We start from the raw sequence: 222,642 nt of genomic DNA, 5'->3' as shown, positions 1-222,642 counted from the left end.
CCCGGCCATATTGCGCAACGGTTCCGGCGAGGTTGACGTCGGTCGTGACATGGACGCGGGTGCCTCCCGCATCCGGCGTGAGCTTGAACGACACATCGGCCGCCGCATTGCCGCGGCCCTTCAGCTCCGCGCCGGACGCCTTGACGCGCGCCAGATGCGTCGTTTCGTCGATCTCGACGAACTGGGCCTTTCCCTGGAATGACACTGCGACGGGTCCGAGCTTGACGTTGACCTTGCCCCGATAGGTCCGATCGTCCTCGACGCCGAGCAGTTCGGCCCCCGGCATGCAGGGCGCGATCGCCGGGATGTCGAGCAGGACGCGCCAGGTTTCGCCTGGCGGCAGGGCGACGGTGAAGCTGTTCTCGATCTTCATGACCGCTCCTTCAGCCGTAGCATTGTTCGAAGATGGCGCGGGCCTGGGCGACGCTGGTGCGGCGCACGCCCGGCTGATGGATGAGGTCGCTGTCGCGCACGGCGCGGTCCGGCATCGCGCCGCCATAGAGGCCAGGAATCGCTGCCTCCGCCATCTCGGCGAGCCGCTCGCGCGGCAGTTGCTCCGGCGAGAAGGCCGTGGGGAAGCCGATGTCGTGGAAGAGACCGAAGAGCGCCGAGTGGATCGCCGCGACGGTTTCGGCGAGACCCACCCCCGACCGGGCACCGAGCGCGATGGCGAGCTTCTCCGCCTTGGCCGGCGCGACCGGGGCGTTGAAGGCGACGATCCGCGGGATGAGGACGCCGACGCCGATGGCATGCGGCAGGTCGAGCCGCGCCTCGAGCGGCAGCGACAAGGTATGGGCGAGGCCGAGGCGGCTGTTGCCGCAGGCGATGTTGGCGATTGCCGAAGCGAGCAGATTGTCGGCCCGCGCCGCCATGTCGTCCGACAGGATCGAGCGGCGCATGCTGCCGGCCTGCAGCCGGACGGCTTCCAGGGCCAGCGCATCGGTCAGCGGTGTCGCCAGCGAGGAGAACAGCGCCTCGACGGCATGGGTCAGCGCATCCACCGCCGAGGCCGCCGCGGCGCGCGGTGGCAATGTCTCCAGGGTGACGGGATCGAGGATCGCGGCCTGCGGGAAGCTCAGCGGTCCGCCGCCGACGAGCTTGCGGTGGCTCGCCTCGTCCTTGACGAGAGTGAACTGCGAGACCTCGGAACCCGAACCGGCCGTGGTCGGTACCATGATCATCGGCAGGGCCGGCGCGCTGAAATTCGCAACGCCCGTCATGTCGGCGAAGCTGCGGCCATTGGGGGCGACGATGGCGATGCCCTTGCCGGTGCACATCACCGAGCCACCGCCGATCGAGACGATGCCGTCGCGGTCCTCCCGGCGCACCCGCTCGGCCTGTGCGTCGACATGGGAGAGGCGGGCATCGATGCCGCACTCCTCGAAGGTCGCGACGTCGCAGCCGGCCTCCTTCAGCGCGGCGAGCGCCTGCCCGTAGAACGGCGTCGCCGCGATCGCGGGATCGGACACGACGAGCGGGCGATTGATGCGATTGGCACGAACGAGTTCCGGCAGGCGGGACAGGGCGCCGGGGCCGTGGACCAGCCGCGTCGGCATGTAGAAATTCGCGATCATGATGTCGTCTTCCGTGGATGGTTGGGGCGGGCGCGACCGCGGGCCGGCCGCGCCCCGGCCGTCAGTTCGCGTGCTCGGCGGCGTACTTGGCCGCGAGGTCGCTGGAGAAGTTGGTCCTCACCCCTTCAAGGCCGTAGGGCTTGGCCTTGTTGACCTTGAACAGGCTGGAGGTCAGCGGCGGCCGGCGCTTCTCGACCGGGCCGAAGACATGGTCGCCGGTGATGCCGTCGAAGCTCATCGAGGCGATCGAGTCATAGGCCTTGGCCAGGCCGGAATGGCTGAGGTCGCCGCTCTTGATCGCAGCTTCGAGCACCTGCGTTGCTGCCTGCGCAGCCTTGTATCCGATGGTGAAGAAGAAATCGGGCTTGGCGTCGGGCGCGTATTTCTTCTGCAGCTCGACCAGTCGCGCCATGCCGGGCACCGAGGCATCGCCCCATTCCGGCCCCTCGCTGGCGACCACGAGGTTCTTCTCCATGTAGCTGTAGGCCGGGCTGTCGGTCAGCACGCCCGACCAGGTCGGGAACTGGCCGAGCCAGAGCGGCGCGAAGTTGATCCGCACCGCATTGCCGACCATGCGCACCCATTGCGGCGGGATGGTCGTGACGTAGACGACCTCGCAATTGGCCGCCTTGAGCTGGGCCATCTGGCCGCTGAAGTCCTGATCGGCGATCGAGAAGCGCACGACCGCGCCGATCTTCGCACCGAGGTTCTTCGCGGCGAACTCGATGCCTTCCAGGCCCGCCGCACCGTAGGGGTCGTCGCGGATCAGGCCACAGAGCGTCTTGCCCTTCTGCCCGCCCTCGTTCCAGAGGTGGCTGACGGCGTTGATCGCCATGATCTGGTAGGGCGCGCCGACCGGCAGGAGCTGCTTCTCCTTGAAGAAGACGTAGTCGTACCCGCCTGCCCCCACGACCATCTTGTCGTCGTTGACCTGGGGCAGGACGGCGAGCGTCGTATGCGTGCCGAAGAGCTGCGCGATCATCACGACGTCGTTCTTGATCTTGTTGTAGGCCTGGACCGTCGCCGGCTGCAGGTTCTGGTGGTCCTCGATGACGAGTTCGACCTTGTACTTGCCGCCCAGGCCACCCTTCTCGCGGTTGATCGCCTCGAACCAGGTCCGGACGCCGGCGACGACCGGCTGACCGAGCACGGCGGCCGGGCCGGTGAGCGGCTGGATCACGCCGAGACGGATGGTCTTGCCATCGAAGCCGGGCACCGGCTTCGGCTCGCTTTGCGCGGCTGCCGGCAGCCCCGCCATCATGGTCGCGACGGCGGCCGCGAAAGCTGTCTTCCAGATCATGTTGTCCTCCCTCAGTTCTTTTTTGCTTGGTCGAAGCGGCCGGCGATGCGGCCGAGAAGTCCGGCGATCCCGCGCGGCTCGAACATCAGGAAGCCGATGATGAAAGAGCCGAAGAGGATCTGATTGAGCGCGAAGAGGCTGATCACCCCGCCATCGCCGGGCGTGATCGAGACGAAGGGCAGGATCGGGCTGGCGAGCTTCACGACCTGCGGCAGCAAGGTGATGAACAGCGCGCCCAGGACCGAGCCAAGCACCGAGCCGGTGCCGCCGACGACGATCATGGCGAGGTACTGGACGCCGAGCAGCAGGTCCCATTCGACCGGCGCGGCATAGCGGACATAGCCGCCATAAAGCGCTCCGCCCGCCGCAGCGAACATGCTGGAGATCACGAAGGCGACGATCTTGGTGCGTGAGACACTGATGCCGATCACCGACGCCGTCATCTCGCGGTCGCGGATCGCCATGAAGGCGCGCCCCGCGCGGGAGTTGAGCAGGTTGAGCGCCAGCACGGCGGCGAGGAGCGCGCACAGCCAGATCAGGATGAACCAGCCCTGGTTGCGGGCGAGCGCGGCGCCGCCCAGCGACAGGGCCGAAAAATCGAGCGGGCCGAGCGTCGCGGCCAGCGTGATGCTGCGGCCGTTGGCGCCGCCCGTCAGCACCGGCAGGTTCTGCCAGAGATGCAGGCCGACGAGCACGAGGCCGAGCGTGACGATGACGAGATAATGCCCGCGCAGCCGCAGCGCCGCCGGCCCGACAAGCGCACCCATCAGGCCGCCGGCCAGCACCGCCGCCGCGAGCCAGAGCGGCAGCGGCAGGCCGAGATCCTGCCCGACATAGGCGGCGACATAGCAGCCGACACCCATGAAGAAGGGCTGGCCGAGCGAGACCTGGCCGGTGCTGCCGGTGAGCAGGTTGAGCCCGATGGCGCCGACCGCCGCGATCCCCGCATAATTGAGGATCGAGAGCCAGAAATCCGGCACGACGAAGGGCAGGACGGCGATCGCGGCGAGGCTGGCGAAAAGCGTCGCGGGCCGAATGCTGGCCGGCGGGCGAGCCGCCGGCATGGCGAGAGTGTCCATCGGACGGAGATCGGTGCGGGCGTGCATCATCCCCTCCGCACCGCCTGCGTGCCGAACATGCCGTAGGGGCGCACGAGCAGGAACGCCGTCATCAGCACGTAGGGCATCACGAGATGGAAGTTCTGACCGAGCCAGGGCGCGTGCTGGGCGACGTAGCTCGCCGTCAGCACCTCGGCGACGCCGATGGCGAGGCCGCCGACCACGGCGCCGACCGGCGAGTCGATGCCGCCCAGGATGATCGCGGGGAACGCCCGCAAGGCGACGAGCGAGAGCTCAGGGCTGAGCCCCCTCACCCCACCGGAGAGCATGATGCCGGCGAGTGCGGCAATGACGCCGGCAATCGCCCAGGCCAGCGCGAAGACCAGGGCCGGAGAGACACCCTGTGCCATCGCCGCTTCCTGATCGAAGGCGGAAGCGCGCATGGCGAGGCCGTAACGCGAATAGCGGAAGAAGACGTAGACGGCCGCCATCACCACGGCGCTGATGCCGAGCGTCCAGAGATCGACGGTCAGGATCTGGATATTGCCGACGCCCGCCATGTTCATGGCCCACGGGTCACCCAGCGGCAGCAGGTCATAGCCCCAGACCGAGGCCGGGAACTGCTCGATCACGATCAGCAGCCCCCAGGTCACCATGATCACCGCGAAGACCGGCTTGCCGATCAGGCGACGCATGACGAAGCGCTCGGCCACCACCGCGACGAATGCGGTGCCCAGCACGGCAAGCAGCATGGCGAGAGGAAACGGCAGACCCCAGCGCGCGCCCAGCGCATAGCAGAAATAGGCGCCGCAGAGGACGAGCCCGCCCTGGGCGAAGTTCAGGACGCCGGTCGACTTGTAGACGACGACGAAACCGAGCGCGAGCAGCGCATAGAGCGCGCCCAGCGACAGGCCGCCGATGACGAGTTGCACGAGCTCGCTCATGCGGCCCTCCCCAGATAGGCTTCGATGACGCGTGGATCGTTCTGGACCTCGGCAGGCTTGCCGGTGGCCAGGTGCTGGCCGAAGTCGATCGCCATGACGCGATCCGAGATCGCCATGACCATCCGCATGTCGTGCTCGACCAGCGCCATGCCGGTGCCGTAGCGATCGCGTACCCGCAGGATCGCCTCGATGATCCCAGCGGTCTCTTCGTGGTTCATGCCGGCGACCGGCTCGTCGAGGAGGAGCAGCTTCGGTTCCATCGCCAGGCCGCGGGCGATCTCGACTAGCTTGCGCACGCCATAGGGCAGAACGCCGATGGCAGTGCCCGCCAGCTTGCGCAGGTCGAACAGGCCGAGGATTTCTTCGGCGCGGGCGCGATGCTCCGCTTCCTCCCGCCGGGTCGAGCCCAGCCGCAACGCGTTGCCGAGCGTCGAGGTCGCCATCAGGTGATGGCGGCCGAGCAGCACGTTCTCCATCACGCTCAGCTGCTCGAACAGGCCGAGATTCTGGAAGGTCCGCGCGATCTTCAGCGCCGCGAGGTCCTTGGGCGGCCGGCCGACGAGTTCCTTCCCCTCCAGCCGGATCGAGCCGCTGTCGGGACGGTAGAGGCAGCTCAGGCAGTTGAAGATCGTGGTCTTGCCGGCGCCGTTGGGGCCGATGATCGAGAAGATCTCTCCGGGCTGGATATCGAAGGAAATCCCGTTCAGCGCTCTCACGCCGCCGAAGCTGAGATGGATGTCGCGCACGCAGAGCAGCGGGTTCATCGCGCGTCTCCCGCAGCCACAGCGAGCTCGCTATCACTGGCGCCGACGATGCCGAGATAGAGTTCCCGGACAGCTGGATTGGCCTTCAGCGCCGACCCCGTCCCTTCGAGCGCGATGCGGCCGTTCTCGAGGATGTAGCCGTGGTCGGCGAGCGACAGCGCCATGTCGGCGTTCTGCTCGACCAGCATGACTGCGACACCGTTGTCGGCGATGCGACGGATGACCTCGCGGATCTGCTGCACGATGATCGGGGCCAGGCCGAGCGACGGCTCGTCGAGAAGCAGCAGCTTCGGCCCCGCCATCAGGGCACGGCCGATCGCCAGCATCTGCTGCTGGCCGCCGGAGAGGTAGCCCGCCGCCTGCCTGTAGCGCTCGCGCAGGATCGGGAACTGCTCGAGAACCTCCTCGAGCGTACGGCGGACACCGGCCACGTCATGGCGGGTGAAGGCGCCCAGCCGTAGGTTCTCCTCGACGGAGAGCTCGGCGAAGATGCGCCGTCCTTCCATGACCTGCGCGATCCCGCGCCGCACCAGCGCCGCGCCGCCCAGCGCCGCGATGCTGTCGCCGTCGAAGCGGACATCACCGCCGCCGATCCGGCCGCGATGCCAGCCGAGCAGGCCGGAAACGGCCCGCAGGGTCGTGGTCTTTCCGGCGCCATTCGCGCCGAGCAGCGCGACGATGCCGCTGCGCGGAACCTGCAGGCTGATCCCCCTCAGGGCGGCGATCGAGCCGGCATAGGTGACCGAGAGATCGGTGATGGCGAGCAGCGGCGCGGCCGCTGCGGCGGGAGGTGCGGTCATGCTCTCCCCCTCAGCCGATGGTGAAGGGATCGCGGGTCGCGCCCGAAAGCTCGATCCAGACGGTCTTGGTTTCGAGATACTCGTCGACCGCGTGCAGCCCGTTCTCGCGCCCCGCCCCGGACTGCTTGTAGCCGCCGAAGGGCGCGTTGTAGGCGACGACCCGGTAGGCGTTGATCCAGACCGTGCCGGCCCGCAGCCGGGCCGCCATGCGATGCGCCCGCTGGACATTTAGTGTCCAGACGCCGGCCGCCAGACCGAAGCGGCTGTCATTGGCGAGCGCGACCGCCTCCTCCTCGGTGTCGAAGGGCAACACGCAGAGCACCGGCCCGAACACCTCCTCCTGCGCGATCGTCATCTGCGGGCTGACATCGACCAGGATGGTGGGCTGCACGAACAGGCCGCCCGCCTCGCCAGAGCCACCGCAGGCGAGCCTGGCTCCCTCGGCGACCGCCTGCTCGATCATGCCCAGGATCTTCCGGTGCTGTTGCGGCGTCGCGACCGGGCCCATTTCCGTTTCCGGCAGGGTCGGGTCGCCCATCCTGATCGCCTTGGCGCGCTCGATCACGCGCCCGAGCACCTCGTCCATGATCGAACGCTGAATGACGAGACGCGAACCGGCCATGCAGCTCTGACCCGACGCGGCGAAGATGCCGGCGACGATGCCGTTGGCGGCGGCGGCAGGATCGCAATCGGCGAAGACGATGTTCGGCGACTTGCCGCCGAGTTCGAGCAGGACGCCGGTCAGGTTGTCGGCCGCCGCCTTGGCGATCGCCTTGCCGACATCTGTCGAGCCAGTGAAGGCGATCTTGTCGACACGGGGATCGCCGACCAGAGCGCGGCCAGCCTCGGGGCCGCCAGTGACCACGTTGAACACGCCGGCCGGGAAACCCGCCTCGTCGAACAGCTTGCCGAGCTCCAGCGCCGAGACCGGCGTGTATTCGGACGGCTTGACGACGAAGGTGCAGCCGGCGGCGAGGGCCGGCGCAAGCTTCCAGGCGAGGAGCAGGCCCGGCGAATTCCAGGGCGTGATCGCGGCGACGACGCCGACGGCTTCCTTGCGGGTGAAGGCCGTGAAGTTGGGCCTGTCGGACTGGAGCGTCGCGCCCTCGATCCGCTCGGCGGCACCGGCGTAGTAATGAAACCACTCCGGCAGGTAACGCCACTGCGCGGTCATCTCCCGCACGAGCTTGCCGTTGTCGCGGCTCTCGATGACCGCAAGACGCTCGGCATCGCGGGCGATCAGATCGGCGAGCCGGCGCAGCATGACAGCCCGCTCACGCGCCGTCGCCCGTCCCCACGCCCCGTTGTCGAAGGCCTCGCGCGCCGCACCGACGGCCGCCGCGACGTCGGTCTCGCCAGCGTCGGGGACGCTTGCCCACGCAGTCCCGAGATAGGGATCGACGCTGTCCATGCGAGCGCCAGACGCAGCGGACAGCCACTCTCCCCCGATCAGCATCTCATAGGCAACAGGCGCGGCGGGCGGCGTGCGGTTCAGCATTGAGCGTTTCCTTGATTTCTACTGAGTAGAATTTATTTCTATTCAATGAAACAGCAACTTTTGATGCTGTCAAGCTGCCGGCGAGGCATTTCTCGGCGCCTGCCTTGCTGCGGCTGCCGCAGACCACCATCGAGCTGCGTCGGTGGGGCTCGATGACGTGAGCAGGGATGGCTTGGCGACAGGGCGAGGCCGCCGCGGCGGACCGCGGCACGATCAGGGGCGGCGCGGCATCGGGGCTTCTCGCGGCCCTCTTCAGAGGGGCTGGCCCCCGCGATCTTCGCGTCGATCAGAGCCCGGCAGGCCGCGATCGGGGCATGCTTCCGTGATCGCGAAACCGGGCCAGGGCTCGCGAAACATTCAAGTCAGGTACGGGGGCCGGCGAGGCGCTTCGGCGCCCCGCCGCAACACGGCTCAGGCCGGCTTGATCTTCGCGTTGCGGACGACCTCGCCCCATTTCGCGGTTTCGCGGGCAACGAAGGCGGCATAGTCGGCCGGCGTCCCGCCGACAGGCTCGGCGGTCTGGATCGCGAACCGTCGCTGCACCTCCGGCAGGGCGATGAGCTTGTTGAAGAGCGAATTGATCTGCACCGCGATTTCGGGCGGGGTCTCCGCCGCGACATGGATTCCGTGCCAGGTCAGGGCCTCGAAGCCCGGCACGTCGGCGCTGATCGGCTTCACCTCCGGTAGGGCCTTCACCGGCTCGGCGCTGCCGACCCCGATCGCCCTCACCGAATTCGCTTCGATGAAGCTGCGCGAGGTCGAAATGGTCGAGATCGCGAGCTGCACCTCGTTCGTCATCGTCGCCTGCAGCACCGGGCTGCCGCCGCGATAGGGAACATGGACGATCTCCACCTCAGCGGAGCGCTTGAACAGCTCCATCATCAGGTGCGACGCCCCGCCGGGGCCGGCCGAGGCGTAGTTCAACGTGCCTGGCTTCGCCTTGGCGAGGGCGACGAGGCCCTTCACTGTGCCGTCCGCCACGCTTGGGTGGCCGATCATCACCATCGGCAGATTCGCCAGATGGATCACATGCCTGAAACTGCTCTCGACATTGTAGGGCAGGCTGGAGAACAGCGACTGGGCAACCGCATTCGCCCCGATGTCGCCGAGCAGCAGGGCGTGCCCGTCGGGCGTGCTGCGTGCGATCTCGGCCGCAGCCAGCGTGCCGCCGGCGCCGGGCTTGTTCTCGACGACCAGCGGCTGCCCGCTGGCGCTCTGGAACTGCTCGGCCAGGATGCGCGCCAGCGCATCCGCCGCCCCGCCGGCCGCGAAGGGCGTCAGGATGCGGACCGGTCGATTGGGCCACGTCCCCTGCGCTCGCACAATGCCGGGGAACGCCGCCAGGCCGCAGCCCAGCATCCCCTTAGCGAATGTTCGCCGTGTCGGTTTCGTCATGGCCTGTCCTCCCCTATTCTTGGTCTTTCGCGAAACGCGCGCCGCGTGGCGCGATGCCCAGCAACCGCCTTGCCACGGCAGGCGACGCCACCGGCCGCCCGCGCCTCGCCGCGTATTCCACCCATTGCCCGACGAGAGCCGCGTTTCCGGGCGCCGGCGATCCGTCATTCATCAGCCTGATATCCTCGAGCCCGGTTCGGACATGCCCGCCATGGGCGACCGCCCGCTCGAGAAGACCGGCATGCGCCGCGATATCGGGGCCAGTCTGCGCCGAGACCGACCATTCGCTCCCGTCCGGCAGCTGGCGAAGCAGCCACTCCAGCAGCGCCGGGTCCGGCTTCAACGTGCCGGGCAGCCCCATCACGAATTGGAAGAAGAGCGGCTGGTCGATCCCCGCCGCGGCGAGCCGTGGCACGCATTGGAGCTGGGCGCTGTCGAAGATCTCTATTTCCGGGCGCAAGCCTGCATGCGCAATCGCCGCCGCCAGGGCGGTCTGGAAGCTCGGGCGATTGTCGTAGAGCCGCCCGGCGAGATTGAAGCTTCCGCCGGCGAAGCTGACGATTTCGGCACCTGCCCCGACCACAGCCAGACGCTGCGCATGCGAAGCCCGCCCGCCATCGTCGCCGGCCGAGAAATCGAGCACGACATCGCAGCCGCGCACCCGGATGGCTCCGGCGATCGCGGCATAGGCCGCCGGCTCCATCGTGGTCTCGCCGGTCGCCAGTCTCGCGTGGATATGGACGACGGCCGCTCCGGCGGCATGACAGGCGAGCGCGTCCTCGACGATGGCAGCCTGATCGAGCGGATGGCCCGAGCCGGCGGCATGGGGCGGCAGGCCGCCGGTCAGCGCCGCACAGACGATAAGCGGCTTGCCTTCGGAGTGGGGTCGACCAGTCACGAGCATTCTCGATTCATTCATGATAACGTTAACTGTGAACGTTATCATTTGTGATTGTCAAGACGCCCACGAGCAAGCAATGTGCACCGGGCATCACGAACGAGGACAGCAAGGCCGCATGCGCGACCCCGCAGAAGAAGGCTCCGGCAACGCCACGATACGCGACGTCGCGAAACGTGCCGGCGTTTCCATCATGACGGTGTCTCGCGCGTTCAGCGCGCCCAAGACAGTGGCCGCGGCGACCTTGCTCCGGATCGAAAGCGCCGCCGACGAGATCGGCTATGTGCCGCACCGGCTGGCGGGCGCGCTGCGCTCGGGCGTGTCGCGCATGGTCGCGGCGATCGTGCCCTCTCTGGAGAACAGCCTGTTCGCGGCCTTTCTCCAAGGCCTGTCCGACGGGCTGGCGGAGAACGGCCTGCTCCTGACAGCCGGCGATGCCGGGCGCCGCCCCGACGCCGAGGACCGCCTGATCGCCGAATATCTCACCCTGAAACCCCGCGCGCTGGTGCTGCACGAGACCGCGCACAGGCCGGAAACGGTCGCGCGCCTGCGCCGGCTCGACGTACCGGTGATCGAGGTCGGCGATCTCGTCGACGATCCCGTCCAGCACAATCTCAGCTTTTCCAACAAGGATGCGGCTGCGGCTCTGACGCGCCATCTGCTGGCGCGCGGCCGCCGCCGGATCGGCTTCCTCAACCTGCCAGTCGCGCTTTCGACCCGCGCCGGCCGCCGTCTCGACGGCTATCGCGCCGCCTTGCGCGAGGCCGGTATCGAGATCGCTCCCGAGCTGATGGTCGAAAGTGCCGGCGGGTACGAGGCTGCGATCGCCGCCGCCGGGCGCCTCCTGGGCTCCGGCACGGAGCTAGATGCGATCATCGGCGCGGGCGACGTCTTCGCCATCGGCGCGCTGCTCGCCTGCCAGAAGGCAGGGCGCCGTGTGCCAGAGGACATCGCCATCGCCTCCTTCGACGATCACGAAATCTGCCGGCAGCTCTCGCCGGCCCTGACGGCCCTCTCGATTCCGCGCCGCGAGATCGGCCTGCGCACCGCCGGGCTGATCGTCGGCCTCGGCGATGGCAAGGCTGCCGGGACCGCCATCCGCGAAGATGTCGGCTTCACGCTCGCGACGCGCGCCAGCTCCTGAGGCTCATTGGCGCCGCCACCTGCACCGTAGGCCAGCGCCTGTCCGACGCTGCGGCATATCCCGCAGGCGAGGGCCTGGCGCGTCCTGTGCCAACCCCGGCCCGGCCGATCGCCGCCAACCCCGCCCGGCGTCCCTCTAAAGAGAAGCGTTTCGCGCCGGTACCCTCTTTGTTCGAGAGGTACTGCGTAGTCGGCTCGCGAGGTGCCGGCACTGATCGAAAGTGATGCTGGGCCGGTTGCATCCGATTCATTGGCTACATGGAAGACCAGACGGTAAGATACCTCCAGACCGGACGCTCGCCGAGGATGGCCCGGCTTGCCAAGGCGACCGTCGCTTCGGTCATGCGCGCGGCTCCCGGTTGGCAAGAGCGATGCGCGACCACTGCGCCGCAACCTCTTCCGTGGTTGCGGCGCCGATGCCTTGCAGATCACGCGGATAGTTCACGCCGAGCGCTTCGACGCTGCGGGTCGCATGGAACTGCCCGTTGGCGGCACGCAATATCCACCCGCCCTCCGTGCAAGCGCTCGAAACCAGGAAGGCAACGCCCGGCGCGACCTCCGAGGGCCTGAGTTCCTCCGGTTGGTCCAGGACGCCCCACATGCGAGTCTTTGCGACAGGCGAGATGGCATTGACGACAATGCCATGGGCCCCGCCCTCAGCCGCCAGCACATTGACGATCCCCACCGCCGCGAGCTTGGCGGCGGCATAGGCGGCGAGGCTCTTTTGAACATATTGCGGGTAGAGCGCGCGGCAGGAGGTCGTGAGGACGATGCGCCCGTACCCGGCCGCCTTCATCGTCGGCCAGGCGGCCTGTGCCAGCCAGAGCGGCGCCTTGGCGGCAATCGCCATCATCCGCTCGAAGGCTTCTTCCTCGATTTCTTCGACCGGCTGATAGGCGACCCAGCCGGCATTGTGTATCACGCCGTCGAGCCGCTCGTGGTCGGCAACGCACCGCTGGACGAGCCGGTGACACGCCTCCCTGCTGTCGATCGCGCCGTGGAGTGCGACCGCATCGTACCCTGCTGACCGCAGGCTTGCCGCTGCGTCTTCGACCACGCGCCGGTCTTCGCCTCGCCCATCGGAATCGGCTCCAATATCCTGCAGTACGATCGTCGCGCCGCTTTCGGCGAGGGCACGGGCATAGGCGAAGCCGAGGCCACGTCCGGCACCGGTGACGAGGATTACTCTGTTCTTGAAATCCACTTGAGGCACTCCTTCATGCCTCGAACCTGGCAGCGTGTGTTTGATGGTTCAAATACCGAGTACAGGACTCCACGATACACCAGAGATATCGCGGATTATCGGAAGCGGACTTTCACCATGCTTGGAAGCCAACTTGGTTCGATGCCGCGCTTCATCGATCTCCTTGCGGAGAATGACCCACCTTTCTTCAGTACGGCCTCTCGCTTGCGGGCTCGCCGGAATGCCAGGTCGTGCTGCCTCTGCCAGCGCGGACCTGAGGCAGAGTATCGAGAAATCCCATCACCATCGGATTTCCCGTGACGCGCGCTATGCTTTTGTGGAGCGCATCTTCGTAGCGTCCGAGTATCGTGAAAGCGGCAGGCTCAGTCGAACAGGCGGGATCATAAGCTCGGTGATGATCGCCGACTGCCTGCATGCGGGCATTCGGCGCTTGAACGCAGTCGGTGAAACCTTCTGGCGATCTAATGCCGCGGATATCCTCGCCGATCTCGGCTACGAATACGACAGTAGCATCGATCACACCCATGCGCAGGAGATGGCAGGGACGAAGGCCGTGGCCCGCGAGCCCAATCTCTTCCCCACCGGTCTGGTCAACATCCCCTGGCTCTGGAGCGAGCTCGACGGAATCATGGCGCCGGCGGAAGTCGACGCGCTGTTCATCGGCCCGGCCGACCTTGCGCAGTCGCTCGGCCATCGCGGCGAGCCGCAGCACCCAGCCGTGCGCGCGGCGGCGGACAAGGTCGTGACGCGGGCATCAGCGGCGAAGCGGCCGGTCGGCGTCCCCTTGTCCTATCGCAACCTGCCAGGCTTCGCCGGGCGTGCTCCGGGCTTTCTCTACTATGATCTCAACGCCGTCATTCAGGCCGGCGCAGCGGCGACATTGATGGCCTGAAGCCCGCGATGTCCTGCCTGCGCACCGCCCTCATTCCGGCGAACGGAATGTCGTGGTGATCGGCAGGCTGCGCTTCAGCGTTTTGGTCACCGGAGTCTTCTCCCAGACCGCCGCGAGACGCTCCTGGGTGTCCGCGGCCTGCGGCAGGCTGAAAAACACCTCGCGCCGGATCGACTCCTCGCCATTGGCATCCCTGAGGAAACGGGCCTCGACCTCGATCCGGCCGAGACCCCAGCCCTTGCGATCAGCGTACATACGCAGCGTCAGCGAGGTGCAGGCCGCCAGCGCCGAGAGCAGGATCTCATAGGGTGCTGGCCCGGTATCGGTACCACCAGCACTGACCGGTTCGTCGGCTTTGAGGACGTGCGTGCGGGCGAAGACGTCCTTCAGTAATTGCACGGGGCGGGTCAGGAACGCAGCGACGCGCCCTTCCCCGATCGCGGCGTACAACCGGACGCCGTCGAAGTCCCGGCGAACCATCTCGGCTCGCCAAGCCATCTCCTGCAGGCAGAGGCACAGTGTTGGATCGGTCTCGACCCGGACGCTGAAGGCAGCCGCTGGTCGTGAAGGCCTGCTCTGCAGCTCCAGGCGGTCGCGACAGGGCGGTGCCGCAGCGCCCTTCCAGGGCGCAAAATGGCGACCAAGCCGGAGGGAGGAAGGCGCGGAAGCACTCGCGACCGGGCGTTTTCGCTTCAGCCGCGCCTCCGCTTTTGTCCCATTTTCAGGACAGTGCGTGTCGATTGACGGGCTTATACGTTCCGTGTCCCAGGCTTATTCCAGGTCGAAGCCAGGCGGCCGCCCCTGACGCCGGGTCTCCGCTTTCCCTATGCTTCGCCAAGGAAATCACGATGAAGAAGATTGCTCTGCCGCTTATTGTCTCGCTCCTGACGTTTTCTGCGGCCCAGGCTGCAGATTACAAGCTGGACCCGACCCATACGAAAGCTGTCTTCTACATCGACCACTTCAATGTCTCGACGAACAGCGGCTGGTTCAGTGAGATCAATGGCAGCATCGCGTTCGATCCCGCCTCCAGGACGGCGGCGATGACGGTCACTATTCCCGTCGAAACGATGGATACGGGCATCGCGGCCTTCGATAAGCACATCAAGGGCGCTGACATCCTCGATGCCGCCAAGTTCCCGACCATGGTATTCAACTCCACCAAATGGACCTTTTCGGGCGACAAGCTGGTGTCCGTCGACGGTGACCTCACCATGAAGGGGCAAACCCGGCCGATCCAGCTGAAGGCCACCAAGTTTGGCTGCTACCAAAGCCCGATCTTCAAGGCGGAAGTCTGCGGCGGCGACTTCGAGGCGAGCATCGACCGGACCCAATGGGGTGTCGATTTCCTGGTCAAGGAAGGCGTGACCAAGATGGTCACACTAAAAATCCAGGCCGAAGCCATCAAGCAGTAGGCCGACACTTGGAGCTGATCGGTTTTCATCGGCTCCCGATCTGCAGCGGCCGGATGGACAGCACGCTTGTCTCGGACACCAATATGTGGCGACGATCTTGGCTAGGTATCGAAGCTATGAAGGTTGTTCATCCGGGCGGGGTGCTGAGAGGCTGGGGTTGCGAAGCTCTAACTCTTGCAGAGCGTGGGCACGCAGGTGATATCCGCCACCCACAGTTCGTTCGGCTTCTCGACAATGACCCGAAGGGCCGCGCGAAGCAGCGAACTTCCCCCGGACCAGACCGTTCGCCGGCCGATGCGCGGGCGCGCGCTTCGTTGTCGTGATCCCTCGCAGCCTGCTGGCGCCGACGAGCCCGCCCGCCCATCAAGCGGGCCGCACGCTTCTTGCCGATGGCCACCCCCTCGGCCTTGAGCTCGGCATGGATCCGCGGTCCGCCATAGGTTGTGCGCGAGGCCGCATGGATCGTGCGGATATTCCGGGTGAGATCGAGGTCGGCTGTCGCCCGTGCCGAGGCAGGTCTGCCGCGCCAGGCATAATAGCCTGATGCGGAGACCTTGAAGACACGGGCTATGGTCTTGATCGTGAACACGGCGGGTGCGCGCTCACAACTAAGAAAATCCGTTCGGGTTCGCCTTGCTCTCCCGCGCGAACCAGGCTGCCGCCTTTGACAGGATATCGCGCTCCTGCCGCAGGCGCTGGTTCGCCCGGATCGAACCAGCTCGACCATCTGCCGCCGGAACGCCGGCGGGTACGAAGATCGAAGACGCGACATCGGGCACTCCAGAAAATAACTTCAAGGGCGTCCACAAAATCGGGTCAGCTCCAAGTTTAGGGAGCCGAGCTCGCCAGCGCCCTCTTCGAGCGATTGGCGGGGAACCCAGACCGCATCCACCGGTTGTCATACCGGGGGGAGAGCGCTTGCATCACGTCCATGGGCCAAGCTCGAGCACCGTTCCGGTCCTGGCCGGAGCGTTTGCATTGCTCGTCGCCGGAGGGGTGACACTGCCACTGGTCGAACCCGGTCCGCTGTCCGTGCAGATGATGCTGCATCTCGGGTTGATGAACATCGTCGCCCCCGTCATCGCAGTCCTGCTCCGCCATCGCTTCGACGCCAGCACCGCGATCCTTCCCGCAGGCCTTGCGCAGATGGTTGCCCTTTGGGCGTGGCACGCCCCGATGATGCAGCAGCTCGCGGCGAGTTCGGGGCTCGCGCAACTCGCTCTCATCGCAGCGCTCGGCGCCACAGCCATCTGGTTCTGGTCGGCCGTGATCGCGGCTGCCGATTGGCGAGCCCTCGCCGCCTTGCTGCTGACTGGCAAGCTTGCCTGCCTGCTGGGGGCACTCATGGTTTTCGCGCCGCGCGATCTCTACGAACTGCCGGGGCTTGCCCTCTCGCTCTGCGCGACCGGCCCTTCGACGATCGCCGACCAGCACCTCGCCGGCCTGCTGATGATCACCGCCTGTCCGCTGAGTTATCTCGTCACGGGCGTGGCGCTCGCTGCCAGGCTGCTTGGTCGCCTCGACGACAATCCCAGATCCGACGATGCGACTGCTCGCGCACGCTAGACGGACAGCGGCGTGGCTTCTTGCGGCGCCGTGCCGCGTTTTGGTCGCGGCCGTTTCTGCCCTGGTGTTGGTACTGGCCGGCGCCGTGCTGTTCGCCTGGAGCGGCGTCTACAATGTCGCGGCGAGCACCGGCCATTTCCGCGTCGTCGACCACTTCCTGCGCTTCGGCATGGAGAACTCGGTTCGGGCGCGCGCTCCTTCGACAAGCCTTCCGCCCGGTATCGACGAGAGCCTTGTGCGCCTGGGCGCCGGTCATTTCCATGCCGGCTGCGCCTACTGCCATGGCTCACCGGGGACGCCGATCAGTCCGGTCGCCGCGAGCATGCTGCCGCCGCCACCGGTCCTGACCGAGAGGGTCGGCCGTTGGAGCGACGGAGAGCTTTTCTGGATCGTCAAGCACGGGCTGAAATATGCCGGCATGCCGGGCTTTCCCTCGCTGCACCGCGACGACGAGATCTGGGCCGTCATCGCCTTCCTGCGCCGCTTGCCGAGCCTGGACCGCGCTGGCTATCGCGCCCTCGCGCTCGGCGAGGTGGAACCCGAGCCGCAGCGCGGCATGGAGATCGCCACGGGGCAGAGCGAAGCCGATGCGATCGGCGCCTGTGCCCGTTGCCACGGCGCGCGGCAGGGACCGCCGAGCCGGCTTGTGCCGATCCTGCACGGCCAACCCGCCGCCATGCTCGAAAATGCTCTGCGCGCCTATGCCAACGGCGAGCGCGACAGCGGCGTGATGCAGACGGCAGTCGTCGGACTGCCGGACAGCACGGTCAGGCACCTTGCAGCCTACTACGCCTCATTGCCCCGCCCGCCAGCCAGCATCGAGACAATCGATCAAGCCGCGGCGGCACGCGGTGAGGCGATTGCGCGCGACGGCGTCCCCTCGCACGGCGTACCGTCCTGCCTCGGCTGCCATGGGCAAAGTGCTGCTCCCGACTACCCCCGCCTCGCTGGCCAACCGGCGCGTTACCTTGAAGGGCAGCTTGCGGTCTGGCGAAAGGGTCTCAACGATCGCAGTGCAACGGGCCGGATCATGGCGCCGATCGCGCGCCGGCTCAGCGAGGCGCAGTCGCGTGATCTGGCAGCCTATTTCGCAAGCCTCGCTGCGCCCCGCGAGGCCCCCCGATGACAGTGCGCGGACGCAGACTGGCCGCGATCTTCATCCTGGCCGCCCTCCCCGGCTGGGCGCCGCAGTCAGCCCTCGCTCCTGCCGGCGATGAGGCCGAGCGCATCGCTTTGCTGAGTTGGACCCTGTTCGTGGGGGCAACGGCGATCCTGCTGATCGTGATCGCCGCCCTGGCGCTAGCGATCCATGGTGCGGAGCCGGTGCGGCGTGTCATCGGCAGCGAAGGCGCGATCAGATGGGGCGGCATCGTCTTTCCATCGGTCGTGCTGACGCTGTTGCTCGGCTACGGCCTCTGGCTGATGCGCGAGGCCATAGCGGCACAGACGACGCCGGCGCTTCGCATAGCGGTGACTGGCGAACAATGGTGGTGGCGCGTCGACTATCATCGCGACGGCGCCGCGCCCGTTCGCGAGGCGAACGAGATCAGGATTCCGGTCGGCCGCGAAATCGATTTCGCGCTGCGCTCCAACGATGTGATCCATTCCTTCTGGGTGCCGAGCCTCGGCGGCAAGCTCGACATGATCCCCGGCCGGACCAACACGCTTCGCCTGAAAGCCGAGCGGCCCGGCATCTATCGCGGCCAATGCGCCGAATACTGCGGCGGACCGCATGCGCTGATGGCCCTGGAGATCGTCGCCCTGCCAGAGGCGGAATTCCAGGCATGGCTGGCTGCTGCTGATGCTCGAAACGAACCGGCCGAACCCAAGGTCGCTGCGGGAGAAAAGCTCTTCCTCTCGGCCGGCTGCGGAGCCTGCCATGCGGTTCGCGGCACCCAGGCCGCGGGCACGGTCGGGCCCGATCTCAGCCGGGTCGGCGGCCGGCGCTTCCTCGCCGCCGCGACCCTGCGCAACACCGCCGAGAACCTTGCAGGCTTCATCATCGATCCGCAGTTCGCGAAGCCGGGTGCGCTGATGCCGCCGTTCGCGATCTTCACGAGCGAGGAGATGGACGCCTTGACCGCCTACCTCGGAAGCCTGCGATGAGTGCCGGCGCGCAAATGGGCCCGGTAACCGCGGCCGAGCTGCCCTCGTCCTTGCCGCGGCCGGAGGGCGAGCTCGAAAGATTGGAAGCGGTCTGGAAGGGTCCCCGCGGCTGGCGCATCGTCAGCGAAGTCAACAACACCATCATCGGCTACTTCTACATCGCCGCCGCGTTCCTGTTCTTTCTGCTCGCCGGCGTGCTCGGTCTGCTCATCCGCCTCCAGCTCGCGGCGCCAGGGAACGACTTCCTCTCCCAGGAGACCTACAACCAGATCTTCACCATGCACGGCACGGTGATGATGTTCCTGTTCGCCGTACCTGCCGTCGAGGCAGTCGGCATCCTGCTGCTGCCGCAAATGCTCGGCGCCCGCGATCTGCCGTTTCCGCGGCTCGGCGCCTTCGCCTTCTGGGCCTATTTCGTCGGCGGGTCCGTGTTCTTCTGTACGCTGTTCTTCGGGGTCGCTCCCTCGGGCGGCTGGTTCATGTACCCGCCGCTGACCGGGGCCCGCTTCTCACCCGGCGTCGGCGCGGACTGGTGGCTGTTGGGAATCGGCTTCATCGAAATCTCGGCCATAGCGGGCGCGATCGAGATCATCGTCGGCGTGCTGCGTACCCGTGCCCCCGGCATGACGCTGGCACGCATGCCGATCTTTGCCTGGACCATGCTGATTTTCGCCGGGATGATCGTGTTCGCCTTCCCGGCGGTGATCCTGGCGACAATTCTGCTCGAACTCGAGCGGGCCTTCGACTGGCCCTTTTTCATCGCCGAGCGCGGCGGCGATCCCCTGCTCTGGCAACACCTGTTCTGGTTCTTCGGCCATCCGGAGGTCTACATCATCTTCCTGCCGGCGGCCGGCATGGTCTCGATGATCGTCCCGACCATGGCCGGCACGCCACTGGTCGGTTACCGGCTGATCGTGGTGGCGCTGATCGCCGTCGGCTTCTTCTCCTTCGGCCTTTGGGTCCACCACATGTTCACCACGGGCATCCCCGCCCGCTCGCTCGGCTTCTTCTCGGCGGCGAGCATGGCAGTCGCGATCCCGAGCGGCATCCAGGTCTTCGCCTGGATCGCGACAATCGCCGCCGGACGTCTCAGGCTGACCGTGGCGTCGCTCTTCGTGATCGGCTTCCTTCTGATCTTCACCCTGGGAGGACTGACCGGGGTCATGGTCGCGATGGTCCCGTTCGATCGCCAGGCGCACGACACCTATTTCGTCGTCGCCCATCTCCACTATGTGCTGTTCGGCGGCATGGTCTTCCCGCTCTTTGCCGCGATCTACTACTGGACGCCGGCCTTCAGTACCCGGCCGCTGTCCGAACGGCTCGGCCGCTGGGCTTTCGGCCTGATCTTCACGGGATTCAATATCGCCTTCCTGCCGATGCATCTGACCGGGCTGATCGGCATGCCGCGGCGCGTCTACACCTATCCGGCCGGGATGGGCTGGGACGGGCTGAACCTGGTCTCGACGATAGGCGCCTTCATCCTCGCCGCCGGCGTCCTCGTCTTCCTGATCGACGTCATCAGCAACATGCGCCTGACGGGCAAGCGCGGGGTTGGCGACATCTGGCGTGCGGGCACGCTCGAATGGCTGCCGAACCACGCCTACGCCACGCGCAGCATACCGCGCGTCCGCGGTCGAGAGCCGCTCTGGCAGCAGCCCGACCTCGCAGGGCATGTGGAGGCCGGAGCATACTACCTGCCGGGCACGGCGACGGGCGCGCGCGAGACGATCGTGACGTCGCCGATCGAGGCTGAGCCGCAATACGTCATGCGCCTCAGCCGCCCCGGCTACGCGCATCTCTGCGCCGCATTGTTCACCGCCGCCTTCTTCCTGCTGCTGACCGTCAAGGCCGTGATGCTCGCAGCGACCTGCGGCGTTCTTGCGGTGGCGTCGATCCTGGTCTGGATGTGGAACAGTGATCCGCCGTCGGCGGGGGACGTCGATATCGGCGGCGGCATCGTGCTGCCGACCTACGCATCCGGATCGATATCGCATAGTTGGTGGGCAACGATCATCCTGCTGCTGGTCGCCGCGGCGCTCTATCTCTCCTACCTGTTCGGCTACCTCTACCTCTGGACGGTCGGTCCCGAGGGATGGCCCCGGCAAACCGACCTGCCATCGGCAGTCAGCGCATGGGTGTCCCTGGCAACCCTGGGCGCCAGCGGAGCGCTTCTTGCCGGCGCCCGATTCGTCCTTGGTCGTGATGCACTTCGCCCCAGTCTCGTAGCCAGTCTTCTCATCGCCGGGGGAGCGGCGCTTGCCGGCGCGCTCTTCATCGATGTCGCCGGCCATTGGCGTAGCGGCCTTCGCCCGCAATCCAGCGGCTATACCGCGATGGTCTATGCGAATGCCGCCCTGCAGGCGCAGATGGCAGCAGCCGTCCTCGTCACGGCCCTGTTCGCCGTCGCGCGCCTTCTCGCCCACCGGCTCGACCGCAACCGGCGGGCGGTCTTCGATGTCTTGATGCTCCTCTGGCTCTACACGCTCGGCCAGGCAGCTTTCGGGCTCCTGCTGACGCATGGCTTCCCGCGGCTGGTTGCGCAGACATGAGCAACACCGCCCCCTTGCGCCGGGCCGGCTTTGCCTTGACCGGGCCGGTCATCTGGGCTGCCCATTTTCTCGCGGTCTATGCCTCGGAATCGCTGGCCTGCCGCTGGAATGAGCCGGCGGCCCATGATGCGATCGTTGCCGGTGCGACCTTCTTCGCGATTGCCGCGATCCTGTTGCACGCCCGCAGAACCGTCCGAAATACCGACACGAACGGAAGCTGCGAGGCTCAACGGTTCATCCGGTTGACGGCGCTTGCACTCGACGGCCTGAGCCTTATCGGCGTCTGCTGGGCTGGCCTCGCAGCGCTACTGCTCGACGCCTGCCGCTGACCGCCGGCCCGGCGGCGCGCTGAAGGTCACTTTGGTCAACTGAGCGCGCTTGCTCGGCCAGCAGTTTCACCGTCCTTGCATTCCATCCAGCAGCCGCAAATAGCGGGCGCACACAGGTCGTCGTACTTTCCGAGCTGCGTGGCAGGAAGCTCAGCTCGCGACAGTGAGAAGCACCAATCCGGTCGGAGACATGTGTTTAGCGGCAGACGACGTTCTGCCCTCTCATCGTGCAGGTACTGACAGGACGATGTTCATCGGGCGGCGGATCATAGGTTCCTGCGCCGACCGGCACATAGCTGTGCCCATCGCTTTGCATAGGATCCACGCCCGGAGCCCCTGACCAACTGCTAACGCCCGCACATCCCGCCAACAGCAGGCAGCACATCACGGTGGACAGCTTCTTCATTCCTCGCCCCCAATTCCGCGTGATCTTGCCGGGATGCGCACGGGATGTCACCGCCCGTTGAACGAGCCGCATTTCGGACACGCCGCGCGAGCCTTTGCCGCGTCGTCCGTTGCCCGCCTCGGAACCGTCAGAGCGATAGCGGGTTAGGAGGGCAGCTAAGGAACAGGAGCCGAGCAAATGGCGGACGGACCCGAAAGTGTCGACGGAACCGACATGGAGCAGATCAAGATCGTTTTGAACACGCTCTATCTATGCATCGCCTTCGCAATGACACATATCGCGAAACATGAAGGGGCCCAGGCGGCCGTCGATTTCAAGGCCGAGTTACTATCGGCCCTCAAAAGCGGCGACCTCAACATGGCGCTGATGGAAGAAACGAAGACTTTTGACTTCGTCATCGAGAAGATCGAGGCGCTCGGCGAGCCAGAAGCGTAGCGTCTTCCGGATCCAAGCACTGCCACAGTTGTCGTACCGGCGTCGTTCGATCTTGCCACGACCGCCGAATAATCGCATTCCTCCAGCCTGCTATCTCTCTCCTCCCTTGTAGAACAGCGCTTGGAAGCCGGCACTTCGATCCGATCGCGTCCCATTGCAGTGAAGCGGCAGCATCCTTAGCGGCGGCTCCCGAAACTGCCGCCCATGCGCCTTGCCGATGTCCTGAATCGGCATGTCCCCGTGCAGTTCCACAAAGCGACGGACCGCCCTCTACGCCTCGGCGGCCGTGTTCTCGGCCGGCTTTTTCGCGCCCTTTGCTCCACCACCGTCTGCTATGCTCTGAAGGCTTTCGAGATCGTCCATGCCTTCGTATCGGCCGGCGCATCAGGCTGCACGAGTGGCGGCGTGGGGATGTCCTCGTCCTCCAGTCGCCCCCTCGCCTCTCCCATTGCTCGGCGCTCAACCCCAATGAGATCGAACTCGAATGTCCTGCGCTCGTTGGCGGACAGAGCCGATGGGTCGATCTGGAACTTGGCAAGAAGCAAATCCGCCATCTTCCGTATACGCTCGGGAACGCGGAACCGGGCAAGCGCCTGCCGGGCCTCGTTCTCGCGCTGCTCGGCCCATCTCGAATAGACCCCGAAATCAATCTCTGACATGCCGTTTGGGCTCGGCTACTCGCCCGCGACGGGCATCCTGAGCCGCGCAGCGATACCAAAGCCCCCTTGCTGCCGCTGAGCCTCGTCAATGGCCAGGATCATCCGGCGGTATCCCTCCGCCATGGCCTGCGCTTTCCCCGGCGAGAACTCCTGACCAGGGCACCCGCTCAGGACCTCGCGGGCTGAGTCGAACATCGCCTCGTGCAGGGCAATCTCAAGCCCAGCCTTGCGCTTCGCCTCTCGCTCCTCCGTCGCGCGCAGGGACTTCCATATCGCGGTCTTGAAGTGCCCGACTCACTTCGGGCTTTCAGGCGGCTTCAAGGCCTCAGGCAGCCTGCCCGGAATGAACTTGGTCGCGAGGCAATCGGGCAGATCGGCCTTGAACCAATAGGTCCCGTTCCGTCTGATCAAGTGCGACATGCGCGGCATCAAAGGCCTTCCCGTAGCACGAAAGCGTAGCAGACGGGTCATCCGAACTCCTTGTTGAACAAGGGTTCTTGGCAAAATCAAACGTTTGGGAAAAGCGTGGCGCTCCCTAGGGGAGCCAAAGAGCCAAGTGATGACAAGTAGTTAGCGAAAAGTGGGACAGAATTTCTTCCCATGAAATCGCTACGTTTTCTTTCGTCACTGTCCCACTGAATTTTGGACAACTCCCCTACCCCGTCTGCATGGGCCGGCGGGTCATTCCATATATCGGAGACTGCTCAATGCAGATCACGGACTTCATGCCGCTGCCCGACCCGGGCGGCAGCACGGCGCGCACTGTCGCGCGCTTCTCAATATCGTTCGACGACATGAAGCTCTCGGGCTTTCGCCTTCGGCTGCGCCCCAACGGCACGTTCATCGCCGCGCCGCCTGCGGCTTACGGGCAGCGTGTTGCGAACTTCTCGCCGGACCTCTTCACCAAAATCAACAACGCCGCTGAAGCGGCCTATCGGAGGCTTCACGCCCTTGACCGAAATTGCGCCTGATCTCCCCCATCTCATTTTCGGCGGCGACGAGACGCCGGAACAGCGTGAAGCAATTTTTGCTGACTACGTCGCAACCAGCCTGGCCATTATTCGTGATCAGCGCGCCGAGTTGGAAAGCGATGCGGAGGCCCCCGAGGTGTTGGCGCCTGACGAGCGCGACCTTGTCAGCGCCAAGCGCAAGAACCGCCCCGACATCGCCGCCAAGATCTTCGGCCTGCGCAATACCATGGAACTGCGGGCGACTGCGTCCCAACCGGCGAACGACAACGTGTTGAAATCGACAGCCATCGACGGCGAGAGCCTGATGGCCATGGAATTCGAGCCGGTTCGGTATGTGGTGCCTGGTTACATCGCCGAGGGCCTGACCATCCTTGGGGGGCGCCCCAAGCTCGGCAAATCCTGGCTGGCGCTGGATTTCGGAATCGCAGTGGCCACGGGCGGAATTTCCCTTGGCGTACCTTGCCAGCAAGGCGATGCCATTTATCTCGCGCTGGAGGACAACCAGCGACGCTTACGCGATCGCCTTCGCACAGTCCTGCCGAAGAGCAACCGCCCCCACCTAAGCCGCCTGACACTGGAGACAGAGGCGCCGAAAGTGAATGCCGGCCTTATCGATCGCTTAGACACCTGGCGTGCGGCTGCTGCGGATCCGCGTCTCGCCATCATCGATACCTTCGCGATGGTCCGGCCAGTGAGGGGCAAAAACCAAGACTCGTATGCTGCGGATTACGAAGCGCTGTCTCCCCTGCAGCGCTGGGCAAGTCAGCACAACGTTGCGCTGATAGTGGTGACGCACGTGCGCAAGATGGAAGCCACTGACCCACTGGAAATGATCTCCGGAACAAACGGCCTGACGGGCGCTGCAGACAGCATCCTTGTGCTCAATCGCGATACAGACGGGCCGAAACTCTATGGCCGCGGGCGTGACATCGAGGAGATTGAAAAGTCCCTGCGTTTCGATGCCGGCCGCTGGTCGGTTATCGGAGACGTCGCGGATGCAAAGCGCTCGGACGAGCGCCGGGCCGTGATGGATGCCATAGCGGCGGGTCATCAGTCGCCAGGCGAAATCGCGAAGGCGATCGGCAAGCCAGTCGCGAACGTCCAGTACCTGCTCGGAAAGATGGTCGCGGCGGGCGAGGCAGAGAAGTCCAAATACGGACTCTATACACCCCCCTCAGAGTCCTCAGACCCCTCAGAGTAGCTTCTTAAATAAACCTCCCCTCAGACTCCTAACTCTTAGGACTCTGAGGGGTCTTAGGGGATGTATCTAGAGCGTGCTATCCTCGCTTTTCGAGAACGGTCGCGTAGTCGACCACATTCGCTAACTCAGGAAATCGCGACGCACGCGCGCGATCACGCACAGCGCGCGCGAGGGCTACCGCAAAAACACCAGTGGCACGAGGACGCCCACGCCCAGCACAGCAACGATCGCGACCCTAAGCAGGACGCCAATTATGCGGTCGTTTCGGATAATTTTACTCCGGCCGGTGACGCGCTAGATCGGCTTCGAAACGTCAAATAAGTGTTCGGAGTGGAGGCGCCGCAGGTGCATTATCGTTTTCCGCGTCCAGAATGATCTTCGCATTCTGAAGCATCAGATCACGAGCGTCTCTCTTTGCTCGTTTTCGCCTTTCATCCGCACGCGCCCTAATACTGAGATATCGTAATCTATCCACACGCTTGAACATCATACCCTCGTTGCCAATACTGGCTTTTGGAGAATGCAGGCGCAGTCAGACTAGGCCGCTAAAGCTTCTTCGCTAGATACTAGGCGTCCCGCGACGGCCAGATGCCTATCGCTTCGGCTGACCACGACAACAAGGACGGTAGTGCCGTCATCGCAGTCCAGTCTCATTCGATGGCCAAACAGGCCGTCATCAAACTCTTCTGTCTGAAAGAACAAATAACCGGCGCGTTGATCGTCGTATTCGCTGGAGAACTGGTAAGACACATCGGCGCCGCGCCCATCAGGCAGGTTTAAGTAGCCATTTCCGGTGATCATTAAGTGTCTCCGCTTGGCAGCATCAACTGATGCCGCACGCGGTCATATCCATAAGCAAGGAGACAACTGCCTTTATAGGAGGCGCCCTTTCATGGCGAATAGCAAGGATATTCGTAGGGCATGCCGGACGGGGGCGTCGATCATCGCTAGCTCAACGGCCAAACCGCCGAACCTGCCCTGTTCGCACGCGCAACTAAATTCGGATCTTTGATTTTTTGATTTCGAGCGCGGGAGGGGCTCTGTGGCAATGCAGTTACAGTAGAACTAAGTTTGCCGGATCGCGTGAAAATTCCCTACGCAAGCCACATCTACCTACCATATGCAGTGCCGCGTTCGATGCGCATACACCAATCCTTGACGCTCTTCGCTCCGCGGGACTAAATTTTGTAAGACGGCCGTAGGGCATCGAAACGCGCCCTGCTGACATCAAGGCTTAGCAAGCCGCTGTGCGGCTTCTGATTAGTTTGGCTACCTGCCTGCCAATTACTTACAAATCGCCACCAGCGGACCGCTCTGAGCCGGGAAAGCGCGTTCAAATCATGCCTCGGGAGGGCATCAGTGAATACACCTTCGAACGACAACCATCGGACTCCGGAACAGCATCGCGCCGCGGTTGAGGCCTGGCGCAGGACCGCCCCAGCCACAGACGGCCAGATATTCGGCCGCGCGGCCAGGCCTAAGCGCCCCCGGCACGGCGAACTAGCCGACGAGTTTCGTCCGATCTTGACATGGATTGCGCTGTGGGAGGCTGTCGAGGCTGATCCGATTGCCACGAACTGGATGGCGTCGCCGAATCTCGCCTTCGAAGCGGGTGCTGATGAGGAGGAAGACGCTTACATTGCCCCCTCGAACGAGGGCGACGAGGCCCACTGGCTCCCCAAGACGAAAACGGCCGCCGATCGCCTGCTGACCAAGATGCTGGCAGGCGTCGAGACTGAGGACCGCACAGAGACGTTCTTGCGGGATGGAAAGCGCGAGACGCGGACGCGCCGCGTGATCGTCGGAGGCGATATCGAGCGCTCTAAAGACAGCAGGCGCATCGTCAGGGCCGGCGACTTCCTCTTCAACGACGGTCCTGCCTTCAATTACGTCTCAGCCCCGATCCGCAAGCTTGACGAAGGCAACGACTCCGAATGCGCGGAGTTGAATTTTGATGCCGACAACGCCCCGCACGAGCTGGACGACGCCAACGCAGCCAACGACAACCTGCCGGACAGTGCAGTTGAGTATGGCGACGGCGATGCCTCGGATCCATTCTGGGATCCGCGAGTCTGCGCCGGCTCTGTGCGCGGTTTTAGGCACACGTTCTGGAAGCACAATAAGGCGGTCAACTCGATCGTCGTGCCGCTGAAAACGAAGCTTCGGTTCACCGAACGCAAGAGCGCGCCGCCGCCAGTCCGGGAAATCCTGACGGTGGCGCAGCGGCGTGAGGCTCGTGAGATCATGGCGTTCGCCTTAGGCCGCCTGAAGCCCGCGACCGTCATGGTGCTCGACGAGTACCGCGCCGAAACGTTCGAGGCGATCGGCGAGATGCTTGGGAAAGCTGAAAAGACAGCGGAGCGTCATGGCCAGGAAGCATTGCTGGCAGCGTGCGCTGAATTGGCGGCCGTGCTTGTGGAGTACGACGAGATATCGAGCCGCGATATTCCGCGCGAGATTCGGGAGGCCGCCTAGTCCCTTTTTTACATCGTCTTTCCATTAGGAGTAGGAGGGGGGAAATTCCCTCCGTTGTCCTCCCGGCAACAATACCGCGCCCTGGCCCATTGGCCGGGGCGTTTCTTTTGATCCCTATATTCAACATAGGTCGCAAGTTCATGCGCGAATTCACGGTCGCAGACGCGGCCAAGGCAGTTGGTCTGCCACAATCACAGATTCGAGGCTGGCTGCAGCGCGCCGCTCTCGAAACTGTCCGGCTGCCGGGCGGCAACTATCGCATCAGGTTTGACAAGCGCGGGCTCCGAATCCTCGCCCTTATGAAGGCTCAAACGGAACGCGGTATCTCGCCGAATCTAGCTGCCCAGCATGCAGCCTCGATCGTCGACCGCGACACGAAAGGGTGGCCGATCGCGGCGGTGTTCTCTGGCGAAGAGCAGCGCTGTCCGGCAGTGGTGCCGGAAGATGCCTTTCCTGCAGATGGGCCGCTGGTCATCGTTCCGCTGCAAGCGCTCTATCGCCGCATCGATGAAGCCTGCGGCGTTGTTTGATCTCTGGCAGGAAGAGCCACGCCCAGTCGTACCCAACCTTTCTGGCCGCTGCTACGTCAGGATTTGGAACCACATCGACCGCGAGATGGTGGACCGAGTTGCCGACTCCCTCGCCAAGGCGCCGAACGCCGAACATCTGACGGTCGACGTCGACTCGTACGGCGGCGATTTCGCTGCCGCGTTCGACCTGTTCGTGCTTTTGGACAGGCATCCTGCGACCCGCAAGGTCGCATGGGGCGCCAACATCAAGAGCGCGGCGCTGCTGCCCTTTCTGGCCGGAGACGAGCGGATCGCGCGTGCCGGAGCCTCACTGCTCATCCACCCAGTTACTGGCGGTCATCCCGACGACCGCCCTTGGTTCGACGAACAATTCGCAAAGATCATCGCCGCCAGAACCGGCGTGCCGATCGACACCATTTCACAAGAGCAGCAGACCGAAGAGCCATCTACGCTCAATTGGTGCATTCAGAACAATATTTTCACGAGGACATTGAATTGAACGTTACACAACGACTGGCCGAACTCGACGAAGAAATTAAAACCGCCGAAGATAAGTACTTCGCCCATTTTCATGGCGAACACGACAAGTTCGGTGATGAGCGGTTCAAAGGCGGCGAGGCTCAGAAGGCCGCCGCGGGCATCCGCAGCAAGGCACTACAAGACAGCCTCGACCTTCTCCGCACTCGGCGGGCCAATGTGGCAGCGGGGTTTCCCGAGGACACGGGCATCAAAGCTCCGATCGATATCGAGAAGATCATCGAGCGGAAGTTGCTCGTCATGCGCAATGAGATTGTTACGCACATGAATAAGAACACCGATACTCAGAATGAGTTGTTTGAAAAATTTGGGAGTGCGTTCCAAAAATTCAAAGCTGACGTCACGAAGCAAATGACTGAGACACGATCTCTAAAGTATTGCGACATCTGGCAGAAGACCGCCGATTATGTGAAGAACAACGTCATCACGCGCGGCGGTTCGATGTGGGTGGCGCTTGTCGATGCTCCGGAGGGTAGTCCCGGCGCGAGCGCGGACTGGCAGCTCGCCGTGAAGGCGGGAGCCAGCGGCGCGGGAGACCGCGCATGATCCGTCTCTCACTGACCGCCGAGGTAAAGCGTCTGGTCGACAATGGCGCTGACCCCGAGCGCGCTGCCGCTGCGGTCATCGTAATGGCTACTGCGGCTTCCGCATTGGCTGCTGAGGCTGAGCGTCGCCGAGAGGCGGGTGAGGCTCCGGAGGAGGTCCAGGCGCTCCTCGATGAGCAGCAGGAAGCGCTCCGCGAATGGTGCGCGCGGTCAGTGGCCGCCGTCGATGCGCTGGCTGTCGATCTGCAGGAGGTTCGGCGTTGTCTGGGCTGATCGAGGGCCGGCTCGCTCGCTGGAATGACGACCTTGGCTTCGGTTTCGTGCAGGCGGATGCCTTGTCTCGAACCGCAGATTACTCCGCCTTCATCAGCGCCGACGACCTGCGTGACGCGGGCATCTATCCATCGCTGGGGATGCGCCTGCGGTGGCGTGAAGCGCGTGCTAGCCACGGTCGCAAGCCTCGCGCTGTCGATTTGCAGGAGGTCGAATGACTCCCCGCCGCCTCGCTGCGCTCCGCCGCGACCTCGACGATGTCTTCACCGTAGCCCACGCCCTCTGCGACCTTCACGGCGCATCGCCCAGCGAGCGTGCTGAGTATATCGAGCGGCATCGTGAGTTGGTCAATCAGCGCATGGCCTATGCGCCATCGGCCTTCGTCAACGTCAGGACGCTGGCTCGCGATCGGCGAGACTACCTTGCCCGGGAGCAGGCGCTCGCAGGCCGGTAGCCCCCCCCGGGGGGGATCGACCGCGATTTGACCCGCGCCAACGCCGGACCGGTGTGTGCCCTCCGTACGCATGCGCCTTGCCCCCGTTCATTCGAAATTTTGGAGGCAGCAATGCCAAGCAACTCGGCCTCGGCATCTCCGAAGCCGCCCTCACATCTGCGCAAACCGACCGCAGCTTGGTTTCGATCGGTGGTCGACGAGTACGACTTGGACCCGCATCATGTGCGGCTTCTCACGCTCGCGGCAGAAGCCTGGGACCGCGGCCAGCAGGCCCGCGAGATTATCGACGCCGAAGGCCTCACGTTCAAAGATCGCTTCGACTCGCCCAAACCCCGGCCGGAGGTTGCCATTGAGCGCGACAGCCGAATCGGCTTCGCCCGGCTCATCCGCGAACTCGCACTCGATGGCGTTGACGCGCCGGAGGCGCCTCGCTCGCCGCGCACTGCCGACTACGGAACACGTCGCTGATGCCAGTCCGACGCAAGAAGTCCAAAGCCCGCGCCAGCGATGTTGCGGCCTGGGCTATGTACCTGCAATGCGGGCGAGATTACTTCGACGAGCTTGAAGCTGTCGGGCTAACCGAGGCCAACGCCGCGCCACTAGCCGCGGGCGTCTGGCGTGAGATAGGCGAGGCTGTGCTTGCCTATCTCGACGACTTCCATCGTGGCTTCACACCGCCAGAACGGCCCATCTGGGCAGAACGCAAGTTTGGGCCGCCTGGCGGCAGGCGGCGGCGCTCCAGACATTGAGATGGAGCGCCTGCCATCGGCTGGTTAGAGCACCTTCACCACCCCGCGCCCGCGAACCTCTTCGTCGCCAAGAAATGCTTCCTCACATGACCAAGCATGATCGCGCCCGCAATCCGGGCATGTCAGTACTCGCCGAATGGTGAGAGCGTCGAAGCTGGCTCTTGTGGTGCGGAGGCCGGTCTCGACTGCACGTCCAGTCTGAGGACATTTTACGAGAATTGGATGCATCGGGCTCTCCTGTACTAAACGCTCGAGCCCTTATGCTATCGATAAACTCATTCGTTAACAACCGTTTATTGGTTGCGAGGCTTCCGGCCACGCTTTGCGGCAACGGGCTCGGTCGCCGGCGGCGTCGCTGCCTTACGGCCAAGGCCAATCGATTTCGCGAGCTGCGAACGCGCCTCCGCATAGGCAGGAGCGACCATGGGATAGTCGTTAGGCAGGCTCCACTTCGCCCGGTATTCCTCCGGCGACAGGTCGTATTTCGTACGCAGATGCCGCTTTAGCGATTTGAACTTCAGGCCGTCCTCCAGGCAGATCAAAAAGTCAGGCGTGATCGACTTCCGGATCGGAACGGCAGGATCAGGCCTTTCTTCTGGAACGGGTGCTGGCGGCTGACCAATCCCCGCCAGTGCCGAATGGGTGCTCGCAATCAAAGCCGGCAAGTCGGAAGTCGGGACGCTGTTATGCGAAACGAAGGCTGACACGATGTTGGCCACCAGCCCGGCCAGATCTTCTTTATTTTCGATCATTTCTATTCTCGCTTTGGCGGAGTGATTGCCCCCGCAAATCGCGACGATTCTTTTCCACGACACAAGGTTTTTTTATGGCCGTAGACGCCGAAAAACTATCACTGATCTTAGACGTTCAAGCCACTCGCTTCGAGAACGCGCTAAAGCGTTCTAACGCTCAAGCTTACAGGCTATTTAAGCAGCTCGAGGCGCGCGCCGAGGCCATGGAGAAGTCCGTGGGCGGCTCGCTAAGCGCTCTTGGGAAGCGTGTAGCGGGCGTGTTCGCCGGTGTAGCTGTAGGCTCCGCGCTCAACGACATCCGCAAGTTTGCGGACAGCTACACCACCATCATCAATCAATTGAAGGTTGCCGGGGTCAAGGACAGCGACCTGGGCGGCACGTTCGACAAGCTATACGCCAGCGCGCAGCGAAATGCCGTCCCGCTCCAAAGCCTGGCCGAACTCTACGGCCGCGTCAGCCAAGCACAGACGACACTGAAGGTGTCCTCTGACGAGATCATGCAGGTAACGGACGTGGTAGCGCAATCGCTCCGTGTGTCCGGAAAAGGTGCGTCCGAAGCGTCTGGCGCTCTCCTGCAGCTCTCGCAAGCCTTCGCAGGCGGCAAAGTGCAGGCCGAGGAGTGGGGAAGCCTTCTAGACGGCGCATATCCGCTGCTGCAGGCCGCTGCCGCCGGCATGAAGGAAGCGGGCGGCGACGTCGCCAAACTGACCCAGATGGTCAAGGCCGGCGAGGTCAGCAGTCAGGCGCTATTTCGAGCCATCCAGGCCGGCGCTCCGCTGCTGGAGGATAAGCTGGCCGGCGCAACGCTCACGTCGGCTCAGGCGATGGAAAAGCTCAAGAACGAGCTGACCAAGGCCGCGGGCGAGTTTGATGCTGCAACTGGGCTTTCAAAGGGCCTGGCTGTCGCGATCGATGGCCTGGCCGGATCCGTGGGTGGCGTCGGTAGCGTCGCCGCGGGGGCCGTCAACGGCGTGCAGGCGCTGATCGAGAAAGTTGGTGAGCTTGCCCGAGCCAATGCTGGCGCTCAGCGGGCTCAGGCCCTGACCTACCAAGAGGAGCTTGGACGTCGGAAGGATGCCGCCCGCGAGATGGGCACAGCGAATTCCGGCGGCAGGGCCACTGTCGCCGCAGAAGAGGCGCAGGCCAACGCTCGCGCTGCGGAGGAAAACCGTAAGGCCTTAGCGTCCTTCAGGCAGTCCGAAGTGGACTTCGCGAACCGGCTGCAGACGACGACACTCCCTCCAACTCGCCCCGGCGGGGCAGGCCGAGTGATCAATCCGATTTCGGCTGCAGACTACAAGGTGCCTGGCGAGAAGGACGGTAAGGGTGGCGGCGGCTCTAGCAAAGAGACGTTGGACTCTTACGAAAAGGCGCTCGTCGCCAGTGAGAAGCGCACGAAGGCACTGCAGCTTGAAGCCCAGATGGAGGGCAAGGGCACCTTCGCGAAGGCCAAGGCCCGCGAAGCATTGGAGCTTGAGACGGCTGCGAAGCGGGCCGGCATTCCCGTCACAGAGGAAATGCGAGCTGCAATCGACCGAGCCGCGACGGGATACGCCAACGCGAAGGTGAAAGTCGAAGACGTTCGCAAGGCCCTCGAGGATGCGCAGGAAGCCCAGAAGTTTTTTGGCGACGCCATGACGGACTCGCTCGGCGACCTGATTGTCGACGGCGAGAAGGCCGAGGACGTCATGCGCAACTTGGTCAAGCAGCTCGCGCGCGCAGCGCAGCAGGCGGCGCTGATCGGCGGCGGGCCGGTTGGATCAATCTATGGAAACGAAAGGAACGCCGCGTGAGCGCGTGCAACATCATCAAGACTGACGAAGCAATCTACATGTTCACCGACGGCGCGTCCTACTATGGGGATGGCACACTCGGCGCGATCGGGCAGAAAGTGTCTGTCCTCGCCCATCTGAACTGCGCCCTTTCGTGCCGCGGGCCGTTTGGTTTTGCCGAGGAATTGGCGCAGGCGATCAATACCACCTACGGATCGTTTGACGAGTTGGTCGACAGCTTCGCCCTCGCGGTCTCGAACTTTTACGCCATCGGTCGCGAACACTACGCGCTTTGCCAGACAGGTCCGGAGGTCGAGGTTTTCCTGGCTGGCTTCAGCGAGAGCCGAAATCAGCCCGAATCCTACGTCGTCACGTCGCATTCCCAGATCGGCCCGGCCTGGGAGTTGCAGCCGCTGGGACCACTGGCTGTCGCGCCGTACGACGCCGACCTCGAGGCGCGGTGCGCGGGGCTTGAGCCGGGCGAGGACGTCATCAGCGCCGGCGTCGCCCTGATGGAAGAGCAACGCAAGGTCCGCGGTCCCCATGCGGGCGTAGGCGCTCCTGTGGCCGGTGTAGGCGGGTTCTGCCAGGTGACGATCATCAGGCCGCAGTCGATTCAAACGGCGGTCGTTCGAAGGTGGGACGACCAGATAGGCGAGCCGTTGGGGCTGGCTGCGTAACCAACCGCGCCCCGCGACCGTCGTGTATCGGCGCGGGGCGGCTGTTGCTTCAGCGCAGCAGCGACTGCGCATCCTCTAGCGTGACGTCGTATTCATGCCGGCCGCAGCCGAGCACGACAACGTTGCGATCATCCACGACCTGATAGCCGGCACCGTATTCGGCACGGGTCCAGTGGCGAGCGGGCGTCTTTTTAAGGCGGAAGCCGTTAGCAGCAAGGGCGCGGCGGATGTTGGATTCAGTCATGACAACGGTTCCTCTGTGAGGGTTGAGACCGTTGCGTTGCGTTGACCTCGGCCGGGTGTCAGTGCCGGGGCAGGCGCATCCGCTAGGGATGCAGCATTAGATAAATAGGATCGAACGCCGGCTGCAGTCAAGAGCGCAGCCGCTGCACCTCTTGATCTATGACCCGCACACCGACAGCAAATGCACCCCAATACGTTTCCGCCTGCTGTCGATATACTCGCGCATTGAGGGGGAAATCAGTTTCATCGCCGGATGTCGCGATTTCGGCCCGGTGCGCTAACCCTGCGGCCATACTGCAGAGACGAAATAGATCAACATACTTCGGATATTTGGGCTGTTGGTCGAATATTGAATGCGCGATTTCGTAATCACGAAACGATCGAAGCTTCAGGATTGCGGACCCTTCATTTTCTTCCGCCGCACTTTCTTCCGTCGCTCGTCGCCACCTCTTCAAAAAGGAATCTAGGCTCGCAATGATGAGAGCCTTGCGCTCTTGGTGGCCCGTGCGGCCGACGAGTTCATTTCGAACGTCGGCTCGGTCAAAATAGTGAGCGAGCACCGGCAGCGACGCCTTGTCCTGCTTCTCGATGGGGCGGTTCCCGACATCGAGAACACGGGCCAACTCGATAGCGAGCATAATCCTGTGCGCGTTTTGGGTTTGAGCGTGACCATCGGCCGCTTGCGTTTCCACACCAGCCAAATCGGTACGCACCTGCCCGTTGCTTGCCTGGAGGTAGGCGCGGCTAACGAGCGCTCGGCGGATATCAAGTCCTAGCATCGGCACGATGCGATCAACGCGCCTGACTGCCTCTTCTGTTGAAACCTGCCCGTTCATGCCGCAGCGTCATACGCCGGGAGCGCCACGGTCAAGGGGCGAGAGACGCCGGGGCGTTGTAAGTTTCGTGTAAGCTCGCTCGACTAGATTAACCTTAGGGAACCGCGGTAGCACCAGCGCATCGCGTCGAATCTCGACAGGAGAGGACACATCCAATGAGCACAGCCGAAATCCATCGCTTTAGCGCCGACTTGAAGGCCGACGCCGGCTTGCGCGCCGAGGCCGAGACCTATGGGACGTCGGGCATCAACTCGCCTGATGACATCGTCGCCTTTGCCGCAGCCAACGGCTATGACTTCAACGCAACGGAGTTGGTCGAGGTATCTGCCGAGGCTAGCGGGAAGGAAATCTCCGACGCCGAACTCGAGGGCGTCTCGGGCGGAGGCGACTCCGGTCAGACCGGGTCTCAATCCATGGTCTTGCACTTCGCAATGGGCTTTTTCGCGTGGGCTTTCACGCCCAGGGAGGATCCTTCCCGCCCTCGATCATAGTCGTCGGGTCCGGCGCGGCGCTGCATGTAGCTGGCGCCGCGGTCCACGGGCTCACTGAACCCCGTAGATCTTGGCTTGCGCCATTCGCGCCCCTTCGAGCAGCACCTCGATGCTAGCCAGCGCCTCAGCAGTCAAGTGGAGTTCGATCAAAGCACCTCCGAGCCCCGTCAGTGTGACGACGGCACCGCACTCCGGTCCGCCTGTGAGCGCGATATTCGTCGCGTCGGTAATAGCGAGGCGATGGCTCCGAAGGTTTTTCATAGGGCAGGATAGCACGGTGCGCGGCACCGCGGCGCGCTTCATCTGCCCGCCCGCAGGAAATCGCCCTCCACAGCTCTCCAGCGTGCTAGTGTGCATCTCAGCTCTGAATGCTGACAGCACAAAGGAGCGACTATGGACCACCATTTCAAGGTCGGAGACCAGGTCCGACTGACTTTCGGGTTCCACGACCAAGACGCCGTAGGAACCTATGCCGTCACCCGCCTATTGCCGACCAGCGACGACGGCGATCCGCAATACCGAGTTAGAGGCATGGACGATCGGGAACGGGTTATAGGGGAGGCGCAGATCAATTGGCCCGGCAGGCCGAACTCTCCCGCCCGTCCCCGAAGCCCTCACAACCCGATTACCGAGATGTTCAACCGCCTGCTAAAGCCGAAGTAGCTTCCATCAATCCTCGCTATTTGTCAGGGCTGGGCTTGCCGCGGCCCTTGCCGCGAGCCTGCCCGATCATCTCGGACTCGTCCGTAAGCGCTCCACGGCGCTCCGCTTTCTGCTCCGCGGTCGCGTCCGAGCCGATTAGAGCTTCGTCTACGGCCTCCGCAGCCTGAAATCGGGCATCGTCCGCGCTGGCCTGCATTTCGCCTTGGGTGGCCACGTGTCGTGGGGATGTGCGCAGAGCGACTCCGTTGCCCACCGGGTTTATCCCGGGCTCAACGAACTGGACCCCGGCCGATTCTAGAGTGCGCTTGAGCGTCGTCGCAGTTGTCAGACGTGGGTCGGTTACGCCGCGTTCGATGTTCTTAATCGACTGCGCCGCCACGCCACTATGATCTGCAAGCTCCGCCTGGGACCAGTTGAGAAGGGCGCGAGCCGCCCTGATTTGTTCGGGTGTCAGCATGCGCAAACAGTGCAGCATAATAGCTAATGCGTCAATCTATATGTACCGTTAGATTATATATCGGATAGGCGACTTGGTTTGACCGGCGCGCAGCATGCTCGCCAGATCATATTGAGAAGCCAAGCGGAACGACGCGGTAGGAAGCTACCGACACCACTTCGCATCTCGCCGGTTCTCATCGACGCGCGTCGCGATTGCGATTTCCTCGGACAGCCGGCGCGCGATCCATTTGGCAAGAGCCTCAGCGTCCTCCGGGCTCCAGACGCGGGAGGCGGTTCGGCGGAATTCGCTCGGGTCGCAATGCAAGCTGATCGACCGCCCTGCCGCGTCACGAATGATGACGCAGACCACCTCACCCTGGTCGTTTCGGAACCGACTTATGGTCAATGGCGGGACAATCGGGTATGCGAACAAAATGAGAACATGCCAGTCGGAGAGTCAAGGCTTGGACTAGTCGTTTCGATCCGGATCGGGATCCCTGAGCTTCGGCTTGAAGCGCGGGCCTTGGGGCTTATCCCCGATGAGTTGTCGTACTCGCTCGACCCACTCCTCGCTCGACGCTCCACGTTTTGCGGCCTCAAGGAGATCGGTAAGCAGGAGAGAGTGGAGCATTGTCGGAACGGCTTCGCGTTCGACATCGTCGTCACGGGTTTCAAGAACCCAGTACGACGGCTCAAACACTTCAGTTACAAAATATCGACAGGTAACGACCGCATGCTCAATATCGTCGTCGTTCGTTAACTCCGCAATTCGATCGCCTACGCTCGGTAAAACTCCAAAGTCGCTTATCTTTCTAATATCGTACCCGATCGCTTTATTGTATATCGTCCGGTGTATTATTCTGACGGGCAAGTCGTTGTCGCTCATTCCTTCGACCTCAACGCTACACCCGGCCCTGTGGCTACCTCGCCGCTGTCGAGGAACTGGACGCCTGCCTGCTCAAAGGCGGCTCGGATAGCCAAGACCGTGCGCTCTTTGAGATCGTCGCCTTTCTCAAAGCGCGTGATCGTGTTGGTAGACACCATGGCGGCCTCCGCCAGTTCGCGCACGCCAAGCTGAAGTGCGGCTCGCGCCATCCTACATTGAGCAGGCAACAATTTCGCTACTCCGTGGCGATTTCGCCTTGACGCGGCGATTAAGGATCGTATTGTGCACACAGTAGCGATTTCGCCGCTGAGACGCAACACGGAGCCAGCCATGAGAGCCCACACGGTTAACAGCCTTCTACCGGCAGACGAGTTCACCCTCGAGATCACCGAGACCGACTATCAGCCGAATGCGACGGGTACGGGAATGGCGCTCGACTGCCTCGCCCAGGTCGTTGGAGGGCAGCACGAAGGCGCTTTGGTTGGGCTTTCGTACACCCTCGAGCACCGGAATCCGCAGGCCGTGGAAATTGGCCAGCGCGATTTTGCCGGCCTGCGCCGTGCGACGGGTGTGCTGGCGCCTGACGACTCCGAAGAGCTGCATTTCAAGCCGTTCCGCGTGAAGATCGGCGTCAAGGCGCGCAAAGACACAGGCGACCTTGAGAACGTCATCAAGCAGTACCTGCTCGGCGATGGCCCTGAGATCGAGCCCCGACAGGACGTCGGAACCACAGACTGGTCGAGGGCTGCCTGATGGCCGGCGCCGCCGCTTGACACGTCGCGATGCTCCCCCACATATAGGCCCGCTCCTCGGAGCACTCGCAGCCTTCGGGCTAGCGCAGCCCTTCAGTGGGCCTTTTCAACGCAACGATGACGCCCCTCCTTGGGGCGAACGGTAAGCTGTTGCCAGCAACATGGTGTTGCGGGAGCAGTCGCTCTTGAAAAGGTGCAGAATGTCTGTTGTTGAACTGAAGAGCACTGACCACGAAGCTATCTTCCGATTTTTGCTGGGCTGCGCTCGAAACGGTAACGCCCCCGGCTTTTCTCTTGACGGAAAGCCCGAGCGCGATCTCCTCAAGGTCGCCCTCACGTTGCCTGCGGATAAGGATATCCCGGCCAGTCTTCAGGCGGCGGTCGATAAGATTTTCGCAAAGCGGCAGAGCGGGTATCGACGTACTGGCGTGAACCTAGCCCATAGAACAAACCAGATGGCTTCTGCCGCGCGACGCCGCGCACCTCTTTTGTCAGGTCTCCCCACTCCGAGCACGGAATAAAAAGAGCAGTCGGCCGCTCGACATCGCCGCCAAGCCCGTCACCGCAAGGTGACGGGTTAGCCATCGCGCCAGCACAGCGTGGACGGAACGAACAAAGCGAGGATTGTGCTAGGCCGCCCCGTCCGCCCCCTGTAACCCCGAAGCGAGATCAGTTGATGATTTGAACGATGCGCCGGGTGCCGGGCTCCACCAGAACGGTGCGACCGTTGACGACCGTATAGGTGTAGCCCTGCGGGCCGAACTCGGCAGGTAGGTCGCGATAGACTACGCCCTGCTGCGGCAGCACGGCACCGACTGCCATCGGCTCAGCATAGGTGTAGGACGGGACGCGCTGCTCGACCACATAGGCCCGGAATCGCGGCGAGTCATCGATCATCACACCACCGGCAGGATCCCGCTTCAGGGGTGTCTCCACGGTGCCAGCGCCGAGCGCGGGATCGCGAGTTGCGCCACCGGCGGGGTCACGGACGACGACGCCGGAAGTCTGAGCGAATGCCGTCGCGGGCAATAGGGCGAGTGCAAACGCGAAAGCGAGTTTCTTCATGGCCTATCTCCTAAGTTGCGTGCTTGATGCAGCAACCCAGTTACGGCGCCGAGGTTCCGGCGAGACAGGGATAGGCGACGCACGAAATCCGAGCGGCAGATACTGCGGCTGCTTGACAATCAATTGTGTGAATCGGGTCATAGGCAGCCAGCGCTTGACTTCGCCATGTAACCACTCGGCTAATAGAGGGCGTTCGCCCGCCGCGGAGCTACGAATGCAGCCAGCCAATGACAATCGACGCAGTCACGGCTTCATGCCGCGGGGGCTCTCGCGCGTGGAAGCGGCGTTCTACTTCGGCATCTCAGCGTCCCTCTTCGACGAACTTGTGCGCGATGGCCGCGCGCCCTCTCCTCGCGTGATCAACAAGCGCACGATTTGGGACGCGCGCGACTTGGACGCCGCGTTTGAATGCCTGCCCTACCGGAGCGCTCCGCCTGACACTAACCCATGGGATGATGTCGCCTAATGCCCCGCCCAAACCCTCCTCGGCTCAGCAAGGATGTGGACCGGCACGGCAATGTGCGGTGGTATGTCCGCGTGCCTGGGAAACCGAAGGTTCGGTTGGCACATGATTACGGCTCCGACGCGTTCTGGGAAGCGTACCGCGACACCCTCGCCGGCAAGTCGCCAAGCAGCGCTTCCGCGACTGAAAAGGCCGTGAAGGGCAGCTTTCGCGAGCTTTGCGGGAAGTACTACGCCAGCCCGGAATTCAAGGTCTTAGATGCCAGTACCCGGGCTTGGCGCAAGCGTGCGCTGGATCTCGTCTGCGAGACTAAGGGCAGCCTCCCCGTCGATCGCATGGAATCCAAGCACGTCAGGCGTCTGCGCGACGAACTCGAGAAGGGGGCGGCCAATCAGCGCCTGAAAGCACTCAAGGCACTTTTCAGCTGGGCCGTCGAAGCTGAGGAGGCCGCCGCCAATCCGGCCCGCGACGTAAAGCTTGTGAAGTACAAGACGAATGGCCATCACTCGTGGACGGTGGAGGAGGTGAGACGCTTTGAGAAGCGGTGGCCACTAGGCACAAAGCCGCGACTCGCAATGATGTTGATCTACTTCTCTGCAGGCCGCCGAGAGGACGCCGTACGGCTCGGACCTTCGCACATTCAGAACTGCCGGCTTCGCTTCACACAGGCGAAGAACGAGCACCGCTCGCCGGTAGATATCGATATCCCAGTAGATCCTCACTTGCTCGAGGCTATCGCCGCCGGCCCGTGCGGTGAGGAAACGTTCCTAGAGACGCAGTATGGCGAGCCGTTCACACCGAATGGCTTCGGCAATTGGTTCCGCGAGCGATGCAAGGATGCCGGCGTTCCTGGCCGCGCCCACGGCCTGCGCAAGGCAATCGCGGCAAGGCTGGCAGAGAGCCAGGCGACCGCCCACGAGCTGATGTCCGTTACCGGCCACAGGACCCTTGAGGAGGTGGAACGCTACACCCGAGCAGCACGCAAACCGCAGATGGCGGATTCAGCGATGATGAAGCTTCAGGCTGGATCGATCATTGTCCCACCGGATTCCGAGGTGGGACAAGCGGAAGAAAAAAGCCTTACAAAACAGGCTCATTTGGCCGCAATGGCGCTCCCTAGGGGACTCGAACCCCTGTTTTCGCCGTGAGAGGGCGACGTCCTAGACCGCTAGACGAAGGGAGCAGCGCGGCAGGCCGTCCGTATAGTCGGGCCTTGCCCGCTCTGCAAGCCTTTCCTGCACCGCGATGACAAAAGCTTCACATAGGCCCGAGCGACGGCTCCGGCCCCGTCGCGCCCGCCCTTGCGCAGGCCGGCCCACCCGCGAGTGCGATGTGGTCAAAAAGGCCCGCTTCGCCAGTGTTCCTGGGCCGTTTTCCTCCAATAGGGCCGTCCTTGCACGGGCCGGGGCGCCCGGCATTTCCCGAGCGGCCCCGGCAGCGTCCCGAGCTCGTGCTGGGATCGCTGCCCTAGGGCACCAGACCCCGGTGGCAGCCGCAGAACGCCGCCGCCGCTTCTGCCCTGGGTCGGCCGGCAGCGGTCCCCAGGGCGATTCGCCCGGAGCCACAAGGCTTTTCGCGAGAGGCCGGGAAGCTCGGCCTCCACGCGCAACGTGGCAGCGACGCCGCCCTCAGGCGGCCGGCGCACCCGCCGGGCCAGCGAGCGCCGGATAGTCGGTATAGCCCCTGGCGTCGCCGCCATAGAAGGTCGCAGTATCCGGCGTGTTCAGCGGCGCGTCACGGCGCAGACGCTCCGGCAGGTCGGGATTGGCGATGAAGAGCCGGCCGAAGGCGACGAGATCGGCCTCGCCCTTCTCGACCGCTTCGATGGCGAGCGCGCGGGTGAAGCCGTTATTGGCGATATAGGCGCCGCGGAAAGCCTTGCGCAGCGCCTGATAGTCGAAGGGCAGATAGTCGCGCGCCTCGCGCGTCGCCCCCTCGACGACATGGATGAAGCCGATGCCGCGCTTGTCGAGCTCGCCGACGAGATAGTCGAACAGCTCCTGCGGATGCTTGTCGCGGGCATCGTTCGCCGGGCTGACCGGCGAGATCCTGATGCCGACGCGCTCCTTCGGGAAGACCCGGGCAACGGCATCGACCACCTCCAGCGTCAGCCGGGCGCGATTTTCGATCGAGCCGCCATAGGCGTCGTCGCGCTTGTTGGAGCCGTCGCGCAGGAACTGGTCGAGCAGATAGCCATGGGCGCCGTGCAGCTCGATGCCGTCGAAGCCGGCCGCCTTGGCGTTCTCGGCCGCCCTGACGAAATCGGCGACGATGCCGGGAATCTCGTCGAGCCGCAGCGCCCGCGGCTCGGAAACCTCGGTGAAGCCGCTCTCGATATAGGTCTTGGTGTTGGCCCGCAGGGCCGAGGGCGCGACCGGCGCCTGGTTGCCGGGCTGCAGCACGCTGTGGCTGACGCGGCCGACATGCCAGAGCTGGGCGAAGATCACGCCGCCCTGCGCATGGACGGCGTCGGTCACCGCCTTCCAGCCGGCGACATGCGCATCGCGATAGATGCCGGGCGTCCAGATATAGCCCTGGCCCTGCTGCGAGATCTGCGTCGCCTCGGTGATGATCAGCCCGGCCCCGGCGCGCTGGCGGTAATACTCGACATTCAGCGCATTCGGCGCATCATCGTGCTTATTGGCGCGGTTGCGCGTCAGCGGCGCCATCACGACGCGGTTCTTCAGCGTGAGATCGCCGAGCTGGAAGGGCGTGAACAGCTTCGCGACGGAAGCGCTGGCGGAAGCACCGGAATGGCTCATCTTGACGGTCCTTGGGAGGCGGCCGGTCGGCCGGAGAGAGCGGAGACGGCGCGCCGGCCTTGCGATCCGGGCCGCGCCTTCGGTTCTGAGATAGGGTCCGCCCGGCGAATTGACATGCCCGGGGAGGCTCGCACGGCAAAAAGCCAAAATCCATTCGCCGCGGAGGCATCGCGGGGATGAGCCTTCCGCAGACGCCGCTGAAGACGATGGCGATCGCCTCCGGCCAGGCGCTGCGCGGCAGCCGTCGCTGGCTCGGCGCCGGGCTGAAAGGGCTGGTCGAGCTCGTCTATCCGCCGTCCTGCATCGCCTGCCGGGCTGCAACGAGCGAGGCGCAAGGGCTCTGCGCCGGCTGCTGGGCCGGGATCGGCTTCATCGAGCGGCCGTTTTGCGAGCGCCTCGGCACGCCTTTCGAGGTCGATCTCGGCGCCGGGCTGGTTTCGCCCGCCGCGATCGCCGATCCGCCGGTTTTCGCCCGGGCCCGCGCCGCCTGCCGCTTCGACGGCACGGCCCGCGAATTGGTGCATCGGCTGAAATATGGCGACCGGCTCGAGCTCGCCTTGATGCTCGGCCGGATGATGACGCAGGCCGGCCATGAGCTGACTGCAGAATGCGACCTCGTCGTGCCGGTGCCGCTGCATCGCTTCCGCCTCTGGACGCGCCGCTTCAACCAGGCTTCCGCGTTGGCGCAGGTGGTGGCGCGGCAGTCCGGCCTGCCCTGCGAGCACCGGGCACTGGCCCGCGTCAAACGGACGAAGCAGCAGGTCGGGCTGACGCGGGCGCAGCGCGGCGAGAACCTGCAGGGCGCTTTCAAGGTGCCGCCAGCGATGCGGCCGCGGTTCGAGGGCCGGCGCATCCTGCTCGTCGACGACGTGCTGACCACCGGCGCGACCGCCAATGCCGCCGCCCGCGCCCTGCTGCGCGGCGGGGCGGCTGCCGTCGACGTGCTGACCTTCGCCCGGGTCGTGACGGAAAGCTGAGCCGGCCCTATATACGAAAGCCAGAGACAGCGACCGGACCCGAGCGATGCCGCAAGTCACGATCTACACCACGAGCTGGTGCCCCTATTGCCACGCCGCCAAGGCGCTGCTGACCAAGAAGGGCGTCGCCTTCGAGGAGATCGGCGTCGACGGCAAGCCTGAGCTGCGCCAGGCGTTGACCGCGAAGGCCGGCGGACGTACCTCGGTGCCGCAGATATTCATCGGCGACAGCCATGTCGGCGGTTCCGACGATCTTCACGCCCTCGATGCACAGGGCAAGCTCGACACTTTGCTGGCTGCCTGAACGGAGAGAGCCATGACCGGCACGCGCTTCATCGCCGCCTGTGTCCAGATGCGTTCGAGCCGCGATCCGCTGCGCAACCGCGACGATGCGGTGCGGATGATCGGCGAGGCCGTCGCCCAGGGCGCGCAATTCGTCCAGACGCCCGAGGTCACCAATCTCTGCGAGCGCGACACCAAGCGCCTGCGCGAGACCTGCCAGACCGAGGCGGAGCATGAGGTGCTCGCCGGACTGCGCGAGACCGCGCGCGACCGGAAGATCTGGCTGCAGATCGGCTCGGTCTCGGTCAAGGCTGGCGAGAAGATCGCCAACCGCGCCTATATGATCGACCCCGAGGGCAACATCGCCGCCCGCTACGACAAGATCCATCTCTTCGACGTCGATCTGCCCAATGGCGAGACCTGGCGCGAGTCGAACACCTTCAGCGGCGGCGCCGAGGCGGCCCTGGTCGAGACGCCCTGGGGGCTGGTCGGCATGTCGATCTGCTACGATGTCCGCTTCCCCTATCTCTACCGGGCGGAAGCGGAAGCCGGCGCCTTCATGCTGACCGCGCCGGCCTGCTTCACCCGCCAGACCGGCGAGGCGCATTGGCAGGTGCTGCAGCGCGCGCGGGCGATCGAGAACGGCGCCTTCATGGTCTCGGCCGCGCAGGGCGGCGTGCATGAAGATGGCCGCGAGAGCTATGGCCACTCGATCATCGTCGATCCCTGGGGCCGCGTCCTCGCCGAGGCCGGCAACGAGCCGGGCGTGATCCTCGCCGAGATCGACCTTGCCGAGGTCGCCAATGCGCGCGCTCGCATCCCCAGCCTGCGGCACACGCGCTCCTTCGCCGTCGAGACCTGGCAGGCCGAGCGCCCGCAGCGCGACGCGGCCGAATGACCCGGCGGGCTTGGCGCCTGAGGCGCAAAGCCCCATTTCAAGTGATCGAACTCCCAAAACGTTTCGGCACGCCGCGCAGTGCGGCGCCCGAACCAGAGAAGACATGATCCGCTACGCCCTCATCTGCGACAATGGCCACGGCTTCGAGAGCTGGTTCGCCAGCTCCTCCGGTTTCGACGAGCAGGCCAGACGCGGCCTCGTCGCCTGCCCGTTCTGCGACAGCATCAAGATCGAGCGCGGGGTCATGGCCCCTGCGGTCGCGCGCACGGATCGCGGCCCGCGCCCCGCCGAGCAGGCTGAACCGGCTGAGGCGCCTGTCGCCGCTGCCCCGGCGGCGCCGGCACCCGTCGCGCTGATGGGAGAGAAGGAAGTCGCCTTCCGCGCCATGCTGACCGCCCTGCACGAGCATGTCGCCAAGAATGCCGAGCATGTCGGGCCGCGCTTCGCCGAGGAGGCGCTGAAGATCCATCACGGCGAGAGCGAGGGCCGCGCCATCTATGGCGAGGCGACGGCCGAGGATGCGAAGATGCTGAACGACGAAGGGGTCGACTTCCTGCCGCTGCCCAAGCTGCCGGGCGCAAGGAACTAGAGACAGCCCTCCCCGCGTCATGGTCGGGCTTGTCCCGACCATCCACGTCTTCCGCTGGGAATGGGGCGTTCAAGACGTGGATGCCCGCCACAAGGGCGAGCATGACGGACCTCGCCAACTAGGATCAGCCCGGCACGCATTATGACTTGCATCTAAGCCATCGCGGGCATATACCCGCACTCATGTCCTCGCCCTGCATCTGCACGACCTTGCGCTCGGCCTCGCGGCGGATGATCGCCTTCTATGACGAGGCGATCGCGCCGGTCGGGGTCAACATCGCGCAGTTCAGCCTGATGCGGTCGATCGCTCGTATCGAGCCGGCGACGCTGACCGAGCTGGGGCACCGCGTCGACCTCGACCGTTCGACCGTCGGCCGCAATGTCCGCGTGCTCGAGAAGCTGGGCCTGGTCGCGCTCGGGCGCGGCGAGGACCAGCGCGAGGCGACGGTTCAGCTCTCCGATGCCGGGCGCCAGGTTCTGGCCGATGGCGCCCCGCTCTGGGATGGCGCCCAGAAGGCGCTCGACGATCGACTGGGGGCCGATTTCATGAAGCAGCTGCGCTCCGCCCTCGATTCACTCTGATTTTCTCAAGTCAATGCGGGTATCTACCCGCTAAAGGAAGCCCCCATGCAACCGGACCTCGCCGCCCCGCCCGCTCCCCCAGGCCTCGCCGGCGCCCTCGCCCGCCGCGGCGTGCATTATGGCTGGGTCGTTGCCGCCGTGACCTTCCTGACCATGCTGGTGACTGCGGGCGCGGTCGGCGCGCCCGGCGTGCTGATCGGGCCGCTGCAGAAGGAGTTCGGCTGGGCGACCTCCGAAATCTCCTCGGCACTGGCGGTCCGGCTCGCGCTGTTCGGCCTGATGGGCCCGTTCGCCGCCGCCTTCATGAACCGCTTCGGCCTTCGCCCGGTCGTCGCCGTCGCGCTCACCTTGATCGCCGCGAGCATCCTTGGCTCCTTCGCCATGACCAAGCTCTGGCAGCTGATGCTGCTCTGGGGCGTCGTGCTCGGCTTCGGCACCGGCATGACCGCCATGGTGCTTGGCGCGACCGTCGCGACGCGCTGGTTCTCGCATCGGCGCGGCCTCGTCGTCGGCCTGCTGACGGCGAGCACCGCGACCGGCCAGCTCGTCTTCCTGCCTCTGCTCGCCTGGCTGACTGAGCAGGTCGGCTGGCGCTCGGCCATGCTGCTGGTGCTCGGGCTGATCGTCGTCGCGGCGCTCGCCGTGCTCGCCCTGATGCGCGACCGGCCCGTCGATGTCGGGCTCGCTCCCTATGGCGAGACGGCGCTGGTGCCCGCGCCGGCCACGCCGACAAGCCTTGCAGCGATGCTCGTCTCGCCGCTCGTCGCGCTGCGCGAGGCTGCACGGACGCGCACCTTCTGGGTGCTGTTCGGCACCTTCTTCGTCTGCGGCGCCAGCACCAACGGGCTGGTGCAGACGCATTTCATCGCGCTCTGCGGCGATTACGGCATGGCCGCGGTGACGGCGGCGGGCGTGCTCGCCGTGATCGGCATCTTCGATTTCCTCGGCACGGTCGGCTCGGGCTGGCTTTCGGACCGGTATGACAGCCGCTGGCTGCTGTTCTGGTATTACGGGCTGCGCGGGCTCTCGCTGCTCTATCTGCCCTTCACCGGCTTCTCGTTCTACGGCCTCGCCCTGTTCGCGGTCTTCTATGGGCTCGACTGGGTCGCGACCGTGCCGCCGACTGTGAAGCTCGCGGCCGACCGCTTCGGCGAGAAGGCGAACCTTGTCTTCGGCTGGATCTTCGCCGGCCACCAGCTCGGCGCCGCCTTCGCCGCCTATGGCGCCGGCTTCAGCCGCACCGTCTATGACAGCTACCTGCCGGCCTTCTTCATCGCCGGCGCGCTCTGCCTCTTCGCCGCCGCCTTCTGCATCACCATGCGCGGCGGCAAGGCCGGCGCGCTGGTGGCGAAGCCGGCCTGAGCCAGGGCGAGGCCGATCAGGCCGCCCGGCCCGGCCTCGCTTCGAGCTGGCGCCGGGTCGCTCGCGCCAGCCGGCGCACGCCCTCGGTCAGCACCTCCGGCGCAGAGCGGGTGAAATTCACTCGCATCGCGCTCTTCAGGGCGCCGTCGGGATCGAAGACGCTCGACGGCACGAAGGCGACCTTTTCCTGGAGGGCATGGGCGTAGAGCGCGTCGGTGTCGATCTCGGGCGTCTTCGCCCGCATCCAGACAAACATGCCCCCGGGCGGCACGTCCCATTCGAACCAGTCGGAGAGATGCTCGCTGGCGGCGGCGCAGAGCGCGTCGCGCCGCTCGCGATAGGTCGCGACGATCTTCGGCACGTGCTGCGCCTCGAAATCGCTCTCGATCATCTCCAGCGCCAGCGCCTGCGTCAGCAGGCTGGAGGCGATGTCGGTCGACTGCTTGACCAGCGCGAGCGCCGCGATCAGCGACGCCTCGGCGACGATCCAGCCGACGCGCAGGCCCGGCGCCAGGCTCTTCGACAGCGTGCCGAGATAGATCACCGGCCCATCATAGGCGCCGCTCGGCTGGCGCTGCGCATGATGGGCGAGGATGCCGGGGCCGGCCGGCCCGTCGAACTGCAGCGGCAGATAGGGATCGTCCTCGAGCAGCCAGGTCCCGGCGGCCAGCACCTTGTCGAGCAGCCCGGCCCGCTCCTCCTGCGAGACGAGCACGCCGGTCGGGTTGGAATAGTTCGGCACGGCATAGACGAACTTGGCCTGCCGCAGCGCCGCGTCCTGGCCGGGCGCCTGCAGGCTCCAGTCGAGCTTCTCATAGCGCGGCGCGCGTGGCCGCCAGGCGTCGAGCGCGCCGAGATAGGTCGGGAACTGCGAGACGATCAGCTCGCCGGGATCGACCAGGAGCTTGCCGACGAGATCGAGCCCCTGCATGGCGCCGGTGGTGAGCAGCACGTTTTCGGGGCCGAAGCGGCGCCCGCTCGCCGCCGAGACGCGCTCCGCCACGGCCGCGCGCAGCGCCGGCAAGCCCTCGATCGGCCCGTATTCGAGGATCGCCGAACCCCAGCGCGTCAGGGCCCGCTCCTGCGCGGCCGCCATCGCCTCGACCGGGTAGAGCTCGGCCGCCGGCAGCCCGCCGGCGAGGCTGACGAAATCGGCCTGGCCGCCGATCGCCATGAACTGCTGGGTGATGCTGTTGCCGGTCGAAAGCCAGCTGGCGAGCGCCGGACGGCCGACGCGCGGTTGGGATTGGGACATGCTTCTCACTGCGACTGCGGATAGCGGGCTGCGGATGATCGAGGCGACCCTACAGAGCCGCCCGCTCCCGGGAAACCACCCCGCGCGCATGGCGCCGCCCCGGCCCGGCAGTGGCCAGCGGCGGCCGGCCGGGGCATAAGCGCGGAAAAGGGGAGCAGAAGACCATGCGCATCGTCGACGTCCGCGAGATCACGCAACCGATCGCCTCGCCGATCCGCAATGCCTATATCGACTTCTCGAAGATGACGACGAGCCTCGTCGCCATCGTCACCGACGTCGTCCGCGACGGAAGCCGCGTCGTCGGCTACGGCTTCAACTCGAACGGCCGCTACGGCCAGGGCGGGCTTATCCGCGAGCGCTTCGCGCCGCGCCTGCTGGAAGCCGAGGCGACGAGCCTCATCAATGACGCCGGCGACAATCTCGATCCCGATCGTTGCTGGGCGGCGATGATGAAGAACGAGAAGCCGGGCGGGCATGGCGAGCGCTCGGTCGCCGTCGGCACGCTCGACATGGCGATCTGGGACGCCACCGCCAAGATCGCCGGCAAGCCGCTGTTCCGCCTGCTCGCCGAGCGCCATGGCCGGCAGGCCGACCCGAAGGTCTTCGTCTACGCCGCCGGCGGCTATTACTACCCCGGCAAGGACGACGCCCAGCTGCGCGCCGAGATGCGCTCCTATCTCGACCGCGGCTATCGCGTCGTGAAGATGAAGATCGGCGGCGCCTCGCTCGCCGAGGATCGGCGGCGCATCGACGCGGTGCTGGCCGAGATCGGCAAGGATGCTCAGCTCGCCGTCGACGCCAATGGCCGCTTCGATCTGGAAACCGCCGTCGCCTATGCCAAGGCGATGCGCGACTATCCGCTGTTCTGGTACGAGGAGGCGGGCGACCCGCTCGACTACGCCCTCCAGGCTGCCCTCGCCGAGTTCTATCCCGGCCCGATGGCGACGGGCGAGAACCTCTTCAGCCATCAGGACGCCCGCAACCTCCTGCGCTATGGCGGCATGCGGCCGGATCGCGACTGGCTGCAATTCGACTGCGCCCTCTCCTACGGGCTCTGCGAATACCAGCGCACGCTCGCCGCGCTGAAGGTCGCCGGCTGGGGTTGGGACCGCTGCATCCCGCATGGCGGCCATCAGATGTCGCTCAACATCGCCGCCGGCCTCGGCCTCGGCGGCAATGAGAGCTATCCCGACCTCTTCCAGCCCTATGGCGGCTTCCCTGACACGGTTCGGGTCGAAAACAGCTTCATCACCATGCCGGACCTGCCGGGCATCGGCTTCGAGGGCAAATCCGACCTGATCAAGGTGATGCGCGAACTGGCGGAGTAGTCTCTGCACGCCAACGACAAAGGCCATTCGACCCGCGCTTCCCGATTGGACCCTCATCCCAAGGTCTGAGGCGACCTTTCGCTCCCACTGGCGTTATCTTCGCTGCAGTGCAACAATCAGTTTGCACGAGCTCAAAGACGGCACGGCAGGGAGCGACCATGAACGCGATCGATCCGCTTCGGAACCAGACCCAGCGCGACAAGCCCTGGATCTTCCGGACCTATGCCGGCCACTCCGACGCCGCCGAATCCAACAAGCTCTACCGGACCAATCTCGCCAAGGGCCAGACCGGGCTTTCCGTCGCCTTCGACCTGCCGACCCAGACCGGCTACGACCCCGACCATGTCCTCTCGCGCGGCGAGGTCGGCAAGGTCGGCGTGCCCGTGACGCATCTCGGCGACATGCGGACCCTGTTCGCTGAGATCCCGCTGGCGCAGATGAACACCTCGATGACGATCAATGCGACGGCGGCCTGGCTGCTCTCGCTCTATATCGCCGTCGCCGACGAGCAGGGCGCCCCGCGCGCGGCTTTGCAGGGCACGACCCAGAACGACCTTGTCAAGGAATACCTCTCCCGCGGGACCTATGTCTTCCCGCCGCGCCCCTCCATGGCGCTGACCACCGACATCGTCGTGTTCACGGCCCGCGAGCTGCCGAAATGGAACCCGACCAATGTCTGCTCTTACCATCTGCAGGAGGCCGGCGCCTCGCCGGTGCAGGAGCTCTCCTTCGCGCTTGCGACCGCGATCGCCCTGCTCGACTCGATCAAGGCCCGGCCGGAGGTCTCGGCAGAGGAGTTCGGCAGCGTCGTCGGGCGCATCTCGTTCTTCGTCAATGCCGGCATGCGCTTCGTCACCGAGCTCTGCAAGATGCGCAGCTTCGTCGAGCTCTGGGACGAGATCACGCTCGGCCGCTATGGCGTCACCGAGGAGCAGCATCGCCGCTTCCGCTATGGCGTGCAGGTCAATTCGCTCGGGCTGACCGAGCCGCAGGCCGAGAACAATGTCTACCGCATCCTGATCGAGATGCTGGCGGTGACGCTCTCGAAGAAGGCCCGCGCCCGCGCCGTCCAGCTGCCGGCCTGGAACGAGGCGCTCGGCCTGCCCCGCCCCTTCGACCAGCAATGGTCGCTGCGCATGCAGCAGGTCCTGGCCTACGAGACCGACCTGCTCGAATTCGGCGATATCTTCGACGGCTCGACCGTGATCGACAGCAAGGTCGCCGAGCTCAAGGCCGCTGCGCTCGAGGAACTCGCCAAGATCGACGCCATGGGCGGGGCGCTGGCTGCGATCGAGACCGGCTACATGAAGCAGGCGCTGGTCGAGAACGGCGCGCGCCGGATCGAGGCGATCGAGCGTGGCGAGCAGATCGTCGTCGGCGTTAACAAGTTCACCACCAGCGAGCCCTCGCCGCTCTCGGCCGGCGAGGGCAATGTCGTCACCGTGCCGGATTCGGTCGAGATCGAGGCCGTCGGCCGGCTGAAGGCCTGGCGCTCGGCCCGCGACGCCAGGGCAGCGGAGGCCGCGCTCTCCGAACTGGCGAGCGCCGCCAAGGAAGCCCGCAACGTCATGCCGGCCTCGATCGCCTGCGCCAAGGCCGGCGTCACCACAGGCGAATGGGCCCAGACCCTGCGCGAGATCTTCGGTGAGTACCGCGCCCCGACCGGCGTCGACACCACCAAGCTCGGCGACGATGCCGGCCTCGCCACCGTCAAGGCCGCCGTCGCCCGCGCCACCGAGAAGCTCGGCCGCACGCCGCGCTTCCTGGTCGGCAAGCCCGGGCTCGACGGCCATTCGAACGGCGCCGAGCAGATCGCGGTGCGCGCCCGCGATGCCGGCATGCAGGTCTCCTATGGCGGCATCCGCCAGACGCCCGAGGAAATCGTGACGCAGGCCAGGGAGACCAAGGCCGATATCATCGGGCTCTCGATCCTCTCCGGCTCGCATCTGCCGCTGGTGCGCGACGTCACCGCCCGCCTGCGTGTCGCCGGCATGGACGTGCCCGTCGTGGTCGGCGGCATCATCCCGCCCGACGACGAGAACGCTCTGCGCAATATGGGCGTCGCCCGGGTCTATACGCCGAAGGATTTCGCTCTCGACGGCATCATCGCCGACGTCGCGGGGCTGGCGGCGAAGAAGGGCTGAGGCCCGCCGCGTCCCCCGGGAGGCCGGCTACCTGGCCCCTTTCAGGAGCCCCTGCTCGGCCGCCGGATCGAGCGGGCCTTCCGCGCCGCGATCGAGCAGGAAGGCCTCGGCCAGCGCGCCGCCGCTCGCCGGCTTGTAGCCTGCGGTCTCCGGCGGGGTCGCCGCGACGAATTCGGTGTGCCAGCCCTGCCCGTTCCGGCAGTCGATCCCGTTCCAGCCCGGCGCACCCTCGCCGGCGCCGGTGACCGTGTACTCCCGGCAAAGGCGGCCATCGGCGAGCTTGTGCGAGGCGATGAGGCGCAGGTTGCCGGCCGGCAGAGCGACCGCGCTGCCGCTCGCCACCGTGTCGAGCGCCGCGCTGAGCGCAGCCCGGTCGAGACCAGCGACCGCGATGCCGGGCGCTCCCTGTCCCCCGCGTCCGGCGAGATAGCCGGCGACGCCGCCCGCCGCCAAGAGGAAGCTCGCCGCCAGCGGCAGGCGCCAGCCGGCCCGGCGAACGCTGGCGCGCGGCACGGCAGCCGGCTTATCCGCGGCGCCGCCGGCGATCACCGTCAGCTGCGGCTGGACGGGCGCGGGGCGGGCATCGGCGGCGGCGATAGCGGCCAGGAGCCGCTCCGGCACAGCCTCCGGCTTCGGCTCTCCCTCGGCTTCGAGCAGGAAGCGCGTCTCGGCGAGGATGGCGAAGCGCTCGGCCAGTTCTGGATCGGCGGTGACCAGCGCATGCAGCCGCTCGGCCTCGCCGGCGGAAAGTTCGCCATCGGCCAGGGCGATCAGCATCTCGTCGGAGACTTCGGGCTTCGTCATTTCGCTTCCATTCCCAGTCTTGCCGCCAGACCCTGCCGCGCCCGCGACAGGCGGCTCATTACCGTGCCTATCGGGATCGCCAGTTGCTCCGAGGCGTCGCGATAGCTGCAGCCCTCGACGCAGATCAGCATCAGCAGCCGGCGATGCTCCTCGGGCATCTGCGCCAGCGCCTGCTGGACGGAATCGACGGTCAGCGCGACCTCGTTCACCTGCCGCCCATCCTCGCCGGGCAGATCGAGATGGGCATCGATTTCCTCGGTACGCCCCTCGCGCTGGCGCTTGCGCAGCGCATCGATCCAGAGATTGCGGGCGATGCTGAACAGCCAGGCATCGAGCCTGGTACCCTCCTGAAACTGCGCCTGCGCCTTCAGCGCCCGCTCGCAGCTCGCCTGCGCGAGATCGTCCGCCTCGCTGGCCGAGCGCGTCAGCGTCATCGCGTAGCGACGCAGGCGCGGCAGCAACGAGACCAGTTCCGTCGCGAAGGGAGAGAGCCCGCCTGCCGTTCCCGGCAGCGGGGGGCCGCTGGCTATCTGGCCTGGTCGCATATCCGACATCGGCTTTTCTCGGTTTCGCTGGCGTCTACAGCGGGCAGGACAGGCTGCCCCAGCCGAAGACCGGGTCCCGTCCGGGAGCGCCGAGGTCCCTGGCCTCGGCCGAAAGTGCCGCGAGCAGCGCCTGCGGCTGCGCCTTCTCGTCCTGCATCCGGCGATGCGCGAAGGCGAGCGTCACCAAGGGCGCGGCATAGGAGGTGCCCGAGCGCGGTGGGCCGGGTCGCATCGCCTTGTCAGGGAACTGGACGCGAACGCCCGGCGCCGCGAAGGCGAGATGCTCGCCGCGATTGGCCCGCGCATAAACCTTGCTGTCGCGGTCGATCGCGGTCACTGCCACCGCCCAGGGATAGGCGGCGGGATAAAGCGGCTCGGCGCCCGGCCCGCCATTGCCCGCTGCCGCGACCAGAACCGTGCCGCGACCATGCATTAGGCTGCCGATTCGCTCGACCAGCGCATTGGCCGGCCCGGCGAGGCTGAGGTTGACAACCGGCACCTGCCGCCCGGCCAGCAAATCGAGCGCGGCGGAAAGGTCGAAGCTGTCGGCATTGGCGCTGCCGCCACGTCGGTGGAAGGCATCGACCGCTACGATGCGCGCGCCCTCGCCGCCCGTCCCCCGGGTCAGGAGGATCGCGACATCGGTCCCGTGCGCATCGCCTGCCGGCTTGTAGCCCGGCTCGCGCACGCTCTCGGTCTCGATCGCCCTGCCGGCGAGGGCCGGATGGGCGAGGTCGACGCCCGTATCGACCATGCCGATGGTGCCGCGCGCCACGCAGGACCCGGCGATGCGCGCCTCCGGCGCCAGCAGGGAGAAGCAGCGATTATCCGGGCATGGCGCCGCGACGCCGCGATAGAGATGGTTGAGATCGACCAGCGCCGCCGGAAACAGCGTACGCACCCGCTCCACCGCCCGCGCCGTGGAGAGGCGTCGCGGCACGCGCATGCGCACCGTCAGATTGCCGACGAGGCCGAGACTGCGCTGCGCGACCGGGCGAAACCCTTCCTCGCGGAGCCGGGCGATATCCGCCTCGGTCAACCCCGCCGCCACGATCTCGCGCGGCACGGCCTGAACCGCCGGGCGCTGCGGGCGCGCCGAGCGCTGGCTCTGTCGCGGCGTGCTTTGCCCGATCCCGAACAGACCGAACAGATTGAAGGAACGGATATGGCGCCCGCTGCTGCTGCGCTCGCCGCTGCCGCCACCGCCCCCTCCGGAACTGCCGCCGCCTGCTCCACCGCTGCCGCCGCCAGCCCCGCCGCCGCCACCGTCGTCGCCCCCGCCATCATCGTCGGCGAGGGCAGCAGCGAAACGGCCGGAAGCATCGGGCAGGCCGGCGAAAGGCAGCAGCGCCAGCCCGAGACCGAGCGTCAGGGCGCGAGCCAGCCCGGCGAGACGGGCGGCGGAAGGGCGGCGAAGCTTCATGCCGCCGTCCTCTCGCCGCGCAGGCGGATACCGACGCCGATCATGCGCACCGCATCCTCCGCGGCCCGGCGCAGCAGCTTCTCCGATTCGGCGATCGCTTCCTCCAGCGTGCAGGGCCGCTTCAGGATGCTGGCGAAGGCATCGATGCCATGCTCGAAATTGATCCGCACCTTGCCCCGGCCGATGGTGCCGGCGAGCGCCACCACCGGAATGCCCAGCACCTTGGCGCGCCTCGCCACCTCGGCCGGAATCTTGCCGAAGGGCGTCTGCTCGTCGAGGCAGCCCTCGGCGGTGATCACGAGGTCGGCCTGGCCCAGCAGGTCGTCGAAAGCCAGATATTGCATCACGATATTGTAACGTGGGTGCAGCCTTGCGCCCAGCAGCCCCTGCAGGCCGGCGCCGAGTCCGCCCGACGCACCGCCGCCGGGCGCGCTGGCAAGATCCTGGCCGGTCGCGTCGCGCAGGCAGGCCGCATAGGTTTCGAGCGCAGCTTCAAGAATGACGACCTGCTCGGGCGTCGCGCCCTTCTGTGGCGCGAAGACCCGCGCCACGCCTTTCGGGCCGAGCAGGATGTTGTGCCAGTTCACCGCCGCGTCGAGCCTGACGCGATCGAGACGCGGGTCCCGTCCCGAAAGGTCGATGCGGGCGAGATCGGCGAGCGCGCCGCCGCCGCGGGCGATCTGCTGCCCCTTGGAATCGAGCAGGCAGATGCCGAGGGCCTCGGCCATGCCGGCCCCGCCGTCGTTGATGCCGCTGTCGCCGCAGCCGATCAGGATGCGCTCCGCGCCGGCATCGAGCGCGGCGAGGATCAGTTCGCCGACGCCGTAGCTCGTCGTCAGCATCGGGTTGCGCTGGTCGCGCGGGACCAAAGCGAGGCCGGCGGCGGCAGCCATCTCGATCACTGCGGTTTTCGGTCCGGGACGACCGAGGAAGCCGAAGCAGGCGGCGACCGGCTGGCCGACCGGCCCGGTCACGGTCCGCTCATGGAGCTGCCCGCCTGTGGCGGCGACCAGCGCCCGGGTGAAGCCCTCGCCACCATCGACCAGCGGCGCCAGCAGGGTCGTTGCGTCCGGCATGGCGGCATGAACGCCCGAGGCGATGGCGGCGGCGACGTCGCTGGCGTCCAGGCTCTCCTTGAACCCCGAGGGGGCGATCAGGATGTTGAGCGTCATGGGATGATCCTCACAGTGCCACGAGGCCTTGCGCCTCTGCTCCGTAAACGATGCCGCTCCGGGCTTATTCCGATGCCGGCTCATTATTTTTTTGGTGGCGCGGCTCAGCGCAGCGCCAAGCCGAAAGACGGCCAGATCCAGAGCGAAAACCCCATCAGCAGCGCGAACATCACCGGAAGCAGCGCCAGCGAAAGAAGCATCAGGTCGCGCGCCGCATAGGTCGGCTTTTCGAGATCGGCATAGAGCGCGACCGGCTTGGCGCTGACCGCCAGCGTCTGGCAGAAGCCGGTGCCCATCACGATCAGCACGATCAGTGCGCTGGCATTGTAACCGTGCGCAACCAGCGGCAGGGCGAGCAGCGGGATCAGGATGGTCGCCCGCGCACTGCGGGAGGTGATCAGCAGATGCGAGAGCAGCGCGACCGCGGCGACCAGCGCCGCGACCACCGGCACCGAGCCCAGCGCGCCGGGTGGCAACGCCGCAAGCAGAAGCTCCATCAGCGATTTCGCTGCACCGGTCGCGATCAACGCGCTGCCCATCAGCGTGGTCGCGGCGAGAAAAAGGATCAGCTGCCATTCGACCGTCTTGGCCGCCTGCTTCATCGAGACCGGAGCGAGCGGCTTCAAGGTCACGGCGACGGCGCCGAGCAGGGTCACGACCGCGGCATCGATGCCATGCAGGCCCTGGGTGCTCCAGCCGAGCACGACGAGCCCGACCACGGCGCCGACATAAAGCTGCTGGCGCGTCAGCGGGCCGGTATCGGGCGCGGGCAGAGACAGCGCCCGCCTCCGCTCGGCCGGCGCGAGAAACAGCCACTGAATGATCACCATGGCCGCAAGGCTGGCGATCACCGCCAGCGGCAGCGCCATCGCCATCCAGCCGAGATAGCCATAGCCGGCTGCGCCGCTGCGCACGATCATCTCGACCGCTATCAGATGCGCGCCGGCGCCGATCAGCGAGCCGCCGGCCGAGAGCAGGATGACCGTCGGGAACAGCAGCGCGAGCGCCCGGTTGATTCTGGCATCGTCGATGGCGGCGGCGAGGGCGAGATAGACCGGCAGCAGCAGCGCCGCCCGGCCGGAGGTAGAGGGCACCACGCAGGCGGTCGCGACGATCACGCCGGTAACCGAGAGAAAAAGCCCCCTGACAGTGCGGACGCGGGCCAGGGCCGAGAGCGCCAGCCGCTCGGCGAGCCCGCAGGCGCGCAGCGCCGAGGCGATGATGAAGGCGCCGATCAGGAGCCAGATCAGCTCGCTGCCGAGCGCGCCATGCAGCTGCTGCGCAGGGACGGTGCGGGTGGCGACGAGCGCCCCCGCCGCGGCGAGCGCGATCAGCGTGTCGTCGAGCGCCGTCAGGCACCAGGCGATCGTCGCGAGGCAGAAGACGATCAGCGCGATCCGCGCCTCGGCCGGGAATGGCAGCCAGAGCCAGATCGCCGCGCCGAGCACGGCGGCGAGCCCGAGCGGCAGGAAGCCGGCGCGGACCGGCAGCCACATCGCGAGGGTGGGAAGGGCGAACGACCGTGGCGCGCCGATGCGGGCCCCGGTCAGGGTCTGGGTCGGGACAATGCTCATGCCGCGCAAACGACGGGCTTGCGCGGTTTATTCCCGGTTGCTGCGAAAAATCGGCACGGCCTTCAGACCGCGCCGGTGCTCTTCAGCGTCTGATAGGCCTTGAGGATTTCCTGGAGCGTGCCCTCGCGCGAACGGTCGCCGCCATTGGCGTCGGGGTGGAAGCGCTTCACCAGTTCCTTGTAGCGCGCCTTGATCGCCGCCCGGTCGGCAGTGTCGTCGAGGCCGAGTGTCTCCAGCGCCTTGTGCGCGACGATGCCGACGCGCGGCTCCTGCTTGGCGGTCTGCTGGCCGGCGCGCGCGCCGAAGATGTTGAACCCGTCCTCGACCTCAGGCCCGGCCGCGCCGCTGGCGACCCGGCCGCGCTGCGCCATCCGCGCCGCCCTGGAATTGACGCCGAGCTTCCAAGTCGGCCGGTGGCCGATCTCTTCCTGCTTGGCATAGGCGGCGAGCGCCTCGTCGTTCATCCCGGCGAAATAATTATAGGTCGCGTTGTAGGCCTTCACATGGTCGAGGCAGAACTGGAAGAATTTGCCTTCCTTGCCGCGCCCCATCGGCGCCCGGAATTCGCCGGCCTTGGTGCAGCCGGCATGGTCGCAGCGGCGCGCAGGTTCCTCGACGACCTCCTCCGCTTCAGAGGGGCCGATCCTGATGCGATCGAAAAGGCGCGAGTTGAAGTTCATGCTGGACGGGTTATGGGACCGGAACGCGAAAGCGACAAGTGTGCCGCGGCAGTGAGTCGTGCCGCGCGACAAGGGCATGATCATGACCGCAATGGCTGAACGGATTACGACCAAGCTCGAACAGGCGCTGGCGCCCGCCCGCCTCGCCGTCATCGACGAATCGCACCAGCATCACGGCCATTCCGGCTGGCGCGAGGGCGGCGAAACCCATTTCAGGGTGGATATCGTGTCGCAGGCCTTCGCCGGCAAGAGCCGGCTCGAGCGCCACCGCCTGGTCAACGCCGCCCTCGCCGAGGAACTCGCCGGCGGCGTGCATGCGCTCGCCATCGTCGCCCGCGCGCCCGAAGAGGGCTGAGCGGCGGCTCAGCGCGCCTTCCGCTCCGGCGTCATGAGATAGATCGCGGTCGAAGCGAGCAGCAACGCCGCGAAGACCCAGTGCAGATTGGCGAAGGCGGTGGCCGCGCCGTGGCCGGCGCCGCGCTGGACCGCGATCAGCCAGCCCGAGCCGAACTGCACCGCAGCCGCACCCGCGATGAAGAGGAAATTGACGAAGGTCATGCCGCGCCCGACCAGGTGCTCGGGGAAGAAGATCCGCGCATGCGCCATCAGGATCGCATAGGTGAAGCCGGTGCCGCCGACGATGGCGAAGAGCGTGACGGCGCCCGGCATCGAGCGCTCGCCGAACAAGGCGAGCAAGGCGAAGCCGACCCCTGTCGCGGCGGTACCCCAGGCGACCAGCGGCTTGCTCCGGCCGCTGCGCTTCTGCAGCGCCCCGTAAACGAAGGCGCCGGCGGTCATGGTGATCGCCATGGCGAGCGCCGCATGGCCGGCGGCGACCGCATCGAGACCATGGACCTGGGTCATGAAGGGGGCGATCCAAAGGCCGCGCCCCGTCGCCAGAATGGCGTAGCCGCAGAGCGTGATCGGCGCCAGCAGCCAGAGCGGACGGATGCTGGCGATGCTCTTCAACCCCTGCAGCAGCCCCTCCTGGCGCCCCGATGAGTCCGTGGCGACCGGCGGATCGCGCACCAGCAGGGTCGCCAGCACGGTCGCCAGCAGGAACATCGTCGCGAAGCCCAGCATGGTCGCGCGCCAGCCATAGCTCTGCGCCGCCAGCGCAAGCGGGGCCGCACCGGCGAGATTGCCGAGCGAGCCGAGGCCGATGAAGACCGAGGACAGCACGCCGAAGCGCGCCGTGTCCTGCGTCCGGGCGAAGAGATAGAGCGCCGACATGAAGATCGGCGAGCAGCCGATACCCACCAGCCCCATGGCGAAGACCGCGACCCAGGCGCTCTGCGCCGTGGCGAACAGGAAGGCGCCGACGGTGCCGATCGCCATCGTCGTGGCGACCGTCCGGCGCGGGCCGAGCCGGTCGAGCGCCCAGCCGACCGGGAACTGCGCGGCAGCGAAGGTGATGAACCAGGCGGCGCCGAGCGTGCCGAACTCGGCCGGGCCGATCTTGAGATCCGCCATCACCGGTCCGGCGATGACGCTCAGGAACGAACGGTAGAAGATCGAGAGGATATAGGCCGGCAGCAGCGCGAAGAAGATGGTCACCGGGAACTCCCATGCCGGGCCGAGGCGGCCTCGGCCGGCCGCGGAGCTCCCGGATCGATCACTTGATGCGCTCGAGCACGGAGACGTAGTTCGCCACCGCCGCCCCGCCCATGTTGAAGATGCCGCCGAGACGGGCATCCTTGACCTGCATGCCTTCCGGCGCCTCGCCGGTGAGCTGCATCGCCGAGAGCACATGCATCGAGACGCCGGTCGCGCCGATCGGATGGCCCTTGGCCTTCAGGCCGCCGGAGACGTTGACCGGCAGCTTGCCGTCCTTCTGGGTCCAGCCTTCCTTGATCGCCCGGGCGCCGTCGCCCTCCTTGGTCAGGCCCATCGCCTCGTATTCGATGAGCTCGGCGATGGTGAAGCAGTCATGGGTCTCGACGAAGGAAAGATCGTCGAGCGCGATCCCGGCATTGGCGAGCGCCTTCTGCCAGGCGAGCGCGCCACCCTCGAACTTCAGGATGTCGCGGCGGGCCAGCGGCAGGAAGTCCTGGACATGGGCCATGCCGCGGAAGCCGACGGCGCGGCGCATGGTCTTGGCGGTCTCCTCGTCGGCCAGCACCAGCGCGGCGGCGCCGTCCGAGACCAGCGAGCAGTCGGTGCGCTTCAGCGGGCCGGCGACGAAGGGATTCTTCTCGCTCTCCTCGCGGCAGAAGGCGAAGCCGAGATCCTTGCGCATCTGGGCGTAGGGGTTGTCGACGCCGTTCTTGTGGTTCTTCGCCGCGATCATCGCGAGCGCGTCGGACTGGTCGCCATGGCGCTGGAAATAGGCTCCGGCGATCTTGCCGAAGACGCCGGCGAAACCGCCCTGGGTGTCGCCTTCCTGGGCGAGATAGGACGCCTTGAGCAGGTTCTTGCCGATTTCCGGCCCGGACGTCGTCGTCATCTGCTCGACGCCGACGACGAGCACGACCTTGGCGGCACCGGCCTTGATGGCGCGCACGCCCTGATGCACCGCGGCCGAACCGGTCGCGCAGGCGTTCTCGACGCGCGTCGCCGGCTTGAAGCGCAGCGCCGGGTCGGCCTGGAGCACGAGGGAGGCGGTGAAGTCTTGGGCCGAGAAGCCGGCGTTGAAATGGCCGAGGACAATCTCGTCGACCTGGTCTGCGGTGATGCCGGCATCGACCAGCGCATCCGTCGCGACCCTGACGATCAGGCTCTCGATGGTCTCGGCATCCTGCTTGCCGAACGGAGTATGGGCCCAACCGACGATTGCAGCGCTCATGGCGTCATCTCCCGAATGATGTGCAGATACACATTATCTGCCTTTGCCCTCGTCCCGCGACAAGCGGCACCGGTGCATTTCTGTCGTGCGTGGAAAGGCCAACGCCCCGCCCCTGTCAAGCGCGCCACGCAGCCTCCCTATCCGACCGAGAGCGCCAGCAGCACGCCGACACCGACGACGATCATCGTCATGCCCAGCATCTCGCGCCGCGAAGTGCCCTCGGAGAAGATCCGGCGCGAGGCGATCTGGGCGAGCGGCACCTCGACGAGGCCAAGCGTGCGGACATTGGCCGCGCTGGTCAGCGAAAAGCCGATGAACCAGAACTGCGAGGCGGCGGCGCCGAGGAAGCCGGCGGCGAGCGAGGGCTTCCAGTTCTCGATCGAGCGCCGCAGCGCCGTGCGGTCTGCGGCGGCCATGTAGGCGGCGAGGATCAGCGAGGAGAACACCAGCCCCCAGGTCAGGGTGGTGGTGGCGCGCAGCACGAAATTTCCGTCCGGCAAGGCGAGAATGCCGCCGCGGAAGCCGATCGCCGACAGCGCGAAGGAGGCACCCGCCGCGATCCCGAGCACGGCCGGGCGCAGGCCCGCGGCGCTGAGCTTCTCACCCGGCTTCCACGACATCACCACGACCCCGGCGGTGGCGAGGACGATGGCCGCGAACTTTGGCAGGCTCAGCGCATCGCCGAGCAGCAGCGCCCCAAACAGCGCGACCTGTACCGGCTCGGTCTTGGTATAGGCGGTCGTCACCGAGAAGGAGCGCTCGCGCATCGCTGCCAGCATCAGCCCGGTCGCCAGGATCTGCGTCACCGAGCCCCAGAGCGTGAAGCCGAGATAGCGCAGGTCCGGCGGCGGCGGCAGCCTGCCGCTCGCCAGGCAGACCAGGACGAGGAAGAGCACGGCGAAAGGCAGGCCGAACAGAAAGCGGACCTGCGTCGCGCCGACGACCCCGATCGCGTCGGTCAGCGAGCGCTGCGTCAGGTTGCGCGCGGTCTGCAGCAGGGAGGCGGCAAGCGTCGCCGGTATCCACAAAAGGGCGAAGCTCACGCGAAATTCCCGAACTAAATGCGATCCGCCCGCTTTTGGACCGCTTGACGGTGCTAGGCAAATCGCTCGGCGAAGGGTAGGTATGCAGGATCAGCGAGGCTCAAAAAATCGCCCGCCGTCTCGAAATTGCCTCAAGCGTCGTGAAGCCCCTCAACTCCGCGTCAAGACAGGTTCAAGACCTCAGCCGATGAACGCATTTCGCCTCGCCGCCGGCGCAACCCTCGCCAGCTTCCTCGTCGCAGCCGTCCCGGCCCAGGCCGGCACGAGCCTGGTGATCGACGCCTCCAGCGGCGCCGTGCTCTCGAGCGAGAATGCGAGCCAGGCCTGGCACCCGGCCTCGACCACTAAGATGATGACGCTCTATGTCGCGCTCAAGGCCGTGCGCGACGGAAAGATCGGACTCGAGACCGCGATCCCGGCCTCGAAGCGGGCCGCCAGCCAGCCGCGCGTCAAGGTCTATATCCGCGCCGGCCAGGAGGTGACGCTCGACAACGCCATTCGCATCATGATGGTGAAGTCGGCCAACGACATCGCCTATGTCATCGCCGAGGGCGTCGGCGGCGACGTCGAGAACTTCGTCGGGATGATGAATGCCGAAGCCCGGCGCCTCGGCATGCGCGACACCGTTTTCGTCAATCCCAATGGCTGGCACCATCCCGACCAGCAGAGCAGCGCCCGCGATCTCGCTGTGCTCGCCATGGCCCTGATGAGCGAGTTCGGCGACTATTCGGAATACTGGAACACCGGTGCCGTGCAGCTCGGCAAGCAGGTACTGAAGAATACCAACGGGCTCGTCGGCCGCTACTACGGCATCAACGGCTTCAAGACCGGCTTCGTCTGCGCCTCCGGCTTCAATGTGGTCGCGACCGCGACGCGCGGTGGGCGCACCTTGATCGCCGTGGTGATGGGCGCCCATTCCGGCGCCGAGCGCACCATCAAGGCGGCCCAGCTCCTCGATGACGGCTTCGGCAAATGGGGCGGCTTCGGCAGCACCGTCGCGAGCCTGCCCTCCGGCACCGGCGGACGCGCCTACAGTGTCTGCGACACGGTCCGTCGCGGCGGCGGTGCGCTCGGCGACGACGTCGAGTCCAGCGGCCCGATCACCGTCTCCTCCGGCCATGGCGTCGGCGGCAACAGCGACGGAACCTCCGACCGCTTCGCCGTTGGCGCGCCGCAGTCCGGCGTCGGCGGCGCGGTCCTGACCCGCTCGCCCTCCGGGCGCATCACCTTGGGCCAGCGTGCGCCGCTCGCCACCGTACAGGTCGCCTTCGGCCGCACGCCCGGCTCCGCCTCGGCGCCGCTCGCAGCCAATGCCGTCGCGAAGCCCGACACCCAGATCGCGCGCGAGATCCAGCCGGGCGCCCCGGTCGCCGCCGGTCTGGTCGGTGCTGGCGCGGGGCGCACGGCCTCCGCCAACGGCGCGATTCCGGCACGCTCCTCCGCCTTCGCCGCCACGGCGCCGGGCGACGAGGTCCAGCCGCCTTCCGACGCCTTCCGCTCCGGCCCGCTGCGCCTGCAGGGCGCCGTCCAGGCCGGCGCCGCGACCCCGGCGAGCCTGAGGCCGGGCGCCGCCGCCGGCATCAAGCCGGCCGGACGCAACAGTGCTGCCAAGGCCTCTCCCGCGAAGCCTGTGCTGACCAAGCCGGCTCCGGCCAAGGCCAAGCCGACGACCGCGCTGGTCAAGCCGCCGGCCCGTCCTTCCAAGCCGGCGGCCTCCGCCGCCAAGCCTGACGCCTGAAACCCGCCGGAGACGCCGTGCGCACTGACGGCGACGTCTCCCATGGCCAGCGCGGTATCGCGCTGGCGCTCGCTTCCGCCGCCGCCTTCGGCACCAACATCGTCAGCGCCCAGCTTGCCGGAATGGCCGGGCTGAGCGGGCCGCTGCTCGTTTTCTACCGCGTCTTCGTGATGCTGGCCCTGGTCGGCGGCGCCATTCTGCTCTGGCGGAGCGGGCTTTCAGTGCCGCGCCGGCGCTGGCCGGCCCTCATCCTGTTCGGAATCTCGACCGCGCTGGTCGGCAGCGCCTATCTCTCCTCGGTCGCCTTCCTGCCGGTCACCGTCGCCGCCGTGGTGTTCTACACCTTCCCCGTGCTGGTCGTGCTGGCCGAGCCCCTGCTCACCCGGACCCGGCCGAGCCTGGAACGCATCGTCGTCGTGCTCATCGCCTTCCTCGGCGTCGCCATGGTGGTCGGGCCCGACTGGCACGGGCTCGATCCGCGCGGCCTCGCCCTCGCGCTGCTAGCCAGCGTCGCGGCCGCGGTGCAGTTCTTCGCCGCGGGCGCGCTCGGAGAGACAGGGACTCTGCCCAAGCTGCTCTGGTCGCATCTGATGGTGCTGCCGGTGACCTTGCTGATCCTGCTGCTCACAGGTGGCATGCAGCCGCCCTCGGCGCTTGCCCTGGCGCCGCTCGCCGTCCTCGTCACGATCGGCGGCTATCTCGTCGGCTTCCTCTGGCAGGTGCTGGCGCTCGCCCGCGTCTCGCCCGGCCCGGCCGCGCTCGCCTTCTGTGCCGAGCCGGTCTTCGCCGTGATCATCGCCGCCGCCGTCCTCGGCGAGCGCGTCGGCACGCTGCAATATGCCGGCGGAGCCCTTGTCGTTGCCGCGATCATGGCCAATGTAATACTAGAACAAAAGCGGGTGCGGGCCTCGAAGCTGGCGCTCGCGCCCCCAGCCTGAACCGCCCGCCGGATCGATCGCCCGTCATGTCTGCAATGCCGCCCCCGCCGATCCCGCTGACCCTGCTCACCGGCTTCCTAGGCGCCGGCAAGACCACCTTGCTCAACCGGCTGCTGAAGGACGAGGCGCTGGCCGACACCATCGTGCTGGTCAACGAGTTCGGCGAAATCGGCCTCGACCATCTGCTGATCGAGGGCGTCGAGGACAACATGGTCCTGCTCGCCTCGGGCTGCCTGTGCTGCACCATCCGCGACGACCTGATCGTGACGCTGGAGGACCTGCTGCGTCGGCGCGACAATGACCGGATCGCGCCCTTCAAGCGCGTCGTGATCGAGACCACCGGTCTCGCCGATCCCGCGCCGATCCTCAACGTCCTGATCAACCACCGTTATCTCGCGATGCGCTTCAGGCTCGACGGGGTCGTCACCGTGGTCGACGCGGTCAACGGCTCCGCCACGCTCGATGCCCATCCCGAGGCGCTGCGTCAGGTGATCGCCGCCGACCGGATCGTCTTGACCAAGACCGAGATCGCGGAGGATGCGGAAGCGGTCTCTGCCCTGCGCCGCCGTCTCGGCGACCTCAATCCCGGGGCCGCGATCCTGCCCGCCGACGCGCCGGCGCAGGCGCTGGTCGGTGCCGGCCTCTACGATCTCGCCGACCGGCCGAGCGAGCTGCGCCAATGGCTCGCGGCCGAGACGCTCGCGGGCGGTCACGATCAGCACCATCATCACCACGGTCATGATGATCACGGGCATCATCACCACGACCATCACCACCACCATGACGTCAATCGCCACGACGCGAGCATCCGCGCCTTCGTCCTGACTGCGGAGGAGCCGATCAGGCTCGCCACCTTCGAACTGTTCTGGACCCTGCTGCGCTCGACCCATGGCGCCAAACTCCTGCGCCTCAAGGGGCTGGTCAGCCTCGCCGAGCAGCCGCAGGGGCCGCTTATCGTCCACGCCGTCCAGCAGGTGCTGCATCCGCCGGTGCAGCTTGCTGCCTGGCCGGATGCCGACCGTCGCTCACGCCTCGTGCTGATCGTCCGCGATCTCGACGAAGCGGTCGTCGCCCGGCTCTGGACGGCCTTCCTCGGCCGCACCGCGCCGGCCGAGACCGAGGGCCACGCCCATCACCACCACGGCTGAGCCAGGCGGCGTCTGGCCCGCTTCTTGATCCCAGTCTCCCAGCCTGCCGCTCTCGCTATCGTGGCGTGCCATTCCGGCACGTTACAGTGTCGATCCGGTCGGACTCCGGAGGCAGGACCATGCCGAACCTCTTCGCCCTGAACATGCCGGCCGATGGCCGCCGGCCCGCCGCGCGCCCGAATATCGGGCATGGCGCCAAGGCGAGCGGCCCGGTCCATATCGAACGACGCCAGCTCTCCGCCTGCGGCGCGATCGAGGCGGAATGGGCCGCCCTCGCCGCCCGTGCCGTCGAGCCCAACCCGTTCTACGAGCCCGGCTTCGCACTGCCGGCGGCGCAGCATCTCGTCAGCTTCCGCAACGTCCAGGTCCTGCTGGTCTGGCAGGGCAAGTCGGGCAGTTCAGGGCGCCTGCTCGGCTTCATTCCGCTCCAGCCGAGCCGGCGGCTGTTCGGCAGCGATACCCTGACCGGCTGGAACGATGCCCGGCTCGGCAACGCCGCGCCGCTGATCGACCGCGACGAGCTCGGCCCGGTGATCGAGGCCGTGCTCGGCATGCGCGGAAGCTGGGGCAGCCTCGCCTCCAGCGGCCTGCTGCTGCCCGGCATCGATCGCGACGGCGATCTCGCCCAAGGCGTGCTGCAGCAGGCGGCTGCGCTGGGCTGGCGCGCGACACTGAGCGCGGCTGCGCCGCCGCTCTTGCCCCCGGCCGAGGGCGGCCCCGATCTCGCGGCGCTCCGCCACGGATTGTCGCGCCATGGCGAGCTTGCTCTGGTCGAAGCCTCTTCGCGGCAGGACCTGCGCGACATCGTCGAGATGCTGCTGGCACTGGAGGCATCCGGCCCCCTCGCAAGGGCCGGCACCGCGACCCTGCAGGACATTCGCGAGACCGCCTTCCTGCGCGCCATGACCCGCAGCCTCGCACGCGCTCGGCAATGCCGCGCCGGCCTCCTGACGCTGGATGGCCAGCCTATCGCCGGCGCGATCGTGATCGGCAAGGGACGGCGGCGCTGGCTCTATGCCAGCGCCCAGGAGGAGCGCTTCGCGAGCTTCGCGCCGCTGGCGCAACTCGTCGCCCAGCTCCGCCGCCGCAACCATGCCGCCCAGCTGGTCGGCGATTTCCCGCGCCCGCATGCCGTCACCGACAGGCTCGCGCTCGGCGAATTGCGTCTGCTGCCGCGCCCAAAGCGCGGGCCGAGGCCGGTCGGCCTCAGCCAGCCTCGTCGCGCAATAGCCGCCGGATGATCTTGCCGGTCGTCGTCATCGGCAATTCGGTCCGGAAGGCGATCTCGCGCGGATATTCATGCGCCGCCAGGCGCTGGCGCACGAAGCCCTGGATCTCGGCGACCAGCGCCTCCGACGGCTCATGGCCCGCCGCCAGCACGACGAAGGCCTTGACGATCTCGGTGCGCAGCGCGTCCGGCTTGCCGACCACGGCGGCCAGCGAGACCGCCGGATGGCGCAGCAGGCAATCCTCGATCTCGCCGGGCCCGATCCGGTAGCCCGATGAGGTGATCACGTCGTCATCGCGGCCGACGAAGCGGAAATAGCCTTCCGCATCGCAAAGGCCCTGGTCGCCGGTGGTCATCCAGTCGCCGATGAACTTCGCCGCCGTCGCCTCGGGCTTGTTCCAGTAGCGCAGGAACATCACCGGGTCCGGCCGCCTGACCGCGATCCGCCCCTCCTCTTCCGGCTCGCACAGGCTGCCATCGGCGCGGATCACCGCGACGTCATGGCCCGGCACCGCCTTGCCGATGCAACCGGGCTTGACCACGCCGAGAGCCGCGCTGGACGCGAGCACGAGGTTGCACTCGGTCTGGCCGTAGAATTCGTTGATGGTCAGGCCGAGCTTCTCGCGGCCCCAGGCCAGCGTCTCGGCGCCGAGCGACTCTCCTCCCGAGGCGACGGTGCGCAGCTTGAGGTCGTAGCGTCCGCGCGGATTGTCGACCGAGCGCAGCATCCGCAGCGCAGTCGGCGGGATGAAGCTGTTGCGCACGCGAAGCTCGGCCATCAGCCGGAAGGCCTCGTCCGGGTCGAACTTCGCCGCCGGCCGCGCCACGATCGGCACGCCGTGATGCAGCGCCGGCATCAGGCAATTGAGCAGGCCGCCGGCCCAGGCCCAGTCGGCCGGCGTCCAGATCAGGTCGCCCGGCTGCGGCAGGAACTCGTGTGACATCTCCACCCCTGGAAGATGCGCCGGCATCACCCTATGGCCATGCAGCGCGCCCTTGGCGTTGCCGGTGGTGCCGGAGGTGTAGATCATCAGCGCCGGGTCGTCGCGGGAGGTGTCGACCGGGGTGAAATCCGGGCTTTCGGCCTCGAGCGCCTCCGCCAGCCCTTCGGCCCGGCCATCGGCGCCGTCGCTGGAGAGGATCAGCTCGAGCTCCGGCAGCGGCTCCTCGATCTGCGCGAGCTTGGCAAGGCCCGCCGCATTGGTCACCAGCGCCTTGGCGCTGCAATCGTTCAGCCGGTAGGACAGCGCATCGGCGCCGAACAGCGCCGCCAGCGGCACCGCGATGGCGCCGAGCTTGTAGGCGGCGAGATGGACGATCGGCACATGCCGCCCCTGCGGCAGCAGGATCGCGATGCGGTCGCCGATGCCGACGCCGCGCCGGCGCAGCGCATTGGCGAGCCGGTTCGACTGGGCCCGCAACTCGCCATAGCTCACCGGCGTCACCGACCAGTCCGGATTGAGCTCGATGATCGCGGTCCTGTCGGGCTCCACCGCGGCCCAGCGATCGCAGCAATCGACGCCGATATTGTAGCGCTCCGGGATCTGCCAGCGGAAGGCGGCGCGCAGGCGCTCATAGTCGCGGATATCGGGAAGCATCGACAGGCCCTCTGCTAGAGCCCGCTCCGGTCAGCCTGCACGACAAGCCGATCGGTCAAACGGTCTCTCACTTACGTTTAGAGCCCGCGCAGGCCGAGGCGGAAGCACCCTGGCGAAGGCAGCGGACCCGAGATGGTGAGCTGGCGCGAGCGGCCGAAGCGGATGCACGCTGGAGCGCCCGAACGATAGGCAGTGCCTGTCCCGCTGTCACCACGTCAAAGCGAGAACCCTGCTGCGGCTGCTTGCACTGCAGCTTGCCGGCATTCCAATCTCCACGCCGGCAGGGAGGACGAGCGATGGCATCGGTGACGGTCGAACTGCGCAATGTCGAGGGTACCGAGGCAGCGATGGGCTGGGCCGGCGCCCACACGCTGATCGTCGACCGGCCGGAAGGCCGGGCCGGGGGCATGGGGCTCGGCTTCAACGGAGCGCAATTGCTGGCCCTGGCGCTTGGTGGCTGCTTCTGCAACGACCTGCGCTATGTCGCGGCGGAAACCGGCGCCGAGCTCAGCCGGATCAGCATCTCGGTTACCGTCGAGCTCGAAGGCTCGCCTTTGGTGACGACAGCAGCGACCATGACCGTCTCCTGCGAGATGCGCGACGGCTCCGATCCGAAGGAGCTGATCGCCCGGGCGGAGACGTCGTGCATGGTCTCAAACTCGCTGCGCCGTGGCATCGCCGTGACCATCCGTCCGGCAGTTTGACCAGCAGCTCAGCCGCGCGCCATCTGCGAGCGCTTGGCCCAGCCGGTCATCCGGTCCTCGACGAAATCGACGACAGCGACCAGGAAGATGCCGAGCACGGCCAGCACGATCAGCGCCGCGAACACCAGCGGCACGTTGAAATCGGCCGAGGCGCGGGTGATCAAATTGCCGATGCCGAGATTGGAGGCGTTCTGCTCGCCGATCACCGAGCCGACATAGGCGAGCGTGATCGAGACCTTCAGCGCCCCGAAGAAATAGGGCAGCGAGCGAGGAATGCCGACCTTGGTCATGATGTCGAGCCGGCTTGCGCCGAGCGCCTTGAGCACGTCCTCGGTCTCGGGCTCGATCGTGGCGAGGCCGGTCGCGACATTGACCACAATCGGGAAGAACGAGATCACGAAGGCGGTCAATACCGGCGGCAGCCAGCCGACGCCGAACCAGAGCACGAGGATCGGCACAACCGCGACCTTGGGGATGGCGTTGAAGCCGACCAGCAGCGGGTTGAGCCCGGCCTGAAGCAGGCGCGACGAACCGACCAGAAGTCCGACGGCGAGCCCGAACAGGATCGAGAGCCCGAAGCCGGCCGTGGTCATCCAGAGTGTGTGGAAGGCGTTTGTGTAAAGCGGCTTCTGGTACTGCACCAGCGCCGCCCAGATCGCCGAGGGCGGCGGCAGCACGAAGGCCGAGATCGAGAGAGCCCGGCAGGCCGCCTCCCACAGCGCGAAGAAGCCGAGCGTGAACAGATAGGGCGCGAGCCTGAGCCAGATCGAGCGCTTCATGCCGCCGCCCTCGCTTCGCGGATATGGCCGCGCAATTCGTGGACGATCTCGGCGAATTCCGGTGTGTAGGTGATTTCGAGGTCGCGCGGACGGGCGAAGCCGATCTCGCGCTCGGCGATGATCCTGCCCGGCCGCGCCGACATGCAGAACACCCGGTCGGCCAGGAACACCGCCTCGCGCAGATCATGCGTGACCAGGATCACCGTGACGGCGCGCTCGGCCTGCAGGTCGCGGATCACGCACCAGAGTTCCTCGCGCGTGAAGGCGTCGAGAGCACCGAAGGGCTCGTCCAGCATCAGGAGCTTGGGCTCGTGGATCAGCGAGCGGCAGAGCGAGGCGCGCTGCTGCATGCCGCCCGAGAGCTCCCAGGGATACTTCGAGCCCATGCCCTTGAGGCCGACCTTCTCGAGCAGCCCTTCGGCTCGCGCGACATATTCGTCCTTGTTGGCGCGCAGGCGCTGGCGATGCGGCTGCACCACTTCGAGCGGCAGCAGGAGGTTGTCCAGCGTGGTGCGCCAGGGCAGCAGCACCGGGTTCTGGAAGGCCATGCCGGTGATCTTGATCGGCTCGGCGACGCGCTGGCCGGCGACCGCGACCATGCCGGCCTTCGGCTTCTGCAGGCCGGTCGCGAGCTTCATCAGGGTCGACTTGCCGCATCCGGACGGGCCGACGATGGCGGCGAACTCGCCCTCGCGCACCTTCAGCGACAGGCCGTCGACCGCGGGCGGCCCGTCACCGCCGCCATAGACATGCGTGACCTCGTTCAGTTCGACGAAGGCGGTCAAGGGCGCTCCATGGGCAGCAGACGGGAAGCCGGCCTTCCCTTCGCCGGGAAGGCCGGATGCGGGGCGGGATGCTCAGAGCTTCCGATCGGCCTCGGCCGGCAGGAAGCTGTCGACGAAAGCCTCGCCCGCCTTGGCCTTGTCCTTGAAGGTGAAGGTCAGGCCGATCTGGTCGAGCGCCGTCGCCCAGCGCGCCTTGTCGATGCCGCCGACGCCATTGGCCTTGACCCAGGGCGTCACCACGTTCTGCTCCAGCGTCATCTTCAGGCGCTCGAGCTCGACCTCCTGCTTGGCGACATCGTTGCGCTTGATCACCAGCTGCGCGCCCAGCTCGGGGTTGGCGACGGTGTCGCGGATGCCCTTGGTGATCGCACGCAGCAGGCCGCGCAGCGCCTCCGGCTTCTCGGCCATGAACTTCGGCGAGGCCATCACGACATTGCCGTAGAGCTCGACGCCGTAATCCGACATCAGCATGGTGACGATGTCGTCGACCGGCACGCCGCGCGACTTCAGGTTGATGTAGGACGAGTTGGCGAAGCCGAAGACGGCGTCGACCTCGCCCGAGGCGAGCATCGGCTCGCGCACCGGGAAGCCGACATTCTCCATCCGCATCTTGCTGTCGTCGAGCTTGTTGACGGTCTTGAAGATCGGCCATTGCGCGAAGGCGGCGTCGGCCGCCGGGGCGCCGAACTTCTTGCCTTCGAGGCTTTTCACATCGCTGGTGATGCCGCGGCTCTTGCGGCCGACGATGGCGAAGGGCGGACGGTCATAGACCATCATCACCGCCTTGAGATCGACGGTGGGGTTCTCGTCGCGGAAGCGGATCAGCGAATTCACGTCGCCGAAGCCGACATCATAGGTGCCCGAGGCGACGCGCGGGATCGCCTCGCGCGAGCCATTGCCGGTGTCGATGGTGACGTCGAGCCCCTCGGCTTTGAAGTAGCCCTTCTCCTGCGCCATCAGGAACAGCGCCGCCGGCCCCTCGAAGCGCCAGTCGAGCGTGAAGCGCACCGCAGTCTGCGCCGCGGCCGGGCCGGTTCCGAGCCCCGCCACGACCAGGCCGAGCACGCCCGCCAGCCCGGCCAGGCGCCGGCGTGAAAGGGAGCTGTAGACTTTAGTCGTAGACATCTGGGACTCCGGAATGAGGCGCGAAAGGAGCGATGGCGGGAGATTGGTTCCGGCGACGACGAGCAAGGCCCGTGCCGCAGAGCAGGCAGCTTCAAACTGGCGCAATGTCCATCTGCGTCAAGCCGATCCGATGAAAATTCATGCAGCGCGGCAAACAAGTCGCGCAAATTTCCGGCAGCCTGCCTCAGGTGGTTCCTTTCCCGCCGAAAGCCGGCCGGTCAGAGCGGCAGCGCCCCGTCGGTCTTGACCTCTTCCATCACCGCATAGGTCCGCGTCTCCCGCACCGCCGGCAGCGCCAGCAGCACCTCGCCGAGGAAGCGCCGATAGGCGTTCATGTCGGCGACCCTGGTCTTGACGAGATAGTCGAAGCCGCCGGCGACCATATGGCACTCCAGCACTTCGGGCGCCCGCTTCACCGCATTAGCGAAGCGCTCAAAGGCGTCGGGCGTCGTCTTGTCGAGATAGACCTCGACGAAGACCAGAAGATGCAGCCCGAGCTTCACCGGATCGAGCGTCGCCCGGTAGCCCGTGATGTAGCCCTCGCGCGTCAGCCGCTTCAGGCGTTCGCCGGTCGCGGTCGGCGACAGGCCCACCGCCTCGGCCAGCTCGACGCCGGCGGCGCGGCCGTCATTCTGCAGCATCGCCAGCAGGCGGCGGTCGGTTCGATCAAGCACAGGATATTTCTCTGTCATATGGCAATATAACGAACATTCTTACATCTGAGAGCCAAACATATCCATTGATATCCTGCGTGCTTGCCACGATCCTTCAGATCATCCCGTTTTAGCCTCTCCGGAGCCCCCGCCATGGCCGCCCCTGCCCCGCGACCGATCGACAGCGCCGCCCCAACTTTCCGCGCGCCCTATGCCGAGGATGACGGCGCGATTGCCGGGCGCCTGCTCGCCGGCTCCAGGCGGGAGCCCGCAGCCAAGGCCAGGATCGACGCCCGCGCCACCTCGCTGATCGAGGCGATCCGCACCCGCAAGGTCGGCCTCGGCGGCATCGAGGAATTGCTGCGCGAATACTCGCTCTCGACCAAGGAGGGCCTCGCGCTGATGGTGCTGGCGGAAGCCCTGCTGCGCGTGCCGGACGCCGCCACCGCCGACCGGCTGATCGAGGACAAGCTCGGCCAGGGCGACTTCGCCCACCATGAATCGAAGTCCGATGCCTTCCTGATCTCGGCCTCGTCCTGGGCGCTCGGCCTCACCGCCCGCATCATCCAGCCCGGCGAGACCCCGACCAGCATCATCGGCAATCTCTCCAAGCGCCTCGGCCTGCCGGCCGTGCGCACCGCGACGCGCCAGGCGATGCGGGTGATGGGCAATCATTTCGTGCTCGGCCAGACCATCGAGGAAGCGCTGAAGCGCGCCCGCTCCGGCACCGGCAAGCTCTATCGCTACTCCTTCGACATGCTCGGCGAGGGCGCCCGCACGCAAGGAGATGCCGACCGCTACTACGCCTCCTATGCCGCCGCGATCGACGCCATCGGCCGCTCCGCCGGCAATGACAAGCTGCCGAACCGGCCGGGCATCTCGGTCAAGCTCTCGGCCCTGCATCCGCGCTATGACGCGACCAATCGCGAGCGCGTGCTCGTCGAGCTCACCCCGAAGGTGATCGAGCTCGCCCGCCAGGCCAAGAAATACGATCTCAACTTCACCGTCGACGCCGAGGAGGCCGACCGGCTCGAACTCTCGCTCGACGTCATCGACGCCGTGCTGGCCGACGCCTCGCTCGCCGGCTGGGACGGCTTCGGCCTCGCCATCCAGGCCTATCAGAAGCGCGCCAGCGCGGTGATCGCCCATATCGCGGCGCTGGCCGAGTTTTACGATAGGCGCATGATGGTGCGCCTGGTCAAGGGCGCCTATTGGGACACCGAGCTGAAGCGCGCCCAGGAGCGCGGCCTGCCCGACTATCCGGTCTTCACCCGCAAGGCGATGACCGACCTGAACTACGAGGCCTGCGCCAAGCAGCTGCTGGCCCTGCGGCCGCGCATCATTCCGCAGTTCGCCACCCACAACGCGCTCACCGTCGCGACCGTCGCCGAGCTCGCCGGCAACACCGAGAACTTCGAGTTCCAGCGCCTGCACGGCATGGGCGAAGCGCTCTATGAGCGCCTGCTGCAGGAGAATTCCGGCTTCGCCTGCCGGACCTATGCGCCGGTCGGCGGCCATCAGGACCTGCTCGCCTATCTCGTGCGCCGCCTGCTCGAGAACGGCGCCAACTCCTCCTTCGTCTCGGTCTCGGGCGATCCCGACGTGCCGGTCTCGGAGCTGCTCGTGCCGCCGGCCGACATCATCGGAACGCCGGGTGCCGCCCGCCATCGCCGCATCCCGCTGCCGGCCGATCTCTTCGGCCCGTCGCGCAAGAACTCGGCCGGCGTCGAGCTCGGCGATGCCTCCAGCCTGGAGGCACTGCTCGCCGAGATCGGCCGCGCGACCGCAAAGCCATTCCCGGAGGCGGGCGCCGTAATCGACGGCAAGCCCGTCGCCGGCAACCGCCGTGAGCTGCGCTCGCCGATCGACGCAAGGCCGATCGGCCATGTCGTCGAGGCGAACGAAGCTTCGGCCGCCCAGGCGGTGCTCGCCGCGAAGGCCGGCTTCCCAGCCTGGAACGCGACCCCGGCCCGGATCCGCGCCGCGGCGCTGCGCCAGGCGGCCGAGCTGATGGAGGCCCGCCGCGGCCCGATCCTCGCTTTGCTCCAGGCCGAGGCCGGCAAGACGCTGGACGACGCCATCGCGGAGCTGCGCGAAGCCGTCGACTTCCTGCGCTACTACGCCGCCGAGGCCGAGACGAAGTTCGCGGTGCCGACCGCCCTGCCCGGCCCGACCGGCGAGGAGAACCGCCTCGTCCTGCGCGGCCGCGGCCCCTTCATCTGCATCGCGCCCTGGAACTTCCCGCTCGCCATCTTCGTCGGCCAGGTCGCGGCCGCGCTGGTCACCGGCAACAGCGTCGTCGCGAAGCCCGCACCGCAGACCCCGCTGATCGCCAGCCTCGCCATCGCCATCCTGCACGAGGCCGGCGTGCCGAAATCGGCGCTACACCTCACCCCGGGCGACGGCAAGCTCGGCGCCGCCCTCGTCTCCCATCCCGACGTCGCCGGCGTCGCCTTCACCGGCTCGACCGCGACGGCCCGCGCCATCAACCGGGCGCTCGCCGCCAAGGACGGGCCGATCGTCCCGCTGATCGCCGAGACCGGTGGGCTCAACGCCATGATCGTCGACGCGACCGCGCTCGCCGAGCAGGTCGCCGACGATGTGGTGATGTCGGCCTTCCGCTCGGCCGGCCAGCGCTGCTCGGCGCTGCGCCTGCTGGTGGTGCAGGAGGACGTCGCCGACAAGATGGTCGAGATGATCGAGGGCGCCGCCAGCGTGCTCAGGCTGGGCGACCCCCGCGAGATCGAGACCCATGTCGGCCCGGTGATCGACGCCCCCGCCAAGCAGCGACTCGACGCCCATATCGCGGCGATGCAGGCCGAGGGCCGCGTCGCCTATGCCGGCGCGGTGCCCTCGCTCGGCGGCACCTTCGTCGCCCCGCACATCATCCGGCTCGACAAGGTCTCCGATCTCACCGCCGAGCATTTCGGCCCGGTGCTGCATGTCGTGCGCTGGAAGGCCGGCGAGCTCGACAAGGTGATCGAGGCGATCGAGGCCACCGGCTACGGCCTGACGCTCGGCGTGCATTCGCGCATCGAGACCACGGTCGAGCACGTCACGCAGAAGCTCTCGACCGGCAATATCTACGTCAACCGCAACATCATCGGCGCGGTCGTCGGCGTGCAGCCCTTCGGCGGCCACGGCCTCTCGGGCACCGGCCCCAAGGCCGGCGGGCCGAACTATCTCGCCCGCTTCGCCACCGAGCAGACGGTGACGATCAACACCGCGGCAGCCGGCGGCAACGCCTCGCTGATCGCGATGGGGGAGTGAGCCTCCTTCCCTTCTCCCCTTGCGGGAGAAGGTGGCTCGGCGAAGCCGAGACGGATGAGGGGTCGCACGCCCCTTGTCCGCCATCGCCAGCGGCGGCGCGCCGACCTCGTCACGTTGCGCGACCCCTCACCCCATCCCTCTCCCGCAAGGGGAGAGGGGGCCATCGCCACGCCTACCCGCGCTCTACTCCGCTCCCCTTGCCGCCGCCTGCTTCAGCCGCGCCAGCGCCTCCTCGGCGCCGGCCTTGACCTGGATGTCCTTCGAGGCGGCTTCCAGCTCGAGCCGGGCGACCAGCGCCGCGACATCGGGGACCTGTCCTTCCGCCGCGAGCTTCAGCACGGCGTTGGCGAGCACGTTCGGCCAATAGGCCGCCCCGCCCTTGGCCAGCCCCTTGGCCTTGCGGCCCTCGAATTCCTTGGTGAGCTGCTCGGGGGTCTTTCTGGCCATGGCGGCGCCTTCCGTGAATCGCGTTCGAGCGGAAGCTTATAGCAGCACGGCCGCGAACCGCGCGGCGAAGGCGCAGCCAAGCCCTGTCCGCCGACGACTTCTCCCCGCCTCGCCCTGCCGAAACGGCACCCTTCCCGCGATGCCCTGCCTGCAAGGCCGGGCGGCGCAAGCAGCATTTGCGCCCGGCGGCGGCAGGGTGCACCAGCCCCGCCGAAGGGCCGCGCAGCCGGCCGCACGTTCAGGACATCCCCCATGCCTCTCGCCTTGCGCGCGCTCGCCGCGACCCTTGCCTGTCTCCTCGTCGCCGCCCCGGCCTCGGCCGAGATCACCGACCCCGACCTGAGCTGCGCCGACTATCTCAAGACCGGCCAGCACAAGGCCGACCGCAGGGCGAGAGCCGGCGCCAACCACGAATCCGCGACCATCGAGGCCAAGGTCCGGGCCTTCTGCGCCGCCAATCCGAAGATGAAGGCGATCGACGCCGAGATGACGATGACCGGCCTCTGAGCCGGCAGGGGCGGCGCCAGCCGCCCTCAGCCCCGGTCCGGGCCCATGCCCGGGATAGCCTCGATCTGCGCCTTGTGCCGGGCGATGCGCCGCTCGGCCTCGTACCAGGCCTCCTTGCCCTCGACGCCGGCGACGCGCAGGCGGATCGCCTCGCGGAAGGTCGCGCGCATCTCGTCGGAGAGGCAGTCCATGAGCTTGCCGGCGCATTCCCCACCATCCGGCCCGGAGCAGGCCCTGGCGCGCCGGCAATCCTTGCGACCGCAAAAGCGCCAGCACTGCATCAATGTCGCGACCCTGCGAAGCATGATCGGCCGCTCGCGCTGATAGCGCTCGAACTCCTCCTTCGTCGCGCCACGATGGTCGGGATTGCGGGTCATGGGGTGTCCTCCTGTTGGCTTCCGGCAAGGAGTGGGAACCTCGACGCTCTGCCTTCTCCCCTTGCGGGAGAAGGTGGCGCGCAGCGCCGGATGAGGGGTCGCGCCGCGCCTTCCGACTTCGACGGCAGGCAGGAGGCTAGTCCCGTCAGGTCGCGAGACCCCTCACCCCAGCCCTCTCCCGCAAGGGGAGAGGGGGTAGGTCGCGCCTCCCGCGCCCAAACGCCGTCCCCGCCCGCAGGCGCATCCTGCGGGCGTTGTCGCAAATGAGGGGCAGCGGAGCGCCGCGAGGCGCGGTTTGGTATCCGCTTCCATTGAGCCAGGAAGCGGCGCGGATGGATCCCCATCCGCACGCCCCGTGGCGCTCCGCCAGGCGGCGATTTGAAAACTCCGGGCCGCGCTTCATTCGGACCTTGCCCCGATCCCGCTCGTCGCCTTCGCCAGTTCCCCTCATCGGGTCGTCGCATCGGCGCTCGGGCGGTTCACGATCGGCGGGCAGGTCCGGCTAGCGAGCTCCTCGCGCAGGGATCGTAGTGTCCCCAGGTCGGTTCCCGAAGCCTCCCGGGAGCGAGGCGCAACCCTCGCCCGCAGGCGCCGCACCCACCCCGCCAAACGACATGCCTCCGGTCGGCCGCCCCTCGGGGATGGGATGCGGGGGATTATACGGGCGGTTCAGAGGGCGGGGATAAGTTTGCGGAACCGCGCCGCAAAACCCCTCTCCTGGAAGGAGAGGGCAGGGGTGAGGTGTATGCCGTTCGACCAGCGCCGCTTTCCCTCGCCGCGCGGTCAGGTTCAGGCTGGCGTTTCCGGTCCGAACACCTCACCCTGCCCTCTCCTTCCAGGAGAGGGTTCCCCGCGCCTGCATTGTGAAGGGGCTTCATGGCCGACGAACGCCGGCAATTCGCCAGAAGGCTGCGCCGGCAGGCGACCGGGCCGGAGGACGTCCTCTGGGACCTGCTGCGCGGCCGCCGCCTCGGCGGGCTGAAGTTCCGCCGGCAGGAACCGCTCCTCGGCTACACCGTCGATTTCCTCTGCCCGGAACGCAAGCTCGTCATCGAGCTCGACGGCCGCCAGCATGGCTGGGATCAGGACTACGACGCCACCCGCACGGAGGAGATCGAGCGCCACGGCTTCATGCTGATCCGCTTCCGCAACGATGAGGTGCTGGACGACCGCGACGCCGTCATCGCGCGGATCAGAGCAGCATGCACACCATAGAACCCTCTCCTGTAAGGAGAGGGGTTTTACGTCACGCTTCGCCGTGGCAGTGCGTCTGGGACAAATGGCGCGACGAAATCGAGGACGCGACGGGGCACCGGAACGTCGACCCAAAACCCTCTCCTGTAAGGAGAGGGCAGGGTGAGGTGTACGCCGCTCGACCAGCGCCGCTCCGCCCTCACCGCGCGCTCGGGTTCAGGCCAGCGTTTCCGCTCCGAACACCTCACCCCTGCCCCTCTCCTTCCAGGAGAGGGGTTCAGGTTGCGGTTCCCGAAGCCTCCCGGGACCGGGTTGCAAGCCCGGCCGCAGGCGCCGCACCCACCCCGCCAATCAGCGTGCCTCCGGTCGGCCGCCCCTCGGGGATGGGATGCGGGGGATCATACGGGAGGTTCAGAGGGCGGGGATAAGTTGCCGGCTAATGCCCGGCATATAGCGCAACAGCTGCGACGACATACGAGAATGCAATCAAGAGATAGGCCATCTGAAGAAGCGTCACCACGACCTCCGTTAAGTTCGCGGCTATCCATGTATCGCCATCCTTTCCCGGATTCTCAGGCAATCGGTGTCCGATTCCTGGCTAATCGTGCCGAGCAGCCCGTCCAGCGATCGCTCGAGCCTCCCGTCATAGTTGGGCCTGCCCCGACCATCCACGCCTTGCAACGCCAATGGCAGGTGAACCGGCGCAAGGCGCTCGGATGGTCAATCGAAGCGTTGCATAGACATGGATGGTCGCCACAAGGGCGACCATGACAGTGGGCGCTTCTGGCTGTTGCAGTTATCGTTGCTGCACTTCATCTTACCACAATCAGGGGACAAGGGCGGCTGAATGAAGAGCGATCATTTGGATCAAGAGACCTCGCTCTCAGCAGACATCACGCCCACAGGGGTCAACGCGAAAGCAAAAAGCCGCGCCATAGCGGCGTTTGACCGCCTTGTAGGCAATATTATTGAGGTGGTGAATGCCCCTTTAGAAGCCAAGAACGCTGAACGTCGAGCGATTAGCCACTCGCATGCGGAAATTATTCAAGCGCTAGGAAAGGCCACCGCGGACCGCATCGTCAGTGACTCAGCCTTCGCCGAGGAGGCTCTTAGAGCGCAGCTCAAATCAACGACCACCAAGCTTGAAAATAAAAAATTGGTCTTATCCATAGCTTTTGATGACCTTCAAAGAAATCCGCCCTCGAAAGAGCAATCGGTATCTGGAAAGGAGTCACTGGACGAGGAATTTCTTTGCCGATTTGAGAGATACGCTGAAGATGCAAGCGACGAGCAACTTCGGATAAAATGGGGAAAAATTCTCTCTTCGGAAATAAAATCTCCGGGATCAATCTCCCGAAAAGCTATGCGGATTTTGGATGAAATGGACAATGAGACTGCCATATTATTTGAATCTATTTGTAAAAACAGAATTGATGACACGATACCAAAATGCCTTTCTGGAGAAATTCGTTTTGATGCTTTAGCAAAACTTGTATCTGCTGAAGTAATAATTGATCCAGGATTAACGGGACAGATTTCACTATTTACTGAAACAATTGACGATCAAGGAACAGAGCTTTGGATTAAGCATCACGATCGCGCATCAGTGGCATACGAAAAAATTGTCACATTTATAGCTCAAAGCAATCGCAATATTGCACCATTAATTGGACACGAAAGAGGCCCTGCTGTTCCAGTCTATATTCTAACCGAATCGGGCGAAAAAATTGCATCAATATTTGATGATAACTTCGAATATGCCTGGAGCAATTTTCTAGACGCTCTTTCTAAGTACATTACTCCCAATGAAGTTCGAGAATACAAAAAAAATAGCGACAATACCTTAAAGATTACGAGGCGTTTAAAACAAGCAGAACAGGCACCTTGACTCCCCCCGCCCCTCCATCCTACCCCCGTCGACGGGACACGCCTCCCCACCGAGGCGCGCCCATCTGTAAGGATGGAGACATCGATGGCGAATACGATTCCGGCAGCGCGCCCGCGCGTGCCCAATTTCTCGTCCGGCCCCTGCGCCAAGCGCCCCGGCTGGACCCTCAAAGCCCTCAGTGACGCGCCGCTCGGCCGCTCGCACCGCGCCAAGATCGGCAAGGACAAGCTCAAGCTCGCGATCGACCTGACCCGCGAGGTTCTGCAGGTCCCGGCCGATTACCGCATCGGCATCGTGCCCGCTTCCGACACCGGCGCCATGGAAATGGCGATGTGGTCGATGCTCGGCGCGCGCGGCGTCGACATGCTGGCCTGGGAGAGCTTCGGCTCCGGCTGGATCACCGATGTCGTCAAGCAGCTCAAGCTGCAGGATGTCCGCCTGTTCGAGGCGCCCTATGGCGAGCTGCCGAATCTGAAGAAGGTCGACACCAAGAACCGCGACGTCGTCTTCACCTGGAACGGCACCACCTCCGGCGTGCGCGTCGCCGACGCCAGCTGGATCGCCGATGACCGCGAAGGCCTGACGATCTGCGACGCGACCTCGGCCGCCTTCGCCCAGCGCCTCGATTGGCCCAAGCTCGATGTCGTCACCTTCTCCTGGCAGAAGGTGCTCGGCGGCGAAGGCGCGCACGGCATGATCATCCTTTCACCGCGCGCCGTCGAACGGCTCGTGACCTACAAGCCGGCCTGGCCGCTGCCAAAAGTCTTCCGCATGACCTCGGGCGGCAAGCTCTCCGAGGGCATCTTCGTCGGCGAGACCATCAACACCCCGTCCATGCTCTGCGTCGAGGACTATATCGACGCGCTGGAATGGGCGAAGAAGGTCGGCGGGCTCGACGGCCTGGTGAAGAAGGTCGAGGGCAATGCCCGCGTCCTCGCCAAGTTCGTGCGCGAGAACGACTGGATCGACTTCCTCGCGGTGAAGCCGAAGACGCGTTCGAACACCTCGGTGTGTCTCAAGTTCACCGACCCGGCCGTGACCGCGCTGCCGGCCGACCAGCAGGCGGCCTTCGCCAAGCAGGTGGTCTCGATCATCGAGAAGGCCGGCGCCGGCTACGATCTCGGCCATTACCGCGACGCCCCTCCGGGCCTCCGCATCTGGTGCGGCGCCACCGTCCAGAGCCGCGATCTCAAGGCGCTGCTGCCCTGGATCAGCTACGCCTTCAACGAGGCCAAGGCTTCGCTGGGCAAGAAGGCGGCCTGAGGCGCTTCGCCCTGTCATTCCGGGGCGCGGGCTCTCGCCCGCGAACCCGGAACCCAGGACCGGGCGAGCCCTCGCCACCGCTTCATCCAGAACCGCAGCGTCGTACCCCGTCATGGGTTCCGGGTTCGGCTTCGCCGCCCCGGAATGACAGGCGGGGTCCCCTCCCCCTCTCAGCGCCGAAACGCTCCTCGTGCAGCGCGGCGCCGCCGGAGCCATCCCCATGACCGCCCCCAAAGTCCTGATTTCGGACGCCCTCTCCCCCGCCGCCGTGCAGATCTTCCGGGATCGCGGCATCGACGTGACCTTCGATCCGGCCCTCGGCAAGGACAAGGACAAGCTCGCCGCCGTGATCGGCGACTATGACGGCCTCGCCATCCGCTCGGCGACCAAAGCCACCGCAAAGCTGCTCGCCGAGGCGAAGAACCTCAAGGTGATCGGCCGCGCCGGCATCGGCGTCGACAATGTCGAGATCCCCGCCGCGACGGCGCGCGGCATCATCGTGATGAACACGCCCTTCGGCAATTCGATCACCACCGCCGAGCACGCCATCGCCATGATGTTCGCGCTCGCCCGCCAGATCCCCGCCGCCGACCTCTCCACCCAGGCCGGGAAGTGGGAGAAGAATCGCTTCATGGGCGTCGAGATCACCGCCAAGACGCTCGGCCTGATCGGCTGCGGCAATATCGGCTCGATCGTCGCCGAGCGCGCCATCGGCCTGCGCATGCGCGTCATCGCCTTCGACCCCTATCTCTCGCCGGAACGGGCGGTGCAGCTGGGTGTCGAGAAGGTCGAGCTCGACGAGCTCCTGAAGCGCGCCGACTTCATCACCCTCCACGTCCCGATGACCGAGAAGACCAAGAACATCCTCTCGGCGGAAAACCTCGCCAAGACCAAGAAGGGCGTGCGCATCATCAACTGCGCCCGCGGCGGCCTCGTCGACGAGGCGGCGCTGGCCGAGCTGATCAAGTCCGGCCATGTCGCCGGCGCCGCCTTCGACGTGTTCTCGGCCGAGCCGGCCGAGACGAACCCGCTCTTCGGTCTGGACAATGTCGTCTGCACGCCGCATCTCGGCGCGAGCACCAACGAGGCGCAGGAGAATGTCGCCCTGCAGGTCGCCGAGCAGATGAGCGACTATCTGCTCAAGGGCGCGATCACCAATGCGGTGAACTTCCCCTCGATCTCGGCCGAGGAAGCGCCGCGGATCAAGCCCTTCGTCGACCTCGCCGAGAAGCTCGGCTCCTTCCTCGGCCAGCTCACCGAGGCGCAGGTCAAGGGCATCCGCATCGAGTACGAAGGCGCGGTCGCCAAGCTGAACCTGAAGGCGATCTCGGCCGCCGCGATCACCGGCGTGCTGCGCCCCTTCCTGCCGGAGATCAACATGGTCAACGCGACCATGATCGCCAAGGAGAAGGGTATCGTCGTCGAGGAGCTGACCCGCGAGGTCGCCGGCAATCTCGAAAGCGTCATCCGCATCGTCGTCGAGGCGCAGGACATGCCGCGCCATGCCTCCGGCACCGTCTTCCATGACGGCAAGCCGCGCATCATCGAGATCCGCGACATCCAGGTCGACGCCGAGTTCGCGCCGCACATGCTCTATGTCCGCAATGCCGACAAGCCGGGCTTCATCGGCCAGTTCGGCTCCGTGCTCGGCGAGGCCGGCGTCAATGTCGCGACCTTCAATCTCGGCCGCGACAAGCCGGGCGGCGACGCGATCTGCTATGTCGCCGTCGACGAGGCGATCTCGGACGCGCTGCTCGCCCGGATCCACGAGATCCCGATGGTCAAGCGGGCGCGGCGGCTGAAGTTCTGAGGCAGGGCGAAGCCCGCCGCCGGCGAGGCTGCGGGCCTCACCCGACCTCAGCTTTCATACAGGAAGCCGCCATGCACCCAGCCCGAGAAATCGGGCTGGCCGGCGGCATTCAGCACCGAGACGAAGCGCCATTGCCCGGACGCTTCGTGGACGATCACCTCCGTGCCGTCCGGCAGCGGCTGCGGGCGCAAGGCGGGATGCTCCATGCCGGCGCCCGCGCGGATGTTGAGCCCGGTCGGCGAGCGGACGATCCAGGTCGGCGGACCAGTATCATCGCGCCCCAGCACCTTCGCCCTGAACGAGTTCATGTTCCAGGCCGGTCCGGGATCCGATTTGCGCCCAGGCGAGATGTCGTCATGGCCGATGATCTCGTCTATGGCGTATTCGACGCAGATCGCCCGCGCCGCCTCCAGCGTCGCTTTGACCTGCGCCTCTGTGAAGGTTTCCCAGCCGCCATTGGGCGTGCCGAATTTGTGCCTGGCCTCGATCACCTTGCCGGCATCGACTGCTGCGTCGGTCCACGACACCCAGCCTGATCCTGTGCGTCGCAACGCACCCCAGTTTTCGATCTCGATGCCGATCGCGTGCTGGTTGAGCCCCTCGTAATAGCGGCCGGTCTTGTCGGTCCAGCGACTTCTGCCGGCATGCCAACCGACGACGTTGAACGGAACGCATTGGGTAATGGCGCCGCTGCGGCTAATCACCAGATGCGCCGAGACCCTGGCGGACGGCTTGGCGAAGTAGCTGGGAATATCGGCGCCGGGGCCGCTCGCCGTGAAATGGATCAGCAGGAATTTCGGCGCGAGCGCGCCGCCGATGTTGGGCGATCTGACGAATGGGACATTGCTGGCGCCGCTTGCCAGCTTGTGGTTCCTGACCTTGTACACGACACGCTCCCCCTTGCGCCGCGCAGCCCGCGGCCGGCTATTTCAGCTTGTCGAACAGCTTGAGCGTCTGGGGCCCGAGGCGTCGCGGGCCCGGGCGAGATCCGCCGCCCACCTCTTGCGCCACCCCATGGGGTTATGCCGGCAGCGTTTGCGCGAATTGCCTCGCGCTAGGACTGCGAGCGTCCTGTCGAGCTCAGATGGCCGGCCTGCCCCGGCGGCAAAGCACGGACCTCGCTGGAACGGCAGGCTCGACCTTTCGAGCCGACGCTCAGAGGGCAAGGGTGCACTTCCGGCACATCTGGCCTCGACCACGCCAGCGCGCCGACGCAGCGATGCGACACGCCTGATTGCGCCCGTGATGAAAGCGAGCGTGCCCACTCCGCCTCTCCTGCCGGATGCGGTGTCGACGGCCGCCCGGTCGAAGAGAGGCCCGATGCAATCATTGATTATGAAACAGGGGAAACATCTATCATAGGTTGCATTTAACCACAACCGCCACTTTGGCGGCTGGCATGTCCTCGACGCTCCCATTCGCGCCGCAATCGCCCCGTCCTGTGGCGGCCGACATGGAGACACTGATGCTGCGTACCGCCACCTTCGCCCTCGCCTGCCTTGCCGCCTCGCCCGCCTTCGCCGACTGGGACAGGGCCAAGCTCGATGCCGGGATCAAATCCATCGAGCAGGCGGCGAAAGGGCGCCTCGGCGTCGCGCTTCTCGATCTGAAGGACCGCAAGAGCTGGTCGCATCGCGGCGCCGAGCCCTTCCCGCTGCAGAGCGTGTTCAAGCTGCCGCTGGCGGTCGCGGTGCTGCAGGCGGTCGAGGCCGGCAAGTTCAAGCTCGACCAGAAGATCACCGTCACCCGCAACGATCTCTCGCTCTATCACAGCCCGCTCGCCAAGGCCTTCAAGGGCGAACGCAACGAATACGCGCTGCGCGACCTCCTGATCCGCTCGACGGGCGACAGCGACAACACCGCCGCCGACCTGCTGCTGCGCCTGATCGGCGGCCCGCAGGTGTTGACGGCGATGCTGAAGGATGGCGGCGTCCCAGGCATCTCGGTCGACCGCTATGAGCGCGTCTTCCAGCCGGAGATCCTCGGCCTGCCCGGCTATGCCTGGGACAAGCCAATCGACACCGCCGCCTTCTACAAGGCGATCCAGGCGATCCCGGCCGCAGAGCGCCGCAAGACGCTGGAGGCGACGCTGAAGGACAAGCGCGACGCGGCCAGCCCCGATGCCTCGGCCGCTTTCCTCGAAGCACTTGCCAAGGGCAACTGGCTGCGCGAGCCCGCGCACACTACCCTGCTCGAGAAGATCATCCTGGAGACCAAGAGCGGGCCGCAGCGCATCCGCGCCGGCCTGCCCGACGGCGCGCGCTTCGCCCACAAGACCGGACTCGGACCGAGCGCCGACGGCCTCAACCACGCCACCAACGATATCGGCATCGTCACCCTGCCGGACGGCCGCCGCTTCGCCATCGCGGTCTACCTCGCCGGTTCGCAGGCGAGTGTCGAGGCCCGCGAGGCCGCCCATGCAGCGGTCGCGCGGCTTACGGTGGAAAGCCTGCGCTAGAACCCGTTCCGATCAGACTGATCCAATCTGATCGGATCCGGCTCTAAGGCTCAGCGCTTGCGCTCGGCGATCCAGATGCCGCCGAGCACCAGCGCCAGCGCCAGCGCGTGATAGAGCGCGAGCTGCTCGCCGAGGATCGCGACGGCAAGCAGCGGTGCGAACACCGGGACCAGGTTGACGAAGACGCCGGCGCGGCCGGGGCCGATCAATTCGATCGCCCGCATGAAGAAGAGCTGCGACGCCATCGAAGGGCCGAGCACCACATAGATCAGGATCAACCAGCCGGTCAGCGTCGGCCAATAGGCCTGGCCGGCGGCGATCTCGGCCGCGAGCAGCGGCAGCGAGACCAGGCAGGCGACCATCGCCATAGCCGTGAAGAAGATCAGCCCGGGCATCGGCGGGCGCGTGCGGATGCCGACGGTGTAGCCGGCATAGAGCAGGCAGGCGATGATCATCCAGAGATCGCCCGGCACGAAGCTGAGCTGCAGCAGGGTGTGCCAGTCGCCGCGGCTCGCCGTGACCAGCACGCCGATGATGGTGACGGTGACGCCGAGCGCCTGCAGCCCGCCGATCGGCGTGCGGAAGGCGAGGAAGGCGCCGAGCAGCACGAAGACCGGGATCGAGCCCTGCAGAATGCCGATGTTGATCGCGGTCGTCGAATAGGCCGCGATGTACATCAGCGTGTTGAAGGCGGTGAAGCCGAAGGCGCCGAGCAGCGTGACCTTGAGCCAGTTCGCCTTCAACACCGGCCAGTGCTCGCGCAGCCCTTGCCGGAACAGGTACGGCATGACGGCACAGACCAGGACCCAGCGCAGCGAGGTCAGGGTCATCGGTGCGATCTGGCCGACGGCGAGCCTGCTTGCCACCGCGTTGCCCGCCCAGAGTAAGGTGGTCAGCGTCAGCAGCAGATAGGCATTGGCCCAGATGCGCTGCGGAAGGGAGGCGGCCGGCTGCAAGATGCGCGATCCTCATATCTGCGGAGCGCCTGCATAGCCTTGCACAGGGCGCTTCTCCTATGAGAGGAGGCGCAACGCAGCCCGTCGCCGGACGCAAACGTCCCGAGGAAGCCATGAACGTGTTCAACCCCAAACCGCTCCGCGTCCTCGTCGTCGATGGCTACAAGCGCGAACAGCGCGAGGAGTATGCGCGCGACAGCGGCGCAACGCCCGGCGAAGCCTACGCAGCCGAGCTCCGGCGGATCGAGCCGTCGCTGGTCACGGATATCTGCCTGCCCGCCGACGAAGGCGCCAATCTGCCTGACGGTACCGGTCTCTCCTCCTATGACGGCATCGCGCTCACCGGTTCGTCGCTACACATCCACAGCCCGGAACCGGCGGTGACCCGGCAGATCGAGCTGATGCGGGCGATCTATCAGAGCGGCACACCCTGTTTCGGCTCCTGCTGGGGCATCCAGATCGCGGCGGTCGCTGCCGGCGGCACAGTCGCGCTCAACCCGAACGGGCTCGAGATCGGCTTCGCGCGCCGCATCGCCAAGACGGCAGCCGGCGCTTCGCATCCATTGCTCGCCGGCCGCCCCGCTGCCTTCGATGCGCCGGCGATCCATTTCGACAGCATCGTCGCCCCGCCTGCCGACGCCACCATCCTCGCCTCGAACGCGATGAGCCCGATCCAGGCTGCCGAATTCCGCCGGGATGGCGGCACCTTCTGGGGCGTGCAGTACCATCCCGAATTCTCGCTGCGCCTGATCGCCACGATCCTGCGGCGGCATAGCAAGGTGCTGATCGAACGCGGCTTTCGCCGCGACGAGGCCGACACGGAAAGCTGGCTCGCCGATCTCGACGCGCTCGACGCCGAGCCGACCCGCCGCGATCTTGCCTGGGCGCATGGGCTGGACGAAGAAGTTCTCGATCCGATCAAGCGGGTGACCGAGCTCAGCAACTTCCTGGAGATGCGGGTAAAGCCAGGGGCGAGCCTGCGCGGGCGCGCTTGATACCCTCATGCTCGCCCTTGTGGCGAGCATCCACGTCTTGAACACGACGTTCGACTAGCGAAGCAAAGACGTGGATGGTCGGGACAAGTCCGACCATGACGAGCAAATGCACACCTACGCCGCTACAGCGGCTTCGTTTGCCGCCTCGAACACCTTGCTACCGAGCGCCCGCGCCGTATCGAGATGCTCCGACATCTCCGGCACCGGCAGCAACAGCTCGGAGGTCACGACCGGCGCGCCGCAATAGCCGAAGATGCCGTGGTCGATCTGCGTCTTCATCGCGCTGAGATAGCCATGCCGCTCATAGGTCCGCATGGTGGCGCCCCCGATCCCGACGAGATGGATCGGCAGATGCCCCAGCTTCTTGACTGTCTGCAGGTCAGCCCCTTCGTCATAGGCCCAGCCATTGGCGAAGACGCGCTCGATCCAGCCCTTCATCAGCGCCGGCATCGACCACCAGTAGACCGGATAGACCAGCACCAGCGCATCGGCCCGGTCGATCCGCGCCTGCTCGAAGGCGATGTCGGCGGGCTGGGCGATCTCGCGGCGATGAACGGCGAGATCACTCATCGAGAAACGCGGGTCGAACCCTTCCTTGGCGAGATCGGCGATCTCGACGCTATGGCCGGCACTGGAAACGCCTTCGGCGAGCGCCTGCGTCACGGCCTGGCTGAGCGAAGCGGGATCGGGATTGGCGACGACGACGAGGGCATGCATGCGCTCTCTCCTGCGGTGATTGCGATCGGGCGGATGTCGTTATATACTTTTAGTAAATTACTTTTGGTATATAAGACATGTCAAGCCAGAATGCCGAACAGCCGCGCCGTCAGCGCCTGACGCGCGAGGACCGCCAACGCCAGCTTATCGAAACCGCCTGGCGGATCGTCGGTGACGAGGGCACTGACGCCCTGACGCTCGGGCGCCTGGCCGAGCGGGCGGGCGTCACCAAGCCGGTGGTCTACAGCCACTTTCCGACCCGCAGCGCCCTGTTGATCGCGCTCTATCGCGACTTCGACATGCGGGAATACGCGATCATGGAGGCCGCGCTCGAAAGCAGCGAGGCGAGCCTCGCCGGCAAGGCCGGGGCGATCGCCTCCTCCTATGTCGACTGCGTCCTGACCCAGGGGCGCGAGATCCCCGGCGTCATGGCGGCGCTCGCCGGCTCGCCCGAGCTCGCCGCGGTCAAGCGCGACTGCGACCTGATCTTCCTGGAGAAATGCCGGGCCCTGCTCGCGCCCTTCGCCGCCGGCGGGACGATCCCGACCGCGGGCTTACGCGCCATGCTCGGCGCCGCCGAAGGGCTGTCGCACGCCGCCGCGACGCAGGAAATCGGCGCCGACGAGGCGAAGCGCGAGCTGTTCGAGACGATCAGCGCCATGGTCGCGCGCAGCGCAAAGGGCTGATCCGGCACGCTACGGGGTTCCGCGCGCGTCCCTCAGCCTGTAAACGCGCGGCAACTCCAGATCTTGAAAACCTCCCGGACCCCATGATTCGCCTCGAAAGCATCGGCAAGCAGAACGGCCGCCAGATCATCTTCATCGAGGCCTCGGCCGCCTTGCAGAAGGGCGAGAAGATCGGCCTTGTCGGCCCCAACGGCGCGGGCAAGACCACGCTGTTCCGGATGATCACCGGCGAGGAACTGCCGGATGAGGGGCAGGTCGCGGTCGATCGCGGCACCACGATCGGCTATTTCAGCCAGGATGTTGGCGACATGGCCGGCCGCAGCGCCGTCTCCGAGGTGATGGACGGCGCTGGCCCGGTCAGCTCCGTAGCGGCCGAGCTGAAGGAGCTCGAGACGGCGCTCGGCGATCCCGACCGCGCCGACGAGATGGAGGCGCTGATCGCCCGCTATGGCGAGGTGCAGGGCCGCTTCGAGGAGCTCGACGGCTACGCGCTCGACGGCCGCGCCCGAGAGGTGCTGGCCGGGCTCGGCTTCACTCAGGAGATGATGGACGGCGATGTCGGCGCGCTTTCCGGCGGCTGGAAGATGCGCGTCGCCCTCGCCCGCATCCTCCTGATGCGGCCCGACGCCATGCTGCTCGACGAGCCGAGCAACCATCTCGACCTCGAAAGCCTGATCTGGCTGGAGAGCTTCCTCAAGGGCTATGACGGCGCCCTGCTGATGACCTCGCACGACCGCGAGTTCATGAACCGCATCGTCGGCAAGATCATCGAGATCGATGGCGGTACGCTGACCAGCTATTCCGGCGATTACGAATTCTACCAGCAGCAGCGGGCGCTCGCCGAAAAGCAGCAGCAGGCGCAGTTCGAGCGCCAGCAGGCGATGCTCGCCAAGGAGATCGCCTTCATCGAGCGCTTCAAGGCCCGCGCCTCGCATGCCGCGCAGGTCCAGAGCCGCGTCAAGAAGCTCGACAAGATCGACCGGGTCGAGCCGCCGCGCCGTCGCCAGACCGTGCAGTTCGAGTTCCAGCCGGCGCCGCGCTCCGGCGAGGACGTGGCGACGCTGAAGAACATCCATGTCCGCTATGGCAGTCGCAGCATCTATGAGGGGCTCGACTTCCAGGTGCGGCGCAAGGAGCGCTGGTGTGTGATGGGCGTCAACGGCGCCGGCAAGTCGACCCTGCTGAAGCTGATCGCCGGCTCGTCCAAACCCGATGACGGCTCCGTCGCCATCGGCGCCAGCGTCAAGATGGGCTATTTCGCCCAGCACGCCATGGAGCTGCTCGACGGCGACGCCACGGTCTTCGAATCGCTGGAGGGCTCCTTCCCGCAGGCAGGCCAGGGCTCGCTGCGGGCGCTCGCCGGCTGCTTCGGCTTCTCGGGCGACGATGTCGAGAAGCGCTGCCGCTTCCTCTCGGGCGGCGAGAAGGCACGGCTCGTCATGGCCAAGATGCTCTACGATCCGCCGAATTTCCTGGTGCTCGACGAGCCGACCAACCATCTCGACATCGCCACCAAGGAGATGCTGATCACGGCGCTGGCCCAGTACGAGGGCACCATGCTCTTCGTCAGCCACGACCGCCATTTCCTGGCGGCGCTCTCGAACCGCGTGCTCGAGCTGACGCCGGACGGCGTCCACCTTTATGGCGGCGGCTACACCGAATATGTCGCCAGCACCGGCCAGGAGGCGCCGGGCCTGCGCAGCTGAGTGCGGCCGAAAGGCTTCCTGACGTAGCGAAAACCGTCCTGGCGGCGGCAAGGGCCTGCCATCGTCGCCGGCCGGTGGTCGTGCCCTACCGGCGCCTTTCCACCTTCCGGCTCAATTCCGCCCTCGCCGCGCCGAAATCCCTCGGGCAAATCGCGGCCGCGTGATTTGTCGGGGGACAGCATGATGATGAAGACCGGACTGGCCGCAGCCTTGATTTTCGCACCGGGCCTCGCCGGCGCCTCCGAGGTCGAGCTCGCCTCTAAGATCGACCGCGTCACCGTCTACCCGGACGGAGCCCTGGTCACCCGCCTCGGCAAGGCGTCGCTTCTGCAGGGCGTCTCGCAGATCGTGCTGCGCGGCCTGCCGGCGGGCATCGACCCCGCCTCGATCCGGGTCGAGGCGCAGGGCGATGGCCCCTTCGCGATCGGCTCCGTCGATGTCCGCCAGGTTCCCGGCGAGGCGCGCCCCGCCATCGACGCCGCCCTCGAAGGCAAGATCAGGACCCTACAGGGCGAGAAGGCCGCTCTGGAGGGACAGGTCAGCGCCGTCGAGGCCAAGCGCGCGACGATCGAGAATTTCGGCAAGACCGGCCCCGACAAGCTCGGCCCCGACGGCAAGGCGCTGCCGGTCGGCGACTGGCCGGCGATCTTCGATGCGATCGGCACCGCTCTGGTCAAGGTCCAGGGCGAGTTGCTGACCCTGCGCAACCGCATCGCCGATGCCGAGGCCGAGATCGCGGCACTGGAAAAGGCCCGCCCGCACGGCGCGCGCGCCGGCCAGCCCAGGCGCGAGGTCGCCATCGCCGTCGAGGCGAAGGCGCCGGTCGCGGCCGAGATCGCCGTCAGCTACCGTGTCTCGGGCGCGAGCTGGCTGCCGGTCTACGAGGCGAGGCTCACCACCGGCAACTTGAATGGTGGCGCCGAGATCGCCTTCACCCGCCGTGCCGAACTGCGCCAGCGCACCGGCGAGGACTGGAGCGAGGTCGCTGTGGAGCTATCGACGACTCGCTCAGCGCAGGGCACGCGGGCACCGGAGCTCAACCCGCTGCGCATCGCCTTCTACGAGCCGCCGGTGGTCTACGAGGAGCGCGCGCGGGCCCTGCGGCAGGAATCCGAACGCGCCGCCCGGCCGCCCGCTCTGGCGATCGCCCCCGCCCCCGCCGCGCCCGAACCCGCCGCCGACGCCCTCCAGAAGCAGCAGGCCGAGGTCCAGACCGCCAGCGTCAGCGCCGGTGCCTATCAGGCGAGCTTCATCGTCCCGGGCCGGGTCTCCATCCCGCCGGACGGCTCCAGCAAGGCAGTCGTGCTGACGCAAGGCAAGGTCAGGCCGGAGCTCTCGGCCCGCGCCACGCCGGAGCTGGAGGAGAAGGCCTATCTCGAAGCCAGCTTCAGCCATGAGGACGAGGCGCCGCTGCTGGCCGGCGAGGTCTATCTCCACCGCGACGGCGCCTATATCGGCAAGGGACGCCTCCGGCAGGTCGCGCCGGGCGACAAGGTCGAGCTCGGCTTCGGCGCCGATGACCGCCTCAAGGTGACGCGCGTGCCGGTGCGCCGGCGCGAGAACGATTCCGGCTGGCTCGGCGCAACCCGCACCGACCAGCGCGAGTTCAAGACGGTGGTGAAGAGCCTGCACGCCCAGCCGGTCAAGCTGACCGTGACCGAGCGGGTGCCATTCTCGGAGAACAGCGCCATCACGGTGGAACTGCTATCGCAGAGCACGCCGCCGACCGAAAAGCAGGTCGGCGACAAGCGCGGCGTCTCGGCCTGGAGCTTCGAGCTCGCTCCCGGCGCGCAGAAGGAGATCCGCCTCGCCTACCGGATCAAGTATCCCGGCGACCGCGAGGTCGTCTTCGACCAGACGCGGCGGTAGCTCGCTCCCTTCTCCCCTTGCGGGAGAAGGTGCCCCGAAGGGGCGGATGAGGGGTCGCGCAGGTCTACCCGTCATGCTCGCCCTTGTGGCGAGCATCCACGTCTTGAACACCGCATTGCTTGAGGGAAGACGTGGATGGTCGGGACAAGCCCGACCATGACGGTGTCACTCCGCCGCGACGGCCTGCCAGCCCTGGCCGAGTTCCTGCTCGACGAGGCCGACCCAGTAGCGCACGCCGGTCGGGATGATCGCGTCGTTGAAGTCGTAGAGCGGGGTGTGCAGGCCCTTGAAGGAGCCATCCGCCTCGACGCCGTTGCCGATGCGCATGAAGGCGCCGGGGCAGACCAGCATCATCTCGGCGAAGTCCTCGCCGCCCGTGCCACGCAGCATCTGACCGTTGACATGCGCGGGATCGACGGCGGACGAGGCCGCTGCGACCGCGACCTTCACCTGCTCGGCCGCGTTGACCAGCGGGCTGGTGCCGCGATGGTAATGGGCGTCCGCCTCGCAGCCCCAGGCCTGCGCTGTCGCAGCCGCGAGCTCGGCGATGCGCCGCTCCACCAGAGCCCGCACATCCTGCGAATAGGTCCGCGCCGTGCCGCCGATGACCAGTTCGGAGGGAATGACGTTCGAGGCGTTCTCGTCGCCGCCATGGATGAAGCCGACGCTGATCACGGCCGTGTCGAGCGGCGCGACATTGCGGCCGATGATGCCCTGCAGGCCGAGCACGAAATGCGCCTGCGCATAGGTGATGTCGGTCGAGCGATGCGGCTGCGAGCCGCCATGACCGCCGACGCCGCGGAAGGTCACCCGCCACGAATCGGCCGCCGCCAGGAAGGGGCCGACCGCCGTGCCGAAATGCGAGGCCGGCACGCCCGGCGTGTTGTGCAGGCCGTAGATGGCGTCGCAGGGGAAGCGCTCGAACAGCCCGTCCGCGAGCATGGCATTGGCGCCGCCGCGGCCCTCCTCGGCCGGCTGGAAGATCAGGTTGACCGTGCCGCCGAAATCCCGGTTTTCGGCAAGATAGCGCCCGGCGGCGAGCAGCATGGTGGTATGCCCGTCATGGCCGCAGGCATGCATCCGGCCGGGAAACTTCGAGGCATGCGGCAGCCCGGTCAGCTCCTCGAGGGCGAGGCAGTCCATGTCGGCCCGCAGGCCGATGGCGCGCTGGCCCGGCCCCTTGCCGCGGATGACGCCGACGACACCGGTCTGGCCGATATTCTCGGTGACCTCGACGCCCCATTCGCGCAGCTTGTCGGCGACGAGCTTGGCCGTGCGATGCTCTTCCAGGCCGAGCTCGGGATGGGCGTGGATGTCGCGGCGGATCGCCGTGAACTCGGCATGGTTTTGGCCGAGCCAGTCGTCGAGCTTCGTCATGGTCGCGTTCCCCTTGCCGGCGGCGTTCTTCTGCAGGCATGGCTCATGCCATCGCCAGCCACCGTCCCTTGAATTCATAGGGCCGATCGCCGCCATCTCCCTCTGCGGCAACGGCAAAACCGCCATGCTTCTCGGGACTGGCCAGCGGCCGAAGCCGGCGAGCTCTGCCGGCTCTGACAGGGAACGAGCGTACTCAGCCCGCCATCTCGATCTCGGCGCTGCGGCCGAGATCGGCCATCCACTGGCGGTAGCGCGGCTGGGCCTCGAGCTGGTGGGCATAATGCCGGCGCAGCGCATCGGTGAGCCGGCCGCCGCGCTTCAGCGCCTGGTCGGCGAAGCCGATCATCACCGAGTTCGGCCAGGCCTGCGGCCGGATCGCCCGCAGCCGCGCGAACAGTGCGTCCTCGCCCTCATCGGCATGGACCTGCGCGATCAGCGACAGCATCGCCGCGGTCGAGCGCGAGATGCCCATATGGCAATGCACGAGCAGGTGCCCCTCCTGCCGCTTCAGCGCGGACTCGCGCAGCTTGGCGCCGAAGTCGAGGATTTCGTCGACATGCGCCTCGGTGGGATGCACGCGGCCTTCCTGCGGCGTGATGATGTCGTGGAAGCGCAATGTCGTGCGCTCATGCGCGTCATAGGCCACGAAGGACTGCAGCTCCGGCAGATCCGGATCGAGCAGCGAGAGCACATGGCTGACGCGGCGCTGGCTCTGCGCCGGCAGTTCCTCGATCCCGCAGATGGTCAGCGTCGAAATGGCGATCGGTTGCATCGTTGGCGGGCCCCAAGGTGACGGATGGCGCCGGGTTAATCCTCCCCGCCCGCCCCCGCAACAGCGATAACCGCAGGGCTGCCCTTCGTCCGTCGACGCGAGCACAGGTCAAGCGCGGAACCGCGGAGCGGGACGAGGCTGCGACGGGGGCGACCAAACGTCGCCCTCATATGGCCAGCCACCGCGCAGCCGCAGGCGGAAGCGGCAAGCGGCCGGGCCAGTTCTTTCCCCGGCTTTCCCGGTCTCAGCCTTGACCTTGCCATGCTCTTGGAGGAAGAGGGGTTGCAAGGACCTCCCCGAAACCCCGGCCTTGCGCCGGGGTTTTCGTTTGTGCGGGCGCTTTGCGCCGGTGTGCTTTCGCTTTGGCCCGAATCGGCCGGACGATGGGATTTCGCGCCGGCCCAACCTGGAGCATGGTCCGGTTGCGGAAGTGATCCCACTTCCGCGGAACGGGCTTCGGCAGCGAGAGAAAGGTCACCACCATGGCGAACGTGGTCGTGGTCGGCGCCCAGTGGGGCGACGAGGGCAAGGGCAAGATCGTCGACTGGCTGTCGAGCCAGGCCGATGTGGTCGTCAGGTTCCAGGGCGGCCATAATGCCGGCCATACGCTCGTCATCGACGGCGTCGTCTACAAGCTCTCCTTGCTGCCGTCCGGCATCGTGCGCCCGGGCAAGCTTTCGGTGATCGGCAACGGCGTCGTCGTCGACCCCTGGCACCTCGTCGAGGAGATCGCCCGGCTGCGCGCCCAGGGCGTCGAAATCTCGCCTGCGAATCTGCGGGTCGCCGACAATGCGACCCTGATCCTGCCGCTGCATCGCGAGCTCGACCATTTCCGCGAGACCTCGAACACCACGCTGAAGATCGGCACGACCAAGCGCGGCATCGGCCCGGCCTATGAGGACAAGGCCGGCCGCCGGGCGATCCGCGTCATCGACCTCAAGGACCGCACCGTTCTCGAAGCCAAGATCGAGCGGCTGCTGGCGCATCACAACGCGCTGCGCCGCGGGCTCGGCATCGCCGAGGTCGACGGCGCCGAGCTGCTCGCGCAGCTGACCGAGATCTCCGCGCAGATCCTGCCCTATGCCGACACGGTATGGGCCCTGCTGGACGCCGAGCGCCGCGCCGGCAAGCGCATCCTGTTCGAGGGCGCGCAGGGCGCCCTGCTCGACGTCGACCACGGCACCTACCCCTTCGTGACCTCCTCCAACATCGTCGCCGGCCAGGCTGCGACCGGCTCCGGCCTCGGCCCGTCCGCCGTCGGCTATGTGCTGGGCATCGCCAAGGCCTACACCACCCGCGTCGGCGAAGGCCCCTTCCCCACCGAACTCTTCGACGAGATCGGCGAGCTGATCGGCCAGAAGGGCAAGGAATTCGGCGTCGTCACCGGCCGCAAGCGGCGCTGCGGCTGGTTCGACGCCTGCCTCGTCCGCCAGACCGTCAAGACCTCCGGCATCGACGGCATCGCGCTGACCAAGCTCGACATCCTCGACGGCTTCAAGGAGATCAAGGTCTGCACCGGCTACCGCCTCGACGGTCAGGTGCTCGAGCATCTGCCGGCCGGCCAGAGCGACCAGGCCCGCGTCGAGCCGATCTACGAGACCATTCCCGGCTGGGAAGGCTCCACCGCCGGGGCCCGCTCCTGGGCCGAGCTGCCGGCCCAGGCGATCAAGTATGTCCGGCGCATCGAGGAGCTGATCGGCGCCTCGGTCTCCGTGCTTTCGACCAGCCCGGAGCGCGACGATACGATCCTGGTCCAGAACCCGTTCGAGGGTTGACGGACCGGGACAACACGGACATTTGAGGCCAATGGCCGATTTTCACCCCATTCTGGCGCGGGCGATCGCCGGGCTGACCGACAAGTCGCCCGAGGCGCGCCGGGCGGTCTATGACCGTGCCCGCGCCGCCCTGCTCGCCCAGCTGCGCAGCCTCGACCCGCCGCTCTCCGAAGCCGACATCACCCGCGAGCGGCTGTCACTCGACGAAGCGGTCTCGCGCATCGAGGCGGAGATCGCGCTCGCCGAAGCGATCGAGCCGAGCTTCCCGCCGCAGCCGTCGGGCGAGCGGCGCAGCGCCGAGCCGACGCCGCCCGCAAGGCCGGAGCCGCAGGCGGAGCGCCCCGCTCCAGTCCCAGCCGCAGCCGACGAAGCCCGCTTCGAAGAGCCGCCGCTGCGCGAGGAAACCGCGCCGATCCGCCCCCGCGTCGCCCCGCCGCGCGCGCGCAGCGTCAATCCGGGCCACATCCGCACCGCGGTCGTCGGTGTCGGCGTCGCGCTTGCCGTCGCGGTGATCGCGGGCGCCGCCTACTACGTCAACAAGATCAATCCGCAGCCGGAGCAGACCGCCAGGCCGCGAACCGAGACGCCGGCCCAGCCGGCCCAGCCCGAGCATTCCGGCAAGATCAGCGAACGTGCCGGCACGCCCGAGACGCCGGCATCCCAGCCCGGCAATGCGCGCAGCGCCCCGGGCACGCCAGGCCAGACCAGCGACATCGCCGTCGCACAGCGCGCCGTGCTCTATATCGAAGTGCCCGAGGCGCCGCAGCAGCCGCGCACGGTGCCCGGCCGCGTCTTCTGGCGGCTCGACAGCGACACGGTCGGCCAGGGCCAGCCCGTCGAGACCATCGTGCGCGCGACCGTCGAGGTTCCCGATGCGGGGCTCGCACTGGACTTCACCATCCGGCGCAACACCGACCAGGCCTTCCCGGCCTCGCACATCATCGGCATGCGCTTCACCACCACCGGCGAGGCGGCGAGCGACGCGATCCGCGAGGTCGGCGTGCCGCAGTTCAAGACCGATGAGAGCGAGCGCGGCGCGCCGCTCTCGGCGATCGCCTCGGCGCTCGGCGAGAACCTGTTCGTGGCGGCGCTGTCGAACGTCCAGATCGAATCCGACCGCAATCTCGATCTGCTGCAGTCCAGGTCCTGGATCGACCTGCCGGTGCGCTTCGCCTCCGGCCGGCGCGGCATCATCACCTTCGAGAAGGGCGTCTCCGGCAACCAGACCATCGCCGACGCGCTCGCCCGCTGGCGCGGCTGAGGCCCCGCTCGGGCGTCTACCCGGTCGCCAGGCCGAGCTTCTCCGCGGCCGAAAGCAGCCTCTGGTCACGCGTCCAGAGGCCGGCCCCGGCCAGTCGCGCCGAGGCCAGGAGGTGGACGTCGACATAGCCGATCCCGAGCCCGTTCAGGCGCTCCCGCTCGACCAGAGCCATGATCTCGCCATGTGTCGCGACGGCAGCCTGGGGCAGCTCCTCCAAGATCTCGATGACCGCGCCGCGCCTTGCCAGCGAACCGAGCGCGATCTCGCCCACGACGAAGGGGTGCATGAGGACCTGATTGTCCGAGAGCAGCGCGATGAGCCGCGCCTCGCTCCGCCGCAGATGGTCGATCCAGACCGAAGTGTCAGCGAGGATCACGCCGCAGGCAGGCGGCGGCGTGGCGCGGCGCTGGCATCCGGGTCCGAGCCTCCCAGCTTTATCGCTCGTCTCGCCGCCTCGCGCTGGATGAGCGCGGTGAGCGCCTCGCGCAGCAGCATCGAGCGTTCAGTGATCCCCGTATAGGCCTGAGCCCTTTCGACGAGCTCATCGTCCAGAGTGACGGTCGTTCGCATCGCCTTCTCCACCGGCATCATTCATAGCATCAGATGATGCCATAATCCATGCCTGCAGCTGCCCCCGTCGGGTCGCGGCCTCAGCCGCCGGCGACCTTCTGGTAGTCCTTCACATCGGAGAAGCTGATGTCGGGCGCACGCTCGGCGTCGTATTTCAGCGTGAACTGCGACGAGGCCATGAACACCGGGTCGCCGTCGAGATCGTCAGCCATCGAGGACGGCTTCAGCGCGACGAATTTCTGCAGCGCCGCCTTGTCCTCGCTCGAGACCCAGCGCGCGATCGAGAACTGGCAGGGCTCGAAATCGACCGGCAGCGAGTACTCGACGTCCATGCGTTCCTTCAGCACGTCGAGCTGCAGCGCGCCGACGACGCCGACGATGGCGGGCGCCCCGTCATGCGGCAGGAAGAGCTGGACGACGCCCTCCTCCGCCATCTGCTGCAGCGCCTCGCGCAGCTTCTTGGCCTTCATCGCGTCCTTCAGCTTGACGCGGCGCAGGATTTCCGGCGCGAAGGAGGGCACGCCCTTGAAGATGATCTCCTCGCCCTCGGTCAGCGTGTCGCCGATGCGCAGCGTGCCGTGGTTGGGCAGGCCGACGATGTCGCCGGCATAGGCCTCCTCGGCGATCGAACGGTCGCGGGCGAAGAAGAACTGCGGCGCGTTGAGCGGCATCGGCTTGCCGGTGCGCACCAGCTTCGCCTTCATGCCGCGCGAGAGCTTGCCCGAGCAGACACGCATGAAGGCGATGCGGTCGCGATGGTTCGGGTCCATGTTCGCCTGGATCTTGAAGACGAAGCCGGTCATCTTCGGCTCGTCCGCCTCGACCGCGCGCTTGTCGGCGATCTGGGCACGCGGGCTCGGCGCATGGCGACCGAGCGCGTCGATCAGGTCGCGCACGCCATAGTCGCGCAGCGCCGCGCCGAAATAGAGCGGCGTCAGATGGCCCTCGCGGAAGGCCGCGAGATCGAACGGCTTTAGGCCCTCGCGCGCCAGGAAGACCTCCTCGCGCCAGCTGTCGACCGCGCCGTTCGGCAGGAGCTCGTCGAACAGCTTGTCGTCCTCGCCGGCGACGGGCGTGCCAGCATCGGTCTCGTCGCCCTTCTGGTTGCGGCGGAAGGTGTTCGAGGCGAAATCCAGCGTGCCGACGAATTCGCGCCCGCGCCCGACCGGCCAGGTCATTGGCGCGACGTCGAGCGCCAGCGTCGTCTCAATCTCGTTGATCAGGTCGAACGGGTCGCGCGTCTCGCGATCGACCTTGTTGATGAAGGTCACGATCGGAATGTCGCGCAGGCGGCAGACCTCGAACAGCTTCTTGGTGCGCGCCTCGATGCCCTTGGCGGCGTCGATCACCATGACGGCACTGTCGACCGCCGTAAGGGTCCGATAGGTATCCTCCGAGAAGTCCTCGTGGCCCGGCGTGTCGAGCAGGTTGAAGACATGCCCGCCATACTCGAAGGTCATCACCGAGGTCACGACCGAGATGCCGCGCTGGCGCTCGATCTTCATCCAGTCGGACGAGGTCTGGCGGCGTCCGGCCTTGGCCCTGACTTCGCCGGCGAGCTGGATCGCGCCGCCGAAATAGAGCAGCTTCTCGGTCAGCGTGGTCTTGCCCGCGTCCGGGTGCGAGATGATGGCGAAGGTGCGCCGGCGCGCATGGGGCGCCGCGGCAGCCGCCGCGCCGTCGATGGTCTGAAGATCGGTCATGGCGTGGTTGAGACAGGATGGCGGCGCCTGAGTCAATCGCCATGCACCTGCCCGATCAGGCGATTTCCGGTCGCTCGAACGTAATATTAACCAAACCCGGCTTGACTGCTCGACGGTTTCACGCCGCGCGCCAGGGGGAAAGTCGCGGCAGGCGCGCCCAAGAACCGATGGCCATGCTGCGCACGATATCGAGCCAGATCCTCGCGGCCGTGCTGCTGCTCGCCCTGGCGGCGGCACTCGCGATCGCCGTCGGCGTCCAGACGCTCGAACGCTATGCGATGATGACGCGGGAGATGCAGGCGGCCTCGCAGCGCGCCGCCATCGCAGAGCGCATCAACGGCCTGGTCAACGGCGCCGTGATGGAATCGCGCGGCATCTACATGAGCGCGGACGCTGCCGACGCCGAACGCTTCATTCCTTTGCTGCTGCAGGGGCTGCGCGAGATCGACGTGCTGATGCAGGACTGGCAGCCGCTGATCGGCTCCGGCGATCGCGACAGCTTCACGGCCGTGGCCAAGAGCGTCGAGGAGTTCATCGCCTTCCGCCGCGAGATCGTGCGCCTTGCGCGCACAGGCTCGATCGCGGCGGCCCGGGCGATGGGCGACGACGAGGCCAATCGCAACAATCGCAAGGCGCTCAACGAAACGCTCAAGCGCTTCGCCGGCAGCAACGATGCCCACAGCGCCTCCCTCGATACCGAACTCGTGCACATGCAGCAGAGCAGCTCGCGCCTGCTGATCGGCACCGGCGCCTTCGCCATCGCCGCGGGCCTGGCGCTTGCCCTGCTCATCGTCCAGCGCCGTATCGCCGGACCGCTGCTGCGGCTTGCGGCGACGATGCGGGCGCTGGCGGCGGCCGAGCCGGTGGAAGAGATTCCGCTGGTCGAGCGCGGCGACGAGATCGGCGACATGGCGCGCTCGGTCGCAGTCTTCCGCGACAATGCGCGCGCCCGCGCCCTGCTGGAAACCGCCGCTGCCGGCGACGAGGAGGCAAGGATCGCGCGCCAGCGGCGCATAGACGAGATCGTCGCGGCCTTCGACGCCAGGCTCGCCGGCGCGCTCCAGACCGTGGGCGGCGGCGTCCAGTCGCTGGAGAGCGCGGCACGCATGCTGAACGGCCTCGCCGTCGCCGCGACCTCCGAGATCGGCCGGGCCCAGTTCGCCTCGCAGGAGGCCTCGGGCAATGTCCAGCAGGTCGCGACCGCTGCCGAGAACCTGTCGGATTCGATCAGCGAGATCTCGGCCCGCGTCGCCCGCGCCAATGCGATGGTCGGCGGTGCCAGCGAGGAGGCGCTCGGCGCCAGCCGCCATGTCGGCAATCTCGCCCGCGCCTCCGAACAGATCGTCACCGTCATCGACCTGATCCGCGACATCGCCGAGCAGACCAATCTGCTCGCCCTCAACGCCACGATCGAGGCCGCCCGCGCCGGCGAGGCCGGGCGCGGCTTCGCCGTGGTCGCCGCCGAGGTGAAGACGCTGGCCAGCCGCACCGCCGAGGCGACCAACGGCATCGCCAGCCAGATCGAGGCCTTCCATGGCGAGGCCGAGGGCGCCGTCAGTGCGATCGGCACCATCACCCGCACGATGAGCGACGTCTCGCACCAGACCGGCGCCATCGCCGACGCGACCGAGGAGCAGCGCGCGACGACCTCCGAGATCGCCCGCAACGCCCAGGCGACCGCCCATGGCGCGGCGACCGTGGCGCAGCGGCTCGCCGGCGTCACCGCCGCCTCCGACGAGGCGATGCGCTCGGCCGCCGAGGTGCTGCGCACCGCCGAGAACCTCGCCCGCGAGGCGGCGACGCTGCGCGGCGAGCTCGACACCTTCTTCACGCAGATCAAGGCAGCCTGAGCGGACTGCGCCGGGCTACCCGCCGTGCAGTTCGCGAATGTTGCGGGCCAGCTCCAGGGCTGCGTCGCTTGCGCCGGCACGCGGTAGGTAAAGATTGATCAGGAAGTCGGTCAGCGGCGGAAGGCCGATCGACTCCTTTAGAACCGCCAGCGATTCCGGCACCGTCGAAGGCAGCATCGGCGAGACGGCGATATCGGCTTCGACCGGGGCGCAGATCGCTTCGAAACTCGCAACCTCGCAGACGCAGCGCCAGTCCCGTCCCGCGGCCGCCAGCGCCTTCAACGCGACCGGGCGATGCGGGCAGGTATCGTCGCCTGTCGAAAGCGGCAGCGGCTCGCGCAGATGGGCCGTTCCATTGCGCGCGCCGACCCAGCTTAGAGGCTCGACCCGCAACGTCTCGCCGCCTGTCGTGTCGGCGCTCTGGACGACGATTGCGAGATCGATCTCCCTGCGATCGAGCTGTTCGAGCAGGCGGCCGCTGCTATCGCAAACGATGACGACACGCACCTGTGGCCAGGCCCGATCGAAACGCCGCAGGATCGGCGTTCCGAACGGCCGCACGAGATCAGACGGCATGCCGAGCCTAACCTCGCCGGCGAAGGCAGGCCTGCCGATCGCCGCCCAGACCTCGTCGTTCTGGCGCAGCAGCTGACGCGCCTGCCCGATCAGTCGCTCTCCCTGAGGAGTCAGGTGGATGCCGGCGCGGCCCCGCTCGACGAGGCGACAGCCGAAGCTGTCCTCGAGCCGTTTCAGCTGAAGGCTGACCGCAGCCTGCGTCAGGTTGAGAAGGCGCGCGGCCGCCGTGATGCCGCCGGCTGCCACGACGGCATCGAAGGCACGCAGCAGGGCGATGTCGAGGTTTCGCGGCATCTGCCCCTCGATAACGGTCGCTTATGCCGGGAATAATGCAGTTTTGATTTCGTTATGTCAGCAGGCAGCTACCATCGTTTCGGAAACGTGTTCCAGGCAGCGCAATGGGAGACGGTCATGGCAGTCGAAGGGTGTTTCACGCTCGCGGCGATCCAGGCGCGCCAGATCCTGTTCGACCGCGACGCCGCGACGGAAAAGGCCTGCCGGCTGATCGCCGAGGCCGCGGTGGCCGGGGCCACGATCGCAGCGTTCGGCGAGGCCTGGCTTCACGGCTACCCGTTCTTCGCCGACGGGGAGTTCCGCCCGCTGAGCTGGCAGGCGATGGCTGAGTATCAGGCCAACGCCATCGAGATTCCCGGGCCGGCGACAGACCGGCTTTGCGCCGCCGCCAGGGAGGGCGGCATCGACGTGGTGATCGGTGTGGTGGAACGTGACACGGCGACGCTCGGGACCGTCTATTGCACGCTGCTCTTCATCGGACAGGAGGGGCGCATCCTCGGGCGGCACCGCAAACTCAAGGGCACGCATGTCGAGCGCGCCGTCTGGGGCGATGGCGATGCCGAGGGCCTGAGGGTGCACCAGCGCTCCTATGGCCGGATCAGCGGTCTGAACTGCTGGGAGCACAATCTCTTCCTGCCGGGGCAGGCCCTGGCAGCCCAAGGCACTCAGATACATGTCGCGGCCTGGCCAGGCCGGGAGCCCGCCCAGGCGCCGCGTTATCCCGACATCATCTGGCCGCGCCAGCACCTGCTCTCGCGTGCCTTTGCCTCGAAAGCGGCGTGCTATGTCATCTGCGCGGCCGGCATCCGGACGACCGCGGACGTACCCGAGCGCTACCGTGAGCTCGCTACCTATGAGCACACGGGCCAGAGCTGCATCATCGATCCCCGCGGCGAGATCATCGCCGGCCCGGCCGAAGGCGAGACCATCCTGCTCGCCGAAGGCTCGATGGAGGCCGTTCTCGCCGCCAAATCCGCAGTCGATGCCGGCGGCCACTATTCCCGCCCCGACTTGCTTCGACTCATCGTCGGGCAGGTTTCGCTCGAGGGGTCGGCACAGGACCGAGGCCAGACCGACTCCGCGCTTCGCTCACCATCAGGCGAGGACGGATGTGACGCCCTCGGGATCCGACCCTAGTTCTTCAGCCGGTAGCCGGTCTTGAAGATCCAGGCGATGACCGCGATGCAGGCGCAGAGGAAGACCAGCGTCATGGTCAGGCTGACGGCGATGCCGACATCGGCGAAGCCGAAGAAGCTCCAGCGGAAGCCGCTGATCAGGTAGACGACCGGGTTGAACAGCGTCACCGCCCGCCAGAAGGGCGGCAGCATGTCGATCGAGTAGAACGAGCCGCCGAGAAAGGCGAGCGGCGTCACGATCAGGAGCGGCACCACCTGCAGCTTCTCGAAACCATCGGCCCAGACGCCGATGATGAAACCGAATAGGCTGAAGGTCGTCGCGGTCAGCACCAGGAAGAGCAGCATCCAGAGCGGGTGCTCGATCTTGAGGGGCACGAACAGGAAGGCGGTGACGAGGATGATCAGGCCGAGCATCACCGATTTCGTCGCCGCCGCCGCGACATAGGCGAAGACCGCCTCCCACCAGGCGACAGGCGCCGAAAGCAGCTCGAAGATCGTGCCGGTGAACTTCGGGAAATAGATCGCGAAGGAGGCGTTGGCGATGCTCTGCGTCAGCAGCGAGAGCATGATCAGCCCCGGCACGATGAAGGCGCCGTAGGGCACCCCGTCGATCGCCTGCATGCGCGAGCCGATCGCCGCGCCGAAGACGACGAAATAGAGCGAGGTCGAGATCACCGGCGAGAGGATGCTCTGCAGGGGCGTGCGCCAGGTCCGCGCCATCTCGAACAGGTAGATCGCCTTGATCGCGTGCAGGTTCATGGTCGCGGCGCTCATGCGTTCGCCCTCAGAAGGCCGACGAAGATGTCCTCGAGCGAGGACTGGCTGGTCTGCAGGTCGTTGAAGCGGATGCCGGCCGCACCGAGATCGCTGAGCAGTGCCGTGATCCCGGTGCGCTCGGCCTTGGTATCGTAGCTGTAGACCAGCTCCGTGCCATCGGCGCGCAAGGTCAGCCCATGGCCCGCGAGCGCCTCGGGCACCGCGGCAAGCGGCGCCTGCAGATGCAGGGTGAGCTGCTTCTGGCCGAGCTTGCGCATCAGCTCCGCCTTGTCCTCGACCAGGATGATCTCGCCCTTGCTGATCACGCCGACCCGGTCGGCCATCTCCTCGGCCTCCTCGATGTAGTGCGTGGTCAGGATGATGGTGACGCCGCTGTCGCGCAGACGCCGCACCAGCTTCCACATGTCCTGGCGCAGTTCGACGTCGACGCCCGCCGTCGGCTCGTCGAGGAACAGGATCTGCGGCTCGTGCGCCAGCGCCTTGGCGATCAGCACGCGCCGCTTCATGCCGCCGGACAGCGTCATGATCTTGTTGTCGCGCTTGTCCCAGAGCGAGAGGTCGCGCAGCACCTGCTCGACGATTTCAGGGTTCTTCGGCTTGCCGAACAGGCCGCGGCTGAACGAGACCGTCGCCCAGACCGTCTCGAAGGCGTCGGTGGTCAGTTCCTGCGGCACGAGGCCGATGCGGCTGCGCGCGGCGCGGTAATCGGCGATGATGTCGTGACCGTCGGCGAGCACCGTGCCGGTGCTCGGATTGACGATGCCGCAGACGATGCTGATCAGCGTCGTCTTGCCGGCGCCGTTCGGCCCGAGCAGGGCGAAGATCTCGCCGCGCCTGATATCGAGCGTGACGCTCTTCAGTGCCTGGAAGCCCGAGGCATAGGTCTTCGAGAGACCGGAAATCTGGATGATCGGCTGCATGGCGGAACGCTGTTGGAGAGACAGGGCAATCGGGTGGAGGCGATGTCACGCAGCTCCGCCCAGCCTGCGCGACTCTTCCTGCAAAAGAATATGGCCGGGACGCGCCCGGCCATAGCAATTTATTCTGTCAGTTCCTGTCAGCGGACCAAGGTCAGCGGACGAAGAGCCAGATCAGGATGATGATCGGGATCGGAATCCCAAGCAGCCACAATGCGATCGAGCGCATGATTTGCCCCCTTGATTGCCATCGGTGATGATGGCGGGACAACGTCGCAGGCCCCCTGAAGGTTCCCGGCCCGTCAGGAACGGCGGGCCGCGCGGAAGCTGCGGTGCGCGCGCTCACGGCCCGACGCTTATTTGAAGGCGAGGCTGTCGATCAGCTTCTTCATCGCCGCGTCGTGCTCCTTGTGGCCGTCGAGCGAGGCCCAATAGGTCATCATGATGATCTTGCCGCTCGGCACGTTCGGGTTGATCGCGATGTAGCGGATGATCGAGTCGCCATCCTTGCTCTTGGCCTTGAGCTCGGTGAAGGACCAGGCCTTGCCGTTGACCTCCTGCTTCATCGTCTCGGAGGCGCCGGTGATGGTGACGCCCTCCTTGTCGAAATAGCCGTTGTGCTCCTTCTGGACCGTGTCGATCTCGCCCGGCGCGACCAGCTCGAACCAGAGATAGATCTCGTCGTCCGGCGTCTTGATCTCGACCCCGCGGGCGATCTTGCTGCTCGTCCAGGCATCGGGAATGGTCACGACCGCCACCGGATCGGCATCGGTGATCGAGAGCGCCCCGGCCATGGCCGGCCCCCCGCCGAAGCCGGCGAGCAGGAATGCGAGCGCCCAAACGGTCTTGCGCAACATGGATATCTCCCCCCGGATCGACCGAGCACGCGCCTTCGCTGTCGGCGATCCACGGGCGCGACGTTGCGGCAACGGAGGCGAATGACAAGGGAGGGAGGCGGCGTTTCAGGCCAGTTTGGCGGCGGTTGGGTGCCAGAGAGGTTGATAGCCGTTCACAAGCGCCGCCAGCGACGCAGGCGGCGTCAGGACGGCGACCGGCCCGGCCGGCCGCGGCCGCGCCGCGAGATAACCTGCCGGCGACCAGAGCAGCGCCGTGTCGCCGCGCAAGGCGAGGAACTCGCCCTCGGCCGTGGCGAGCATCGCCCCGTCCGGAAGCCCCTCGGCCGGCAATTCGTGCAGGCGCTTCTTCCGGCCGTCGCGCCTTTCGCTGTCGAGCCGCTCGTCGATCTCGGGGAAAAGCGGCAGCTCCTTCAGGCCGAGCCCGGCGACCAGGGCGTCGCGATAGGCGAGCGCAGCCTTGCGCCGGCACTCCATGCAGGGCCGGTGCCCGGCCGCCAAAGCGGTGACCTCGTCGCAGAAGAACAGCTCGGTGTAGTAGCGGCCCCAGACCTCGCGCTGCCGGCCCTTGAAGGCAAGCACGCAGCAGATCCACTGCTTCGTCGCATAGAAGCGCTGCGGCAGCGCCTGCGTCGCCGGATCATGGAACTTGCCGCCGCGATTGCCGAACAGCGTGCCGCGCGCCGGATCGGCGAACAGCGAACCATCGGGGCGGATGCGGTTTGGCAGGGGCACGGGCGCTCCTGATGGATGAGCGGCGAAGGTGATGCCTGCGAACCTATTCCGGTCGCCGCCGGATCGCGTCAGCAGCAGCACGTGCGCATGCCCGAAGGCCGGATTCGCGAGGTCATGGCGGACATCCCCAGCTGGCTGCGGGACGATACCGCGCAGCCATGGCCGGAGCCAGCCCGGCCGGGCATGCGACGCCATGGCGATCTTTTCGTCCTCGGGGCTTTGCGGCAAGCTCGACCACGGACGCGGAGTTCGGCCGCAGAGCCGCCGCTGCGGGGGCACATCGCATGGATCGCACCGACGCAAGGCCGGCCCCGACGCTGAGCGCACATCCCTCGCGCGATGCGATCCTCGCCGAGATCCATGCCCGCCCCTTCGCGCCGCTGGAGACGCCTCGGCGCCTGCTGCACTTCGCCTTCATGACCGATCAGGCGCAGGCGAATGCCGATCGCGAGGCACTCGCCCGCTTCTGCGAGGGGCGCGGCGTCGCAGCCCCTGCCGACGGCGCCAAGCATCACCGCGCCCGGCTCGGCGAGATCGGCCTGCGCTGGGAGCAGCATAGCGAGTTCACCACCTATAGCTGGGAGCTGCCGGGCAATGGCGGTGCTCCCTTCACACCCGCCAGCAGCGCGCTGCAGCACTTCATGCTGGAGCTGCCGCAGCCGGGGCCGCATCTCGTCGCCGTCGACCTGCATCTCCTGCCGCAACGAGCGGCTCCGCCGCTCGAAGAGATCTTCGACCCGGCGAGCCTCGCCGCCTCGCTCGTCGATGGCGAGGCCGCGCTCGCCGCGACCGATTTCCGGCCCTGCCCGGACGGGTTCGTGCGCATCCTCGTGCTCGACCGGGCGCTGACGCCCTCGCGTGCCGGTGCATTGGCGCAGCGCCTGCTCGAAATCGAGACCTACCGGGTGCTGGCCCTGCTCGGCCTGCCCGAGGCGCAGCGCCTCGCCCCTTCCGTGCGGGCGACGGAGGAGGCGCTGGTGCGCATCGCCGGCACGATGACGCAGACCGACGGGCTCGCGGCCGACAATGCCCTGCTCGACGAGATGACGGCGCTCGCCGCGCCGATGGAGTCGGAGGCCGCTTCCTCGAACTACCGCTTCGGCGCCAGCCGCGCCTATGACAACATCGTCCACCAGCGCCTGGCGGCGATCGACGAGGTCGCCTATGGCGGCTGGCCGACCATCGCCGCCTTCCTCTCCCGGCGCATGGCGCCGGCGATGCGTACCTGCCAGATGCTGCAGGACCGCCAGGCCGACCTGTCGCGCAAGCTCGCCCGCGCCGCCAACCTGCTGCGCACCCGCGTCGACGTCGCGCTCGAGCAGCAGAACCGCGACCTGCTGGCAGCGATGAACGAGCGCGCCCGCATGCAGCTGCGCCTGCAGCAGACGGTCGAGGGGCTCTCAGTCGCCGCCATCGGCTATTACGTCGTCAGCCTGTTTGGCTACCTCGCCAAGGGCGCCAAGGATGCCGGCTATCTGCCGGTCGATGTCGGCATCGCCACCGCGCTCTTCGTCCCCTTCGCGCTCTTCGGAGTCTGGAGCATGGTCCGCCGCATCAGGCGGGGTCATAGCGACGGCTAGAGCATTTTCTTCGCGCGAACCGGGCCTCCTTCGCCCGAATATGCTCTAGCGCTGTACGATGACCTTCGTCCCGGGCCTGACGCGATCATAGAGGTCCATCACGTCGCGATTGGTCATCCGGATGCAGCCCGAAGAGACCGCAGCTCCGATTGTGTCGGGTTCGTTCGAGCCGTGGATCCGGTAGAGGCTCGATCCCAGATAGATCGCCCGCGCACCGAGCGGGTTCTCCATCCCGCCCGCCATGTAGCGCGGCAGGTCGGGCCGGCGCTTCAGCATCGCTGCGGGCGGGCGCCAGTCCGGCCATTCGCGCTTGCGCGAGACGGTCTTCGTGCCCGACCAGCTGAAACCCTGCCGGCCGACACCGACGCCATAGCGGATCGCCTGCCCCCGGCCGAGCACGTAGTAGAGCCGCCGCTGGCTGGTCGAGACCACGACCGTGCCGGGCGCCTGCTTTCCGTTCCAGGGGACGACCTGGCGCGGCACCGGCTGCTCGCTGAAGATGTTGAGGAAGTCCGCGAGCCCGCGGCTGATCGGGTTGGAATAGGCCGACGCAGGCGTAGCGAAAGCGAGAGCGGCGGCAGTCAAGACAATGGCGCGCAGCATGATCATCCCTGCAACGCCCCCCGCCGGGATTTAACCGGACTTGGGAAAGCCGGGTCAACCCTGGCTCCCCCCAAGCGCCGACGGCAGCGTGCGACGACGGGATAGCGCAGTCGGAAACCATGAGCCTTTAGCGGCAGCTGTGCTAAGCCCGCATCGCGAGGGAGAGACGCATGAGCACGGCGAGCGATGCCCGCTTCTGGGACCGATCTTCAAGACGCTATGCGAGGTCTCGCATTTCGGATCAGGCCGGATACGAGCGCACGCTGGAGCGGGTTCGCGCCCTGTTGAAGCCCGGCGACACGGTGTTGGAGCTGGGTTGCGGAACCGGAACGACGGCGCTGCGACTGGCCGACGGGGTCGGATCCTACCTCGCGACGGACATATCCTCCGGGATGATCGCAATCGCCGAAGAGAAGCGCACCGCCGGCCCGGTTCCCGGTCTCGCCTTCCGCGCAGCGACGGCGGAGGCCGTTGCATCCGAGGGCGCTCGCTTCGATGCCGTCCTTGCCTTCAATTACCTCCATCTGGTCCGTGACCTCGGCGGCACGCTGCGCAGCGTCCATGCACTGCTCGCGCCGGGCGGGCTGTTCGTCTCCAAGACTCCCTGCCTCGGCGACATGAACCCGCTGATCCGACTTGTCCTGCCCCTCATGCAGATGATCGGACAGGCACCCTATGCCGGCATCTTCAGTGCGGAGGACCTCAGCGCTCGCATCGCGGCCGCAGGCTTCGAAGTGCTGAGCGTGGAACGCCATGCGAGCAAGGGGAAGGACAGCCGTCCTTTCATCGTGGCGCGCAGGAAATAGCCTCCTCAGCCGATGCCGAAGGGAGCAATCCCTGCCCACTCGCGTTTCGGTTCCGACGCTTTGGCGGGTCCGGGTCGATCCTGACAACTACTGACACTTGGCAACCCTATCAGCGCGTCCATGGCTTGAGGAAACGCCGAAAGGGACATCGCCATGCTGACCTTCTATCATTCGCCGCAGTCACGCTCCTTCTCCATCCTCTGGCTGCTCGAGGAACTCGGCCAGCCCTATGAGATGAAACTGGTCGACATCCGCGCGAAGGATGGCGCGCCGGAAAGCTACCGCAGCATCCAGCCGCACAAGAAGGTGCCGGCGATCGTCCATGACGGCACGGTCGTCACCGAGCGCGCCGCGATCTGCCTCTATCTCACCGAGCGGTTTCCCGAGGCCGGGCTCGCCCCCGCGATCGGCGATGCCGACCGCGCCGCCTTCCTGACCGCGCTGGTCTACACCGACGCGGTGCTCGACCCGATCATCGCCGCCAAGGTGCACAACTTCGCCTATGAGGCCCGCGGCTTCTCCTTCGGCTCGCACGCCGACACCGTCGCCAATCTCGAGAAGCGGCTGACCGCCCACCCCTATGCCGCCGGCGAGCGCTTCACCGCCGCCGACACCCAGCTCGGCAGCGGCATCCATTTCGGCATGAACATCATCGGCGCCCTGCCGCGCCTGCCCGTCTTCGAGGCCTATATGGAGCGGATGCTGGCACGGCCCGCCTTGCAGCAGACCATCGCCAAGGACGACGCGCTGCCGGTCTGACCGGCAGCGCCTGCTCAGCCTGAAAAGGCGGCGCGCAGCCTTTCGAGGACCGCGGCCTGCGTCGCCACCGGGGTCTGGGGCACCGACACAGCGATGCCGTCGAAATGCCGGCGGCCGAGGAAGCGGGTGCGGTCGAACACCGCCTCGCCGCGGAACTGCACTCCGCTGAACCAGGCGGCCTGGCAGAAGCGGGTATCTGCGAAGGTCGCGCTCTGCTCGAAGATCGCGTTCTCGAAGCCGGCATTGTCGGCGAAGTCGACTTCGGCGAAATCCGCCGGACCGCGATAGCGGCAATCGCCCAGCCCCGCCTCCCAGCCGAACCGCGCGCCGCGGAAGCGCACCGGCCCCTCGAAGAACGAGCTGCGGAACCAGACGCTGCCGGAGAACTCGGCCTCGACGAAGCCGAGCGTCCCGGCGCAGGAGAGTTCGCGAAACTCCGCGCTGCGCCTGAAATGCACCCCGCCGAAATCGGCCCCCGCCGCGAACCGCGCGCGCTCGAAGAAGGCATCGCGTCCGAAAGTCGCGTCGCGGAAATCGACGGGCCCGGAGAACCTCGCATCGGTGAACCAGGCATCGCTGCCAAAGGCGGAGCCGGCGAAGCGTGCCGCGCCCGGGAAGTGGAAGCCGGCGACGTCGAATTCACCGTCGAAGGTCTCGTCGACCAGTTCGACACCGGCGAGCAGCTGCCAGAGCCGGGCCAGGGCCGGATCGTCGCCCGCCTTGCGCCGCAGGCTCGTCATCGTCGCCGCCCAGGCGTTCCAGGCCGCGCCCCCGGATCCAAGACGGCGCAAGGTCGCCTCGCGCCGCGCCGCGTGGATCGCGCGAAGCTCGTCCGAGCCGTGCTGCGGCGGTCCCTCGGCCGAGGTAAGCGCGGCTTCATGCGGCCACGCCCAGGGGCTGGCCTGCAGGAGCTCGGAGCGAGTACGGGACGCGAGCCGGAGCAGGTCGGCCATGGCGGGTTGAAAATCCAGGTTAAGGAATGATTAACCTTAGAGCAGCGGGGCTCCGGGATCAATCGGCTGCACATTCCCGCCACAATTTCGCGTGCCCGTCCCGCATTGCCTCGGTTGGAAGCCGAGGCAATGCGGCATGGCTGAAGGGAAGCTGCGGTCTTTCCGCGGTCGGCGCAGTACACTTTTAAGGTTACGGGCCGATAAGGTCCCGTAGCGTAAGGCATTCGAAGTATTTTCCGCGCCATTCAAGGCCGCATCAGCCACGCGGAAAATCCAGCGCCGATGAATGCCTACCTGCCTTTGATCCTGTTCACGGTGCTGACCAATGCTGCCGCGCAACTGATGCTGAAGCGCGGCATGACCGGCGTCGGGCATCTCGATGTCGGCGGCGATGGACTGATTGCGACCGTCTTTCGCGTCGTCTTCAACCCCTTCGTCTTCGCGGGCCTGTGCACCTTCGTGGTCAGCATGGCCTCGCATCTGATCGTGCTGTCGAAGGTGCAGATCAGCTACGCCTACCCGTTCCTGAGCCTCGCCTACGTCGTGGTCGCGGTCTACGCCTATTTCGTCTTCCAGGAGGATCTGAGCCCGGCCCGCATCGCCGGCATCGGCTTCATCGTCCTGGGCACGGTCTTCATCGCACAGAGCTGAGGAAAGCCATGGACCTGATCGCCCGTTTCATTCTGCGCCTCGGCACCTTCCTCGTCCCGCCGGCGGAGCCCACGCTGAAGCCGATCCCGGTTCCCGCACGCCCCCGCCCCCGCCTGCCCGACGCGCCGCGTTGATGCAGCTCCCGCCCTTCGAAACAGCGGCCCACCAGTCATGAAACACATCATCATCGGCGGCGACGGCTTCGTCGGCTCGCATCTGGCGGCCGACCTCGCCGCCATGGGCGAGGAGGTCCTCGTCTGCGACATCCACAAGAGCGGCCACGCCCATTACGACCGGGTGCCGTTCCAGAAGATCGACGTCACCGACGCAGCCAGCGTCGAGAGCATCGCGCTGATGCCGGACGACCTCGTCTACAACCTCTCGGCCAAGATGCTGTCGCCGATCGTGACCCGTAAGGAGCGCCACGACTTCTTCTGGCCGGTGAACTATCACGGCACCGAGAACATCCTGAAATGGATGGAGAAGAACGGCGCGCGCAAGCTCGTCCACTTCACCACCGACATGATCTACGGCCATGCCGTGACCGTGCCGCAGGACGAGACCCATCCGGCAAACCCGCTCGGCGAATATGGCGAGAGCAAGCTCGCCACCGAGAAGCTGGCCCAGGGCTATCGCGACAGGGGCTTCCAGATCCCGATCTTCCGGCCGCGCCTGATCATCGGGCCGGGGCGGCTCGGCATCCTGGTCAAGCTCTTCCGCCTGATCGACCTCAACCTGCCGGTGCCGATGATCGGCGCAGGGACCAACCCCTACCAGTTCATCTCGGTGTTCGACTGCGCCAGCGCCTGCATCGCCGCATGGAAGGCGGATTTCCCGAACAGCGCCTATAATCTCGGCTCGGACGACCCGCCGCCTGTGAAGAAGCTGCTCGGCGACCTGATCAAGCATGCCGGTTCGAAGTCGATCCTGCTGCCGACGCCGGCGCCGCTGGTCAAGCTCGCGCTCGACACGCTGGATGCGGTCAACCTGCCGATCATGGACCCCGAGCAGTACAAGATCGCCAACGAGGTCTGCATTCTCGACACCAGCAAGGCCAAGCGCGAGCTCGGCTGGACGCCGAAGCACCGCGACGAGGATATGCTGCTCGCCGCCTACACCGAATATCGCAAAGCCAGGACCGCAGGGAACAAGGCGCAGAGGAGCCTCGCAGCATGAGCATGCCCGCTTACCGGAACGAGGACGCCATGGCTCCCGCCCACCCGAAGCTGATCAGCGTCGAAGGCGCCAAGCAGCTCGACGCCCAGCAGGTGAAGGACCTCTTCACCGCCCATATCAACCCCGGCCAGGTGCATTTCCTGAAGCTGCTCGGCTTCGACAAGATCCTCGTCGATCGCGCCGAAGGCATGCACTACATCACCAAGGACGGCCGCAAGATCCTCGATTTCTTCGGCGGCTTCTGCTCGGTCGCCTTCGGCCACAACCATCCGCGCATCATCGCGGCGCGGCAGAAGTTCCAGGACGAGAACCGCCATGAGATCTGCATGGCGTTCATGTCGCAATACGCTTCGGCCCTCGCCCACAACCTCGCCCAGATCGCGCCCGGCGACCTCGACATGGTCTTCCTCGGCTCGACCGGCTCGGAGGCGATGGAGGCGGCGCTGAAGGTTGCCGAGCAGGCGCAGGGACCCGCCAAGTCCAAGATCCTGCACGCCGCCAACTCCTTCCACGGCAAGACCAAGGGCGTGCTCTCTGTCACCGACTCCAACCTCTACCAGTCGCAGTTCAAGCTGGTCGAGAACCGGGTCAAGGTGCCCTTCGGCGACATCGAGGCGGTGCGCCAGGCGCTGGAGAGCGACCCCGCCATCGGCATCGTAGTGATGGAGACGATCCAGGGCGGCGGCGGCATCGTCGAGGCGCCCGAGGGCTTCTGGCGCGAGCTGCGCGCGCTCTGCGACAAGCATGGCGTGCTCTGGGTCGCCGACGAGGTGCAGTGCGGGCTCGGCCGGACCGGCCAGTTCTTCGCCTTCGAGCGCGACGGCGTCGTGCCCGACGTGACCGCCCTCGCCAAGGCGCTCGGCGGCTCCAAGGCGGCGATGGGTGCGATGATCGCCCGCCGCGAGCTCTACATGAAGGCCTATGGCAAGCCGAAGACCGCCTTGATCCATGCGCAGGCGACTTTCGGCGGCATGGGCGAGGCCTGCATCAGCGCGATCGAAGGGCTGAACGTGCTCTATGAGGAAGACCTCATGGGCAATGCCAAGCGCCAGGGCGACTATCTGATCGCGCGCTTGAACGAGCTGCGCGCCAAGCATCCGAGCCTCCTCAAGGAGATCCGCGGCCGCGGGCTGATGATCGGCGTCGAGTTCCAGGACATCAGCGAGACCATGCCCTTCGGGCTGAAGCACATGGTGGCGCTGCTCGACGACAAGCTGAAGGGCTCGCTCTGCGGCTTCATCGGAGCGCTGCTGCTGAAGGACTACGACGTGCTCGTCGCCTTCACCGAGTACAACCGCAACGTCATCCGGCTCGAGCCTCCGCTGATCGTCACCCGCGAGCAGTGCGACGAGTTCATCTCCGCGCTCGACGACCTGCTCTCGCGCGGCATCACCCGGATCGTCACCGACTATCTGCGCAAGGTCGCGGTCAGCAAGGGCTGAGCCGCCACCGCATCGACCTGCTTGCGAAGGGGCCGGCTCACGCCGGCCCCTTTCGTTTTTGCCCGTGCACCCGCGCCGGTGCTCGCTCGGCGAGGCTTGACAGAAACAAGGAAGGGACCAAATTTAGGTACATGACCGCTCTGCGCCGCACTGTTTTCCGGATCCACCCGATCGCGGACCTTTAGCCCCGGACTCGGCCCAACGCGCCCCGAGTTCAGGGGGGCCGTCGACGCTGTCCGCAGCACGATCCAGCAGGCGCAACCTCCCAGTCTTTCGTCTTCCGAAGCAGCGCCGTCGCGCCTGCACGCGTCACCACAGGATACCCGCGTCATCATGACCCAGAAGCCTCCCCGCAAGCCCAAGATCGTCGTCACGGAAAGCGATCTCGAACGCCTGACCGGGCTCGCCACTGCCGCGCTGGAGCGCATTCCCGAAGTTGCGGAGGAGCTGCTCAACGAGATGGACCGCGCCAAGGTCGTGAGCCCCAAGCAGATGCCGGCCGATGTCGTGCGCATGGGCTCGATCGTCGAGTTCGACTCCGACAGCGCCCAGCACCGCCGCGTCCAGCTCGTCTTCCCCGGCGAGGCCGATATCGAGCAGGGCAAGATCTCGATCCTGACGCCGATCGGCACCGCCCTGATCGGGCTCGCCGCCGGCCAGTCGATCGCCTGGACCGCCCGCGACGGCAAGAAGCACACGCTGACGGTCAAGACCGTCGAGCAGCCCTCGCCTTCGCTGGAAAAGGCCTCGGCCTGAGCGCCAGAGCGCTAGAGCGCTTCCAGGTTTCGTTGAATCGCGGAGGCGCTCAGCTCCTTGCCTTATCGCATTTTCTTCAGGCGAACCGGTGCCCGCTTCGCTCGAAAATGCTTCAGCCCGCCGTGACCCGCCGCCAGAAGTCGGAGGAGAAGGCCGGATCGATATGGCGGGAAAAGTCCCGCCATTGCGGGAAGGACGCCGCGAAAGTGGCCGGCGACATGCGCGCATCCTTGTAGGGGTTGACGCGCCCGCCGGCCGAGATCGCGATGCGGTCGAGCTCGTCGAGCAGCTTCAGCGTGCGCTCGCCGCGATGCGGGAAGTCGAGCGTCAACGTCGCACCGGGGATCGGGAACGACATCATCCCCGGCGACGGCACATCGCCGAACAATTTCAGTACCGTCAGGAAGGAACTCTCGCCGGCCGCCAGCGTCCGGCGCAGCATCTCCTCGACGGCCGGGCGCGCATCGGCCATCGGCACGGCGCATTGGAACTGACGCAGGCCCTTCGGCCCATAGGCCCGGTTCCAGTTGTTCACCCGGTCGAGCGGGTAGAAGAACGGCCGATAGGGAATGCGCCGAGGCTCGGCCGTCTTCGGCTGGGCTCCCCGGTAGAGCGCGTTGAAGGCGCTCAGCGTCAGCCGGTTGATCAGCGAGACCGGCGGCGTCAGCGGGAAAGGCAGCGTTCTTGCGGCCTTGGCCGGCGGCGCCGACGAGGCCGGGGCGTGATTGGCCCGGAAGAACACGCCGCGTCCAAAGTTCCGGCCGCCGGCGAGTGAGTCGATCCAGGCGACGGTGTAGTCATGCGTCGCATCCGACTCCGCCGCGATCTCGAAGAAGCGCTCCAGCCCGTCGAAGCGGACCGCCTCCTGCAGCATCTCGCCGGATTCGATTTTCATCAGTTGCAGCGTCACCTGCGTGACGAGGCCGGTCAGCCCCATCCCGCCGATGGTGGCGGCAAACAGCGCGGCGTTCTCGGCAGGCGAGCAGCTCAGGCGCGTCCCGTCCGAGCGGGCGAGTTCGAAGGCAAGGACATGGCGGCCGAAGGTGCCGGCACGATGATGGTTCTTGCCATGGACATCGTTGGCGAGCGCCCCGCCGATGGTCACGAAGCAGGTGCCCGGCGTCACCGGCGGAAACCAGCCGAGCGGAACGGCGCGCGTCAGCACCTCGTCGAGCAGGACACCGGCCCCGCAGACCATCACGCCGCTCGTGGCATCGAAGGAGAGGATTCGCCCGAGCCGGCGCGCCGCGATCAGGCCGCCGCCATCGTTCAGGCAGGAATCGCCATAGGAGCGGCCATTGCCATAGGCGAGCACCGGGACATCCTGCGCAGCCGGAGCGGCGAGCCAGTCGGCCGGCTCGAGCAGGATGCTGCCCTGCGATCTCAGCCCACCCCAGGAACGCACGTCGGCAGCCCGCTCATTCACGGAAGGACCGAGGCGGAGACCATGATGACGACGACGACGGCGCCCATCAGCTGGCTGCGCCAGTCGCGGATCATGAACACCAGCGGATCGTCCGGCATCTGGCCACGACGCGCCAGGAACCAGATCCGCGCCATCTGGTACAGAACGATCGGACAGACCAGCCAGATCAGTTGCGGATAGCGGTAGAGCTCCTTGACCGCGGCGCTGTCGACATAGAGCGCCATGATCAGCGCGCAGGTGCAGCCCGAGGCCATGCCGAGCTGCGAGAGCGCCTCGATATCCTCGGCATGATAGCCGCGCCCGGCCTTCTTCAGCCCGGACTGGTCCTGGGTGATGCGCAGTTCGGCATAGCGCTTCACCAAAGCGAGGCTGAGGAACAGGAACATCGAGAAGGCGAGCAGCCAGGACGAGAGCGGAATATCCGCCGCGGCATTGCCGGCGAGGATGCGCAGCGTGTGCAGCGCGGCGAGGCCGAGCACGTCGACGAGCAGCTTGCGCTTGAGGAAGAAGAGATAGGCCAGCGCCAGGACGAGATAGGCGCCGAGCGCCGCGAGATAGAGGTCCGGGCGCGGCAGGAACCAGGCGAGCCCGAAGGCGACGATCATCAGGCCCGGCACCATGGCATAGGCCTGCGCCTTGGTGATCTCGCCGGCGGCCAGCGGCCGCTTGCACTTGGTCGGGTGGCGCCGGTCGGCCTCGACATCGACGATGTCGTTCAGAAGATAGATCGACGAGGCCAGCAGCGAGAACGATAGGAAGGCGATCGCGCCATAGGCGATGGCGTGGGGGTCGAAGACGTCGTGATTGAGCAAAATCGGGACGAAGACGAGTCCGTTCTTGAGCCAGTGATGCGGTCGCATCGCCCGGATGATCGCCGGAATAGCCATGGCTCTGTCTTTTCCCGTCGTTTTCGCGGCATTCCGCGCCTCCGACGGTCCAACAGCGTCAGTACCCACCGAAATCACGCCTCCATTGGCGTGCATTGATGGCGGGAGAATCCTAATTCCGCGTAGTGACCAACCGTCAGCGGCCAGACTTTGGCCATCATGCTTAACGGTTTGCGCGAAATGCCGGGTGGGCGGCTCAGCGCCCGGGTTCGACCCGCATGATGCCGGCCTTCGGCTCCGCCCAGCGCAATTCGCCCAGCCGCAGCATCGCATTCACATGCGCGAAGACCTCGCTGAAGGCGAAGCTGAGCTGATGCGGATCGAGCGGGCGGGTGAACATCACCGGCACCAGCTCAGCGACCGAATGCGGCCCCTTGGCGACCGCCTCGGCGATCAGCCGGCAGCGCTCGCCGTGGTGCTCGGCGAGTTCGGCGCAGCGCGCCTGCAGGCCGCGGAACGGCAACTGGTGACCGGGCAGGACCAGGGTTTCCGGCGGGATCGCGGCGGCGATGCTGCGCAGCGAACGCAGATAGAGCCCGAGCGGATCGCCCTCCGGATCGACCGCCCAGACGCTGATGTTCGGGGTGATCTTGGCCAGCACCTGGTCGGCGGCGAGAAAGATGCCGGCCTCGGCGCAATGGAACATCAATTGCTCCGGCGCGTGGCCGTCGCCCGAGAGCACGGAAAAGTCGCGCCCGCCAATCCTCAGCACGTCGCCGGCGACGACCCGCGTGAAGGTCGGCGGCAGCGGCGTCACCATGCGCAGATAACCATGGCCGAGCGTCGAGACGACTTCGGTGACCTCAGCCGACAGGCCGTGGCGCTGATAGAAATCGCGGTAGACCGGCGCCTCGGAGGCCCCCGGGCTGAGCGAAATGTTGAGGCAGCCGAGATAGCTGGTCTGACTGGTCAGCAGCGGCGTGCCGAAATGCTCGTGCAGCCAGCCGGCAAGGCCAATATGGTCGGGATGGTAATGCGTCACGAAGAGCCGCGTCAGGCGCCTCCCGGCGAGCGGGCCGGAGGTCAAAGCGAGCCAGGCGGCCTTGGTCGCCGCATCGCCGATGCCGGTGTCGATCACCGCCCAGCCGTCGCCGTCCTCGATCAGGTAGATGTTGACGTGGTCGAGCCGGAAAGGCAGCGCGATACGCGCCCAGAGCACGCCGGGCGCGACCTCGGTCACCTGCCCCGGCGCCGGCGGTTCGGGAAAGGGAAAGCTCAGGCCGTGGCTGTCGATCGCGTTCAAAATGGTCACCCCTGAACAATCTCCACTCTGGCTCATAGCAGCGGTCGCAGGCCGCGGGAATGCCGGCAAACACGATGGCGGCCATCGCTCCCGGTTATGAGGACGACCGCAAGGTCCGGGCGGCACTGACGCACAGCGCTTGTTAAGGCTCCGGCGGCATCATCGAGCGGAGTGACAGGGCGGGTTTTGTCGTCCCGGACAAGCCGCGCAGCGGCGCCGATCCGGGATCCATGCCTGAACCGTTCCGGCATGGATCCCGGGTCTCCCTTCGGTCACCCGGGATGACAGCGAAATGTGAACAGAGGCCATGAGCGATTTCGACACCCTGCAACGCGACTGGCTCGCCCATCTCGGGCATGAGCGCCGGCTTTCGCCGAAGACGCTCGAGGCCTATGGCCGCGATCTCAACCAGTTCCGCGCCTTCCTGACCGAGCATCTCGGCGCGCCGCCCAATCTCAAGGCCGTCGCGGCGCTGAAGCCCGCCGACCTGCGCGCCTTTCTCGGCCAGCGACGGCGCGACGGTGCCGGCAACCGCACCCTGATGCGCCAACTCGCCGCCCTGCGTTCGCTCGCCCGCTTCGGCGAGCGCGACGGGAGGCTCACCGCTGCCGCCTTCGCCGCGACCCGCGGCCCGCGCCTCGGCAAGGGCCTGCCGCGCCCGCTCGATGCCAGGGCTGCCGCCGCCGTGACCAAGGCGGATTGCCGCGCCGGCGAGGACCGGCCCGACTGGGTGCTGGCGCGCGACGCCGCCGTGCTCTCGCTGCTCTATGGCAGCGGCCTGCGCATCTCCGAGGCGCTCGGCCTGAAGCGCGCCCAGGCTCCGACGAGCACCGGCGACGCGCTGACCGTGCTCGGCAAGGGCGGCAAGACCAGGATGGTACCGGTGCTGCCGGTCGTGGTCGAGGCGATCGCCGCCTATCTCGCGCAATGCCCCTGGCGGCTCGAGCCGGACGGGCCGCTCTTCGTCGGCGTCAAGGGCGGTCCGCTCTCGCCGCGCATCATCCAGCTCGCGGTCGAGGGCCTGCGCGGCTCGCTCGGGCTGCCCGGCAGTGCGACCCCGCATGCGCTACGCCACTCCTTCGCCACGCACCTGCTCGGCCGCGGCGGCGATCTGCGCGCCATCCAGGAACTGCTCGGCCACGCCTCGCTGTCGACGACGCAGGTCTACACCCGCATCGACTCCAGCCGGCTGCTCGCCGCCTATGACGCCGCGCATCCTCGCGCCCGTTGATAACGCCTGACCTTACGGAATCCCCGCTTGCTTCCGGCCCGCAACCGGATGATCTGCGCTGCGCGATCCCGAGGGAATCAGGTCCATGTCTGCAACAGCACAAGACGTCACCGAAGAAGGCGCGACCGGGAGCAAGGTCAACAAGCGCATCGCCCTGCTGATCGCCATCCTCGCGCTGATGCTGGCCTTCGCCGAGATCGGCGGCAAGAATGCCGAGCAGGATGCGCTCGCCAGGAACATCGAGGCTTCGAACCTCTGGTCCTTCTTCCAGGCCAAGACCATTCGCGGCACCACCTTGCGCACCGCAGCCGAGGCGATGGAGGTCGAGCTCGCCGGAGCCGATGATCCGGCCACCCGCGAGCGACTGCAGAAACGCATCGACGGCTGGAAGGCGACGATCGCCCGCTACGATACCGAACCGGAGACCCAGGAAGGCCGCAAGGAGCTGATCGCCCGGGCCAAGGCGGCGGAAGCGCGGCGCGACATCTCCAGCGCCCGCGACGACAAATACGACATCGTCTCCGGGCTGCTCCAGATCGCCATCGTGATCGCCTCGGCGGCGATCATCACCGGTGTCGGCATGCTGGCCTGGACCGGCGGCGGCCTCGGCCTGCTCGGCCTCGCGCTGATGGTGCTCGCCGAGCTCGCGCCGACCGCGCTGTTCTGAAGGCCGCACGCCTCCCCCCAGCCCTCATCCTGAGGGGCAGCCAAAGGCTGCGTCTCGAAGGATGCTTCAGGAGGCTCCAGAGGCAGCTGGAGCATCCTTCGAGACGCGCTCCGACGGAGCGCTCCTCAGGATGAGGACTGTGGGAACTCATCCGGCGCGCGACCGCGCCGCTCAGTAGTGGATCGCCCCCTTCGCGCCGCCGCCGGCGGCAATGGCATCGCCATTGATCGCGACGCTGCGCGGCGAGGCCAGGAAGGCGACGAGGTCGGCGATCTCCGCCGCGTCGACCAGGCGGCCGATCGAGACATTGGCGACAGCACGGCGTTCCATCTCGGCCGCATCGGCGCCTGCATCCGCCGCCCGCGCCGCGAACATGCCCGCCGTCTTCTCGGTGCGCGTCACGCCGGGATGCACCACGGTGACGTTGATCCCCTTCGGCCCGAGCTCGTCGGCGAGGTTCTTGGTCAGCGCCGCCACCGCGACATTGCGGATCGAGCCGATGGCTGAGCCCGCCATCCGCGCATTGAGGCCGCTGATGTTGATGATCCTGCCCCAGCCATTGGCGGCCATGATCGGCGCCGCCTCGCGAGCCGTGCGCAGATAGCCCATCACCTTGACGTTGACGTCGTCCCAGAACAGCGCGTCGGTGATCTCGGCGAGCTTGGGCGGCGCCGCCTGGCTCGCCGGCCGCGCCGCGGCATTGACCAGGATGTCGAGTCCGCCGAGCGCGGCGACGGTGCCCGCGACGAGCGCCTTCACCGAGGCATCGAGCTGCGTGTCGACGGTGAGCCCGACGACGTTTCGGCCGCTCTCCCGCGCCAGCTCGGCCGCGGCGGCGTCTAGCTCAGCCTGGTTGCGCGCGGCGATGACGACGTCGACACCCTCCAGCGCCAGTTGCCGTGCGATCGCACGGCCGATCCCCTTGCTGCCCCCGGTGACGAGAGCACGCTTGCCGCTCAGCTTCAGATCCATGGTGACGTTCCCCAAAGGCGGACCGCAGCGCCGCACCGGCAGCGCCGCTGCACCTGCATTTTCCAGCGCATCGTGCTGGACCGTCGCGATGCGGTCCAGCGCCTGCGACGCGCCTCCGCCCTGCACACCGAACGCAGGTGCTTGACTAATTCATATCTCGATGGTTATGAATTAATCCATAGCCGATGAGTTATCGATCATGACGCCAGTTGCTCACGACATGCTGTTCAGGACGCTCGCCGACCCCACCCGGCGGGCGATCTTCGAACGCCTGTGCCGTGACGGCGAGCAGACCGTCGGCGCCCTGACGGTACAGGCCGGGATCTCGCAGCCGGCCGTCTCAAAGCATCTTGGCGTGCTGAAGCAGGCCGGGCTGGTACGCGACCGACATCAGGGCCGCCAGACCCATTACAGCCCCCAGCTCGGGGCCCTCAGCCCCCTGATCGACTGGGCCAGCCAGATGGCCGGTTTCTGGGAGGCGCGCTTCGACGACCTCGAAAATTTGCTCGACAGGATGGACCAGTGAGCACCAACGCCCCGCAGACGCGCTCGGTCATTGTCGAGCGCGAGATCGCCCATCCGCCGGAAAAGCTCTGGCGCGCCCTGACGCAGCCGCACCTGATCGCGGAATGGCTGATGAAGAACGATTTCGCGCCGGTCGTCGGCCATCGCTTCAATCTGCGCGGCGAATGGGGCGGCGTGCTCGACTGCGAGGTCCTCGACATCGAGCCCAATCGGACGCTGTCCTACACATGGGACTTCGCCCATGACGACCCCGCCTTCGACATGAAGAGCGTGGTGACCTTTACCCTCACACCAACCCCCAAGGGCACGCTGCTGCGCATGGAGCAGGCCGGTTTCCGGCCCGAGCAGAAGCAGGCCTTCGGCGGCGCCCGGGCCGGCTGGCAGGAATTCTTCGGCAAGCTGGAAGAGCTGCTGGCGCGGGCCGAGTGAGCACGCCCGCTCTCATGATCGTAAGGATGCAATCATGACCTTGAATGGCATCATCCGGCAGGGCCATCGCTGGCTGTCGATCATCTTTACCGCGACCGTCATCGCGAATTTCCTCGCCATGGCGCTGGGCGAGCCGCCGGCCTGGATCGTCTATTCCCCGTTGCTGCCGCTTTTCCTGCTGATGTTCTCCGGCCTCTACATGTTCGTGCTGCCCTATGCCGCCCGCCGGAGCAGCGGGCGACGGATCGGCAGCTAGGAGCCGGACCATGCCCGAAATGCCCAAGGCAACGCCGAAAGCGGCAAAGAAGGCAGCGCCGAAGCCGAAGGCCGGCGCGAGCGGGCAGCCAGTCCTGCTCTCGGGCGGCAATCCGCAGATCGCCAAGGGCTATGGCGAGGCGCCGATCCAAGCCTACATCGCCGCCATGCCGGGTTGGAAGAGCCCTCTCGGCACTCGCCTCGACGCGCTGATCAGCGCCGCCGTCCCCGGCGTCAGGAAGGCGGTGAAATGGAACTCGCCGCTCTACGGGCTCGAGGACGATTATTGGTTCCTCGGCCTGCACTGCTTCACGCACTATTTGAAGGTCTCCTTCTTCCGCGGCGCCTCGCTCGACCCGCTGCCGCCCGGCCCGTCCAAGCAGAAGGCGGTGCGCTATCTCGACATCCACGAGGACGATGCCTTCGACGAGGCGCAGTTCACCGCCTGGGTGCAGCAGGCCGCCGCCCTGCCGGGCGAGAAGATGTAAACGGCCGGCGGAGCCGCATCCGAACCAGCGCGAGGACAATCCCATGACGACGGACAACAGCGAGGCAGCCGAAACCTCCGCCTCCGCGCTGATCGATGCCAGGATCGCGGAGCTGACCGACTGGCGCGGCACGGCACTCGAAAAAGTCCGCGCCATCATCCGGCAGGCCGACCCCGACGTGGTCGAGACCTGGAAATGGCGCGGCGTCCCGGTCTGGGAGCATGCCGGCATCCTCTGCACCGGCGAGAGCTATAAGAGCGCAGTGAAACTGACCTTCGCCAAGGGCGCCTCGCTGCCCGATCCCACAGGCCTGTTCAATTCCAGCCTCGACGGCAACACCCGCCGCGCCATCGACATCCATGAGGGCGATGCGATCGACGAAGCGGCACTTGCCGCGCTGATCCGCGCAGCCGCGGCGTTGAATACGGCGGGGAAGAAAGCGAAGAAGGCCTGAGGCACGCGTCCCCGCAGCCCTCATCCTGAGGAGCAGCCAAAAGGCTGCGTCTCGAAGGATGCTCCAGCCCGCGCCGGCACCGCCTGAAGCATCCTTCGAGACGCGCTCCTGCGGAGCGCTCCTCAGGATGAGGGCTGGGTTCCGGCTTCGCTCAATGGAATGGAGCCCGCGGCCATTCCGGTCCCTGCCCGCGCAGCTGCTCCCAGGCCCGCGCCATCTGCAGCACGCCGAGATCGTCGAAGCGTTTCCCGGTGATCTGCAGGCCGATCGGCAGCCCGCTCGCAGTCATGCCGGCATGCACCGAGACCGAAGGCTGGTCCGACATATTGGCGGCGACGGTGAAGACGATGTGCTCGAAGGGCCGCTCGGGATCGTGGATCGGCGAAGCCAGTTCAGCGGAAAAGCTCGGCACCGGCGAGACCGGCGAGAGCACATAGTCGAACGGCGCACTCGCCTTCAACGCGGCATGGCGGATCGCCAGCATCTGGCTCATGCCGCGATGCACCTGCGCGCCGGTGAGCGAACGGCCACGCTCGGCCCAGGCGTAGATATAGGGCAGCACCTTGTCCTGCCTCTCCTTCGGCAGTGATCCGATCTCGGCCCAGGCGCGCTGGCGCCAGAAATCGTCGAGCCCGTCGAGCATGTCCTGCGTCAGGAACGGCGGCGCGATCTCGACGATCGCTCCCGCCCGGCGAAACGCCTCAGCCGCCCGAACGATCGCTGCCCTCACCTCCGGATCGACCGGCAAGCCGATGCCGGCCTCCAGCTGGAGCCCGACCTTTAGCCCGCGCGGCTCCCGCTCGAGGTCGAGCCAGGCGATCTCCTGCGGCGGCAAGCTCATCGGGTCGCGCTCATCCGGTTTGGAGAGTTCGCGCATCATCAGCGCGGCGTCGGCGACGGTGCGCGTCATCGGCCCGGCGACACGGCCGTAATAGGTCGGGTCGATCGGCACCCGGCCGAAGCTCGGCTTCAGCCCGACGAGCCCGCACCAGCCGGCCGGCAGGCGGATCGAGCCGCCTATGTCAGTGCCGACATGCAGGGGCCCGTAGCCAGCCGCCCCCGCTGCGCCCGCTCCGGCCGAGGAACCGCCAGGGTTCTTCGAGAGGTCGAACGGGTTGCGGGCGAGTTCGTGGAAGCTCGACAGGCCGGAGGAGAGCATGCCGTAGTCCGGCATGGTGGTCTTGCCGAGAATGACGCAGCCCGCCTCGCGCAGGCGCCGTGCCGGCGGCGCGTCGGCTGCGGCGGGGGCAAGCTCCATCGCCGCCGTGCCGAGCGGCACCGCCGTGCCCTTCGTCGCGATGTTCTCCTTGATCGTGCAGGGCACGCCGTCGAGTGCCATTGCCTCTCCCCGGCGCCAGCGCGTCTCGCTCGCCTTCGCGGCAGAGCGCGCGCCCTCGGGATCATAGGCGTAGAGCGCCTTCAGCGACGGCTCCCACAGCGCGATCCGCGCGATCACCGCCTCGGTGACCTCGACCGGCGAGAGCTCGCGCGAGCGGAAGGCCTTGAGCATGTCGACGGCGCTGAGATCGGCGAACTCGATCATGGAAAAGCCTCCGCAAGCATGTCCGAACTTAATCCCGCGAGCGCCGCGTGCGCGGATCGACCGCGTCGCGCAGGCCGTCGCCGAGCAAATTGAAGGCCAGCACCGAAAGCGCGATCGCCATGCCCGGAAAGATAGCGAGCCAGGGCTGCGCCGCCATGAAGGTCTGCGCCTCGTTGAGCATGCGCCCCCAGGACGGGTTCGGCGGCTGCGTGCCGAGCCCGAGATAGGACAGGCCGGCTTCGGCGAGGATGGCAAGCGCGAACTGGATCGTCGCCTGCACCACCAGCACCCCGGCGATGTTCGGCAGGATGTGCAGCCGGGTGATGGTGATCTCCCGCAGACCGGCGGCGCGCGCCGCCAGCACATAGTCCAGCGCCCAGCATTGCAGCGCCGCCCCGCGTGCCAGCCGCGCGAAATAGGGCAGGCTGTAGATCGCGATGGCGATCACCGCATTCATCATCCCCGGCCCCCAGACGGCGCTGATCATGATCGCCGAGAGCACGGCCGGGAAGGCATGGCTGAAATCGGCCATGCGCATGATCAGATTGTCGAGCAGCCCGTCGCGCCGCATCGCCGCGAGCAGGCCGAGCGCGCTGCCGACGGTCAGGCCGAGCCCGACCGCGCCGAGGCCGACCGCCAGCGAATTGCGGGCGCCGACCATGATCATCGAGAAGATGTCGCGGCCGAACTGGTCGGTGCCGAACCAGTGCTCGGCCGAGGGCGGCCGCAGACGCTTGAGGATCGCCATCTGCTTGGGATCATAGGGCGTCCAGACATAGGAGATCAGCGCCGCGGCGACGATCAGCCCGGCGAGGGCGAGGCCCGCAAGGAAGGATGGGCTGGCCCACCAGCGCCGCGGACGCCCCGGCACAACGAGCGGCGGCGGCCTCATGTCGCACGGCCCCTGCCGCAGTTGCGCCCCCTCGGCGGGGCGAACTGGGCTATGGTCGGGCAAGCCAATGGGCTGAGCATTCGTCCGTTCGAGAGGAGGTTCAGGCTATGCCGCGCGTCATCGCGCTCATTCACCAGTCGGCCGGCGTTTTCGGCATCAGCTTCCCGGACTTCCCGGGCTGCATCTGCTCCGCCGACAGCCTCGACGAAGCCGTGCGCCGCGGCACCCGCGCCCTCGGTCGGCACGTAGCGGCCATGGTCGAGGACGGGCTTTCCGTTCCCGAGCCGCGCCCTCTGTCGGCACTGCGCGTCGATCCGGATTTCGCCGAGGATATCGTCGAGGCGGTCCGCATCGTGCCGGTCGAGCTGCCCGATCTCGAGCCGCGGCCCTTCGTTCCGGCTGGCGCCGCCCGCATCGGTCTCGGCTGGCATTGAAAGCTGCGCCATCGCGTCAATCCGCCTGCCGCAGGCGCGGGTCGATGACGCCATAAAGCAGCTCGACCAGGAAATTGACCAGCACGACCAGCGTGCAGAACAGCATGACGAGGTCCTTGACGACGATCAGGTCGTGCTGGGCGATCGACTGGAAGACCAGCCGGCCTAGTCCCGGCAGGGCGAAGACGTTCTCGATGATGATCGCGCCGGCGATCAGCACCGAGAACTGCAAGCCCAGAATGGTGACGACCGGGATCAGCGCATTGCGCAGCACATGGCGCAGCATGGTCCGGCGCCGGCTCACCCCCTTCGCCCGGGCGGTCCGAACATAATCCTCCTGCATTGTCTCCAGCATCGCCGCCCGGGTGACGCGCGCCAGGATCGCCGCCTGCGGCAGGGCGAGCGCGATCGCCGGCAGCAGCAGCGCCTTGAAGGCGGGCACGAGCCCGGCACTCCAGCCGGGGAAGCCGCCGGCCGGCAGCCAGCCGGCACCGACCGCGAAGACCAGCACCAGCAGGAGACCGAACCAGAAATTCGGAATCGCGAGGCCCGCCTGCGCGAAGACCATCACCGCCGCATCGCCCGGCCGATTGTGATGCGCCGCCGCGACGGCGCCAAGAGGAATGCCGATCGCCATTGCGAGCAGGATCGCCATCGCGGCGAGCGGCAGCGTCACCACCATGCGTTCGCCGATCAGCTGCGTCACCGGCACGCGATAGGTGTAGCTGAGACCGAGATCGCCGGTCAGGAGCCCACCGATCCAGCTGAGGAAACGCACCGGAGCCGGCCGGTCGAGGCCCATTTCCGTGCGCAGCGCCGCCAGCGCTTCGGGCGCGGCGTTGAGGCCGAGCGTCACCGCCGCCGGATCGCCCGGCAGGATTTCGAGCACGAGGAAGATCACCAGCGCGGCGCCGATCAAGGTGGCGGCCAGGGCCAGGAGCCGGCGGAGCAGGTAGGCGGTCACAGACTGCTCCCTCCGTCCCGTGAACCGACACCTACTACGTCATCCCCGCCCCCCGGCGTCATTGCGAGGAGCGAAGCGACGAAGCAATCCAGGGGCGGCAGCGCTCCATGTCTCTCTGGATTACTTCGCTGCGCTCGCAATGACGTCGAAGCTGTCACCATCCGCTACCGCCAACGCACCTCCGCCAGCGGCGTCAGCGGCAGCGGCCAGTCCGTCCACATGCCTTCGAGGTCAGCCTTGGTCACCGTCAGCTTCGGCAGGATGAAGAGGAAGCCGTTGACCGCATCGCGCGCCAGCATGCGTTGCGCCTCGCCATAGAGCTTATTGCGCTCGGCCTCGTCGAGCGTCGTGTCGATCCTGGCCATCAGCGCCTTGAACTCGGGATTCCTGTACTGGAAGTAATAGTCGTCGCGCGCATAATTGCCGATGTCGAGCGGCTCGGTATGGGCGATCACCGTGAGGTCGAAATCCTTGCCGCGGAAGACCCGCTCCAGCCATTGCGGGAATTCCAGCGGCTCGATCGCGGCGTTGATGCCGATCTGCGCCAGCAAGGCCGCGATGATCTCGCCGCCACGCCTTGCATAGGCCGGCGGCGGCAGGCGCAGCGTGCAGGAGAAGCCGTTCGGGAAGCCGGCCGCGGCGAGCAGGCTCTTCGCCTTGGCGATATCGACCGGATAGGTTCCGGTCAGGTCGACATAGGCCGGGTGCAGCGGCGAGAAATGGCTGCCGATATAATCGAGATCGAAGCCGTAGACGCCGAGCGCGATGGTCTTGCGGTCGAGCACATGCGCGATCGCCTGGCGGACACGGACATCGCTGAACGGCGCCTTGGCGTTGTTGATGGCGAGGATGGTCTCGCCCTCGGTCTTGCCGAGCGTCACCTTGAGCTTCGGATCGGCCTTGAGCTGCGGGATCGCCTCCGGCGCCGAGAGATTGGTGAAGGCGTCGATGTCGCCGGCCCGCAGCGCCGCGACCTGCGCCTGCGGATCGCCGATGAAGCGGAACATGGCCTTGGCCAGCGCCGGCTTCGGACCCCAGTAGTCGGCATTGCGCTCGAATTCGAGCCGGTCGCCGCGGTTCCAGCGCGCGAACTTGAACGGTCCGGTGCCGACCGGCTTCGTCTTGTTGTCCGCCGCCGTCGCCGGCGAGACGATGATCGCGTCGCCCCAGGCGAGTCCGTAGACGAAATTCGCCGTCGGCTGCTTCAGCCTGATCACGACCGTCACCGGATCCTGCGCCTCGATCGCGGCGATCGGCGTGAAGATCCAGCGCTGGGCATTGGTCGAATCGGGCGCGACGGCGCGCTCGAAGGAGAACTTGACGTCATGCGCGGAGAAGGGCGTGCCGTCATGGAAGCGGGCATTGCCGCGCAGCTTGAAGGTATAGGTCAGGCCGTCAGGCGAAACCGTCCAGCTTTCAGCCAGCGCCGGCACGATCTTGCCGGTGCGGTCCATCGCGACCAGCCCTTCGAAGATGTTCTGAAGCACGACCTCGCGGATCGCCTGTGCCGCGCCGGAAGTGGGATCGAGCGTCGGCGGCTCCAGCGTCATGCCGATCACGACGCTGTCCTTCGCCTGCGCGTAGGCCCGCAGCGGAAACTGGGTGGCGAGCGCGGCGATACCCGCCCCCGCCAGAAGATCGCGCCGCGTCGTCATCGTCCGCCTCCCTGATTTGGCGGCGCAAGATGGCGCGGGAACGAAGCGGGAGGCAAGAGCGGGGTTACCTATCAGCCCTCATCCTGAGGAGCGGCCGCAAGGCCGCGTCTCGAAGGATGGTACATAAGGCGCCGGGGTCATCTGGAGCATCCTTCGAGACGCCGCTTTCGCGGCTCCTCAGGATGAGGCTCCCGGAGGCTTCTAGACGAAGTAATCCGGATTGCTGGCCTGCAGATGGACGAGATCGGGCAGGAGCGTTCCGAGATGCTGGCGCATCGCCGCGATCGCGGCCGGTGCATCATGGCGCCGGACCTCGTCGACGATGGCGAGATGCTCGCGGATCACCATTTCCATGCGCCCGGGCACCGGCAGGGTCATGCGACGGCAGCGGTCGATCTGGCTCTTGGCAGCCTGGGCGAGTTTCCAGACGCCGGGATAGCCGGCGCCCTGCGCCAGCGCCTCGTGGAAAGCCTCGTCGGCGCGGTGAAAGCTCTCCTGGTCGCCGCCATCGAAAGCTTCGTGCTGGCGCGCAATCGTCGCGTCGAGCCGGGCGATATCCTCGGCGCTCGCCCGCTCGGCCAGCAATTCGACGGTCGCGCATTCGAGCGCCTGCCGTATGAACACCGCTTCGGGAATCGCACCGACCGGGATGCGCGCGACGAAGGTACCGGCCTGCGGGAATATCTCGACGAGGCCTTCTTCCTTCAGCCGGATCAGCGCCTCACGCACCGGCGTGCGGCTCATCCCGAAGCGGGCGGTCAACTCCTTCTCCGAGAGCGGCGCACCCGGCCGCAGCTCCATGTCGAGGATCTCGCGCCGGAGTTCGTCCTGGACCATCGCGGCGGCGGTCGCACGCCCCGCGGGAACGGCGGCCATGCGCTGCGGCCGCCGCTCGCGGCGGCCCGCACCGGCCTCGCGGCTGCTCACGGCTTCCGACATCGCCTCGCCCCGGCCATGATTGTCGCCTCCCGAATAGGACATGACGCGAGTCGACGCCTGTCATTGACATCGACTAACACGACTCCGTTTGACGTACTAGTATATTAGTATATTGACCGCGACACAGCGCCGTGCCTATGGTCACGGCCATAAGAGGAAACGCCAGCGATGCTGCTGCACGACGATCGTCTTCTGCCTGCCGAACCGGTGACGCGCGGCATTGCGCGCCGCCTCTATGCCGGCATTCGCGACCTGCCGATCATCTCGCCGCATGGCCATACCGACCCGCGCTGGTTCGCCGAGGACAAGCCGTTTCCCGATCCGGCGACGCTGTTCGTCAAGCCCGACCACTACATCTTCCGCATGCTCTATTCGCAGGGCATCAAGCTCGAAGAGCTCGGCATTGCCCGCAAGGATGGCGGCGAGGTCGAGAGCGATCCGCGCAAGATCTGGAAGCTCTTCGCCAGCAACTGGCACCTGTTCAGGGGCACGCCGACCAGGCTCTGGTTCGAGCACGCCGCCAACACGATCTTCGGCATCCGCGAGCGGCTCAGCGCCGACAATGCCGACAAGATCTATGACCGCATCGCCGAGCAGCTGGAGCAGGACGAGTTCCGCCCGCGCGCCCTGTTCGAACGCTTCAAGATCGAGGCGATCTCGACCACCGAAGGCGCGCTCGACCCGCTGAAATGGCACGACATGATCCGGGACTCCGGCTGGGGCGGCAAGGTCGTCACCGCCTATCGGCCCGACAGCGTCGTCGATCCCGAATTCGAGGGCTTCAAGGGCAATCTCGAGCAGTTCGGCGAGCTGACCGGCGAGGATACCACGAGCTGGAACGGCTATCTCGAGGCCCATCGCAAGCGCCGCGCCTATTTCATCGCGCGCGGGGCGACCTCCTCCGACCATGGCCATGCCACGGCCCGCACCGCCAACCTCACTCAGGCCGAATGCGAGAAGCTCTTCGCCAAGATCCTGAAGGGCAAGTTCTCGGCCGAGGATGCCGACCTCTTCCGCGGCCAGATGCTGACCGAAATGGCCAAGATGAGCCTCGATGACGGGCTCGTCCTGCAGATCCATCCCGGCTCCTACCGCAACCACAACCCGCATCTGTTCGAGCATTTCGGCCGCGACATGGGTTGCGACATCCCGCGTGGGCTGGACTATGTCTCGGCGCTGAAGCCGCTGCTCGACGCGGTCGGCAACGAGCCCGGCTTCACCGTCATCGCCTTCACCCTCGACGAGACCGTCTATTCGCGCGAGCTCGCCCCGCTCGCCGGCCATTACCCGGCGCTGAAGCTCGGGCCGGGCTGGTGGTTCCTCGATGCGCCCGAGGCGATGCTGCGCTTCCGCGAGCTCACCACCGAGACGGCCGGCTTCTACAACACCGTCGGCTTCAACGACGACACCCGCGCCTATCTCTCGATCCCGGCGCGCCACGACGTCGCCCGCCGCATGGACTGCCACTACCTCGCCAAGCTCGTCGCCGAGCACCGGCTCGACGAGGACGAGGCGGCGGAAGTCGCCCACGATCTCGCCTATCGCCTGGCCAAGGAGGCCTACAAGCTGTGAAGACGCACTCTCTGCCGTCATTGCGAGCGAAGCGAAGCAATCCAGGGGAACGTAGAACTCTGCCGTCCCTGGATTGCTTCGTCGCTGCGCTTCTCGCAATGACGGGGAAGGCGCCGCTATGATCGACGAACGCCAGGCCGCCCATCCGCGCGACGTGCGCGGCTACGATACCGAAACGCTGCGCCAGGATTTCCTGATCGAGCGCATCTTCGTGCAAGGCGAGGTCGCGCTGACCTACAGCCATTACGACCGCATGATCGTCGGCGGCGCGATGCCGCTCGGCCAGCCCCTGACGCTCGACCCGTTCCCGCCGACCGGCACGCCCTTCTTCCTCGCGCGGCGCGAGCTCGGCGTGATCAATCTCGGCGGCGCCGGCTCGGTCACCGTCGACGGCGAGCGATTCGACCTGCCGAGCCTCGACGCGCTCTATGTCGGCCTCGGCGCTAGGGAAGTCTCCTTCGCCAGCGCCGATCCGGCTGATCCGGCCAAGTTCTACCTGACCAGTGCCCCGGCGCATCGCGAGGCGAAGCACCAGCTCATCCGCAAGGACGAGGCCAACACCTTGCATCTCGGCTCGGCGGAGACCTCGAACAAGCGCACCATCCGGCAATACATCATGCCGAACTCGACCGGTACCAACCAACTGGTGATGGGCATGACGGCGCTGGAGCCGGGCTCGGTCTGGAACTCCATGCCCTGCCACACCCATACGCGGCGCATGGAGGCCTATCTCTACTTCAACCTCGATCCCGCCCATCGCGTCTTCCACTTCATGGGCGAGCCGCAACAGACCCGCCACATCCTCGTTGCCAACGAGCAGGCGGTGATCTCGCCGAACTGGTCGATCCATTGCGGCTGCGGCACTTCGAACTACGCCTTCGTCTGGGCGATGGCCGGCGACAATGTCGAGTTCACCGACATGGACGCCGCCCCGGTGGAGACCCTGCGCTGATGGTGACGCGCTCGCCCTTCTCGCTGGAAGGCCGCCGGGCGCTGGTCACCGGCGCCAATACCGGCATCGGCCAGGGCATCGCCCTGGCGCTGGCAGAGGTCGGCGCGACCGTGGTCGCCGCCGGACGCTCGAGCATGGCCGAAACGCAGAAGCTGATCGTCGAGGCCGGCGGAACCTGCCTGCCGCTCCAGGCCGATCTCCAGCAGAACGGCATCGCCGCCCGCGTCATCGACGAGGCTCAGGCCCTCGCCGGCCCGCTCGACATCCTCGTCAACAATGCCGGCATCATCCGCCGGGCGGACGCGCTCGACTTCAGCGAGAGCGACTGGGACGAGGTGATGAACCTCAACCTCAAGGCCAATTTCTTCCTGGCCCAGGCCTTCGCCAAGGCAGCGCTCGCAGCCGGCCGCACCGGGCGGATCGTCAACATCGCCTCGCTGCTCTCCTTCCAGGGCGGCATCCGCGTCGCCTCCTACACGGCGAGCAAGAGCGGGCTGGCCGGCCTGACCCGGCTCCTCGCTTGCGAATGGGCGGCCAAGGGCATCAACGTCAACGCGATCGCCCCCGGCTATGTCGAGAGCAACAACACCGAGGCGCTGCGCGCCGATCCCGAGCGCAACGCCGCGATCCTCGCCCGCATCCCGGCCGGACGCTGGGGAAAGCCGTCCGATATCGGCGGCGCGGCCGTGTTCCTGGCGAGCGATGCCGCAGCCTACATCCACGGCGCGATCCTTCCTGTCGACGGAGGCTGGCTGGCGCGATGACCGACCGTCTCAACTCCTTCTTCCAGCATGATGCGGACATCGCCTGGCAGGCGACCGATCCCGGCATCAAGCGCAAGATCATGGGCTATGGGCCCGACCTAATGGTGGTGCGCGTCGCCTTCGAGAAAGGCGCGGTCGGCAAGCCGCATCAGCACCCGCACCGCCAGGCCTGCTTCGTCGAGAGCGGCGTCTTCGACGTCACCATCGATGGAAAGACCAGCCGGCTTTCCGCCGGCGACAGCTTCTTCGTGCCGGCAAACCTCGTCCATGGCGTCGTCGCCGTCGAGGCCGGGCAGCTCGTCGATTCCTTCACGCCGATGCGGGAGGAATTTCTCTAGACATCGCCGCGCCGGCCTCTGCCGGCAGGGCGCCCATCACGGGCAAAAACGACCGGAAAATCCGGCGGACTTCAACGGGAGGGACTTCAACATGATCACGAGACGGCATTTCGCCGCGCTTGCGGGCGCGGCCTTCATCACCAGCTTCAGCCTGTCGGCGCAGGCGCAGAACGTCACCCTGCGCTCCACCGACATCCATCCGACAGATTATCCGACGGTCGAAGCCGTCCGCCACATGGGCAAGCTGCTCGACGAGCGCACCCAGGGCCGCATCAAGATCAACGTCTTCCACTCGGCCCAGCTCGGCCAGGAGAAGGACACGATCGACCAGACGCGCTTCGGCGTCATCGACATGAACCGCATCAACATGGCGCCGTTCAACAATCTGATCCCGGCGACCAACGTGCCGTCGCTGCCCTTCATCTTCCGCTCGGTCGACCATATGCGGAAGGTCATGGACGGTCCGATCGGCGACAACCTGCTGAAGGACTTCGAGAAGCACGACCTGATCGGCCTTGCCTTCTACGATTCCGGCTCGCGCTCCTTCTACAACTCCAAGAAGGCGATCAACACGCCCGCCGACATGAAGGGCATGAAGATCCGCGTCCAACAGTCGGACATGTTCGTCGCTCTGGTCTCGGCGCTCGGCGCCAATGCGACGCCGATGCCCTTCGGCGAGGTTTATTCGGCGCTCCAGACCGGCGTCATCGACGGCGCCGAGAACAACTGGCCGTCCTATGAATCGACCCGGCACTTCGAGGTCTCGAAGTTCTACTCGCAGACCGAGCACTCGCTCTCGCCGGAAGTGCTGGTGATGTCGAAGCGCTCCTTCGACAAGTTCAACGCCGCCGACCAGGCGCTGATCAAGACGGCCGCCAAGGAATCCGTCGCCAAGATGCGCGAGCTCTGGGATGCCCGCGAGAAGGCTTCGGAAGCCAAGGTCAAGGCCGGCGGCGCCCAGATCAACGCGGTCGAGAAGCAGCCCTTCATCGACGCGATGAAGCCGGTCTACGACAAGTTCGTCACCGACCCGAAGCTCAAGGAAATGGTCACCGCGATCCAGGCGGTGAAGTGAGCCCCTGCGCCAACCCTCGGGTTGGCGCAGCTCTTACACGTCATTGCGAGGAGCATAGCGACGAAGCAATCCAGGGGCGGCAGAGCTCTTTCGTCCCCCTGGATTGCTTCGCTTTGCTCGCAATGACGAAAGGCCGGCCGTCGCCCTCGTCACCTTCGGACATCCCATGCACGCCTTCACCGCGCTTCTGACGCGCCTCGGCGCCAAGCTCAGCCTGTACTCGCTCGTCACGGCCGGCACCGGCCTCGTCCTGATGACGGCCATGGTGGCCTGGGGGGTGTTCGGTCGCTATGTCCTCAACGACACGCCGATCTGGGTCGAGGCCGGCGCGCTCTTCCTGATGTCCTGGTTCATCCTGCTCGGAGCCGCCGTCGGTGTCCGCGAGAGCGACCATCTCGGCTTCGAGGTCGGGCTGATCATGTCGCCGCCGCCTGTGCGCAAAGCCCTGATCCTGATCGGCGAGGGCCTCGTCTGCGCCTTCGGCCTCGCCATGCTAGTCTACGGCACGCAACTCGCCATGGGCACCTGGAGCGACCGCATGCCGATCATCGGCATCTCGCGCGGCTGGGATTATGTCCCGATCGCCGCCGGCGGCGCGCTGATCGCCCTGTTCGCGCTCGAGAAGATGCTGCTCTTCGTCACCGGGCTGACGCAGGCCCCGCTCGGCTTCGGCCATTTCGGCTCCGAGCAGGAGGTCTGAGCCATGGAACTCTGGGTTCTCTTCGGTACCTTTTCGCTGCTGCTGCTGATCGGCGTCCCCGTCGCCTTCTGCCTCGGCATCGCCTCGGTCGCGACCGTCGCCTATATGGGCCTGCCGCCGGTCGTCGTCTTCCAGCAGATGAACTCCGGCATGAACGCCTTCGCGATGATGGCGATCCCGTTCTTCATCTATGCCGGCGACCTGATGATCCGCGGCGGCATCGCCGAGCGCCTGATCCAGATGGCGGCGAGCCTCGTCGGCCATCTGCGCGGCGGCCTCGGCCAGGTCAATGTCGTGACCTGCACGCTTTTCGGCGGCATCTCCGGCTCGGCCGTCGCCGACGCCTCGGCCGTCGGCGGCCTGATGATCCCGCAGATGAAGAAGCGCGGTTACGACGCCGACTACGCGGTGAACGTTACGGCGAACGCGGCGATCATCGCGCTTTTGATCCCGCCCTCGCACAACATGATCATCTATTCACTGTCGGCGGGCGGCAATCTCTCGATCGCCGACCTCTTTACCGCCGGCATCGTGCCCGGGCTCCTGCTCTGCGCGGCGCTGATGGTCGCAGCCTGGGCGGTGGCGGTGAAGCGCGGCTATCCGCGCGAGGCGTTTCCGGGCTTCGCCGCCGTCGGCCGCTATGTCGTCGTCGCGACGCCCGGCATCCTCCTGATCGGGATCATCTTCGGCGGCGTCCGCTCCGGCATCTTCACCGCGACGGAATCCTCCTGCGTCGCGGTGGTCTACGCCATCCTCGTCACCATCCTGGTCTATCGCCAGCTGACCTGGACCGCCTTCGTCGAGGCGACGCTCGGCGCCGTCCGCACTACCGCCATGGTGCTGCTGGTGATCGGCGCCGCCGGCTCCTTCGGCTGGCTGATGGCCTTCCTGCAGGTGCCGCAGTCGACGATCGCAGCGATGAAGGCGGTCTCCGACAATCCGCTCGTCATCCTCCTGATGATCAACCTCATCCTGCTGGTGCTCGGCACCTTCATGGACATGGCGCCGATGATCATCATTTGCACGCCGATCTTCCTGCCGGTGGTGAAGGCCTTCGGTGTCGACCCGATCCATTTCGGCGTGATCCTGATCCTCAATGCCGGCATCGGGCTCAACACTCCGCCGGTCGGCTCGGTGCAGTTCGTCGCCTGCGCGATCGGGCGCATCTCGATCGGCGAATCCATGCGCACGATCTGGCCGTTCTATGGTGCCTCGGTTGCCGTGCTCCTGCTCGTGACCTATGTCCCCGGCATCTCCCTCTGGCTGCCGAGGCTGTTCCATTGACCCGTCTGTCCTCCGCCACGCTCGCCGCCCTCCCCGCCACCGTCCGGCGCCCGGGCTATGACCGCAGCAAGCTTGAGCCCGGCATCGTCCATCTCGGCCTCGGCGCCTTCACCCGCGCCCATATGTGCGAGTTCACCGACGACGCGCTGGAGAAAGAGTTCGGCGCCTGGGGCATCATCGGCGCCAGCCTGCAAAGGCCCGACCAGCGCGACCGGCTGAAGCCGCAGAACGGGCTCTACACCTTCCTGAAACGCACCCCCGCCGGGCCGGAACTGCGGGTCATCGGCTCGGTGCTCGACATCCTGGTCGCGCCCGAGAACCCGCAGGCACTGGTCGCAAAGCTCGCCGCGCCGGAGACCAGAATCGTCTCGCTCACCGTGACCGAGAAGGGCTATTGCCACGATCCGGCGACCGCCAGGCTCAAGGCCGACCATCCCGACATCGTCCACGATCTCGCCAATCCCGCTGCGCCGCGCTCGGCCATCGGCCTGATCGTCGCGGGCCTCGCCGCCCGCAAGGACGCGGGCCTCGGCCCCTTCACCGCGCTCTGCTGCGACAACCTCCCGTCCAACGGTCATGTCCTGGCCGGCCTCGTCCGCGATTTCGCGGCTTTACGCGACGATAAGCTCGCCGCCTGGATCGAGGCCAACGGCGCCTTCCCCTCGACCATGGTCGACCGGATCGTCCCGGCGACCACCGATGCCGACATCGCCGAGGTCGCGAGCCTGCTCGGCTTGGACGACGCCGCACCGGTGATCGGCGAGCCCTTCCGGCAATGGGCGATCGAGGACGTCTTCGCAGCGGGCCGGCCACGCTGGGACGCGGTCGGCGCACAGATGGTCTCGGAGGTCGCGCCCTTCGAGTTCATGAAGCTGCGCATGCTCAACGGCGCGCATTCGAGCCTGGCTTATCTCGGCTATCTCGCCGGCCATGAGACGGTCGCCGATGCCAGCCGCGATCCGGTCTTCGCGCGCTTCCTGCAGGGGCTCTGGGGCGAGATCATCCCGACTGTCCCGGCGCCGCAGGGCGTCGACCTCAGAACTTACGCCGGCGACCTGCTGGCCCGCTTCCAGAACCCGGCGATCAAGCATCGCACCTGGCAGATCGCCATGGACGGCTCGCAGAAGCTGCCGCAGCGCCTGCTCGGCACCATCCGCGAGCGGCTGAAGGGCGGCGCCCCGATCGACCACCTCGCGCTCGGCGTCGCCGCCTGGATGTCCTATGTCACCGGCACCGACGAGAAGGGCGCCGCGATCGACGTGCGAGATCCCCTCGCCGCCGAGTTCGCGACGCGCGCCAAGGCCGCCGGCCGCGATGCCGCAGCGCTGAGCACGGCCCTGTTCGGCATCGGCGCGATCTTCGGCGACGACCTGCCGCGCGAGAAGCGCTTCACGCAGGCTGTGGCGGGGCATCTTGGCAGCCTGTTCCAGAAGGGCGCGAAGGCGACGGCCGCGGCGCTGGGATGAACGCTCGACGCTGCCGAGCCGAGCTCGGGGAACCCTCTCCTGGAAGGAGAGGGCAGGGTGAGGTGTTGGCGGCAAGATCAGTTGCGTGAGCGCTGACCGCGGCTGCGTTGCGGCGAGCGTTTTCTCTCCCGAACACCTCACCCCTACCCCTCTCCTTGCAGGAGAGGGGATCCCGCGCCCTTTATGACGGCAACTGCCCCTTGATCCCCACCTCGCCCTGACGCCAGATACAGGTGATGTTCGCCCGCTTCGCCAACGCCCTGGCCACGAGCGCCCTCGCCGCGCTGCTGCTCCTGCCCTCGGCCGGAGCGATGGCCCAGGCGCAGCCGGCCTCCTCCTATGTCGTGCCGAACTTCTGGGATCCGAATGTGCGGCTCGAGCGGCCCGATCCCGGCCCGCCGCGGGTGATCCGCTTCCTCACCGACGACGACTTCCCGCCGATGCATTTCGCGACGCCCGAGGGCGGCGTCACCGGCTTCTCGGTCGAGCTTGCCCGCGCCGTCTGCGAGAAGCTCGCAATGACCTGCACGGTGCAGGCGCGGCGCTTCGACACCCTGCTCGACTCGCTCGCCGAGGGCCGTGGCGATGTGCTCGCCGCCGCCATCCCGGTCACCCGCGAATTGCGCGAGCGCTTCGCCGCGAGCCATCTCTATTACCGCTCGCCCGCCCGCTTCGTCACGACGCGCGGCAATGCGCGCGCCGATCTCGACCTCGTCGCCCTGCAGGGCAAGCGCGTCGCCGTGATCGCCGGCACCGCCCATCAGGCCTTCCTCGAGCAGCTCGCGCCGTTCGTGCAGCGCCGCGAGGTCGCCGACATGCTGGCCGGGCTGACCCTGCTGCGCAGCGGCGACGCCGAATACGTCTTCGGCGACGGCTTCGCCCTGGCCCTCGCTTTGGCCGGCCGCGGCGGCAACGAACTCGCCTTTGCCGGCGGCCCCTATCTGGAGTCCCGCTATTTCGGCGAGGGCGTCAGCTTCCTGCTGCGCAAGGACGAGCTGCCGCTGAAGCGCGCCATCGACTATGCGCTGCAATCGCTCTGGGACGACGGCACCTATGCGCGCCTGTTCATCCGCTTCTTTCCGGTGAGCCCGTTCTGATCAATCCCCGGCGGTCGCGGCCGAAGCATTGCTCCGTTCGCCCTGCAGAGCCTGGCGCGCCACCGCCGCCATCCAGCCCGCCGTCGCCGGCAGGATCGCGTCGTTGAAATTGTAGCGCTCGTTGTGCAGCTCGCCGCCATCCTGAGCCGGACCGTTGCCGATCCAGACATAAGCGCCCGGCCGATCCTGCGTCAGCATCGGGAAATCCTCCGACGCCGTGCTCGGCGGCAGGTCGCGCCGGACCGAGAGCCCGGCGCTCTTCGCCGCCGCGATCGCCAGCTCCTCCTCGATCTCGCTGTTGACCGTCGGGGCGCCCATCGCGGTGAGCAGCACCTCGGCCCGCATCTCGAAGGTTTCGGCGATGCCCTCGCTGATCTGCCTGATCCGCGCCATCACGCGCTCGCGCACCGGCAGGCGATAGGTCCGGAACGTACCCTTCAGCGTGACGCTGTCCGGGATCTGGTTGTGCACCGTGCCGCCCGTGATCGCGCCGATCGAGACGACCGCGCTATCGATCGGCTCGACATTGCGGGCGACGATGGTCTGCAAGGCGACGATGAGATGGCCGGCGGCGACGATCGGATCGCGCGTCAGGTCGGGCTTGGCCGCATGGCCGGCCGTGCCATGCAGCGTGATCTCGAACTTGCCGGGATCGGACATCACCGGGCCGCGATGCACCTGCACCGTTCCGGCCTCCAGCCCCGGCCAGTTGTGGAAGCCGAAGACCCGCTCCATCGGAAAGCGTTCCAGCAGCCCGTCGGCGATCATCGCCCGCGCGCCGGCGCCGTTCTCCTCGGAAGGCTGGAAGATCAGCTGCACCGTGCCGCTCCAGCTCTCGTCGCGCAGCAGGAGCGCCGCCGCCCCGAGCAGCGACACGGCGTGGCCGTCATGGCCGCAGGCATGCATCACCCGCGCGGTCTTCGAGGCATAGGGCAGGTCGTTGGCTTCCTGGATCGGCAAGGCGTCGATATCGGCGCGCAGGCCGACGCTGCGGTCGGAGCTGCCGCGTTTCAGCGTCGCGACCACGCCGTGCCCGCCGATATTGGCGGTGAAGGGCACGCCGAGCTCGCGGAGCTTCTCCTGGATGAAGGCGCTGGTCTTCTGCTCATGCAGCGACAGTTCCGGATGGGCATGCAGGTGCTGGCGCCAGGCGGTGAGTGTGTCGTGCAGATCGCGGTCCAATGCGGCATCCTTTCAGGCTTGTGCCCGTAAGGCTTGGGCCGGCACAGCCTATACCCCTCCCCTGCTCCGGCAAGGCGTCCTTGCGGGGGCAGCCGAGGCGCGACAGCGCATTGACGCCGCCCACGCATATCTGCGAAACCGCCCGCTCCCCTGCCGCATTTGCGAGGACCTCAGACCAAATGTCCGCTTTCGAACCCGCGCTGATCGAAGCCGCCCGCGTCTCGGCCGCCTGGCCGTTCGAGGAAGCCAAGAAGCTCGTCGCGCGGCTGCAGAAATCGGGCAAGAAGGAGGCGCTGTTCGAGACCGGCTACGGCCCGTCGGGCCTGCCGCATATCGGCACCTTCGGCGAGGTCGCCCGCACCTCCATGGTGCGCCACGCTTTTCGCGTGCTGACGGACGACGCCATCCCGACAAGGCTGATCGCCTTCTCGGACGATATGGACGGGCTGCGCAAGGTCCCGGACAACGTCCCGAACAAGGAACTGCTGGCGCAGCATCTCGGCAAGCCGCTGACCGAGGTGCCGGACCCGTTCGGCACGCATGACTCCTTCGGCCGGCACAACAATGCCCGCCTCTGCGCGTTCCTCGACCAGTTCGGCTTCGACTACGAGTTCAAGTCCTCGACCGACGCCTATCGCGCCGGCGAGTTCGACGCGACCCTGCTCAAGATGCTGGCGCGCTTCGACAAGGTCATGTCGATCATGCTGGCGACCTTGCGCGAGGAGCGCGCCGCGACCTATTCGCCTTTCCTGCCGATCCACCCGAACACCCGCATCGTCATGCAGGTGCCGATCGAGGCGCGCGACGTCGAGGCCGGCACCATCACCTGGACCGACCCCGCGACCGGCGAGCGTTTCACCACCCCGGTCACCGGCGGCCATGCCAAGCTGCAATGGAAGCCGGACTGGGCAATGCGCTGGGTGGCGCTCGGCGTCGATTACGAGATGGCCGGCAAGGACCTGATCGACTCCGTCAAGGTCTCCTCGCAGATCGCTCGCGCCCTCGACGGCACGCCGCCTGAAGGCTTCAACTACGAGCTCTTCCTCGACGAGCAGGGCCAGAAGATCTCGAAGTCGAAGGGCAACGGCCTGACCATCGAGGAATGGCTCGCCTACGGCTCGCCGGAAAGCCTGGCGCTGTTCATGTATTCGCGGCCGCGCGAGGCCAAGAAGCTGCATTTCGACGTGATCCCGCGGGCCGTCGACGAGTATCTCCAGTTCCTCGGCGGCTATGAGCGCCAGGACTGGAAGAACCGGCTCGGCAACCCGGCCTGGCACATCCATGCCGGCAATCCGCCGGCTCCGGAGCTGGTGGCCCAGGCCGGTTCGGGCGAGAACGCCACCCGCACGCAGATCACCTTCGGCCTGCTGCTCAATCTCGTCGCCGTCGCCAACTCCGAGGACAAGGCGGTGCTCTGGGCCTTCCTGCAGCGCTATGCGCCGGATGTCTCGGCGCAGACGCATCCGCGCCTCGATGCGCTCGTCGGCTACGCCATCGCCTATTTCCGCGACTTCGTTAAGCCGGCGAAGCATTACCGTCTGCCTGACGATGTCGAGCGCGAAGCCTTCGCTGCGCTCGCCGACGCGCTCGCCGCCCTGCCGGCCGACGCCTCGGCCGAAACCGTGCAGGACACGGCCCTCGACATCGCCCGCACCATCCCGCGCTACCAGAACTTCCAGGCCAAGAGCGCGACGCCCGAGCGCCCCGCCGTCACCGGCGAATGGTGGAAGGCGATCTATCAGGCGCTGTTCGGCGAGGAGCAGGGCCCGCGCTTCGGCTCCTTCGCGGCGATCTACGGACTGGAGAACACCCGCAAGCTGATCGCCAAGGCGCTCGCCGGCGATCTCCTGCGCGAGCATGAGGACTTCGTCGCGGCCCGCAAAGCGGGCTGAGGACAGCAAGTCGAGGACCCCGTATGACTGACGCTGCGACTGTCGAACACGCCATCGAGAGCCGCCGCGCCATTCGCGCCTTCTTGCCCGATCCCGTCGATCCGGCGCTGGTCCGTCGCCTGCTCGAACTTGCCGCCTGCTCGCCGAGCGGCACCAACATGCAGCCCTGGCGCGTGCGCGTGCTCGGCCCGCAGGCGCGCGCCCGGCTGGAACAGGGGCTGATCGCGGCGCTGGATTCCCCCGACCTGCCGATCGAGGAAGAATACCGCTACTATCCGCAGACCTTCCGCGAGCCCTATCTCTCGCGCCGCCGCAAGGTCGGCTGGGACCTCTACTCGCTGCTCGGCGTGGTCCGCGGCGATCATGAAGGCATGAAGCGCCAAACCCAGGCCAATCTGCGCTTCTTCGGGGCGCCGGTGGCGCTGATGGTGACGATCGACCGCGACCTGGAGATCGGCTCCTGGCTCGACCTCGGCATGTTCGTGCAGACCTTCCTGATCGCGGCGCAGGCGCATGGCCTCGATTCCTGCCCGCAGGCGATCTTCGCGCGCTTCCACCCGGTGGTGCGGCGTGAACTCGCGATCCCCGAGAGCGAGGTCGTGGTCTGCGGTATCGCCCTGGGCAAGGCCGATCCCGACGCCCCCGCCAACCGGCTGGTGCCGGAGCGCGAACCGGTCGAAGGCTTTACGAGCTGGCTGGACTGACCCTCGGCGCCGGCGGTCCTTCAGCCGGCGACAGCGGTGTATTCCGTCTCGATCGACGAGCTGTGGGCTTCGTGGTCGAAACCGTAGATGTGGATCGAGATCGCCTCGCCCCGCCCGCGATTCTGCATGCGGTGGATGTTCGGGCCGGTCGGCAGCATGCAGGCGACATAGCCGGCCTGCCGGTCATGTTCCTCGGTCGGCACCGCACGGGCCGCGTCGACGGCGCGATACCAGGTTTCCGACACCGTGCCGGAGACGACGCCGAAGCAGCAGGAACAGTGATGATCATGGATCGAGGTCGTCGCGCCCTCGGCCCAGACCATCGCCCAGACGCTGACGGCGTCGTTGCCGGCGAGAAGGTTGCGGGCATAGCCGCCGGGCTTGCGCAGCAGCGGCAGGCGCTGGACCAGATCGGGGACGGCGACAAGCTCGCGCAGGACATTGCGCGCCGCCGCCAGATAGTCGCGCGAACAGGTGCCCTCATGGGTCCGCAGATCGCGTAGCACCGCCCCGCGCCGCTCCTCGCTGAGGTAACCCTGCATGTCCTGATCTCCCCGGTCTCGAACGCCAGGGCATGATAGGTCGGGCTCATGGGGAAGGATTTGCTACCTGGCGCCAAAATCCATGAAAATTGAAAACTGATGCCAACAATCAAATTGCAACGAGCATCAGATTCTCACACAAGTAATTTCAGACACTTTTCATTCCAGCCTCGGAGAATCCCCTTGGCCAAGCTCGACAGCTTCGATCTGCGCATCCTTGCGCTGCTGCAGGCGGATGCGAGCCTGCCACTGGCCGACATCGCCGAAGCCGTGGGGCTTTCCTCGACGCCCTGCTGGCGGCGCATCCAGAAGCTCGAAGCCGCCGGCTATATCAGGCGCCGCGTCGCGCTGCTCGACCGCGACAAGCTCAGCGCCGGCGTCACCGTCTTCATCGCGGTCAAGACCTCCAGGCATTCGATGGAATGGCTGGAGCGCTTCCACACGGCGGTGCACGATCTGCCGGAGATCGTCGACTTCTACCGGATGAGCGGCGAGATCGACTATCTGCTCAAGGCCTATGTCTCCGACATCGCCGCCTATGACGCGCTCTACAAGAAGCTGATCTCGCGCATCGACCTCAGCGACGTCACCTCGATGTTCGCGATGGAGGAGCTGAAATCGACCAGCGCGATCCCGCTCGGCTTTGCTGCCGAGGGACGCTGAACCCGGCTCAGGCCACCAGCCCGTCGGCCGCCGCGACCCGCCGCAGATGGTGCGGTGTGTCGCCGAACAGGCTCTCGATCATGGTCAGGCGCTTGAAGTAGTGGGCGCCGATATACTCCATGGTCATGCCGATACCGCCATGAAGCTGCACCGCCTCCTGCCCGACGAGGCGGCAGGAGCGGTTGATCTGGACCTTGGCCGCCGACAGCGCCGCGGCGCGCTCCTGCGCGTCGGGATGCTCGACCATCATCGCGGCATAGAAGGCCATGGAACGCGCCTGTTCGAGCGCGATCAGCATGTCGACGGCCCGGTGCTGCAGTACCTGGAAACTGCCGATCGGCATGCCGAACTGCGTGCGGGTCTTGAGATAGTCGACGGTCAGCGCGTGCAGGGCCGCCATCGCGCCGACCGCCTCCGCGGCAAGCGCCGCGATCGCGTATTCGGAGAGGCGCTGCAGCACCGGCAGCCCCTTGCCTTCCTCCCCCAGAAAATCTGCATCGAAGACCCGCACGCCGGAAAAGCCAATCTCGGCGGCGCGCCCGCCATCCTGCGTCGGATAGCCGGTGATCCGCAGGCCCGGCGCATCGGCCGGCACCAGGAACAGGCTGATCCCCTGGGCATCGCGGCGCGCGCCGGAGGTACGGGCGCTGACCACGAGGAGGTCGGCGCTGTCGCCGCTCAGCACGACGCTCTTGGCGCCATCCAGCACATAGCCGCCCTCGACCTTGCGTGCCGTCATGGCGATGTCGTTGAGATCGTAGCGCGCCTGTTTCTCGGTCTGGGCGAGCGCGAGCCGCAGCGAACCGTCGACCACGGCAGGGATCAGCCGCTGCTGCTGCTCGGCCGAACCGGCGAGCCGCAGGGCGCCACCGCCGAGCACCACGCTCGCAAGGTAGGGTTCCAGCGCCAGCCCCTTGCCGAGCGCCTCCATCACCACCAGCGTCTCGACCGGCCCGCCACTGAAGCCGCCCTCGGCCTCGCTGAACGGAATGCCGAGCAGGCCCATCTCGGCGCACTGCGCCCAATTACGTTCGGAGAAGCCGAGCGGCTCGCGGGCGAGCTTCTGGCGCGCCTCCAGCGAAGGATAGTTCGCCGCGATCAGCCGCTCGACGCCGTCCTTGAGCTGCGCCTGTTCGGGAGAGAGGTCGAAATCCATGGCGGTTTCCTGTCAACGGCCGGAATCACCAGCCCTCATTCTGAGGAGCCGCGTGGCCGCGTCTCGAAGGATGCCTCCAGAGAACACTGGAACATCCTTCGAGACGCGGGCGAAGCCCGCTCCTCAGGATGAGGGCTGAGGCATGGTGGCTTCACAATCCCAGCACCGCCTTGGCGATGATGTTCTTCTGGATCTCGTTCGAGCCGCCATAGATCGAGACCTTGCGGTTGTTGAAATAGTTCGCGGCGGCCGCATCGGCCCATTCATAGTCGAAGGGCCAGTCATTGATCGGCTCGGCGCCGCGCTCCGGCGCCGCCAATGCGAAGGGGCCGGCGACTTCGAGCAGGAGTTCCGTCGTCGCCTGCTGCAATTGCGAGCCCTTGATCTTGAGGATCGAGGAGGCCGGGTCCGGCCTGCCGGGATCGCGTGCCTGGGCCGCGACGACCCGCATCTGGGTGATCTCCAGCGCCTTCAATTCAATCTCGACGCCGGCGAAGCGCTCGCGGAAGTCGCGATCATCCCACATCGTGCCCTCGCCCGCCGGCATCTCCTGCGCGAGACGCTTGATCCTTGCCATGCGCTCCTTGGAGAGGCCGATGCGCGCAATGCCCGCGCGCTCATTGGCGAGCAGGAACTTGGCATAGTCCCAGCCCTTGTTCTCCTCGCCGACGAGGTTCTCGACGGGAACCCGGACCTTGTCGAAGAAGACCTCGTTGACCTCGTGCCGGCCTTCCAGCGTGATGATCGGCCGAAGCGTGATGCCCGGCGTCTTCATGTCGATCAGCAGGAAGGAGATGCCGGCCTGCTTCTTCGCAGCCGGATCGGTCCGCACCAGGCAGAAGATCCAGTCGGCATGCTGGCCGAGCGTCGTCCAGGTCTTCTGCCCGTCGACGATGTAGTGGTCGCCCTCGCGCACCGCCTTGGTCTTGAGCGAGGCAAGGTCGGAACCGGCGCCGGGCTCGGAAAAGCCCTGGCACCACCAGTCGTTGAGATTGGCGATGCGCGAGAGATGCCGCTCCTTCTGCGCCTGCGAGCCGAAGGCTGCGATCACCGGCCCGACCATGTAGCAGTTGAACTGCTGCGGCAGCGGCACGGCGGCGAGCAGCATCTCCTCGGTGAAGATGTAGCGCTGGATCGCCGTCCAGTCCCGGCCGCCCCATTCCCTCGGCCAGTGCGGCACCGCCCAGCCCCTGGCGTTCATGATCCGTTGCGAGGTGACATAGTCCTCGCGCGTCAGCCCTCGCCCTTCCGAGACCTTGCGCCGGATCTCGGCCGGGATCTCGTTGCGGAAGAACCGGCGCACCTCGTCGCGGAAGGCCAGTTCCTCGGGCGTGAAGCGCAGGTCCATGGGTATCTCCCGTAAACGGCTCTTGGCATTCTGCCCGCAAGCAGGCGGTCATCCCGGACAAGCCGCGTAGCGGCGCCGATCCGGGATCCATTCCTGAAGCGTTCCGGAATGGATCCCGGGTCTCCCTTCGCTCGCCCGGGATGACGGCGGGGATTCACGATCCTATGCGGGATTGATCTCGAACAGCCCGGCGCAGCCCATGCCGCCGGCGACGCACATGGTGACGACCGCGTAACGCGCCTTGCGCCGGCGGGCCTCCAGCAGCGCATGGCCGACGAGCCGCGCCCCGCTCATGCCGAAGGGGTGGCCGATCGCGATCGCCCCGCCATTGACGTTGACCTTCTCGGGATCGATGCCGAGCTGGTCGCGGCAGTAGAGCGACTGCGAGGCGAAGGCCTCGTTCAGCTCCCAGAGATCGATGTCGGAGACCTTGAGACCGTTGCGCTCGAGCAGGCGCGGCACCGCGAAGACCGGGCCGATGCCCATCTCGTCGGGCTCGCAGCCGGCAGCGGCGAAGCCCCGGAAGATGCCGAGCGGCTCCAGCCCGCGGCGCTTCGCCTCCTGCGCCGACATCACAACGCTGGCCGAGGCGCCGTCCGAAAGCTGGCTGGCATTGCCGGCGGTGATGAACTGGTCCTCGCCGCGCACGGGCTTCAGCTTGGCGAGCGCTTCCAGCGTCGTGTCCGGCCGGTTGCCCTCGTCCTTGGCCAGCGTCACCTCCTCCTGGCGGACCTCGCCGGTCGCCTTGTCGGTCACCGCCATCACCGCGCTCATCGGCACGATCTCGTCGTCGAAGAGCCTGCGCTGCTGGGCCGCCGCGGTGCGGCGCTGGCTTTCCAGCGAAAAGGCGTCCTGCGCCTCGCGCGAAATGCCGTAACGCTGCGCGACATTATCGGCCGTCTCGATCATCGTCGTGTAGATCGAGGGCTTGTTGGCGATGAGCCAGTCGTTCATGGCGAGATCGCGCCTCGTCACCGGCTGCACCAGCGAGATCGACTCGACGCCGCCGCCGACCGCGACCGGCACGCCGTCCATCACGACGCGCCGCGCCGCATGGGCGATCGCCTCCAGCCCCGAGGCGCAGAAGCGGCTGACCGTGACGCCGGCCGACTGCACCGGGATCCCGGCGACCAGCGCGGCATGGCGCGCGACGTTGAGGCCCGTCGCGGCCTCCGGATAGCCGCAGCCCATCACGACCTCCTCGACCGCCTCCGGCTCGAGCTTCGCCCGCGCCATAGCATGACGGATCGCATGGGCGGCCATGTCGGCGCCCCGCACCTGGTTGAAGGCGCCGCGATGAGCCTTGCCGATCGGCGTGCGGGCGGTCGAGACGATGACGGCTTCGGTCATGGGTTCAGCGATCCTCTATGGTCGTAACGCAGTATTCTTCGATCGAGCTCACCGGCCGGCGCCTCGCCACGGTCGCCCGGGACGGCACCCTCGATCAGGCCGCCTTCAGCGCCGCAAAGCCCTTGCCCTCGGCGGCGAGCCTGCGCAGCAGCGGCGCCGGCTCGAGCGAGGCATCGCCGCTTTCCGCCGCCTGCTCCTCCAGCCGCCGGACGATCACGTCGAGGCCGACGGCCTCGGCCCAGTGCATCGGCCCGCCCCGCCAGGCCGGCCAGTTGTAGCCGGTGAGCCAGACGATATCGATGTCCCCGGAACGCGTCGCGATGCCCTCTTCGAGGATGCGTGCGCCCTCGTTGACCATCGGGTCGAGCAGGCGCGCCAGGATTTCCTCGCTGGTGAAGCTGCGGCGGGCGACGCCCTCCTTCGCCGAGACATCGGCGATCAGCGCCTCGACCTCCGGGTCGCGCTGCCCGGCGCGCGCGCCTTCCGGATAGAGGTAATAGCCGCGGCCGGTCTTCTGGCCGAACCAGCCGCGCTCGCAGATCGCATCCGCCACGGCCGCCTTCTTGCCGCGCGACTTGCGGCTGCGCCAGCCGATATCGTTACCGGCGAGGTCGGACATCGCGAACGGCCCCATCTTGAAGCCGAAGCCGGTCAGCGCCGTATCGACCTCGTGCGGCAGGGCGCCGGCAACGAGCAGCCGCTCGGCGGCGCGGGTGCGCTGCTCCAGCATGCGGTTGCCGACGAAGCCGAAGCAGTTGCCGACCACGACCGGCACCTTGCCGAGCCGGCGCCCGAGCGCGATCGCGGTTGCCACCACATCGGCGGCGACACCTTCCGGCCGCACGATCTCGAGCAGCTTCATCACATTGGCCGGGCTGAAGAAGTGCATGCCGAGCACATCGGCCGGGCGCGTCGTCGCCGCGGCGATCTCGGTCAGGTCGAGATAGGAGGTGTTGCTGGCGAGGACCGCGCCGGGCTTGGCGACCTTGTCGAGCGCGCCGAAGATCTCACGCTTGACGCCCATCTCCTCGAAGGCCGCCTCGATCACGATATCGGCCTCGGCGGCGGCAGCGATACCGACCGCCGGCGTGATCAGCGCCATGCGCTGCTCGCGCGTGGCCGCGGTCATCGAGCCGCGCTTCACCGAGAAGCCATAGGTGTCGCGGATACGGGCATGGCCCTTCTCCACCTGCTCCTGCGAGGTCTCGATCAGCGTCACCGGGATACCGGCATTGGCGAAGCACATGGCGATGCCGCCGCCCATGGTGCCGGCCCCGATCACCGCCGCGCGCGCAATCGGCCGCGGCTTGACGCTGTCGTCGATGCCCGGGACCTTGGCCGCCTCGCGCTCGGCGAAGAAGGCATGGCGCAGCGCCTTGGAGCGCTCGTCGACCACCAGCCTGGCGAACAGGGCCCGTTCATTGGCGAGGCCCTCGGCCAGCGGCAAGGTGAAGGCGCCGCGCACCGCCTCGATCAGCGCCATCGCATTCGGCATGTCGCCCGATTTCGCGGTCGCGTCCTTGGCCAGCGCCTCGAAGGCCTCGCGATCGGCCTGCGTCAGCTTTTCGGCGATCTCGCCGGTCTTGCGCGGCCTGCCCTTCGCGGCGAGCTCCTGCGCCAAGCCTGCGGCGGCCGCGACGAGATCTCCCTCGACCACCCGGTCGACGAGGCCGAGATCGAGCGCCTTCTGCGCCGCGACCGGCTCGCCCGACAGCATCATCGGAAAGGCCTTGGTGGCACCGATCAGGCGCGGCAGGCGCTGCGTGCCGCCGGCGCCGGGAATGATGCCGAGCTTGATTTCGGGCAGGCCGAGCTTGGCCGACGGCAGAGCGACCCGGCCGTGGCAGGCGAGCGCGACTTCGAGCCCGCCGCCAAGCGCGACGCCCTGGATCGCCGCGACCACCGGCTTCGATGCATTCACGATGAGATCGAGCACCTCCGGCAGGATCGGCTGGGCCAGAGGCCTGCCGAACTCGCTGATATCGGCGCCGGCGATGAAAGCCCGGCCGGCGGCTGTGAGGACCAGGGCCTCGACCTCAGAATCTGCCATGGCCTCGGTCACCGCCGCGGCGAGATCGCGGCGCAGGGCCGCGCCGAGCGCATTGACCGGCGGATTATCGATGGTCGCCACCGCGACGGAACCTTGGCGGGCGATCCGGACGGTCTGCATCGGTTGGCTCCTCGGTCTTGGCCTCAATTCCGCAATGCGGAATATTCTTGCGCAAACGGCCCAGCTAGGGAGCGGCAGCGAACAGCGTTGTCAAGCGCCGATCATCGAGTCAGGTCGCAAAGCCATGACACATTCCGCATCGCAGAATTATTGCCGGCAACGCTTGACCGTCCGCGACCGCTCGAACATCGTCGGTTCAAGCTGTCCGCCGCAACCGCCTGCCCAAGAGCCGTCCGCATGTCCCTCCCGCCTGGCCTCGCGCAATCGCTTTCGCTGCCGGTGATCGGCTCGCCGATGTTCATCGTCTCCGGCCCGGAACTGGTGATCGCGCAATGCCTCAACGGCGTGGTCGGCTCGTTCCCGGCGCTGAATGCCCGCCCGGCCGACCAGCTCGACATCTGGCTGACGCGCATCAAGGCCGAGCTCGCCGCCGCCAAGGCGGCCGACCCCGCCCGCAAGATCGCGCCCTTCGCCGTCAACCAGATCGTCCATGCCTCTAACGACCGGCTCCAGCACGACATGGAAGCCTGCGTCCGCCATCAGGTGCCGATCGTCATCACCTCGCTGCGCGCGCCCGATGCCGTGGTCAAGGCGGTGCATTCCTATGGCGGCCTCGTCTTCCATGACGTGACCACGATCCGCCATGCGGAAAAGGCGCTGGAGGCCGGCGTCGACGGGCTGATCCTGGTCTGCGCCGGCGCCGGCGGCCATGCCGGCACGCTGTCGCCCTTTGCTCTGGTCGGCGAGGTCCGGCGCTTCTATGACGGGCCGATCATCCTGTCGGGCGCGATCGCCAGCGGCGGCGCCATCCTGGCGGCGCAGGCGATGGGGGCGGACCTCGCCTATATCGGCACCCGCTTCATCGCGACCCGGGAGGCGAACGCCGCCGAGGGCTACAAGGAGATGATCGTCGGGGCCTCGGCTGCCGACATCGTCTACACCCCTTATTTCACCGGCGTGCCCGGCAATTACCTCAAGCCGAGCATCGCGGCGCAGGGGCTCGACCCCGACGACCTGCCCCATGCCGACAAGAGCAAGATGAGCTTCGGCTCCGGCTCGGCCAAGGCCTGGCGCGACATCTGGGGCTCTGGTCAGGGCGTCGGCCTGATCGACGACGCGCCGCCGGTGGCCGAGGTGATCGCCCGCCTGAAGAGCGAATACGATGAGGCGAGAGCCCGCCTGCTCTGACCGATACCGCAACGCGGCCGCCGGACGTACGCGGCCCTGCCCGCCCCTTGAAAACGAGAACAGGACAATGACCGAGACGGTGCTGAGCGAAGACGTTGCCGAGGGCGTGCGGCAGATCACCATGAACCGGCCGGACCGGCGCAATGCGCTCGACCGGGCGACCTATCAAGGCCTGATCGATGCGCTCGCCGCCGCCGATGCCGATGCGGGCGTGCGCGCCATCGTCCTGACCGGCGCCGGCGGCTGCTTCACCAGCGGCAACGACATCAAGGATTTCGCCGCCGCGGCCGCCACCGGCGTCGGGGCACGCGTCGCCATCGACTTCCTCGGCGCGATCTCGACCACGAAGAAGCCGATCGTCGCCGCGGTCGAGGGCTTCGCCGTCGGCATCGGCACGACCATGCTGCTGCATTGCGACCTCGCCTTCGCCGGCAAGGGCGCGAGCTTCCGCCTGCCTTTCGTCGCGCTCGGCCTCTGTCCGGAGGGCGGATCGAGCTATCTCCTGCCGCTGATCGCCGGCTCCAAGCGCGCCGCCGAACTCCTGATGCTCGGCGAGGTCTTCAGCCCGGAGGTGGCGCAGGAGGCCGGTCTCCTCAACGCCGTCACCGAAGCCGGCGAGGCGCTGCCGCTGGCGATCGAGAAGGCGAAGGCGCTCGCCGCCCTGCCGCCGCAATCGGTCGCGCTGACCAAGATGCTGCTGAAGCGCGGCAGCGCCGCCGCGACCGCCGAGACCATCGCCACCGAAGCCCGCCATTTCGGCGAGCGCCTGATGTCGGCGGAAGCGCAGGCCGCCTTCGCCGCCTTCCTGATGAAGCGCTGAGGCGATGCCCGCGTCCGCTCCTCAGCTGCGTGCGAGGCCCGGGCGGCCGGCCCGCGCGGCCGCGAGCGAGGACCGGCATTTCGTCACGGCGCTGGCGCGCGGGCTCGAGCTGCTCTCCTGCTTCCGGCGCGGGGAGGAGGCGCTCGCCAATTCCGAGATCGCCCGGCGCTGCGGCCTCGCGCGCTCGACGGTCTCGCGTCTGACCCATACGCTGACGCGGCTCGGCTATCTCCAGGCCATGCCGGAAAGCGGCAGCTACCGGCTCGGGACCGCGACGATCGCGCTCGGTGCCACGGCGCTCGCCGGGCTCGACGTGCGTCGCATCGCCCGGCCGGGCATGCGCGAGCTCGCCGCCTTCTCCAACGCCTCGGTCGGCCTCGGCGTCCGCGACCGGCTCGGCATGCGCTATGTCGAGTGCTGCCGCGGCGAGGCCGCGATCGCGCTCAACATCGATGTCGGCTCGCGGCTTTCGCTCTGCCGCAGCGCCATGGGCCGAGCCTATCTCGCCATCTGCGACGAGGCCGAGCGCGAGGCGATCCTCGAAGATGTCCGCTCGGTCGACGAGACCGCCTGGCCGCGCCTGCGCGAAGGCGTCGAGCGGGCCCTGGCGGAATATCGCGAGACCGGCTGCGTGCGCTCCTTCGGCGAGTGGCAGCCGACGGTGAGCTCGATCGCGGTCGGCTTCCGCCCCGGCGGCGGCCTGCCGCCGATGTCGATCAACTGCGGTGCGCCGACCGTCATCCTCGACGAAGGCTTCCTGCTCGATGAGGTGCGCCCGCGCCTGATCGCCTTCGCCGCCAGCCTGGAAGGCGTGATGGGCTCATGAGCGAACTCGACCTGCCGCTTGCCGGCATCCGCGTGCTCGATCTCTCGCGCATCCTTGCCGGCCCCTGGTGCGGCCAGGTGCTCGGCGATCTCGGCGCCGAGGTGATCAAGATCGAGCATCCCCTGCGCGGCGACGACACCCGCGACTGGGGCATCCGCGTCGGCGGCCGCAACACCTGCTATTTCAACAGCGTCAACCGCAACAAGCGCTCGGTCGGCGTCGACCTCGCCCAGCCCGAGGGCCTCGCCATCGTCCGCGCGCTGGCGGCGAAGTCGGACGTCGTGATCCAGAACTTCAAGACCGGCGGCGCCGACAGGCTCGGCCTCGGCTATGCCGGGCTCAGCGCCGAGAATCCCGGGCTGATCTATTGCTCGATCGCCGGCTATGGCTCGGACGGGCCGGAGGCAACGCGACCGGGCTACGACCTCGTGATCCAGGGCGAGGCCGGGCTGATGGCGCTGAATGGCGAGCCGACCCAGCCGCCGCTGAAATTCGGCGTCGCCGCCGTCGATCTCTTCACCGGGCAATATGCGGCGCAGGCCGTGCTCGCCGCGCTCGTCCAGCGCGGCCGCACCGGCAAGGGCCGCCATGTCGAGCTCGCTCTGTTCGATTCCGGCATGACCATCGGCGCCTATTACGCGCTGGAGGCGCTGGCGCTCGGCGAGGACCCGCCGCGCTATGGCAACGCCCATCCCTCGATCGTGCCCTATGGGGTGTTCGAGGCGGCCGATGGCGCGCTCGTCGTCACCGTCGGCAACAATGCCCAGTTCGAGCGCTTCTGCCGGCAGGTGATCGAGCGTCCCGATTTGCTCGAGGATGAGCGCTTCCGCACCAATCTGCAGCGCACCGTGCACCGCGCCGCCCTGATCATGGTGATCGAAGCCGAACTGCGCGCCCGCCCCCGCGCCGAATTACTGGCGCGGATGAGTGCGCATGCGATCCCCTGCGGCGAGGTTCTCGGCCTGCACGAGGCACTGCGCTCGGCCCGCGCGCGGCAGGCTGGCATGGTGGTTGAGAGCCAGCGGCCAGACGGCAGCGCCGGCATCGTGCTCGCCCCGCCCTACCGGCTCGACGGCGAGCGCGCCCCGGTCGGCCGTCTGCCGCCGGATCTCGGCCAGGATACCCGGGAGGTGCTCACAGCCGAGCTCGGGCTCGCCGCTGAACGCCTCGCCGCCCTGCAGAACGCCGGCGTTATCGCCTGATCGCCTGGTGCCCCCTGCTCAAGACGGGGAGGCGACGGCGCTCAATCGTCATAGTCATCATAATAGCGGCGCCGGCGATCATAGCGCTCACGTTCGCGCTGCCGCCAATATTGGCGCTCGCGCTCCCGCTCCCGCCAGTAGCGGCGCCGGCGGCTGCGACGATCGTCATCATCATCGTCGTCGTCATCGTCCGCCCGTGCCGGCGCACTGCCGATCACCGTCGCGAAGACGGCGAGCAAGGGCAATCCGAACAGGCCACCGCGCAGCAGGCGGCGCCGGTCGAGATCGGTTTCGGCCATGGTTCACACGCTCCTCGAAGGCCGGCGAGTGAATGCCGGCCGATGCCCAACGCCCCAGCCGGAGGATTATTCCCGTCGTTCACGCTTTCGTGAAGTCCCCGTGAGCGACGGAGGACATCCGGCGCCGGCTCGCCCGCCAGAGATTGGCTGCCAGTGCCAGCGCGAAGAACCCGCCCTGGACGACGACGATGCAAGGGCCGGTCGCGGCATCGAGATGGAAGCTGAGGATCGTGCCGAGCACACTCGACAGGGTCGCCGAGGCGATCGCAACCAGCAGCATCACGTCGAAGCGGCGGCTGGTCAGGTAGCCGATCGCGCCCGGCGCCACCAGCATGGCCACGACCAGGATGATCCCGACCGCCTTCAGGGCCGCGACGATGGTCAGCGCAAGCAGCGCAAGCAGGCCGAAATGCAGCGCCCGGACCGGCAGGCCGATGGCGCGGGCATGGGCGGGATCGAAAGCGTGCAGCAGGAAGTCGCGACGCTTCAGCAGCATGATGGCGGTGACCGGCAGCGCGATCAGCGCGGTTTCGGCGATGTCGGCCCAGGTCACGCCGAGCATGTTGCCGAACAGGATGTGCATCAGGTGCTGGTCGCTGTCGACCTTGACGAAGAGCACCAGCCCGAGCGCGAACATGCCGGAGAAGACGATGCCCATCACCGTATCCTCCTTCACCCGGCTGTTCTCCTTGAGATAGCCGATGCCGAAGGCGCAGCCGAGCCCGGCGGCGAAGGCACCGAGCGCCAGCGGCAGGCTGGCGATATGGGCGAGCACGATGCCGGGCAGCACCGCATGCGAGACCGCATCGCCCATCAGCGACCAGCCCTTGAGAACGAGAAAGCAGGAGAGCACGGCGCAGACCACGCCGACCATCACCGCGACGATCAGGCCACGCTGCATGAACTCGTGCACGAACGGGGCGAAGAGCCAGGTTTCGAGCAGGTTCATGCGGAAGCCCTCGCGCTTGCCGCCCGCCGCGCCGCCAGCCGGCCATGCTTCGGCGCGAAGACGAAGGCGGCGAGGAAGAGCAGGGTCTGGAAGACGACGATCAGTCCGCCGGTCGAGCCGTCGAGGAAGTAGCTGGCATAGGCGCCGACCGCCGACGTCGTGACGCCCATCGTGACCGCGATCGCGATCAGCCGGCCGAAGCGGTCGGTCAAAAGGTAGGCGGTCGCGCCCGGCGTCACCACCATGGCGATGACGAGACAGGCGCCGACCGTCTGCAGCGCCGCGACCGTGCAGGCGCTGAGCAGCACGAAGAACAGGATCTTCAGCCTCAGCGGGTTCAGCCCGACGCTGCGGGCATGGTTCTCGTCGAAGAAGACCAGCATCAGGTCCTTCCAGCGCGCCAGAAGGATGGCGAGCGAGACCAGCGCGATGATCGCAACCTGGATGACATCCTCGTCGGAGATGCCGAGGATATTGCCGAGCACGATCGACTGGACGTTGACCGAGGTCGGGTTGATCGAGACGATCAGCAGGCCGATGGCGAAGAAGGTGGTGAAGACGATGCCGATCACCGCATCCTCGCGCAATTGCGTGCGCACCCGGACCAGCGCCATGGCGAGCGCCGCGAGCAGACCGGAAAAGAAGGCGCCGGCGGCATAGGGCACCTTGATCAGGTAGGCGAGTGCGACACCGGGCACGATAGCGTGCGCCAGCGCGTCGCCCATCAGCGACCAGCCCTTGAGCATCAGATAGCAGGAGAGGAAGGCGCAGACCCCGCCGACCAGGGCCGAGACCCAGATCGCCTTGACCATGTACTGGTAGCCGAAAGGCTCGAGCAGGAGCTCCATCATGGCTGCTCGTCCTTACGACCGGCGGCGGGCTTCTCATGGTCGCGCTCGCCATAGAAGACCAGCGGGCGCTCGTCGTCGGTGATCACGGTGACGCCGCGGTCGTCGGCATCGGCGTGCAGGCTCGCGCCCTCCAGCCGGAAATGCCGGAGCGCGCCGCCGAAGGCCCGCTGCAGGTTGTCCTGCGTGAAGGTGGTCTCGGTCGGCCCGGCCGCGAGTACGGTCTTGTTGATGATCACGACCTGGTCGCAGAAATCGGGGATCGAGCCGAGATTATGGGTCGAGACCAGCATCAGGCGCCCTTCGGCCCGGAGCTCGCGCATCAGTCCGACGATCTGGTCCTCGGTCTTGACGTCGACCCCGGTGAAGGGCTCGTCGAGCAGGATCACCTGCCCGCCCTGCGCCAGAGCGCGGGCGAGGAAGACGCGCTTGCGCTGCCCGCCCGAGAGCTCGCCGATCTGGCGGCGGCGGAAGTCGAGCATGTTGACCCGGGCCAGAGCCTGCTCGACCGCGTCGCGATCGGCCTGCCGCGGCAGACGCAGGAAGCCCATATGGCCATAGCGGCCCATCATCACGACATCGTCGACCAGCACCGGGAAGGTCCAGTCGACCTCCTCGGCCTGCGGGACATAAGCGACGAGGCCGCGCTTCAGTGCCCGATGCACCTCGAGCCCGGCGATCCGCACAAGGCCGGAAGCCGGCTTCAGGAAGCCCATCAGCGTCTTGAAGATCGTCGACTTGCCGGAGCCGTTGATGCCGACAAGCGCGCAAATCGTGCCCGGTCCGAGCGCGAAGGAGGCGTCGTTCACGGCGGTGACGCCGTTGGCATAGCTCACGGTGACGCCCTCGACCGTGATCGAGGGCGCGCCTTCCGCCGCAAACAGCGGCGCGGCCGGGCGGTGCAGGTTCACTGGCCAAATCCCTTGGCGATGGTGTCGACGGTGACCTTCAGCAGCTTCAGATAGGTCGGCACCGCCCCGCGCGCATCGGAGAGCGAGTCGACATAGAGCACGCCGCCATATTTCGCCCCGGTCTCGCGCGCGACCTGCTTTGCGGCCCTGTCCGAGATCGTGCTCTCGCTGAACACCGCCGGGATCTTGTTCTTGCGGATGAGATCGATCAGGCGGCGCACCTGCTGCGGCGTGCCCTGCTCGTCGGCGTTGATCGGCCAGAGATAGGCTTCGCGCCAGCCATAGTCGCGCGTGAGGTAGCTGAAGGCGCCCTCGCTGGAGACGAGCCAGCGCTTGTCCTCCGGCACCTTGTCGAGCCTTGCGCGCAGCGGCGCGTCCATTGCCTTGATCTCGGCCGAATAGGCGGCGGCATTCTTCGCATAGGTCTCGGCATTGGCCGGATCGGCCGCGGCGAGCGCCTTGCGGATATTTTCGACATAGATCAGCGCGCTTCCCGTCGACATCCAGGCATGCGGGTTGGGCTTGCCCTCATAGGGGCCCTCCTTGATCCCCATCGGCACGATGCCCTCGGTCACCACCGCGCTCTTCACGTTCTTCACATTGTCGAAGAAGCGCTCGAACCAGCGCTCGAGATTCATGCCGTTCCAGAGCACGAGGTCGGCCGACTGCGCCTTGACCACGTCGAGCGGCGTCGGCTGGTAGTCGTGGATTTCCGCGCCCGGCTTGGTGATCGACTCGACGATCGCCGCTGTGCCGGCGACGTTCTGGGCGATGTCCTGGATCACCGTGAAGGTGGTGACGACGCGCAGCGGCTTGCCGGGCGCGGGCTGAGCCAGTGCGGCTTGCGGAATGAAGGCGAGGCCCAGCGCCAGCGGGGCGGCAGCGATCAGGCTCAGGAAACGGCGGCGCGGGGACATGCTTTCTCCAGCGTTCGATGGCGCATGTCCGAACGCTATTGCAAACCACTTGCATCTGTCAACGCTATTGCAAACGATTTGCGATAGACTGTTTTTGCAAATGCCTCTCAGCGTTGCTACCTCTCTGCCATGAAGGGAATCGACCAGCGCGTGGAGGCTTTCGAGGGCCAGCTCCGCAAGGCCGGGCTGCGGATGACGCAGCAGCGCCGTCTCATCCTGCGCGTGCTCGCCGAGGCCGACGACCATCCGGATGCCAAGGGCATCTTCACCCGCGCCTTCGCCCATGACCCGACGCTCTCGCTCTCGACGGTCTACCGCACGATGAAGGTGCTGGAGACGCAAGGGGCGATCGAGCGTCACGCCTTCGAGGATGGCGTCTCGCGCTATGAGCACGCCGACCAGGCCCATCACGACCACCTGATCGACATCGAGAGCGGGACCGTGGTGGAGTTCTCCTCGCCCGAGATCGAGGCGCTGCAGGCGAAGATCGCGGCCGAGCTCGGCTACGAGATCGTCCGTCACCGGCTGGAGCTCTACGGGCGCAAGATCAAGGCGCCTCGCCGCAAGGCCGGCAAGAAGGACGCCTGAGGCGCTCGCGACAGCCTCGGCCGCCGCCCGGCAATCGCGACATGAGAAACAAAAAAATGGCCGGATCGGATCCGGCCATTCTCCTTGTCGCTTTCGAGGCTCAGCCCGCCTTGCGCTTGTTCTGGCGATTGGCGACGAGGTCGTCGACCACGGCCGGATCGGCCAGGGTCGAGGTGTCGCCGAGCGCCCCGAACTCGTCCTCGGCGATCTTGCGCAGGATGCGGCGCATGATCTTGCCCGAGCGGGTCTTGGGCAGGCCCGGCGCGAACTGGATCAGGTCCGGCGAGGCGATCGGGCCGATCTCGTTGCGGACGTAAGTGACCAGCTCCTTCTTGAGGTCGGCCGAAGGGTTCTCGCCCGCCATCAGGGTGACATAGGCGTAGATGCCCTGCCCCTTGATGTCGTGCGGATAGCCGACGACAGCCGCCTCCGAGACCTTGGGATGCGCGACCAGCGCCGACTCGACCTCGGCCGTGCCCATCCGGTGGCCGGAGACGTTGATCACGTCGTCGACGCGGCCGGTGATCCAGTAATAGCCGTCGGCGTCGCGACGGCAGCCGTCGCCGGTGAAGTACTTGTTCGGATAGGTCGCGAAATAGGTCTCCTCGAAGCGCTTATGGTCGCCATAGACCGTGCGCATCTGGCCGGGCCAGCTCTCGGAGATGACGAGATTGCCTTCGACCGCGCCTTCCAGCACCTTGCCCTCGGCGTCGACGATCTCGGGCCGGATGCCGAAGAAGGGCCGCGTCGCCGAGCCGGGCTTCAGCTTGGTCGCGCCGGGCAGCGGCGAGATCAGGATGCCGCCGGTCTCGGTCTGCCACCAGGTGTCGACGATCGGGCACCGCCGCTCGCCGACGACGCGGTGATACCATTCCCAGGCCTCGGGATTGATCGGCTCGCCGACCGAGCCGAGCAGGCGCAGCGACTTGCGCTTGGTCTTGGTCACCGCCTCCTCGCCGGCGCCCATCAGCGAGCGAATCGCCGTCGGCGCGGTGTAGAAGATGTTGACCTTGTGCTTGTCGATCACCTCCCAGAAGCGGGAGATCGTCGGGTAGGTCGGGATGCCCTCGAACATCAGCGTCGTCGCGCCATTGGCGAGCGGCCCGTAGAGGATGTAGCTGTGGCCGGTGACCCAGCCGACATCGGCCGTGCACCAGTAGATGTCGCCGTCATGATAGTCGAAGACGTATTGATGCGTCATCGAGGCATAGACGAGATAGCCGCCGGTGGTGTGCAGAACGCCCTTCGGCTTGCCGGTCGATCCCGAGGTATAGAGCAGGAACAGCGGGTCCTCGGCCTTGACTTCGACCGGCGGACAATGACCGGAGACCTTGGCGGCCTCGTCATGATACCAGACGTCGCGGCCTTCCTGCATGGTGACGTTGCCGCCGGTGCGCTTGACGACGATGACGGTCGCGATGCCACCCTTGACCTTGGGGTCGGCCGCATCGACGTTCTTCTTCAGCGGCACCGAGCGGCCGCCGCGCAGGCCTTCATCGGCGGTGATCACGATCTTCGAATCGGAATCCTCGATGCGGCTCGCCAGCGAATCCGGCGAGAAACCGCCGAACACCACCGAATGCATCGCCCCGATGCGCGCGCAGGCGAGCATGGCATAGGCCGCTTCCGGGATCATCGGCAGGTAGATGGTGACCCGGTCGCCCTTCTTGACGCCCTTGGCCTTCAGCACGTTCGCGAACTTGCAAACCTCGGTATAGAGCTGGCCGTAGGTGATCTTCTTCGACTCGGAGGGGTCGTCACCCTCCCAGATGATCGCGGTCTGCTTCGCCCGCGTCGGCAGATGCCGGTCGACACAGTTGTAGGCGACGTTGGTGGTGCCGTCCTCATACCATTTGATCGAGACCTTGCCGGGCTTGTAGCTGGCGTTGCGGACCTTGCTGTAAGGCTTGAACCAGTCGATCCGCTTGCCCTGCTCGCCCCAGAACTTGTCGGGGTCCTTGATCGAGGCCGCGTACATCTTCTTGTACTTGGCGTCGTTCAGATAGGCCTTCTTGGCCCAGCTGGCCGGCACGTCGTAGATCATCTCGGTCATATCAGGCGTCTCCCCAGACTTCGGCCGTCGGCGTGAGCCGGAGGGCGGCTCGGGGCGGCATGGTGCCGTGGTCGCATTCCGACACGGCTTCTTTCAAGTTCGTCGCATCATAAGACGCAAGCCATTGGCGACAAGCGCCGCCGGCTCGCACTTTCGTTGCTGCGACTTTCGGCGAGGGCGTGGCGCCGAGCGGTTCCGCCCGGCATCTCGGCCGCCCCCATGACGCGCACTCCGCCTGCCTCCAGGCGGTGGCCCGCGAAGGTGGCTTTCAGAGCCCGCCCATCTTGCAGACGAGGGCCCATTCCTCGTCGGTCACCGGCTGCACCGACAGGCGGAAGGACGTCACCAGCGCCATCTTGGCGAGCCTCGGCTCGGCCTTGACCGCCGCCAGCGTGACCGGTTTCGGCAGTGGCTTCACCGCCTTGAAATCGACCAGCACCCAGGGCGGTCCGGCTTCCGTCCAGGGATAATGCTCCTTGATGACCTCGACGATGCCGACGACCTCGAGCCCCTCGTTGGAATGATAGAAGAAGACCTGGTCGCCCTTCTTCATCGCCATCAGGTTGAGCTTGGCGGTGTGGTTCTTGACCCCGTCCCAATGCGTTCCCTTGGCGCCGGCCGCGACCTGCTGGTCCCAGGACCAGACCGAGGGTTCCGACTTGATCAACCAGTGCGCCATCAGGCCTCGTCCTCTTCTTCCTTCAGGGGCGCCGGCGGCCGCGATGCCGCCTCGCCCTGTTCGTTCCAGAACCGCACCATCTCGCGGGTCAGCGCGGCGTAATCCTGCGGGCTGAGCTCGATCCTGGTCTCGCCCTCGCCGAAAGGCAGGATCAGCACGAAGCGATGCGTATCCTCGCGGCGCCGGCGACGCAGTTCGATCACCCGCCCGGCGATGCGCCCGGCGAGTGGCACGGGCTGGCTTTCGGCCACGAGCTCGGCGCCGGTGGTCTTGCGCACCTCGGCGATCCCGCGGGCGACGCGTTTCGTCAGGTCGGACCAGTCATTGGCCATCGCTACACCTCGCCGGTCATAATAGAGCCCTCATCCTGAGGAGCGCTCGCAGAGCGCGTCTCGAAGGATGCCTCCAGCGCACACTGGATCATCCTTCGAGACGCCGCTACACGGCTCCTCAGGATGAGGGCTGGAAGGGCGGTATCCACTCTCAATTCTCGGCCCGGATCGGCCGCGCCAGCAGCCCGGCGACCGCCTCGCGGACGCCAACCTCGCCGGCGATGATCGCCGCCACCGCTTCGGCGATCGGCGTCTCGATCTGCCGCGCTTGCGCCATCTCCGCAAGGATCGCCGCCGTGAAGGCGCCTTCGGCGAGCTTGCCGCCGGCGGCCTCGTCCGGGCTGCGCCCCTGCCCGAGCGCCAGCCCATAGGCGAAATTGCGCGATTGCGCCGAGGCGCAGGAGAGCACGACGTCGCCGAGCCCGGAAAGCCCCATCAGCGTCTCCGACTGCGCGCCGAACGCCTCGCCGAAACGGCGCAGCTCGGCGAAGCCGCGCGCCACCAGCGCCGCCCGGGCGCTCTCGCCATAGCCGAGCCCGATCGCGATCCCGGCCGCGATGGCGAGCACGTTCTTGGCGGCGCCGCCGATCTCGACGCCGCGCGGGTCGTTGCTGTGGTAGATACGCAGCGAAGCCGAGCTCAGTACCTCGGCGAGGTCCTGCGCCAGCGCGGCATCGCTTGCCGCCAGCGTCAGCGCCGTCGGCAGGCCGCGCGCGATGTCGGCCGCGAAGCTCGGGCCCGACAGGATCGCCGGCACGGCACCCGGCCAGAGCTCGGCGACGATCTGCGTGGTGAAGAGGCCGCTCTTCTGCTCGATGCCTTTGGCGGCAGAGATCGTCGGCAGTCCGGCCGGCAGGGCGCGCGCGAGATCGGCGCAGACCGGTCGCAGCGCCTGGGTCGGCACCGCGAGGATCAGCGCCCGCGCCTGCGACAAAGCCGCCATCTCCGCGATCGGGGTCACGCTTTCGGGCAGGGTCGCGCCCGGCAGCCGCGGCACCGCGCGGCTCTCGCGCATGATCGCAACCGCCTCGGCATCGCGGGCCCAGAGGATCACGCGCCGCCCGGCGCGCTCCGCGGCAAGCGCGAGCGCCGCGCCGAAGGCGCCGCCGCCGACGACGCCGATCGTGGCGAACCGGTCGGAAGGCGTCATCCGGCCGCCTTGATTTCGTCGAGCGGCCAGCGCGGACGGGCGAGCGCCCCCATGTCGTCGATCAGCCCGAGGCGCAGCCGCTCCAGCCCGGCCCAGGCGATCATCGCGCCATTGTCGCCGCAGAGCGCCAGCGGCGGCGCCACCATCGGCAGTCCGGCTTCGGTGGCGAGCCGCGTCAGCCCGCTGCGGATCGCCTGGTTGGCGGCGACGCCGCCGGCGACCACGAGCGTCGACGGGCTGATCCCGGCCTCGCGGCAGGCACGCAAACCTGCACGGGTGCGGTCGACCAGCACATCGACCACCGCCGCCTGGAAGGAGGCGCAGAGATCGGCGACGTCGCGGTCGGAAAGCGGCGCGATCCGCTCCGCCATCAGCCGCACCGCCGTCTTCAGGCCCGACAGCGAGAAATCGGGCTTGGGCCGCCCGCTCATCGGCCGCGGAAACTCGAAGCGCTCGGAATCGCCGTTCAGCGCCTCGCGCTCCACCGAGGGCCCGCCGGGATAGGGCAGGCCCAGCATCTTGGCGATCTTGTCGAAGGCTTCGCCGACCGCGTCGTCAATGGTCGTGCCGAGCCGGACGTAGTCGCCGACGCCGCGCACCGCGAGCAATTGCGTGTGACCGCCCGAAACCAGCAGCAGGAGATAGGGGAAGGCGACATCGTCGGTCAGCCTTGCCGTCAGGGCGTGGCCCTCGAGATGGTTGACCGCGATGAAGGGCTTGCCGGTCACCAGCGCGATCGCCTTGGCGCTGGTCAGGCCGACCATCACGCCGCCGACCAGCCCCGGCCCGGCCGCCGCCGCGATCGCGTCGATCTCCGAGACCTTGAGCCCGGCCGTCTCGAAAGCCCGCGCCACGATCCGGTCGATCGCCTCGACATGGGCGCGCGCCGCGATCTCGGGCACGACGCCGCCATAGGCTGCATGCGCCGCGATCTGGCTGAGGATCTCGTTGGAGAGAATCTTGGCCTCGCCGGCACGATCGACGCCGACGATCGCGGCCGCCGTCTCGTCGCAGGTGGTCTCTATGCCCAGAACACGCATGGCCGGTCGGTCGAAAGGCTCGCTGGTTTAAGGTCCCGGCGGCGGGGCCGCTGCCGGGTGCGCGGTTTCGCGCGGGGATTTCCTTCGTATAGTGCTGCAAGAAGAAGAAGGCCAATGGCGCGGGCGAGCCCCGCGCCGGAACCGGAGAATTTGCGCCGCATGAGTCAGCAGCCCACCCCGCCACGCCAGCAGCGCCTGCCCGGCCGCTTCGTCATCGGCACGCGCGCCAGCCCGCTGGCCATGGCGCAGGCGCGCGAATTCGCCGGCCGCCTGATGCAGGCCCATGGCTGGGCGCAGGACGAACTGCCGCTCGACGCCATCGTCACCACCGGCGATTCGATCCAGAACCGCTCGCTCGCCGAGGCCGGCGGCAAGGGATTGTTCACCAAGGAACTCGACGTCGCCCAGCTCGCCGGGACGATCGATTTCGCCGTGCACTCCTCCAAGGATCTGCAGACCCGGCTGCCGGATGGACTCGTCGTCGGCGGCTATCTGCCGCGCGAGGATGCGCGCGACGTTCTGATCTCGCGCGGCATCGCGAGGGTCGCCGACCTGCCGCAGGGCGCCGTGATCGGCTCGGCCTCGCTGCGCCGCCAAGCGATGCTGCGCCGTTCGCGGCCCGATCTCCAGGTCGTGCTGCTGCGCGGCAATGTCGCGCGGCGCATGGAGAAGGTCGCCAGCGGCGAGATCGATGCGACGCTGCTGGCGCTCGCCGGATTGCGCCGGCTCGGTCTGGAGGACAAGGCGAGCGGCATCCTGTCGATCGAGGAATCGCTGCCGGCCGTCGGCCAGGGCGCGATCGGCATCACGATCCGCGCTGACGATGCCGCCGCCATCGTCGCCCTCGCCCCGGTGATCTGCCGCGATACCGGCTTCGCAGTGACGGCCGAGCGCGCCTTCCTGGCCGAGGTCGACGGCTCCTGCCGCATGCCGATCGCCGGCCATGCCGTCGTCACCGGCGACCGCGTGCATCTGCGCGGCCTCCTGCTCTCCCCCGACGGGTCGGCGAGCGCCGAGGGCGAGCGCCATGGTTCCGTCACGGACGCCGCGAAACTGGGAGCCGATCTCGGACGCGAGTTGCGCGCCCGCGCTCCGGCCGGCATCTACGATCCGGCCTGAGCCTTCACGACCGGCCGAAGCGAGGAGACGACATGCGCGTTCTGGTGTTGAGACCGCAGCCCGATGCCGAGCGCACCGCCAAGGTGCTGATCGAGCGCGGCCAGGAGCCGGTCCTGGCGCCACTCTTCAGCATCGTCCCGGGCACGGAGCCGGCGCCGAAGGGCCCGTTCGACGCGCTCGTCCTGACCAGCGCCAATGCCGTGCCGGCGCTGGAGCAGCTGCCGAAAGCCTGGCGGAAATCGCTTCCGGCCTTCTGCGTCGGCTCCCGCACCGCCGAGGCGGCCGGAGCGCTCGGCTTCGCGACCCGCAACGCCAAGGGCAATCGCTCCGATCTCCTCGCTTTGATCGCCGGCGAGCTGCCGGAACCCAGGAAGCTGCTCTTCGTCGCCGGTCAGGATCGGCATGACGACCTGCCCGAGCAATTGCGCGCCGCCGGCCATGCGGTGACGGTCTGGACCGCCTACGAGGCGAAGGCCGTCGATGCGCTGCCACAGCCTGCGGCCGAAGCCCTGCGCGGCGGCACGGCTGATGCCGCCCTGCACTACTCACCGCGCAGCGCCCAGACCTTCCTGGCGCTCGCCGACGCGGCCGGCCTCACCGAGCAGGCGCTCGCCTTGCCGCAGGTCGCGCTGTCGGCCGAGATCGCCGCACCACTGATCAGTGCCGGCGCCGGCACCGTCCTGGTCGCCGAGCATGCCGAGGAGGCCGCGCTGCTCGCCGCGCTCGACCATCTGCCGGCTCGCATTCTGCTCGACGGCGATGCTAGAGAGGAAAAGGCGGCTCCCGAACCGGCCGCGGAGATGGACAAGGACGCGATGAGCGAGCCGAGCAGCGAACAGAGCCCGGCCGCAAAGCGTCGCAGCCGGTCGGGACGGACACCGCCGACCATCGAACTCGCGCCGCAGGCCGAAGCGGCCACGCCGGCCTCCTCCGAGGCGCAGGCGCCCGAGGCTGCAGCACCAGAGCCGGAGACTACGGCGAGCAGTGCCGCCGCGGCCGAACGCACCGAGAGCGCGGCCGAGGCGATCCTGCCGAGCGAAGCCCTTCCACGTGAATTCGAGCCGCCGCCGGCGCCTCCGCCGCAGCGCCGCGCCGGCCTGCCGGCTCTTGCTCTGGCCGGACTGGTCGGCGGCGCGGTCGGCGCCGGGCTGGTGCTGCTCGGCCTCAAGCTTGCAGGCCCCGACGACGCCGCGCGCCTCGCCGAGCTGAACCGCCGCATCGAGGCGCTGCAGGCGCAGAGCGCCGCCTTGCCCAACCGCGCCGCGCTCGAAGCGATCGACCGCAAGGCGAGCGCCGCCGCCGACAGCGCCGCAAAAGCCGACGCCGCGGCGCAGAGCAATGCCAGCCGCCTCGCCGAGCTCGCCAAGACCGTCCCGGCGGTCGCAGCGGGCGATGCCGCCGCGCTGGCCCAGGTCAGCGAAAAGCTCACCCAGGCCGACAGCAACGCCGCTGCCGCCCGCACTGCCGCAGCTGAGCTCGAGCGACGTCTCGGCGAGACCGGGCAGCGCCTTGCCGCGGTCGAGACCACCGCCAAGAACGCGCTGGTGCCGAGTCGCCAAGCCCTGGCCGCCGCCCGCATCGTTCTCGCCGAGCGCGTCCGCGACGCGATCGCCGCCGGCCGCCCCTTCCAGCAGGATGTCGCCGCGCTCGCGGCGGGCGGTATTCCCGCGACGGAGCTGACGGCGCTCGAAGCGGTCGCGACCAGCGGCGCGGCGACCCGCGACGCCCTGCTCGCACAGTTCCGCAGCCACCGCGCTTTGTTCGCCCGCGAGAGCGCTCCGCCAGCCAGCAGCTGGGAAGACAAGCTGCTCGGGCTCGCCAGCCGGATCGTCACCATCCGCCCGGTCGGCGATACCGGCGCGAATGATCCGGCGACGCTGCCGATCCGTCTGGAGAACGCCCTGGTGCAGAACGACATCGCCACTGCGGCGACGCTCTGGGCGCAACTGCCGGAACCGGCGCGGCGCCCCAGCGAGGCATTCGGGGCGGCGCTGAAGCAAAGAGCGGCGGCCGAGGCCGCCATCGCCGGGATCGCGCGAAACGCTGTTGCGGCACTGGGTTCGGCAGGCTGAGGAAGGTTATCGGTCCATGGTTCGCGTACTGACCTATCTCCTCGTCATCGCCGCGCTGGCCGCCGGCGCCGTCTGGCTCGCCGACCGTCCGGGCGAGGTCTCGGTGCTCTGGCAGGGCTACCGGATCGAGACCAGCGTCGCGATCGCCGCGATCGGCGTCATCCTGCTCGCCTTCCTGGCGCTGGTCGTCTGGGCGGTGCTGCGCTTCGTGCTCGGCCTGCCCTCCGCCTTCAGCTTCGCCTCGCGGGCGCGGCGCCGGGCGCGCGGCTTCGAGGCGGTCTCGCGCGGCATGGTCGCGATCGGCGCCGGCGACCCGATCGCCGCCGGCCGCCATGCCCACGACGCGCGCAAGTTCGCCGCAGAAGAACCGCTGACACTCCTGCTGGAGGCTCAGACCGCGCAGCTCTCCGGCGATCGCGGCCGGGCCGAAGCCGCCTTCAAGGCGATGCTCGACAAGCCCGAGACGCGTGTGCTCGGCCTGCGCGGCCTGTTCGTCGAGGCGCGCCGCCGCGGCGACATGGCCGCCGCCCGCGCCTTCGCCGACGAGGCGGTGCGGCGTTCGCCGTCGCTGGCCTGGGCCAATGACGCCCTGCTCGACTTCCACACCGGCGCCGGCGACTGGCAGGCGGCGCGCACCGCCGTCGAGCGCCGCGCCGCCTTGCGCCTTGCTGACAAGGCCGAGGCCAAGCGCCAGCGCGCCGTGCTGCTCGCCGCCGAGGCGCTCGAAGCCAAGGGCCGCGAGCCCGAAAAGGCGCTCGCCGCCGCGCTGGAGGCGGTGAAGCTCGCCCCAGGGCTGACGCCGGCCGCGGCACTTGCCGGCCGCATGCTCTCCGAGCGCGGCGACATCAAGAAGGCGGCCAGGCTGCTCGAAACGGCCTGGAAAGAGGCCTCGCATCCCGACATCGCCGCCGCCTATCTCGACGTTCGCCCCGGCGACAGTGCCCGCGACCGTCTCGGCCGCGCCGAAACGCTTACGAAGCTGCGCCCGGCCGATCCGGAAGGCGTGCTGGCCCTGGCCGGCGCCGCGATCCACGCCCAGGATTTTGCCCGGGCCCGCGCGACGCTGAAGCCACTGCTCGCCGGCGGCGCCTCGGTCCGCGTCTGCCTGCTGATGGCCGAGCTCGAGGAAGCCGAGCACGGCGCTGCCGGGCGGGTGCGCGAATGGCTCGCCCGCGCCACCCGCGCCCCGCGCGATGCCGCCTGGGTCGCAGACGGCCTCGTCTCCGACCATTGGCTGCCGGTCTCGCCGATCTCCGGCCGCCTCGACGCCTTCGTCTGGACGGTGCCGCCGGCGACCCTCGGCCGCCCGACCGCCGACCTCGACGACGTGCTCGCCGATCTCGATGAATCCGCCCCCTTGCTCGAAGGCCGGGCCGAGACCGCGGCACCGGTGGAGGTGGTGCCGGAAACCGCCGCCGCCCCGACCGCTACCGTGATCGAAGCGGTGCCGGTCGCGCCGGCACCCGCGCCACAGCAGCCCGCGCCCGGGGCCAAGCCCGAGATCAAGGCCGAGGCCAAACCCGAAACCAAGCCGGAACCGGTTGCCGAGCCGAAGCCCGAACCGGCAGTCGCCACGCCGGCCGAGGCAGCGCCGAACTCCGGCAAGCCGGCAGCGCAAGGCCGGCCGGCGCCGGTGGTCTTCCCGGTCGCCCACGCGCCCGACGACCCGGGACCGGAGCAGGCACCGCCGGAGGAGCCGAAGGGCCGCTTCCGCCTCTTCGGCTGATACGGCGCAGCGCATTGGGCAGAGAGAGCTTATCGCCAGCCTGCGTCCGGCAGGATGCGATCTGTCGCCGTTCTCGGCCACGACGCAACGAGCCACCCGAGAGGCCCGGCTCGAGCCCGAGCGCAATCCGCGATCTGTGGGTGCGATTTTCTTCCCTTGCGCCTATAGACGGGGCATGAACGCGCCCCACCCCATCGACACCCCGACCGAACTCGTGATCACCGCCGAGCATGCCGGCCTGCGCCTCGACAAGGCGCTCGCCTTGCTCGCGGGAGAGATTTCCCGCGCCCGGCTGCAGCAGGTGATCAAGGAAGGCGGCGTCAGCATCGACGGCGCTGTCGTCGCCGATGCCAGCCGCAAGGTCGTCGAGGGGCAGCGTCTGGCCTTGATCATGCCCGAAGCCAAGCCGGCCGCGCCGATCGGCCAGGCGATCCCGCTCGATGTCGTCTTCGAGGACGAGCACCTGATCGTCATCGACAAGCCCGCCGGCCTCGTCGTCCATCCCGCCGGCGGGCATGAGGACGGCACGCTGGTCAACGCGTTGATCGCCCATTGCGGCGCGAGCCTTTCGGGCATAGGCGGCGTGCGCCGGCCCGGCATCGTCCACCGCCTCGACAAGGACACCAGCGGCCTGCTCGTCGTCGCCAAGCACGACAAGGCGCATCAGGGGCTGGCCAAGCAGTTCGCCGACCATGGCCGCACCGGGCCGCTCGAAAGGGCCTACCTCGCGCTGGTCTGGGGCGCGCCGCGCCGGCAGACGGGGACGATCGACGCCCCGATCGAGCGCTCCAACCGCAATCGCGAGAAGATGATGGTGGTCGGCGAAGGCCGGGGCCGCGAGGCGATCACCCATATCGAGTTGATCGAGCGCTATCCGCCCCTGCTGCGCGGCCATGAGGAGCTGGAAGCGCTGGCGAGCCTGGTCGAATGCCAGCTCGAGACCGGCCGCACCCACCAGATCCGGGTGCATATGAGCCATATCGGCCACCCGCTGCTCGGCGACCAGCTCTACGGCTCGGGTTTCATGACCAAGGCGAGCCGCCTGCCGGAGGGCGCCCGTGCCGCGCTTGCTGCTCTCGGCCGGCAGGCGCTGCATGCGCGGCTGCTCGGCTTCGCGCATCCGGTGACCCGCGAGGAACTCCGCTTCGAGTCGGAACCTCCGGCAGACTTTGCACGTTTGCAAAGTGAACTCGCGATCCTGTGACGGTTTTTTGCTGCGCCGCCCACTTTCGGTCACTCTCGCATTGAATATACTGCACTGCGAAGCGGATGGCTAAAGGGGCGCCGCTGGGTGTGCTGCCCGCGAATTGACGATGGTCTTCGTGGCGGCGCGCCGCACAATCCTGCCCGAAGGACACTCGGGTGGTCGGCTCGCCGCGGAGCGGGAGCCTGGAGAGGAGTACGAGCATGGCGATTGCGTCGCTGCCCGTCATGTCCGCCGAGGGCGGACTTTCACGTTACCTGGAAGAGATCCGCCGGTTCCCGATGCTGGAACCGAACGAGGAATTCATGCTGGCCAAGCGCTGGCGCGAGCATGGCGACCGCGATGCGGCCCATAAGCTCGTCACCTCCCATCTGCGTCTCGTCGCCAAGATTGCCATGGGCTATCGCGGCTACGGCCTGCCGATCGGCGAGGTCGTGTCCGAGGGCAATGTCGGCCTGATGCAGGCGGTCAAGCGCTTCGAGCCCGACAAGGGCTTCCGGCTCGCGACCTATGCGATGTGGTGGATCAAGGCCTCGATCCAGGAGTACATCCTGCGTTCGTGGTCACTGGTGAAGATGGGCACCACCGCCAACCAGAAGAAGCTGTTCTTCAACCTGCGCAAGGCCAAGAGCAAGATCTCGGCGCTGGGCGAAGGCGATCTGCGGCCCGAGCAGGTCAAGACCATCGCCACCAAGCTCGGCGTCAACGAGCAGGATGTCGTCGACATGAACCGCCGGCTCGGCGGCGATGCCTCGCTCAACACGCCGCTGCGCGAGGATGGCGAGGGCGAATGGCAGGACTGGCTCGTCGATGACAGCGAGAGCCAGGAAAACCGGCTCGCCGAATCCGAGGAAAGCGACAACCGCCATTCGGCGCTGCGCGAGGCGCTGAACGTGCTCAATCCACGCGAGCGCCGGATCTTCGAGGCGCGCCGCCTCGCCGAGGACCCGATCACCCTCGAGCAGCTTTCGGAGGAGTTCGGCGTCTCACGCGAGCGCGTCCGCCAGATCGAGGTCCGCGCCTTCGAGAAGGTGCAGGACGCGGTCAAGAAGGCGCTGGTGCGGATCGAGGCGCCGCGCGCCGCGATCAGCGCCGCCAGCGGTCAGTAAAGCGGTCGCAGCGGTTGCAGAGGCAGCCGCAGCGGCCCGAGGAAGACCCTGCCTTCGCGCAGGACGATCGGCGGCAGCGGCGTGAGCCCTGCCGCCGCATTGCTTTGCGCGGCATTGGCCCGCCCGCCCAGCAGCGCGCCGAGCCCGGCCGTCAGGCCGCCGACCCTGATGCCGGCGACGCGCTCGATGCCGGCTACGGCAGCGTCGAGCTGGCCCGCCGGCCGGTGGGCCTCGTCGAGTCCGAGCCGGCCGGAAGCCTCGAGTCGGGCCGAGCCCTTGAGCAGGCCGAGCCGCGTGATCTCGATCCCGCCATTGGCCGTCCGCCAGCTTTCCAGTGCATCGGGATTGAAGCCGCGGCGGAAGGCGAAGGACTGCGAGATGGTCGCCTGCACGTCGAGATCGCTCGGCGCGCCGTCGCCGAGCAGACCGTCGAGCACCGGCATCACCGCGCCCTTCGTGCTCAGCGCGACATCAATCGCCTGCTGGCTGGCATAGCCCTGCTGATTCGGCCGCAGATGCGCCTCGAACAGCGCCGAGCGAAGGCTCTCGGTCCGCAGGCTGCCATCCGCCCCGTCGGGCGTGCGCAGCGTCGCGACCGGCTCCCGGACGACGAGCGAGATCCGCTCGAAACCGCTGGTAGTCAGGCGCAGGCTGGCTTCGAGCGCGCTCCAGCTGAGATCGGCGCTCTGCTTGGCCGGCAGCGTCGCCGTCAGCGGGCCGGTCGCCTGCAGGATCAGATGTCCGGGCGCGGTCGCCTGCGCGACGGCGACGGCCGGACCGGTCTCGATCTTGACCTCGTCGCCCCAGCGCGAGGACACCAGCGTCACCCCGGCGCAGCGCACCTCTATCCGGAACGGATAGCCACCGATGCTGCGGTCGCGGCAGGTCCAGTTACGTCCGGCGGCTGCCTCGCGCGCAATGCCCGCGTCGAGATGCTGCTCGACCTTGCCACGCGCCATGAACCAGAGGGCGGACCAGCCCGCCGCCAGAAGCGCGAGCAGGCCGAACGGAGCGTAAAGCCAGAAACGGCTGTTCCGTCGCGCGGTGGTGGCGGCAGGCATGCGCGGTCGCTCCCTTGCAAGGATTTCGGCGGATTGATAGCGACCGGGGCGGCAGGAGGCCAGCGCCGATCGTCTTGCGGATCGCGGCGTCCTGTCTGCCGAGGCAAGCGGGCCAAATTGTGAGGGTGCGGATGACGGAAGCGGCGACGCCGGACGATCTCTGGGTCTTCGGCTACGGCTCGCTGATCTGGCGGCCTGGCTTCGATTTCGCCGAGCGCGCCGGAGCGCGGCTGCACGGCTTCCACCGCTCGCTCTGCATCTACTCGCATGTCCATCGCGGCACACCCGAGACGCCGGGGCTGGTGCTGGGGCTGGATCGCGGCGGCATCTGCCGCGGCGTCGCCTTCCGCGTGCCGGCGGTTCAGGCCGAGGAAACCATCGATTATCTGCGAGCCCGCGAGCAGGCGACCGCGGTCTATCTCGAAAGGCGGCTCGCCATCCGCCTCGACGATGGCCGCCGCTTGAATGCGCTGACCTACATCGCCGACCGGGCCCATACCCAGTATGCCGGCCGCCTGCCGGAAGCGGCCGTGCTCGGCCTCGTAAGGCAGGGCAAGGGCGTCTCGGGCGAGAATCCGGACTATGTCCGGCGCACCCAGGAGCACCTGCACGAAATGGGCATTCACGACCCGCTGCTGACCCATCTCGTCACCGAGCTCGACAGGATCGCGAGCCCCGCCTCGACCTGAACCTCAGGCCTCGGGCGTCAGATCGGCGAGCGCGGCGCGCCGGCTCTGGCTGTCCTCGGCCAGCAGATGCACATGGATCTCGCAGGCGCCGGCCATGGCGGCCGCGTCGCGCCAACGCGTCAGGGCCGCGTCGATGCCGAAGGCGCCGCTGTCGCGCGCCGCGACGATCGTCCGCTCCGGCGACACGGCGAGCAGCACCGCATCGGTGAAGTTCAGCGCATGCCCGTCCTGAACGGCGAAGACCGAGGCGACATAGCGCCGCCCCGAACGGCCCCGCCATGCGGTGAAGCGACGTTCGGCGAGTTGCGCCGCGCCGCGCAGCGGAGCCTCACGCGCGGCCCGCACCGGGCGATCCTCGCAAGGCGCAGCCAGAAGAGCGAGAGCAGCCATCCGTTCCTCCTTTGTTCCAGAACGAAATCAGAACATAGTGACGCTGCTGTCAAGTTCAATCAGCTCTTCTGTGCGGCCTCCTGCCGCGTGTTGGCAGGAGCGGGCACGCCGAGACGGGCAAGCTCCGCCCTTCCCTCGCTGACCAGCCGGTCGGTAGCGGTCTCGATCTGCTCCTGCAGCAGGGCGTGGAAGGTCTTCTTGTCCATGCCGGGCGGGATCGCCGGCAGGATTTCGACGCGGATCGTCCCCGGCCTGCGCAGGAAGGAGCGGCGCGGCCAGAACAGGCCGGCATTGAGGGCGACCGGGACGCAGGGCACGCCGAGCTCGCCATAGAGATGGGCGACGCCGAACTTGTAGTCGGGCGGAGCACCGACGGGACGACGCGTTCCTTCCGGGAAGATCAGCAGCTGCCGGCCCTTCTGCCCGAGCTCGACCTTGGCGCGTCGCGTCGCCATCTGCAGCGCCCGGCTGCCGGCGCCGCGATTGACCGGGATCATCTTCATCTTCAGCAGGGCCCAGCCGAAGAAGGGCAGCCAGGTCAGCTCGCGCTTCAGGATGTAGACCGGATTCCGGAACACCGTGATCAGGGCGAAGGTCTCCCAGGCCGACTGGTGCTTCGCCGCCATGATCATGCCGCCCTGAGGGATGTTCTCGACGCCGCTGATCTCACAGCGCGTCCCGACGATCACCCGCATCAGCCAGAGCGTGCTCTCGGCCCAGTTGAGGGCGACGGCGAGCAGAAAGCGCTGCGGCAGTACCAGGGTCACCATCGCGCAGACCAGCCAGAAGGCGAGGTTCAGGTAGAAGGCGATATTGAAGAGGAGCGAGCGGAGAACGAGCATGGCCGGCAAGAACCCTGCCACCGCGCGCCCGTCAAGAGCGCCGGCCGCCTCTTGCCCATGTTCTCAGGCGCCGCGATCCTGGCCGAGGACGCGCGAACGCTTCTCGTGCTCCGGGCCGATCTGGTCGCCCGACTTGGGTGAAACCGGCTTGCGGCCGCCGATGATCACCGAGAGCCGCGAGGTTTCGGGATCGTCCTCGACGAGGCTGCGCAGGTTGGCGACGAGATATTTGGCGTATTCGGGCACCAGCAGGCGGATGGTGTGCCAGTCCTTCCACCAGGCGGTGACGTCGACCTGGTCGGTCACCACCGGGTAAGGCACGATGCGCACGCCGGGCATGGCGTGGTTGAACTCCAGCATGGTGCGCGGCATGTGGTAGTTCGACGTCACCAGCAGCAGCGAGCGGAAGCCGTGCTGACGAACCCAGCGCCGGGTCTCGATGGCGTTGCCGATGGTGTTGCGGGCGCGATAGTCGAGATCGACGCAGCAGGCCAATGCCTCGCGCGCCTTCGGATTGAGCTTGGCGAGCTCCTCGCGCCCCGTGCGCTCGTTGACGCCGCTGATCAGTAGGCGCGAGCCGCGATCGGCATGCAGCAGGCCAATAGCATCTCCGACGCGCTGCGCACCGCCAGTGACGACCACGATCGCGTCGGTCCGCGGCGCGCTCGCCTCGTTCAGCGCCAGGCGGGACGCGAAATTGATGTAACCGCCGACGAGCACGACCACGCCACCCAAGGCGAGCCAAAGCAGCGCACGCCCGGCTCTGCGCCGGAACGACGTCCTGGTCACGATGGGGCGCGCATCGGCCAAATCGCCCTCAGCACGCGTAAGATGAGTCGGCCTCGCTGCGGTCATCACCATGACCACCGCAAGGTAACCGCCCAATCGGGCACAATAGCGGCATGATCGCTGCGTTCCCCCCGCAATGCATCACGACATCGCCTTCAGATAATTTCGCACGGTAACCCGCGAGACGAGACCAGCGATAGCCGCCACGATGACCGCCACCAGCACGACGACCCCATAGCCCGACCAGCCGATCTCGAAGGCGCCGAACATCGCCTGCAATTGATCTGCCTCGGGCGTCGCGCTCCAGGCCGAAGCCAGCCAGCCGAGCAGCGCGATGGCGATGACCGCAGCGAGGCCGCCGGCTCCGCCGCCACGCAAGCCGAGCGTGATGAAGCGGTTCTGGAACTCGCGCGCGATGAATTCGTCATCGGCACCGACCAGATGCAGCACCTCGACGCTGTCGCGACTGCCCGCCATGGCGCCGCGCGTCGCGAAGGCGACCGCGAGCGCCGCCGCGAGCAGCACGAGCATGACGACCGCGACGCCGGCGACGATGATGGTGTTTGCCATGGTTGAGAGCCGGCGCAGCCAGAGACGGTGATCGTCGAGCGTGGCCGTCGGCACCTCGCGCCGCAGGGTCTGGCTGAAGGCGACGAGGTCGTTCGCCACGGTTGCGTTGAGGCGCAGCACGATCAGCCGCGGCACCGGCAGCTCGATCAGATCGAGTCCCGCGCCGAGCCAGGGCTCCAGCAGCTTGTCAGACTCCGCCCGCGGCATGGCGCGCACCTCGGCGACGCTGGGCACGGTGCGGGCGAGTTCCACGGCTTTGGCGAGATCAGCCTCGATATTGCGGCGCGGATCCGGCCTGACCTGGATCGTCATCTCGTTGGCGACCGCACCGCGCCATTGCTCCGAAGCCCGCGCCGCCATCAGAGCGCCGCCGGCGCTGAGCGCGGCAAGGAAGGTCAGGATCGCGATCACCACGACCAGAGCGCGGCCGGCGACCGTATCGACCGGGACCAGCGGCTGATCCCGGCGCAGATTGACCGGCAGGCGGGGTTTCGGCTGGACGAAGCCCTCATCATCCTCATCCTGCTCCGCCGGCTCGGCGCGCCAGTCAGGCGTCGACATGGAGATGCCCGTCGGCAAGCACGAGGCGCGGCGCGTCGTACTGCTCCATCAGCGCGAGATCATGGGTTGCGATCACCACCGCGGTACCGAGCGTCTGCAGCTCCATGAACAGGCGCAGCAGCCGCCGTCCGAGCCCAGGATCGACATTGCCGGTCGGTTCGTCGGCGAGCAGCAACTGCGGGCGCGAGATCAGCGCCCTGGCGATCGCCGCGCGCTGCTTCTCGCCGCCGGACAGCACCGACGGCACCGCATGCATGCGCTCGCCGAGCCCGACCCAACGCAGCAATTCGACGACCTCGGCGCGATAGCCGGCCTCTTCCTTGCCGAGCACCCGCAGCGGCAGGGCGACGTTTTCGTAGACGGTGAGGTGATCGAGCAGACGGAAATCCTGGAAGACGACGCCCATCTTGCGCCGGAAATCGGTCAGCGTCGTCGCCTCCAGCCGCGAGACGTCCTGGCCGAAGAGGTGGACAAGCCCACGCGTCGGCTTCAGCGCCATCAGGACCAGCCGGATCAGCGTCGTTTTGCCGGCGCCGGAAGGCCCGGTCAGATACTGGAACGAACGCGGCGCGATGCTGAAATTGATATCTTTCAGCACCTCCGGCCCCATGCCGTATCGCAGCCCGACATTTTCGAACCGAACCAACTCTGCTCCTATCTCGCCACGCCCCGAATCGGGCTTCGCCGGCCTCACCGAGCCGCGATCCTACACCCGGAGCGCCCGCCCGCGGGAAGGGTCATGCCGTCGCTCCCCGCAATTCTTCCCGTAGAAGCACCGGCTTTACGCGACGTTAACCATAAATTGCGCCAATGGCTGGACGAACCGCCTCCCGGCATGGCTGCGCTGGCGCACCGCCGGGAACCAAGAGGTTCGGGCACCATCGCCGCGCCTTCCAGCCGGCCTTAGACCAACACTGCGCGGAGCGACCACCCGAAGGCCATGCTGATCGTCTGCCCCTCCTGCGCCAGCCGCTACGAGCTCGACGAGGCCAAGATCGGACCGTCCGGTCGCAAGGTCCGCTGCGCCTCCTGCCAGACAGCCTGGCAGGTCGAGGCGCCCGCCCCGCTTTCACCGATCGTGGAGCAGGAGCCGGACGAGCCGCAGCCCGCCATCGACGCGATCGCGGAGCAGGAATTCCCAAGCGCTCCGAGCGAGGACGAGACCAACGCCCTGCTGGCGGAAGAACTGCGCCGCGCCGCCGAGATCGAGGAAAGCGTCTCGGCCCTCGCCGCCGAGCGCAACGATGCGGTGGCGGCGACGCCGGCCAAGCCACGTAGGCCGGCCAAGCCACACAAGCAGGCGCGCGCGAAAGGCTGGATGGCGGCAATCAGATCGCCATCACGCCTGCCGATCAGCACCCCCGCCGCAATCGTGCTTGCCGGCCTCGGCCTGCTCGGCCTCGCGCTCTGGCAGCGCAATGCAGTGGTCCGAACCGTGCCGCAATTCGCCGCGCTCTATGAAAAGCTTGGTCTGCCCATCAATCTGCGCGGGCTTGCCTTCAGCGCCGTCGAAAGCGAGCTCGTCCAGGATGCGCAGGGCCGTTTCCTGGTGGTCGAGGGCGACGTGACCAACATCGCCCGGACCAAGACGAAACTGCCGCCGATCACGGTCGCGGTGAAGGACGAAGCCGGGCAGGTGCTCTACACTTGGACGGCCGAACCGCCCCGGCCGGTGCTCGAACCGGCCGAGCTGGTGCGCTTCCGGGCGCGGCTGGCGGCGCCGCCGGAAAACGGCCGCTCCGTCCAGGTTCGTTTCGGCGCGGCCGCGCAGGCGACTCTCGCCAACGCGAACTGATACCCCCATAGCATTACGGCGGCGGTCTTCAATTGTCCGTCCGCCGGGGTTATCGATAGTGCCAGTTTCAGCCGCGATCATGGGGCGGCGCTAACGGGCGCCGGAGCCCGGAAGGAATGCCAGACGATGCCCCAATCCCAGCGTATCCGGGTCCTCTACGACGAAGCCGCCATCGCCGCCCGCAATGCCGAGATGGCTGCGGAGATCGCCGCCGATTCGCCGCCTGACCTGCTGGTCGTCGCCGTGCTCAAGGGCAGCTTCATGTTCGTGGCCGACCTGATCCGGGCCATGCACCGCGCCGGCATGGCGCCGCAGGTCGAGTTCGTGCATCTCTCGAGCTACCGCGCCGCCACCATCTCCTCAGGCCAGGTCGAGATCCTGCGCGACGTGCAGAGCGACGTCCGGGGCCGGCAGGTCCTGCTGGTCGACGACATCCTCGAATCCGGGCGCACCCTGGCCTTCGCCAAGGACCTGCTGGCGGCGCGCGGCGCGGCCAAGGTCTCGAGCGCTGTCCTGCTTGAGAAGCCGGCCAAGCGCGCGGTCAACATCGAGGCCGAATATGTCGGCTTCGAATGCCCGGACTATTTCGTCGTCGGCTACGGCATGGACGTCGCCCATTCCTATCGCCAGCTCCCCTATGTCGGCGTGATCGAGACCGCCGACCAGGCCGGCCTGCCGGGGATCTGAGTCGATGTCCCGCATCCTGGTGGTCGATGACGAGGAAACCCTGCGCGTGCTCGTCGCGCGCGGCCTCGCCATGGACGGGCATGATTGCATGATGGCGGGCGACGGCGCCGAGGCGCTGGAGGTCCTGATGGCGGAGAAGGGCCGCTTCGACCTGCTGCTCACCGATATCCGCATGCCACTGATGGACGGCATCGCGCTCGCCCTCGCGGCGAAGCGCGAATTCCCCGACCTCACCATCATGCTGATGACCGGCTATGCCGAGCAGCGCGAGCGCGCGAAGAGCCTGGAGACCATCGTGGCCGAGGTGATGGCCAAGCCGTTCACCATCGCCGAGCTGCGCGAGACGGTGATGCGGGTGATCGAGCGCTCGATCGGCTGAGGCCGCCCTGCGCCCTCAGCGGTTCAGCCACCAGATCGAGAGATTGAGCACCGCCGCGAACGAGACCCAGGCGAGATAGGGGGCCAGCAGCCAGGCCGCGAACCGGTCCGGCAGGGCCGCGAAGCGCCTGATCGTCCAGATGATCGCCGCGATCAGCAAGGCGATGACGACGAGCCCGCCGGCCGGGCTGTTCAGCCCGAAGAAGACGCAGGACCAGGCGAGATTGAGCGCGAGCTGGACATGATAGGCCAGCAGCGCCCGGCCGCGGCCGATCGTGTCGGACGGGCGGCGCAGCACGCGGAAGGCGGCAAGACCCATCAGCGCGAACAGCGTCGTCCAGACAGGCGCGAACAGCCAGTTCGGCGGATTGAACGGAGGTTTCGCGAGCCCTGCATACCAGCCCGGGATCTGCGGCACGGTCGCCGCGCTGCCGACCAGCGACGCTGCGACCACCGGCAGGATGGCGATGAGAAGAGCCAGCCACACTGCCGGCTGACGATCGGAGCTATCGGTCTGCGTGCTCATGCGGCAAGGATGGGGTGTCCCTGCGCTCCCGGCAAGACGGGCCTCTTGCGCTGCAGCAATCATGGTGAGATGAAACGTCTCACATAGTGGAAATCGGATCGCCCATGACCAAGCGCCCGCTGCATCCCCGTTCGCTCGCCGCCCAGGCCATGGGCAAGATCGACCCGCTGACCAAGGGGGTCGTGCCGCCGATCCACGTCTCGACCACCTATATCCGCGACGAGGACAACGCCTACTCCTCGGGCTTCATCTATGGCCGGCCGGACAATGAGACGGTGCACGAGGCACAGGCCGTGCTCGCCATGCTCGAGGAAGCCAAGGCCGGCGCCCTGCTGTTCGGCTCCGGCATGGCCGCCGCGACGGCCGTGTTCCAGGCGCTCTCTCCGGGCGACCATGTCGTTGCTTCCAAGGTGATGTACTGGGCGCTGCGGGCCTGGCTCCTGACCGAGGCGACGCGCTGGGGGCTGAAGATCGAGTTCGTCGAGACCGATGACCTCGTCGCGCTGAAGGCCGCGGTGAAGCCCGGCGTCACCAAGCTCATCTGGGCGGAGACGCCGTCGAACCCGCTCTGGACCATCACCGATATCGCCGCCGTCGCCGAGATCGCCCATGCCGCCGGCGCGAGGCTCGCAGTCGACTCGACCTGCGCCTCCCCGGTCCATACCCGCCCGCTGACGCTGGGCGCCGACATCGTCATGCACGCCGCGACCAAGGTGCTGAACGGCCATTCCGACGTCGTCGCTGGCGCGCTCTGCGCCCGCGAGGACGACGAATTCTGGGCCCGGATCAAGACCGTCCGCAAGGGACAGGGCGGCATTCTCGGCCCGTTCGAGGCCTACCTGCTGATGCGCGGCATGCGCACGCTCCATGTCAGGCAGGAGCGCCAGTCGGCCTCGGCCATGACACTAGCCCAGAAGCTCTCGGCCCATCCGCTGGTTTCGCGCGTGCTCTATCCCGGCCTGCCGCAGCATCCCGGCCACGATATCGCGGCGCGCCAGATGCAGGGCGGCTTCGGCTACATGCTCTCGATCCAGGTCAGCGGCGGCGAGCAGGCCGCGATCAAGGCGGCGGCCCATGTCGAGCTCTACAAGCGCGCCACCTCGCTCGGCGGCGTCGAGAGCCTGATCGAGCATCGCGCCTCGATCGAGGGCGCCGGTTCGCCCTGCCCGCCCGATCTGCTGCGCCTTTCCACCGGCATCGAGGATGTCGAGGATCTCTACGCCGATCTCGACCAGGCGCTGAAGGCCGGCCACGGCTGAGCAGCGCGGCCGGCTCGCATCGCCTTTCGCGCTAGCCGACCTTGAGTCGGACGAGCTCGGCAGCATCGCGTCGGCCCTCCGCCGGCGGCCAGCTATGGGCCAGGAGTTCCGTGTCGTCCGTGCTGACGGCGACCCGGTCGCGACCGTTCCGCTTGGCTGCATAGAGAGCCTTGTCGGCGTCGTGCAGGAGCGTGTCGAAATCGATGACGCTTTGCTCGGACCAGGCGACACCGGCACTGACAGTGCTCGTGAACGAACCGCCATTCCCGCTGAAATGGCGCTTGGCGAGGCGCCTGCGCACGCCATCGGCCAGCTTTGCCGCCGTGACCAGCGAGGCACCTGGCAGCAGCAGCGCGAACTCCTCGCCTCCGAGCCGCGCTGCGAGCCCCTTTGATCGGGCGGACAGCGTCAGGATCTTCCCGAAGCTTCGCAGCACCTCGTCGCCTGCCAGATGACCATGGACGTCGTTGGTCGTCTTGAAGTGGTCCATGTCGAAGATGATGAGCGCGGCGGGGCCTTTGATGTCTTCGATACGGCTGAGCAGCGCCCGCCGGTTGAGCAGGCCGGTGAGCGGATCGATCTCGGCATCGCGCTTGTGGCCGCGCGCCAGCCGCGCCTGGTTGAGCGCCAGGGACAGCGCGCCGATACCGGAAAGGGTGAGCAGGCAGACGACGATGTTGAGGTCTTCGGCCCAGTTCGATGGAGCCTGCGACAGGCGCCACTCGCCATCCAGCAGCAGCAGGATGGCACAGGGGACGAAGGAAAGCCCCGTCACGGCGTAAAGAACCGTCAGCAGCGGGATGGCCAACCGGGCTTCGGCGCGCCCGAGCCAGTAATCCCAGGCCGTGATCAGGAGGATGATCGTCGCCGCCACATTGAGCATGACGATGGCGACGCCATTGTAGCCGGCCAGCATCGGCACGGCCATGGCGAGCGACGAGACGATCGCCATGACGGTCATGCTGCGCCAGGGCAGGATGCCAGTGCGGAACTCACGGCCGGCGCCGAAGACGAAGGCGAGGCCGGTCAGCAGGATCGTGTATCCGGCGGCGCCGACAGCCGGCGACATGGTCTGGGCGTACCAGCTGTAGATCAACACGCCGAGCGCCATGAACGCCACGCCGAAAGTCCAGGCGATCAGGAATCGTTCCGTCCTGGAGGCCAGCCAGCTGACGAAGAAGGTGATCGCCAATCCGCAACCGGAAAGCGCAAAGGCCGTCAGCAGCGAATTGTAGTCCAGCGGCAAGGCATACTCTGCGGCAGGTGGCGAGCGGCGCGCCCGTTATGGCCGCCTGCCGTTGCGAAAGGTTTAAGCCGATCGGGTGAATTCCGACCTATCGCGGCCGACGGGTGATCCGGATCGATTTCGTCCCCCGGGCAGGCCGCCCGATCTAAACCCAGATGCCTTTCGCCGTCGCCAGCAATTGCCGGCGGTCGGCGAGGCCGTTGGCGCCGCCATTGATCAGTTGCGTGACGCGCGCCGCGTCGTCGCGGTCGGCGGCGGCGTTGAGATTGCGGTCGCGCCAATAGGCGAAGGCGATCTGGATCGAGATCCGTGGATCCAGTGCGAGTTCCGGCCGGCCCTCGAGATCGACGTTCAGCATCCGGCCATAGCGCCGGTAATTGGCCCGGCCGGTGAGCTGGAAGACGCCGCGGCCATGATAGCGCGCCCCGTCGCCGGGCTCGGTGTTGCCGAGATCGGCGCGCCCCTCATAGCGCGCGAACTGGGCCGGACCGCCCTGCTCTTCCAGCGTCCGGAAACGGTCGGTCTCATGCGCCGCCTGGGCCAGGAAATGGCAGACCCGCAACCGCGTCGTCACGTCGGCCTGGGCGGCGAGCCGCTCGAAATGCAGGGCGATGTTCGCCATGATCTCGGCCTTGCCGACCGGGGCGAGCCGGGCGAGCCGCGCCACGGTCACGCCGAGATCAGGCTCGGCGACCAGCACGTCCTTGGCCGGAACCTCTTTGGCCGGAACCTCTTCGGCCGGCACCGGCGCGGCGGGCTTCTTGCGGCTTCGCGATCCCTTCATCGACATGACGGCGCTCCCCATGGCTGCGGGCATCATGCACCGGTTTTCCGGAACGGGGATAACTCGGCGCGGCATCCCTGCTGATCTGCCGCCAGGCCCGAGCAGGAGGCTCGCCGTCATTCTCGGACGAGGCGAAGCGCAGACCCGAGAACCTCCCGACACGAGGCCGCCGACCCACGCCTACTCCGGCCCGAGATGCCGGGGTCGAGCCCGAGCGTGGTGCGAGGCTGGCGCTCAGTTCCGCCGCAGCAGGCGCTCGAGATAGTCGAGCTCTTCCAGCGGTCGCGAGGGATCGCCGAGGCGGCGGCGCAGCTCTTCCAGGATGCGCCGCGCCCGCTGCGTCGCGCTCTCGTCGGCGCCGGGCACGCGGACCCGGCCATCGGCCCAGTCGCGCTGGCGCTGCGGCCGGCCGAGCGGATCGTCGCGGGTGCGCTGCTGAGCCGAAGGCCGCCCCGCCGGGCGCCCATCGGGCTCACCATAGGCGTTCTCATTGCCCTCGCCCTCGCCGGGCTGGCCCTGCATCTGCTGGGCGAGGTTCTGGCCGCCCTTGCGCAGCGCGTCGAGCGCCCGCCCCTGTGCATCGACGGCCTCGCCCTCCTGGCCCTGGCCGAGCTGCCCCTCGGCCTCGCGCATCGCGTCCTCGGCCTCGCCGAGCTCGCCCGGATCGGCGCCCATGCCGCGCATGCGCCGCTGCAGCTCCTGCAGGCGCTCGCGCAGGGCCTGCTGGCGCTGCGACAGGCCCTGCCCCTGGCCCTGGCCGCCCTCAGCGTTCTGGCCGTCCTCGCCCTCGCCATCCTCGCCTTGCTCGCCGGGTTGCTGCCCCGGCTGCTGGCCGCGTTGCCCGCGCTGGCCCTGCTGCCCTTGCTGGCGCTGGCCCTGCTGTCCGGGACGGGCCTGCTGCTGGCCCGGCCGCTGGCCGCGCTGCGCCCGATTTTGGCGCTGCTGGTCCTGCTGATAGGTCTCGTCGCGCAATTGCTGCTGCTCGCGCGTCATCCGGTCGAGATCGCCGAGCGCCTGGTTCATCTCGCGCTGGCGCTGGTCCTGCTGGCCGGGCCGCGCCGTCTTGAGGTTGTTGAGGAGGTTGTTGAGCTCCTCCATCAGGCGCTGCGCCTCGGCCATGTCGCCCCGCCTCGACAATTCCTCGATCCGGTCGAGCATGTTCTGCAGGTCGCGCGGCGTCACCGTGCGGAAGTTCTCGGGCAGCTGCGCCTGGTTCTGCTCGCCATTCTGCTGCTGGCGCTGCATCTGCTGCGCGAGCTCGCGCATGTAGCGATCCATCGCCCGCCGCATTTCCTCGGTGAGCTTCCTGATCTCCTCCTCGGAGGCGCCACGCTCAAGCGCCTGCTGCAGGTTCTCTTGGGCAGCGCGCAGTGCCTTTTCGGCATCGGAAAGATCGCCATCCTCGAGCTGCAAGGCGAGGCCCCACATCAGATCGGCGACTTCGCGCAACTGGTCGTCGCTGCTGGCACGGCGCAGGCGCTCGCTGATCATCCGCATGGCGAGATAGACCCCGGTCTCCTTCATGAAGCGTTCGGGCTCGATCATCAGCGCATCCATGGCGAGCTGCACGCGCTTGCGCGTCTCGACATTCATCACCAGCCGGCGGCGCTCCTCGACCAGCGCCTTGGCCAGCGGCTTGCTGAAGACGCGCTGCGGCAGCACCACTTCGAGCGTTTCGCTGCGTCCTTCCTGGCCGGCCTCGTCGCGCGCCAGCAGGCTCATATTCACCTTGGCGCCGGCCCAGGGATGGGCCGAGAAATCGACCGTGCTCTTCATCTCCTCTTCGCCGGAGGCGGAGGACGGCGCCGGCAGCGTCTGCTTCGGCGCCTCGACCAGCGAGCGACCGGCGGTCAGCGGTCCGGCCCGCGAGACGATCACCTCGACGGCGGAGACCCCGTAATCATCCTTGGCGCGGTAGCCGATGCCGAGCCCTCCCTGCACGCCGCTCACCGGCTTGGGGGCTTCCACGAAGGCGATCTCGGGCTTGGCGTCGATCACCGCGTGCAGGCTCAGCGTCTGTTCCGGGGCGCCGCTGCCAGTGATGCGCAGCGTGCCATCGCCGGCGAGGAGATAGCGCTTCTCGAGCACTGCGACGGCCGCCTCCGACGGCTTGCCGGCTCCCGCCGGTGCTGCCTTGTCGTCGGCCGGCAGCGCATCGAGCCGGCCGGTGGTGGCGACGTCCATCGCGCTGCGGCCGGCGATGCGCACGACCACAGTCGACTTCTCGGGAACGTTGAAGCGCGGGCTGGCGAGCCTGGAGAAATCGATCAGGATCGGTGGCAGGCGCGTATAGGCCGGCGGGTCGATCCAGGCGTCGATCCGCACCGGCGCCGTCGCCGCAGCCGGGCCGCGCCAGTCGAAGGCCGCCGAGAGCCGGGGCCAGACCTCATGTCCCGCGATGAAGAAGCCGGTGACGGCCGCGAGCAGCGGCACGGCGCGCAACGCCAACCGGTCACGCCCGGCCATCAGCGGCCGCGGCGCGCTCACCTTCAGCGCCGCCACATGCTCGCTCTGGCGTTGCAGGTGCAGCTTCCACAGCGCCTGCGAAACTGGATCGCGCCCGCCCACGGCGAGGCTGTCCTCGAGCGCGGTCGCCGGGCGATGGGCACCCGCCATCGAGCGGTCGAGTCGCGCAAGCGCCTCGCGCCGACTCGGCCAGCGGTCGCGGATGATCGGCCAGAAGCTCGCGACGAAGGCGGCGGCGAACAGCACGGCACCGCCGGCCCGCCCCCACCAGGGCAGGTGCAGCCAGAGGCCGAACCATGAGACTGCGAGGAAGAGCAGGACGACGGAAATCGGCGCCCAGAGCCGCGGCCAGAGCCGCTCCCAGGCCAGCGACAACCGCGAACCGGCCGCGAGGCGTTCGAGCCTCCGGCGGATCAACGCGACCGGGTCGAGCGCCGTGCGGCGCGGCTTATCATCCATTCCGACGCTCCGAGCCGCGCCTCGCGGCTCCATGCCTCTCAGACGACAGCAAGGCTAGCACGGGAATGTGGCATGACCAGCGCGGAAGCGCGGCATCGCCCAGGCGCTCCGGGAATCGTGAAGCTGCGTCAGGAGAGCCAGGGCGGGGACCGATCGGTGCCGATCAGCTCCTCATAGCTCTGCCTTGGCCGCGTCACCGCGAACTGATCGCCCTTCACCAGCACCTCGGCGACCAGCAGGCGCTGGTTGTAGGTCGAGGACATGCTGGCGCCATAGGCTCCGGCGGTCATGAAGGCGATCAGGTCACCGGGCTTCTGCTGCGGCAGTTCGCGCCCGGTGGTGAAGGTGTCACCTGATTCGCAGATCGGCCCGACCACGTCATAGGCGACCGCAGCCGTGCCCGGCGCCGGCTCGGCGACCGGCCAGATCTCGTGATAGGCCTCGTACATCGCCGGCCGCATCAGGTCGTTCATCGCCGCGTCGACGACGAGGAACTGCTTGGTCGGGCGCGGATTGAGGTGCAGCACCCTGGTCAGCAGGATGCCGGCATTGCCGACGATCAATCGGCCCGGCTCGAAGCCGAGCTCGACATCGAGCCCCCCCGTCAGCTTCCCGACCATGCCGGCATAGGCCTCGATCAGGCCGGGGCCATGGTCGAAATCCCGCGGGACTTCATAGGGAATGCCGAGACCGCCGCCGAGATCGAGCCGGTCGACCCGGTGCCCCTCCTCGCGCAACGCCAGGACGAGGTCGCGCATCTTGGCGTAGGCGGCCTCGAAGGCGCCGGTCTCGCGGATCTGGCTGCCGATATGCACGGCGAGCCCCATGATCCTGACGCCGGCCATGTTGGCCGCGCGGGCATAGAGCCGGTGCACGTCCTCGAAGGAGACGCCGAACTTGTTGGCCGAGGAGCCCGTCGTGATCTTGGCGTGACCGCCGGCCCCGATATCCGGGTTGACGCGGAAGACCGCCTCCTGACGCCGGCCGAGCCGCTCGCCGACACGGGACAGCAAGTCGAGCTCGCTCTCGCTCTCGATATTGACCTGGTAGATCCCGGCCTCGACTGCGAAGGCAAGCTCGCCCTCGCTCTTCCCGACGCCGGAGAAGACGATGCGCTCCGGCGGAAAGCCGGCCGCCAGCGCCTTGCGGATCTCGCCCTCGGAAACGGTATCCGCCCCTGCCCCCAGCGCCGCCAACGTCTTCAGCACGCCGAGATTGCTGTTCGCCTTCATGGCGTAGAAGACATGCGGCTTCCGGCCAGGCGTGATCGACGCCATGGCCTGCTCGTAGAGCCGGTAATGCCGCTCAATCGTCGCCGAGGAATAGACATAGACGGGGGTCCCGACCTTCTCCGCGATCTCGCGCAGGTCGACATCCTCGGCGAAGAGCGCGCCGTCGCGATAGGCGAAGTGATGCATCGTCAGCTCAGAGCAGGGGGTCGAGCACGAAGGAGGATTCGGGAACCTGGATCACCTTGTTCGTCTTCGCCGGCTTGCCGAGCGGCGAGGCGTCCATGGCGGTCGGCGGTGTGTTCTCGACGGCGCCGATCTGCTTGTCCGGCAGGGCGATGGCGTTCTTGGCGTTCGGAGGCGGCTCGAGCGGGCCCTTGCGGCCGCAGGCTGAAAGCGCAAGTCCGAGCAGGCTGGCCAGCAGAACGGCACGGCCGAGTTTCAGGCGGGAATGCGGCACGAAAGAAAATCCTCGGACGGTGTTCGGACGGCAGTGTAGCGAATGGCGCCGCGGCTTGCGAGGCTCATGGGGCGTCATTCTCGGGCGCAGCGAAGCACCGGCCCGAGAATCCCCTTCAAGTGAGGCTCAGGTCAAGCCCGGGCAGGCCGGGCTCCGTCCTTCGCCAGCTGCTTCAGCCAGCGCTTGGCCTGCCGCTTCACATTGGCGGGAGCGGTGCCGCCATAGCTGACCCGGCTCTTCACCGACTGCTCGACGCCGAGCACCGCGAAGACCGCATCGGTGATCGTCGGCTCGACCTCTTGCATCTCCGCCAGCGAGAGCTTCTCCAGCCCGACGCCCTTGGCCGAGGCGATGCCGACGAGGCGCCCGGTGACGTGGTGCGCGTCGCGGAACGGCATCTTCAGCACCCGCACCAGCCAGTCGGCGAGGTCGGTCGCGGTCGCGTAGCCGAGGCCCGCCGCCTTCTTCATCACCTTGAGGTCGGGCTGCATGTCGCGGACCATGCCGGCAGTCGCGGCAAGGCAGAGCGACAGGGTCTGGACCGCGTCGAACGTGCCTTCCTTGTCCTCCTGCATGTCCTTGGAATAGGTCAGCGGCAGGCCCTTCATCATGGTCAGCAGCGCCTGGAGCGAGCCGAAGATGCGCCCCGCCTTGCCGCGCACCAGCTCTGCAGCGTCCGGATTGCGCTTCTGCGGCATGATCGAGGAGCCGGTCGAGAACTTGTCGGAGAGCTTGACGAAGCCGAATTGCGGCGTCGCCCAGAGCACGATCTCCTCGGCGAAGCGCGACAGGTGCATCGCGCAGATCGAGGCGGCTGACAGGGTCTCCAACACGAAATCGCGGTCCGAGACCGAATCGAGCGAATTCGCCGTCGGGCGCGCGAAGCCGAGCGCTTCTGCCGTCATGTGACGATCGATCGGGAAGGAGGTGCCGGCGAGTGCGGCAGCACCGAGCGGACATTCGTTCATCCGCTCGCGGGCATCCTTGAGCCGGCTGCGATCGCGCGCCAGCATCTCGACATAGGCGAGCAGGTGATGGCCGAAGGTGACCGGCTGCGCCGATTGCAGATGGGTGAAGCCCGGCATCACCGCACCCGCATAGATCTCGGCCTTCTCGGCGAGGGCGAGCTGGAGATCGGCGACCTGCTCGTCGAGCTGGTCGAGCGCATCGCGCACCCAGAGCCGCATATCGGTCGCGACCTGGTCGTTGCGCGAGCGCGCCGTGTGCAGGCGCCCGGCGGCAAGGCCGATCTGCTCGCGCAGATTGCCCTCGATGTTCATGTGGATGTCCTCGAGCGCGCGCGAGAACGTGAAGCGTCCGGCCTCGATCTCGGCCTCGATGCCCTTGAGTCCCTTGGCGATGACGTCCACGTCGTCCTGCGTCAGGATCCCGGTCGCGGCCAGCATGGCCGCATGCGCGAGCGAGCCCCTGATGTCCTGCCGCCACAGGCGCTGGTCGAAATCGATGGAGGCGTTGATCTCCTCCATGATGGCGTCTGGACCTGTGGCGAAACGCCCACCCCACATGCGGTTGCTCACGGCGATCTTTCCTGCTCTTGAGGACGCACGATGACGTCTCGTTCGAAAATGGCGGTGGCCCTCGGCGCGCTGGTTCTGGTCGCGCTCGGCGGCGTGGCCGCCTTCTACTCCGGGCAGGGCGGAGCCGGCAATTCCACTTGCAGCGCCGCGACGACGAAGCTCGCGCAGCTGCGGCCGCTGGTGAAGGGCGAAGTCGCCGGCATCCAGGTGCCGCAACGGTCGGCGCCCATGCCGGACCTCGCCTTCAACGGCCCCGATGGCAAGCCGACGAGCCTCTCGGCCATGCGCGGGCGCACCGTGCTGGTCAATCTCTGGGCGACCTGGTGCCCGCCCTGCCTGCTCGAGATGCCGGCGCTGGCGAAGCTCCAGAAGACGCTCGGCGGACCGGATTTCGAGGTCGTCACCGTCAACATCGACACCCGCAACCTCGACAAGCCCAAGGAGTGGCTGGCGAAGAAGGACGTTGTCGGCCTCAGCTACTATGCCGACCCCGAGGCCAAGGTCTTCCAGGACCTGCGCGCCGCCAAGAAGGCGGAGGGCATGCCGGTGAGCCTGCTGGTCGATCCGCAGGGCTGCGAGCTCGCGACATTGCAGGGGCCCGCCGAATGGGCCGGCCCGGACGCCCTGGCCCTGATCCGGACGGCGCTCGGCCGCTGATTCCCGCGGGGCCTGACCGGTCCCAACATTGCCTCTGCCGGCCCGGTGCTCCATAAACCCGTCGGCATGACCTACACGATCGGCCTCGCCACCACCTTCCACGACCCCGCCATCGCCATTGTCGGCCCGGATGGCGAGGTTCTCTTCGCGGAAGCCGCCGAGCGCTATCTCCAGTACAAGCGCGCGCCCAATTGCGAGCCGGACACCACGGCGCGGATGGAATCGCTGCTCAGGCGCTACATTCCCCGCGGCGCGGAGATCCGCCTCGCCACCAGCTGGGGCGCCGAGTTCACCGACTTCCTGGCGCAGATGGACCGCAGCGGCGCCTTCACGCTCGATGCCCTGCTCAAGCTCTCGCCGGAGTTCAACCGCTCGATGGTGCAGGAGCGCTCCGAGCGCGCCTTCATCGCCTCGCTGCATCTTGCCCAGCAGCGCGCCGGCCGCGGCACGTTGATCGGGCTCGACCGCGCCTTCGGCGAGGCCAGGATCACCGGCCTGTCGCGCCATGGCCACCATCTCAGCCATGCCGCCTATGCCTGCTGGTCCTCGCCCTTCCGCGACGCCGCCTGCCTGGTCGTCGACGGCATGGGCGAGACCGGCGCTTCGGCGATCTTCGCGCTCAGGGACGGTGAGATCACCGAGCTCAAGCGCCATAGCGGGCGCGCCTCGATCGGCTTCTATTTCGGCTTCGTCACCGATCTTGCCGGCTTCGACCAGGCCAAGGGCGAGGAATGGAAGATCATGGGGCTCGCCCCCTATGGCCGGCAGGACCCGGAATTGCTGGCGCTGCTGCGCCGGCTCTACCGGATCGAAGGCACAAAGCTCTCCTTCGCCGATGCCGCGACGGTCCGGGAGGTCGGCGCCGAGATCCTCGCCCGCCGCCCGGCCGATGCGCTCGACCAGGGCTGGGCCGACCTCGCCCGCTGCGGCCAGGACGTCTTCGCCGAGATGATGGCCGCGCTGCTCGCCGAGACCGCGGCACTCTGCCCTTCCGAGAACCTCGTCCTCGCCGGCGGCTGCGCCCTGAACTCCTCCTTTAACGGCAAGATCGTGGGCCGCCACGGGTTCGCCCGCGTCCACGTGCCCTCGGCCCCGGCCGATGACGGCAATGCGCTCGGCGCCGCCTGGCTCGCCTACGCCGAGGCCAACCCCGGCTGGCGCCCCCCATCGGGACCGCTGAGCCCCTATCTCGGCTCGGCTGTCTCGACTGAGCCTCTCGAGCGGATGGCCGCCTGGGAGCCGCGCCTGCGCAAGCTCGAGGTCGACGAGATCGCCCCGATAACCGCAAGCCTGCTCGCCGAAGGCAAGCTCGTCGGCTGGGTCCAGGGCTGCGCCGAATTCGGCCCGCGCGCCCTCGGCAACCGCTCGATCCTCGCCGACCCGCGTCCGGCGAACGCCAAGGACCTGCTCAACGCCAAGGTGAAGTACCGAGAGGCCTTCCGGCCCTTCGCCCCCTCCATCCTGGCCGAGCACGGCCCGGACTGGTTCGAGGACTATCAGGACTCGCCCTATATGGAGCGCACCCTGAGCTGGAAGGAAGCCGTGCGCGGACGCATCCCGGCCGTCGTCCACGAGGACGGCACCGGCCGGCTGCAGAGCGTCACGGCAGAGCGCAATCCGCGCTATCACGCGCTGATCTCGGCCTTCCACGATCTCACCCGAGTGCCGGTGATCCTCAACACCTCCTTCAACATCATGGGCAAGCCGATCCTGCACACCAGCGAGGATGCGATCCTGATGTTCTACACCTCGGGGCTCGACGCGCTGGTCGTCGACGACTGGCTCCTGGTGAAGTGAGCCAGGCGTCACCCGCCGGCACCACTGCCGAACCTCGCGTCACAAAGTCGCCCTAGGCCAGCCGGTATCAAGGGCAGAACGGACCGACCGGGCCGCCACCTGCTTCGGCCTTTCGGAAGGAGACACAATGCGCTCGACTTCGACACGGCACGCCATCCTCACCGGTGCTTTCGCGCTCTTCGTGGCCTTCGCAGTCCCTGCTTTCGCGCAACAGAAGCAGGCCGTCCCGGGCACCACGGTCTCGCTGGTCGCGCCCGAGGGCTTCACCGTGGCCAGCGGCTTTGCCGGCCTCCAGAACGAGAAGACCAAGGCCTCGATCGTCATCGTCGAGATGCCGGCGGAAGCGCATGCCCAACTCAGCGCGCTCTTCGCCAATCTCGAATCGGCCAAGGCCAATTTCGCCCGCCAGGGCGTGGAGCTCGAAGACCGCGACGAGGTCGAGACATCGGCCGGCAAGGTGCCGCTGCTCAGCGGCACCCAAAAGGCCAATGGTGTGACCTTCGCCAAATGGATCGCCCTGCTGAAGGGCGTCAAGACCGTCCTGGTCACCATTCAGTCGCCCGAGGACGCCGATTTCGACGGCGACGATGCCGAGACCCTGCTGAAATCGATCAGCCTCGGCAGCGAGCCTAGCATGGCCGACAAGATCGGCGCCCTGCCCTTCACCGTCGCGGCCGCCGAACCCTTCCGGGTCGTGGACACTCTCGGCGGCTCCGGCATCCTGATGACCGTCGGGCAGCTGAATGCCGATCCTTCCGGCAAGCAGCCGATCCTGATCGTGGCGGGACAACTCGCCGCCACTCAGGGCCTTACCATCGAGCAATTGTCGGAAACGCTGCTGAGACAGACCCGCGGCTTCGGCGGCCTGACGATCTCAACGCGCGAGAAGCGCCCCTTCGCCGGCACCGAAGGCTATCTGCTCGCCGGCGACGACGGCGCCGGCAAGCGCTTCGAGCAATATCTGGCGGTCGGCCCCGATGGCCGCTTCGTGCGCCTGATCGCCATCGCCGATGCCGACCAGTTCGACAGCCTGAAGCCCGGCATCGCCAAGGTCGCCGGAAGCATCGCCTTCAAGCCAGCGAAGTAGCCCAAACGAAAAGTCCCGCGGCGCTGGCGCCGCGGGTCTTTTCTTGAGACGGATGAAGTTCAGCTCGCCTGCTTGACGGCGATGCCCTTCTCTTCCAGCAGCGCCTGCAATTCGCCGGCCTGGAACATCTCGCGGGTGATGTCGCAGCCGCCGATGAACTCGCCCTTGACGTAGAGCTGCGGGATCGTCGGCCAGTTCGAATAGGCCTTGATCCCTTCGCGGATCTCCTGATCCTCGAGCACGTTGACGCCCTTATAGGGCACGCCGAGATAGCCGAGGATCTGGGCGACCTGGCCCGAGAAGCCACACATCGGGAACTGCGGCGTGCCCTTCATGAAGAGCACTACGTCGCTGGACTTCACCTCGGCGTCGATGCGGGCATTGATGTCGGTCATGTCCTGATCTCCTGGGGCGGGTTCAAGGCCCGCTGGATGCATTCGTTCTAATTCTGGGGAACCGCCGTCGTCAGCGCAAGGGCATGCAGCACGCCTCCCATGCGGCCTTGCAGCGCGGCATAGACCATCTGGTGCTGCTGCACCCGGCTCTTGCCCTTGAACGCGGCCGAGGTCACCGTCGCGGCGTAGTGGTCGCCGTCGCCGGCGAGATCCTTGATCTCGACCACCGCATCCGGCAGCGCCGCCTTGATCATGTTTTCGATTTCGTAGGCGTCCATCGCCATTGCTGATCTCCTCAGGCGGCCTTGCCGGCCATGTAGTCCGGCAGCCAGCTCTCATGGGTCTTGCGCAGGTCAGCGATGGAGAGGGCAGCCTCGCCCGGCAGGGCAAGCACGCTGCCACCCGTCTTGCCAATGATCTGCGCCGGCACGCCGGCCGCCTTCGCCTCGGCGACGACCGCCTCGGCGGCATCGGCCGGCAGCGCCAGCAGATAGCGGCCCTGGTCCTCGCCGAACAGCACGGCATGAGCCGGGCCGGCCGGCAGTGCCGTGATGTTGGCACCGATGCCCTTCGCCATCGCCATCTCGGCGAGCGCGACGGCAAGACCACCATCCGACAGGTCATGGCACGCACTGAGACGACCAGCCGTGATCAGCGAACGCACGAAATCGCCATTGCGGCGCTCGACGGCGAGGTCGACCGGCGGCGGCGCGCCCTCCTCGCGGCCGCAGATCGTCGCGAGATAGGCGCTCTGGCCGAGCCAGCCCCTGGTCTCGCCGACCAGGATGATCGCCTCGCCCTCGGCCTTGAAGGCGACGGTCGCATGCTTGGTCACGTCGGCGAGCACGCCGACGCCGCCGATGGTCGGGGTCGGCAGGATCGAGACGCCGTTGGTCTCGTTGTAGAGCGAGACATTGCCGGAAACGACCGGGAAATCGAGCGCACGGCAGGCTTCGCCGATGCCCTTGATGCAGCCGACGAGCTGGCCCATCACCTCTGGCCGCTCCGGATTGCCGAAGTTGAGGTTGTCGGTGACGGCGAGCGGCGTCGCGCCCACCGCGCTCAGATTGCGCCAGGCTTCGGCGACGGCCTGCTTGCCGCCCTCGAACGGGTCGGCCTCGCAATAGCGCGGCGTCACGTCGGCGGTCATGGCGAGGCCCTTCGGCCCGTCCTCGACGCGCACGATGCCCGCGTCCCCGCCCGGCGTCACCGCCGAATTGCCGAGGATCAGGGTGTCGTACTGCTCCCAGATCCAGCGCTTCGATGAGAGATCGGGCGAGCCGACCAGCTTGAGCAGGGCCTCGGCATTCGACATCGGCTGGATCACGCTCGCCGCCTCGACGACCGGGCGCTTCGGCGTCTCGACCCAGGGCCGGTCGTATTCGGGAGCCTCGTCGCCGAGCTCCTTGATCGGCAGATCGGCCATCGTCTCGCCGTCATGCTTGACGACGAAACGCAGCGTGTCGGTGGTCTTGCCAACCACGGCGAAGTCGAGCCCCCATTTGCGGAAGATCGCCTCGGCCGGCTCCTCATGGCCGGGCTTGATCACCATGAGCATGCGCTCCTGGCTCTCCGAGAGCATCATCTCATAGGCGCTCATCTGGGCCTCGCGGCAAGGCACCGCGTTGAGATCGAGCTCGACGCCGAGATCGCCCTTGGCACCCATCTCGACGGCCGAGCAGGTCAGGCCGGCGGCGCCCATGTCCTGGATCGCGTCGACATGGCCGGCGGCCATGATCTCGAGACAGGCTTCGAGCAGCAGCTTTTCGGCGAAGGGATCGCCGACCTGCACGGTCGGCCGCTTCTCCTCGGCGCCCTCGTCGAAGGCGGCCGAGGCCATGGTCGCGCCATGGATGCCGTCGCGGCCGGTCTTGGAGCCGAGATAGACGATCGCCTTACCGACGCCGGAGGCCTTGGCGTAGAAGATCTCGTCGGCGCGGGCGAGTCCGACGGCCATGGCGTTGACGAGGATGTTGCCGTCATAGCGCCGGTGGAAGCCGGTGGCGCCGCCGACATTCGGCACGCCGAAGGAATTGCCATAGCCGCCGATGCCGGCGACGACGCCGGAGACCAGATGGCGCGTCTTCGGGTGCGACGGGTCGCCGAAGCGCAGCGCGTCGAGCACCGCGATCGGGCGCGCGCCCATGGTGAAGACGTCGCGCAGGATGCCGCCGACGCCCGTCGTCGCGCCCTGATAGGGCTCGATGAAGGACGGGTGGTTGTGGCTCTCCATCTTGAAGACCACGGCGAGCCCGTCGCCGATGTCGATCACGCCGGCATTCTCGCCCGGGCCCTGGATCACCCAGGGCGCCTTGGTCGGCAGCGTCTTCAGATGGATCTTCGAGGATTTGTACGAGCAGTGCTCGTTCCACATCGCCGAGACGATGCCGAGCTCGGTGACCGTCGGCTCGCGGCCGATCAGGTGCAGGAAGCGCTGGTACTCGTCGGGCTTCAGCCCGTGCTCGGCGACCAGCTGGGGAGTGATCTTGATGTCGTTGGGAATCACGCGGCCTGTTCCTGACGGACGGGGCGAGCGGAACGCTCATTAAGGGCGGGGCATAGCCCGAAGCCGGCGGAGAAACAACTTTTGCGGCCCGGCTTTCAAATGCTGAGCCCACTCATCGCCGCACGCAGCTTCTCCGGGATCGCTACAGGCGTTTGGGGGCCGCGCTCGACGTAGACATGCGTGAACAAGCCTTGCGCGGCCGTCAGATCCGCGCCCTGCCGGAAAATCCCGATGCGGTAGGTCACCGAGGAGCGCCCGAGCCTTTCAACCGCGAGCGCGCCTTCGACCACCTCGGGAAAGGCGACGCTCTCGAAATAGTCGCAGCGCGTGCCGACCACGAGGCCGACGACATCGCTCTCCTTCACGTCGAGAAAGCCCTGCTCGATCAGCCAGGCGTTCACCACCGTGTCGAACCAGTTGTAGTAGACGACATTGTTGACGTGGCCGAAGACGTCATTGTCGGCCCAGCGCGTCGGGATCTGCCGGAACAGGCGGAAATCGGCCCGCCCCAGCCGCACCGGCTTGTCGCTCATCGCTCTCCCTCTCCGCCCGGCTTCTCGCCGGCGCCGACTTCCGTCACGCCGAGCGCATCCGCCAGCCGCGCCTTCGCCGAACCCGGCCGCAGCGGCTTCTGCTGGCTCTCATGCGGCGCCCAGCCCGAGAGCCAGACGATCTCGAAACTCGCGCGCAGCCGTCCATCCGGATCGGAGAAGCGCTCGGCGTAAAGTTCTGCGGCTCGCAGCAGCACGGCCCGCCGCAGCGGCTTGCGGCTCCGTTCCAGCAGCACATTGGCCCAGCCCATCGCGCGCAGGTCGCGCAGCAGGCCGAACAGATCGCCATAGCGCACGGTCACGAGCTCGCTATCGACGACCGGCAGGGCGAAGCCCGCCCGCTGCAGCAAGCTGCCGAGATCGCGCAGGTCTGCGAAAGGCGCGACCCGCGGGCTCGCCCCGCCGCTGACCTCGACCTCCGCGGCAAGCAAAACCTGGCGCAATTCGGTCAGGCTCTGCCCGGCAAGCAGGCAGCCGATGAACAGCCCGTCCGGCCGAAGGCTGCGCCTGATCTGGAGCAGCGCCCCCGGCAAATCGTTGACCGCATGCAGGGCGAGCAGCGAGGCGGTCAGGTCGAGCGAGGCGGCCGCGAAGGGCAGCGCCTCGAGATCGCCAACGAGGTCGGCGCCGGCACTGGGCGCCTCCGCCAGCCGCAGCAGGTGCTCCGCCTTCTGCCGCAGCACCGGCGCCGCCAGCGGCAGAGCCGAGCCGAGATCGGCCGCCCGCTCGAAGCGCCGCAGCACCGCCGAGAGCCGCTCGTCGAGATCGGCGGCGCAGCGCGCCAGCAGAAAATCGGGATAGCCGGCCGCGAGCGCCGCCGCGAGGCGGCGCCGGTAGAGCGCGCGGTCGAAGACCAGAGAGCTCACGCGCGCTCCTTTCGCTATTCCATGCCCTCGAGCTCGATGATCAGCCCCTCGATCATGTTGAGGCCGATCTGCCAGAAGGCCGGGTCGCGCGCATCGAGGCCGAAGGGCTTGAGCAGCTCGGAATGATGCTTGGTGCCGCCAGCCGAGAGCAGCGCGAAATAGCGCTGCTGAAAGCCCTCGGCCGAGTTCTGGTAGACGCCGTAGAGCGAGTTCACCAGGCAATCGCCGAAGGCATAGGCGTAGACGTAGAACGGCGAGTGGATGAAGTGCGGGATATAGGCCCAGAAGGTCTCGTAGCCCGGCCCGAGCTTGATCGCGGGCCCCAGGCTCTCCGACTGCACGCTCATCCACAGCTCGCAGAGGTTTTCCGCCGTCAGCTCGCCCGAGCGGCGGGCTTCGTGGACCTTCCGCTCGAAGGAGTAGAAGGCGATCTGGCGCACGACCGTGTTGATCATGTCCTCGACCTTGGCGGCGAGCATCGCCTTGCGCTGCTTCTTGTCGACCGTCTCGTTCAGGAGCTTGCGGAAGGTCAACATCTCCCCGAAGACGCTCGCCGTCTCGGCCAGCGTCAGCGGCGTCGGCGCCATCAGGGCGCCATTCGGCCCGGCCAGCACCTGGTGCACGCCATGGCCGAGCTCGTGGGCGAGCGTCATCACGTCGCGCGGCTTGCCCTGGTAGTTGACCAGCACATAGGGATGCGCCGACGGCACGGTGGGATGGGCGAAGGCGCCCGGCGCCTTGCCGGGCCGCGCCGGCGCGTCGATCCAGCGCTCGTCGAAGAAGCGGCGGGCGATGCCGGCCATCTCCGGCGAGAAATCGCCATAGGCGGACAGCACGGTGTCGCGCGCCTCGGTCCACGGAATCGTGCGCTGTTCGACCTTGGGCAGCGGCGCGTTGCGATCCCAGTAGTCGAGCGCCTCGCGCCCGAACCAGCGCGCCTTCAGCTTGTAGTAGCGGTGCGACAGGCGCGGATAGGCCTCACGTACCGCCGCCACCAGCGCATCGACCACTTCGCGCTCGACCCGGTTCGCCAGATGCCGGGAATCGGCGACATCCTCGAACTTGCGCCAGCGGTCGGAGATCTCCTTGTCCTTGGCGAGGGTGTTGGTGATCAGCCCGAAGGTCCGCAGATGCTGGCGGAAGACCGTGCCGAGCGCCTCGGCCGCCTCCTTGCGCACTGCCCCGTCGGCATCCTGCAGCCGGTTCAGCGTCAGTTCGAGCGTCAGCTCCTCGCCGCCGGCCTTGAAGCGCAGCGAGGCGATGGTCTCGTCGAAGAGCCGGTTCCAGGCGCCGTGCCCGGTCACCGACTTCTCGTGGAACAGCTCCTCGATCCGGTCCTCGAGCTGGTGCGGCTTGTCCTTGGCGAGGTCCTCGATCCACGGCTTCCAGTGGCTGAGCGGCGCCTGCGCGGCTGCCTTGGCCAGCACGGCTTCGTCGATCCGGTTGAGCTCCAGCCCGAAGAACAGCAGCTCGGTCGAGATCGCCGTCACCTTGTCCTGCGTGTCGCCATAGAACTTGGCGCGCTGCGGATCGGTGGTGTCGCCGGAATAGACCAGGCCGGCATAGGACATGATCTTGCCGACGAGATCCTCGAGCTTCTCATAGGCAGCGACCGCCTCGGCCAGCACGGTGCTGGCATCGGCACGCTCAGCCAGCGCCGCGAGCTTGCCGCGGTAGAGCACCGCAAAGCTGCGCGCCTCGGCCAGGGCCCGCTCCAGATCGGCGGCGAAGGCAGGCGAATCCATCGCCGGATAGAGATGCGTCAAATCCCATTCCGGCAGGATGCCGAGCGCCTTGGCGGCCTTGGAGGCGCCGGCCTCGGCGCTCCGCGCGACATTGGCGTTGGTCGTCCCGGCGAAAGCGGTCGTCATGTCTAAGGCACCTCTCTGGTGAAACCATTCCCTCCCATATGCGCGGTCGAGGCCTCGCGATCAACGCCGCGCACGGCCGCAGCCGCAAAGCGGCGCGTTCCACGCGCGGCGCATGAGGGGCATTCGCGCGGGCTCGAACGCGTTGACTTTCCGTAAGGGCTCCCACTACCCAAAGGCTGAGACCGGCCCTCGCAAGCACGCGTCCCACCGCGGAATGGTGGAATGGACCACGCCTATCTTCTGACCGCGATTCTGCCCGTCATTGCCGCGGTGCTCTGTGCGACCCTCTATTCGCTCTGGTTGAAGCAGAGGGAGCGCCGCCATGTGCTCAACTGGTCGCTCGCCTATGCCTGCGCCGTCCTGGGCTCCGCGCTCAGCCTTGCGCGCCTCGTCATCGAGAACGCCGCGCCCTTCTCCCTGATCGCCAACGCCTTCCTGGTCGGCGTCGCCTTCTTCGCGGCGCGCGGCGCGCTTCTTCTGCACGGCGGCAGGGCGGCGGATCGCATCACCGTGCCGATCCTGCTCGCCACGATCGTCGCCGGGCTCTGGTTCGGCTTCGTGAGCCCGAGCATCTTCTGGCGCGGCACCACCGCCAGCGTCGGGGCCGCTGTGATCTTCCTGATCGCCGCGCGGGCGATCGTACGGAACCCGGGCCGCGACAGCATCGACCGGCTGACCGGGCTGGTCTTCGTGCTGACGGCGGCGACCCTCGTCGCCCGCCCCGCCCTCGCCTTCGCACTCGAAGGGCCGATCGAGAGCGAGGCGGAAGTGACCAGCGCCTTCTGGGGCGTCAGCTTCCGGATTTTCGCCATGCTGAGCTGGTGCGCCATGGCCGTCCTCTTCCTGCTCAGGACGACGAGCGATCTGATGGCGGAAGCGACCGCCCAGTCGCTGACCGATCCGCTCACCGGGATCGGCAACCGCCGCGGCTTCTTCAGCGCCGCCGAGACCGTGCTTGCCACGGTCGATCCGCAGGAGCCGGCGGCGCTCCTGCTCTGCGACATCGACGCCTTCAAGCAGGTCAATGACAGCTACGGCCATGCCACCGGCGATCTCGTCATCCAGGAACTCGCGAAGGTCCTGAGCGAGGCAGTCGAGGGAACCGGCGCCGTCCTCGGCCGCCTCGGCGGCGAGGAGTTCGTCGTCCTCCTGCCAGCGACGCCGCTCGAACCGGCCGTCACGGTGGCTGAGGCGATCCGTGCGGGCTATGCGCGGCGCTCGCGCGCCATCGCTCCTTTGCAGGGCCCGGTCACCGTCAGCATCGGCATCGCCGAGACGGTCGGCGACGAGGAGGTGGAAGCCGTGATCGAGCGCGCCGACGCAGCGCTCTACCGGGCCAAGCGCAAGGGCCGCGACCGCGTCGAGGTCGCGGGCCTGGCGGAAGGTGCGCCGGAGACACCGCCGCGAGGCACCTCGCATAGTCGGCGCTATCGGCGGGCTTTCACAGCGCCGGAAGCGCGGACCCGCACGCGCCCCTGAATGCGAACCGGCCTCTCGCCTTAATCGCGGCTTAACCCTTCTCCGCGACAGTGCCCCGAAACGGAACACCGCGTCCGCCTGACTCGCCTGCCTGCCGAGGGTCCATGTCCGCCACCATCCTCGTCGTCGATGACGATCCCGTGCAGCGCCGCCTGCTCGACGCGATGCTCAAGCGGTTCGGCTATGAGGTTCTGACCGCCGAGGGCGGCGACCAGGCGCTCGCTCTGCTCGGCGACGAATCGCAGCATATCGACTGCCTGGTGCTCGACCTCGTCATGCCCGGCCGCGACGGCATGGCGGTGCTCGCCGCCCTGCGCGAGCGCGGCATCGCGACACCGGTGATCGTGCAGACGGCGAACGGCTCGATCGAGACCGTGGTTTCCGCCATGCGGGCGGGCGCAGTCGACTTCGTGGTCAAGCCGGTCGGAGCCGAACGCCTGCAGGTCTCGCTCAAGAACGCCCTCAAGCTCGGCGCGCTCGAGCATGAGATCCGCTACATGAAGCGGCGCTCGGCTGGCCAGCTCGGCTTCCGCGACCTCGCCAGCAAGAGCGCCGATATGGGCCGGGTCGTGCAGCTCGCCGAGCGCGCCGCCAAGTCGAACATCCCGATTCTCGTCGAGGGCGAATCCGGCGTCGGCAAGGAGGTGCTCGCCCGCGCCATCCAGGGTTCCAGCGACCGCCGCGGCAAGCCGTTCGTCACGGTCAATTGCGGGGCGATCCCGCATAATCTCGTCGAGTCGATCCTGTTCGGTCACGAGAAGGGCGCCTTCACCGGCGCGACCGAGCGCCATGTCGGCAAGTTCGTCGAAGCCAATGGAGGCACGCTCTTCCTCGACGAGGTCGGCGAACTGCCACTCGACGCCCAGGTCAAGCTCCTGCGCGCCATCCAGGAGGGCGAGGTCGACCCGGTCGGCGGCAAGAAGTCGGTCCGCGTCGACATCCGCATCGTCTCGGCGACCAACAAGAGCCTGCTCGACCAGGTCAAGCGCGGCGAGTTCCGCGAGGACCTGTACTACCGGCTTAACGTCTTTCCGATCACCTTGCCGCCGCTGCGCCAGCGCCGCGAGGACATCGCCGACCTCGCCCATGGCTTCCTTGCTCGCTTCGCCGCCGAGGAGGGCAAGAAGCTGCGCGGCATCAGCACCGAGGCGCTCGGCCTGCTCGGCGGCTATGACTGGCCGGGCAATGTCCGCCAGCTCGAGAACGCGATGTTCCGTGCCGTGGTCCTTGCCGATGGCGACGAACTGACCATCGCCGAATTCCCGCAGATCGCCGCGCAGATGCAGGGCTTCGACGTCCGCATCCCGCCAGCGCCGCCGTCCATCGCGGGCGAGTCGCGCGAGGACACGCCACCGCGCATCGTCCAGGTGCCGGTGCGCGACCCCAACGCGCTCGATCTCGTCGCCGGTTCCGACATGCGCAGCCTCGACGAGCTCGAGCGCGAGATCATCAAGTTCGCCCTCGCGCATTATCGCGGCCATATGTCCGAGATCTCGCGCAAGCTCGGCATCGGCCGCTCGACGCTCTACCGCAAGCTCAAGGATTACGGGCTGATCGAGGGCGAGGGCGACGCAGCAGGGGCTGACGCCGCCTGACAGGCGGATATGCACAATTTGCTCTGGAGCCGAGAGGGGCCGGCTTCGGGGAGAATGGGCGCCGCTGTTGCAGGGCGGCACTAGTCGAAGCAGGGCGGCTCACGCAGTTATCGGCGTGCATCCGCAGGGATCCGGGGAATCAGCATGCGCCTTCGCCGTCTGGCGGAATCAGCTTCCGCCGCCGTTCTGGGCCTCGCATTGGGCGTCGCCACCGCCCTCGCGCAAGGCGCGGGGAACGAGGCCGCGACGCTCGATCTGCCGCCGCCGGAAGCACCGGCCCTGCGCATCCTGGCCGGTGACGCCACACCGCCGCAGCTCGACATTCCCGCCCCACCCGAAATGGTGCTCGATCTGCGCTCGCCCGGCGCCGACGACGAGCCGGAACTCGCCGCCCCGCATGACGCGCCCGGCATGACCACCGGGGCGATCTCGGTAACGCCGCAGCCGGATGGCGATGACGCCTTCCTCGGCATCACCGTGCCCGAACTGCCGCCGGTCGATCCTTCGCTGCTGGCCCGTCCCGCGCCCGAAGGCGAACCGCAGCTCGCGCGCCCGACCGAGCCGCTGATCGCTCCGCCCGCCCTGCCCGAGGTGGTGGTCACGCTGCCGACCGGCCTCGAGCTTTCGGCCCGCATCGCCGCGCGCGCCGAGGAGGCCCTGTCGGTCCCGCGGCTCGCCCAGCGCGAGCGCGCCGACATAACCGCGGCCTATGCCGCCAACGAGAACCGGCCGTTCTGGATCGACGGCAAGGGCTGGAGCGCCGCCGGCAAGCTGCTCGTCGCCCAGCTCGGCCGCGCCGGCCAGGACGGATTGCGGCCGGCCGACTATGCCGTGCCGGCCTTCGAGGCGAGCGACAAGGACGGCCTCGCCGAAGCCGATGTCAGGCTCTCGGCCCTCGCCGTGCTCTACGCCCGCGACGCCCGCGGCGGCCGGATCGACCCGCGCCGGCTTTCCAAGATGCTAACCCCGGTGCTCGACCTGCCTTCGGCGACCGAGGTCCTTTCCGAGCTCGCCGGCGCCACCGACCCCGGCGCGGTGCTCGCCGCCTATAATCCGCAACACGAGGGCTATCGCCGGCTCAAGGCCAAGCTCGCCACCCTGCGAACGAACAAGGACGAGGCGCCGTCGGTCCGCATCCCCGCCGGCCCGCCGCTGCGGCTCGGCATGCGCGACCAGCGCGTGCCGCTGGTCCGCGCCCGCCTCGGCCTCGGCGCCAGCGAGGAGCCGGTCTTCGACCGCTCGACCGCGACCGCGCTGGCCGAATTCCAGAAGCAGGCCGGCCTTCGCGCCGACGGCGTGCTCAGCAACCAGACGCTGGCCGCGCTCGGCTCTCCGCCGGCCGCGCGGCTGGAAAGCGACATCGTCGCGCAGATGGAGCGCTGGCGCTGGCTGCCCGCCGATCTCGGCGCCAGCCACGTCATGGTCAACGTCCCGGAATTCCGGATGCGCATGGTCCATGACGGCAAACTCGTGCACGATACCCGCGTCATCGTCGGCAAGCCGGAATCGGCGACGCCGATCTTCTCGCACAAGATGGAATACGTCGTCGTCAACCCGTCCTGGTACGTGCCGCCGTCGATCCTGAAGAAGGAATTCCTGCCTGGGCTCGCGGCCGATCCGGACTATGCGGCCAAGCGCGGCTATGTCGTCACGCGCCGCGGCAATTCGATCTCGGTGCGCCAGCCGCCCGGCGAGCGCAACGCGCTCGGCTGGATCAAGTTCATGTTCCCCAACGACCACGCGGTCTATCTGCACGACACGCCGAATCGGCGCCTCTTCGCGGGTAACAAGCGCGCCCTCAGCCATGGCTGCGTGCGCGTCGAGAACCCGTTCGCGCTCGCCGATCTGGTGCTGGGCCCAGAATGGACGCATGACCGGCTGAAGCGCCTGATCGGCTCGGGCGAACGCACGATCAGATTGCCGCAGCCGCTGCCGATCCATCTGGTCTATAATACGCTGGTGGTGAACGAGGCCGGCGCGATCACGACCTATGACGATCTCTACGGCTTCCACCGGTTGGTCCGCACCGCCCTGGAGCGGCTCTCCTAGGCCGCTTTGCGGCGGCGGCACGGTTTTGCCACGATCTGTGGGTAGCCAGCTTCTCGCTTGCCGAAATTCAGGCGGGATGGTTGTGCCGCCGGTAACCACCCGTTAAGCCTTCTCGGCAACTGTTCCTTGACGTTTACCGCACCGGCTCGCCGGCGCTTCGAGACGGGTCAGGTGAGAGTGAGCTGGTCGAAAGCCGAGACGACGAGACGGCTGCCGCGTCCTTTGGGGCGCCTTGCGCATGCCGGCGCTGTCCTCGCGACGAGCCTTGTTGCCCTGTGCGTCGGCATTCGCGGCACCCAGGATGCCGTGGCCAACGGCGATACCCGCACCATCACCATCAAGCATATGCACACCAAGGAGGAGACGACCGTCACCTTCAGGCGTGACGGCCGCTACGACTCCGCGGCGCTTGAGAAGCTCAATTGGGCGATGCGCGACTGGCGCACCGACGAGCCGATCCGGATGGATCCGCGCCTGTTCGATCTCGCCTGGGAGGTGCACCGCAAGGTCGGCTCCGACCAGCCCTTCCACGTCGTCTCGGCCTATCGCTCGCCCGGCACCAATTCGATGCTGCGCCGGCGCTCACGCGGCGTCGCCAAGTCGAGCCAGCACATGGTCGGCAAGGCGATGGATTTCTATCTGCCGGACACACCGACCGCGAAGATCCGCGAAGTCGGCATGCGGCTGCAGCGCGGCGGCGTCGGTTTCTATCCTGGTGCCCACACGCCCTTCGTCCATCTCGACGCCGGCTCGGTGCGCTCCTGGCCACGCATGACTCGCGACCAGCTCGTGCGCCTGTTCCCGGACGAGAAGACCGTCCACCTCCCGGCCGACGGCAAGCCGCTGAGCGGCTACGAAGTCGCCAAGGCCGAGATCCTTTCGGGCGGCGGCTCGGTGATGGGCTATGCCGCGACCGACTTCGACGAGGGTGCGATCATCGCCTCCGGCAGCGGCGGCAAGGGCTTCTGGGCCGCGCTCTTCGGCGGCGACGACGAGGAGGCCGATGCCCGCCCGAGCCGCGGCCGCGCCGCGGCCCGCCGCGCGCCGACACCGCAGCCGACCGTCATGGCCTATGCCGGCGACAGCAACAGCGGCGATGGCGGCCGCTTCGCCGTCTTCAATGCCCCGGCCGTCCAGCCCGAACCGTCCGGCCGCGCTTTGATGCGCGAGCGCTCGAACCGCGCGACGGCGCCGTCGGCTCCCGCGCCGGAGCCGGCGGAAACCCAGGTCGCGGCACTCGCGCCGCAGCCGGCCGAGCCGCCGAAGCCCGCCCCGATCGCGACCGCGCTCCCCGTCGCGCGCCCGGCGAGCCTGACCCTGCCGACTCCGCCCGCCGGCTCGCCGCAGCTTGCCGCGCTCGCCGCCGAAGCCTCGGCCCTGCCGCTGCCGCAGGCCGAGCAGAAGCTGATCCTCGCCTCGCTGCCGCCACGCCGCCCCGGCGACCTGCCGGCTCCCGTCATCGAGAACGTCGTCGCCGGGCGGGCAGTCTCGGCTCCCCTGCCACCGACACGCCCGATCGTCCTCGCTCGCCTCTCGCCCGAGGCCGCGAGCCAGGAGGCCGACGAGCAGGATGCAGTACCCGCCGGCGCTCGCATGGTCAGCGTCTCGCACCCGCCTCCGCCGATCCGGCCCCGCGCGCCTGGCGAGCCGCAGCGGCGCGCCGTCGAGGTCGCCACGACCGAGACGCGGACACCGCTGGCCGCCGAATACGATGCCGATCGCTCCGGTCTGGATTCGCTCTTCGCAGCCGTCGCCCAGCAGCCGGCCGCCCCGCGCCGCACCGGCGTCGCCACCGCCAAGGCCAAGGTCACCGACCCCGCAGCCAGGGGCTGGGTCGCGGGGCCGAGCCCGGCCGCAGCGCTCGGCTTCAGCAACGGCGCCCCCACCGATCTCAAGACCAGTGGCTTCAGCGGCCCCGCCGTCCGCGCACTCCCGACCACATTCGTCCAGAACTGACCGACGCGCTGACGGACGCTGCGGCAGCGCCCGTCATGATCTTGTCGGCATGGCGCTGCACCAATAAAACGCGCACAGTGCCGTCGCGTCATGATACGCGTCGTGGCAGGATGCGGACGATGCCTACGGGAGTCTTGGTGATGCGCGCTCAGCTTGCGAAAAGTCCGGCTCGCCGGCCGCGGAATGGAGCGACCTTCCTGCTCCTGGCCGGCCTGACCCTGCTTGGCCCCTCGCAGGCCGCCCTCGCCCAGCCGGCCCAGCCCGGCCAGCCCCAGGCCATACCGGTCGGCACCACGCCGGCACAGAAGCGGCCGATCGAACGCACCGCCGACTTCGTCGGCCGCATCGAGGCGGTCAACCGTGTCGAGGTCCGGGCCCGCATCACCGGCTTCCTTGAGGCCGTCCTGTTCCGTGACGGCGACAGCGTCAAGGAAGGCACGCCGCTGTTCCGCATCGAAAGGGCACCGTTCGAGGCCGCCGTCCAGCAGGCGCAGGGCGCGCTCGAGAGCGCCCAGGGCACACTGCAGAACGCCACCGGCCAGCGCCAGCGCGCCGAGGATCTGCTGCGCACCAATGCCGGCTCGGTTGCGGTGCGCGACCAGCGCGTCGCCGAGGAGACGGCAGCGCAAGGCTCGGCCACCACCGCCGCCGCCGATCTGAAGACCGCGGAGATCAATCTCGGCTATACCGAGATCACCTCGCCCATCGCCGGCCGGATCGGCCGCACCAAGCTGACCAAGGGCAATGTCGTCTCGCCCGACAGTGGCTCGCTGGCGCTGATCGTCAGCGAAGACCCGATGTATGTGAACTTCCCGGTCAGCCAGCGCGAATTCGTCACCTTCGGCCATAATCGCGTCGATGCCGGCACCACCGGGCCGAAGGTCACGCTGCGCTTTTCCGACGGCTCCACCTATGACCAGCAAGGCACGATCGACTTCGTCGACGTCTCGGTCGACCGCTCCACCGATACCGTCCTCGTCCGCGCCATCGTGCCTAATCCGAAGGGCAGGTTGATCGACGGAACCCTGGTCAATGTCGCCGTCCATGCCGAGAAGCCGGTGGACAAGGTCCTCGTGCCGCAGGCGGCGCTGATCGCCGACCAGCAGGGCGCCTATGTTTTCGTGGTCGAAGACGGCAAGGCCGTGGTCAAGCGCCTGCAGATCGGCGCCGAGGCCGGCGCCTATGTCGTGGTCGACAAGGGGCTGAACGGCGGCGAGCAGGTCGTGGTCGAGGGGCTTCAGGGCCTGCGGCCCGGTACGCCGGTCCTGGCCTCTCCCGTCACGGCGCCTCCGGCCGGCCGGAGCTGAGGCATGTTCACCTCCGTCTTCGTCGACCGGCCACGCCTGGCCATTGTCATCGCGGTCGTCACGGTCATCGCCGGCCTGATCTCGCTCTTCGCGATTCCGGTCGCGCAGTATCCGGATATCGTGCCGCCGCAGGTCTCGGTGACGACCTCCTATCCCGGCGCATCCGCAGCCGTGGTCGAGGCGACAGTGGCGCAGCCGCTCGAAGCCCAAATCGTCGGCACCGACAAGATGCTCTACATGAAGAGCGTCAGCGGCAATGACGGCAGCTATTCGCTCAAGATCTCGTTCGAGCTCGGCACCAACCCCGACATCAACACGGTCAACGTCAACAACCGCGTGCAGATCGCGCTGTCGAAGCTGCCCGAGGAGGTCAAGCGCAACGGCGTGACGGTCAAGAAGCAGTCCTCGGCACTGCTCGGCGTCATCGCGGTCTATTCGCCGAAGAAGACCTACGACAACCTCTTCGTCTCGAACTACACCACCATCAATCTGCTCGACGCGGTCCGCTCGACCCCCGGCGTCGGCGACGCTTCGCTGTTCGGCGCTCAGGACTACTCCATGCGCGCCTGGGTCCGCACCGACGCCCTGACGGGGCTCGGGCTGACCACCGGCGACATCATCAGCGCCATCCAGTCGCAGAACACCCAGGCCGCGGTCGGCCGCATCGGCGCGCGCCCGATTTCCGACGACCAGCAGCTCCAGCTCAACATCCAGACCAAGGGTCGGCTGAGCTCGCCGCAGGAGTTCGAGAAGATCGTCGTGCGCACGAACCCGGACGGTTCGGTGCTGCGCCTTTCCGACGTCGCGCGCATCGAGCTTGGCGCCGCCAATCTCGACCGCGAGACCCGCCTCAACGGCGGCCCGGCCGTGCTGATCGGCATCTACCAGTCGCCCGGCGCCAACGCCATCGCGGCGCTCGACGCGGTCAAGAAGACCGTCGGCGACCTCGCCCGCAACTTCCCGGAAGATCTCGCCTGGAAGGTGACCTACGATCCGACCGCCTTCGTCACCGCGACGATCGAGGAGGTTCAGAAGACGCTGATCGAGGCCTTCATCCTCGTCATCGTCGTCGTCTTCCTGTTCCTCGGCAGTTTCCGTGCCACGCTGATCCCGACCTTCGCCGTCCCGGTCAGCCTCGTCGGCACCTTCATCGTCCTCAACGCGATCGGCTATTCCGCCAACACGGTCTCGCTGCTGGCGATCGTGCTCGCCATCGGCATCGTCGTCGACGACGCGATCGTCGTCGTCGAGAACGTCGAGCGCGTGATGGAGGAGCATCCCGAGCTTTCGCCGGCCGAGGCGACAAAACTCGCCATGGGCGAGATCGTCGCGCCGATCATCGCGATCACGCTCGTCCTGCTCTCGGTCTTCGTGCCCGTCGCCTTCATCCCCGGCATTTCCGGCGAGCTCTTCCGCCAGTTCGCCGTCACCGTCGCGGTCGCGATGCTGATTTCGGCGATCAACGCGCTGACCCTGTCGCCGGCGCTTTGCGGCGTGCTGCTCAAGCCGCATCACGGCCCGCGGCGCGGCCCGATCGGCCATGTCATGCGTGGCATCGACTGGACGCGCGACCGCTATGGCGACACCGTCGCCCGGCTGGTGCGCATCTCGGTGATCAGTCTGGTTCTGACCGCCGCCTTCGGCGCCGCGATCTATGCCATGGGGCGGATCACGCCGACCGGCTTCCTGCCGGAGGACGACCAGGGCGCCTTCTTCGTCGTCGCGCAGTTGCCCGACGGCGCCTCGGTCGGCCGCACCGCGGCCGTCGCGGCCGAGGTCGAGACCATCCTCAAGGCCGAGCCCGCGGTCGAGGACTACTCCACCATCATCGGCCTGAACTTCATCGACGGGAACTCGCAGTCGAATTCCGGCTTCTTCCTCGTCTCGCTGAAGCCCTTCGCCGATCGCAAGGGCGCTGACCAGAGCGCGAACGCGATCATTGCCCGCGTCTCGCAGAAGCTGCGCGCGGTGCGCGGCGGCGCCGTGGTGCCGATCGCGCCGCCGCCGATCGTCGGCCTCGGCACCGGCGGCGGCTTCACCTATGTCCTGCAGGACATGGGCGGCTCCGATCCCAAAGCGCTCGCCCGCACCCTGCGCGGCCTGACCATCGCAGCCAACCAGGACCCGCAGCTGCGCCGCGTCTTCTCGACCTTCTCGGACACGACCCCCTCGGTCTATCTCGATATCGACCGCGACAAGGTCCAGATCCTCGGCGTCGATCTCAGCAGCCTGTTCCAGTCACTGCAGGCCTCGCTCGGCGGCTATTATGTCAACGACATCAACCTGTTCGGCCGCACCTGGCAGGTTCAGGTCCAGGCCGACGGCATCGACCGGAAGTCGATCGACGACATCTACCGCATCAATGTCCGTAGTCGCGACGGCAGCATGATCCCGCTGCGCAGTCTGCTCGAGGCACGCATCGTCGTCGGGCCACAGGCACTGATCCGCTACAATAACCGCCTCGCCGTGACGGTGCAGGGCTCGGCCGCGCCGGGCGTTTCCTCCGGACAGGCCCTGGCGGCGATGGAACAGGTCGCCGCGAAGACGTTGCCCGCCGGCTATCGCGGCGACTGGACCGACGTCTCCTTCCAGGAGAAGCGGGCCCAGGGGCAGACGGGCATGATCCTGGCCTTCGCCCTACTCTTTGCCTATCTCTTCCTGGTCGCGCTCTATGAGAGCTGGACGATCCCGGTGCCAGTCCTGCTCTCGGTCGCGGTCGGCGTGCTCGGCGCCTTCGTCGGCATCGTGGTCGGCGGCTTGACGCTCGACCTCTATGCCCAGATCGGCATCGTCGTGCTGATCGGCCTTGCCGCCAAGAACGGCATCCTGATCGTCGAATTCGCCAAGGAGCAGCGCGAGAAGGGGCTTCCGCTCCTCCATGCGGCGACGCTCGGAGCGCGGCTGCGCTTCCGGCCGGTGATGATGACCTCGCTCGCCTTCATCCTCGGCCTCTTGCCGCTGGTGATCGCGGAGGGGCCCTCGATGCTCGCCAGGCGCAATGTCGGCACACCGGTCTTCGGCGGCATGATCGCCGCCGCGGTGATCGGGATTTTCCTGATTCCGGCGCTCTATGTCGTCTTCCAGGGGCTGCGCGAACGTTTCCGCCCAGCGTCCAGGCCGAAGGTGGAGCGCGAACCCGACCCGGCGCAGTAGCGCCGGGCCTCACTCCCGGTCGATCGGCCAGGCCTTGAACACGTCGAGCGCCTCGCAGGCCCTGGCCTGCGCGGCGAGCGCCGGCCAGCGGTCTTCCGGGACGAACTCCGGAATGACGAAGCGGCAGAAGCCCCAGGCGATCGCCGCCGCGATGTCGCCCGGCCGCAGCTCCGGGCCGGCTGAGAGCTCGCCGCGCTTTGCCGCCTGGTCGAGGAGGTCGAGCGCCGTATGGAGCTGGGTCAGGATGCGCTCCTGCCAGTTGGCGTAGCGCCGTTCCTCGGGCCGCTTGCGCTCATATTCGACCGAGACCGCCTTGTCGGCCGCGACGATGCCGATGCCGGTCAGGCTCAGGTCGCGCACCCGCGCGCCAGCCTCCGTCGGGCGCAAGGAGCGTCCGGCGACATCCTCGAAATGCTGGATGATCAGCAGCGATTCGCTGATCACGGTGCCGTCATCGGCGACCAGCGTCGGCGCCTTGATCAACGGGTTGATCTTGCTGAATTCCGGCATGTGCCGGAACACCGAGACCGAGCGATGCTCGAACTCGAGCCCGAGCAGGGTTCCGGTGATGGCGGCGCGCCGCACATAGGGGCTGTCGAGCATTCCAACCAGCAGCATGGCGATCTCCCGTTTCGATGGCCGCAACACTGCCTTTGCGGCAAGCGGCTGACACGCGAAATCGGGTGAAGTGCGAGTTCACGCAGCTTGATGCTCGTCCTCGCCGGGCACGCCCCTGCCCTGCCCGGCTGCGGCCGCCTGCTCGGCCAGAGCCTTCTGGCAAGGATCCCAGGTCGCGGCGGAGCCGAAGCGCTCGACCAGGAGATCGGTGAGCACGCGGACCTTGCCCGAGACATAAGCCCCCGGCGGACGCACGACATAAAGTCCGCTTTCCGGCAGCGGGAATTCCGCCAGCACCGGCTCGACCCTGCCGGCGCGGATCGCTTCGCCTGCGATGAAGCTCGGCAGCAGGGCGAGCCCCAGCCCCGCTTCGGCCCATTGCAGCAAGGTGTCGCCACTGTCGGAACGCAGCCGTCCGCTCGGCCGGACCGAGACGACCCGCCGGTTGACCTTGAAGTTCCAGTCGGGCGCGGCGCCGCCCGTGTAAATCAGGCATTCGTGGCCGCTGAGTTCGGCCGGCGTCGCCGGGCGGCCATGTCCAGTGAAGTAAGCGGGACTGCCGACGACGATCCCGCGCACCGACGCGATCCGCCGCGCGACCAGGCTGGAATCCTTCAGCACACCGATCCGCACCGCCATGTCGAAGCGCTCGCCGATCAGGTCGACCTGACGGTCGCTAGCCTCGGCGTCGATTTCGAGCCGCGGATGCCGGCGCGCCAGTTCCGCCAGCACCGGCGCGACATGGTGGATGCCGAAGGAGAGCGGCATGCTCAGCCGCAGGCGCCCGGCCACACCGCCGGCCTGCAGCGCCACCGCCTCGCGCGCTTCGGTCAGCTCCGCCAGGATGCGCTCCCCGCGCGCCTTGAATTCGAGCCCAGCCTCCGTCGGGCTGACGCCGCGGGTCGTGCGGCTCAGAAGCCTGGTGCCGAGATCGGCCTCCAGCCGCGCCACACGCCGGCTGACGATCGATTTCGACAGGCCGAGGCTGCGCCCGGCCCGGCCGAAGCCTCCGGAATCGACGACGGCGACGAAGCTTCGGATATCGTCGAGCTCTGACATGCAGGCGTTCCCCTATGAGCAACAGATTGGTGCCCAATATGGGCATTCCGATGCCGCAAGTGAACCGCTACCTCTCCCTCATCAAGTCCCGCTTTCGCTGGGACGGCGCCTTCGGAGGCGCTCCGGGAAAACCGTCCTGTCTCATCGGCCCAACCGACGTGACATGCGTTAGCATATGAGGAAGCCATGCTCGACAAGCTCAAGAAGCGCCGCACGCAATATGCGCTCGGCAAGAATCTGCCGATCCCCGAGACCCAGGTGGATTCCCTGATCAGAGAGGCGATCCGCCTTTCGCCGTCCAGCTTCAACTCGCAGAGCTCGCGTGCCGTCATCCTGTTCGGCAAGGAGAGCGACAAGTTCTGGAACATCACCCGGGAGGCCCTTCGCGCGGTCGTGCCGGCCGCCGATTTCGACGGGACCAGCAAGAAGATCGACAGCTTCGCCAACGGCGCAGGGACCGTGCTGTTCTTCGAAGATCAGGAGCCGGTGAAGGCGCTGCAGGCCAATTTCCCGCTCTACGCGCACAACTTCCCGATCTGGTCCGAACATTCGACCGGCATCGCGCAGCTGGCCGTGTGGGCCACGCTCGCCGACGCCAATATCGGCGCGAGCCTCCAGCATTACCATCCGCTCGTCGACGCGGAAGTCGCCAAGACCTGGAACATCCCTGCATCCTGGAAGCTCACCGCCCAGATGCCTTTCGGCTCCAATGAAGCGGCCTTCCCGGAGAAGACCTTCATGGATGATGGGCTCCGTTTCCGCACCCATAGCTGAGCGGAGCTCGAAATCAGGCGGCCCGGAGGGCCTGTTCGCCGGCAAGTGCACCATCGTGAACGCCGGCTGCGAGGCCCGCGAGGAGACGATCGCCGCCGCGGGCCGCCGAGCCCAAGCTGGTCGCCTGACGCGACACCAAACGCCGATTTTCCAGAACAGCGCCGGCCTCGGTCATCCGAGGCCGGCGTTTTTTGATTTTCCCGTTCGTCCGCGGCACTTGGCAAGCCATCACATGCCTTGCAAGCTGCGGCCGACCTCTTGCCATGGAGGCCGGCATCGGATGGAGGTTTCCGGCACGGCCTGCGAATCGCCCGCGGCTTGCCGGCACCGTGCGGAATGAGATGGCCACAGCTACCGCTCTGTCGGAGGCGGGCCTCGATCGGTCCGGGCCTGCACGCGTCGCAGGCGTCTTGAGGAGAACCGGATGGCCGATAGCGGGACGCCCCTTGCCTTCACCGGTGTCACGCTCGGCCGGGTCGACATCCTGGCCCTGACCGCCAGCGACTTGCCCAGCCGGCTTTCTGCCTGCGACCTCCAGGAGGTCGACCTGTCGCGGCTGGATCTTTCCGGGTGGACGTTCGAGCGCTGCAATCTCCAGCGCGCACAGCTGAAGGGGGCCAATCTGGAGCGCACCAGCTGGGTATCGTGCGGCGCCGCCTTCACCGACATGACCGCAGCGGACCTGACCGAGGCCAGTTTCACCTCCTGCGACCTCAACAATGCCAGCCTGCGCGGGGCGAAGCTCACCTCCGCATCGTTCATCGGCTGCAAGCTGACCGGGGCGACCCTGACGGAAACCCGGGCGCTCGACACCTGCTTTCGCGATACGCTGCTGGTCTACGCCAAGCTCCGCGGCATGTCGTTTCGCGGCATGCGGCTCGCGGGCGTGGACTTCTCGCAGGCGGATCTCGGCGGTTGCGACTTCCGCGACGCCATCTTCGAAGGAACGAGCCTGCGCGAGGCGTCCCTGAAGGATGCGCGCTTCCAGGGCGCTGATCTGCGCGGCGCCGATCTGGGTGGCCTGCGGATCGGCGATGCCGCCGTCTTCAAGGGTGCCACGATCTCGCGAGAGCAGGCCGGGCAATTGCTGCGGGAGTTCGGGCTGAACGTCCGGTAGCTGGCAGTGCCGCCGGACTGCCTCCATCGCCTGGCGACGGGGGCAGTCCGGCTGGCAATAGGCAGGTTGGCGCTGGGCGCAACAACCGGATCAGGGCGTCTCGCCGACGGCCTGCAGGTAGAGGTCGAGGATCGCCTCCTCTTCCTTGCGCTCGTCGAGGTCGCGCTTGCGCAGCGCGATCACCTTGCGCAGCACCTTGACGTCATAGCCATTGGCCTTGGCCTCGGAATAGACCTCCTTGATGTCGTCGGAGATCGTCTTCTTCTCTTCCTCGAGCCGCTCGATGCGCTGCACGATGCTAAGCAGCTGATCGCCTGCAACCGGATCGTCCATTCTCAAACCCTTCTTCGAAAATTGGTCGCAGGGGTTCGCCCGGATGGGCGGCGAGGTCAAGCGGGAAGCGGCCGGATTTCACATTTCTCGCGCGACTGCGAGGCTCCCGGGCAACAGCCGAGCCAGCCGCCTGCCCCAGGCGCGGGCCGCGTGCGGCTCGCCGATCAGGTCCTGCCGGATCTCGATCAGTGCGTCGAGCAGGCCGCGCCGCGTCGCATGCCGGTCGATGGTGTCGCCGGGCAGGCCGCCCCTGTAGGGCTCGTTGTCGCCGACGATCAGGTCGCCCTCGTTCTGCAGGGCAGCGATCAGCGCCTGCGCCAGCCGGCCCTCCCGGTCCCAGAGCACCCCGGCATGCCAGGGACGGGGCACGCCCTTCCAGAACGGCGTGAAGGAGTGCACCGAGACGATCGCCGGCGGGTGGCCGGCCGCAATCGCGGCCTCGACCGCAGCATCGATGGCGGCGTCATAAGGCGCGTAATAGCGCGCGATCCGCTCGGCGATGCCGGCCTCGTCTATCCTGGCATTGGCCGGCACTAGCGCACCATCCGAGATGCGCATCACCAGGGTCGGATCGTCGCGCCCGCGATTGGGATCGATCAGCAACCGCGAGAAATTGCTCAGTATCGCCGGCGCGCCGAGCACCTCGGCCATCGCACGGGTCATCTCGGCCGCGCCAATGTCATAGGCGATGTGGCGCTCGAGCTGCTGCGCCGGCAGGCCGAGCCCGTCGAGCTCGGCCGGGATCGCATTGGTGGCGTGGTCGCAGAGCAGGAGCACGCCGCTTGCCGGGTCGCCCCTGATGATTTCGACCTCGCCCGGCCGCAGCGCGGGAGCTCCGTTCGGCAAGGCCATCTGCGCACCCATTCCGCCCTCGGAACCGCTCAGCAAATCGCGGGTGACGCCCGCGCGCCAGCGACATAGAAGGGGCTGAGACGAAAGTCGATCAGCATGATCGGGATTCGCGGGAAGGCGGGCGATTTGCAACAGCTTGGCAATGCAATCGAACAGCGGCGCAAGGTGGCACGCGCGATCTTCGACGCCGCCGTGGCGCGCGCTCATCCGAGCAGCTGGCTCGCCGGGCACCTGCCGGCGCCGCCGCCCTCCGGCCGGCTGATCCTGCTCGCCGCCGGCAAGGCCGCCGGCAGCATGACCGCGCTCGCCGAAGCGCATTACCTCGATACGCTCGGCCTCACCCCCGAACGCCTGCTCGGCCACGCCGTCGCCCGCCACGGCTACGAGACCACGACCAGGCACATCCCGATGGTGGCCGCCGGCCATCCGGTGCCGGACGAAGGCAGCATCGCCAGCGCCACGCGGGCACGGGAACTCGCCCGCGCCGCGACCGCCGACGACCTCGTCCTCGTCCTGCTCTCCGGCGGCGGCTCGGCCAACTGGGTGGCGCCGGCGGGCACGCTTGCGCTCGCCGAGAAGCAGGCCGTCAACAAGGCGCTGCTGCGCTCGGGCGCGCCGATCGGCGAGATGAACATCGTCCGCAAGCGGCTCTCGCGCATCAAGGGCGGCAGGCTCGCTCTCGCCGCCGCCCCGGCGCGGCTGCTGACCATCGCCGTCTCCGACGTCCCGCATGACGACCCTGCCGCCATCGCCTCGGGCCCGACCGTGCCCGACCCCAGCACCATGGCCGATGCCCGCGCCATCGTCGCCCGCTACGGGCTCAAGCTGCCGCCGGCCGCCGAGGGCCTGCTCGCCGACGATGCCAGCGAGACGCCGAAGCCCGGCCACCCCGCCTTCACAAACAGCGAATACCGCATCGTCGCCCGCCCGGCCGACGCGATCGCCGCGGCCGTGGCAGCCGCTCGCGCCGCCGGCTACGAGCCGATCGATCTCGGCCCCGATCTCGAAGGCGAGGCCCGCGAGGTCGCGCAGGCTCAGGCACGGCAGGCCCTGGCGCTGAAGGCGGAAGGCCGGCGCGCGGCGCTGATCTCCGGCGGCGAATTGACCGTCACCATCGCCGGCAAGGGCCGCGGCGGCCCGAACCAGGAATTCGCGCTGGCGCTCGCCATCGCGCTCGCCGGCGAGCCGGGCATAATCGCCTTGGTGGGCGACACCGACGGGACGGATGGCGGCGGCGGCGAGGCGAGCGATCCGGCCGGCGCGATCATCGACGAGACCACGCTGGCGCGCGCCCGCGCGCTTGGCCTCGATCCCGCCCAATCGCTGCGCGACAACGATTCGACCGGCTTCTTCGAAGGTCTCGGCGACCTGCTGCGGACCGGCCCGACCCTTACCAATGTCAACGATTGCCGCGTGATCCTGATCGACCCCACCCCGGCCGCCCCATGAGCCTGAGCGCACGCTTCGCCCGGTCCGTGCTGCGCCTCGCCGCGCCCGCCGCCCTCTTCCTCTTCGCGGGCGCCGTGCCGGCCCTGGCGGATCTGCGCATGTGCAACACCACCGGGAGCCGCGTCGGCGTCGCCATAGGCTATCGCGACGCCCAGGGCTGGGTCACCGAAGGCTGGTGGAACATCGCGCCGCGGGCCTGCGAGACGCTGCTGCGTGGCACGCTGGCGGCGCGCTTCTACTATGTTCACGCCGTCGACTACGACAAGGGCGGCGAATGGACCGGCAAGTCGATCATGTGCACGCGCAACAAGGAGTTCACCATCCGCGGCATCGAGGACTGCCTGTCGCGCGGCTATGACCGCTCGGGCTTCTTCGAGGTCGACACCGGAGAGCAGAAGGGTTGGACGATCCAGCTGACCGATACCCCGGGCGCTGCGCCGCCGCGCCCCTGAGTGGCGACATAGTCCCAGAACCAGACAAGGGCACGCCTCCGGTCGCGAGCTTGCCCCGCGGCCGCGAATAAGCGACGGAACATCGAGGCGCGGAGCAGGCTGCGCCAGCGTGAGGAAAGGCAAAGCGATGAGGCGGGAACGACGGATCAAGATCATCGCGACTTTGGGGCCCGCCTCCTCCACCCCGGAGATGTGCGCCAAGCTGTTCCAGGCCGGCGTCGACGTCTTCCGCATCAATATGAGCCATACGCAGCGCGAAACGCTGCCCGAGCGAGTGGCGATGCTGCGCGCGCTGGAGACGCAGTTCCGCCGTCCGGTCGGCATCCTCGCCGATCTGCAGGGCCCGAAGCTGCGCGTCGGGCAGTTCGGCGGCGATGGCGGCGCGATGCTGGAGAAGGGCGAGCGCTTCGTGCTCGACTCCGACCCGGCGCCCGGCTCGGCCAAGCGCGTCTACCTGCCGCATCCCGAGATTCTCTCGGCGCTGGAGCCCGGCCACAACCTGATCCTCGACGACGGCAAGATCCGGCTGGTCGTCGAGAAGGCCTCGCCGAAGCAGGCCGTCACCCGGGTGACCGTCGCCGGGCGGCTTTCCTCGCGCAAGGGCATCAGCCTGCCCGACACCACGATCGCGGTTTCGGCGATGACCGACAAGGACCGCTCCGATGCCGAGGCGGCGGCGGAGGCCGGCGTCGACTGGATCGCGCTCTCCTTTGTGCAGCGGCCGGAGGACATGGCCGATCTGCGCAAGATCGTGCGCGGCCGCGCCCTGGCGATGGCCAAGATCGAGAAGCCGCAGGCGCTGCTGCGCCTGGAGGAGATCATCGAGGCCTCGGACTCGATCATGGTCGCCCGCGGCGATCTCGGCGTCGAAATGCCGCTGGAGAAGGTTCCCGGCACGCAGAAGCGCATCACCCGCCTGTCGCGGCGCATGGGCAAGCCGGTCGTGGTCGCCACCCAGATGCTCGAGAGCATGATCACCGCCCCGGTGCCGACCCGCGCCGAGGTCTCCGACGTCGCGACCGCCGTGTTCGAGGGCGCCGATGCGGTGATGCTCTCGGCCGAGAGCGCCGCCGGCGAGTATCCGGTCGAGGCGGTGACGATGATGAACCGCATCGCCGAAGAGGTCGAGAACGACTCGACCTATCGCTCGATCCTGGACGCGCAGCGCGCCGAGCCGGAAGCGACCGGGGCCGACGCCATTGCCAAGGCCGCCCACGAGATCACCACCGCACTGAATCTCAAGGCGATCGCGGCCTGGACCTCCTCGGGCTCGACCGCCTTCCGCCTCGCGCGCGAGCGGCCGAATTCGACCGTTGTCGCGCTGACGCCGAACCGCTCGACGGCCCGCCAGCTGACGCTGGTCTGGGGCGTGCACGCCGTCGTGACCAAGGATGCCAGCGACATCGACGACATGGCCTCGCGCGCCTGCAAGTTCGCGGTTCGCGAAGGCTATGCCGCGCTCGGCGACCGGATCATCGTCGTCGCCGGCGTCCCCTTCGGCACGCCGGGCGCGACCAACATGGTCCGCATCGCCTTCGTGGCGAAGGAGCATGTCGACCAGGCGTGAGGTTGGCTCTGCCCCGGACCAAACGGCAATCTCACGGAATGGTGATCGTCCCGGGCGACTGAAGGGAGACCCGGGACCATGCCGGACCATCGTCGATAAAGGCTCAGGCATGGGTCCCGGATCAGCGCCGCAATGCGGCTTGTCCGGGACGACCCTGTTTGCATTGGAAGTGCACGGCGAGCACCCGCCATTCCCCTGCGGCCGCCCCTGCTCTACTGCTTGAGTTCCCGCTCCCGGCAGCCTGCGACCGCCATGGCCATCACCGACATCGCCTCACGGACCTACAACCACAGCTGGCGGCTCGACCCGATCGTCCGCAGCCTGCTCGACACCGATTTCTACAAGCTCCTGATGCTGCAGATGATCAGGAGCTTCCACCCAAAGGTCGAGGTCACCTTCGGGCTGATCAACCGCAGCAAGGCGATCCGCCTCGCCGAGGTGATCGACGAGGGCGAATTGCGCGCCCAGCTCGACCATGCCCGCGAACTGCGCTTCACCAAGAAGGAACTGATCTGGCTCGCCGGCAACAGCTTCTACGGCAAGACCCAGATGTTCACGCCGGACTTCATCGCCTGGCTCGCCGAGTTCCGCCTGCCGGAATACGAGCTCCGCAAGGTCGACGGACAATATGAGCTGACCTTCGCCGGCCCCTGGACCCATTCGATGATGTGGGAGATCCCGGCGCTCGCCATCGTCAACGAGCTGCGCTCGCGCCAGGCGCTGAAGGGCTGGGGGCGCTTTGCGCTCGACGTGCTCTATGCCCGCGCCAAGTCGAAGCTCTGGGACAAGGTCGAGCGGCTGAAGAAGCTTCCGGACCTGCGCATCTCCGATTTCGGCACGCGCCGCCGCCATGGCCATCTCTGGCAGCGCTGGTGCGTCGAGGCGCTGAAGGAGGGCCTCGGCCCGACCTTCACCGGCACCTCCAACGTCCTGCTCGCCATGGAAAACGATCTCGAGGCGATCGGCACCAACGCCCATGAGTTGCCGATGGTGCTCGCCGCGCTGGCCAATAACGACGAGGAACTAAGGGCCGCGCCGTATCGCGTGCTCGACGAATGGCGCCAGGTCTATGCCGGAAACCTCCTGATCGTGCTGCCAGACGCCTTCGGCACCACCGCTTTCCTCGACGATGCTCCCTCCTGGCTTGCCGACTGGACCGGCTTTCGCCCCGACAGCGCCCCGCCGATCGAGGCCGGCGAGCAGATCATCGCTTGGTGGCAGGCGCAGGGGCGCGATCCCCGGAGCAAGCTGCTGATCTTCTCCGACGGCATGGACATCGACTCGATCGAAGAGGCCTATCACCATTTCCACGGCAGGGTCCGCACCAGCTTCGGCTGGGGCACCAACCTCACCAACGACTTCGTCGGCTGCTCGCCTGACGGCACGCCCGATCTCGACCCGATCTCGCTGGTCTGCAAGGTCGTCAGTGCCAATGGCCGCCCGGCGGTGAAGCTCTCCGACAACCCCAACAAGGCGACGGGAACGCCGGAGGAGATCGCGCGGTATCTCAGAGTGTTCGGCGGGGCGGACCGGAAGGCGAAGGCGGTACGGGTCTAAGTGCGGAGGCGTGAGAAAAATCTCCGCCCTCGCCCCGTTGCGGTTTTTTTGATGTGGCTGCAACATTTTCCGCATGATGAAAAAGCGGCCTGCACCTTGGCCCCTGATTGAAATCGCGATCGAGCCGAAGTCCAAGGCCGACCGGGAGAAGCTGAGCCTCGCCCTGTCCAAGCTCGCGGACGAGGATCCGTCCTTCCGCGTTTCTGTCGACCATGAGAGCGGCCAGACCATCCTGAAGGGCACGAGCGAGCTCCATCTCGACATCAAGGTCGAAACCCTGAAGCGCACCGACAAGGTCGACGTGAATATCGGCGCGCCGCAGGTCTCATATCGCGAGACGATTACCAGGAAGGCCGAGATCGACTACACCCTCAAGGGGCAGACCGGCGGCATAGCCCAGTTCGCCCGCGTCAAGCTCGTCGTACAGCCAAGCGAGACCGGCAAGGGCTTCACGTTCGAGCCGAAGATCACTAGCGGCGCAGTGCCGAAGGATTACATTCTCGCCGTCGAGAAGGGTCTGCGATCGGTGATCTCATCGGGTGTTCTCAGCGGTTTCCCGGTGATGGACGTCGAGGTCCAACTGATCGACGGTGCCTTCCACGAGGTCGAAGCCTCGGCCATGGCCTTCGAGATCGCGGCGCGTGCGGCGTTGCGCGAAGGTCTTCAGAGGGGCGGATCGATGCTGCTCGAGCCGATCATGAAGGTCGCGGTCTCGACCCCGGAAGGCTATATCGCCTCGGTCATCGGCGACCTGAACTCGCGTCGCGGCCAGATCCAAGGCCAGGACACGCGCGGCAACGCCGTCGTGATCAATGCGCTTGTACCGCTTGCGAACATGTTCGGACTATCGGACACACTTCGCGCGCATTCCGAAGGGCAGGCGACGTTTACAGCGACTTACGCTCATTACTCTCCTGTATCGCAGCCGGACGATCCCGAGCCGCCACCGGCTATGGCTGCTGCCTTGCGCGCCTAAGCTGCTATCCACCTCAACCCGACCGTTGCGCTCGCATCTCGCACCGCCCTCCCTACCCTGGAACGGTCCTCGAGCCACTCCGGAAGCAGACCGGCTCTACGCAACGGTATCAGGACCGAAAACGGCCCAACCGCACCCTTCGCCCCCGCCCAGTGAACCGACCTGACCTTCCGTAAGACACAAACATTCGGCATCATCCGACGTTGCTACCCCAGAACAGTGCTTCATAGGGCGCCGACCAGCGCGGAATGACGCGCAACCGGATGGCCAGGCGCTCCCCACGTCAGTAAGGGAGGCATCTCGATGAATATTCGGCCTGATCCAACATTTCACCCATCGCCGAAGCTCGCAATGGAAGCCCCGGCCGAGAATTTTGCCTACACGCTGTTGCTTAGCCCCGACTTCTCGAAGCCTGACGCCCTTGCCGTCGTCGACGTAAAGCCCGGCTCGCCGACCTACGCGCAGGTCGTGCATACTGTGGTGATGCCCAATAAGGGAGATGAGTTTCATCACTTCGGCTGG

Annotated in this window: 218 protein-coding genes, 1 tRNA gene and 1 pseudogene (2 of these 220 cut by a window edge); 114 read left to right on the top strand and 106 right to left on the bottom strand. The window is 67.3% G+C overall.

Annotation, left to right across the window (positions count from 1 at the left end):
• From AC1REK_RS16015 to AC1REK_RS15970, 10 genes are all read right to left on the bottom strand, one after another.
• A protein-coding gene (locus tag AC1REK_RS16015; protein ID WP_492269275.1) for an SRPBCC family protein crosses the window boundary here: on the bottom strand, positions 1–373 show its 5' portion. The gene continues 227 nt to the left of window position 1, outside the view; the window shows 373 of its 600 coding nt (coding positions 1–373); the start codon lies at positions 371–373; its stop codon lies beyond the left edge, outside the window.
• A gap of 10 nt (positions 374–383) precedes the next feature.
• Positions 384–1,574 carry an iron-containing alcohol dehydrogenase family protein gene (locus AC1REK_RS16010; protein ID WP_492269276.1) on the bottom strand — a complete coding sequence of 397 codons (1,191 nt, stop codon included), beginning with the start codon at positions 1,572–1,574 and terminating at the stop codon, positions 384–386.
• A gap of 61 nt (positions 1,575–1,635) precedes the next feature.
• A complete protein-coding gene (locus tag AC1REK_RS16005; RefSeq protein ID WP_492269277.1) occupies positions 1,636–2,874 on the bottom strand; it encodes an ABC transporter substrate-binding protein in 1,239 nt (412 codons plus the stop codon).
• 11 nt (positions 2,875–2,885) lie between these two features.
• Positions 2,886–3,953 carry a branched-chain amino acid ABC transporter permease gene (locus AC1REK_RS16000; protein ID WP_492273806.1) on the bottom strand — a complete coding sequence of 356 codons (1,068 nt, stop codon included), beginning with the start codon at positions 3,951–3,953 and terminating at the stop codon, positions 2,886–2,888.
• 26 nt (positions 3,954–3,979) lie between these two features.
• Entirely contained in the window at positions 3,980–4,876 is an 897-nt protein-coding gene (locus tag AC1REK_RS15995; protein WP_492269279.1) for a branched-chain amino acid ABC transporter permease, read from the bottom strand.
• Complete coding sequence (locus tag AC1REK_RS15990; RefSeq protein WP_492269280.1) at positions 4,873–5,640, bottom strand: ABC transporter ATP-binding protein; 768 nt, start codon at positions 5,638–5,640, stop codon at positions 4,873–4,875. The genes AC1REK_RS15995 and AC1REK_RS15990 overlap by 4 nt, the downstream gene beginning before the upstream one ends.
• Positions 5,637–6,440 carry an ABC transporter ATP-binding protein gene (locus tag AC1REK_RS15985; protein ID WP_492269281.1) on the bottom strand — a complete coding sequence of 268 codons (804 nt, stop codon included), beginning with the start codon at positions 6,438–6,440 and terminating at the stop codon, positions 5,637–5,639. The genes AC1REK_RS15990 and AC1REK_RS15985 overlap by 4 nt, the downstream gene beginning before the upstream one ends.
• 10 nt (positions 6,441–6,450) lie before the next feature.
• Positions 6,451–7,938, bottom strand: coding sequence for an aldehyde dehydrogenase (locus tag AC1REK_RS15980; protein WP_492269282.1), 1,488 nt, complete (start codon positions 7,936–7,938; stop codon positions 6,451–6,453).
• Between the two features lie 411 nt (positions 7,939–8,349).
• Positions 8,350–9,333 (bottom strand): Bug family tripartite tricarboxylate transporter substrate binding protein, encoded by a 984-nt coding sequence (locus AC1REK_RS15975; protein WP_492269283.1) that lies wholly within the window; start codon positions 9,331–9,333, stop codon positions 8,350–8,352.
• 13 nt (positions 9,334–9,346) lie between these two features.
• The gene (locus AC1REK_RS15970) at positions 9,347–10,231 is read right to left on the bottom strand and encodes a beta-keto acid cleavage family enzyme (RefSeq protein ID WP_492269284.1); all 885 of its coding nucleotides are present in this window, start codon (positions 10,229–10,231) and stop codon (positions 9,347–9,349) included.
• A gap of 118 nt (positions 10,232–10,349) precedes the next feature.
• Here AC1REK_RS15970 and AC1REK_RS15965 point away from each other — a divergent pair, with 118 nt between their 5' ends.
• Positions 10,350–11,375: a LacI family DNA-binding transcriptional regulator gene (locus AC1REK_RS15965; RefSeq protein WP_492269285.1), complete on the top strand. Its 1,026-nt coding sequence runs from the start codon at positions 10,350–10,352 to the stop codon at positions 11,373–11,375.
• A 339-nt stretch (positions 11,376–11,714) separates the two neighbouring features.
• On the opposite strand, the gene AC1REK_RS15960 is transcribed toward AC1REK_RS15965, so the two are convergent.
• Positions 11,715–12,578: an SDR family NAD(P)-dependent oxidoreductase gene (locus tag AC1REK_RS15960; RefSeq protein ID WP_492269286.1), complete on the bottom strand. Its 864-nt coding sequence runs from the start codon at positions 12,576–12,578 to the stop codon at positions 11,715–11,717.
• A gap of 172 nt (positions 12,579–12,750) precedes the next feature.
• Between AC1REK_RS15960 and AC1REK_RS15955 the strand changes: the two genes are divergently transcribed.
• Complete coding sequence (locus tag AC1REK_RS15955) at positions 12,751–13,470, top strand: aldolase/citrate lyase family protein (RefSeq protein ID WP_492269287.1); 720 nt, start codon at positions 12,751–12,753, stop codon at positions 13,468–13,470.
• A 30-nt stretch (positions 13,471–13,500) separates the two neighbouring features.
• On the opposite strand, the gene AC1REK_RS15950 is transcribed toward AC1REK_RS15955, so the two are convergent.
• Entirely contained in the window at positions 13,501–13,950 is a 450-nt protein-coding gene (locus AC1REK_RS15950; protein ID WP_492269288.1) for an OsmC family protein, read from the bottom strand.
• A 368-nt stretch (positions 13,951–14,318) separates the two neighbouring features.
• On the opposite strand from AC1REK_RS15950, the gene AC1REK_RS15945 reads away from it, so the two are divergent.
• Positions 14,319–14,885, top strand: a complete 567-nt coding sequence (locus tag AC1REK_RS15945) for a YceI family protein (protein ID WP_327524095.1) — start codon at positions 14,319–14,321, stop codon at positions 14,883–14,885.
• A 127-nt stretch (positions 14,886–15,012) separates the two neighbouring features.
• Here AC1REK_RS15945 and AC1REK_RS15940 read toward each other — a convergent pair whose 3' ends face one another.
• Complete coding sequence (locus AC1REK_RS15940) at positions 15,013–15,612, bottom strand: IS3 family transposase (RefSeq protein ID WP_492273810.1); 600 nt, start codon at positions 15,610–15,612, stop codon at positions 15,013–15,015.
• Between the two features lie 251 nt (positions 15,613–15,863).
• Between AC1REK_RS15940 and AC1REK_RS15935 the strand changes: the two genes are divergently transcribed.
• From AC1REK_RS15935 to AC1REK_RS15910, 6 genes are all read left to right on the top strand, one after another.
• Positions 15,864–16,451: a cytochrome c oxidase assembly protein gene (locus AC1REK_RS15935; protein ID WP_492269290.1), complete on the top strand. Its 588-nt coding sequence runs from the start codon at positions 15,864–15,866 to the stop codon at positions 16,449–16,451.
• Positions 16,429–17,577, top strand: a complete 1,149-nt coding sequence (locus AC1REK_RS15930) for a c-type cytochrome (RefSeq protein ID WP_492269291.1) — start codon at positions 16,429–16,431, stop codon at positions 17,575–17,577. Before AC1REK_RS15935 ends, AC1REK_RS15930 begins: the two co-directional genes overlap by 23 nt.
• Positions 17,574–18,557, top strand: a complete 984-nt coding sequence (coxB, locus tag AC1REK_RS15925) for a cytochrome c oxidase subunit II (RefSeq protein WP_492269292.1) — start codon at positions 17,574–17,576, stop codon at positions 18,555–18,557. The genes AC1REK_RS15930 and coxB overlap by 4 nt, the downstream gene beginning before the upstream one ends.
• On the top strand, positions 18,554–21,106 hold the full coding sequence (gene ctaD, locus AC1REK_RS15920; RefSeq protein WP_492269293.1) for a cytochrome c oxidase subunit I: 2,553 nt from the start codon (positions 18,554–18,556) through the stop codon (positions 21,104–21,106). Before coxB ends, ctaD begins: the two co-directional genes overlap by 4 nt.
• Before the next feature lie 35 nt (positions 21,107–21,141).
• Complete coding sequence (locus AC1REK_RS15915) at positions 21,142–21,435, top strand: hypothetical protein (RefSeq protein ID WP_327523706.1); 294 nt, start codon at positions 21,142–21,144, stop codon at positions 21,433–21,435.
• 583 nt (positions 21,436–22,018) lie between these two features.
• Complete coding sequence (locus AC1REK_RS15910) at positions 22,019–22,276, top strand: hypothetical protein (protein ID WP_492269294.1); 258 nt, start codon at positions 22,019–22,021, stop codon at positions 22,274–22,276.
• Positions 22,277–22,608: 332 nt separating this feature from the next.
• Here AC1REK_RS15910 and AC1REK_RS15905 read toward each other — a convergent pair whose 3' ends face one another.
• Positions 22,609–22,935 carry a hypothetical protein gene (locus tag AC1REK_RS15905; RefSeq protein ID WP_492269295.1) on the bottom strand — a complete coding sequence of 109 codons (327 nt, stop codon included), beginning with the start codon at positions 22,933–22,935 and terminating at the stop codon, positions 22,609–22,611.
• 707 nt (positions 22,936–23,642) lie between these two features.
• Here AC1REK_RS15905 and AC1REK_RS15900 point away from each other — a divergent pair.
• A complete protein-coding gene (locus tag AC1REK_RS15900) occupies positions 23,643–23,906 on the top strand; it encodes a hypothetical protein (protein ID WP_492269296.1) in 264 nt (87 codons plus the stop codon).
• A complete protein-coding gene (locus AC1REK_RS15895) occupies positions 23,887–25,107 on the top strand; it encodes an AAA family ATPase (RefSeq protein ID WP_492269297.1) in 1,221 nt (406 codons plus the stop codon). The genes AC1REK_RS15900 and AC1REK_RS15895 overlap by 20 nt, the downstream gene beginning before the upstream one ends.
• A 537-nt stretch (positions 25,108–25,644) precedes the next feature.
• Here the strand turns inward: AC1REK_RS15895 and AC1REK_RS15890 are convergent.
• On the bottom strand, positions 25,645–25,908 hold the full coding sequence (locus tag AC1REK_RS15890) for a hypothetical protein (RefSeq protein WP_492269298.1): 264 nt from the start codon (positions 25,906–25,908) through the stop codon (positions 25,645–25,647).
• 558 nt (positions 25,909–26,466) lie between these two features.
• Here AC1REK_RS15890 and AC1REK_RS15885 point away from each other — a divergent pair.
• From AC1REK_RS15885 to AC1REK_RS15850, 8 genes are all read left to right on the top strand, one after another.
• Positions 26,467–27,582: a hypothetical protein gene (locus AC1REK_RS15885; RefSeq protein ID WP_492269299.1), complete on the top strand. Its 1,116-nt coding sequence runs from the start codon at positions 26,467–26,469 to the stop codon at positions 27,580–27,582.
• Positions 27,583–27,722: 140 nt separating this feature from the next.
• Complete coding sequence (locus tag AC1REK_RS15880) at positions 27,723–28,112, top strand: MerR family transcriptional regulator (protein WP_492269300.1); 390 nt, start codon at positions 27,723–27,725, stop codon at positions 28,110–28,112.
• A complete protein-coding gene (locus tag AC1REK_RS15875; protein ID WP_492269301.1) occupies positions 28,027–28,611 on the top strand; it encodes a Clp protease/crotonase-like domain-containing protein in 585 nt (194 codons plus the stop codon). Before AC1REK_RS15880 ends, AC1REK_RS15875 begins: the two co-directional genes overlap by 86 nt.
• Positions 28,608–29,195 (top strand): hypothetical protein, encoded by a 588-nt coding sequence (locus tag AC1REK_RS15870; protein ID WP_492269302.1) that lies wholly within the window; start codon positions 28,608–28,610, stop codon positions 29,193–29,195. Before AC1REK_RS15875 ends, AC1REK_RS15870 begins: the two co-directional genes overlap by 4 nt.
• Positions 29,192–29,467, top strand: a complete 276-nt coding sequence (locus tag AC1REK_RS15865) for a hypothetical protein (RefSeq protein WP_492269303.1) — start codon at positions 29,192–29,194, stop codon at positions 29,465–29,467. The genes AC1REK_RS15870 and AC1REK_RS15865 overlap by 4 nt, the downstream gene beginning before the upstream one ends.
• Entirely contained in the window at positions 29,455–29,685 is a 231-nt protein-coding gene (locus AC1REK_RS15860; RefSeq protein WP_492269304.1) for a hypothetical protein, read from the top strand. The genes AC1REK_RS15865 and AC1REK_RS15860 overlap by 13 nt, the downstream gene beginning before the upstream one ends.
• Positions 29,682–29,921, top strand: a complete 240-nt coding sequence (locus tag AC1REK_RS15855) for a hypothetical protein (protein WP_492269305.1) — start codon at positions 29,682–29,684, stop codon at positions 29,919–29,921. Before AC1REK_RS15860 ends, AC1REK_RS15855 begins: the two co-directional genes overlap by 4 nt.
• Positions 29,922–30,032: 111 nt before the next feature.
• Entirely contained in the window at positions 30,033–30,389 is a 357-nt protein-coding gene (locus AC1REK_RS15850; protein WP_492269306.1) for a P27 family phage terminase small subunit, read from the top strand.
• A gap of 574 nt (positions 30,390–30,963) precedes the next feature.
• On the opposite strand, the gene AC1REK_RS15845 is transcribed toward AC1REK_RS15850, so the two are convergent.
• On the bottom strand, positions 30,964–31,422 hold the full coding sequence (locus AC1REK_RS15845) for a Ros/MucR family transcriptional regulator (RefSeq protein WP_492269307.1): 459 nt from the start codon (positions 31,420–31,422) through the stop codon (positions 30,964–30,966).
• A gap of 74 nt (positions 31,423–31,496) precedes the next feature.
• Between AC1REK_RS15845 and AC1REK_RS15840 the strand changes: the two genes are divergently transcribed.
• Entirely contained in the window at positions 31,497–33,215 is a 1,719-nt protein-coding gene (locus tag AC1REK_RS15840; RefSeq protein ID WP_492269308.1) for a tape measure protein, read from the top strand.
• Entirely contained in the window at positions 33,212–33,874 is a 663-nt protein-coding gene (locus tag AC1REK_RS15835; protein ID WP_492269309.1) for a hypothetical protein, read from the top strand. The genes AC1REK_RS15840 and AC1REK_RS15835 overlap by 4 nt, the downstream gene beginning before the upstream one ends.
• A 49-nt stretch (positions 33,875–33,923) precedes the next feature.
• On the opposite strand, the gene AC1REK_RS15830 is transcribed toward AC1REK_RS15835, so the two are convergent.
• Together AC1REK_RS15830 and AC1REK_RS15825 are read right to left on the bottom strand one after the other, a co-directional pair.
• Positions 33,924–34,118, bottom strand: coding sequence for a hypothetical protein (locus AC1REK_RS15830; protein ID WP_492269310.1), 195 nt, complete (start codon positions 34,116–34,118; stop codon positions 33,924–33,926).
• Positions 34,119–34,245: 127 nt separating this feature from the next.
• The gene (locus AC1REK_RS15825; RefSeq protein WP_492269311.1) at positions 34,246–34,953 is read right to left on the bottom strand and encodes a hypothetical protein; all 708 of its coding nucleotides are present in this window, start codon (positions 34,951–34,953) and stop codon (positions 34,246–34,248) included.
• A gap of 155 nt (positions 34,954–35,108) precedes the next feature.
• On the opposite strand from AC1REK_RS15825, the gene AC1REK_RS15820 reads away from it, so the two are divergent.
• Positions 35,109–35,444, top strand: a complete 336-nt coding sequence (locus AC1REK_RS15820; protein ID WP_492269312.1) for a Nif11-like leader peptide family RiPP precursor — start codon at positions 35,109–35,111, stop codon at positions 35,442–35,444.
• A gap of 51 nt (positions 35,445–35,495) precedes the next feature.
• On the opposite strand, the gene AC1REK_RS15815 is transcribed toward AC1REK_RS15820, so the two are convergent.
• The 4 genes from AC1REK_RS15815 to AC1REK_RS15800 form a co-directional block, all read right to left on the bottom strand.
• The gene (locus AC1REK_RS15815) at positions 35,496–35,747 is read right to left on the bottom strand and encodes a hypothetical protein (protein WP_327521569.1); all 252 of its coding nucleotides are present in this window, start codon (positions 35,745–35,747) and stop codon (positions 35,496–35,498) included.
• A gap of 376 nt (positions 35,748–36,123) precedes the next feature.
• Positions 36,124–36,564 carry a helix-turn-helix transcriptional regulator gene (locus tag AC1REK_RS15810; RefSeq protein WP_492273805.1) on the bottom strand — a complete coding sequence of 147 codons (441 nt, stop codon included), beginning with the start codon at positions 36,562–36,564 and terminating at the stop codon, positions 36,124–36,126.
• Positions 36,565–37,014: 450 nt separating this feature from the next.
• The gene (locus AC1REK_RS15805) at positions 37,015–37,431 is read right to left on the bottom strand and encodes a hypothetical protein (protein WP_492269314.1); all 417 of its coding nucleotides are present in this window, start codon (positions 37,429–37,431) and stop codon (positions 37,015–37,017) included.
• Positions 37,428–37,589: a transcriptional regulator gene (locus tag AC1REK_RS15800; protein WP_492269315.1), complete on the bottom strand. Its 162-nt coding sequence runs from the start codon at positions 37,587–37,589 to the stop codon at positions 37,428–37,430. The genes AC1REK_RS15805 and AC1REK_RS15800 overlap by 4 nt, the downstream gene beginning before the upstream one ends.
• A gap of 172 nt (positions 37,590–37,761) precedes the next feature.
• On the opposite strand from AC1REK_RS15800, the gene AC1REK_RS15795 reads away from it, so the two are divergent.
• Positions 37,762–38,184, top strand: a complete 423-nt coding sequence (locus AC1REK_RS15795; protein WP_492269316.1) for a hypothetical protein — start codon at positions 37,762–37,764, stop codon at positions 38,182–38,184.
• Positions 38,185–38,852: 668 nt separating this feature from the next.
• On the opposite strand, the gene AC1REK_RS15790 is transcribed toward AC1REK_RS15795, so the two are convergent.
• Positions 38,853–39,248, bottom strand: a complete 396-nt coding sequence (locus AC1REK_RS15790; protein ID WP_327521665.1) for a DUF1236 domain-containing protein — start codon at positions 39,246–39,248, stop codon at positions 38,853–38,855.
• A 214-nt stretch (positions 39,249–39,462) separates the two neighbouring features.
• Between AC1REK_RS15790 and AC1REK_RS15785 the strand changes: the two genes are divergently transcribed.
• Positions 39,463–39,714: an XRE family transcriptional regulator gene (locus tag AC1REK_RS15785; protein ID WP_291649146.1), complete on the top strand. Its 252-nt coding sequence runs from the start codon at positions 39,463–39,465 to the stop codon at positions 39,712–39,714.
• 251 nt (positions 39,715–39,965) lie between these two features.
• On the opposite strand, the gene AC1REK_RS15780 is transcribed toward AC1REK_RS15785, so the two are convergent.
• Positions 39,966–40,214 (bottom strand): hypothetical protein, encoded by a 249-nt coding sequence (locus AC1REK_RS15780; protein WP_492273804.1) that lies wholly within the window; start codon positions 40,212–40,214, stop codon positions 39,966–39,968.
• A 72-nt stretch (positions 40,215–40,286) separates the two neighbouring features.
• On the opposite strand from AC1REK_RS15780, the gene AC1REK_RS15775 reads away from it, so the two are divergent.
• Positions 40,287–40,859, top strand: coding sequence for a tyrosine-type recombinase/integrase (locus AC1REK_RS15775; protein ID WP_492273809.1), 573 nt, complete (start codon positions 40,287–40,289; stop codon positions 40,857–40,859).
• Here the strand turns inward: AC1REK_RS15775 and AC1REK_RS15770 are convergent.
• A tRNA-Glu gene (locus AC1REK_RS15770) sits at positions 40,819–40,894 on the bottom strand. The genes AC1REK_RS15775 and AC1REK_RS15770 overlap by 41 nt on opposite strands.
• 445 nt (positions 40,895–41,339) lie before the next feature.
• Positions 41,340–42,473, bottom strand: coding sequence for an alkene reductase (locus tag AC1REK_RS15765; protein ID WP_492269317.1), 1,134 nt, complete (start codon positions 42,471–42,473; stop codon positions 41,340–41,342).
• A 206-nt stretch (positions 42,474–42,679) separates the two neighbouring features.
• Here AC1REK_RS15765 and AC1REK_RS15760 point away from each other — a divergent pair, with 206 nt between their 5' ends.
• From AC1REK_RS15760 to AC1REK_RS15735, 6 genes are all read left to right on the top strand, one after another.
• The gene (locus tag AC1REK_RS15760) at positions 42,680–43,450 is read left to right on the top strand and encodes a ComF family protein (RefSeq protein WP_492269536.1); all 771 of its coding nucleotides are present in this window, start codon (positions 42,680–42,682) and stop codon (positions 43,448–43,450) included.
• A 46-nt stretch (positions 43,451–43,496) separates the two neighbouring features.
• Positions 43,497–43,754, top strand: coding sequence for a glutaredoxin 3 (gene grxC / locus AC1REK_RS15755; protein ID WP_492269318.1), 258 nt, complete (start codon positions 43,497–43,499; stop codon positions 43,752–43,754).
• A gap of 12 nt (positions 43,755–43,766) precedes the next feature.
• Positions 43,767–44,630 carry a carbon-nitrogen hydrolase family protein gene (locus AC1REK_RS15750; protein WP_492269319.1) on the top strand — a complete coding sequence of 288 codons (864 nt, stop codon included), beginning with the start codon at positions 43,767–43,769 and terminating at the stop codon, positions 44,628–44,630.
• Positions 44,631–44,733: 103 nt separating this feature from the next.
• Positions 44,734–45,219, top strand: a complete 486-nt coding sequence (locus AC1REK_RS15745) for a DUF1178 family protein (protein WP_492269320.1) — start codon at positions 44,734–44,736, stop codon at positions 45,217–45,219.
• 182 nt (positions 45,220–45,401) lie between these two features.
• On the top strand, positions 45,402–45,800 hold the full coding sequence (locus AC1REK_RS15740; RefSeq protein ID WP_492269321.1) for a MarR family winged helix-turn-helix transcriptional regulator: 399 nt from the start codon (positions 45,402–45,404) through the stop codon (positions 45,798–45,800).
• A gap of 45 nt (positions 45,801–45,845) precedes the next feature.
• Positions 45,846–47,162: an MFS transporter gene (locus tag AC1REK_RS15735; RefSeq protein WP_492269322.1), complete on the top strand. Its 1,317-nt coding sequence runs from the start codon at positions 45,846–45,848 to the stop codon at positions 47,160–47,162.
• A gap of 16 nt (positions 47,163–47,178) precedes the next feature.
• On the opposite strand, the gene AC1REK_RS15730 is transcribed toward AC1REK_RS15735, so the two are convergent.
• Complete coding sequence (locus tag AC1REK_RS15730) at positions 47,179–48,417, bottom strand: aminotransferase-like domain-containing protein (protein ID WP_492269323.1); 1,239 nt, start codon at positions 48,415–48,417, stop codon at positions 47,179–47,181.
• A 164-nt stretch (positions 48,418–48,581) separates the two neighbouring features.
• Here AC1REK_RS15730 and AC1REK_RS15725 point away from each other — a divergent pair, with 164 nt between their 5' ends.
• Both AC1REK_RS15725 and AC1REK_RS15720 read left to right on the top strand, forming a co-directional pair.
• Positions 48,582–49,745 (top strand): mandelate racemase/muconate lactonizing enzyme family protein, encoded by a 1,164-nt coding sequence (locus AC1REK_RS15725; RefSeq protein WP_492269324.1) that lies wholly within the window; start codon positions 48,582–48,584, stop codon positions 49,743–49,745.
• Between the two features lie 158 nt (positions 49,746–49,903).
• A complete protein-coding gene (locus tag AC1REK_RS15720) occupies positions 49,904–51,889 on the top strand; it encodes a methylmalonyl-CoA mutase family protein (RefSeq protein ID WP_492269325.1) in 1,986 nt (661 codons plus the stop codon).
• Between the two features lie 27 nt (positions 51,890–51,916).
• Here AC1REK_RS15720 and AC1REK_RS15715 read toward each other — a convergent pair whose 3' ends face one another.
• The 6 genes from AC1REK_RS15715 to AC1REK_RS15690 form a co-directional block, all read right to left on the bottom strand.
• The gene (locus AC1REK_RS15715) at positions 51,917–52,693 is read right to left on the bottom strand and encodes an anti-sigma factor family protein (RefSeq protein WP_492269326.1); all 777 of its coding nucleotides are present in this window, start codon (positions 52,691–52,693) and stop codon (positions 51,917–51,919) included.
• Positions 52,690–53,247, bottom strand: a complete 558-nt coding sequence (locus tag AC1REK_RS15710; RefSeq protein WP_327523475.1) for an RNA polymerase sigma factor — start codon at positions 53,245–53,247, stop codon at positions 52,690–52,692. Before AC1REK_RS15710 ends, AC1REK_RS15715 begins: the two co-directional genes overlap by 4 nt.
• A gap of 25 nt (positions 53,248–53,272) precedes the next feature.
• A complete protein-coding gene (locus AC1REK_RS15705) occupies positions 53,273–54,661 on the bottom strand; it encodes a S8 family serine peptidase (protein WP_492269327.1) in 1,389 nt (462 codons plus the stop codon).
• Positions 54,658–55,833 (bottom strand): glycerate kinase family protein, encoded by a 1,176-nt coding sequence (locus tag AC1REK_RS15700; RefSeq protein WP_492269328.1) that lies wholly within the window; start codon positions 55,831–55,833, stop codon positions 54,658–54,660. The genes AC1REK_RS15705 and AC1REK_RS15700 overlap by 4 nt, the downstream gene beginning before the upstream one ends.
• 104 nt (positions 55,834–55,937) lie before the next feature.
• Positions 55,938–57,407, bottom strand: a complete 1,470-nt coding sequence (locus tag AC1REK_RS15695; protein ID WP_492269329.1) for an SLC13 family permease — start codon at positions 57,405–57,407, stop codon at positions 55,938–55,940.
• A gap of 62 nt (positions 57,408–57,469) precedes the next feature.
• The gene (locus tag AC1REK_RS15690) at positions 57,470–58,087 is read right to left on the bottom strand and encodes a J domain-containing protein (RefSeq protein ID WP_316021280.1); all 618 of its coding nucleotides are present in this window, start codon (positions 58,085–58,087) and stop codon (positions 57,470–57,472) included.
• An 82-nt stretch (positions 58,088–58,169) separates the two neighbouring features.
• Here AC1REK_RS15690 and AC1REK_RS15685 point away from each other — a divergent pair, with 82 nt between their 5' ends.
• Positions 58,170–58,442, top strand: coding sequence for a BolA family protein (locus tag AC1REK_RS15685; RefSeq protein ID WP_316021284.1), 273 nt, complete (start codon positions 58,170–58,172; stop codon positions 58,440–58,442).
• Between the two features lie 8 nt (positions 58,443–58,450).
• Here the strand turns inward: AC1REK_RS15685 and AC1REK_RS15680 are convergent, their stop codons facing one another.
• From AC1REK_RS15680 to AC1REK_RS15670, 3 genes are all read right to left on the bottom strand, one after another.
• Positions 58,451–59,644, bottom strand: coding sequence for an MFS transporter (locus AC1REK_RS15680; RefSeq protein ID WP_492269330.1), 1,194 nt, complete (start codon positions 59,642–59,644; stop codon positions 58,451–58,453).
• 58 nt (positions 59,645–59,702) lie between these two features.
• Positions 59,703–60,872: an acetyl-CoA acetyltransferase gene (locus AC1REK_RS15675; protein ID WP_492269331.1), complete on the bottom strand. Its 1,170-nt coding sequence runs from the start codon at positions 60,870–60,872 to the stop codon at positions 59,703–59,705.
• A 137-nt stretch (positions 60,873–61,009) separates the two neighbouring features.
• Positions 61,010–61,915: a DMT family transporter gene (locus tag AC1REK_RS15670; protein ID WP_327523480.1), complete on the bottom strand. Its 906-nt coding sequence runs from the start codon at positions 61,913–61,915 to the stop codon at positions 61,010–61,012.
• A 187-nt stretch (positions 61,916–62,102) separates the two neighbouring features.
• On the opposite strand from AC1REK_RS15670, the gene AC1REK_RS15665 reads away from it, so the two are divergent.
• From AC1REK_RS15665 to AC1REK_RS15650, 4 genes are all read left to right on the top strand, one after another.
• Entirely contained in the window at positions 62,103–63,653 is a 1,551-nt protein-coding gene (locus AC1REK_RS15665; protein ID WP_492269332.1) for a D-alanyl-D-alanine carboxypeptidase family protein, read from the top strand.
• Positions 63,654–63,670: 17 nt separating this feature from the next.
• Complete coding sequence (locus AC1REK_RS15660; protein WP_492269333.1) at positions 63,671–64,591, top strand: DMT family transporter; 921 nt, start codon at positions 63,671–63,673, stop codon at positions 64,589–64,591.
• Between the two features lie 26 nt (positions 64,592–64,617).
• Positions 64,618–65,739 (top strand): CobW family GTP-binding protein, encoded by a 1,122-nt coding sequence (locus AC1REK_RS15655; RefSeq protein WP_492269334.1) that lies wholly within the window; start codon positions 64,618–64,620, stop codon positions 65,737–65,739.
• Positions 65,740–65,858: 119 nt separating this feature from the next.
• On the top strand, positions 65,859–66,980 hold the full coding sequence (locus AC1REK_RS15650; RefSeq protein ID WP_492269335.1) for a GNAT family N-acetyltransferase: 1,122 nt from the start codon (positions 65,859–65,861) through the stop codon (positions 66,978–66,980).
• Here the strand turns inward: AC1REK_RS15650 and AC1REK_RS15645 are convergent.
• Positions 66,946–68,565, bottom strand: coding sequence for an acyl-CoA synthetase (locus AC1REK_RS15645; RefSeq protein WP_492269336.1), 1,620 nt, complete (start codon positions 68,563–68,565; stop codon positions 66,946–66,948). The two genes, AC1REK_RS15650 and AC1REK_RS15645, sit on opposite strands and share 35 nt — an antisense overlap.
• A gap of 296 nt (positions 68,566–68,861) precedes the next feature.
• Here AC1REK_RS15645 and AC1REK_RS15640 point away from each other — a divergent pair, with 296 nt between their 5' ends.
• Positions 68,862–69,269, top strand: a complete 408-nt coding sequence (locus tag AC1REK_RS15640; RefSeq protein ID WP_492269337.1) for an OsmC family protein — start codon at positions 68,862–68,864, stop codon at positions 69,267–69,269.
• A gap of 8 nt (positions 69,270–69,277) precedes the next feature.
• Here the strand turns inward: AC1REK_RS15640 and AC1REK_RS15635 are convergent, their stop codons facing one another.
• The 4 genes from AC1REK_RS15635 to AC1REK_RS15620 all read right to left on the bottom strand — a co-directional run bounded on the left by AC1REK_RS15635 (position 69,278) and on the right by AC1REK_RS15620 (position 72,650).
• Positions 69,278–70,048 carry an ABC transporter permease gene (locus tag AC1REK_RS15635; RefSeq protein ID WP_492269338.1) on the bottom strand — a complete coding sequence of 257 codons (771 nt, stop codon included), beginning with the start codon at positions 70,046–70,048 and terminating at the stop codon, positions 69,278–69,280.
• Positions 70,045–70,833 (bottom strand): ABC transporter ATP-binding protein, encoded by a 789-nt coding sequence (locus AC1REK_RS15630; RefSeq protein ID WP_327523488.1) that lies wholly within the window; start codon positions 70,831–70,833, stop codon positions 70,045–70,047. Before AC1REK_RS15630 ends, AC1REK_RS15635 begins: the two co-directional genes overlap by 4 nt.
• Positions 70,834–70,905: 72 nt before the next feature.
• A complete protein-coding gene (locus tag AC1REK_RS15625) occupies positions 70,906–71,958 on the bottom strand; it encodes an ABC transporter substrate-binding protein (protein ID WP_492269339.1) in 1,053 nt (350 codons plus the stop codon).
• A gap of 218 nt (positions 71,959–72,176) precedes the next feature.
• A complete protein-coding gene (locus AC1REK_RS15620) occupies positions 72,177–72,650 on the bottom strand; it encodes an Lrp/AsnC ligand binding domain-containing protein (RefSeq protein ID WP_316021268.1) in 474 nt (157 codons plus the stop codon).
• A gap of 138 nt (positions 72,651–72,788) precedes the next feature.
• Here AC1REK_RS15620 and putA point away from each other — a divergent pair, with 138 nt between their 5' ends.
• A complete protein-coding gene (putA, locus tag AC1REK_RS15615; protein ID WP_492269537.1) occupies positions 72,789–75,881 on the top strand; it encodes a bifunctional proline dehydrogenase/L-glutamate gamma-semialdehyde dehydrogenase PutA in 3,093 nt (1,030 codons plus the stop codon).
• A gap of 183 nt (positions 75,882–76,064) precedes the next feature.
• On the opposite strand, the gene AC1REK_RS15610 is transcribed toward putA, so the two are convergent.
• Positions 76,065–76,328 (bottom strand): hypothetical protein, encoded by a 264-nt coding sequence (locus AC1REK_RS15610; RefSeq protein WP_492269340.1) that lies wholly within the window; start codon positions 76,326–76,328, stop codon positions 76,065–76,067.
• Positions 76,329–76,580: 252 nt separating this feature from the next.
• On the opposite strand from AC1REK_RS15610, the gene AC1REK_RS15605 reads away from it, so the two are divergent.
• The gene (locus AC1REK_RS15605) at positions 76,581–76,835 is read left to right on the top strand and encodes a hypothetical protein (RefSeq protein WP_492269341.1); all 255 of its coding nucleotides are present in this window, start codon (positions 76,581–76,583) and stop codon (positions 76,833–76,835) included.
• 26 nt (positions 76,836–76,861) lie between these two features.
• On the opposite strand, the gene AC1REK_RS15600 is transcribed toward AC1REK_RS15605, so the two are convergent.
• Positions 76,862–77,212, bottom strand: a complete 351-nt coding sequence (locus AC1REK_RS15600) for a hypothetical protein (RefSeq protein WP_492269342.1) — start codon at positions 77,210–77,212, stop codon at positions 76,862–76,864.
• Positions 77,213–78,088: 876 nt separating this feature from the next.
• Here AC1REK_RS15600 and AC1REK_RS15595 point away from each other — a divergent pair.
• The 4 genes from AC1REK_RS15595 to serA all read left to right on the top strand — a co-directional run bounded on the left by AC1REK_RS15595 (position 78,089) and on the right by serA (position 83,367).
• Entirely contained in the window at positions 78,089–78,427 is a 339-nt protein-coding gene (locus AC1REK_RS15595; RefSeq protein WP_492269343.1) for an endonuclease domain-containing protein, read from the top strand.
• A gap of 826 nt (positions 78,428–79,253) precedes the next feature.
• Positions 79,254–80,294 (top strand): DUF2806 domain-containing protein, encoded by a 1,041-nt coding sequence (locus AC1REK_RS15590; RefSeq protein WP_492269344.1) that lies wholly within the window; start codon positions 79,254–79,256, stop codon positions 80,292–80,294.
• Between the two features lie 84 nt (positions 80,295–80,378).
• Positions 80,379–81,557, top strand: coding sequence for a phosphoserine transaminase (locus AC1REK_RS15585; RefSeq protein ID WP_492269345.1), 1,179 nt, complete (start codon positions 80,379–80,381; stop codon positions 81,555–81,557).
• A gap of 220 nt (positions 81,558–81,777) precedes the next feature.
• The gene (gene serA / locus AC1REK_RS15580) at positions 81,778–83,367 is read left to right on the top strand and encodes a phosphoglycerate dehydrogenase (protein ID WP_316021530.1); all 1,590 of its coding nucleotides are present in this window, start codon (positions 81,778–81,780) and stop codon (positions 83,365–83,367) included.
• A 47-nt stretch (positions 83,368–83,414) separates the two neighbouring features.
• Here serA and AC1REK_RS15575 read toward each other — a convergent pair whose 3' ends face one another.
• A complete protein-coding gene (locus AC1REK_RS15575; protein WP_492269346.1) occupies positions 83,415–84,254 on the bottom strand; it encodes an N-acetylmuramoyl-L-alanine amidase in 840 nt (279 codons plus the stop codon).
• 578 nt (positions 84,255–84,832) lie between these two features.
• On the opposite strand from AC1REK_RS15575, the gene bla reads away from it, so the two are divergent.
• Positions 84,833–85,825, top strand: coding sequence for a class A beta-lactamase (bla, locus tag AC1REK_RS15570; RefSeq protein WP_492269347.1), 993 nt, complete (start codon positions 84,833–84,835; stop codon positions 85,823–85,825).
• Between the two features lie 50 nt (positions 85,826–85,875).
• On the opposite strand, the gene AC1REK_RS15565 is transcribed toward bla, so the two are convergent.
• Positions 85,876–86,781: a DMT family transporter gene (locus AC1REK_RS15565; protein ID WP_327520903.1), complete on the bottom strand. Its 906-nt coding sequence runs from the start codon at positions 86,779–86,781 to the stop codon at positions 85,876–85,878.
• 113 nt (positions 86,782–86,894) lie between these two features.
• Here AC1REK_RS15565 and AC1REK_RS15560 point away from each other — a divergent pair, with 113 nt between their 5' ends.
• Positions 86,895–87,776 carry a type 1 glutamine amidotransferase gene (locus AC1REK_RS15560; RefSeq protein ID WP_492269348.1) on the top strand — a complete coding sequence of 294 codons (882 nt, stop codon included), beginning with the start codon at positions 86,895–86,897 and terminating at the stop codon, positions 87,774–87,776.
• 114 nt (positions 87,777–87,890) lie between these two features.
• Here AC1REK_RS15560 and AC1REK_RS15555 read toward each other — a convergent pair whose 3' ends face one another.
• Positions 87,891–88,493 carry an NAD(P)H-dependent oxidoreductase gene (locus AC1REK_RS15555; RefSeq protein WP_492269349.1) on the bottom strand — a complete coding sequence of 201 codons (603 nt, stop codon included), beginning with the start codon at positions 88,491–88,493 and terminating at the stop codon, positions 87,891–87,893.
• Between the two features lie 77 nt (positions 88,494–88,570).
• On the opposite strand from AC1REK_RS15555, the gene AC1REK_RS15550 reads away from it, so the two are divergent.
• The 3 genes from AC1REK_RS15550 to AC1REK_RS15540 all read left to right on the top strand — a co-directional run bounded on the left by AC1REK_RS15550 (position 88,571) and on the right by AC1REK_RS15540 (position 92,754).
• The gene (locus AC1REK_RS15550) at positions 88,571–89,179 is read left to right on the top strand and encodes a TetR/AcrR family transcriptional regulator (protein WP_492269350.1); all 609 of its coding nucleotides are present in this window, start codon (positions 88,571–88,573) and stop codon (positions 89,177–89,179) included.
• Between the two features lie 83 nt (positions 89,180–89,262).
• Positions 89,263–90,885 carry an ABC-F family ATP-binding cassette domain-containing protein gene (locus AC1REK_RS15545; protein WP_492269351.1) on the top strand — a complete coding sequence of 541 codons (1,623 nt, stop codon included), beginning with the start codon at positions 89,263–89,265 and terminating at the stop codon, positions 90,883–90,885.
• A gap of 180 nt (positions 90,886–91,065) precedes the next feature.
• Positions 91,066–92,754, top strand: a complete 1,689-nt coding sequence (locus AC1REK_RS15540; protein WP_492269352.1) for a mucoidy inhibitor MuiA family protein — start codon at positions 91,066–91,068, stop codon at positions 92,752–92,754.
• Between the two features lie 165 nt (positions 92,755–92,919).
• On the opposite strand, the gene AC1REK_RS15535 is transcribed toward AC1REK_RS15540, so the two are convergent.
• Both AC1REK_RS15535 and AC1REK_RS15530 read right to left on the bottom strand, forming a co-directional pair.
• Positions 92,920–94,131 (bottom strand): amidohydrolase, encoded by a 1,212-nt coding sequence (locus AC1REK_RS15535; RefSeq protein ID WP_316019327.1) that lies wholly within the window; start codon positions 94,129–94,131, stop codon positions 92,920–92,922.
• 193 nt (positions 94,132–94,324) lie between these two features.
• Positions 94,325–94,903: a tyrosine phosphatase family protein gene (locus tag AC1REK_RS15530; protein ID WP_327520897.1), complete on the bottom strand. Its 579-nt coding sequence runs from the start codon at positions 94,901–94,903 to the stop codon at positions 94,325–94,327.
• 482 nt (positions 94,904–95,385) lie between these two features.
• On the opposite strand from AC1REK_RS15530, the gene AC1REK_RS15525 reads away from it, so the two are divergent.
• A complete protein-coding gene (locus AC1REK_RS15525) occupies positions 95,386–96,678 on the top strand; it encodes an adenylosuccinate synthase (protein WP_492269353.1) in 1,293 nt (430 codons plus the stop codon).
• Positions 96,679–96,709: 31 nt separating this feature from the next.
• Complete coding sequence (locus AC1REK_RS15520) at positions 96,710–97,939, top strand: histidine kinase (RefSeq protein ID WP_492269354.1); 1,230 nt, start codon at positions 96,710–96,712, stop codon at positions 97,937–97,939.
• Positions 97,940–97,955: 16 nt separating this feature from the next.
• Here AC1REK_RS15520 and AC1REK_RS15515 read toward each other — a convergent pair whose 3' ends face one another.
• From AC1REK_RS15515 to AC1REK_RS15505, 3 genes are all read right to left on the bottom strand, one after another.
• Positions 97,956–98,315: a type II toxin-antitoxin system VapC family toxin gene (locus tag AC1REK_RS15515; RefSeq protein WP_492269355.1), complete on the bottom strand. Its 360-nt coding sequence runs from the start codon at positions 98,313–98,315 to the stop codon at positions 97,956–97,958.
• Positions 98,312–98,509 carry a type II toxin-antitoxin system VapB family antitoxin gene (locus tag AC1REK_RS15510; protein ID WP_492269356.1) on the bottom strand — a complete coding sequence of 66 codons (198 nt, stop codon included), beginning with the start codon at positions 98,507–98,509 and terminating at the stop codon, positions 98,312–98,314. The genes AC1REK_RS15515 and AC1REK_RS15510 overlap by 4 nt, the downstream gene beginning before the upstream one ends.
• Before the next feature lie 80 nt (positions 98,510–98,589).
• Positions 98,590–100,212 (bottom strand): peptide chain release factor 3, encoded by a 1,623-nt coding sequence (locus AC1REK_RS15505; protein ID WP_492269357.1) that lies wholly within the window; start codon positions 100,210–100,212, stop codon positions 98,590–98,592.
• Between the two features lie 173 nt (positions 100,213–100,385).
• Here AC1REK_RS15505 and AC1REK_RS15500 point away from each other — a divergent pair, with 173 nt between their 5' ends.
• Positions 100,386–102,062, top strand: a complete 1,677-nt coding sequence (locus AC1REK_RS15500; protein ID WP_492269358.1) for a methyl-accepting chemotaxis protein — start codon at positions 100,386–100,388, stop codon at positions 102,060–102,062.
• Between the two features lie 15 nt (positions 102,063–102,077).
• On the opposite strand, the gene AC1REK_RS15495 is transcribed toward AC1REK_RS15500, so the two are convergent.
• Positions 102,078–102,932, bottom strand: coding sequence for a LysR family transcriptional regulator (locus AC1REK_RS15495; protein WP_492269359.1), 855 nt, complete (start codon positions 102,930–102,932; stop codon positions 102,078–102,080).
• A gap of 87 nt (positions 102,933–103,019) precedes the next feature.
• Between AC1REK_RS15495 and AC1REK_RS15490 the strand changes: the two genes are divergently transcribed.
• Positions 103,020–104,069: a carbon-nitrogen hydrolase family protein gene (locus tag AC1REK_RS15490; RefSeq protein WP_492273803.1), complete on the top strand. Its 1,050-nt coding sequence runs from the start codon at positions 103,020–103,022 to the stop codon at positions 104,067–104,069.
• Here the strand turns inward: AC1REK_RS15490 and AC1REK_RS15485 are convergent.
• From AC1REK_RS15485 to AC1REK_RS15470, 4 genes are all read right to left on the bottom strand, one after another.
• Complete coding sequence (locus AC1REK_RS15485; RefSeq protein ID WP_066478225.1) at positions 104,066–104,827, bottom strand: ABC transporter permease; 762 nt, start codon at positions 104,825–104,827, stop codon at positions 104,066–104,068. The genes AC1REK_RS15490 and AC1REK_RS15485 overlap by 4 nt on opposite strands.
• Before the next feature lie 11 nt (positions 104,828–104,838).
• A complete protein-coding gene (locus AC1REK_RS15480; RefSeq protein WP_492269361.1) occupies positions 104,839–105,765 on the bottom strand; it encodes an ABC transporter ATP-binding protein in 927 nt (308 codons plus the stop codon).
• 353 nt (positions 105,766–106,118) lie between these two features.
• Entirely contained in the window at positions 106,119–106,619 is a 501-nt protein-coding gene (locus AC1REK_RS15475; protein WP_492269362.1) for a hypothetical protein, read from the bottom strand.
• A gap of 105 nt (positions 106,620–106,724) precedes the next feature.
• Positions 106,725–107,351: a hypothetical protein gene (locus AC1REK_RS15470; protein WP_492269363.1), complete on the bottom strand. Its 627-nt coding sequence runs from the start codon at positions 107,349–107,351 to the stop codon at positions 106,725–106,727.
• 284 nt (positions 107,352–107,635) lie between these two features.
• On the opposite strand from AC1REK_RS15470, the gene AC1REK_RS15465 reads away from it, so the two are divergent.
• Complete coding sequence (locus tag AC1REK_RS15465; RefSeq protein WP_492269364.1) at positions 107,636–108,931, top strand: DUF3422 family protein; 1,296 nt, start codon at positions 107,636–107,638, stop codon at positions 108,929–108,931.
• A gap of 45 nt (positions 108,932–108,976) precedes the next feature.
• On the opposite strand, the gene AC1REK_RS15460 is transcribed toward AC1REK_RS15465, so the two are convergent.
• Positions 108,977–109,534, bottom strand: coding sequence for a L,D-transpeptidase (locus AC1REK_RS15460; RefSeq protein WP_327520885.1), 558 nt, complete (start codon positions 109,532–109,534; stop codon positions 108,977–108,979).
• 170 nt (positions 109,535–109,704) lie between these two features.
• Here AC1REK_RS15460 and AC1REK_RS15455 point away from each other — a divergent pair, with 170 nt between their 5' ends.
• Both AC1REK_RS15455 and AC1REK_RS15450 read left to right on the top strand, forming a co-directional pair.
• Positions 109,705–110,340 carry a class I SAM-dependent methyltransferase gene (locus AC1REK_RS15455; RefSeq protein ID WP_327520884.1) on the top strand — a complete coding sequence of 212 codons (636 nt, stop codon included), beginning with the start codon at positions 109,705–109,707 and terminating at the stop codon, positions 110,338–110,340.
• Between the two features lie 153 nt (positions 110,341–110,493).
• Positions 110,494–111,099 (top strand): glutathione S-transferase family protein, encoded by a 606-nt coding sequence (locus AC1REK_RS15450; protein WP_492269365.1) that lies wholly within the window; start codon positions 110,494–110,496, stop codon positions 111,097–111,099.
• Positions 111,100–111,113: 14 nt separating this feature from the next.
• Here the strand turns inward: AC1REK_RS15450 and AC1REK_RS15445 are convergent, their stop codons facing one another.
• Positions 111,114–112,052, bottom strand: a complete 939-nt coding sequence (locus tag AC1REK_RS15445) for a pentapeptide repeat-containing protein (protein WP_492269366.1) — start codon at positions 112,050–112,052, stop codon at positions 111,114–111,116.
• A gap of 282 nt (positions 112,053–112,334) precedes the next feature.
• Here AC1REK_RS15445 and AC1REK_RS15440 point away from each other — a divergent pair, with 282 nt between their 5' ends.
• The 5 genes from AC1REK_RS15440 to rnk all read left to right on the top strand — a co-directional run bounded on the left by AC1REK_RS15440 (position 112,335) and on the right by rnk (position 116,077).
• On the top strand, positions 112,335–112,703 hold the full coding sequence (locus AC1REK_RS15440; protein ID WP_316019346.1) for a DMT family transporter: 369 nt from the start codon (positions 112,335–112,337) through the stop codon (positions 112,701–112,703).
• An 8-nt stretch (positions 112,704–112,711) separates the two neighbouring features.
• Positions 112,712–112,837 carry a hypothetical protein gene (locus tag AC1REK_RS15435; protein ID WP_492269367.1) on the top strand — a complete coding sequence of 42 codons (126 nt, stop codon included), beginning with the start codon at positions 112,712–112,714 and terminating at the stop codon, positions 112,835–112,837.
• Between the two features lie 37 nt (positions 112,838–112,874).
• Complete coding sequence (locus AC1REK_RS15430; RefSeq protein ID WP_492269368.1) at positions 112,875–113,879, top strand: NAD-dependent epimerase/dehydratase family protein; 1,005 nt, start codon at positions 112,875–112,877, stop codon at positions 113,877–113,879.
• On the top strand, positions 113,876–115,321 hold the full coding sequence (locus AC1REK_RS15425; RefSeq protein WP_492269369.1) for an aspartate aminotransferase family protein: 1,446 nt from the start codon (positions 113,876–113,878) through the stop codon (positions 115,319–115,321). Before AC1REK_RS15430 ends, AC1REK_RS15425 begins: the two co-directional genes overlap by 4 nt.
• A 333-nt stretch (positions 115,322–115,654) precedes the next feature.
• Positions 115,655–116,077 (top strand): nucleoside diphosphate kinase regulator, encoded by a 423-nt coding sequence (gene rnk / locus AC1REK_RS15420; protein WP_327520879.1) that lies wholly within the window; start codon positions 115,655–115,657, stop codon positions 116,075–116,077.
• 112 nt (positions 116,078–116,189) lie between these two features.
• Here rnk and AC1REK_RS15415 read toward each other — a convergent pair whose 3' ends face one another.
• From AC1REK_RS15415 to AC1REK_RS15405, 3 genes are all read right to left on the bottom strand, one after another.
• Positions 116,190–117,482 carry an FAD-binding oxidoreductase gene (locus AC1REK_RS15415; RefSeq protein ID WP_492269370.1) on the bottom strand — a complete coding sequence of 431 codons (1,293 nt, stop codon included), beginning with the start codon at positions 117,480–117,482 and terminating at the stop codon, positions 116,190–116,192.
• A gap of 17 nt (positions 117,483–117,499) precedes the next feature.
• The gene (locus tag AC1REK_RS15410; RefSeq protein WP_492273802.1) at positions 117,500–118,486 is read right to left on the bottom strand and encodes a UbiA family prenyltransferase; all 987 of its coding nucleotides are present in this window, start codon (positions 118,484–118,486) and stop codon (positions 117,500–117,502) included.
• Positions 118,487–118,586: 100 nt separating this feature from the next.
• Entirely contained in the window at positions 118,587–119,642 is a 1,056-nt protein-coding gene (locus tag AC1REK_RS15405; RefSeq protein WP_492269372.1) for an MBL fold metallo-hydrolase, read from the bottom strand.
• 298 nt (positions 119,643–119,940) lie between these two features.
• Between AC1REK_RS15405 and AC1REK_RS15400 the strand changes: the two genes are divergently transcribed.
• Positions 119,941–120,864: a tyrosine recombinase XerC gene (locus AC1REK_RS15400; RefSeq protein ID WP_492269373.1), complete on the top strand. Its 924-nt coding sequence runs from the start codon at positions 119,941–119,943 to the stop codon at positions 120,862–120,864.
• 85 nt (positions 120,865–120,949) lie between these two features.
• Positions 120,950–121,531 (top strand): DUF4337 family protein, encoded by a 582-nt coding sequence (locus tag AC1REK_RS15395; RefSeq protein ID WP_492269374.1) that lies wholly within the window; start codon positions 120,950–120,952, stop codon positions 121,529–121,531.
• 171 nt (positions 121,532–121,702) lie between these two features.
• On the opposite strand, the gene AC1REK_RS15390 is transcribed toward AC1REK_RS15395, so the two are convergent.
• Positions 121,703–122,503, bottom strand: coding sequence for an SDR family NAD(P)-dependent oxidoreductase (locus tag AC1REK_RS15390; protein WP_492269375.1), 801 nt, complete (start codon positions 122,501–122,503; stop codon positions 121,703–121,705).
• A gap of 199 nt (positions 122,504–122,702) precedes the next feature.
• Here AC1REK_RS15390 and AC1REK_RS15385 point away from each other — a divergent pair, with 199 nt between their 5' ends.
• The 5 genes from AC1REK_RS15385 to AC1REK_RS15365 are packed head-to-tail and all read left to right on the top strand — an operon-like array spanning position 122,703 to position 124,654.
• The gene (locus tag AC1REK_RS15385) at positions 122,703–123,029 is read left to right on the top strand and encodes an ArsR/SmtB family transcription factor (protein WP_316019403.1); all 327 of its coding nucleotides are present in this window, start codon (positions 122,703–122,705) and stop codon (positions 123,027–123,029) included.
• On the top strand, positions 123,026–123,457 hold the full coding sequence (locus AC1REK_RS15380) for an SRPBCC family protein (RefSeq protein ID WP_492269376.1): 432 nt from the start codon (positions 123,026–123,028) through the stop codon (positions 123,455–123,457). The genes AC1REK_RS15385 and AC1REK_RS15380 overlap by 4 nt, the downstream gene beginning before the upstream one ends.
• A gap of 34 nt (positions 123,458–123,491) precedes the next feature.
• Positions 123,492–123,713, top strand: coding sequence for a hypothetical protein (locus AC1REK_RS15375; RefSeq protein WP_492269377.1), 222 nt, complete (start codon positions 123,492–123,494; stop codon positions 123,711–123,713).
• A gap of 10 nt (positions 123,714–123,723) precedes the next feature.
• Positions 123,724–124,200 carry a DUF1801 domain-containing protein gene (locus AC1REK_RS15370; protein WP_492269378.1) on the top strand — a complete coding sequence of 159 codons (477 nt, stop codon included), beginning with the start codon at positions 123,724–123,726 and terminating at the stop codon, positions 124,198–124,200.
• A gap of 43 nt (positions 124,201–124,243) precedes the next feature.
• Positions 124,244–124,654: a DUF1801 domain-containing protein gene (locus tag AC1REK_RS15365; protein WP_492269379.1), complete on the top strand. Its 411-nt coding sequence runs from the start codon at positions 124,244–124,246 to the stop codon at positions 124,652–124,654.
• Positions 124,655–124,805: 151 nt separating this feature from the next.
• Here AC1REK_RS15365 and AC1REK_RS15360 read toward each other — a convergent pair whose 3' ends face one another.
• A complete protein-coding gene (locus AC1REK_RS15360) occupies positions 124,806–126,197 on the bottom strand; it encodes an amidase (RefSeq protein WP_492269380.1) in 1,392 nt (463 codons plus the stop codon).
• A 28-nt stretch (positions 126,198–126,225) separates the two neighbouring features.
• Positions 126,226–127,089: an ABC transporter permease gene (locus AC1REK_RS15355; protein WP_492269381.1), complete on the bottom strand. Its 864-nt coding sequence runs from the start codon at positions 127,087–127,089 to the stop codon at positions 126,226–126,228.
• A gap of 107 nt (positions 127,090–127,196) precedes the next feature.
• On the opposite strand from AC1REK_RS15355, the gene AC1REK_RS15350 reads away from it, so the two are divergent.
• A complete protein-coding gene (locus tag AC1REK_RS15350; protein WP_492269382.1) occupies positions 127,197–127,523 on the top strand; it encodes a type II toxin-antitoxin system HicB family antitoxin in 327 nt (108 codons plus the stop codon).
• A 16-nt stretch (positions 127,524–127,539) separates the two neighbouring features.
• Here AC1REK_RS15350 and AC1REK_RS15345 read toward each other — a convergent pair whose 3' ends face one another.
• The 3 genes from AC1REK_RS15345 to AC1REK_RS15335 form a co-directional block, all read right to left on the bottom strand.
• Positions 127,540–128,487 (bottom strand): ABC transporter permease, encoded by a 948-nt coding sequence (locus AC1REK_RS15345; protein ID WP_492269383.1) that lies wholly within the window; start codon positions 128,485–128,487, stop codon positions 127,540–127,542.
• A 164-nt stretch (positions 128,488–128,651) separates the two neighbouring features.
• Positions 128,652–130,142 carry an ABC transporter substrate-binding protein gene (locus tag AC1REK_RS15340; RefSeq protein ID WP_492269384.1) on the bottom strand — a complete coding sequence of 497 codons (1,491 nt, stop codon included), beginning with the start codon at positions 130,140–130,142 and terminating at the stop codon, positions 128,652–128,654.
• A gap of 201 nt (positions 130,143–130,343) precedes the next feature.
• Positions 130,344–131,123 carry a GntR family transcriptional regulator gene (locus AC1REK_RS15335; RefSeq protein WP_492269385.1) on the bottom strand — a complete coding sequence of 260 codons (780 nt, stop codon included), beginning with the start codon at positions 131,121–131,123 and terminating at the stop codon, positions 130,344–130,346.
• Positions 131,124–131,249: 126 nt separating this feature from the next.
• Here AC1REK_RS15335 and uxaC point away from each other — a divergent pair, with 126 nt between their 5' ends.
• The 9 genes from uxaC (at position 131,250) to AC1REK_RS15290 (ending at position 140,329) form a co-directional block, all read left to right on the top strand.
• The gene (gene uxaC, locus AC1REK_RS15330; RefSeq protein ID WP_492269386.1) at positions 131,250–132,653 is read left to right on the top strand and encodes a glucuronate isomerase; all 1,404 of its coding nucleotides are present in this window, start codon (positions 131,250–131,252) and stop codon (positions 132,651–132,653) included.
• Positions 132,654–132,771: 118 nt separating this feature from the next.
• Positions 132,772–133,605, top strand: coding sequence for a 5-dehydro-4-deoxy-D-glucuronate isomerase (gene kduI / locus AC1REK_RS15325; RefSeq protein ID WP_492269387.1), 834 nt, complete (start codon positions 132,772–132,774; stop codon positions 133,603–133,605).
• The gene (gene kduD / locus AC1REK_RS15320) at positions 133,605–134,369 is read left to right on the top strand and encodes a 2-dehydro-3-deoxy-D-gluconate 5-dehydrogenase KduD (protein WP_492269388.1); all 765 of its coding nucleotides are present in this window, start codon (positions 133,605–133,607) and stop codon (positions 134,367–134,369) included. The genes kduI and kduD overlap by 1 nt, the downstream gene beginning before the upstream one ends.
• Positions 134,366–134,707 (top strand): cupin domain-containing protein, encoded by a 342-nt coding sequence (locus AC1REK_RS15315; protein WP_492269389.1) that lies wholly within the window; start codon positions 134,366–134,368, stop codon positions 134,705–134,707. Before kduD ends, AC1REK_RS15315 begins: the two co-directional genes overlap by 4 nt.
• A 91-nt stretch (positions 134,708–134,798) precedes the next feature.
• Entirely contained in the window at positions 134,799–135,782 is a 984-nt protein-coding gene (locus tag AC1REK_RS15310; RefSeq protein ID WP_316019370.1) for a TRAP transporter substrate-binding protein, read from the top strand.
• 166 nt (positions 135,783–135,948) lie between these two features.
• Entirely contained in the window at positions 135,949–136,482 is a 534-nt protein-coding gene (locus AC1REK_RS15305; protein WP_492269390.1) for a TRAP transporter small permease, read from the top strand.
• A gap of 3 nt (positions 136,483–136,485) precedes the next feature.
• Positions 136,486–137,766: a TRAP transporter large permease gene (locus AC1REK_RS15300; RefSeq protein WP_492269391.1), complete on the top strand. Its 1,281-nt coding sequence runs from the start codon at positions 136,486–136,488 to the stop codon at positions 137,764–137,766.
• Positions 137,763–139,232: a mannitol dehydrogenase family protein gene (locus AC1REK_RS15295; protein WP_492269392.1), complete on the top strand. Its 1,470-nt coding sequence runs from the start codon at positions 137,763–137,765 to the stop codon at positions 139,230–139,232. The genes AC1REK_RS15300 and AC1REK_RS15295 overlap by 4 nt, the downstream gene beginning before the upstream one ends.
• A gap of 236 nt (positions 139,233–139,468) precedes the next feature.
• Positions 139,469–140,329, top strand: a complete 861-nt coding sequence (locus tag AC1REK_RS15290; RefSeq protein WP_492269393.1) for a transporter substrate-binding domain-containing protein — start codon at positions 139,469–139,471, stop codon at positions 140,327–140,329.
• Here the strand turns inward: AC1REK_RS15290 and AC1REK_RS15285 are convergent, their stop codons facing one another.
• Positions 140,330–141,511, bottom strand: coding sequence for an amidohydrolase (locus AC1REK_RS15285; protein WP_492269394.1), 1,182 nt, complete (start codon positions 141,509–141,511; stop codon positions 140,330–140,332). It lies immediately after the preceding gene.
• Positions 141,512–141,690: 179 nt separating this feature from the next.
• Here AC1REK_RS15285 and AC1REK_RS15280 point away from each other — a divergent pair, with 179 nt between their 5' ends.
• Positions 141,691–143,403 carry a lysine--tRNA ligase gene (locus AC1REK_RS15280; protein ID WP_492269395.1) on the top strand — a complete coding sequence of 571 codons (1,713 nt, stop codon included), beginning with the start codon at positions 141,691–141,693 and terminating at the stop codon, positions 143,401–143,403.
• 23 nt (positions 143,404–143,426) lie between these two features.
• Positions 143,427–144,107, top strand: a complete 681-nt coding sequence (locus AC1REK_RS15275) for a nitroreductase (RefSeq protein ID WP_316019377.1) — start codon at positions 143,427–143,429, stop codon at positions 144,105–144,107.
• 20 nt (positions 144,108–144,127) lie between these two features.
• On the opposite strand, the gene AC1REK_RS15270 is transcribed toward AC1REK_RS15275, so the two are convergent.
• On the bottom strand, positions 144,128–144,649 hold the full coding sequence (locus AC1REK_RS15270; RefSeq protein WP_492269396.1) for a cysteine dioxygenase: 522 nt from the start codon (positions 144,647–144,649) through the stop codon (positions 144,128–144,130).
• A gap of 183 nt (positions 144,650–144,832) precedes the next feature.
• Between AC1REK_RS15270 and AC1REK_RS15265 the strand changes: the two genes are divergently transcribed.
• On the top strand, positions 144,833–145,312 hold the full coding sequence (locus AC1REK_RS15265; protein ID WP_066477611.1) for an Lrp/AsnC family transcriptional regulator: 480 nt from the start codon (positions 144,833–144,835) through the stop codon (positions 145,310–145,312).
• Between the two features lie 7 nt (positions 145,313–145,319).
• Here AC1REK_RS15265 and AC1REK_RS15260 read toward each other — a convergent pair whose 3' ends face one another.
• The 4 genes from AC1REK_RS15260 to AC1REK_RS15245 form a co-directional block, all read right to left on the bottom strand.
• Entirely contained in the window at positions 145,320–146,468 is a 1,149-nt protein-coding gene (locus AC1REK_RS15260) for an acyl-CoA dehydrogenase family protein (protein WP_492269397.1), read from the bottom strand.
• Between the two features lie 151 nt (positions 146,469–146,619).
• A complete protein-coding gene (locus AC1REK_RS15255) occupies positions 146,620–147,816 on the bottom strand; it encodes an acyl-CoA dehydrogenase family protein (protein WP_492269398.1) in 1,197 nt (398 codons plus the stop codon).
• Between the two features lie 162 nt (positions 147,817–147,978).
• Positions 147,979–149,166 carry an acetyl-CoA C-acyltransferase gene (locus AC1REK_RS15250; protein ID WP_492269399.1) on the bottom strand — a complete coding sequence of 396 codons (1,188 nt, stop codon included), beginning with the start codon at positions 149,164–149,166 and terminating at the stop codon, positions 147,979–147,981.
• A 94-nt stretch (positions 149,167–149,260) separates the two neighbouring features.
• Positions 149,261–151,336, bottom strand: coding sequence for a 3-hydroxyacyl-CoA dehydrogenase NAD-binding domain-containing protein (locus AC1REK_RS15245; RefSeq protein WP_492269400.1), 2,076 nt, complete (start codon positions 151,334–151,336; stop codon positions 149,261–149,263).
• Between the two features lie 237 nt (positions 151,337–151,573).
• Here AC1REK_RS15245 and AC1REK_RS15240 point away from each other — a divergent pair, with 237 nt between their 5' ends.
• The 4 genes from AC1REK_RS15240 to AC1REK_RS15225 all read left to right on the top strand — a co-directional run bounded on the left by AC1REK_RS15240 (position 151,574) and on the right by AC1REK_RS15225 (position 155,372).
• Complete coding sequence (locus AC1REK_RS15240; protein ID WP_492269401.1) at positions 151,574–152,524, top strand: NAD(P)H-dependent flavin oxidoreductase; 951 nt, start codon at positions 151,574–151,576, stop codon at positions 152,522–152,524.
• Between the two features lie 67 nt (positions 152,525–152,591).
• Positions 152,592–153,344 (top strand): enoyl-CoA hydratase-related protein, encoded by a 753-nt coding sequence (locus AC1REK_RS15235; protein WP_316019384.1) that lies wholly within the window; start codon positions 152,592–152,594, stop codon positions 153,342–153,344.
• A gap of 4 nt (positions 153,345–153,348) precedes the next feature.
• Positions 153,349–154,170, top strand: a complete 822-nt coding sequence (locus AC1REK_RS15230; protein WP_492269402.1) for an IclR family transcriptional regulator — start codon at positions 153,349–153,351, stop codon at positions 154,168–154,170.
• The gene (locus AC1REK_RS15225) at positions 154,167–155,372 is read left to right on the top strand and encodes a CaiB/BaiF CoA transferase family protein (RefSeq protein ID WP_492269403.1); all 1,206 of its coding nucleotides are present in this window, start codon (positions 154,167–154,169) and stop codon (positions 155,370–155,372) included. The genes AC1REK_RS15230 and AC1REK_RS15225 overlap by 4 nt, the downstream gene beginning before the upstream one ends.
• A gap of 41 nt (positions 155,373–155,413) precedes the next feature.
• Here the strand turns inward: AC1REK_RS15225 and AC1REK_RS15220 are convergent, their stop codons facing one another.
• The 5 genes from AC1REK_RS15220 to AC1REK_RS15200 all read right to left on the bottom strand — a co-directional run bounded on the left by AC1REK_RS15220 (position 155,414) and on the right by AC1REK_RS15200 (position 159,296).
• On the bottom strand, positions 155,414–155,671 hold the full coding sequence (locus AC1REK_RS15220; RefSeq protein ID WP_492269404.1) for a hypothetical protein: 258 nt from the start codon (positions 155,669–155,671) through the stop codon (positions 155,414–155,416).
• A 79-nt stretch (positions 155,672–155,750) separates the two neighbouring features.
• The gene (locus AC1REK_RS15215; protein WP_492269405.1) at positions 155,751–156,620 is read right to left on the bottom strand and encodes a metal ABC transporter permease; all 870 of its coding nucleotides are present in this window, start codon (positions 156,618–156,620) and stop codon (positions 155,751–155,753) included.
• Positions 156,617–157,471, bottom strand: a complete 855-nt coding sequence (locus AC1REK_RS15210) for a metal ABC transporter permease (RefSeq protein ID WP_492269406.1) — start codon at positions 157,469–157,471, stop codon at positions 156,617–156,619. The genes AC1REK_RS15215 and AC1REK_RS15210 overlap by 4 nt, the downstream gene beginning before the upstream one ends.
• Entirely contained in the window at positions 157,468–158,379 is a 912-nt protein-coding gene (locus AC1REK_RS15205) for a manganese/iron ABC transporter ATP-binding protein (protein WP_492269407.1), read from the bottom strand. The genes AC1REK_RS15210 and AC1REK_RS15205 overlap by 4 nt, the downstream gene beginning before the upstream one ends.
• On the bottom strand, positions 158,376–159,296 hold the full coding sequence (locus AC1REK_RS15200) for a metal ABC transporter substrate-binding protein (protein WP_492269408.1): 921 nt from the start codon (positions 159,294–159,296) through the stop codon (positions 158,376–158,378). The genes AC1REK_RS15205 and AC1REK_RS15200 overlap by 4 nt, the downstream gene beginning before the upstream one ends.
• 129 nt (positions 159,297–159,425) lie before the next feature.
• On the opposite strand from AC1REK_RS15200, the gene AC1REK_RS15195 reads away from it, so the two are divergent.
• Complete coding sequence (locus tag AC1REK_RS15195; RefSeq protein WP_327520839.1) at positions 159,426–159,884, top strand: Fur family transcriptional regulator; 459 nt, start codon at positions 159,426–159,428, stop codon at positions 159,882–159,884.
• A 100-nt stretch (positions 159,885–159,984) separates the two neighbouring features.
• Here the strand turns inward: AC1REK_RS15195 and acs are convergent, their stop codons facing one another.
• The 5 genes from acs to tsaD all read right to left on the bottom strand — a co-directional run bounded on the left by acs (position 159,985) and on the right by tsaD (position 165,138).
• Complete coding sequence (gene acs, locus AC1REK_RS15190) at positions 159,985–161,937, bottom strand: acetate--CoA ligase (protein WP_492269409.1); 1,953 nt, start codon at positions 161,935–161,937, stop codon at positions 159,985–159,987.
• Between the two features lie 268 nt (positions 161,938–162,205).
• A complete protein-coding gene (locus AC1REK_RS15185) occupies positions 162,206–162,616 on the bottom strand; it encodes an EVE domain-containing protein (protein ID WP_492269410.1) in 411 nt (136 codons plus the stop codon).
• Positions 162,616–162,948 (bottom strand): hypothetical protein, encoded by a 333-nt coding sequence (locus AC1REK_RS15180; RefSeq protein ID WP_327522740.1) that lies wholly within the window; start codon positions 162,946–162,948, stop codon positions 162,616–162,618. Before AC1REK_RS15180 ends, AC1REK_RS15185 begins: the two co-directional genes overlap by 1 nt.
• A 151-nt stretch (positions 162,949–163,099) precedes the next feature.
• Positions 163,100–164,098 carry an NAD(P)H-dependent glycerol-3-phosphate dehydrogenase gene (locus tag AC1REK_RS15175; protein ID WP_492269411.1) on the bottom strand — a complete coding sequence of 333 codons (999 nt, stop codon included), beginning with the start codon at positions 164,096–164,098 and terminating at the stop codon, positions 163,100–163,102.
• Positions 164,095–165,138 carry a tRNA (adenosine(37)-N6)-threonylcarbamoyltransferase complex transferase subunit TsaD gene (gene tsaD / locus AC1REK_RS15170; RefSeq protein WP_492269412.1) on the bottom strand — a complete coding sequence of 348 codons (1,044 nt, stop codon included), beginning with the start codon at positions 165,136–165,138 and terminating at the stop codon, positions 164,095–164,097. Before tsaD ends, AC1REK_RS15175 begins: the two co-directional genes overlap by 4 nt.
• 159 nt (positions 165,139–165,297) lie before the next feature.
• On the opposite strand from tsaD, the gene hemC reads away from it, so the two are divergent.
• The 5 genes from hemC to rpoH all read left to right on the top strand — a co-directional run bounded on the left by hemC (position 165,298) and on the right by rpoH (position 172,368).
• Positions 165,298–166,257, top strand: a complete 960-nt coding sequence (gene hemC, locus AC1REK_RS15165) for a hydroxymethylbilane synthase (RefSeq protein ID WP_492269413.1) — start codon at positions 165,298–165,300, stop codon at positions 166,255–166,257.
• Positions 166,258–166,289: 32 nt separating this feature from the next.
• Complete coding sequence (locus AC1REK_RS15160; protein WP_492269414.1) at positions 166,290–168,329, top strand: uroporphyrinogen-III synthase; 2,040 nt, start codon at positions 166,290–166,292, stop codon at positions 168,327–168,329.
• Between the two features lie 16 nt (positions 168,330–168,345).
• On the top strand, positions 168,346–170,055 hold the full coding sequence (locus AC1REK_RS15155; RefSeq protein WP_492269415.1) for a heme biosynthesis protein HemY: 1,710 nt from the start codon (positions 168,346–168,348) through the stop codon (positions 170,053–170,055).
• Positions 170,056–170,230: 175 nt separating this feature from the next.
• Positions 170,231–171,259 (top strand): RluA family pseudouridine synthase, encoded by a 1,029-nt coding sequence (locus tag AC1REK_RS15150; protein WP_316019401.1) that lies wholly within the window; start codon positions 170,231–170,233, stop codon positions 171,257–171,259.
• 203 nt (positions 171,260–171,462) lie between these two features.
• Positions 171,463–172,368 (top strand): RNA polymerase sigma factor RpoH, encoded by a 906-nt coding sequence (gene rpoH / locus AC1REK_RS15145; protein WP_316019402.1) that lies wholly within the window; start codon positions 171,463–171,465, stop codon positions 172,366–172,368.
• Here the strand turns inward: rpoH and AC1REK_RS15140 are convergent.
• A complete protein-coding gene (locus AC1REK_RS15140; protein WP_492269416.1) occupies positions 172,362–173,429 on the bottom strand; it encodes a DUF2125 domain-containing protein in 1,068 nt (355 codons plus the stop codon). The genes rpoH and AC1REK_RS15140 overlap by 7 nt on opposite strands.
• 131 nt (positions 173,430–173,560) lie before the next feature.
• Between AC1REK_RS15140 and AC1REK_RS15135 the strand changes: the two genes are divergently transcribed.
• Positions 173,561–174,118 (top strand): gamma-glutamylcyclotransferase, encoded by a 558-nt coding sequence (locus tag AC1REK_RS15135; protein ID WP_316019012.1) that lies wholly within the window; start codon positions 173,561–173,563, stop codon positions 174,116–174,118.
• Between the two features lie 3 nt (positions 174,119–174,121).
• Here AC1REK_RS15135 and AC1REK_RS15130 read toward each other — a convergent pair whose 3' ends face one another.
• The 5 genes from AC1REK_RS15130 to ftsE all read right to left on the bottom strand — a co-directional run bounded on the left by AC1REK_RS15130 (position 174,122) and on the right by ftsE (position 177,916).
• On the bottom strand, positions 174,122–174,508 hold the full coding sequence (locus AC1REK_RS15130) for a hypothetical protein (RefSeq protein ID WP_316019013.1): 387 nt from the start codon (positions 174,506–174,508) through the stop codon (positions 174,122–174,124).
• A gap of 59 nt (positions 174,509–174,567) precedes the next feature.
• Entirely contained in the window at positions 174,568–175,350 is a 783-nt protein-coding gene (locus tag AC1REK_RS15125) for a lysophospholipid acyltransferase family protein (protein WP_492269417.1), read from the bottom strand.
• A gap of 63 nt (positions 175,351–175,413) precedes the next feature.
• Positions 175,414–176,139, bottom strand: coding sequence for a YdcF family protein (locus AC1REK_RS15120; RefSeq protein WP_327522731.1), 726 nt, complete (start codon positions 176,137–176,139; stop codon positions 175,414–175,416).
• 141 nt (positions 176,140–176,280) lie between these two features.
• Positions 176,281–177,270, bottom strand: coding sequence for a cell division protein FtsX (locus tag AC1REK_RS15115; protein WP_492269418.1), 990 nt, complete (start codon positions 177,268–177,270; stop codon positions 176,281–176,283).
• Positions 177,257–177,916: a cell division ATP-binding protein FtsE gene (gene ftsE / locus AC1REK_RS15110; protein ID WP_316019017.1), complete on the bottom strand. Its 660-nt coding sequence runs from the start codon at positions 177,914–177,916 to the stop codon at positions 177,257–177,259. The genes AC1REK_RS15115 and ftsE overlap by 14 nt, the downstream gene beginning before the upstream one ends.
• 294 nt (positions 177,917–178,210) lie before the next feature.
• On the opposite strand from ftsE, the gene AC1REK_RS15105 reads away from it, so the two are divergent.
• The 3 genes from AC1REK_RS15105 (at position 178,211) to AC1REK_RS15095 (ending at position 180,131) form a co-directional block, all read left to right on the top strand.
• On the top strand, positions 178,211–179,065 hold the full coding sequence (locus tag AC1REK_RS15105) for a zinc-ribbon domain-containing protein (RefSeq protein WP_492269419.1): 855 nt from the start codon (positions 178,211–178,213) through the stop codon (positions 179,063–179,065).
• A 126-nt stretch (positions 179,066–179,191) separates the two neighbouring features.
• On the top strand, positions 179,192–179,752 hold the full coding sequence (hpt, locus tag AC1REK_RS15100) for a hypoxanthine phosphoribosyltransferase (protein WP_066477535.1): 561 nt from the start codon (positions 179,192–179,194) through the stop codon (positions 179,750–179,752).
• A 4-nt stretch (positions 179,753–179,756) separates the two neighbouring features.
• Positions 179,757–180,131 (top strand): response regulator, encoded by a 375-nt coding sequence (locus tag AC1REK_RS15095; RefSeq protein WP_066477534.1) that lies wholly within the window; start codon positions 179,757–179,759, stop codon positions 180,129–180,131.
• A 15-nt stretch (positions 180,132–180,146) separates the two neighbouring features.
• On the opposite strand, the gene AC1REK_RS15090 is transcribed toward AC1REK_RS15095, so the two are convergent.
• Positions 180,147–180,656: a TspO/MBR family protein gene (locus AC1REK_RS15090; protein WP_492269420.1), complete on the bottom strand. Its 510-nt coding sequence runs from the start codon at positions 180,654–180,656 to the stop codon at positions 180,147–180,149.
• Between the two features lie 104 nt (positions 180,657–180,760).
• Between AC1REK_RS15090 and AC1REK_RS15085 the strand changes: the two genes are divergently transcribed.
• Positions 180,761–181,915 carry a trans-sulfuration enzyme family protein gene (locus tag AC1REK_RS15085; protein WP_492269421.1) on the top strand — a complete coding sequence of 385 codons (1,155 nt, stop codon included), beginning with the start codon at positions 180,761–180,763 and terminating at the stop codon, positions 181,913–181,915.
• Positions 181,916–181,946: 31 nt separating this feature from the next.
• On the opposite strand, the gene AC1REK_RS15080 is transcribed toward AC1REK_RS15085, so the two are convergent.
• From AC1REK_RS15080 to argH, 6 genes are all read right to left on the bottom strand, one after another.
• On the bottom strand, positions 181,947–183,161 hold the full coding sequence (locus AC1REK_RS15080; protein WP_327522726.1) for a GGDEF domain-containing protein: 1,215 nt from the start codon (positions 183,159–183,161) through the stop codon (positions 181,947–181,949).
• Between the two features lie 145 nt (positions 183,162–183,306).
• Complete coding sequence (locus tag AC1REK_RS15075; RefSeq protein WP_492269422.1) at positions 183,307–183,951, bottom strand: glycoside hydrolase family 19 protein; 645 nt, start codon at positions 183,949–183,951, stop codon at positions 183,307–183,309.
• 228 nt (positions 183,952–184,179) lie between these two features.
• The gene (locus tag AC1REK_RS15070) at positions 184,180–186,870 is read right to left on the bottom strand and encodes a TIGR02302 family protein (protein WP_492269423.1); all 2,691 of its coding nucleotides are present in this window, start codon (positions 186,868–186,870) and stop codon (positions 184,180–184,182) included.
• Between the two features lie 128 nt (positions 186,871–186,998).
• On the bottom strand, positions 186,999–188,288 hold the full coding sequence (gene lysA, locus AC1REK_RS15065) for a diaminopimelate decarboxylase (RefSeq protein WP_492269424.1): 1,290 nt from the start codon (positions 188,286–188,288) through the stop codon (positions 186,999–187,001).
• Positions 188,289–188,295: 7 nt separating this feature from the next.
• On the bottom strand, positions 188,296–188,559 hold the full coding sequence (lptM, locus tag AC1REK_RS15060; protein WP_316019025.1) for an LPS translocon maturation chaperone LptM: 264 nt from the start codon (positions 188,557–188,559) through the stop codon (positions 188,296–188,298).
• A gap of 131 nt (positions 188,560–188,690) precedes the next feature.
• Positions 188,691–190,097 (bottom strand): argininosuccinate lyase, encoded by a 1,407-nt coding sequence (gene argH / locus AC1REK_RS15055; protein WP_492269425.1) that lies wholly within the window; start codon positions 190,095–190,097, stop codon positions 188,691–188,693.
• 30 nt (positions 190,098–190,127) lie between these two features.
• Between argH and tlpA the strand changes: the two genes are divergently transcribed.
• The 3 genes from tlpA to AC1REK_RS15040 all read left to right on the top strand — a co-directional run bounded on the left by tlpA (position 190,128) and on the right by AC1REK_RS15040 (position 193,638).
• Positions 190,128–190,754: a thiol:disulfide interchange protein TlpA gene (tlpA, locus tag AC1REK_RS15050; protein WP_492269426.1), complete on the top strand. Its 627-nt coding sequence runs from the start codon at positions 190,128–190,130 to the stop codon at positions 190,752–190,754.
• 66 nt (positions 190,755–190,820) lie between these two features.
• The gene (locus tag AC1REK_RS15045) at positions 190,821–192,551 is read left to right on the top strand and encodes a carbamoyltransferase family protein (RefSeq protein WP_492269427.1); all 1,731 of its coding nucleotides are present in this window, start codon (positions 190,821–190,823) and stop codon (positions 192,549–192,551) included.
• A 127-nt stretch (positions 192,552–192,678) separates the two neighbouring features.
• Positions 192,679–193,638, top strand: coding sequence for a hypothetical protein (locus tag AC1REK_RS15040; RefSeq protein ID WP_492269428.1), 960 nt, complete (start codon positions 192,679–192,681; stop codon positions 193,636–193,638).
• 59 nt (positions 193,639–193,697) lie between these two features.
• On the opposite strand, the gene grxD is transcribed toward AC1REK_RS15040, so the two are convergent.
• From grxD to AC1REK_RS15010, 6 genes are all read right to left on the bottom strand, one after another.
• The gene (gene grxD / locus AC1REK_RS15035) at positions 193,698–194,033 is read right to left on the bottom strand and encodes a Grx4 family monothiol glutaredoxin (RefSeq protein ID WP_066477491.1); all 336 of its coding nucleotides are present in this window, start codon (positions 194,031–194,033) and stop codon (positions 193,698–193,700) included.
• 47 nt (positions 194,034–194,080) lie between these two features.
• A complete protein-coding gene (locus tag AC1REK_RS15030) occupies positions 194,081–194,317 on the bottom strand; it encodes a BolA family protein (RefSeq protein WP_492257881.1) in 237 nt (78 codons plus the stop codon).
• Positions 194,318–194,328: 11 nt separating this feature from the next.
• Complete coding sequence (gene purL, locus AC1REK_RS15025) at positions 194,329–196,539, bottom strand: phosphoribosylformylglycinamidine synthase subunit PurL (protein WP_492269429.1); 2,211 nt, start codon at positions 196,537–196,539, stop codon at positions 194,329–194,331.
• Positions 196,540–196,634: 95 nt separating this feature from the next.
• Positions 196,635–197,072, bottom strand: a complete 438-nt coding sequence (locus AC1REK_RS15020) for an acyl-CoA thioesterase (protein WP_492269430.1) — start codon at positions 197,070–197,072, stop codon at positions 196,635–196,637.
• Positions 197,069–197,956 (bottom strand): methyltransferase domain-containing protein, encoded by an 888-nt coding sequence (locus AC1REK_RS15015; protein ID WP_492269431.1) that lies wholly within the window; start codon positions 197,954–197,956, stop codon positions 197,069–197,071. Before AC1REK_RS15015 ends, AC1REK_RS15020 begins: the two co-directional genes overlap by 4 nt.
• Before the next feature lie 14 nt (positions 197,957–197,970).
• The gene (locus AC1REK_RS15010; RefSeq protein ID WP_492269432.1) at positions 197,971–199,827 is read right to left on the bottom strand and encodes a M3 family oligoendopeptidase; all 1,857 of its coding nucleotides are present in this window, start codon (positions 199,825–199,827) and stop codon (positions 197,971–197,973) included.
• Between the two features lie 222 nt (positions 199,828–200,049).
• Here AC1REK_RS15010 and AC1REK_RS15005 point away from each other — a divergent pair, with 222 nt between their 5' ends.
• The 6 genes from AC1REK_RS15005 to AC1REK_RS14980 all read left to right on the top strand — a co-directional run bounded on the left by AC1REK_RS15005 (position 200,050) and on the right by AC1REK_RS14980 (position 211,366).
• Complete coding sequence (locus AC1REK_RS15005; protein ID WP_492269433.1) at positions 200,050–201,306, top strand: GGDEF domain-containing protein; 1,257 nt, start codon at positions 200,050–200,052, stop codon at positions 201,304–201,306.
• Between the two features lie 104 nt (positions 201,307–201,410).
• Positions 201,411–202,901, top strand: coding sequence for a sigma-54-dependent transcriptional regulator (locus AC1REK_RS15000; RefSeq protein WP_492269434.1), 1,491 nt, complete (start codon positions 201,411–201,413; stop codon positions 202,899–202,901).
• Positions 202,902–203,045: 144 nt separating this feature from the next.
• Positions 203,046–204,950, top strand: coding sequence for a L,D-transpeptidase family protein (locus AC1REK_RS14995; protein WP_492269435.1), 1,905 nt, complete (start codon positions 203,046–203,048; stop codon positions 204,948–204,950).
• Between the two features lie 177 nt (positions 204,951–205,127).
• Positions 205,128–206,906: a peptidoglycan L,D-endopeptidase MepK gene (locus AC1REK_RS14990; RefSeq protein WP_492269436.1), complete on the top strand. Its 1,779-nt coding sequence runs from the start codon at positions 205,128–205,130 to the stop codon at positions 206,904–206,906.
• 140 nt (positions 206,907–207,046) lie between these two features.
• Positions 207,047–208,213: an efflux RND transporter periplasmic adaptor subunit gene (locus AC1REK_RS14985; RefSeq protein ID WP_492269437.1), complete on the top strand. Its 1,167-nt coding sequence runs from the start codon at positions 207,047–207,049 to the stop codon at positions 208,211–208,213.
• 3 nt (positions 208,214–208,216) lie between these two features.
• Positions 208,217–211,366, top strand: a complete 3,150-nt coding sequence (locus AC1REK_RS14980; protein ID WP_492269438.1) for an efflux RND transporter permease subunit — start codon at positions 208,217–208,219, stop codon at positions 211,364–211,366.
• Between the two features lie 9 nt (positions 211,367–211,375).
• Here the strand turns inward: AC1REK_RS14980 and AC1REK_RS14975 are convergent, their stop codons facing one another.
• On the bottom strand, positions 211,376–211,984 hold the full coding sequence (locus tag AC1REK_RS14975; RefSeq protein WP_492269439.1) for a glutathione S-transferase family protein: 609 nt from the start codon (positions 211,982–211,984) through the stop codon (positions 211,376–211,378).
• A gap of 78 nt (positions 211,985–212,062) precedes the next feature.
• Positions 212,063–213,043 carry a LysR family transcriptional regulator gene (locus tag AC1REK_RS14970; RefSeq protein WP_492269440.1) on the bottom strand — a complete coding sequence of 327 codons (981 nt, stop codon included), beginning with the start codon at positions 213,041–213,043 and terminating at the stop codon, positions 212,063–212,065.
• 186 nt (positions 213,044–213,229) lie between these two features.
• Between AC1REK_RS14970 and AC1REK_RS14965 the strand changes: the two genes are divergently transcribed.
• Both AC1REK_RS14965 and AC1REK_RS14960 read left to right on the top strand, forming a co-directional pair.
• Positions 213,230–213,817 carry a nitroreductase family protein gene (locus AC1REK_RS14965; protein ID WP_316019042.1) on the top strand — a complete coding sequence of 196 codons (588 nt, stop codon included), beginning with the start codon at positions 213,230–213,232 and terminating at the stop codon, positions 213,815–213,817.
• 424 nt (positions 213,818–214,241) lie between these two features.
• Entirely contained in the window at positions 214,242–214,934 is a 693-nt protein-coding gene (locus AC1REK_RS14960; RefSeq protein WP_492269441.1) for a pentapeptide repeat-containing protein, read from the top strand.
• Positions 214,935–215,024: 90 nt separating this feature from the next.
• On the opposite strand, the gene AC1REK_RS14955 is transcribed toward AC1REK_RS14960, so the two are convergent.
• Together AC1REK_RS14955 and AC1REK_RS14950 are read right to left on the bottom strand one after the other, a co-directional pair.
• Positions 215,025–215,267 (bottom strand): DUF2312 domain-containing protein, encoded by a 243-nt coding sequence (locus tag AC1REK_RS14955; RefSeq protein WP_066477463.1) that lies wholly within the window; start codon positions 215,265–215,267, stop codon positions 215,025–215,027.
• Between the two features lie 78 nt (positions 215,268–215,345).
• Positions 215,346–216,131 carry an N-formylglutamate amidohydrolase gene (locus AC1REK_RS14950; RefSeq protein WP_492269442.1) on the bottom strand — a complete coding sequence of 262 codons (786 nt, stop codon included), beginning with the start codon at positions 216,129–216,131 and terminating at the stop codon, positions 215,346–215,348.
• Positions 216,132–216,215: 84 nt separating this feature from the next.
• Here AC1REK_RS14950 and AC1REK_RS14945 point away from each other — a divergent pair, with 84 nt between their 5' ends.
• The 6 genes and pseudogenes from AC1REK_RS14945 to AC1REK_RS14920 all read left to right on the top strand — a co-directional run.
• Entirely contained in the window at positions 216,216–217,568 is a 1,353-nt protein-coding gene (locus AC1REK_RS14945) for a glycerate kinase type-2 family protein (RefSeq protein WP_492269443.1), read from the top strand.
• Complete coding sequence (locus AC1REK_RS14940; RefSeq protein ID WP_492269444.1) at positions 217,565–218,020, top strand: DUF1036 domain-containing protein; 456 nt, start codon at positions 217,565–217,567, stop codon at positions 218,018–218,020. The genes AC1REK_RS14945 and AC1REK_RS14940 overlap by 4 nt, the downstream gene beginning before the upstream one ends.
• A gap of 127 nt (positions 218,021–218,147) precedes the next feature.
• Positions 218,148–219,587 (top strand): pyruvate kinase, encoded by a 1,440-nt coding sequence (gene pyk / locus AC1REK_RS14935; protein ID WP_492269445.1) that lies wholly within the window; start codon positions 218,148–218,150, stop codon positions 219,585–219,587.
• Positions 219,588–219,839: 252 nt separating this feature from the next.
• Complete coding sequence (gene pncB / locus AC1REK_RS14930; protein WP_066477453.1) at positions 219,840–221,144, top strand: nicotinate phosphoribosyltransferase; 1,305 nt, start codon at positions 219,840–219,842, stop codon at positions 221,142–221,144.
• A gap of 73 nt (positions 221,145–221,217) precedes the next feature.
• Positions 221,218–222,120 (top strand): annotated as a pseudogene (locus tag AC1REK_RS14925) (translation factor GTPase family protein); the annotation flags it as partial.
• A 303-nt stretch (positions 222,121–222,423) separates the two neighbouring features.
• On the top strand, positions 222,424–222,642 hold the beginning of the coding sequence (locus tag AC1REK_RS14920; RefSeq protein ID WP_492269446.1) for a selenium-binding protein SBP56-related protein. 1,182 nt of this gene lie beyond the right edge of the window; only the first 219 of its 1,401 coding nucleotides appear in the window; its start codon is at positions 222,424–222,426; its stop codon lies beyond the right edge, outside the window.

This window comes from Allobosea sp. GW823-FHT02B03 (assembly GCF_058797755.1).
This window is presented reverse-complemented; position numbering and strand designations above follow the sequence as displayed.

Bases quoted from the DNA above. Each gene is read 5' to 3' on its own strand.
- AC1REK_RS15890 (WP_492269298.1), bottom strand. From the start codon at position 25,908: ATGATCACCGGAAATGGCTACTTAAACCTGCCTGATGGGCGCGGCGCC.
- AC1REK_RS15105 (WP_492269419.1), top strand. From the start codon at position 178,211: ATGCTGATCGTCTGCCCCTCCTGCGCCAGCCGCTACGAGCTCGACGAG.
- AC1REK_RS15840 (WP_492269308.1), top strand. From the start codon at position 31,497: ATGGCCGTAGACGCCGAAAAACTATCACTGATCTTAGACGTTCAAGCC.
- AC1REK_RS15665 (WP_492269332.1), top strand. From the start codon at position 62,103: ATGAACGCATTTCGCCTCGCCGCCGGCGCAACCCTCGCCAGCTTCCTC.
- AC1REK_RS15085 (WP_492269421.1), top strand. From the start codon at position 180,761: ATGACCAAGCGCCCGCTGCATCCCCGTTCGCTCGCCGCCCAGGCCATG.
- AC1REK_RS15390 (WP_492269375.1), bottom strand. From the start codon at position 122,503: ATGGATCTGAAGCTGAGCGGCAAGCGTGCTCTCGTCACCGGGGGCAGC.
- AC1REK_RS15180 (WP_327522740.1), bottom strand. From the start codon at position 162,948: ATGGCCAATGACTGGTCCGACCTGACGAAACGCGTCGCCCGCGGGATC.
- AC1REK_RS15245 (WP_492269400.1), bottom strand. From the start codon at position 151,336: ATGCAGACCGTCCGGATCGCCCGCCAAGGTTCCGTCGCGGTGGCGACC.
- AC1REK_RS15550 (WP_492269350.1), top strand. From the start codon at position 88,571: ATGTCAAGCCAGAATGCCGAACAGCCGCGCCGTCAGCGCCTGACGCGC.
- coxB (WP_492269292.1), top strand. From the start codon at position 17,574: ATGACAGTGCGCGGACGCAGACTGGCCGCGATCTTCATCCTGGCCGCC.
- AC1REK_RS15400 (WP_492269373.1), top strand. From the start codon at position 119,941: ATGAGCGATTTCGACACCCTGCAACGCGACTGGCTCGCCCATCTCGGG.
- AC1REK_RS15880 (WP_492269300.1), top strand. From the start codon at position 27,723: ATGCGCGAATTCACGGTCGCAGACGCGGCCAAGGCAGTTGGTCTGCCA.
- AC1REK_RS15975 (WP_492269283.1), bottom strand. From the start codon at position 9,333: ATGACGAAACCGACACGGCGAACATTCGCTAAGGGGATGCTGGGCTGC.
- AC1REK_RS15200 (WP_492269408.1), bottom strand. From the start codon at position 159,296: ATGTCCCCGCGCCGCCGTTTCCTGAGCCTGATCGCTGCCGCCCCGCTG.
- AC1REK_RS14965 (WP_316019042.1), top strand. From the start codon at position 213,230: ATGCTCGACAAGCTCAAGAAGCGCCGCACGCAATATGCGCTCGGCAAG.
- AC1REK_RS15125 (WP_492269417.1), bottom strand. From the start codon at position 175,350: ATGCTCGTTCTCCGCTCGCTCCTCTTCAATATCGCCTTCTACCTGAAC.
- AC1REK_RS15485 (WP_066478225.1), bottom strand. From the start codon at position 104,827: ATGAACCTGCACGCGATCAAGGCGATCTACCTGTTCGAGATGGCGCGG.
- AC1REK_RS15520 (WP_492269354.1), top strand. From the start codon at position 96,710: ATGGCCGATTTTCACCCCATTCTGGCGCGGGCGATCGCCGGGCTGACC.
- grxC (WP_492269318.1), top strand. From the start codon at position 43,497: ATGCCGCAAGTCACGATCTACACCACGAGCTGGTGCCCCTATTGCCAC.
- AC1REK_RS15010 (WP_492269432.1), bottom strand. From the start codon at position 199,827: ATGACGACCGCTTTCGCCGGGACGACCAACGCCAATGTCGCGCGGAGC.
- AC1REK_RS14960 (WP_492269441.1), top strand. From the start codon at position 214,242: ATGGCCGATAGCGGGACGCCCCTTGCCTTCACCGGTGTCACGCTCGGC.
- AC1REK_RS15270 (WP_492269396.1), bottom strand. From the start codon at position 144,649: ATGCAGGGTTACCTCAGCGAGGAGCGGCGCGGGGCGGTGCTACGCGAT.
- grxD (WP_066477491.1), bottom strand. From the start codon at position 194,033: ATGACCGACATCAATGCCCGCATCGACGCCGAGGTGAAGTCCAGCGAC.
- AC1REK_RS15460 (WP_327520885.1), bottom strand. From the start codon at position 109,534: ATGCTGCGCGCCATTGTCTTGACTGCCGCCGCTCTCGCTTTCGCTACG.
- AC1REK_RS15750 (WP_492269319.1), top strand. From the start codon at position 43,767: ATGACCGGCACGCGCTTCATCGCCGCCTGTGTCCAGATGCGTTCGAGC.
- AC1REK_RS15850 (WP_492269306.1), top strand. From the start codon at position 30,033: ATGCCAAGCAACTCGGCCTCGGCATCTCCGAAGCCGCCCTCACATCTG.
- AC1REK_RS15150 (WP_316019401.1), top strand. From the start codon at position 170,231: ATGAACGCGCCCCACCCCATCGACACCCCGACCGAACTCGTGATCACC.
- AC1REK_RS15365 (WP_492269379.1), top strand. From the start codon at position 124,244: ATGACGACGGACAACAGCGAGGCAGCCGAAACCTCCGCCTCCGCGCTG.
- AC1REK_RS15140 (WP_492269416.1), bottom strand. From the start codon at position 173,429: ATGCCTGCCGCCACCACCGCGCGACGGAACAGCCGTTTCTGGCTTTAC.
- kduD (WP_492269388.1), top strand. From the start codon at position 133,605: ATGGTGACGCGCTCGCCCTTCTCGCTGGAAGGCCGCCGGGCGCTGGTC.
- AC1REK_RS15070 (WP_492269423.1), bottom strand. From the start codon at position 186,870: ATGGATGATAAGCCGCGCCGCACGGCGCTCGACCCGGTCGCGTTGATC.
- lysA (WP_492269424.1), bottom strand. From the start codon at position 188,288: ATGCATCACTTCGCCTATCGCGACGGCGCGCTCTTCGCCGAGGATGTC.
- tlpA (WP_492269426.1), top strand. From the start codon at position 190,128: ATGACGTCTCGTTCGAAAATGGCGGTGGCCCTCGGCGCGCTGGTTCTG.
- AC1REK_RS15340 (WP_492269384.1), bottom strand. From the start codon at position 130,142: ATGACGACGCGGCGCGATCTTCTGGCGGGGGCGGGTATCGCCGCGCTC.
- AC1REK_RS15775 (WP_492273809.1), top strand. From the start codon at position 40,287: ATGATGTTGATCTACTTCTCTGCAGGCCGCCGAGAGGACGCCGTACGG.
- AC1REK_RS15610 (WP_492269340.1), bottom strand. From the start codon at position 76,328: ATGGCCAGAAAGACCCCCGAGCAGCTCACCAAGGAATTCGAGGGCCGC.
- AC1REK_RS15655 (WP_492269334.1), top strand. From the start codon at position 64,618: ATGTCTGCAATGCCGCCCCCGCCGATCCCGCTGACCCTGCTCACCGGC.
- AC1REK_RS15715 (WP_492269326.1), bottom strand. From the start codon at position 52,693: ATGACGAAGCCCGAAGTCTCCGACGAGATGCTGATCGCCCTGGCCGAT.
- AC1REK_RS15725 (WP_492269324.1), top strand. From the start codon at position 48,582: ATGCGCATCGTCGACGTCCGCGAGATCACGCAACCGATCGCCTCGCCG.
- AC1REK_RS15210 (WP_492269406.1), bottom strand. From the start codon at position 157,471: ATGATGGAGCTCCTGCTCGAGCCTTTCGGCTACCAGTACATGGTCAAG.
- AC1REK_RS14975 (WP_492269439.1), bottom strand. From the start codon at position 211,984: ATGCTGCTGGTTGGAATGCTCGACAGCCCCTATGTGCGGCGCGCCGCC.
- AC1REK_RS15290 (WP_492269393.1), top strand. From the start codon at position 139,469: ATGTTCGCCCGCTTCGCCAACGCCCTGGCCACGAGCGCCCTCGCCGCG.
- AC1REK_RS15635 (WP_492269338.1), bottom strand. From the start codon at position 70,048: ATGAAGCGCTCGATCTGGCTCAGGCTCGCGCCCTATCTGTTCACGCTC.
- AC1REK_RS15395 (WP_492269374.1), top strand. From the start codon at position 120,950: ATGTCTGCAACAGCACAAGACGTCACCGAAGAAGGCGCGACCGGGAGC.
- AC1REK_RS15705 (WP_492269327.1), bottom strand. From the start codon at position 54,661: ATGAAGCTTCGCCGCCCTTCCGCCGCCCGTCTCGCCGGGCTGGCTCGC.
- AC1REK_RS15510 (WP_492269356.1), bottom strand. From the start codon at position 98,509: ATGCGAACGACCGTCACTCTGGACGATGAGCTCGTCGAAAGGGCTCAG.
- AC1REK_RS15370 (WP_492269378.1), top strand. From the start codon at position 123,724: ATGCCCGAAATGCCCAAGGCAACGCCGAAAGCGGCAAAGAAGGCAGCG.
- AC1REK_RS15995 (WP_492269279.1), bottom strand. From the start codon at position 4,876: ATGAGCGAGCTCGTGCAACTCGTCATCGGCGGCCTGTCGCTGGGCGCG.
- AC1REK_RS15990 (WP_492269280.1), bottom strand. From the start codon at position 5,640: ATGAACCCGCTGCTCTGCGTGCGCGACATCCATCTCAGCTTCGGCGGC.
- AC1REK_RS16010 (WP_492269276.1), bottom strand. From the start codon at position 1,574: ATGATCGCGAATTTCTACATGCCGACGCGGCTGGTCCACGGCCCCGGC.
- AC1REK_RS15410 (WP_492273802.1), bottom strand. From the start codon at position 118,486: ATGCACGCCAATGGAGGCGTGATTTCGGTGGGTACTGACGCTGTTGGA.
- AC1REK_RS15115 (WP_492269418.1), bottom strand. From the start codon at position 177,270: ATGTCGACGCCTGACTGGCGCGCCGAGCCGGCGGAGCAGGATGAGGAT.
- AC1REK_RS15350 (WP_492269382.1), top strand. From the start codon at position 127,197: ATGCCGCGCGTCATCGCGCTCATTCACCAGTCGGCCGGCGTTTTCGGC.
- AC1REK_RS15305 (WP_492269390.1), top strand. From the start codon at position 135,949: ATGCACGCCTTCACCGCGCTTCTGACGCGCCTCGGCGCCAAGCTCAGC.
- AC1REK_RS15375 (WP_492269377.1), top strand. From the start codon at position 123,492: ATGACCTTGAATGGCATCATCCGGCAGGGCCATCGCTGGCTGTCGATC.
- AC1REK_RS15020 (WP_492269430.1), bottom strand. From the start codon at position 197,072: ATGAGCGACAAGCCGGTGCGGCTGGGGCGGGCCGATTTCCGCCTGTTC.
- AC1REK_RS15425 (WP_492269369.1), top strand. From the start codon at position 113,876: ATGAGCATGCCCGCTTACCGGAACGAGGACGCCATGGCTCCCGCCCAC.
- AC1REK_RS15805 (WP_492269314.1), bottom strand. From the start codon at position 37,431: ATGAGCGACAACGACTTGCCCGTCAGAATAATACACCGGACGATATAC.
- AC1REK_RS15030 (WP_492257881.1), bottom strand. From the start codon at position 194,317: ATGGCGATGGACGCCTACGAAATCGAAAACATGATCAAGGCGGCGCTG.
- AC1REK_RS15235 (WP_316019384.1), top strand. From the start codon at position 152,592: ATGACCGAGACGGTGCTGAGCGAAGACGTTGCCGAGGGCGTGCGGCAG.
- AC1REK_RS15430 (WP_492269368.1), top strand. From the start codon at position 112,875: ATGAAACACATCATCATCGGCGGCGACGGCTTCGTCGGCTCGCATCTG.
- AC1REK_RS15240 (WP_492269401.1), top strand. From the start codon at position 151,574: ATGTCCCTCCCGCCTGGCCTCGCGCAATCGCTTTCGCTGCCGGTGATC.
- AC1REK_RS15955 (WP_492269287.1), top strand. From the start codon at position 12,751: ATGACCCACCTTTCTTCAGTACGGCCTCTCGCTTGCGGGCTCGCCGGA.
- AC1REK_RS15075 (WP_492269422.1), bottom strand. From the start codon at position 183,951: ATGTCGATGAAGGGATCGCGAAGCCGCAAGAAGCCCGCCGCGCCGGTG.
- AC1REK_RS15525 (WP_492269353.1), top strand. From the start codon at position 95,386: ATGGCGAACGTGGTCGTGGTCGGCGCCCAGTGGGGCGACGAGGGCAAG.
- AC1REK_RS15585 (WP_492269345.1), top strand. From the start codon at position 80,379: ATGGCGAATACGATTCCGGCAGCGCGCCCGCGCGTGCCCAATTTCTCG.
- AC1REK_RS15505 (WP_492269357.1), bottom strand. From the start codon at position 100,212: ATGACCGATCTTCAGACCATCGACGGCGCGGCGGCTGCCGCGGCGCCC.
- AC1REK_RS16005 (WP_492269277.1), bottom strand. From the start codon at position 2,874: ATGATCTGGAAGACAGCTTTCGCGGCCGCCGTCGCGACCATGATGGCG.
- AC1REK_RS15645 (WP_492269336.1), bottom strand. From the start codon at position 68,565: ATGCTTCCCGATATCCGCGACTATGAGCGCCTGCGCGCCGCCTTCCGC.
- AC1REK_RS15700 (WP_492269328.1), bottom strand. From the start codon at position 55,833: ATGACGCTCAACATCCTGATCGCCCCCTCGGGGTTCAAGGAGAGCCTG.
- AC1REK_RS15195 (WP_327520839.1), top strand. From the start codon at position 159,426: ATGAAGGGAATCGACCAGCGCGTGGAGGCTTTCGAGGGCCAGCTCCGC.
- ctaD (WP_492269293.1), top strand. From the start codon at position 18,554: ATGAGTGCCGGCGCGCAAATGGGCCCGGTAACCGCGGCCGAGCTGCCC.
- AC1REK_RS15595 (WP_492269343.1), top strand. From the start codon at position 78,089: ATGGCCGACGAACGCCGGCAATTCGCCAGAAGGCTGCGCCGGCAGGCG.
- AC1REK_RS15980 (WP_492269282.1), bottom strand. From the start codon at position 7,938: ATGCTGAACCGCACGCCGCCCGCCGCGCCTGTTGCCTATGAGATGCTG.
- AC1REK_RS15605 (WP_492269341.1), top strand. From the start codon at position 76,581: ATGCCTCTCGCCTTGCGCGCGCTCGCCGCGACCCTTGCCTGTCTCCTC.
- AC1REK_RS15225 (WP_492269403.1), top strand. From the start codon at position 154,167: ATGAGCGAACTCGACCTGCCGCTTGCCGGCATCCGCGTGCTCGATCTC.
- AC1REK_RS15965 (WP_492269285.1), top strand. From the start codon at position 10,350: ATGCGCGACCCCGCAGAAGAAGGCTCCGGCAACGCCACGATACGCGAC.
- AC1REK_RS15910 (WP_492269294.1), top strand. From the start codon at position 22,019: ATGGCGGACGGACCCGAAAGTGTCGACGGAACCGACATGGAGCAGATC.
- AC1REK_RS15260 (WP_492269397.1), bottom strand. From the start codon at position 146,468: ATGGATTTCGACCTCTCTCCCGAACAGGCGCAGCTCAAGGACGGCGTC.
- rpoH (WP_316019402.1), top strand. From the start codon at position 171,463: ATGGCGATTGCGTCGCTGCCCGTCATGTCCGCCGAGGGCGGACTTTCA.
- AC1REK_RS15620 (WP_316021268.1), bottom strand. From the start codon at position 72,650: ATGACAGAGAAATATCCTGTGCTTGATCGAACCGACCGCCGCCTGCTG.
- AC1REK_RS15815 (WP_327521569.1), bottom strand. From the start codon at position 35,747: ATGAAGCGCGCCGCGGTGCCGCGCACCGTGCTATCCTGCCCTATGAAA.
- AC1REK_RS15385 (WP_316019403.1), top strand. From the start codon at position 122,703: ATGACGCCAGTTGCTCACGACATGCTGTTCAGGACGCTCGCCGACCCC.
- AC1REK_RS15435 (WP_492269367.1), top strand. From the start codon at position 112,712: ATGGACCTGATCGCCCGTTTCATTCTGCGCCTCGGCACCTTCCTCGTC.
- AC1REK_RS15355 (WP_492269381.1), bottom strand. From the start codon at position 127,089: ATGAGGCCGCCGCCGCTCGTTGTGCCGGGGCGTCCGCGGCGCTGGTGG.
- AC1REK_RS15535 (WP_316019327.1), bottom strand. From the start codon at position 94,131: ATGACGAAGCTCGACGACTGGCTCGGCCAAAACCATGCCGAGTTCACG.
- serA (WP_316021530.1), top strand. From the start codon at position 81,778: ATGACCGCCCCCAAAGTCCTGATTTCGGACGCCCTCTCCCCCGCCGCC.
- tsaD (WP_492269412.1), bottom strand. From the start codon at position 165,138: ATGCGTGTTCTGGGCATAGAGACCACCTGCGACGAGACGGCGGCCGCG.
- AC1REK_RS15690 (WP_316021280.1), bottom strand. From the start codon at position 58,087: ATGAACTTCAACTCGCGCCTTTTCGATCGCATCAGGATCGGCCCCTCT.
- AC1REK_RS15900 (WP_492269296.1), top strand. From the start codon at position 23,643: ATGCAGATCACGGACTTCATGCCGCTGCCCGACCCGGGCGGCAGCACG.
- AC1REK_RS15590 (WP_492269344.1), top strand. From the start codon at position 79,254: ATGAAGAGCGATCATTTGGATCAAGAGACCTCGCTCTCAGCAGACATC.
- AC1REK_RS15130 (WP_316019013.1), bottom strand. From the start codon at position 174,508: ATGGCTGCTCTCGCTCTTCTGGCTGCGCCTTGCGAGGATCGCCCGGTG.
- AC1REK_RS16000 (WP_492273806.1), bottom strand. From the start codon at position 3,953: ATGGACACTCTCGCCATGCCGGCGGCTCGCCCGCCGGCCAGCATTCGG.
- AC1REK_RS15335 (WP_492269385.1), bottom strand. From the start codon at position 131,123: ATGTCCTATTCGGGAGGCGACAATCATGGCCGGGGCGAGGCGATGTCG.
- AC1REK_RS15795 (WP_492269316.1), top strand. From the start codon at position 37,762: ATGAGAGCCCACACGGTTAACAGCCTTCTACCGGCAGACGAGTTCACC.
- AC1REK_RS14985 (WP_492269437.1), top strand. From the start codon at position 207,047: ATGCGCGCTCAGCTTGCGAAAAGTCCGGCTCGCCGGCCGCGGAATGGA.
- AC1REK_RS15745 (WP_492269320.1), top strand. From the start codon at position 44,734: ATGATCCGCTACGCCCTCATCTGCGACAATGGCCACGGCTTCGAGAGC.
- AC1REK_RS15785 (WP_291649146.1), top strand. From the start codon at position 39,463: ATGCAGCCAGCCAATGACAATCGACGCAGTCACGGCTTCATGCCGCGG.
- AC1REK_RS15545 (WP_492269351.1), top strand. From the start codon at position 89,263: ATGATTCGCCTCGAAAGCATCGGCAAGCAGAACGGCCGCCAGATCATC.
- AC1REK_RS15300 (WP_492269391.1), top strand. From the start codon at position 136,486: ATGGAACTCTGGGTTCTCTTCGGTACCTTTTCGCTGCTGCTGCTGATC.
- AC1REK_RS15865 (WP_492269303.1), top strand. From the start codon at position 29,192: ATGATCCGTCTCTCACTGACCGCCGAGGTAAAGCGTCTGGTCGACAAT.
- AC1REK_RS15450 (WP_492269365.1), top strand. From the start codon at position 110,494: ATGCTGACCTTCTATCATTCGCCGCAGTCACGCTCCTTCTCCATCCTC.
- AC1REK_RS15160 (WP_492269414.1), top strand. From the start codon at position 166,290: ATGCGCGTTCTGGTGTTGAGACCGCAGCCCGATGCCGAGCGCACCGCC.
- AC1REK_RS14945 (WP_492269443.1), top strand. From the start codon at position 216,216: ATGATCGGGATTCGCGGGAAGGCGGGCGATTTGCAACAGCTTGGCAAT.
- AC1REK_RS15275 (WP_316019377.1), top strand. From the start codon at position 143,427: ATGACTGACGCTGCGACTGTCGAACACGCCATCGAGAGCCGCCGCGCC.
- AC1REK_RS15090 (WP_492269420.1), bottom strand. From the start codon at position 180,656: ATGAGCACGCAGACCGATAGCTCCGATCGTCAGCCGGCAGTGTGGCTG.
- AC1REK_RS15730 (WP_492269323.1), bottom strand. From the start codon at position 48,417: ATGTCCCAATCCCAACCGCGCGTCGGCCGTCCGGCGCTCGCCAGCTGG.
- pyk (WP_492269445.1), top strand. From the start codon at position 218,148: ATGAGGCGGGAACGACGGATCAAGATCATCGCGACTTTGGGGCCCGCC.
- AC1REK_RS15855 (WP_492269305.1), top strand. From the start codon at position 29,682: ATGACTCCCCGCCGCCTCGCTGCGCTCCGCCGCGACCTCGACGATGTC.
- AC1REK_RS15875 (WP_492269301.1), top strand. From the start codon at position 28,027: ATGCCTTTCCTGCAGATGGGCCGCTGGTCATCGTTCCGCTGCAAGCGC.
- AC1REK_RS15640 (WP_492269337.1), top strand. From the start codon at position 68,862: ATGGCATCGGTGACGGTCGAACTGCGCAATGTCGAGGGTACCGAGGCA.
- AC1REK_RS15445 (WP_492269366.1), bottom strand. From the start codon at position 112,052: ATGGCCGACCTGCTCCGGCTCGCGTCCCGTACTCGCTCCGAGCTCCTG.
- AC1REK_RS15005 (WP_492269433.1), top strand. From the start codon at position 200,050: ATGGACCACGCCTATCTTCTGACCGCGATTCTGCCCGTCATTGCCGCG.
- AC1REK_RS15735 (WP_492269322.1), top strand. From the start codon at position 45,846: ATGCAACCGGACCTCGCCGCCCCGCCCGCTCCCCCAGGCCTCGCCGGC.
- AC1REK_RS15930 (WP_492269291.1), top strand. From the start codon at position 16,429: ATGCGACTGCTCGCGCACGCTAGACGGACAGCGGCGTGGCTTCTTGCG.
- AC1REK_RS15360 (WP_492269380.1), bottom strand. From the start codon at position 126,197: ATGATCGAGTTCGCCGATCTCAGCGCCGTCGACATGCTCAAGGCCTTC.
- AC1REK_RS15155 (WP_492269415.1), top strand. From the start codon at position 168,346: ATGGTTCGCGTACTGACCTATCTCCTCGTCATCGCCGCGCTGGCCGCC.
- bla (WP_492269347.1), top strand. From the start codon at position 84,833: ATGCTGCGTACCGCCACCTTCGCCCTCGCCTGCCTTGCCGCCTCGCCC.
- AC1REK_RS15135 (WP_316019012.1), top strand. From the start codon at position 173,561: ATGACGGAAGCGGCGACGCCGGACGATCTCTGGGTCTTCGGCTACGGC.
- AC1REK_RS15185 (WP_492269410.1), bottom strand. From the start codon at position 162,616: ATGGCGCACTGGTTGATCAAGTCGGAACCCTCGGTCTGGTCCTGGGAC.
- AC1REK_RS15650 (WP_492269335.1), top strand. From the start codon at position 65,859: ATGCCGAACCTCTTCGCCCTGAACATGCCGGCCGATGGCCGCCGGCCC.
- AC1REK_RS15810 (WP_492273805.1), bottom strand. From the start codon at position 36,564: ATGCTGACACCCGAACAAATCAGGGCGGCTCGCGCCCTTCTCAACTGG.
- AC1REK_RS15950 (WP_492269288.1), bottom strand. From the start codon at position 13,950: ATGGTTCGCCGGGACTTCGACGGCGTCCGGTTGTACGCCGCGATCGGG.
- AC1REK_RS15940 (WP_492273810.1), bottom strand. From the start codon at position 15,612: ATGGTCGAGCTGGTTCGATCCGGGCGAACCAGCGCCTGCGGCAGGAGC.
- AC1REK_RS15710 (WP_327523475.1), bottom strand. From the start codon at position 53,247: ATGTCGGATATGCGACCAGGCCAGATAGCCAGCGGCCCCCCGCTGCCG.
- AC1REK_RS15095 (WP_066477534.1), top strand. From the start codon at position 179,757: ATGTCCCGCATCCTGGTGGTCGATGACGAGGAAACCCTGCGCGTGCTC.
- AC1REK_RS15480 (WP_492269361.1), bottom strand. From the start codon at position 105,765: ATGCAGCCGATCATCCAGATTTCCGGTCTCTCGAAGACCTATGCCTCG.
- AC1REK_RS14970 (WP_492269440.1), bottom strand. From the start codon at position 213,043: ATGTCAGAGCTCGACGATATCCGAAGCTTCGTCGCCGTCGTCGATTCC.
- AC1REK_RS15220 (WP_492269404.1), bottom strand. From the start codon at position 155,671: ATGGCCGAAACCGATCTCGACCGGCGCCGCCTGCTGCGCGGTGGCCTG.
- AC1REK_RS15540 (WP_492269352.1), top strand. From the start codon at position 91,066: ATGATGATGAAGACCGGACTGGCCGCAGCCTTGATTTTCGCACCGGGC.
- AC1REK_RS15250 (WP_492269399.1), bottom strand. From the start codon at position 149,166: ATGACCGAAGCCGTCATCGTCTCGACCGCCCGCACGCCGATCGGCAAG.
- AC1REK_RS15845 (WP_492269307.1), bottom strand. From the start codon at position 31,422: ATGATCGAAAATAAAGAAGATCTGGCCGGGCTGGTGGCCAACATCGTG.
- AC1REK_RS15985 (WP_492269281.1), bottom strand. From the start codon at position 6,440: ATGACCGCACCTCCCGCCGCAGCGGCCGCGCCGCTGCTCGCCATCACC.
- AC1REK_RS15215 (WP_492269405.1), bottom strand. From the start codon at position 156,620: ATGAACCTGCTCGAAACCTGGCTCTTCGCCCCGTTCGTGCACGAGTTC.
- hemC (WP_492269413.1), top strand. From the start codon at position 165,298: ATGAGTCAGCAGCCCACCCCGCCACGCCAGCAGCGCCTGCCCGGCCGC.
- AC1REK_RS15800 (WP_492269315.1), bottom strand. From the start codon at position 37,589: ATGGTGTCTACCAACACGATCACGCGCTTTGAGAAAGGCGACGATCTC.
- AC1REK_RS15830 (WP_492269310.1), bottom strand. From the start codon at position 34,118: ATGACTGAATCCAACATCCGCCGCGCCCTTGCTGCTAACGGCTTCCGC.
- AC1REK_RS15740 (WP_492269321.1), top strand. From the start codon at position 45,402: ATGTCCTCGCCCTGCATCTGCACGACCTTGCGCTCGGCCTCGCGGCGG.
- AC1REK_RS15455 (WP_327520884.1), top strand. From the start codon at position 109,705: ATGAGCACGGCGAGCGATGCCCGCTTCTGGGACCGATCTTCAAGACGC.
- AC1REK_RS15560 (WP_492269348.1), top strand. From the start codon at position 86,895: ATGAACGTGTTCAACCCCAAACCGCTCCGCGTCCTCGTCGTCGATGGC.
- AC1REK_RS15495 (WP_492269359.1), bottom strand. From the start codon at position 102,932: ATGCCGCGAAACCTCGACATCGCCCTGCTGCGTGCCTTCGATGCCGTC.
- pncB (WP_066477453.1), top strand. From the start codon at position 219,840: ATGGCCATCACCGACATCGCCTCACGGACCTACAACCACAGCTGGCGG.
- AC1REK_RS15695 (WP_492269329.1), bottom strand. From the start codon at position 57,407: ATGAGCATTGTCCCGACCCAGACCCTGACCGGGGCCCGCATCGGCGCG.
- AC1REK_RS15040 (WP_492269428.1), top strand. From the start codon at position 192,679: ATGCGCTCGACTTCGACACGGCACGCCATCCTCACCGGTGCTTTCGCG.
- AC1REK_RS15440 (WP_316019346.1), top strand. From the start codon at position 112,335: ATGAATGCCTACCTGCCTTTGATCCTGTTCACGGTGCTGACCAATGCT.
- AC1REK_RS14995 (WP_492269435.1), top strand. From the start codon at position 203,046: ATGCGCCTTCGCCGTCTGGCGGAATCAGCTTCCGCCGCCGTTCTGGGC.
- AC1REK_RS15945 (WP_327524095.1), top strand. From the start codon at position 14,319: ATGAAGAAGATTGCTCTGCCGCTTATTGTCTCGCTCCTGACGTTTTCT.
- AC1REK_RS15790 (WP_327521665.1), bottom strand. From the start codon at position 39,248: ATGAAGAAACTCGCTTTCGCGTTTGCACTCGCCCTATTGCCCGCGACG.
- AC1REK_RS15625 (WP_492269339.1), bottom strand. From the start codon at position 71,958: ATGTCTACGACTAAAGTCTACAGCTCCCTTTCACGCCGGCGCCTGGCC.
- AC1REK_RS15600 (WP_492269342.1), bottom strand. From the start codon at position 77,212: ATGACCCGCAATCCCGACCATCGTGGCGCGACGAAGGAGGAGTTCGAG.
- AC1REK_RS15280 (WP_492269395.1), top strand. From the start codon at position 141,691: ATGTCCGCTTTCGAACCCGCGCTGATCGAAGCCGCCCGCGTCTCGGCC.
- AC1REK_RS14955 (WP_066477463.1), bottom strand. From the start codon at position 215,267: ATGGACGATCCGGTTGCAGGCGATCAGCTGCTTAGCATCGTGCAGCGC.
- AC1REK_RS15905 (WP_492269295.1), bottom strand. From the start codon at position 22,935: ATGTCAGAGATTGATTTCGGGGTCTATTCGAGATGGGCCGAGCAGCGC.
- AC1REK_RS15315 (WP_492269389.1), top strand. From the start codon at position 134,366: ATGACCGACCGTCTCAACTCCTTCTTCCAGCATGATGCGGACATCGCC.
- AC1REK_RS15255 (WP_492269398.1), bottom strand. From the start codon at position 147,816: ATGGACCTGCGCTTCACGCCCGAGGAACTGGCCTTCCGCGACGAGGTG.
- AC1REK_RS15500 (WP_492269358.1), top strand. From the start codon at position 100,386: ATGCTGCGCACGATATCGAGCCAGATCCTCGCGGCCGTGCTGCTGCTC.
- AC1REK_RS15555 (WP_492269349.1), bottom strand. From the start codon at position 88,493: ATGCATGCCCTCGTCGTCGTCGCCAATCCCGATCCCGCTTCGCTCAGC.
- AC1REK_RS15175 (WP_492269411.1), bottom strand. From the start codon at position 164,098: ATGACGCCTTCCGACCGGTTCGCCACGATCGGCGTCGTCGGCGGCGGC.
- AC1REK_RS15045 (WP_492269427.1), top strand. From the start codon at position 190,821: ATGACCTACACGATCGGCCTCGCCACCACCTTCCACGACCCCGCCATC.
- AC1REK_RS15720 (WP_492269325.1), top strand. From the start codon at position 49,904: ATGAACGCGATCGATCCGCTTCGGAACCAGACCCAGCGCGACAAGCCC.
- AC1REK_RS15475 (WP_492269362.1), bottom strand. From the start codon at position 106,619: ATGTTGCGCAAGACCGTTTGGGCGCTCGCATTCCTGCTCGCCGGCTTC.
- acs (WP_492269409.1), bottom strand. From the start codon at position 161,937: ATGACCGAGATGATCTACGACGTGCCGGCCAGCTGGGCCAAGAAGGCC.
- AC1REK_RS15465 (WP_492269364.1), top strand. From the start codon at position 107,636: ATGGATCGCACCGACGCAAGGCCGGCCCCGACGCTGAGCGCACATCCC.
- AC1REK_RS15825 (WP_492269311.1), bottom strand. From the start codon at position 34,953: ATGAACGGGCAGGTTTCAACAGAAGAGGCAGTCAGGCGCGTTGATCGC.
- AC1REK_RS15675 (WP_492269331.1), bottom strand. From the start codon at position 60,872: ATGAGCGCTGCAATCGTCGGTTGGGCCCATACTCCGTTCGGCAAGCAG.
- AC1REK_RS15310 (WP_316019370.1), top strand. From the start codon at position 134,799: ATGATCACGAGACGGCATTTCGCCGCGCTTGCGGGCGCGGCCTTCATC.
- AC1REK_RS14940 (WP_492269444.1), top strand. From the start codon at position 217,565: ATGAGCCTGAGCGCACGCTTCGCCCGGTCCGTGCTGCGCCTCGCCGCG.
- AC1REK_RS15230 (WP_492269402.1), top strand. From the start codon at position 153,349: ATGCCCGCGTCCGCTCCTCAGCTGCGTGCGAGGCCCGGGCGGCCGGCC.
- hpt (WP_066477535.1), top strand. From the start codon at position 179,192: ATGCCCCAATCCCAGCGTATCCGGGTCCTCTACGACGAAGCCGCCATC.
- AC1REK_RS14980 (WP_492269438.1), top strand. From the start codon at position 208,217: ATGTTCACCTCCGTCTTCGTCGACCGGCCACGCCTGGCCATTGTCATC.
- uxaC (WP_492269386.1), top strand. From the start codon at position 131,250: ATGCTGCTGCACGACGATCGTCTTCTGCCTGCCGAACCGGTGACGCGC.
- kduI (WP_492269387.1), top strand. From the start codon at position 132,772: ATGATCGACGAACGCCAGGCCGCCCATCCGCGCGACGTGCGCGGCTAC.
- AC1REK_RS14950 (WP_492269442.1), bottom strand. From the start codon at position 216,131: ATGGGTGCGCAGATGGCCTTGCCGAACGGAGCTCCCGCGCTGCGGCCG.
- AC1REK_RS15685 (WP_316021284.1), top strand. From the start codon at position 58,170: ATGACCGCAATGGCTGAACGGATTACGACCAAGCTCGAACAGGCGCTG.
- AC1REK_RS15780 (WP_492273804.1), bottom strand. From the start codon at position 40,214: ATGGCCATTCGTCTTGTACTTCACAAGCTTTACGTCGCGGGCCGGATT.
- AC1REK_RS15820 (WP_492269312.1), top strand. From the start codon at position 35,109: ATGAGCACAGCCGAAATCCATCGCTTTAGCGCCGACTTGAAGGCCGAC.
- AC1REK_RS15760 (WP_492269536.1), top strand. From the start codon at position 42,680: ATGGCGATCGCCTCCGGCCAGGCGCTGCGCGGCAGCCGTCGCTGGCTC.
- rnk (WP_327520879.1), top strand. From the start codon at position 115,655: ATGACCCAGAAGCCTCCCCGCAAGCCCAAGATCGTCGTCACGGAAAGC.
- AC1REK_RS15765 (WP_492269317.1), bottom strand. From the start codon at position 42,473: ATGAGCCATTCCGGTGCTTCCGCCAGCGCTTCCGTCGCGAAGCTGTTC.
- AC1REK_RS15530 (WP_327520897.1), bottom strand. From the start codon at position 94,903: ATGCAACCGATCGCCATTTCGACGCTGACCATCTGCGGGATCGAGGAA.
- AC1REK_RS15000 (WP_492269434.1), top strand. From the start codon at position 201,411: ATGTCCGCCACCATCCTCGTCGTCGATGACGATCCCGTGCAGCGCCGC.